Source organism: Pseudomonas sp. NPDC089996, assembly GCF_044748405.1.
In the GTDB taxonomy this organism is placed as follows: Bacteria; Pseudomonadota; Gammaproteobacteria; order Pseudomonadales; family Pseudomonadaceae; genus Aquipseudomonas.
Genome location: NZ_JBIVGA010000005.1, coordinates 113,326 through 341,732, shown reverse-complemented (window position 1 = coordinate 341,732; position 228,407 = coordinate 113,326). Strand labels below are relative to the sequence as shown.

Annotated in this window: 197 protein-coding genes and 3 pseudogenes (2 of these 200 only partly in view); 119 read left to right on the top strand and 81 right to left on the bottom strand. The window is 63.9% G+C overall.

From position 1 onward, the window contains the following. A protein-coding gene (locus tag ACIPW4_RS11635) for a shikimate dehydrogenase family protein (protein ID WP_400657877.1) crosses the window boundary here: on the bottom strand, nucleotides 1-17 show its 5' portion. It extends 793 nt beyond the left edge of the window; 17 of the gene's 810 nt are visible here — the first part of the coding sequence; its start codon is at nucleotides 15-17; the stop codon falls past the left edge of the window. Between the two features lie 145 nt (nucleotides 18-162). Here ACIPW4_RS11635 and ACIPW4_RS11630 point away from each other — a divergent pair, with 145 nt between their 5' ends. After that, nucleotides 163-933 carry an IclR family transcriptional regulator C-terminal domain-containing protein gene (locus tag ACIPW4_RS11630; protein ID WP_400657875.1) on the top strand — a complete coding sequence of 257 codons (771 nt, stop codon included), beginning with the start codon at nucleotides 163-165 and terminating at the stop codon, nucleotides 931-933. Between the two features lie 40 nt (nucleotides 934-973). On the opposite strand, the gene ACIPW4_RS11625 is transcribed toward ACIPW4_RS11630, so the two are convergent. The 7 genes from ACIPW4_RS11625 to ACIPW4_RS11595 all read right to left on the bottom strand — a co-directional run bounded on the left by ACIPW4_RS11625 (nucleotide 974) and on the right by ACIPW4_RS11595 (nucleotide 9,192). After that, the gene (locus ACIPW4_RS11625) at nucleotides 974-3,430 is read right to left on the bottom strand and encodes a TonB-dependent siderophore receptor (protein WP_400657872.1); all 2,457 of its coding nucleotides are present in this window, start codon (nucleotides 3,428-3,430) and stop codon (nucleotides 974-976) included. Between the two features lie 71 nt (nucleotides 3,431-3,501). Next, entirely contained in the window at nucleotides 3,502-4,443 is a 942-nt protein-coding gene (locus tag ACIPW4_RS11620; RefSeq protein WP_400657870.1) for a FecR domain-containing protein, read from the bottom strand. After that, nucleotides 4,443-4,949, bottom strand: a complete 507-nt coding sequence (locus ACIPW4_RS11615; protein ID WP_400657868.1) for a sigma-70 family RNA polymerase sigma factor — start codon at nucleotides 4,947-4,949, stop codon at nucleotides 4,443-4,445. The genes ACIPW4_RS11620 and ACIPW4_RS11615 overlap by 1 nt, the downstream gene beginning before the upstream one ends. A gap of 89 nt (nucleotides 4,950-5,038) precedes the next feature. Continuing rightward, nucleotides 5,039-5,293 carry a hypothetical protein gene (locus ACIPW4_RS11610; protein ID WP_400657865.1) on the bottom strand — a complete coding sequence of 85 codons (255 nt, stop codon included), beginning with the start codon at nucleotides 5,291-5,293 and terminating at the stop codon, nucleotides 5,039-5,041. Between the two features lie 121 nt (nucleotides 5,294-5,414). Beyond that, nucleotides 5,415-6,851 carry a coniferyl aldehyde dehydrogenase gene (locus tag ACIPW4_RS11605; RefSeq protein WP_400657863.1) on the bottom strand — a complete coding sequence of 479 codons (1,437 nt, stop codon included), beginning with the start codon at nucleotides 6,849-6,851 and terminating at the stop codon, nucleotides 5,415-5,417. Then, a complete protein-coding gene (locus ACIPW4_RS11600; RefSeq protein WP_400657860.1) occupies nucleotides 6,848-8,473 on the bottom strand; it encodes a GMC family oxidoreductase in 1,626 nt (541 codons plus the stop codon). Before ACIPW4_RS11600 ends, ACIPW4_RS11605 begins: the two co-directional genes overlap by 4 nt. Nucleotides 8,474-8,502: 29 nt before the next feature. Beyond that, nucleotides 8,503-9,192, bottom strand: a complete 690-nt coding sequence (locus ACIPW4_RS11595; protein WP_400657858.1) for an OmpW family protein — start codon at nucleotides 9,190-9,192, stop codon at nucleotides 8,503-8,505. A 135-nt stretch (nucleotides 9,193-9,327) separates the two neighbouring features. Here ACIPW4_RS11595 and ACIPW4_RS11590 point away from each other — a divergent pair, with 135 nt between their 5' ends. Further along, nucleotides 9,328-10,377, top strand: coding sequence for an AraC family transcriptional regulator (locus ACIPW4_RS11590; protein WP_400657856.1), 1,050 nt, complete (start codon nucleotides 9,328-9,330; stop codon nucleotides 10,375-10,377). A gap of 12 nt (nucleotides 10,378-10,389) precedes the next feature. Here ACIPW4_RS11590 and ACIPW4_RS11585 read toward each other — a convergent pair whose 3' ends face one another. After that, nucleotides 10,390-11,616, bottom strand: coding sequence for an MFS transporter (locus ACIPW4_RS11585; protein ID WP_400657854.1), 1,227 nt, complete (start codon nucleotides 11,614-11,616; stop codon nucleotides 10,390-10,392). A gap of 322 nt (nucleotides 11,617-11,938) precedes the next feature. Here ACIPW4_RS11585 and ACIPW4_RS11580 point away from each other — a divergent pair, with 322 nt between their 5' ends. Then, nucleotides 11,939-12,202, top strand: coding sequence for a DUF2790 domain-containing protein (locus ACIPW4_RS11580; RefSeq protein ID WP_400657852.1), 264 nt, complete (start codon nucleotides 11,939-11,941; stop codon nucleotides 12,200-12,202). 117 nt (nucleotides 12,203-12,319) lie between these two features. Here the strand turns inward: ACIPW4_RS11580 and ACIPW4_RS11575 are convergent, their stop codons facing one another. After that, complete coding sequence (locus ACIPW4_RS11575) at nucleotides 12,320-14,173, bottom strand: ABC transporter ATP-binding protein (protein WP_400657850.1); 1,854 nt, start codon at nucleotides 14,171-14,173, stop codon at nucleotides 12,320-12,322. Between the two features lie 51 nt (nucleotides 14,174-14,224). Then, complete coding sequence (locus ACIPW4_RS11570) at nucleotides 14,225-14,419, bottom strand: hypothetical protein (RefSeq protein ID WP_400657848.1); 195 nt, start codon at nucleotides 14,417-14,419, stop codon at nucleotides 14,225-14,227. A gap of 90 nt (nucleotides 14,420-14,509) precedes the next feature. Between ACIPW4_RS11570 and ACIPW4_RS11565 the strand changes: the two genes are divergently transcribed. Together ACIPW4_RS11565 and ACIPW4_RS11560 are read left to right on the top strand one after the other, a co-directional pair. Further along, nucleotides 14,510-16,351, top strand: a complete 1,842-nt coding sequence (locus tag ACIPW4_RS11565; protein WP_400657968.1) for a potassium transporter Kup — start codon at nucleotides 14,510-14,512, stop codon at nucleotides 16,349-16,351. A gap of 89 nt (nucleotides 16,352-16,440) precedes the next feature. Further along, nucleotides 16,441-16,698: a hypothetical protein gene (locus tag ACIPW4_RS11560; protein WP_400657846.1), complete on the top strand. Its 258-nt coding sequence runs from the start codon at nucleotides 16,441-16,443 to the stop codon at nucleotides 16,696-16,698. Nucleotides 16,699-16,740: 42 nt separating this feature from the next. Here the strand turns inward: ACIPW4_RS11560 and ACIPW4_RS11555 are convergent, their stop codons facing one another. From ACIPW4_RS11555 to ACIPW4_RS11525, 7 genes are all read right to left on the bottom strand, one after another. Then, a complete protein-coding gene (locus ACIPW4_RS11555; protein WP_400657844.1) occupies nucleotides 16,741-17,016 on the bottom strand; it encodes a hypothetical protein in 276 nt (91 codons plus the stop codon). A 149-nt stretch (nucleotides 17,017-17,165) separates the two neighbouring features. Continuing rightward, nucleotides 17,166-17,537 carry a RidA family protein gene (locus ACIPW4_RS11550; protein ID WP_400657842.1) on the bottom strand — a complete coding sequence of 124 codons (372 nt, stop codon included), beginning with the start codon at nucleotides 17,535-17,537 and terminating at the stop codon, nucleotides 17,166-17,168. A gap of 26 nt (nucleotides 17,538-17,563) precedes the next feature. Continuing rightward, on the bottom strand, nucleotides 17,564-18,259 hold the full coding sequence (locus ACIPW4_RS11545; protein WP_400657840.1) for a DUF3726 domain-containing protein: 696 nt from the start codon (nucleotides 18,257-18,259) through the stop codon (nucleotides 17,564-17,566). Between the two features lie 2 nt (nucleotides 18,260-18,261). Then, nucleotides 18,262-19,971 carry a hypothetical protein gene (locus tag ACIPW4_RS11540; RefSeq protein ID WP_400657837.1) on the bottom strand — a complete coding sequence of 570 codons (1,710 nt, stop codon included), beginning with the start codon at nucleotides 19,969-19,971 and terminating at the stop codon, nucleotides 18,262-18,264. 26 nt (nucleotides 19,972-19,997) lie between these two features. After that, nucleotides 19,998-21,548 (bottom strand): BCCT family transporter, encoded by a 1,551-nt coding sequence (locus ACIPW4_RS11535; protein ID WP_400657834.1) that lies wholly within the window; start codon nucleotides 21,546-21,548, stop codon nucleotides 19,998-20,000. A gap of 55 nt (nucleotides 21,549-21,603) precedes the next feature. Further along, complete coding sequence (locus ACIPW4_RS11530) at nucleotides 21,604-22,590, bottom strand: dipeptidase (protein ID WP_400657832.1); 987 nt, start codon at nucleotides 22,588-22,590, stop codon at nucleotides 21,604-21,606. Nucleotides 22,591-22,603: 13 nt separating this feature from the next. After that, nucleotides 22,604-24,046, bottom strand: a complete 1,443-nt coding sequence (locus ACIPW4_RS11525) for an aldehyde dehydrogenase family protein (RefSeq protein ID WP_400657830.1) — start codon at nucleotides 24,044-24,046, stop codon at nucleotides 22,604-22,606. A 95-nt stretch (nucleotides 24,047-24,141) separates the two neighbouring features. Here ACIPW4_RS11525 and ACIPW4_RS11520 point away from each other — a divergent pair, with 95 nt between their 5' ends. The 15 genes from ACIPW4_RS11520 to ACIPW4_RS11450 all read left to right on the top strand — a co-directional run bounded on the left by ACIPW4_RS11520 (nucleotide 24,142) and on the right by ACIPW4_RS11450 (nucleotide 39,760). Then, nucleotides 24,142-25,032: a LysR substrate-binding domain-containing protein gene (locus ACIPW4_RS11520; protein ID WP_400657828.1), complete on the top strand. Its 891-nt coding sequence runs from the start codon at nucleotides 24,142-24,144 to the stop codon at nucleotides 25,030-25,032. Nucleotides 25,033-25,218: 186 nt separating this feature from the next. Continuing rightward, nucleotides 25,219-25,461: a hypothetical protein gene (locus ACIPW4_RS11515; protein WP_400657826.1), complete on the top strand. Its 243-nt coding sequence runs from the start codon at nucleotides 25,219-25,221 to the stop codon at nucleotides 25,459-25,461. After that, nucleotides 25,458-26,249, top strand: a complete 792-nt coding sequence (gene xth / locus ACIPW4_RS11510) for an exodeoxyribonuclease III (protein ID WP_400657824.1) — start codon at nucleotides 25,458-25,460, stop codon at nucleotides 26,247-26,249. Before ACIPW4_RS11515 ends, xth begins: the two co-directional genes overlap by 4 nt. 160 nt (nucleotides 26,250-26,409) lie before the next feature. After that, nucleotides 26,410-27,303 carry a dihydrodipicolinate synthase family protein gene (locus tag ACIPW4_RS11505; protein ID WP_400657822.1) on the top strand — a complete coding sequence of 298 codons (894 nt, stop codon included), beginning with the start codon at nucleotides 26,410-26,412 and terminating at the stop codon, nucleotides 27,301-27,303. Nucleotides 27,304-27,320: 17 nt separating this feature from the next. Beyond that, on the top strand, nucleotides 27,321-28,646 hold the full coding sequence (locus tag ACIPW4_RS11500) for an NAD(P)/FAD-dependent oxidoreductase (protein ID WP_400657820.1): 1,326 nt from the start codon (nucleotides 27,321-27,323) through the stop codon (nucleotides 28,644-28,646). Between the two features lie 204 nt (nucleotides 28,647-28,850). Continuing rightward, complete coding sequence (locus tag ACIPW4_RS11495; RefSeq protein ID WP_400657818.1) at nucleotides 28,851-29,849, top strand: GlxA family transcriptional regulator; 999 nt, start codon at nucleotides 28,851-28,853, stop codon at nucleotides 29,847-29,849. 154 nt (nucleotides 29,850-30,003) lie between these two features. Beyond that, the gene (locus tag ACIPW4_RS11490) at nucleotides 30,004-31,146 is read left to right on the top strand and encodes an SRPBCC family protein (protein WP_400657816.1); all 1,143 of its coding nucleotides are present in this window, start codon (nucleotides 30,004-30,006) and stop codon (nucleotides 31,144-31,146) included. Next, the gene (locus ACIPW4_RS11485; protein ID WP_400657814.1) at nucleotides 31,143-31,898 is read left to right on the top strand and encodes an SDR family NAD(P)-dependent oxidoreductase; all 756 of its coding nucleotides are present in this window, start codon (nucleotides 31,143-31,145) and stop codon (nucleotides 31,896-31,898) included. The genes ACIPW4_RS11490 and ACIPW4_RS11485 overlap by 4 nt, the downstream gene beginning before the upstream one ends. 8 nt (nucleotides 31,899-31,906) lie before the next feature. Further along, on the top strand, nucleotides 31,907-32,836 hold the full coding sequence (locus tag ACIPW4_RS11480; RefSeq protein WP_400657812.1) for a 3-keto-5-aminohexanoate cleavage protein: 930 nt from the start codon (nucleotides 31,907-31,909) through the stop codon (nucleotides 32,834-32,836). A gap of 19 nt (nucleotides 32,837-32,855) precedes the next feature. After that, entirely contained in the window at nucleotides 32,856-34,277 is a 1,422-nt protein-coding gene (locus tag ACIPW4_RS11475) for an aminobutyraldehyde dehydrogenase (protein WP_400657810.1), read from the top strand. A 5-nt stretch (nucleotides 34,278-34,282) separates the two neighbouring features. Further along, complete coding sequence (locus tag ACIPW4_RS11470; RefSeq protein WP_400657808.1) at nucleotides 34,283-35,032, top strand: SDR family NAD(P)-dependent oxidoreductase; 750 nt, start codon at nucleotides 34,283-34,285, stop codon at nucleotides 35,030-35,032. Beyond that, nucleotides 35,032-35,964: a 3-hydroxyacyl-CoA dehydrogenase NAD-binding domain-containing protein gene (locus ACIPW4_RS11465; RefSeq protein WP_400657806.1), complete on the top strand. Its 933-nt coding sequence runs from the start codon at nucleotides 35,032-35,034 to the stop codon at nucleotides 35,962-35,964. The genes ACIPW4_RS11470 and ACIPW4_RS11465 overlap by 1 nt, the downstream gene beginning before the upstream one ends. Before the next feature lie 57 nt (nucleotides 35,965-36,021). After that, nucleotides 36,022-36,972 carry a PDR/VanB family oxidoreductase gene (locus ACIPW4_RS11460; RefSeq protein ID WP_400657804.1) on the top strand — a complete coding sequence of 317 codons (951 nt, stop codon included), beginning with the start codon at nucleotides 36,022-36,024 and terminating at the stop codon, nucleotides 36,970-36,972. Nucleotides 36,973-37,106: 134 nt separating this feature from the next. After that, entirely contained in the window at nucleotides 37,107-38,054 is a 948-nt protein-coding gene (gene choX, locus ACIPW4_RS11455) for a choline ABC transporter substrate-binding protein (RefSeq protein WP_400657802.1), read from the top strand. A 374-nt stretch (nucleotides 38,055-38,428) separates the two neighbouring features. Continuing rightward, entirely contained in the window at nucleotides 38,429-39,760 is a 1,332-nt protein-coding gene (locus ACIPW4_RS11450; protein WP_400657800.1) for an MFS transporter, read from the top strand. A 38-nt stretch (nucleotides 39,761-39,798) separates the two neighbouring features. On the opposite strand, the gene ACIPW4_RS11445 is transcribed toward ACIPW4_RS11450, so the two are convergent. The 5 genes from ACIPW4_RS11445 to ACIPW4_RS11425 all read right to left on the bottom strand — a co-directional run bounded on the left by ACIPW4_RS11445 (nucleotide 39,799) and on the right by ACIPW4_RS11425 (nucleotide 43,704). Then, entirely contained in the window at nucleotides 39,799-40,179 is a 381-nt protein-coding gene (locus ACIPW4_RS11445; RefSeq protein ID WP_400657797.1) for a termination factor Rho, read from the bottom strand. An 81-nt stretch (nucleotides 40,180-40,260) separates the two neighbouring features. Then, nucleotides 40,261-41,712: an MFS transporter gene (locus ACIPW4_RS11440; protein ID WP_400657794.1), complete on the bottom strand. Its 1,452-nt coding sequence runs from the start codon at nucleotides 41,710-41,712 to the stop codon at nucleotides 40,261-40,263. Between the two features lie 165 nt (nucleotides 41,713-41,877). Next, complete coding sequence (locus tag ACIPW4_RS11435; RefSeq protein WP_400657792.1) at nucleotides 41,878-42,216, bottom strand: hypothetical protein; 339 nt, start codon at nucleotides 42,214-42,216, stop codon at nucleotides 41,878-41,880. An 88-nt stretch (nucleotides 42,217-42,304) separates the two neighbouring features. Next, entirely contained in the window at nucleotides 42,305-43,432 is a 1,128-nt protein-coding gene (locus tag ACIPW4_RS11430) for a mechanosensitive ion channel family protein (RefSeq protein ID WP_400657790.1), read from the bottom strand. Nucleotides 43,433-43,560: 128 nt separating this feature from the next. Further along, nucleotides 43,561-43,704 (bottom strand): hypothetical protein, encoded by a 144-nt coding sequence (locus tag ACIPW4_RS11425; RefSeq protein ID WP_400657788.1) that lies wholly within the window; start codon nucleotides 43,702-43,704, stop codon nucleotides 43,561-43,563. A gap of 175 nt (nucleotides 43,705-43,879) precedes the next feature. Here ACIPW4_RS11425 and ACIPW4_RS11420 point away from each other — a divergent pair, with 175 nt between their 5' ends. Beyond that, nucleotides 43,880-44,104, top strand: coding sequence for a hypothetical protein (locus ACIPW4_RS11420; RefSeq protein ID WP_400657786.1), 225 nt, complete (start codon nucleotides 43,880-43,882; stop codon nucleotides 44,102-44,104). Nucleotides 44,105-44,190: 86 nt separating this feature from the next. After that, nucleotides 44,191-44,466 carry a hypothetical protein gene (locus ACIPW4_RS11415; protein WP_400657784.1) on the top strand — a complete coding sequence of 92 codons (276 nt, stop codon included), beginning with the start codon at nucleotides 44,191-44,193 and terminating at the stop codon, nucleotides 44,464-44,466. Between the two features lie 57 nt (nucleotides 44,467-44,523). On the opposite strand, the pseudogene ACIPW4_RS11410 reads toward ACIPW4_RS11415, so the two are convergent. Further along, nucleotides 44,524-44,758: pseudogene (locus ACIPW4_RS11410) on the bottom strand (sugar-binding protein); the annotation flags it as partial. A gap of 1 nt (nucleotide 44,759) precedes the next feature. Between ACIPW4_RS11410 and ACIPW4_RS11405 the strand changes: the two are divergent. Then, nucleotides 44,760-44,957, top strand: a pseudogene (locus tag ACIPW4_RS11405) (hypothetical protein); the annotation flags it as partial. Between the two features lie 206 nt (nucleotides 44,958-45,163). On the opposite strand, the gene ACIPW4_RS11400 reads toward ACIPW4_RS11405, so the two are convergent. The 8 genes and pseudogenes from ACIPW4_RS11400 to ACIPW4_RS11365 form a co-directional block, all read right to left on the bottom strand. After that, nucleotides 45,164-45,775: a hypothetical protein gene (locus ACIPW4_RS11400; RefSeq protein ID WP_400657782.1), complete on the bottom strand. Its 612-nt coding sequence runs from the start codon at nucleotides 45,773-45,775 to the stop codon at nucleotides 45,164-45,166. Nucleotides 45,776-45,778: 3 nt separating this feature from the next. After that, nucleotides 45,779-47,294 (bottom strand): annotated as a pseudogene (locus tag ACIPW4_RS11395) (RHS repeat-associated core domain-containing protein); the annotation flags it as partial. Between the two features lie 107 nt (nucleotides 47,295-47,401). Then, nucleotides 47,402-48,004, bottom strand: coding sequence for an imm11 family protein (locus ACIPW4_RS11390; RefSeq protein WP_400657780.1), 603 nt, complete (start codon nucleotides 48,002-48,004; stop codon nucleotides 47,402-47,404). Next, on the bottom strand, nucleotides 48,001-52,224 hold the full coding sequence (locus tag ACIPW4_RS11385) for an RHS repeat-associated core domain-containing protein (protein ID WP_400657778.1): 4,224 nt from the start codon (nucleotides 52,222-52,224) through the stop codon (nucleotides 48,001-48,003). The genes ACIPW4_RS11390 and ACIPW4_RS11385 overlap by 4 nt, the downstream gene beginning before the upstream one ends. Before the next feature lie 5 nt (nucleotides 52,225-52,229). Continuing rightward, entirely contained in the window at nucleotides 52,230-52,676 is a 447-nt protein-coding gene (locus tag ACIPW4_RS11380; RefSeq protein ID WP_400657776.1) for a DcrB-related protein, read from the bottom strand. A 27-nt stretch (nucleotides 52,677-52,703) separates the two neighbouring features. Then, the gene (locus ACIPW4_RS11375) at nucleotides 52,704-53,294 is read right to left on the bottom strand and encodes a hypothetical protein (RefSeq protein ID WP_400657774.1); all 591 of its coding nucleotides are present in this window, start codon (nucleotides 53,292-53,294) and stop codon (nucleotides 52,704-52,706) included. Next, on the bottom strand, nucleotides 53,287-55,134 hold the full coding sequence (tssI, locus tag ACIPW4_RS11370; protein WP_400657772.1) for a type VI secretion system tip protein TssI/VgrG: 1,848 nt from the start codon (nucleotides 55,132-55,134) through the stop codon (nucleotides 53,287-53,289). The genes ACIPW4_RS11375 and tssI overlap by 8 nt, the downstream gene beginning before the upstream one ends. A 505-nt stretch (nucleotides 55,135-55,639) precedes the next feature. Further along, the gene (locus ACIPW4_RS11365) at nucleotides 55,640-56,323 is read right to left on the bottom strand and encodes a type 1 glutamine amidotransferase domain-containing protein (protein ID WP_400657770.1); all 684 of its coding nucleotides are present in this window, start codon (nucleotides 56,321-56,323) and stop codon (nucleotides 55,640-55,642) included. Nucleotides 56,324-56,498: 175 nt separating this feature from the next. On the opposite strand from ACIPW4_RS11365, the gene ACIPW4_RS11360 reads away from it, so the two are divergent. After that, a complete protein-coding gene (locus ACIPW4_RS11360; RefSeq protein ID WP_400657768.1) occupies nucleotides 56,499-56,990 on the top strand; it encodes a GNAT family N-acetyltransferase in 492 nt (163 codons plus the stop codon). A gap of 18 nt (nucleotides 56,991-57,008) precedes the next feature. Here the strand turns inward: ACIPW4_RS11360 and ppk2 are convergent, their stop codons facing one another. After that, the gene (ppk2, locus tag ACIPW4_RS11355) at nucleotides 57,009-57,926 is read right to left on the bottom strand and encodes a polyphosphate kinase 2 (RefSeq protein WP_400657766.1); all 918 of its coding nucleotides are present in this window, start codon (nucleotides 57,924-57,926) and stop codon (nucleotides 57,009-57,011) included. A gap of 183 nt (nucleotides 57,927-58,109) precedes the next feature. Between ppk2 and pstS the strand changes: the two genes are divergently transcribed. The 6 genes from pstS (at nucleotide 58,110) to ACIPW4_RS11325 (ending at nucleotide 63,320) form a co-directional block, all read left to right on the top strand. Next, nucleotides 58,110-59,138: a phosphate ABC transporter substrate-binding protein PstS gene (pstS, locus tag ACIPW4_RS11350; RefSeq protein WP_400657764.1), complete on the top strand. Its 1,029-nt coding sequence runs from the start codon at nucleotides 58,110-58,112 to the stop codon at nucleotides 59,136-59,138. 74 nt (nucleotides 59,139-59,212) lie between these two features. Next, nucleotides 59,213-60,178 (top strand): phosphate ABC transporter permease subunit PstC, encoded by a 966-nt coding sequence (pstC, locus tag ACIPW4_RS11345; protein WP_400657762.1) that lies wholly within the window; start codon nucleotides 59,213-59,215, stop codon nucleotides 60,176-60,178. After that, the gene (pstA, locus tag ACIPW4_RS11340) at nucleotides 60,178-61,071 is read left to right on the top strand and encodes a phosphate ABC transporter permease PstA (protein ID WP_400657760.1); all 894 of its coding nucleotides are present in this window, start codon (nucleotides 60,178-60,180) and stop codon (nucleotides 61,069-61,071) included. Before pstC ends, pstA begins: the two co-directional genes overlap by 1 nt. A 49-nt stretch (nucleotides 61,072-61,120) precedes the next feature. Further along, complete coding sequence (gene pstB, locus ACIPW4_RS11335) at nucleotides 61,121-61,906, top strand: phosphate ABC transporter ATP-binding protein PstB (protein WP_027918791.1); 786 nt, start codon at nucleotides 61,121-61,123, stop codon at nucleotides 61,904-61,906. A gap of 95 nt (nucleotides 61,907-62,001) precedes the next feature. Continuing rightward, nucleotides 62,002-62,700 (top strand): hypothetical protein, encoded by a 699-nt coding sequence (locus ACIPW4_RS11330; RefSeq protein WP_400657757.1) that lies wholly within the window; start codon nucleotides 62,002-62,004, stop codon nucleotides 62,698-62,700. Next, nucleotides 62,700-63,320, top strand: a complete 621-nt coding sequence (locus ACIPW4_RS11325) for a hypothetical protein (protein WP_400657755.1) — start codon at nucleotides 62,700-62,702, stop codon at nucleotides 63,318-63,320. Before ACIPW4_RS11330 ends, ACIPW4_RS11325 begins: the two co-directional genes overlap by 1 nt. A gap of 80 nt (nucleotides 63,321-63,400) precedes the next feature. On the opposite strand, the gene ACIPW4_RS11320 is transcribed toward ACIPW4_RS11325, so the two are convergent. Then, entirely contained in the window at nucleotides 63,401-64,921 is a 1,521-nt protein-coding gene (locus ACIPW4_RS11320; protein ID WP_400657753.1) for an NCS1 family nucleobase:cation symporter-1, read from the bottom strand. Between the two features lie 351 nt (nucleotides 64,922-65,272). On the opposite strand from ACIPW4_RS11320, the gene ACIPW4_RS11315 reads away from it, so the two are divergent. Together ACIPW4_RS11315 and ACIPW4_RS11310 are read left to right on the top strand one after the other, a co-directional pair. Continuing rightward, entirely contained in the window at nucleotides 65,273-66,322 is a 1,050-nt protein-coding gene (locus tag ACIPW4_RS11315; RefSeq protein WP_400657751.1) for a L,D-transpeptidase, read from the top strand. 76 nt (nucleotides 66,323-66,398) lie between these two features. Further along, a complete protein-coding gene (locus ACIPW4_RS11310) occupies nucleotides 66,399-67,115 on the top strand; it encodes a murein L,D-transpeptidase catalytic domain family protein (RefSeq protein ID WP_400657749.1) in 717 nt (238 codons plus the stop codon). 46 nt (nucleotides 67,116-67,161) lie between these two features. Here ACIPW4_RS11310 and ACIPW4_RS11305 read toward each other — a convergent pair whose 3' ends face one another. Continuing rightward, nucleotides 67,162-67,917 carry an enoyl-CoA hydratase gene (locus ACIPW4_RS11305; protein WP_400657746.1) on the bottom strand — a complete coding sequence of 252 codons (756 nt, stop codon included), beginning with the start codon at nucleotides 67,915-67,917 and terminating at the stop codon, nucleotides 67,162-67,164. Nucleotides 67,918-68,023: 106 nt separating this feature from the next. Here ACIPW4_RS11305 and ACIPW4_RS11300 point away from each other — a divergent pair, with 106 nt between their 5' ends. From ACIPW4_RS11300 to ACIPW4_RS11255, 10 genes are all read left to right on the top strand, one after another. Continuing rightward, nucleotides 68,024-68,671 carry a TetR family transcriptional regulator C-terminal domain-containing protein gene (locus ACIPW4_RS11300; protein WP_400657744.1) on the top strand — a complete coding sequence of 216 codons (648 nt, stop codon included), beginning with the start codon at nucleotides 68,024-68,026 and terminating at the stop codon, nucleotides 68,669-68,671. A 76-nt stretch (nucleotides 68,672-68,747) separates the two neighbouring features. Then, nucleotides 68,748-69,464: a response regulator gene (locus ACIPW4_RS11295; RefSeq protein WP_400657742.1), complete on the top strand. Its 717-nt coding sequence runs from the start codon at nucleotides 68,748-68,750 to the stop codon at nucleotides 69,462-69,464. Beyond that, on the top strand, nucleotides 69,461-70,222 hold the full coding sequence (locus ACIPW4_RS11290) for a substrate-binding periplasmic protein (RefSeq protein WP_400657740.1): 762 nt from the start codon (nucleotides 69,461-69,463) through the stop codon (nucleotides 70,220-70,222). Before ACIPW4_RS11295 ends, ACIPW4_RS11290 begins: the two co-directional genes overlap by 4 nt. Further along, entirely contained in the window at nucleotides 70,219-72,471 is a 2,253-nt protein-coding gene (locus ACIPW4_RS11285; RefSeq protein WP_400657737.1) for an ATP-binding protein, read from the top strand. Before ACIPW4_RS11290 ends, ACIPW4_RS11285 begins: the two co-directional genes overlap by 4 nt. A gap of 126 nt (nucleotides 72,472-72,597) precedes the next feature. Further along, a complete protein-coding gene (locus tag ACIPW4_RS11280) occupies nucleotides 72,598-74,010 on the top strand; it encodes an amino acid permease (RefSeq protein WP_400657735.1) in 1,413 nt (470 codons plus the stop codon). A 347-nt stretch (nucleotides 74,011-74,357) separates the two neighbouring features. After that, nucleotides 74,358-75,149 carry an enoyl-CoA hydratase/isomerase family protein gene (locus tag ACIPW4_RS11275; protein ID WP_400657733.1) on the top strand — a complete coding sequence of 264 codons (792 nt, stop codon included), beginning with the start codon at nucleotides 74,358-74,360 and terminating at the stop codon, nucleotides 75,147-75,149. A gap of 36 nt (nucleotides 75,150-75,185) precedes the next feature. Continuing rightward, entirely contained in the window at nucleotides 75,186-76,346 is a 1,161-nt protein-coding gene (locus tag ACIPW4_RS11270; RefSeq protein WP_400657731.1) for an acyl-CoA dehydrogenase family protein, read from the top strand. Between the two features lie 13 nt (nucleotides 76,347-76,359). After that, complete coding sequence (locus ACIPW4_RS11265) at nucleotides 76,360-78,459, top strand: acetate--CoA ligase family protein (RefSeq protein ID WP_400657729.1); 2,100 nt, start codon at nucleotides 76,360-76,362, stop codon at nucleotides 78,457-78,459. Between the two features lie 10 nt (nucleotides 78,460-78,469). Next, entirely contained in the window at nucleotides 78,470-80,077 is a 1,608-nt protein-coding gene (locus ACIPW4_RS11260; protein ID WP_400657726.1) for a 5-guanidino-2-oxopentanoate decarboxylase, read from the top strand. A 29-nt stretch (nucleotides 80,078-80,106) separates the two neighbouring features. After that, entirely contained in the window at nucleotides 80,107-81,288 is a 1,182-nt protein-coding gene (locus ACIPW4_RS11255; protein ID WP_400657723.1) for a pyridoxal phosphate-dependent aminotransferase, read from the top strand. Nucleotides 81,289-81,324: 36 nt separating this feature from the next. Here ACIPW4_RS11255 and ACIPW4_RS11250 read toward each other — a convergent pair whose 3' ends face one another. Then, nucleotides 81,325-81,765: an RrF2 family transcriptional regulator gene (locus ACIPW4_RS11250; RefSeq protein WP_400657702.1), complete on the bottom strand. Its 441-nt coding sequence runs from the start codon at nucleotides 81,763-81,765 to the stop codon at nucleotides 81,325-81,327. 187 nt (nucleotides 81,766-81,952) lie between these two features. On the opposite strand from ACIPW4_RS11250, the gene ACIPW4_RS11245 reads away from it, so the two are divergent. From ACIPW4_RS11245 to ACIPW4_RS11210, 8 genes are all read left to right on the top strand, one after another. Then, nucleotides 81,953-83,554: an ABC transporter substrate-binding protein gene (locus ACIPW4_RS11245; protein ID WP_400657699.1), complete on the top strand. Its 1,602-nt coding sequence runs from the start codon at nucleotides 81,953-81,955 to the stop codon at nucleotides 83,552-83,554. A gap of 51 nt (nucleotides 83,555-83,605) precedes the next feature. Then, on the top strand, nucleotides 83,606-84,565 hold the full coding sequence (locus ACIPW4_RS11240; RefSeq protein ID WP_400657696.1) for an ABC transporter permease: 960 nt from the start codon (nucleotides 83,606-83,608) through the stop codon (nucleotides 84,563-84,565). Between the two features lie 3 nt (nucleotides 84,566-84,568). After that, entirely contained in the window at nucleotides 84,569-85,396 is an 828-nt protein-coding gene (locus tag ACIPW4_RS11235) for an ABC transporter permease (RefSeq protein WP_400657694.1), read from the top strand. Nucleotides 85,397-85,398: 2 nt separating this feature from the next. Further along, nucleotides 85,399-87,033, top strand: coding sequence for an ABC transporter ATP-binding protein (locus tag ACIPW4_RS11230; RefSeq protein ID WP_400657692.1), 1,635 nt, complete (start codon nucleotides 85,399-85,401; stop codon nucleotides 87,031-87,033). A gap of 9 nt (nucleotides 87,034-87,042) precedes the next feature. Further along, nucleotides 87,043-87,747: an NAD(P)H-dependent oxidoreductase gene (locus ACIPW4_RS11225; protein WP_400657690.1), complete on the top strand. Its 705-nt coding sequence runs from the start codon at nucleotides 87,043-87,045 to the stop codon at nucleotides 87,745-87,747. Between the two features lie 232 nt (nucleotides 87,748-87,979). After that, complete coding sequence (locus ACIPW4_RS11220) at nucleotides 87,980-89,083, top strand: polyamine ABC transporter substrate-binding protein (protein ID WP_400657687.1); 1,104 nt, start codon at nucleotides 87,980-87,982, stop codon at nucleotides 89,081-89,083. Nucleotides 89,084-89,119: 36 nt separating this feature from the next. Beyond that, entirely contained in the window at nucleotides 89,120-90,514 is a 1,395-nt protein-coding gene (locus tag ACIPW4_RS11215; protein ID WP_400657685.1) for an aminotransferase, read from the top strand. A 53-nt stretch (nucleotides 90,515-90,567) separates the two neighbouring features. Further along, a complete protein-coding gene (locus ACIPW4_RS11210; RefSeq protein ID WP_400657683.1) occupies nucleotides 90,568-91,392 on the top strand; it encodes a LuxR C-terminal-related transcriptional regulator in 825 nt (274 codons plus the stop codon). Nucleotides 91,393-91,396: 4 nt separating this feature from the next. Here the strand turns inward: ACIPW4_RS11210 and ACIPW4_RS11205 are convergent, their stop codons facing one another. The 4 genes from ACIPW4_RS11205 to ACIPW4_RS11190 form a co-directional block, all read right to left on the bottom strand. After that, nucleotides 91,397-92,800: a sensor histidine kinase gene (locus ACIPW4_RS11205; RefSeq protein ID WP_400657681.1), complete on the bottom strand. Its 1,404-nt coding sequence runs from the start codon at nucleotides 92,798-92,800 to the stop codon at nucleotides 91,397-91,399. Next, nucleotides 92,778-93,458 carry a response regulator transcription factor gene (locus tag ACIPW4_RS11200; protein ID WP_400657678.1) on the bottom strand — a complete coding sequence of 227 codons (681 nt, stop codon included), beginning with the start codon at nucleotides 93,456-93,458 and terminating at the stop codon, nucleotides 92,778-92,780. The genes ACIPW4_RS11205 and ACIPW4_RS11200 overlap by 23 nt, the downstream gene beginning before the upstream one ends. Nucleotides 93,459-93,603: 145 nt before the next feature. Further along, nucleotides 93,604-94,623: a branched-chain amino acid aminotransferase gene (locus ACIPW4_RS11195; RefSeq protein WP_400657676.1), complete on the bottom strand. Its 1,020-nt coding sequence runs from the start codon at nucleotides 94,621-94,623 to the stop codon at nucleotides 93,604-93,606. 150 nt (nucleotides 94,624-94,773) lie between these two features. Next, nucleotides 94,774-95,139 carry a glyoxalase superfamily protein gene (locus tag ACIPW4_RS11190; RefSeq protein WP_400657674.1) on the bottom strand — a complete coding sequence of 122 codons (366 nt, stop codon included), beginning with the start codon at nucleotides 95,137-95,139 and terminating at the stop codon, nucleotides 94,774-94,776. Between the two features lie 272 nt (nucleotides 95,140-95,411). Between ACIPW4_RS11190 and ACIPW4_RS11185 the strand changes: the two genes are divergently transcribed. Genes ACIPW4_RS11185 through ureG form a run of 8 tightly spaced genes read left to right on the top strand, consistent with a single transcriptional unit; the run spans nucleotide 95,412 to nucleotide 100,968 of the window. Further along, complete coding sequence (locus ACIPW4_RS11185) at nucleotides 95,412-96,245, top strand: urease accessory protein UreD (RefSeq protein ID WP_400657672.1); 834 nt, start codon at nucleotides 95,412-95,414, stop codon at nucleotides 96,243-96,245. 9 nt (nucleotides 96,246-96,254) lie between these two features. Further along, complete coding sequence (locus tag ACIPW4_RS11180; protein WP_400657670.1) at nucleotides 96,255-96,557, top strand: urease subunit gamma; 303 nt, start codon at nucleotides 96,255-96,257, stop codon at nucleotides 96,555-96,557. 19 nt (nucleotides 96,558-96,576) lie between these two features. Further along, nucleotides 96,577-96,894 carry an urease subunit beta gene (locus ACIPW4_RS11175; protein ID WP_400657667.1) on the top strand — a complete coding sequence of 106 codons (318 nt, stop codon included), beginning with the start codon at nucleotides 96,577-96,579 and terminating at the stop codon, nucleotides 96,892-96,894. After that, nucleotides 96,891-98,594 (top strand): urease subunit alpha, encoded by a 1,704-nt coding sequence (ureC, locus tag ACIPW4_RS11170; protein WP_400657664.1) that lies wholly within the window; start codon nucleotides 96,891-96,893, stop codon nucleotides 98,592-98,594. The genes ACIPW4_RS11175 and ureC overlap by 4 nt, the downstream gene beginning before the upstream one ends. 10 nt (nucleotides 98,595-98,604) lie before the next feature. Next, complete coding sequence (gene ureE, locus ACIPW4_RS11165) at nucleotides 98,605-99,090, top strand: urease accessory protein UreE (protein WP_400657661.1); 486 nt, start codon at nucleotides 98,605-98,607, stop codon at nucleotides 99,088-99,090. 23 nt (nucleotides 99,091-99,113) lie between these two features. After that, nucleotides 99,114-99,659 (top strand): HupE/UreJ family protein, encoded by a 546-nt coding sequence (locus tag ACIPW4_RS11160; protein WP_400657659.1) that lies wholly within the window; start codon nucleotides 99,114-99,116, stop codon nucleotides 99,657-99,659. Next, nucleotides 99,659-100,333: an urease accessory protein UreF gene (locus ACIPW4_RS11155; RefSeq protein WP_400657656.1), complete on the top strand. Its 675-nt coding sequence runs from the start codon at nucleotides 99,659-99,661 to the stop codon at nucleotides 100,331-100,333. The genes ACIPW4_RS11160 and ACIPW4_RS11155 overlap by 1 nt, the downstream gene beginning before the upstream one ends. 11 nt (nucleotides 100,334-100,344) lie before the next feature. Continuing rightward, a complete protein-coding gene (gene ureG / locus ACIPW4_RS11150) occupies nucleotides 100,345-100,968 on the top strand; it encodes an urease accessory protein UreG (RefSeq protein WP_099813962.1) in 624 nt (207 codons plus the stop codon). Here the strand turns inward: ureG and ACIPW4_RS11145 are convergent. From ACIPW4_RS11145 to ACIPW4_RS11135, 3 genes are all read right to left on the bottom strand, one after another. Continuing rightward, nucleotides 100,931-102,511, bottom strand: coding sequence for a diguanylate cyclase (locus tag ACIPW4_RS11145; protein ID WP_400657654.1), 1,581 nt, complete (start codon nucleotides 102,509-102,511; stop codon nucleotides 100,931-100,933). The genes ureG and ACIPW4_RS11145 overlap by 38 nt on opposite strands. Before the next feature lie 127 nt (nucleotides 102,512-102,638). Further along, nucleotides 102,639-103,367, bottom strand: a complete 729-nt coding sequence (locus ACIPW4_RS11140) for a DUF899 domain-containing protein (RefSeq protein ID WP_400657652.1) — start codon at nucleotides 103,365-103,367, stop codon at nucleotides 102,639-102,641. 226 nt (nucleotides 103,368-103,593) lie between these two features. After that, nucleotides 103,594-104,253, bottom strand: coding sequence for an HAD family hydrolase (locus tag ACIPW4_RS11135; RefSeq protein WP_400657650.1), 660 nt, complete (start codon nucleotides 104,251-104,253; stop codon nucleotides 103,594-103,596). 95 nt (nucleotides 104,254-104,348) lie between these two features. Here ACIPW4_RS11135 and lexA point away from each other — a divergent pair, with 95 nt between their 5' ends. From lexA to ACIPW4_RS11115, 4 genes are read left to right on the top strand one after another with little or no spacing between them, the layout of a single operon-like run. Continuing rightward, nucleotides 104,349-104,966: a transcriptional repressor LexA gene (lexA, locus tag ACIPW4_RS11130; RefSeq protein WP_400657648.1), complete on the top strand. Its 618-nt coding sequence runs from the start codon at nucleotides 104,349-104,351 to the stop codon at nucleotides 104,964-104,966. Next, on the top strand, nucleotides 104,966-105,586 hold the full coding sequence (gene imuA / locus ACIPW4_RS11125) for a translesion DNA synthesis-associated protein ImuA (protein WP_400657646.1): 621 nt from the start codon (nucleotides 104,966-104,968) through the stop codon (nucleotides 105,584-105,586). The genes lexA and imuA overlap by 1 nt, the downstream gene beginning before the upstream one ends. A gap of 6 nt (nucleotides 105,587-105,592) precedes the next feature. Continuing rightward, nucleotides 105,593-107,011 (top strand): Y-family DNA polymerase, encoded by a 1,419-nt coding sequence (locus ACIPW4_RS11120; RefSeq protein ID WP_400657643.1) that lies wholly within the window; start codon nucleotides 105,593-105,595, stop codon nucleotides 107,009-107,011. Beyond that, nucleotides 107,008-110,088 (top strand): error-prone DNA polymerase, encoded by a 3,081-nt coding sequence (locus tag ACIPW4_RS11115; protein WP_400657641.1) that lies wholly within the window; start codon nucleotides 107,008-107,010, stop codon nucleotides 110,086-110,088. The genes ACIPW4_RS11120 and ACIPW4_RS11115 overlap by 4 nt, the downstream gene beginning before the upstream one ends. A gap of 95 nt (nucleotides 110,089-110,183) precedes the next feature. Here the strand turns inward: ACIPW4_RS11115 and ACIPW4_RS11110 are convergent, their stop codons facing one another. Then, nucleotides 110,184-111,005 carry an aldo/keto reductase gene (locus ACIPW4_RS11110; protein WP_400657639.1) on the bottom strand — a complete coding sequence of 274 codons (822 nt, stop codon included), beginning with the start codon at nucleotides 111,003-111,005 and terminating at the stop codon, nucleotides 110,184-110,186. After that, a complete protein-coding gene (locus ACIPW4_RS11105; protein ID WP_400657638.1) occupies nucleotides 110,993-111,898 on the bottom strand; it encodes a LysR family transcriptional regulator in 906 nt (301 codons plus the stop codon). The genes ACIPW4_RS11110 and ACIPW4_RS11105 overlap by 13 nt, the downstream gene beginning before the upstream one ends. A 140-nt stretch (nucleotides 111,899-112,038) precedes the next feature. Between ACIPW4_RS11105 and ACIPW4_RS11100 the strand changes: the two genes are divergently transcribed. From ACIPW4_RS11100 to ACIPW4_RS11085, 4 genes are all read left to right on the top strand, one after another. After that, on the top strand, nucleotides 112,039-112,737 hold the full coding sequence (locus ACIPW4_RS11100) for a CoA transferase subunit A (protein WP_400657636.1): 699 nt from the start codon (nucleotides 112,039-112,041) through the stop codon (nucleotides 112,735-112,737). 35 nt (nucleotides 112,738-112,772) lie between these two features. Continuing rightward, complete coding sequence (locus tag ACIPW4_RS11095) at nucleotides 112,773-113,429, top strand: CoA transferase subunit B (protein WP_400657634.1); 657 nt, start codon at nucleotides 112,773-112,775, stop codon at nucleotides 113,427-113,429. Between the two features lie 188 nt (nucleotides 113,430-113,617). Then, on the top strand, nucleotides 113,618-115,036 hold the full coding sequence (locus ACIPW4_RS11090; protein ID WP_400657632.1) for a short-chain fatty acid transporter: 1,419 nt from the start codon (nucleotides 113,618-113,620) through the stop codon (nucleotides 115,034-115,036). 141 nt (nucleotides 115,037-115,177) lie between these two features. Then, nucleotides 115,178-117,385: a TonB-dependent siderophore receptor gene (locus ACIPW4_RS11085; RefSeq protein WP_400657629.1), complete on the top strand. Its 2,208-nt coding sequence runs from the start codon at nucleotides 115,178-115,180 to the stop codon at nucleotides 117,383-117,385. 51 nt (nucleotides 117,386-117,436) lie between these two features. On the opposite strand, the gene ACIPW4_RS11080 is transcribed toward ACIPW4_RS11085, so the two are convergent. Beyond that, entirely contained in the window at nucleotides 117,437-118,324 is an 888-nt protein-coding gene (locus ACIPW4_RS11080; RefSeq protein ID WP_400657626.1) for a dihydrodipicolinate synthase family protein, read from the bottom strand. 34 nt (nucleotides 118,325-118,358) lie between these two features. After that, entirely contained in the window at nucleotides 118,359-119,141 is a 783-nt protein-coding gene (locus ACIPW4_RS11075; RefSeq protein ID WP_400657624.1) for an aldolase, read from the bottom strand. 110 nt (nucleotides 119,142-119,251) lie between these two features. Between ACIPW4_RS11075 and ACIPW4_RS11070 the strand changes: the two genes are divergently transcribed. Then, nucleotides 119,252-119,794, top strand: a complete 543-nt coding sequence (locus ACIPW4_RS11070) for a helix-turn-helix domain-containing protein (protein ID WP_400657622.1) — start codon at nucleotides 119,252-119,254, stop codon at nucleotides 119,792-119,794. Between the two features lie 10 nt (nucleotides 119,795-119,804). Continuing rightward, the gene (locus ACIPW4_RS11065; protein WP_400657620.1) at nucleotides 119,805-120,641 is read left to right on the top strand and encodes a helix-turn-helix domain-containing protein; all 837 of its coding nucleotides are present in this window, start codon (nucleotides 119,805-119,807) and stop codon (nucleotides 120,639-120,641) included. Here ACIPW4_RS11065 and ACIPW4_RS11060 read toward each other — a convergent pair. Then, nucleotides 120,586-121,167 carry a LysE family translocator gene (locus tag ACIPW4_RS11060; protein WP_400657618.1) on the bottom strand — a complete coding sequence of 194 codons (582 nt, stop codon included), beginning with the start codon at nucleotides 121,165-121,167 and terminating at the stop codon, nucleotides 120,586-120,588. The two genes, ACIPW4_RS11065 and ACIPW4_RS11060, sit on opposite strands and share 56 nt — an antisense overlap. A gap of 260 nt (nucleotides 121,168-121,427) precedes the next feature. Between ACIPW4_RS11060 and ACIPW4_RS11055 the strand changes: the two genes are divergently transcribed. Continuing rightward, nucleotides 121,428-122,999 carry a TerC family protein gene (locus tag ACIPW4_RS11055; protein WP_400657616.1) on the top strand — a complete coding sequence of 524 codons (1,572 nt, stop codon included), beginning with the start codon at nucleotides 121,428-121,430 and terminating at the stop codon, nucleotides 122,997-122,999. Here ACIPW4_RS11055 and rarD read toward each other — a convergent pair. Together rarD and ACIPW4_RS11045 are read right to left on the bottom strand one after the other, a co-directional pair. Next, the gene (gene rarD / locus ACIPW4_RS11050) at nucleotides 122,962-123,849 is read right to left on the bottom strand and encodes an EamA family transporter RarD (protein WP_400657614.1); all 888 of its coding nucleotides are present in this window, start codon (nucleotides 123,847-123,849) and stop codon (nucleotides 122,962-122,964) included. The genes ACIPW4_RS11055 and rarD overlap by 38 nt on opposite strands. Nucleotides 123,850-123,881: 32 nt before the next feature. Then, nucleotides 123,882-125,468 (bottom strand): EAL domain-containing protein, encoded by a 1,587-nt coding sequence (locus tag ACIPW4_RS11045; RefSeq protein ID WP_400657613.1) that lies wholly within the window; start codon nucleotides 125,466-125,468, stop codon nucleotides 123,882-123,884. Between the two features lie 301 nt (nucleotides 125,469-125,769). Between ACIPW4_RS11045 and hppD the strand changes: the two genes are divergently transcribed. Then, complete coding sequence (hppD, locus tag ACIPW4_RS11040; protein WP_400657610.1) at nucleotides 125,770-126,846, top strand: 4-hydroxyphenylpyruvate dioxygenase; 1,077 nt, start codon at nucleotides 125,770-125,772, stop codon at nucleotides 126,844-126,846. A 15-nt stretch (nucleotides 126,847-126,861) separates the two neighbouring features. Here the strand turns inward: hppD and ACIPW4_RS11035 are convergent, their stop codons facing one another. Then, nucleotides 126,862-127,635 (bottom strand): CSS-motif domain-containing protein, encoded by a 774-nt coding sequence (locus ACIPW4_RS11035; protein WP_400657608.1) that lies wholly within the window; start codon nucleotides 127,633-127,635, stop codon nucleotides 126,862-126,864. A gap of 167 nt (nucleotides 127,636-127,802) precedes the next feature. Then, nucleotides 127,803-128,486 (bottom strand): type 1 glutamine amidotransferase domain-containing protein, encoded by a 684-nt coding sequence (locus ACIPW4_RS11030; RefSeq protein WP_400657605.1) that lies wholly within the window; start codon nucleotides 128,484-128,486, stop codon nucleotides 127,803-127,805. Nucleotides 128,487-128,802: 316 nt separating this feature from the next. Here ACIPW4_RS11030 and ACIPW4_RS11025 point away from each other — a divergent pair, with 316 nt between their 5' ends. After that, nucleotides 128,803-130,791 carry a response regulator gene (locus ACIPW4_RS11025; protein WP_400657604.1) on the top strand — a complete coding sequence of 663 codons (1,989 nt, stop codon included), beginning with the start codon at nucleotides 128,803-128,805 and terminating at the stop codon, nucleotides 130,789-130,791. Between the two features lie 5 nt (nucleotides 130,792-130,796). Here the strand turns inward: ACIPW4_RS11025 and ACIPW4_RS11020 are convergent, their stop codons facing one another. The 5 genes from ACIPW4_RS11020 to mexE all read right to left on the bottom strand — a co-directional run bounded on the left by ACIPW4_RS11020 (nucleotide 130,797) and on the right by mexE (nucleotide 139,577). Then, nucleotides 130,797-132,401, bottom strand: a complete 1,605-nt coding sequence (locus ACIPW4_RS11020) for a response regulator (protein WP_400657602.1) — start codon at nucleotides 132,399-132,401, stop codon at nucleotides 130,797-130,799. Nucleotides 132,402-132,506: 105 nt separating this feature from the next. Continuing rightward, nucleotides 132,507-133,562: a tetratricopeptide repeat protein gene (locus ACIPW4_RS11015; protein WP_400657600.1), complete on the bottom strand. Its 1,056-nt coding sequence runs from the start codon at nucleotides 133,560-133,562 to the stop codon at nucleotides 132,507-132,509. A 166-nt stretch (nucleotides 133,563-133,728) separates the two neighbouring features. Beyond that, entirely contained in the window at nucleotides 133,729-135,147 is a 1,419-nt protein-coding gene (locus tag ACIPW4_RS11010; protein ID WP_400657598.1) for an efflux transporter outer membrane subunit, read from the bottom strand. Further along, nucleotides 135,144-138,323 carry an efflux RND transporter permease subunit gene (locus ACIPW4_RS11005; protein ID WP_400657596.1) on the bottom strand — a complete coding sequence of 1,060 codons (3,180 nt, stop codon included), beginning with the start codon at nucleotides 138,321-138,323 and terminating at the stop codon, nucleotides 135,144-135,146. Before ACIPW4_RS11005 ends, ACIPW4_RS11010 begins: the two co-directional genes overlap by 4 nt. Nucleotides 138,324-138,335: 12 nt before the next feature. Continuing rightward, complete coding sequence (gene mexE / locus ACIPW4_RS11000; protein ID WP_400657594.1) at nucleotides 138,336-139,577, bottom strand: multidrug efflux RND transporter periplasmic adaptor subunit MexE; 1,242 nt, start codon at nucleotides 139,575-139,577, stop codon at nucleotides 138,336-138,338. A 336-nt stretch (nucleotides 139,578-139,913) separates the two neighbouring features. Here mexE and ACIPW4_RS10995 point away from each other — a divergent pair, with 336 nt between their 5' ends. After that, complete coding sequence (locus ACIPW4_RS10995; protein WP_400657965.1) at nucleotides 139,914-141,047, top strand: MFS transporter; 1,134 nt, start codon at nucleotides 139,914-139,916, stop codon at nucleotides 141,045-141,047. A gap of 3 nt (nucleotides 141,048-141,050) precedes the next feature. Here ACIPW4_RS10995 and ACIPW4_RS10990 read toward each other — a convergent pair whose 3' ends face one another. After that, on the bottom strand, nucleotides 141,051-141,530 hold the full coding sequence (locus ACIPW4_RS10990) for a GNAT family N-acetyltransferase (protein ID WP_400657593.1): 480 nt from the start codon (nucleotides 141,528-141,530) through the stop codon (nucleotides 141,051-141,053). 123 nt (nucleotides 141,531-141,653) lie between these two features. On the opposite strand from ACIPW4_RS10990, the gene ACIPW4_RS10985 reads away from it, so the two are divergent. From ACIPW4_RS10985 to ACIPW4_RS10965, 5 genes are all read left to right on the top strand, one after another. Then, entirely contained in the window at nucleotides 141,654-142,283 is a 630-nt protein-coding gene (locus ACIPW4_RS10985) for a LysE family translocator (protein WP_400657591.1), read from the top strand. A gap of 21 nt (nucleotides 142,284-142,304) precedes the next feature. Further along, the gene (locus ACIPW4_RS10980) at nucleotides 142,305-143,177 is read left to right on the top strand and encodes an alpha/beta fold hydrolase (RefSeq protein WP_400657588.1); all 873 of its coding nucleotides are present in this window, start codon (nucleotides 142,305-142,307) and stop codon (nucleotides 143,175-143,177) included. A 100-nt stretch (nucleotides 143,178-143,277) separates the two neighbouring features. Beyond that, the gene (locus tag ACIPW4_RS10975; RefSeq protein WP_400657585.1) at nucleotides 143,278-144,165 is read left to right on the top strand and encodes a pirin family protein; all 888 of its coding nucleotides are present in this window, start codon (nucleotides 143,278-143,280) and stop codon (nucleotides 144,163-144,165) included. 139 nt (nucleotides 144,166-144,304) lie between these two features. Further along, complete coding sequence (locus ACIPW4_RS10970; protein WP_400657584.1) at nucleotides 144,305-145,216, top strand: DNA-3-methyladenine glycosylase family protein; 912 nt, start codon at nucleotides 144,305-144,307, stop codon at nucleotides 145,214-145,216. 215 nt (nucleotides 145,217-145,431) lie between these two features. Next, nucleotides 145,432-145,692 (top strand): DUF1652 domain-containing protein, encoded by a 261-nt coding sequence (locus tag ACIPW4_RS10965; protein ID WP_400657582.1) that lies wholly within the window; start codon nucleotides 145,432-145,434, stop codon nucleotides 145,690-145,692. 18 nt (nucleotides 145,693-145,710) lie between these two features. Here ACIPW4_RS10965 and ACIPW4_RS10960 read toward each other — a convergent pair whose 3' ends face one another. From ACIPW4_RS10960 to ACIPW4_RS10950, 3 genes are all read right to left on the bottom strand, one after another. Beyond that, complete coding sequence (locus tag ACIPW4_RS10960) at nucleotides 145,711-146,322, bottom strand: Yip1 family protein (protein WP_400657581.1); 612 nt, start codon at nucleotides 146,320-146,322, stop codon at nucleotides 145,711-145,713. Between the two features lie 85 nt (nucleotides 146,323-146,407). Further along, nucleotides 146,408-146,695, bottom strand: coding sequence for a hypothetical protein (locus ACIPW4_RS10955; RefSeq protein WP_400657578.1), 288 nt, complete (start codon nucleotides 146,693-146,695; stop codon nucleotides 146,408-146,410). Nucleotides 146,696-146,882: 187 nt separating this feature from the next. After that, nucleotides 146,883-147,773: a DUF6708 domain-containing protein gene (locus ACIPW4_RS10950; protein WP_400657576.1), complete on the bottom strand. Its 891-nt coding sequence runs from the start codon at nucleotides 147,771-147,773 to the stop codon at nucleotides 146,883-146,885. 453 nt (nucleotides 147,774-148,226) lie between these two features. Between ACIPW4_RS10950 and mnxG the strand changes: the two genes are divergently transcribed. From mnxG to ACIPW4_RS10850, 20 genes are all read left to right on the top strand, one after another. Further along, nucleotides 148,227-154,088, top strand: coding sequence for a manganese-oxidizing multicopper oxidase MnxG (gene mnxG, locus ACIPW4_RS10945; RefSeq protein ID WP_400657574.1), 5,862 nt, complete (start codon nucleotides 148,227-148,229; stop codon nucleotides 154,086-154,088). Between the two features lie 18 nt (nucleotides 154,089-154,106). Next, a complete protein-coding gene (locus ACIPW4_RS10940; protein WP_400657572.1) occupies nucleotides 154,107-156,095 on the top strand; it encodes a cytochrome D1 domain-containing protein in 1,989 nt (662 codons plus the stop codon). After that, nucleotides 156,092-156,748: an SCO family protein gene (locus ACIPW4_RS10935; RefSeq protein WP_400657570.1), complete on the top strand. Its 657-nt coding sequence runs from the start codon at nucleotides 156,092-156,094 to the stop codon at nucleotides 156,746-156,748. The genes ACIPW4_RS10940 and ACIPW4_RS10935 overlap by 4 nt, the downstream gene beginning before the upstream one ends. Then, complete coding sequence (locus tag ACIPW4_RS10930) at nucleotides 156,745-157,407, top strand: SCO family protein (RefSeq protein ID WP_400657569.1); 663 nt, start codon at nucleotides 156,745-156,747, stop codon at nucleotides 157,405-157,407. The genes ACIPW4_RS10935 and ACIPW4_RS10930 overlap by 4 nt, the downstream gene beginning before the upstream one ends. 167 nt (nucleotides 157,408-157,574) lie before the next feature. Beyond that, entirely contained in the window at nucleotides 157,575-159,089 is a 1,515-nt protein-coding gene (locus ACIPW4_RS10925) for an ABC transporter substrate-binding protein (protein ID WP_400657567.1), read from the top strand. Nucleotides 159,090-159,101: 12 nt separating this feature from the next. Then, nucleotides 159,102-159,743, top strand: a complete 642-nt coding sequence (locus ACIPW4_RS10920) for a SurA N-terminal domain-containing protein (protein WP_400657566.1) — start codon at nucleotides 159,102-159,104, stop codon at nucleotides 159,741-159,743. Nucleotides 159,744-159,980: 237 nt separating this feature from the next. Then, on the top strand, nucleotides 159,981-160,514 hold the full coding sequence (locus tag ACIPW4_RS10915) for a response regulator (RefSeq protein ID WP_400657563.1): 534 nt from the start codon (nucleotides 159,981-159,983) through the stop codon (nucleotides 160,512-160,514). Nucleotides 160,515-160,576: 62 nt separating this feature from the next. Further along, the gene (locus tag ACIPW4_RS10910) at nucleotides 160,577-162,259 is read left to right on the top strand and encodes a GspE/PulE family protein (protein WP_400657561.1); all 1,683 of its coding nucleotides are present in this window, start codon (nucleotides 160,577-160,579) and stop codon (nucleotides 162,257-162,259) included. Then, nucleotides 162,243-163,022, top strand: a complete 780-nt coding sequence (locus ACIPW4_RS10905; protein WP_400657559.1) for a hypothetical protein — start codon at nucleotides 162,243-162,245, stop codon at nucleotides 163,020-163,022. The genes ACIPW4_RS10910 and ACIPW4_RS10905 overlap by 17 nt, the downstream gene beginning before the upstream one ends. Before the next feature lies 1 nt (nucleotide 163,023). Continuing rightward, complete coding sequence (locus ACIPW4_RS10900) at nucleotides 163,024-163,566, top strand: PilN domain-containing protein (RefSeq protein WP_400657557.1); 543 nt, start codon at nucleotides 163,024-163,026, stop codon at nucleotides 163,564-163,566. Next, a complete protein-coding gene (gene pilO / locus ACIPW4_RS10895; protein ID WP_400657554.1) occupies nucleotides 163,553-164,104 on the top strand; it encodes a type 4a pilus biogenesis protein PilO in 552 nt (183 codons plus the stop codon). The genes ACIPW4_RS10900 and pilO overlap by 14 nt, the downstream gene beginning before the upstream one ends. Beyond that, nucleotides 164,104-164,613, top strand: a complete 510-nt coding sequence (locus ACIPW4_RS10890; RefSeq protein WP_400657553.1) for a hypothetical protein — start codon at nucleotides 164,104-164,106, stop codon at nucleotides 164,611-164,613. Before pilO ends, ACIPW4_RS10890 begins: the two co-directional genes overlap by 1 nt. After that, nucleotides 164,610-166,484 (top strand): secretin N-terminal domain-containing protein, encoded by a 1,875-nt coding sequence (locus ACIPW4_RS10885; RefSeq protein WP_400657551.1) that lies wholly within the window; start codon nucleotides 164,610-164,612, stop codon nucleotides 166,482-166,484. The genes ACIPW4_RS10890 and ACIPW4_RS10885 overlap by 4 nt, the downstream gene beginning before the upstream one ends. Continuing rightward, nucleotides 166,481-166,954 carry a type II secretion system protein gene (locus ACIPW4_RS10880; protein WP_400657549.1) on the top strand — a complete coding sequence of 158 codons (474 nt, stop codon included), beginning with the start codon at nucleotides 166,481-166,483 and terminating at the stop codon, nucleotides 166,952-166,954. The genes ACIPW4_RS10885 and ACIPW4_RS10880 overlap by 4 nt, the downstream gene beginning before the upstream one ends. A gap of 5 nt (nucleotides 166,955-166,959) precedes the next feature. After that, nucleotides 166,960-167,334, top strand: coding sequence for a type II secretion system protein (locus ACIPW4_RS10875; RefSeq protein ID WP_400657547.1), 375 nt, complete (start codon nucleotides 166,960-166,962; stop codon nucleotides 167,332-167,334). Next, nucleotides 167,309-167,836, top strand: coding sequence for a type II secretion system protein (locus ACIPW4_RS10870; protein ID WP_400657545.1), 528 nt, complete (start codon nucleotides 167,309-167,311; stop codon nucleotides 167,834-167,836). The genes ACIPW4_RS10875 and ACIPW4_RS10870 overlap by 26 nt, the downstream gene beginning before the upstream one ends. Beyond that, on the top strand, nucleotides 167,833-168,234 hold the full coding sequence (gene csgE / locus ACIPW4_RS10865) for a curli production assembly/transport protein CsgE (RefSeq protein WP_400657542.1): 402 nt from the start codon (nucleotides 167,833-167,835) through the stop codon (nucleotides 168,232-168,234). The genes ACIPW4_RS10870 and csgE overlap by 4 nt, the downstream gene beginning before the upstream one ends. After that, nucleotides 168,231-168,644: a curli assembly protein CsgF gene (locus ACIPW4_RS10860; protein ID WP_400657540.1), complete on the top strand. Its 414-nt coding sequence runs from the start codon at nucleotides 168,231-168,233 to the stop codon at nucleotides 168,642-168,644. The genes csgE and ACIPW4_RS10860 overlap by 4 nt, the downstream gene beginning before the upstream one ends. A gap of 34 nt (nucleotides 168,645-168,678) precedes the next feature. Continuing rightward, a complete protein-coding gene (locus ACIPW4_RS10855; RefSeq protein ID WP_400657537.1) occupies nucleotides 168,679-169,521 on the top strand; it encodes a CsgG/HfaB family protein in 843 nt (280 codons plus the stop codon). Between the two features lie 622 nt (nucleotides 169,522-170,143). Then, nucleotides 170,144-170,389, top strand: a complete 246-nt coding sequence (locus ACIPW4_RS10850) for a hypothetical protein (RefSeq protein ID WP_400657963.1) — start codon at nucleotides 170,144-170,146, stop codon at nucleotides 170,387-170,389. A gap of 114 nt (nucleotides 170,390-170,503) precedes the next feature. Here the strand turns inward: ACIPW4_RS10850 and alkB are convergent, their stop codons facing one another. The 5 genes from alkB to ACIPW4_RS10825 form a co-directional block, all read right to left on the bottom strand. Then, nucleotides 170,504-171,148 carry a DNA oxidative demethylase AlkB gene (gene alkB, locus ACIPW4_RS10845; RefSeq protein ID WP_400657534.1) on the bottom strand — a complete coding sequence of 215 codons (645 nt, stop codon included), beginning with the start codon at nucleotides 171,146-171,148 and terminating at the stop codon, nucleotides 170,504-170,506. A gap of 266 nt (nucleotides 171,149-171,414) precedes the next feature. Then, the gene (locus ACIPW4_RS10840) at nucleotides 171,415-172,860 is read right to left on the bottom strand and encodes a curlin (RefSeq protein WP_400657531.1); all 1,446 of its coding nucleotides are present in this window, start codon (nucleotides 172,858-172,860) and stop codon (nucleotides 171,415-171,417) included. Nucleotides 172,861-172,876: 16 nt separating this feature from the next. Beyond that, nucleotides 172,877-173,347: a curlin gene (locus ACIPW4_RS10835; protein WP_400657528.1), complete on the bottom strand. Its 471-nt coding sequence runs from the start codon at nucleotides 173,345-173,347 to the stop codon at nucleotides 172,877-172,879. A 15-nt stretch (nucleotides 173,348-173,362) separates the two neighbouring features. Next, nucleotides 173,363-175,594: an Ig-like domain-containing protein gene (locus tag ACIPW4_RS10830; RefSeq protein ID WP_400657525.1), complete on the bottom strand. Its 2,232-nt coding sequence runs from the start codon at nucleotides 175,592-175,594 to the stop codon at nucleotides 173,363-173,365. A gap of 32 nt (nucleotides 175,595-175,626) precedes the next feature. Next, a complete protein-coding gene (locus ACIPW4_RS10825; RefSeq protein WP_400657522.1) occupies nucleotides 175,627-176,955 on the bottom strand; it encodes a hypothetical protein in 1,329 nt (442 codons plus the stop codon). Between the two features lie 337 nt (nucleotides 176,956-177,292). Here ACIPW4_RS10825 and ACIPW4_RS10820 point away from each other — a divergent pair, with 337 nt between their 5' ends. Genes ACIPW4_RS10820 through ACIPW4_RS10805 form a run of 4 tightly spaced genes read left to right on the top strand, consistent with a single transcriptional unit; the run spans nucleotide 177,293 to nucleotide 182,887 of the window. Next, nucleotides 177,293-179,206 (top strand): sigma-54-dependent Fis family transcriptional regulator, encoded by a 1,914-nt coding sequence (locus tag ACIPW4_RS10820; RefSeq protein ID WP_400657519.1) that lies wholly within the window; start codon nucleotides 177,293-177,295, stop codon nucleotides 179,204-179,206. 1 nt (nucleotide 179,207) lies between these two features. Beyond that, nucleotides 179,208-180,941, top strand: coding sequence for an ABC transporter ATP-binding protein (locus tag ACIPW4_RS10815; RefSeq protein ID WP_400657516.1), 1,734 nt, complete (start codon nucleotides 179,208-179,210; stop codon nucleotides 180,939-180,941). Then, nucleotides 180,931-181,602: a S8 family serine peptidase gene (locus ACIPW4_RS10810; RefSeq protein WP_400657513.1), complete on the top strand. Its 672-nt coding sequence runs from the start codon at nucleotides 180,931-180,933 to the stop codon at nucleotides 181,600-181,602. The genes ACIPW4_RS10815 and ACIPW4_RS10810 overlap by 11 nt, the downstream gene beginning before the upstream one ends. Further along, a complete protein-coding gene (locus ACIPW4_RS10805; RefSeq protein ID WP_400657511.1) occupies nucleotides 181,595-182,887 on the top strand; it encodes an NAD(P)/FAD-dependent oxidoreductase in 1,293 nt (430 codons plus the stop codon). Before ACIPW4_RS10810 ends, ACIPW4_RS10805 begins: the two co-directional genes overlap by 8 nt. A 119-nt stretch (nucleotides 182,888-183,006) precedes the next feature. Here the strand turns inward: ACIPW4_RS10805 and ACIPW4_RS10800 are convergent, their stop codons facing one another. Beyond that, complete coding sequence (locus tag ACIPW4_RS10800; protein WP_400657508.1) at nucleotides 183,007-184,500, bottom strand: aldehyde dehydrogenase family protein; 1,494 nt, start codon at nucleotides 184,498-184,500, stop codon at nucleotides 183,007-183,009. Nucleotides 184,501-184,995: 495 nt separating this feature from the next. Between ACIPW4_RS10800 and peaA the strand changes: the two genes are divergently transcribed. The 5 genes from peaA (at nucleotide 184,996) to ACIPW4_RS10775 (ending at nucleotide 191,330) form a co-directional block, all read left to right on the top strand. Continuing rightward, the gene (gene peaA / locus ACIPW4_RS10795; protein WP_400657505.1) at nucleotides 184,996-186,561 is read left to right on the top strand and encodes a quinohemoprotein amine dehydrogenase subunit alpha; all 1,566 of its coding nucleotides are present in this window, start codon (nucleotides 184,996-184,998) and stop codon (nucleotides 186,559-186,561) included. Between the two features lie 49 nt (nucleotides 186,562-186,610). Continuing rightward, nucleotides 186,611-188,041 carry a quinohemoprotein amine dehydrogenase maturation protein gene (peaB, locus tag ACIPW4_RS10790; RefSeq protein ID WP_400657502.1) on the top strand — a complete coding sequence of 477 codons (1,431 nt, stop codon included), beginning with the start codon at nucleotides 186,611-186,613 and terminating at the stop codon, nucleotides 188,039-188,041. Between the two features lies 1 nt (nucleotide 188,042). Next, nucleotides 188,043-188,366, top strand: a complete 324-nt coding sequence (gene qhpC / locus ACIPW4_RS10785) for a quinohemoprotein amine dehydrogenase subunit gamma (protein WP_400657499.1) — start codon at nucleotides 188,043-188,045, stop codon at nucleotides 188,364-188,366. A gap of 32 nt (nucleotides 188,367-188,398) precedes the next feature. After that, nucleotides 188,399-189,520 (top strand): quinohemoprotein amine dehydrogenase subunit beta, encoded by a 1,122-nt coding sequence (peaD, locus tag ACIPW4_RS10780; protein ID WP_400657496.1) that lies wholly within the window; start codon nucleotides 188,399-188,401, stop codon nucleotides 189,518-189,520. A gap of 136 nt (nucleotides 189,521-189,656) precedes the next feature. Next, the gene (locus ACIPW4_RS10775) at nucleotides 189,657-191,330 is read left to right on the top strand and encodes a fatty acid CoA ligase family protein (protein WP_400657493.1); all 1,674 of its coding nucleotides are present in this window, start codon (nucleotides 189,657-189,659) and stop codon (nucleotides 191,328-191,330) included. 146 nt (nucleotides 191,331-191,476) lie between these two features. Here ACIPW4_RS10775 and mobA read toward each other — a convergent pair whose 3' ends face one another. Then, nucleotides 191,477-192,052 (bottom strand): molybdenum cofactor guanylyltransferase MobA, encoded by a 576-nt coding sequence (mobA, locus tag ACIPW4_RS10770; RefSeq protein WP_400657491.1) that lies wholly within the window; start codon nucleotides 192,050-192,052, stop codon nucleotides 191,477-191,479. Between the two features lie 116 nt (nucleotides 192,053-192,168). Between mobA and ACIPW4_RS10765 the strand changes: the two genes are divergently transcribed. Continuing rightward, the gene (locus tag ACIPW4_RS10765) at nucleotides 192,169-192,441 is read left to right on the top strand and encodes an HU family DNA-binding protein (protein WP_400657488.1); all 273 of its coding nucleotides are present in this window, start codon (nucleotides 192,169-192,171) and stop codon (nucleotides 192,439-192,441) included. Between the two features lie 60 nt (nucleotides 192,442-192,501). Here ACIPW4_RS10765 and ACIPW4_RS10760 read toward each other — a convergent pair whose 3' ends face one another. Beyond that, entirely contained in the window at nucleotides 192,502-195,633 is a 3,132-nt protein-coding gene (locus tag ACIPW4_RS10760; protein WP_400657485.1) for a multidrug efflux RND transporter permease subunit, read from the bottom strand. Nucleotides 195,634-195,644: 11 nt separating this feature from the next. Continuing rightward, on the bottom strand, nucleotides 195,645-196,820 hold the full coding sequence (locus ACIPW4_RS10755; RefSeq protein ID WP_400657482.1) for an efflux RND transporter periplasmic adaptor subunit: 1,176 nt from the start codon (nucleotides 196,818-196,820) through the stop codon (nucleotides 195,645-195,647). A gap of 275 nt (nucleotides 196,821-197,095) precedes the next feature. On the opposite strand from ACIPW4_RS10755, the gene ACIPW4_RS10750 reads away from it, so the two are divergent. Together ACIPW4_RS10750 and ACIPW4_RS10745 are read left to right on the top strand one after the other, a co-directional pair. Then, nucleotides 197,096-197,797, top strand: a complete 702-nt coding sequence (locus ACIPW4_RS10750; protein ID WP_060507321.1) for a response regulator transcription factor — start codon at nucleotides 197,096-197,098, stop codon at nucleotides 197,795-197,797. A gap of 6 nt (nucleotides 197,798-197,803) precedes the next feature. Continuing rightward, the gene (locus ACIPW4_RS10745) at nucleotides 197,804-199,102 is read left to right on the top strand and encodes an ATP-binding protein (protein ID WP_400657480.1); all 1,299 of its coding nucleotides are present in this window, start codon (nucleotides 197,804-197,806) and stop codon (nucleotides 199,100-199,102) included. Here the strand turns inward: ACIPW4_RS10745 and ACIPW4_RS10740 are convergent. The 5 genes from ACIPW4_RS10740 to wecB form a co-directional block, all read right to left on the bottom strand. After that, complete coding sequence (locus ACIPW4_RS10740; protein ID WP_400657478.1) at nucleotides 199,077-200,168, bottom strand: GGDEF domain-containing protein; 1,092 nt, start codon at nucleotides 200,166-200,168, stop codon at nucleotides 199,077-199,079. The genes ACIPW4_RS10745 and ACIPW4_RS10740 overlap by 26 nt on opposite strands. A gap of 78 nt (nucleotides 200,169-200,246) precedes the next feature. Beyond that, entirely contained in the window at nucleotides 200,247-201,086 is an 840-nt protein-coding gene (locus ACIPW4_RS10735) for a DUF4434 family protein (RefSeq protein ID WP_400657476.1), read from the bottom strand. Continuing rightward, complete coding sequence (locus ACIPW4_RS10730; protein ID WP_400657473.1) at nucleotides 201,086-204,088, bottom strand: phage receptor; 3,003 nt, start codon at nucleotides 204,086-204,088, stop codon at nucleotides 201,086-201,088. The genes ACIPW4_RS10735 and ACIPW4_RS10730 overlap by 1 nt, the downstream gene beginning before the upstream one ends. Then, nucleotides 204,085-206,259: a cyclic di-3',5'-guanylate-activated glycosyltransferase NrfB gene (nrfB, locus tag ACIPW4_RS10725; protein ID WP_400657471.1), complete on the bottom strand. Its 2,175-nt coding sequence runs from the start codon at nucleotides 206,257-206,259 to the stop codon at nucleotides 204,085-204,087. Before nrfB ends, ACIPW4_RS10730 begins: the two co-directional genes overlap by 4 nt. After that, a complete protein-coding gene (wecB, locus tag ACIPW4_RS10720) occupies nucleotides 206,256-207,410 on the bottom strand; it encodes a non-hydrolyzing UDP-N-acetylglucosamine 2-epimerase (RefSeq protein ID WP_400657469.1) in 1,155 nt (384 codons plus the stop codon). Before wecB ends, nrfB begins: the two co-directional genes overlap by 4 nt. A gap of 201 nt (nucleotides 207,411-207,611) precedes the next feature. On the opposite strand from wecB, the gene ACIPW4_RS10715 reads away from it, so the two are divergent. Continuing rightward, entirely contained in the window at nucleotides 207,612-208,043 is a 432-nt protein-coding gene (locus ACIPW4_RS10715) for a PACE efflux transporter (protein ID WP_400657467.1), read from the top strand. A 184-nt stretch (nucleotides 208,044-208,227) separates the two neighbouring features. After that, a complete protein-coding gene (gene ilvA, locus ACIPW4_RS10710; RefSeq protein ID WP_400657465.1) occupies nucleotides 208,228-209,790 on the top strand; it encodes a threonine ammonia-lyase, biosynthetic in 1,563 nt (520 codons plus the stop codon). Nucleotides 209,791-209,825: 35 nt separating this feature from the next. On the opposite strand, the gene ACIPW4_RS10705 is transcribed toward ilvA, so the two are convergent. The 3 genes from ACIPW4_RS10705 to ACIPW4_RS10695 form a co-directional block, all read right to left on the bottom strand. Further along, complete coding sequence (locus tag ACIPW4_RS10705) at nucleotides 209,826-211,013, bottom strand: hypothetical protein (protein WP_400657462.1); 1,188 nt, start codon at nucleotides 211,011-211,013, stop codon at nucleotides 209,826-209,828. 63 nt (nucleotides 211,014-211,076) lie between these two features. After that, nucleotides 211,077-211,544 (bottom strand): VOC family protein, encoded by a 468-nt coding sequence (locus ACIPW4_RS10700; protein WP_400657460.1) that lies wholly within the window; start codon nucleotides 211,542-211,544, stop codon nucleotides 211,077-211,079. Between the two features lie 110 nt (nucleotides 211,545-211,654). Next, nucleotides 211,655-213,274, bottom strand: coding sequence for an NADP-dependent glyceraldehyde-3-phosphate dehydrogenase (locus ACIPW4_RS10695; RefSeq protein WP_400657458.1), 1,620 nt, complete (start codon nucleotides 213,272-213,274; stop codon nucleotides 211,655-211,657). Nucleotides 213,275-213,412: 138 nt separating this feature from the next. Between ACIPW4_RS10695 and ACIPW4_RS10690 the strand changes: the two genes are divergently transcribed. Further along, entirely contained in the window at nucleotides 213,413-215,014 is a 1,602-nt protein-coding gene (locus tag ACIPW4_RS10690; protein ID WP_400657457.1) for a putative bifunctional diguanylate cyclase/phosphodiesterase, read from the top strand. A gap of 11 nt (nucleotides 215,015-215,025) precedes the next feature. Here the strand turns inward: ACIPW4_RS10690 and ACIPW4_RS10685 are convergent, their stop codons facing one another. Next, the gene (locus ACIPW4_RS10685) at nucleotides 215,026-218,616 is read right to left on the bottom strand and encodes a dermonecrotic toxin domain-containing protein (protein WP_400657455.1); all 3,591 of its coding nucleotides are present in this window, start codon (nucleotides 218,614-218,616) and stop codon (nucleotides 215,026-215,028) included. A gap of 344 nt (nucleotides 218,617-218,960) precedes the next feature. Between ACIPW4_RS10685 and ACIPW4_RS10680 the strand changes: the two genes are divergently transcribed. The 7 genes from ACIPW4_RS10680 (at nucleotide 218,961) to ACIPW4_RS10650 (ending at nucleotide 226,095) form a co-directional block, all read left to right on the top strand. Then, nucleotides 218,961-220,115: a hypothetical protein gene (locus ACIPW4_RS10680; protein WP_400657453.1), complete on the top strand. Its 1,155-nt coding sequence runs from the start codon at nucleotides 218,961-218,963 to the stop codon at nucleotides 220,113-220,115. Between the two features lie 74 nt (nucleotides 220,116-220,189). Then, complete coding sequence (locus ACIPW4_RS10675) at nucleotides 220,190-221,305, top strand: glycosyltransferase 61 family protein (protein WP_400657451.1); 1,116 nt, start codon at nucleotides 220,190-220,192, stop codon at nucleotides 221,303-221,305. 236 nt (nucleotides 221,306-221,541) lie between these two features. After that, the gene (gene eppA / locus ACIPW4_RS10670; RefSeq protein WP_400657448.1) at nucleotides 221,542-221,718 is read left to right on the top strand and encodes an EPS-associated small membrane protein EppA; all 177 of its coding nucleotides are present in this window, start codon (nucleotides 221,542-221,544) and stop codon (nucleotides 221,716-221,718) included. Between the two features lie 286 nt (nucleotides 221,719-222,004). Next, a complete protein-coding gene (locus ACIPW4_RS10665) occupies nucleotides 222,005-222,547 on the top strand; it encodes a polysaccharide biosynthesis/export family protein (RefSeq protein WP_400657445.1) in 543 nt (180 codons plus the stop codon). A gap of 25 nt (nucleotides 222,548-222,572) precedes the next feature. After that, nucleotides 222,573-223,691 (top strand): hypothetical protein, encoded by a 1,119-nt coding sequence (locus tag ACIPW4_RS10660; RefSeq protein ID WP_400657443.1) that lies wholly within the window; start codon nucleotides 222,573-222,575, stop codon nucleotides 223,689-223,691. 20 nt (nucleotides 223,692-223,711) lie between these two features. Beyond that, a complete protein-coding gene (locus tag ACIPW4_RS10655) occupies nucleotides 223,712-225,277 on the top strand; it encodes a GumC family protein (RefSeq protein ID WP_400657441.1) in 1,566 nt (521 codons plus the stop codon). A gap of 11 nt (nucleotides 225,278-225,288) precedes the next feature. Further along, nucleotides 225,289-226,095, top strand: a complete 807-nt coding sequence (locus tag ACIPW4_RS10650) for a CpsD/CapB family tyrosine-protein kinase (protein WP_400657438.1) — start codon at nucleotides 225,289-225,291, stop codon at nucleotides 226,093-226,095. A gap of 119 nt (nucleotides 226,096-226,214) precedes the next feature. Here the strand turns inward: ACIPW4_RS10650 and galE are convergent, their stop codons facing one another. Together galE and ACIPW4_RS10640 are read right to left on the bottom strand one after the other, a co-directional pair. Continuing rightward, complete coding sequence (gene galE / locus ACIPW4_RS10645) at nucleotides 226,215-227,219, bottom strand: UDP-glucose 4-epimerase GalE (protein WP_400657436.1); 1,005 nt, start codon at nucleotides 227,217-227,219, stop codon at nucleotides 226,215-226,217. Between the two features lie 75 nt (nucleotides 227,220-227,294). Next, nucleotides 227,295-228,407, bottom strand: partial view of a glycosyl hydrolase family 5 gene (locus ACIPW4_RS10640; RefSeq protein WP_400657435.1) — the 3' portion only. The gene runs 1,488 nt beyond the window's last position; the window shows 1,113 of its 2,601 coding nt (coding positions 1,489-2,601); its start codon lies off the right edge, out of view; its stop codon occupies nucleotides 227,295-227,297.

Genomic DNA, 228,407 nt, shown 5'->3' with positions numbered 1-228,407 from the left:
GTCGAACCTCGGATCATGTTGACCTCCGTTATGGCTGTTGTTCTGGAGGCCAGCTTGGCGCGGGGCGGAGTCATCAACAATGCGCTTGACGGGAATTAAATGCGATAATCGCAGCCATCACGCGGTAATCGCATTAACTGCCCCTTTCCAAGAGCCGAGTTCATGTCCCAGCCTGAGATCCACCCCCGCGACCTGATCGCCGGCCTGCAGAAAGGCCTGGCGCTGATGCAACTGTTCAACGCTGAACAGCCGCGCCTGAGCGTGCCCCAGGCGGCCAGGCTGTCCGGCCTGACCCCAAGTGCCGCGCGGCGCTTTCTGCTGACACTGGTGCATGAGGGTTTTGCCGACACCGACAACCGCCATTACTGGCTGACGCCCAAGGCCCTGCGCATTGGCCAGGCCTATGTCGATTCCGCGCAGTTGCCGCGCATGTTGCGGCCGATCGTCGAGCAGGTGGCGCGGCAGACCCAGGAGCATGTGTCGGTGGGCAGCCGCGATGGTGACGAGATCATCCACCTGGTGCGCAGCCGCTACAGCCACATCGCTTCGTTGTCGATCCGCCCCGGGTCACGGGTGCCGATGTATTGCACGGCCAGTGGCAGGGTGTGGCTAGCGTGGCTGGAAGAGGGGCAGCGGGAGGACTATTTCGCGCGCAACCCGCTCAGGGCGCTGACGCCTTTCACCCAGACCGACAGGGTGCAGTTGGAGGCGGAACTGCAGCGGGTGAGGGCGCAGGGTTACAGCATCGTCGATCAGGAGTACGAGATCGGCATGCGCGTGCTGGGCGTGCCGCTGCAGGGACGCAGCGGCACGCTGAAGGCGACCTTGACCATCACCACCCATGCGTCGAGGTTGAGCATCGACGAGATGCGCCTGCGCTACCTGGCGACGCTGTATGAGGCGCAGGCGCTGCTCAAGCCGGTGCTGGATTGAGACAGCGGGGGCAGGCCAGAGGCCGACTCACGACCCTTGCTCAGAAGTCGGCTCTCAACGTGACGGTATAGTTGCGAGGCTCGCCATACACATTGCTGGCGTTCAGCCAGCCGATCGAGGAGTAGTACTTCTTGTCGAACAGGTTGTTGCCGTTGAGGGCGACGCTGAAGTTCTGGTTGATCTGATAGGCCACGCGAGCGTTCCAGATGGCGTAGCCTGCCTGCTCGATCTTGCCGACGCCGCCGGTGCCACCAAAGTTGGTGTTGTAGTTCTTGCTCTGGATGTTGGCGCCGGCACCAACGGTCCACGGGTTCAGCTCGCCAGGCAGGTTGTAGTCACTCCAGAAGCGCAACAGGTGGCGTGGCGTGTAGCTGTTGAAGGTAGCACCTGAAGCCGTGGTGCCATCACCCGGGTCGTTGAGAAACTTGGTAGAGGTGTAGGTATAGCCGGCAAACAGCTGCAGGCCGGCCAGCACTTCGCCGCTGATTTCCGCATCGAAGCCCTCGGCGCGCACCTTGCCCCCTGCCACATAGCAGTTGTTCTCACCGTCCTGTCCGCACTGCGAGGCGTAATCGTACTGGGCGCGGTTTTCCTGGTCGACCCGGAACACCGCGAAGCTGGTGTTGACTCGGCCATCCATCAGTTCGCCTTTCAGGCCGATCTCGTAGTTGGAGCCTTCGATCGGCTTGAGTGGGGCGAGGTCCTCGCTCAGTTCGGTCTGCGGCTTGAAGATGTCGGCGTAGCTGACATAGGCCGACCACTGATCGTTCAGCGCGTAGATGAAACCACCATACGGGGTGACTTCGCCGGTTTCCTTCGCGTGTGCAGGGTCTGGCGAGGTGGTGGTGAAGCGCTGCAGTTCGTAGTCGTACTGATAGTTGCTGACCCGTGCGCCCAGTACCAGGGTCAGCGGCTCGGTCAGCTTGTAGCGCACCACGCTGTACACGCCATTCTGGCGAATCTTGGCCTTGGAGACGCCGGCATAGGTGGTGTTGAGCATTTCATCCTGGGTCGGTTCACGCGGGGAAACCGGGTCGTAGATGTTCAGCGGGCCGAGATTGAGCAGGCCGCCTTGCAGGTCGTCGGAGCGCAGGTCGCTGGCGTTGGCTCCGACCACCACCTCGTGCTCCAGGCCGAAAGCCCGCCATTTGCCGGTGAGGTTGATGTCGGCGCCCTGGTTGATGTTCTCGAAGTCGTACAGGTAGGCACGCGACTGCATGCCGTCACCGGTTGCCGGATCGACAGCACCACGGCCGAAGCTGTAGAAAATGTCGTTGGTTTCGCGAATGTAGCTGCCGGAGGCTTTCAGGCGCCAGTCTTCGTTGAAGTCGTGGGTGATGTCGGCGAAGTAGGTGGTCTGCTTGTTGTTCCACTTGTTCCAGTCGGCGCCGGTGAAGGTGGAGCGGCCGGCATGCACCGCGCTACCGTCCAGGTTGCGGGGCAGACCACCGAAAAAGGGTGTGGAGTGCAGGTCTTCGACGCTGGCCCCGGCGGCCACCGTGGTGGCGTCGCCGAGGTCGTATTCGAGGATCCCGTACAGCACGTTCTTGCGGCTTTCTGCCGTGTCGTAGAAGTAGTCACGGTCTTCATGGCCAGCGACCAGGCGCCCGCGCAACCGGCCGTCGGCGGTCAGCGGGCCGCTGGCGTCGAGGGTCTGTCGATAGGTGTCCCAGGAGCCAGCGCTGGCCGTGACGGACAGCGAAGGTACGGCCTTCGGACGCTTGCGCACCAGGTTGATGGCCGCACCCGGGTTGCCGCTGCCTTGCAGCAGGCCGTTGGCACCGCGCAGGATCTCGACGCGGTCATACAGCAGGGTGTCGGAGGTGAAGCTGCTGCCGATACCGTAATAGCGGCGGTCGAGCGGCACGCCGTCATACTGGATGGTTTCCACCTCGAAGCCGCGCGAGTAGATGTACTTGCCGCCTGAGGGGCTTTGGTAGGTGGTGATGCCCGTCGTGTGTTCGAGCACTTGGTCGAGGGTATCGAGACGCTGGTCGTCCATCGCCTTGCGGGTGACCACGCTGACCGACTGCGGGATGTCCTTGAGGCGCTGAGTGCCCTTGCCGATGGTGACCGCGCTGGAGGTGTAGCTGCCAGAGCCCTCGGTGGTCGCCGAGTCGCGCTGGCCGTTGATATTGAGCGGCTCCAGATTGAGGGCGTCGCCGCTCAGTGGCTGCAGTTCCAGGCCGTAGACGTCATTGCCGCGCCGCACGGCACGCAGCCCGGTTCCGGCCAGCAGTTGCTGGAAGCCGTCCTCGATGCCGTAGTTGCCCTGCAGCCCTGGGCTGGACAGGCCACGGGTCAGTTCCGACGTATATTGCAGGGTGATACCACCCTCACTGGCAAACCGGGCCAGTACCTGGGCCAGGCTTGCGGAAGCGATGCTGTAGGCATGTGGCGCCTGAGCAGGTGCGGCAATGGCCGGCATGCCTGCACCCTGCAGGGCGACGGTAAGGGCGAGGGCGGTTTTGCAAGCCCTTGGAGTAGAGCGGATCATCGAAATATTGTCCTTATGTGTGGCAGTTCCACTGGTAAGGACTGACGAGCTGGAAAATCGGGCCAAATTTTTCAGTGCGTGGTCACGGTCACCCAGTAACGGGTGCGGTAATCCACATTCACGGGCAGGGTGGCGGGCAGCGCGGCCAGGATCGCGTCGGTATTGCCCAGCTGGAATGTGCCGCTGATGCGCAAATGCGCAGCCTCAGGCTGGCATCTCAGCCAGCCAGAGCGATAGCGGCCAAGCTCGCTCAGGAACTGCCGCAGAGGCATATCCTCGACCACCAGCTGGCCTTGGGTCCACAGGCTGTCCTGTTCGCGGGCGATGCCCCTGTGGCCTTGGCCCTGGGCGTCGAAGGTCAGCTGCTGGCCTGCCTCGATGGTGTGCCGTGCGCCTTCGAAAGGGCTTACCCGTACCGCGCCCTCCAGTACGCTCAGTTGCGTGCTGCGTTCGCGTTGCCGGACCATGAAACGGGTGCCCATGGCCTCCATCAGGCCTTGCCCGCTGGCCACCCGTAGTGGCCGGTGATGTGTGCTGCTGGCGTCAGGCCCGCTGACGACCAGCACCTCCCCCCGCTGCAGGGTGATCAGCCGTTGCCGCTCCTCCAGACGCACGTCTACCACGGTGTCGGTATTCAGGTCGAGCAGGGTGCCGTCTGCCAGTGTGAACCGCCTGTGCTGACCGACGACGGTGGCATAGGCCGGCTGCGGAGATAGCTGGCGGTAACCCAGATAGCCCAGTGGCGCGACAATGGCCAGGGTCAACAGTTGCTTCATCGCCTGCCGCCGTTCCCGGTCCAGTGTGCCCATTGCCAGGCGCGGCGGCAGCAGGCCCAGCTGCGCACGCACGCGTTCAGCCTTCTGCCAGGCCCGCTCGTGCTCGGGCGCGGCAGCCCGCCAGCGCGTGCAGGCTTCGCGCTGGGCCGGGCTGACGCCGTCGTCGAGCATCAGCATGTGCCAGTGGGCAGCCTGGCGCGCCACTTCTGGGCTTATCCGCAGCATGCTGGCAGCCATCAGGCGTCTTCATCGAACAGGATGCAGGCTTCCAGCGCATTGGCCATGTGCCGCTTGACCGTACGCTCGCCAATGCCCAGGCGGCGCGCCACTTCGATGTAGCTCAGGCCTTCCAGTTGCACCAGCAGGAACACTGAACGCACGATCGGCTTGAAGGTGTCGAGCAGAGCGTCCAGTTGCTGCAAGGTCTCACGCATGGCCCATTGTTCTTCGGCAGACAGCGCGAACAGCTCCGGCAGCTGCGCAAGCATTTCCAGGTAGGCGCGCTCCAGCGACTGGCGGCGGAAATGGTCGTAGACCAGGCGCCGGCTGATCGTTGCCAGGTAGGCCCGCGGCCGTTGCAGGCTGAGGCTGGCGCCTGCTTTTTGCTGGGCCTGAAGGATGCGCAGGAAAGTGTCCTGTGCCAGGTCGGCGGCCTGGGCCGAGCAGCCCAGCCGGCGGTAGAGCCATTGCTTGAGCCATCCGTTGTGCTCGGCGTAGACCTGACTGAGATCATCGTTGATCACGGGTGTCCCTCCGGGGTGAGGAGGGCACCTTAGATGATAACGATTATCAAATCAATTTCTTTTCAGGCAGGTTCAGCCTGCATCCCTTGTCAGGCGTCGATGCTGGCGCAGTCCACCCGCAACAGAGGGAAACGCTCGTCTGGATTACGGCACTCGTCCGTCAGCTTCTGGCGTGCTGCTTCTGCGAGTGACCGGGTCGGGTAGCTTGGCTTGAGCCGCAGTTTTTCCTGGTTGTCGTAGATGTCGAAGCCACCAGGAACGGTAGCGGCATAGAAGCGGGATCCCGACTGGAAGGATTGTTTTTCGATGGGCACCGCTGGAACGATAACAAATCTCGATTGCATGATTCGTGCCTCCCCAGGCAGATACCTTAGTATTAGCCTGAAGAGCGGGAGGCATCAATATGACTCATCGGGACGATTCAATGGCGCGTCGTGTCACGCCCAGCCGCCCGCCCGCCTGGGCTTACCAACCCTTGCCAAGATAGAACCTCACCACCAGGCGCTGAACCCAGCGGCCATAGGGAGGATGGAACAGCTGGGTCGGGAACCAGCGCTGGCGCTTGAATACCGACTTGCCATGGGACAAGGCGCGGAAGCCTTCCTCGCCATGGTAGGAGCCCATCCCGGAGTTGCCCACGCCGCCAAAGGGCAGGTCGTGCTGGAACACATGCCACGCCCAGTCGTCCAGGGTTACGCCGCCACTGTGGGTGTGCGTGAGCAAGCGCCTGGTCTGCGCTGCGTCCAGCCCGAAGGGGTAGAGCGCCAGAGGCCTCGGGCGGGCCTGGATGTAGGCGATGGCCTGGTCCAGGTCACGGTACTCGATGATCGGCAACAGTGGCCCGAACAGTTCCTCCTGCGCGACCCGCATGTCGTCGCTCACCCCGGTGATCACCTGCAGGGGCAGGCGTCTTGGCGCGTCGTGCGAGCTGTGGCAAGCGAGTACCGTTGCGCCCTTGGCCCGGGCGTCGGCGAGCAGTGCCTGCAGGCGCTGGGCATGGCGGTCGCTGATGATGCTGGTGTAGTCGGCGCTGGTGGCCGGGTCCGGGTACAACCGTTCGAATGCCCGCTTCACCGCTTCGGCGAACAACTGTGCCTTGCCTTCGGGGACCAGCACATAGTCCGGCGCCACGCACACCTGGCCGGCGTTGAAGCCCTTGCCATGGGCGATGCGCAAGGCCGCGTCCGCCAGGTCAGCACCTTCACCGAGCAACGCCGGCGACTTGCCACCCAGCTCCAGGGTCACTGGCACCAGATGGTCGGCGGCGGCGCGCATGACATGGTGGCCGACCTGCGGCGCCCCGGTGAACACCAGGTGATCCAGCGCCATCCCGGTGAATGCCTGGGCGGCGGACAACTCGCCGCCGAACACGGCCACGTGGTCCTCGTCGAACACCTCGGCAAGCAGGGCCTGCAGCACCTTGCGGCTGTGCGGTGCGAACTCCGAGACCTTGATCATCGCCCGGTTGCCGGCCGCCAGCGCGGTGATCAGCGGTCCCAGGGTCAGGTACAAGGGGAAATTCCAGGTGCCCACGATACCCACCACACCCTTGGGCTGGTACTCGACCCAGGCGCGGTTGCCCAGGAACAGCAGTTCGGTCTTGCGTCGCTGCGGCTTCATCCAGCGCCGCAGGTGGGCGATGGCGTGGCGGGCGTGCAATACCGGGCCGAGCACTTCGATCTGCAGCGTCTCGAAGGCGGCACGGCCAGCGAAGTCGGCGTTCAGCGCCGCGACGATAGGTTGCTGGTACCGGCGGATGGCGCCGACCAGACGCTTGAGGTGCTCCAGGCGAACCTTGAGCGGAACCTCGGGCTGAGCGTTGAATGCCGCGCGTTGGCGGGTCAGCACCCGTTGCATGTGCTCGATTTCGGCCGTGTCGCCGAGGTGTGCCAGATCGTTCATCGCGTGCCCTCCTGGCGGCTGCGCAGCAGCATGTCCGCCGCCTTCTCACCGATCATGATGCTCGGTGCATTAGTATTGCCGCCGATCAGGGTAGGCATGATCGAGGCGTCTGCCACGCGCAGGCCGGCGATGCCATGCACGCGCAGCTGGTCATCCACCACTGCCAGCGGGTCGTGGCCCATCTTGCAGGTGCCAACCGGGTGGTACTGGGTGTCGGCGCGGTTGCGGATGTCCTGCTCGACGGCCTGGCGGTCGTGTTGATGCAGGGGATACAGAGGCTTGCCACGATACGGCGTCAGCGGCGTGGCATCGAGGATGGCGCGCTGTACGTCGGCGCCGCGCATGAGCACGTCCAGGTCCTGCGGGTCGCTGAAGAAGCGCGGGTCGATCAGCGGCGCCGCCATCGGGTCGGCACTGGCAAGCCGAACGGTCCCGCGGCTTTTCGGGCGCAGCAGGGTCAGGTGGCAACTGAACCCGTGGCCCAGGCGCAGGTTGCGCGCATGGTTATCGACGATGGCCGGGACGAAGATCAACTGCAGGTCGGGGGCGGGCAGGGTCGGTTGGCTTTTGAAGAACGCCCCCGATTCGGCGAAAGGCGAGGTCACCAGGCCCTTGCGCTCGCGTTTCCACTGAACCATGGCCTTGAGCATCTTCCAGCTGAAGGTGGGTGAGCAGCCGAAGGTGTCGGCTTTGTCGGGGCTGCGGTAGGTGAACACATAGTCGATGTGATCCTGCAGGTTTTCGCCTACCCCCGGTAGTTCGTGGGTGAGGGCGATGCCGTGCTTGTGCAGTTCCTCGCGCGGGCCGATACCCGAGAGCATCAGCAGTTGCGGCGATCCAAAGCTGCCGGCGCTCAGCACCACCTCGTGGCGCGCCTTGAGCACGACGCGCTCGCTGCCCTGGCGCAACTGCACGCCCGTGGCGCGTTTGCTTTCCACCAGCACTCGCTCGACCACGGCGCCGGTCAGTACGGTGAGGTTAGGGCGGTGCAAGTTGGGTGTGAGGTACGCCTTGGCGGCACTGCAGCGCTCGCCATTGCGCTGGGTGACCTGATACATGAACGCGCCTTCCTGATTGGCGCCGTTGTAATCCGGCGTTCGCTGGATCCCATGGATTTCGGCGGCCTGGATGAACGCGGCGTTCAGCGGGCTCGGGCAGCTCACCTCGGTGACGCTGAGCGGACCGTGCTGGCCATGATAGGCGTCGTTCACCTGCTGGTTGTGTTCGGATTTGACGAAGTACGGCAGCACCTCGTCATACGACCAACCCTGGTTGCCCATGGCGGCCCACTGGTCGTAGTCCTGGCGGTGCCCGCGCACGTAGAGCATGGCGTTGATCGAGCTGGAGCCGCCAAGGGTCTTGCCCCGCGGCTGGTAACCGCGTCGGCCGTTCAGGCCGGCCTGCGGTTCGGTCTGGAAGGCCCAGTTGTTGATGCGCGTCGGCAACATCGCGACCACCCCCACGGGCGCGTGGATCAACACGCTTTTGTCACGGCCGCCAGCCTCGATCAGGCAGACGCTGATGGCAGGGTCCTCGCTTAACCGGCTGGCAATCACACAACCTGCCGAGCCACCGCCAATCACGATGTAGTCGAACGTGGTGTTCATTTTTCCAGTGCTCATGTCTGGGCTCCGTAAGGGCTGCGGCGGGTTCAGAAGTGATAGCCGACGGTGAACGAATAGACGTCAGGGTCTGCTTCGACGTCGATCTTGCGCTTGACCTCGCCCACGCCCGGGGTCTGGGTCTTGATGGTGGCCGTGGTATCGATCCAGTAGCGTGAATAGGAGAACCCGGCGCTCCAGTTGTCCGTCAGAGGAATCTCCACGCCAACCTTGGCCACGGCGCCGAACGAGTCGTCCAGCCTGGAGGTGCTGGAGGTGCCACCGAACGCCGTGTTGTAGGCGGCGGTCATCTTCTCTTCACTGAACCAGGTGTAGTTGACCCCCAAGGCAATATAGGGCTGCACGCCGAACACCTCGAAGTTGTAGGCGATCAGCACGGCGGGGAACCAGGCCCGGGCGCTGCCGACCTTGCCCAGCGGTTGGGCGGCGCCTGCACCGTCGAAGCTGATGACAGGCGGTGCGCCGGTTTGCAATACCAGCGACCAGGGGCCAGCCAGCCTGCGCTCGTAGATCAGTGCCAAGGTACCGGTATCACGCACAGTGGCCTGGACATGCTCTGGGGTCATGCCGGGCATGCTGGTCATGTCGCCCGAGTCGGTGTTGAACTGGATGTCGGCATAGCCGATACGCACGGTGTTCAGGGGGGCGTCACTGGCGAACACCGGCAAGGCAGTCAGCGGCAGGAGCGTGGCAAGGGCAGGGGCGAACAGTCTTCTCATGACAGCCTCGGGTCTTATTATTTTTCTTCGGTGAATCAACGAGGCTAAAGATGCAACGAGGGGGGCGGCGGCGGGAGGTTGTAATGTGCCAGCGTGGGGGTTAATTTCTGCCAATGTGCAAACGGAGACCCTTGCATGACCCAGCTGATCGTAGGCAGCTATGGCACTGCCATGGATGTCCCGCAACACAACATGCTTGGGCTGCCGGCCCTGGTAGCCGAGCTGCAGGCTCAGGGCGTCGATGCCCTGGGGTTGTTGGCGGATACCGAGCTATCGCCGCAACAGATGCTGGATCCGGCCACGCGCATTTCCCATCGGCAGAAGCTGGCGGTGTTTGCCAACATGCAACGCTTGATGCGCCACGCTGACAGCGGCCTGCGGGCAGGTGCCAGGCAGCGCCTGAGCGACTTCGGGATCTTCGGCTACGCGCTGGTCAGCAGCGAGACGTTCGGCCAGGCAGTCGAGTTCGGCATCCGGCACATCCGCCTGCTCGGGCCAATCTTCCAGAAGTCGTTCCGGCTGGAAGGCGACGAGGGCGTATTCATTGGCCAAGGCTTCTACGCCCTGGGCGAATTGATGCCCCTGGCGAGCGAATTCTGGTTCGCCTCCATCCATTCGCTGGTCCAGTGCGTGCTGGAAAAGCCGTTCCCGTCCCGGCGGCTGTTGCTGCCGTATCCGGCACCTGAGCATTGGCAATGTTATGAAGCGTTCTTCCATTGCCCGGTCGAGTTCGACAGCCCGGTCATGGAGTGGCGTTTCGACGCGAGCGTGCTGCAGTTGCCTTGCCCGAACGCCAACCCGATCACCTCGGCGATGAGCATGGGTTTCTGCCAGCAACTGGTCGCCAACCTGCCGGACGAATCCGACCTGGTCGAGTCGGTGCGCATGGCCTGCCTGAGCCGCAACGGACGTTTCCCGGGGGTGGAGGTGGTAGCGCGCAGCCTGGGCATGTCGACGCGTACCCTGCACCGGCGTCTGGCAGACTACCAGCGCACCTACCAGAGCGTGCTGGATGAAGTGCGCTGCGCGTTGGCGATCGAGTTCCTGCAGCAAAGCGACATGCCCATGGACGACCTGGCCGCCCAGGTCGGTTTTTCCGAGGCGGCCAATTTTCGCAAGGCGTTCCGCAAATGGACCGGCCGGGCGCCGGGGGAATATCGCAAGGCCATTCGTAACGGCCCCTGAGTATCCGATCCGTCAGCCTGCCTGTGCCGCCAGGCTGTTGCTGACATTGCGCCCCAGCACCAGCACCGTGACAAACCCGCAGCCGACCAGGGCCGTGGCCAGGCTCAACAGCACCGAGCTGCCCAGCTGGTCGACGATGCGCCCGCCAAAGAACGAACCCAGCGCGATGATCACCTGGAACATGGCAACGAACAGCGGCATGCCGCGTTCCACGTCCTTCGGTGCCACCACGAACATCCAGATGCTGGAGCAGGCCGGGAAGGCGCCGAAGGCAAAGCCCCACAGCGCGATCAGCATCGCCGCGCCGGTCAGGCCGGTGGCGAAGTACGGGAACAGCGCGGTGCTGACGCCGATCATCACCGCCACCAGCATCAGCGTGTGGCGCACGCTCTGGTTGGCGGCGTAGCCGGCGAACAGGTTGCCGATCACCCCGGCCACACCGTAGAGCAGCAGCAGCGAGCCGATGGTCGGCCCATCGAAGCCGGAGCTTTGCTTGAAGAACGGCGCAACATAGGTGTACGCGGCAAAGTGCGCCAGGCCGATCAGCAGCACGGCGATCAAGCCGACCCGGGCTTGCGGGTTGATGAACAGCGCCGGCAGGTCACGCAGCGCAATGGCTTTGTCCGGGTTGAGCCGCGGCAGCAGGAACAACTGCGCCAGCAGTACCGGCACGCCCACCAGTGCGGTGACCAGGAAGGTCATGCGCCAGCCCATCAGGCCGCTCAGCCAGGTGCCCACGGGCACGCCCAGCACCGTCGCCAGGGTCACGCCGGCCATGATGATCGAGGTGGCCCGGGCCACGCTCACGCCCTTGGGCGCCAGGCGGCCGCTGAGGGCGATGGCGGTGGCCCAGAAGCCACCGATACTGACGCCCAGCAGCACGCGGCCGAACAGCAGCAGGCTGAAGTCGCTGGCGTAGGCCACCACCGCGTTGGCGATGATCATGATCAGCGTCAGGCCGATCAGCAGGTAGCGCCGGTCCATGGCGCCGATGCCCACCGACAGCAGCGGGGCGGCGAGGGCGGCCATGATGCCGGGCAGGGTCACCATCAGACCGGCGTGGCCGGCGCTGATACCCAGGTCGCTGGCGACATCGTTGAGCACACCGACCGGGAGAAACTCACTGGTGACCAGGGCAAAGGCGCCCACGGCGACCGAGAGTATCGCCAGCCACTGCTGCCTGACGCTTTGTTGATCATGTTCGGGACGGCCGTGTGAGGCCTGGCTGTCGCTTGGCATTGTCCTGATTCCAAGGTGAAGTCGCCTGTTGCAGGCGAAGGGGAGGGAGAAATTGAAGGCGATTATAAAAGCCGCTCTTGCCAACCTGACAGGCGCGCCGTTCGATAGTAATCATCAGCGTGATCGATAGAACGCGCCGTTTAGAGCGGTAGCGCGCCGGTTTGTATCGCAACGTATCCAGCCCTGCTGCGGATACGCTGTGATTTGATCCGCCAGGGGGCGTGACACAAGCCAGGTACTTTACCGGCTTTTAATGGGCTCCATCGAAGCGATGCAGTAACGCCTCGGTTCAAAAACCCATTGAAGCCCGGAGAGCATCACCATGAACCGCAAAGCCGTCTACGCCGCCTGCCTGTTTGCCGCCCTGAACGTCTGCACCCTGGCCGCCCGTGCCGAAGCCGCCGACAATGGCCGCGACTACACCTATGGCACCCAGCTGGACATCAAGAAAGTGTTGTCGACCAGCCAGGACGCAGCGCCGACTTGCGGGGTGGTCAATGCCCGGCTCACCTACCTCGACTCGCACGACCAGACCCAGGTACTGAACTACCGCACCAGCTCCGGCACCTGCATCGGCGAGAACTGAAATGCCCGGATACGGCGCCCAGAGAGGAGGTCTGCCATGAACTGGTAAGCCAGATGACTGAGACGCTGACGAAGCGGTGGATGGCACCCGCTTCGCCAGCGTTCGCGGCTGAAGCCGCTAATCCAGCACCTCGACCACCCCCTGATCCTCACCCAGAAAACCGCCGCTCTGGTGCTGCCACAGCCGCGCATAGGTGCCGTTCTTCGCCAGCAGTTCGCCGTGGCTGCCTTGCTCGATGATGCGCCCCTCGTCCATGACGATCAGCCGGTCCATGGCGGCGATGGTGGACAGCCGATGGGCGATGGCGATCACGGTCTTGCCCTGCATCATCTCGTCCAGGCTCTCCTGGATGGCGACCTCGACTTCCGAGTCCAGGGCGCTGGTGGCTTCGTCCAGCAGCAGGATCGGGGCGTTCTTGAGCATCACCCGGGCGATGGCGATACGCTGCCGCTGGCCGCCTGACAGCTTGATGCCGCGCTCGCCCACCAGGGTGTCGTAGCCGCTGTGGCCGTCGCGGTCGCTGAGCTGGCGGATGAAACCATCGGCCTGGGCGTTGACGGCGGCGCGCTGGATCTGCGCCTCGCTCGCCTCGGGCCGGCCATAGGCGATGTTGTCGCGGATCGAGCGGTGCAGCAGCGAGGTATCCTGGGTGACCATGCCGATGGCGCTGCGCAGACTGTCCTGAGTGACGCGGGCGATGTTCTGCCCGTCGATGCGGATCTCGCCGCGGTCCACGTCATAGAAGCGCAGCAGCAAGTTGATCAGCGTCGACTTGCCGGCGCCGGAGCGGCCCACCAGGCCGACCTTTTCGCCCGGGCGGATGTTCAGGCTCAGGCCATCGAGCACCTGGCGCTCGCCGTTGTAGTTGAAGCTGACGTTGTCGAAGGTCACCGCGCCGCCGCGAGTTTCCAGCACGCCGGCATTCGGCGCGTCCTGCACCTTGGGCCCGCGGGTGAGGGTGGCCATGCCGTCCTGCACGGTACCGATGTTCTCGAACAGCGAAGTCATCTGCCACATGATCCAGTGCGACATGCCATTGATGCGCAAGGCCATGGCGGTGATCGCGGCCACCGCACCGGTGCCGACCTGGCCCTGGTGCCACAGCCACAGGGCGTAACCGCCGGCGGCGAAGATCAGCCCGACCACCAGCGCCTGGTTGACGATCTCGAACTGGCTGACCAGGCGCATCTGGCGAAAGCCGGTCTGCTTGAAGTCTTCCATGGCAGCCCGGGCGAAGTGCGCTTCGCGTTTGGAATGAGAAAACAGCTTTACGGTGGTGATGTTGGTGTAGGCGTCGGAAACACGCCCGGTCATCGACGAGCGCGCGTGCGCCTGTTCCTGGCCGACTTTGCCCAGGCGCGGCACGAAATACAGCATGGCCAGGCCGAACAATGCCAGCCAGGCAATGAACGGCAGCATCAGCTTGGCGGCGAAACCGCCAGCCAGGGCGATGATGGCGATGAAGTACACGCCGATGCCCGGCACGATCTCGATCACCGTAAACAGCACTTCACGCACCGCCAGTGCGGTCTGCATCACCTTGGTGGTGACCCGCCCGGAAAACTCGTCGGAAAAGAACGACAGGCTCTGGCGCAGCATCAAGCGGTGGAAGTCCCAGCGCAGACGCAGCGGCAGGTTGATCGCCAGCACCTGGTGCTGCATGAGGGTGCGCAAGCCTACCAGCACGATGCTGGCGATCAGCAGCAGGCCGACGCCCCACAACACGCGGCTTTCTTCCGCGCTCACGCTTTCGCCGGCCTGCCAGTGCGAGAGCAGGTCGACCACCTGGCCAAGGAAAGAGAACAGCCAGGCTTCGTAGATCGACACACCGGCACTGAACAGCGCCAGTGCCAGGATATAGCCGCGGGCTCCACGGGTGCAGGCCCACAGGAAACGCAGCAGGCCGACCGGGGGCGGCGGCGCCTCGTCGGGCGGGAAGGGGTCGAGCCAGCGTTCAAAGGCGCGAAACATAGGGGTCTCCGGGGGTTAATCGCTCGCAGCAACCATACAGCACAAAGGCCATCAGGTGCCTGCCGGGAGATTTGCAGCGCCTGTGAGATCGAGCGCCGCGCGGGCGGCGCTCGATTTCACAGGCGCTGAAACGCTCAAGAGGAACACTTCGAACCCAAACAAGGGTCTCTTTTTTACGCTCTTTTTACGGCTGCCCTGGCGGCCGGCGAGGATACTGACCGCGCGATGCTCAAGGATGGCATGCATTTCTACCCCCAGCCCAGAGAAGCCCTTTTCGTGAGCCAGTCCGCCGTCGCAGCAAACCCTCCCCATTCCAGCAAATCCAGCGCCATCGGCATGCTCGTCGCCGCAGTCGGTGTGGTGTATGGAGACATCGGCACCAGCCCGCTGTACACCCTCAAGGAAGTGTTCGCCGGGCACTACGGCGTGCAGGCCAACAGCGCCGGCGTGCTCGGTGTGCTGTCGCTGGTGTTCTGGTCGTTACTGTGGGTGGTGTCGCTCAAGTACGTGCTGTTCATCCTGCGTGCCGACAACCAGGGCGAGGGCGGCATCATGGCCCTGACGGCCTTGGCGCACCGTGCCGCGGCGCCGTACAAGCGGCTGAGCAAGGTGCTGGTGCTGCTGGGCCTGTTCGGCGCCGCGCTGTTTTATGGCGACAGCATGATCACCCCGGCGGTGTCGGTGCTGTCGGCCGTGGAGGGCCTGCAACTGGCCTTCGACGGGATCGAGCACTGGGTCGTGCCGCTGGCGGTGGTGTTGCTGGTGGCGCTGTTCCTGATCCAGAAGCACGGCACTGCGCGCATCGGCATCCTGTTCGGGCCGGTCATGGTGCTGTGGTTCATCGTGCTCGGCGCACTGGGCATCCACGGCATCGTGCAACGCCCGGAGGTGCTGCAGGCGCTGAACCCGGCGTGGGCGGTAAAGTTCTTCGTGCTGCACCCGGGCATGGGCGTGGCCATCCTCGGCGCGGTCGTGCTGGCGCTGACCGGCGCCGAAGCGCTGTATGCCGACATGGGGCACTTTGGCCGCAAGCCCATCGCCCGGGCCTGGTTCCTGCTGGTGCTGCCGGGGCTGGTGCTGAACTACTTTGGCCAAGGCGCGTTGATCCTCGGCAACCCGCAAGCGGTGCGCAACCCGTTCTACCTGCTGGCGCCCGACTGGGCCCTGTTGCCTATGGTCGGGCTGGCCACCCTGGCCACGATCATTGCCTCGCAGGCGGTGATCTCCGGCGCGTTTTCCCTGACCCGCCAGGCGATCCAGCTGGGCTACGTCCCGCGCATGTTCATCCAGCACACCTCCAGCGAGGAGCAAGGGCAGGTGTATATCGGCATGGTGAACTGGGCACTGATGGTTGGCGTGGTGCTGCTGGTGGTCGGTTTCGAGTCGTCCGGGGCACTGGCGGCGGCCTATGGCGTAGCGGTGACCGGCACCATGCTGATCACCACGTTGCTGGCTTCAGCGGTGGTGCTGTTGCTGTGGAAGGCCCCGCGCTGGCTGGCAGTTCCGATGTTGCTGGGCTTCCTGCTGGTGGACAGCCTGTACTTTGCCGCCAATGCCCCGAAGATCCTCCAGGGCGGCGCGTTCCCGGTGGTCGCCGGGGTGGCGCTGTTCGTGCTGATGACCACCTGGAAGCGCGGTCGCACGATCATCGTCGAACGCCTGGACGAAAGTGCCTTGCCGCTGCAGCAGTTCATCGCCAGCCTGCAGTCACAGCCACCGCACCGGGTCAGCGGCACGGCCGTGTTCCTGTCGGCGCGGCCGGAGGCGGTGCCCCATGCGCTGCTGCACAACCTGTTGCACAACCAGGTGCTGCATGAGCAGGTGGTGCTGTTGACCGTGGTATTCGAAGACGAGCCGCGGGTCACTGCCGCCCGGCGCTGCGAGGTCGAAGTCTTTGGCGATGGTTTCTTCCGTCTGTGCCTGCACTTTGGCTTCATGGAAGAGCCCGACGTGCCCTTGGCACTGAGCCGTTGCCAGCAGGCTGGCCTGGAATTCGGCGCCATGCGCACCACCTATTTCCTCAGCCGCGAGACGGTCATCGCCGGCAAGCAGAAGGGCATGGCGCACTGGCGCGAGCACCTGTTCGCGTTCTTGCTGAAGAATGCCAACAGCACCCTCAAGTACTTCAAGCTGCCGCTCAACCGGGTGATCGAACTCGGCACTCAGGTCGAGATGTGACGGGCCTCTGCAGGCGCGAAAATCTAGTATGAGTCGCCTTGATGCATTCACATAATGCGACTAATACTAAAGAGCTGCCAAGAAGAGGGATGGTCATGCAGACGCGCTTCGTTGTGGTTCCCGCTCTACCGCAGGAAAAAGAGTGCCTGCCCAGGCTCGCAGGCTTCCCCAAGGTTCTGGGTAACGGCTACGACCTCTACGACACGATCGACAAGCTCAGGCTCGTACTGAACTTCTCAACTCGGGCTGAAGCGGATTACGCATGCGCCTGCCGTAATGGCCTGATAGGCGAGCGTGAGGACAGCGCTTCAGGGGGGCGTTCTGGATGGTGTGCAGCAGAAACCTGATGCGCCAGTGCGACTGACGTCGCACTGGCGCCAACCGTTGACTCAACGATCCTTGTCTTTGTGCTGGGTGCCGCCCATGCGGCCAGTGTCCGACGGAGTCTGCTTACCGCCAGCCTGTCCAGCCTGTCCACCCTGGCGCCCTGTATCCCTGGACTTTTCCCAATCCTTGTCCATCTTGTCGTCAGGCTTTTGCCCGGCCTGCTGGCCTCCTTTCTGCGTACCAGCCATGCCGCCCTGGCTGCCTTTTTGGCCAGCATCGCCTGCATTGGCCTGGTTGCTGCTGCCCTGATTTCTATCTTTGTCTTGATTGTTAGCCATGATCGGTTACCTCAAGTCAGACACAGAACGTTCTGTGTTCACATGTGACTGGAGAAGGTTGCGCTGCTCTGCAAAAACTTTCGGTTATTCGGACGAGGCGCTTTAACAAACCCCGGACCAATCTTTAGCGGATAAAAACCCGCTGGATTTCAAAGGCAGGCGTACACCACCAGCTCCACCAGCATCTCCTCACGGGCCAGGCCTGCCACCACCACCGCCGCGCGATTGGGGTAGGGGGGCTGGAAGTAGTCGCCGTACAGGCGGTTGACCGTGGCCAGGTAACTGCGATCGGTGACGTAGATCAGCACCTGGGTCACCGCATCCAGCGAACTGCTGGCGGCCTCCAGGGTGTGGCGCAGGTTGTCCAGGGTCTGGCGGGTCTGCGCCTCGATGCCGCCCGCGACCACCTGGCCCTGGGCATCGATGGGGATCTGGGCGGTGTAGAGCGTGCCGTTGCCGACGACGGCCCACTCCAGCGGCGCCTTGGAGGCGTAAAGGTCGGTCTTGATCGCCTGTTTCATTGAACGGTTTCCTGAGTGTGCGGGGGTCAGTCGGCATCGCTGCCGCCGCCGGCGCCATGGCGGCGGGAGGCTTCGGTGCTTTCGACGAGGATCAGATCGGACAATTGCTTGAGCCGCTGCCAGGTGCCTTCATTGACGCTGAACCCCTGGTTGGTCATGGGCTGAGTGCTGCCAAGCAGCGGGAGAGGGTCGGCTGGCCGGGTGAACAGCACCGTGATGCCTTGCTCGAACGCTTCGACAGTGACGGGCTGGGCATCACTGCGCAGCACCGGACGTTGCTCGCCTGCGCTGAAGTCGGCCAGGTGGCGCTGGCGCGCGTCTTCCCAGCGGGCCTGCACGTGCAGCCCGCGCTCCGCCGCCTTGCTCAGGTAGCCCAGCAGCAACAGGCGGTTGTGGCAATGATGGATCTGCAGCAGCGCCTGGCCACGGCGTACTGCCTTGTCCAGTACCAGCTCCACCGCCGTTGCCGTGCAGCGCAGCACGCTCTGGCCGTGGGCTTCGAGTACCAGCAGGGTGCTGTCTTCGTAGCTCAGGGTGAAAGGCTGACGGGCCTCGCCTTGCAGGTAGTCCAGCGCCTGCGCCAGCGTGCCGATGCCGTCCAGCCCCTGTACGTGCAGCCATCCCACCAGTTCGGCGGCGTCCTCGCAGTCGCCTGGGGCAAAGCCCATGCCTTCGAATGCCTTGCGGCACATCACCTGGATTTCGTTGAGCGATACACGCATGGTCACAGTGCCCCCTGCGGCATGACCGCGAAGTTCCAGTCGTCTTCGAACGGCTGGTCGATGTCGTTCAGCCCGATGTCGCTCACCAGCGGCGCACCCTGGAACAGGGTGATGCGTACCCAGCGGCTCGATTTGGGGTCGAACTTGCCCGCACCGAAGAACGCTAATTTGCAGCGCAGCAGGTGGATCGGCAGCATGTCGCGGTCCAGCAGGTTGGCGCGGACTTCGCCGTAGGTACTGTGCGCCATCCCTTGCAGGCGGCGCACTGTGCCCTTGAGCGCCGGCTCGGCGATGAGCAGGTGTGCGGTCAGGGCCTGGGGATGGGCCTGCAGGTGCTTGAGCACGGCGCTGTGGCAGCGCTGGATATTGCGGGCGATGCCCAGTTGCATTTCCTTTTCCGCGCCCGGTTCTTCGGCGCGCAGGCCCAGGCGTGGTTCCTCTTTATCGGCCGAGCGATACCAGAAGAAGTGCTCGGCCTGCACGGCGGTGAAGTCGTAGGCCAGGGCCCAGGCATACTGCTGCTCGATGAGTTCGCGCAGGTGCCCGAGGGGCATCTGCGCGTCCAGCTGCCAGCCTTCGCGGGTGCCCATCTGCTCGGCCAGCGGCGTGATGTGTTCGGGGTACAGCTCCAGCAGCAGGCTCACCAGCAGTTCCTGGCACCCCAGGCCGGCGTGGGCTTCGCTCCAGGCCAGCAGGCGGGGCCAGAGGTTTGCGCTGGCGGGTTGGCCTGCGAGCCAGTCGGCCAGTGCCGCGAGCTCGGCCAGGGTGTGCCGGTTCTGTTCGTGCTGGCGCAGGTCTTCGGTCTGGGTCTGGGCAAGATGCAGGCTGGCCCGACTCAGCAACCCTTGCAGGCGTGCCTGGCGAGCGGGCTCGGCCGGTTGCGCCAAGGCCAGGGCCAGCGCGGTTTCGCGCACGCTGATCCAGCGTTCCACCAGTTGCGGATGATTGATCAGGAACGGCGCCATGCCCAGCCCGGTCGCGTTGCCGACGCCCAGGTAGCGCTGCAAGGCCGGGGCCAGCGGCACGGCCCGTTGCGGATCGAGGGCACGGGCCATGTGTTCGATCTGCTCGATGCTGAAATGACGCAGCAGGTAGACCGTGAACATCTGCGCACTGAACGGCTGATTGAAGTCCGGGTTGTGCTGCAGGCAGCCGAAGTCGGCGATGCCGAACTTGCCGTTGCCGTACACCGCGGTGGTGCGGTAGAGGTAACCGACCTCGGCCAGCTGGCGCGGGTCTGGCTGCTGCCCTTCGGCAAGCGCCGCCAGGAAACGGTCGAAGTTGCGCTGGCTGCGGTTGGCCCGCGACAGCACCAGCACGCGGGCATCGAAACGGCCAGCCTCCTGCAGCGGCACGTTGCGCTGCAGGTCGGCCAGTTGCGCCGCATCGACGTCGCCGGCGACCAGCACGAAGGTGACGTCCCACTGGTCGGCGATTACCCGGTCGCTGCGTTTTTCCGGCGGCAGGTAGGCCGAGAACAGCACGCAGTGGTAATGCCCGTGCGGTGTATCGATGCGGTAGATGGCAGTGCCGAAGCCTTGCCCATCGAGGTCGAAGCGGCTGCGCTGGATCTGCCAGCGCTGGTTCATCATCCGCCGCATGCTGCTGCGCACGAAGCTCAGCGGGCTCTGGAAGTGGCTGCCCAGCCGGGCCAGGTCCATGACCTGGCTGGCAGGGCGCAACGCCGGTGTTGCAGGCAGGCTGTTGGACATTGTTGTCATACCTGGATGGATCATGTTCAGACGCCTTGTTCGCGGGCCATGTGACGGGCGATGCGTACCGCATCCCACAGCGCTGGGAGGATCACCAGCGACACCGGCACCGCGGTGATGACAATGAAGGACTGCAGGGCCGTCACGCCGCCCGCGCCGATGGTGATCAGCACCACCGCCGCCAGGCCCATGCCGATGGCCCAGAAACCACACAACCATTTCTTCGGTTTATCGTTGCTGGACATCGCCAGTGCCACGGTGAAGGCCATGGCATCGCCATTGGTCGCCACCGAAATGAAGCTGAGGAACAGGAACAGCGCACTGATCAGGCCGCCCAGCGGCAGGTTCTGCGTAACCCCCAGCAACAGGTCTTCGGGTTGTGCGCCGTGGGCGGTGACGATGCCCGGGGCTTGCAGTTCCAGGCCGATGCCGGTGCCGCCGACCACGGTGAACCAGAACATGGTCACCAGCGGCGCGATGATCGACAGTGTCATGATGATCTCGCGGATGGTGCGTCCCCGCGAGATCCGCGCGACGTACAGCGCCACCATCGGCGCGTAGCCGATGAACCAGCCCCAGTAGAACACCGTCCACCAGTCCAGCCACTTGGGGTCGGCGCGGAACATCGCCATCGGGATGAAGTGCTCCACATGCAGGGCAAAGGCCGCCGGGAAGTTGCCGAGGATGAACAGGGTCGGGCCGAACGCCACCATGAACAGCGCCAGGCCGATCATCAGCCAGACGTTGATCTCGCTGACGAAGCGGATGCCCTTGAGCCCCACCAGGCAGGACACGGTGTACATGGCCGTGACCAGCACGATGGTCAGCGACTGGGTGACGATATCGTTGGGTAGGCCCCACACGGCGTGCAGGGCGCTGCTGATCTGCAGGCCGAGGAAGCCGATCGGGCCGATGGTGCCGGCGACCACGGCAATGATCGAGGTGGCGTCGGCCAGGGTGCCGATCGGGCCCTTCAGGGCACGCTCGCCAAACAGCGGGTAGAGCAGGGTACGCGGTGCCAGCGGCAGGCCCTTGTCGTAGTGCAGGTGCATCAGCACGATGGCCAGCAGGCTGCCCAGCACTGCCCAGGCCAGGAAGCCCCAGTGCACGAAGGATTGCGCCAGTGCTGCGGTGGCCGCTGCCTCGCTGTGCGGTTGCAGGCCGGCGAACAAGGGCGGCGGGCTGGCAAAGTGCATCAGCGGTTCGGCGGCGGCCCAGAAGGCGCCGCCGCCTGCCAGCAGGGCGCACATGATCACGGCGATCCAGTTGAAGGTGCTGATGTCCGGGCGCTGGGTCACACCGCCCAGGCGCACCCGCCCGCAGCGCGAGAAACCGATGCCCAGGCTGACCGCGAAGGTGGCCAGCATCAGCACCTGCCAGTACAGGCCAAAAGCCTTGGTCGACCAGGCGAACAGGGTGTTGACCAGCGCCGATACCGTGTCGATGTCGATCAGTGCCGCCAGCAGGAAGGCGCCAAGGAAGCCGCCGCTGATCAGGAACAGCGGCCAGTCGATGTCCCGCGTCAGCGGCAGGCCCATGGCCTGGCCTTCAGCCTGCAGGGTGGTTGGGTTTTTCATGAAGCCTCCGGAACCTGCGATTGTTGTTATTGTTGATGCTGTCCGTGCAAGGGGCTCAGGCCTGCGCCGTGGTGGCGGTCTCCAGCAGGCGCAACCAGTTCAGCCCCATGATGTTGGCCACGTCGGCCTCGGCAAAGCCACGAGCGCGCAGGCCCTGGGCGATGTTGCCGAAGTCGCGGCTGTCGCGGAACCACTGCAACGGTGCCGGCCAGTTGGCGTTGTCCTTGGAGCCTTCGCCGTAGTCCTTGTCCTTGCTCCAGCGGCCGTTGCGCATCCATTCCAGCACCGCCAGCGGCTGTGCCTGGCACAGGTCGGTGCCGATGCCGATATGCTCGACGCCCATCAGGTCGGCGGTGCGCGCGACCATGTCGCAGAAGCTTTCCAGGCTGCAGTCCGACGCGCCCTTGAGGTGGAACGGGTAGGTGCTGAAGCCCAGCAGTCCGCCGGTTTCGGCGATGCCGCGCAGCACCGCGTCGGACTTGTTGCGCTTGGCGGCGTGGAAGCTCGACGGGTTGGCGTGGGAGATGATCACCGGCCGGCTCGACAGCTCGATGGCATCCAGCGTGCTGCGTTCGGCGCTGTGGGACATGTCGATGAGCATGCCGACCCGGTTCATTTCGGCGATCACCTGGCGGCCGAAACGGCTGATGCCGCTGTCCTCACGCTCGTAGCAGCCGCTGGCGAGCAGGCTCTGGTTGTTGTAGGTGAGCTGCATGACGAACACCCCGAGCTGGCGGAACACCTCCACCAGGGCGATGTCGTCCTCGATCGGCGAGCAGTTCTGGAAGCCGAAGAAAATGCCCACCCGGCCTTCCTGGTGGGCCAGGCGAATGTCGCTGGCCGTGCGCACCGGGCGGATCAGCTCGGGCCAGGTTTCGAAACGGCGGTTCCACTCACCCAGGCGCGACAAGGTCTCACGGGCATTCTCGTGGTAGGCGATGGTGGCATGCACCGCGCTCAAGCCACCGGCCTGCATCTGCTGGAATATTTCCGGGCCCCAGTTGGAGTACTGCAGGCCGTCGATCATCAAGAGGTCGTGCATGGCGGGTATTCCTTCAGGGCCGCAGGTAGGTGGTCTTGACCACGGTGTAGAAGTCGCGGGCGTACTGGCCCTGTTCGCGGGGGCCGAAGCTCGAGGCTTTGCGCCCGCCGAACGGCACGTGGTAGTCGGTGCCGGCGGTGGGCAGGTTGACCATCACGCAGCCAGTCTGGGCGCCGCGCTTGAAGGCGCTGGCGTGGCGCAGCGACTGGGTGATGATGCCGGCGGTGAGGCCGTATTCGGTGTCATTGAGCGTGGCCAGGGCCTGGTCGAAGTCGCGCACGCGGATCACGCAGGCGATCGGGCCGAACACTTCCTCGCGGTTGATGCGCATGTCATTGCGGCTGTCGATGAACAGGGCGGGGCGCATGTAGTAGCCGTCGTGCTCAAGCTGCAGGCGTTCGCCACCTTCGATCAGGGTGGCGCCTTCGTTCTGGGCCAGCTGCAGGTACGCCAGGTTCTGTTCCAGCTGACGTGCGTCGGCCACAGGGCCGATCTGCACGCCGGCCTCCAGGGCATGGCCGACCTTGAGCTGGCGCATGCGCAGGCGCAGGGCCTCGACGAAGCGGTCGTGGATGGCGTCACAGACGATCAGCCGTGAAGAGGCCGTGCACTTTTGCCCGGTGCCGAAGAAGGCACCGTTGAGGGCGCATTCCACGGCCAGGTCGAGGTCGGCGTCGTCCATCACTACCAGGGCGTTCTTGCTGCCCATTTCCAGTTGGCAGCGCACCAGGTTCCCCGCAGTGGCGACCGCGACGCGGCGGCCGGTCTGCAGCGAGCCGGTGAAGGTCAGGGCGTCGATCTCGGCCGACTGCGCCAGGGTTTCGCCGACGCTGGCGCCGCTGCCCATGACCAGGTTGAAGGTACCGTTGGGCAGGCCCTGGCGGCTGATGATCTCGGTCAGCGCCCAGGCGCTGGCCGGCACCAGATTGGCCGGTTTGAAGACCACGGCGTTGCCGAAGGCCAGCGCGGGGGCGATCTTCCAGGCGGCAGTGGCCATGGGGAAGTTCCACGGGGTGATGATACCGACCACGCCCACCGGCTCGCGATGCACTTCGATGTCGATGCCAGGGCGTACCGAGGCGGCGGTCTCACCCATCTGGCGCAGCACTTCGGCGGCGTAGTAGTGGAAGAACTGGCCGCTGCGCTGGACCTCGCCGATGCCTTCGGCCAGTGGTTTGCCTTCTTCGCGCGAGAGCAGTTCACCGAGCTCCTGCTTGCGGGCGATCAGTTCGTCGCCGATGGCCATCAGCACGTGCTGGCGGGCTTCCAAGCCGCTCGCGGCCCATTTCGGCTGGGCGGCGCGGGCGGCCTGGATGGCCTGGCAGGCCTGCGCGGCGCTGGCCTGATGGTATTTGCCGATCAGATCGCGGGTGTCCGAGGGGCTGTGGTTGCCGAGGGTGGATTCGCCTTCGCACCACTGGCCATCGATGTAGTTCTTGTAGGTGTTGAGTGACATGGATGAAAGCCTCTGGTTGCCTGGCCTTCATCTTGCGAGCAATATGCAGCAAATAAAAATTAATAAAAAAAATGCTTTGATAAGGAATGTTAACCATGTTGCCCGAGCTGAAAATCGCCCAGTTGCGCTACTTCCTGCTGGTGGCTGAACTCAAGAGCTTCCACGCCGCGGCGCGCCAGGCGTTTCGCACCCAGCCGGCGATATCGCTGGCGGTGCGCGAACTGGAGCAGAAGCTGGGCCAGGCGCTGATCGAGAAGGGCGGTGGCCGGGTCGAATTGACCCCGTTCGGCGAGCATTGCCTGCCGTTGTTTCGGGGCTTGATCGAGCACCACGACCGCATCGCTCGCGAGGCCACCTTGCTGGCCCGCCACGAAATCGGCCAGGTCAGCATCGCCACCGTTCCCTCGGTGGCTAGCCGCATGTTGCCCGGGCCACTGGCCCGTTTCGTCGCCGAGCATCCGAACGTGCAGGTCAGCATCCAGGACGGCACGGCCGAGCGGGTCCAGCAGTTGTTGGCCCAGGGGCAGGTGGACTTCGGCATCAGCAGCCTGTGGCTGGACGACGATCAGCTGGCGTTTTCCCCCATCATCAATGATCAGGTGGGCGTGGTGTGCCGCGCCGACCATCCGTTGGCGCAAGCGGGCGATGCCCTGCACTGGTCGCAGCTGCAAGGCGTGCCGATGGTCCGCAACGGGACCTCGCAGCTGCTGGCAGGCACTGAGGCCGAAGGCCTGCTGGTGCATAGCCGGCTGTTCGTCTCCAACATGATTTCGTTGATCGCGATGCTGGAGGAGGGGGTGGGCATCAGCACCTTGCCGTACCTGGCGTTCCCCCTGGAGAACGAAAAGCTGGCATTCGTGCCGCTGGTCGAACCCAAGGTGGAGCGGCACATCGGCATGCTGACGCGAAAGGGGCGCAGCTTGTCCCCTGCGGCAGCGGCGTTGAAGACCTTTCTGCAAGTGGAGTTGGCACAGGCTGAGCGCTGACGCTTCGATCTGGCGGTAAGTGCTGTAGACCGTAGGGGCCGCTTTGCGGCCCATCGCGGGCAAGCCCGGCTCCCACAGGGGATGGTGCTGGCTTCATACATTGAACAGGCAGTTGCTGCCATAGGTTGAACGTTGCCAAAAGGGCAGGGCTCATACATGCAAAGGGCCCCGCGAGGAGTGTCACCCATGAGCATCGAACGCAGCATCCCCGAGCTTGAAGCCTGGTACGCCCAGTACGACGACATCAGTTACCGCCGCGAGTCGCCCGACGCTTACCACCATGAACTGGTACGCACGGCCGAGGCCCTGCGCGACGATGGCGCGATCGACTGGGACGACTGGCTGGCGCTGAAGGCGCTGGCCGACGAGGCCCATGTGCGCGCCCTGGAAGACGCCGTGCAGGCCCACGTGAGCGACCCTGACGCATGAAAGCGCTGAAGATCGCTACCTTCAATATCAACGGTATCCGCAGCCGCCTGCCGGCGCTGCTGGCCTGGCTTGAACGGGAGCAGCCGGATATCGCCTGCCTGCAGGAACTCAAGGCGCCCGACCCGCAGTTCCCGCGCCAGGAACTGGAGGCGGCCGGCTATGCCTGCCTCTACCAGGGGCAGCCGTCGTGGAACGGGGTGGCGATCCTGGCGCGTGGCAGCGAACCGCTGGAGGTTCGTCGCGGCCTGCCCGGCATGGAGGACGACAGCCAGAGCCGCTATCTGGAGGCCGCTGTGCATGGCGTACTGGTCGCATGCCTGTACCTGCCGAATGGCAACCCGCAGCCCGGGCCGAAGTTCGATTACAAGCTGCGCTGGTTCCAGTGCCTCATCGAGCATGCCAAGGCACTGTATGGCAACGGTCACCCGACCCTGCTGGCAGGTGATTTCAACGTGGTGCCCACCGACATGGACATCTACAACCCACGCTCATGGCTGAAGGACGCGTTGCTGCAACCCGAGTCGCGAGCGTGTTACCAACAGCTGCTCGAGCAGGGCTGGGTCGACGCCATTCGCCACCTGCACCCCGACGAGCGGGTGTACACCTTCTGGGATTATTTCCGTAATCACTGGGCGCGTAATGCCGGGTTGCGCATCGACCACCTGCTGCTCAACCCGGACCTTGCCCCCTACCTGAAGCGGGCGGGTGTCGACGCCTGGGTACGCAATGAAGCCAAAGCCAGCGACCATGCGCCGGTGTGGGTCGAGCTGGGCACCCGCAGAAAATGATGGACCAGCAGCACCACTGGCATAACCGAAAATCAGGCAATTGACTGCGCAAATGTCGCTGTAACCCCTGCAGGTGAGGCCTTAGGCTTTTGGCATGGAGCAATAGACCGCTCGATGCCGTGGCTGGACCGTCCAGCCGAAAACAATAAGGAGTTACCGCATGTCTGCATTCCCGTTTTCCGGTGTGAACCTGGCCATCACCACCCCGTTCGACGCACAGGGCAAGATCGACTTTGCGCGCTTCGAGAGCCTGATCGAGCGCTACATCGCCGCCGGTGTGCATGGCCTGGTGCTCAGCTCTGGGACCGGCATGCATGTGTACCTGAGCAAGGATGAATCCAAGGAACTGGTCGCCTTCGGTGCCAAGGTCATCAATGGCCGAGCGCGGGTGATCGCCCAGACCTCCGCGCTGCTGGTCGAAGAGGTGGTCGAGCGCACCCGTCATGCCAAGGACTGCGGTGCCGATGGAGTCATGGTGCTGCCGCCGTTCTTCGAAGGCCCGACCGATGACGAGGGCATCATCGATTTCTACTCGACCGTGTCGCAGGCCGGCTTGCCGATCATTGGCTACAACGTGCCACAGGCCGTGGGTGTCGAAGTCACGCCCGCGCTGTTCAGGCAGCTGAGCGAGATCCCCAACTTCGTTTCGGTCAAGGACAGCAGCGGCGACCTGGCGGCCCAGGCCTCGCTGTCGCGCACCGGGCTGCCAACCATGAACGGCGCCGACCCGCTGGTGCCCTATGCACTGTTTGCCGGAGCTGCGGGGCTGATCTGGGGGGGCGCGAACATGGCGCCGAAGAGCTGCGTGGCCCTGGCCAATGCCGCCAGCGAGGGCAAGTGGGCCGAGGTGCAGCAGATCTGGAAGAGCCTGGCCCCGGTGATGTCGCTGATCTGGCAGGGCGACTACGTGCAGTCGGTGTATGCCGGCGCGCAGATCATGGGCTTTGACGCCGGTAACCCACGCCGTCCGCTGCGGCGTCTGGCCGAGGAAAAGCTCGGAGCGCTGCGCGAAGCACTGGCGCCGCTGATCAATCACGAAGCTTCGGCTTCCTGATCGGGCGGGCTCAGAGCATGTACGTTGCAGCGAAGATGCCCAGCAACAATGGCAGCTCCGGTTGGGCCGAGATGCTGCCGCCACGGGTCGCCAGCGGCGCACTGGACAGTGCCGTTACTGCCGATGTAGCGATTATCGGGGGTGGCTTTGCCGGCTTGTCGGCAGCCCGCCAGCTGCTGCGCCGGGAGCCGACCCTCAAGGTGGTGCTGCTCGAAGCCGGCATCGTCGGCGAGGGCGCCTCGGGGCGCAATTCGGGTTTCATCATCGATCTGCCCCACGAGGTCTCTGCCGAAGGCCTTGGCGGTGGTTCGCTCGAACGCGCCCGGCGCGACATCACGATGTACCGCACGGCCATCGACATGGGCCGCGAACTGGCCGAGGCGCACGGCTGGGGCAAGGCGGTGTTCGACCCTTGTGGCCGCTTCAGTGTCGCCCGTGGTACGCAAGGGGACGCGCACATCCTGGCTTACGCCAGGCAACTGGACGCACTGGGCGAACCCTACGAACTGCTCGACACCGTGCAGATTGGCGCGGTGACCGGCAGCCCGGCCTACACCTCGGGGCTGTTCATGCCCGGCACGGTGATGATCCAGCCGGCGGCGTATGTCCGGTGCTTTGCCGATGCCCTGGCAGGCGCGGTGCAGCTGTACGAGCAGACGCCGGCCTTGTCGTTCAAGCAAGTGGGCGGCGCCTGGGTGATCAGGACGCCGAAGGGCGTGGTCACGGCTGGCAAGATCATCCTGGCCAACAACGGCCATGCGCAGAGTTTCGGTTTCTTCAAGGGCAAGCTGCTGCATGTGTTCACCTACGCCTCGCTGACCGAACGCTTCGACCCGAAACGCCTGCCGGGCCAGCGTACCTGGGCGGCGACCCCGGCCTTGCCGATGGGCACCACGGTGCGTCGCATCAGCGATGGCGACAGTGACCGCATCCTGGTGCGCTGGCGCTACAGCTACAACCCGAGCCTGACCATCGGCGACCGCCAGGTGGAAAGTGCCGGGCGGGTGCACGACGGCAAGTTCCTCACGCGCTTCCCGACCCTTGAGGGGCTGCGCATGGAGTACCGCTGGGGTGGCCCGATGGCACTGACCTGGAACAGCGTGCCGGCGTTTGGCGAGTTGGATCGTGGGGTGTTCGCGGCTTGTGGCTGCAATGGACTGGGAGCGTCCAAGTCCAGTGCTGCCGGTATCGCAGCGGCTGATCAGGCACTGGGTGTGCGCAGCGAACTGGTGGAGATCTTCAGTGGTTTCGACAAACCGAAACAGTTGCCGCCGCAGCCGTTCCTGACTATCGGTGCAAAGGCCAACATGAAGCTCAAGGAACTGTGGGCGGGGGATGAGTGACGCTATCGCGGCCCCTCGTGTAGGAGCGGCCTTGTGTCGCGAAAGGGGTGCGAAGCGCCCCCCAAATTTCAGCTTCGCAGCAGAAATTGCCGGGGCCGCTGTGCGGCCCTTTCGCGACACAAGGCCGCTCCTACAAAGCGCGCGCAGGTTTTTGAGTGCAGCGTTACGTATAGACTGTGGCATCCCCTGCGCAGCGAGATCCACGTGTTCAACTTCCTGATCATCGTGTTCCCCTACTTCAATGCCGCCGCCACCACGGCGTTCGTCGACCCGTTCCGGGCGGCCAACTACCTGAGTGGGGAAAGCCGCTTCCATTGGCAGTTCGCCTCTGTCGAGGGCGGCGGCATCCGCGCGTCCAATGGCATGGACCTGTTCACCCAGTCACTGGCCAACTTGCGCGATCAGCCCTGGGACCTGATCGTCGTCTCGTGCAGCTGGGCGCCGGAGCAGCACCACAGCGCCTACCTGCAAGGGGTGCTGCGGGCCTGGGCCGGCAAGGGCTGCATGCTGGCGGGGCTGGACACCGGTACCTTCCTGCTGGCCGAGGCCGGCCTACTGGCGGGGCGCCGGGCCACAGCACACTACGAGCATATCGACGCCTTGCTCGAGCTGTACCCGGACGTGACGATCGTCGAGGACCTGTATGTTTTCGACCAGAACCGCATCACCTGCTGTGGCGGCGCTGCTTCGACGGATGCGGCCCTGCAGCTGATCCGTAACCTGCACGGCGAAACCGTGGCCAACGAAGCGGCCCGCTACGTGTTCCACCAGCAGTTTCGACCCGGTAGCAGCCAGCAGAACCCGGATGCCCGGCAACCCCTCGGGCACACCGTTCCGCTGGCAGTCAGGCAAGCGATCAAGCTGATGGAGCGACACCTGGAAGAGGTGATCAGCATCCCTGACCTGTGTGAGCAGGTGGGCATCTCCCAGCGCCAGCTCGATCGCCTGTTCCACCAGGTGGTGCACAAGAGCCCGGCCCTGTACTACCGCGACATCCGCCTGGACAGGGCGCGTGGCCTGGTGACCCAGACCGACCTGGCGCTGACCAAGGTCGGCGTCGCTTCGGGCTTCCCCAACCAGTCGCATTTCTGCCGCATCTACCGTGAGCGCTTTGGCCTGACCCCACGTCAGGACCGTCAGGAAGGGCGCGTGCCGTTCGACTATCGAGCCTGGCCGATGCACCAGCATGGCAAGCCCCGCTAGTCGTTGACAGCTTGCACATATCTAAAAACGACCATGGCTAAAAAGGAATAGAACACGGCGTAAAATACACATTTAATCCCCGCAGCCCAGATCACTATCAACGCCACAGAGCAGGCAAATCCCCATTGCCTGTGACAATAAAAGGGCCGTTGATATGTCTGAGTTGATCCATCCTCGCCAATTCGAATCGATCAAGCAGGGCTATGACCCGGACCCATTGTTGTCCCAGTCGCTGCGCGCCGACGCTTATGTCGACCCCGAGTGGTTCCGCCTCGACCAGCAGGCCATCCTCGCCAGGAGCTGGCAGTGGGTGTGCCACGTGGAAAAGGTCCGTGAGCCCGGCGCCTATACCACGGTGGATATCGCTGGCCACCCGATTGCCGTAGTGCGTGACCAGGAAGGCGTGCTGCGTGCCTTCTACAACGTCTGCAAGCATCGCGCCCACCCCGTGTTGCAGGGTGAGGGCAAGACCCGGCGGATCGTCTGCCCATACCATTCCTGGTGCTACGGCCTCAACGGCGGGCTGGTCGCCGCGCCGCATGTCGGGGGGCTCAAGGATTTCAACAAGGAAGAGATTCACCTGACCCCGGTGCAGGTCGAGGAATTCTGCGGCTTCGTCTACGTCAACCTCGACCCGCAGGCAACGCCGCTGCGCGAGCAGTCCGGCGACCTGGCCAAAGAGATACAGCAGTGGGCACCGGACATCGACAAGCTAACCTTCGCCCACCGCCTGACTTACGAGATCAAGTCCAACTGGAAGAACGTGGTCGACAACTTCCTTGAGTGTTACCACTGCCCGACCGCGCACAAGGACTTCTGCACCCTGGTCGACATGGACACCTACAAGGTGCAGACCCACGGCATCTATTCCAGCCACATGGCTGAAGCCGGCAAGGGCCAGAACTCGGCTTACGATGTGTCCAAGGCCAGCGTGCGCACCCATGCGGTGTGGTGGCTGTGGCCCAACACCTGCCTGATGCGCTACCCAGGCCGCAGCTCGATGATCGTGCTGAACATCGTGCCCATGGGCCCTGACCGCACCTTCGAAACCTACGACTTCTTCCTCGAAACCCCTGAACCGGACGACATGGAAAAAGAAGCCATCCGCTACCTGGATGAAGTGCTGCAGGTCGAAGACATCTCGCTGGTGGAAAACGTGCAGCGCGGCATGCAGACCCCGGCCTTCGAGCAGGGCCGGATCGTCACCGACCCGAACGGCTCGGGCAAATCAGAGCATGCCTTGCATCACTTCCACGGCCTGGTACTGGACGCCTATGCGCGCTGCGTGAAGCCATGAGCGGTGGCCTGAACGGCAAGGTGGCGCTGGTCACAGGCGCCACCGGCGGCATCGGCAGGGCGGTGTGCGAGCGCCTGCTCAAGGAAGGGGCGCAGGTCTATGCCGCCGACCTTTCCCAGCAGCATCCGGTGGCGGGCGCGACGGCGCTGCAACTCAATGTCGCCGACGAGGTGCAGGTGCAGGCAGCGCTGCAGCAAGTGGCGCAACAGCACGGCCGGCTCGATGTGCTGGTGAACGCCGCCGGCATCGAAGTGGAGCACACCATCGAGCACACCACCCTGGAGGTCTGGAACCGGGTGTTCGCGGTCAATGTCACCGGCACCTTCCTGGTCAGCAAGCACGCCTTGCCGATGCTGCGCGAAAGCAGCGGAGCCAGCGTGATCAACTTCGGCTCCTACGACGGCTTCATTGCCGACCCGGGGCTCGCTGCTTACTGCGCCAGCAAAGGCGCGGTGCATGCGCTGACCCGCGCCATGGCCTGTGACCATGGCCCCGAGGGCATCCGGGTCAATGCGGTGTGCCCGGGCTACATCGACACGCCGATGCTGCGCAGCTTCTTCCAGGACCACGGCGACATCGCCAGCCTGGAAAAGGCAGTGCGCGATGTGCACCCGACGCGGCGCTACGGCACCCCGGCCGATGTCGCCAACCTCGTGTACTGGCTGGCCAGTGATGAGGCCCGCTATGCCAGCGGCCAGTTGTGGGTGCTCGATGGCGGCCTTACCGCCCAAGTCCAACAAATGAAACTGTGAGCCTCGCCATGCCAAAGTCCGTAATCATCACTTGCGCCACCACTGGTGGCGTGCACACCCCGACCATGTCCGAATACCTGCCGATTACCCCGCAGGAGATTGCCGATTCTTCCATCGAGGCCGCCGAGGCCGGTGCTTCGATCATCCATTTGCATGCCCGCAACCCCGAGACCGGCAAGCCGGACCCGCGCCCCGAACTGTTCCAGGACTTCATGGGGCAGATCCACCGCCAGAGCGATGCGGTGCTGAACGTGTCCACTGGCGGCGGCCTGGGCATGACCCGTGAGGAGCGCCTGCGTGCGGCGCTGGCGGTCAGCCCGGAGATGGCCTCGCTCAACGTCGGCTCGATGAACTTCGGCATCTTCCCGATGAAGGCCAAATATTCGAACTGGAAGCATGAGTGGGAGCCGGCTTTCCTCGACAGCACCCGCGACTTCATTTTCCGCAACACCTTTGCCGACATCGAATACATCGTCAAGGAACTAGGCGAGGGCCACGGTACCCGCTTCGAATTCGAATGCTACGACCTGGGCCACCTGTACAACCTGGCGTGGGTGATCGACCAGGGCTGGGTCAAGCCGCCGTTCCTGATCCAGATCGTGTTCGGTGTGCTCGGCGGCGTCGGCGCCGACCTGGACAACCTGATGCACATGCACAGCGTGGCGCAGAAGCTATTCGGCAAGGATTACGAATGGTCGGTTCTGGCGGCGGGCAAAAACCAGATGGCCTTTGCCACACAGGCCGCAATGCTTGGCGGCAACGTGCGCGTCGGCCTGGAAGACAGCCTGTTCATCGGTGCCGGCGAGAAGGCCAGAAGCAATGCCGAGCAGGTGCTGAAGATCCGCTCGATCATCGAAAACCTCGGGCTGAAGGTGGCCACGCCTGCAGAAGCCCGGGCGCGCCTGGGCTTGAAAGGGCGCGACAAGATCACCTTGTGATTCGCGATGGGGATACGCCATGCATAGCAAAATGTTGATCAACGGCGAGCTGGTTGAAGGCGCCGCTGCGGCCCTGGCTGCCATCGACCCGGCCACCGGGGAGCAGATTGTCAGCGTCAGTCAGGCCGATGACGCTCAGCTGGACTGCGCCGTGCGCAGCGCCCATGAGGCCTTCGCGTCGTATTCGAAAACCACCCCGGCGCAGCGGTCCGCGCTGCTGCAGGACATTGCCGGTGTCATCGAAGCCCACGCCGAAGAACTGGCGACGCTGGAAAGCCAGAATGTCGGCAAGCCCTGGCCATCGGCGCTGAATGATGAAATGCCGCTGACCCTCGACACCTTCCGCTTCTTTGCCGGTGCGGCACGCACCCTGGCGGGGGTCGCGGCTGGTGAGTATGTGGCCGGGCACACCAGCCTGATCCGGCGCGACCCGATCGGCCCGGTGGCGGCCATCGCACCGTGGAACTATCCGCTGATGATGGCCGCCTGGAAACTGGCGGCGCCACTGGCCGCCGGCTGCAGCGTGATACTCAAGCCCTCCGAGGTGACCCCGCTGTCAACCCTGCGCCTGGGTCAGCTGTTGGCTGACGTGGTGCCCAAGGGGGTCATCAATATCGTGCACGGGGCTGGCAGTTCGACCGGGGCCCGGCTGATCAGTGCCGATGGCATCGAAGCCGTGAGCATCACCGGTTCGCCAGCGACCGGCAGCGCGGCCATGCGCGCCGCTGCGCAACAGATGCGCCAGGTGCATGTCGAGCTGGGTGGCAAGGCACCGGTCATCGTCTTTGAGGATGCCGACCTCGAAAAACTGGTCGACACCTTGCGCGCCACGGCCTTCTTCAATGCCGGCCAGGATTGCGCCCAGCCTTGCCGGGTGCTGGTCGCCAGCAAGGTCTATGACCGTGTGGTCAGTGCCCTGGCCGAAGCGGCGGCGACGATCAAGGTCGGTGCACCCCGGGCAACCGGTACGGAAATGGGTCCCTTGGTGACCGAACTGCACCGGCAGCGGGTAGCCGGCTTCGTCGACCGCGCCCGGGGCTATGCCGAGGTGGTGACGGGCGGCACGGTCGAACCTGGCGGCGGTTTCTTCTACCGCCCGACCGTGATTGCCGATGTCGACCATCACGCGGAAATCGCCACCCAGGAGCTATTTGGCCCGGTGATTTCGGTGTCGCGTTTCAGCCAAGACCAAGACCCGGTCGCGATTGCCAATGCCACCCGCTATGGCCTGGCCTCGTCGCTCTGGACCCGCGACAGTGGCCGCGCCATGGCGGCCAGCAGCCGCCTGCGTTACGGCTTCACCTGGGTCAACACCCATGGCGTGGCTACGCCGGAAATGCCCTGGGCCGCCATGAAAGGCTCAGGCCACGGGTCCGACATGTCGGTGTTCGCGCTCGATGCCTACACCAGCGTTCGCCACGTCATGCTCGCACACGGGTGACCCACATGGACAAAACAGCAGTGATCGTCACTGGTGGCAGCCGCGGTATCGGCCTCGCCATCGTCGAGAAATTCGTCGCCCAGGGGCGCCAGGTCGTCACCTGTGGTCGCGGTGCCAGGCCACGGCATCTGGACAGCGCGGTGGAGTGGGTGCAGGCCGATGTGTCCCGCCCGGAGGATGCTCGCTGCATCGTAGAGCGTGCGGAACAGCGCTTTGGTCGCGTGGGCATCCTGGTCAACAACGCCGGCGTGCAGGTCGAGAAGACCGTGCTGGAAAGCACCGACGACGATTGGGACATGGTGATGGGCATCAACGCCCGCGGCACTTTCAACCTGTGCCGGGCGGTGCTCCCGGGCATGCTCGAGTGCGGTGGCAGCATCATCAACCTGGGCTCGATTTCCGGGCAGGCCGCCGACCCGTGCATGGCCCTCTACAACGCATCCAAGGCGTTCGTGCATGGACTGACCCGTTCCATTGCCGTCGACCATGGCCCGCAGGTGCGCTGCAACGCGGTGTGCCCCGGCTGGATCATGACGGCGATGGCCGAGGATGCCTTCGCCATGGCCGACGACCCGGCACAAGCCAAGGCGGACGCCCTGGCGCGCCACCCGGCAGGCCGCTTCGGCCAGCCTGAAGATATCGCCGAGACCGTGGCCTGGCTGGCCTCTGACGCGGCGCGTTTCATTACCGGGCAGTGTTTCGTCGTCGACGGCGGCCTGACCAGTGCATCCCCCCTGCAACCGAGGTTCTTCTGATGAGTGAATTCCAACATGTCGCGGTGATTGGCGCAGGTGTGATCGGTGCCAGCTGGGCCGCGCTGTTTCTGGCATCCGGGCGCAATGTTGCCGTGTATGACCCGTCGCCGACCCTGGAGGCCGATGTCCGGAGCTACATCGACAATGCCTGGCCGACCCTGCGCGAGCTGGGCCTGGCCGACGACGAGCCAGGCCAGTTGAGTTTCCATGACGATGTTGCCAGCGCTGTGGCGGGGGCGGATTTCATCCAGGAAAGCGTGCCCGAGCGCATCGCCATCAAGCATGAGCTGTTCGCCAGGCTGGAAGCTGCCCTCAAACCCGGTGCCATCGTCGCATCGTCCGCCTCCGGCTTGCGCCTGGGCGAGATGCAGGCGGGTTGGCAGAACCCGTCGCACTTCATCCTTGGCCATCCGTTCAACCCGCCACACCTGATCCCGTTGGTCGAGGTCATGGGCAATGACAAGACCGCAGCAGGTGTGGTCGAGCAGGCCGAGCGCTTTTATGCGCTGGTCGGCAAAGTGACCATCCGGGTCAACCGTGAAGTGAAGGGGCATGTTGCCAACCGCCTGCAGGCTGCGCTGTGGCGCGAGGCCATTCACCTGGTCAAGAGCGGTGTGGCCAGTGTGGAAGACGTCGACAAGGCCGTCTGGGCCGGCCCCGGCCTGCGCTGGGCGGCCATGGGGCCAACGTTGCTGTTCCACCTTGGCGGCGGGCCGCAAGGCCTGAGTTCGTTCTGCCAGAAGTACACCGAGAGCTTTCACGGCTGGTGGGACGACCTGGGCGACCCACGCCTGGATGCGCAGACGGCCTCGATGCTGGTCGAGGGTGTGCACGATGAGGCCGGCGAGCAGAGTTGGGCGACCCTTGCTACGCAACGGGACGAACTGATCACCCGCATGTTGAAGGCGACCACGCCCCTACGGCGCGGTTGAGAATCGGCCCGGGGCTCACCAGGCTTCGGGCCAGTTTGCCGCTGTGTGAGGTATGCCATGCCTGAACAATTGACCCTGCAGATAACCGACCTGATTGCCGAAGCCAAAGGCGTCATGGTTATCGAGCTGCGTTCGCCTGATGGGGCAGCACTGCCGCCGTTCAAGCCCGGTGCCCATATCGAGCTGCATCTGCCAGGGAATCTGATACGCCAGTATTCCCTGTGCAATGACGCCCGCGAAACCCATCGCTACTGCGTGGGCGTTGGCCTGTCGCCCGTCAGCCGCGGCGGCTCCCGGCACCTGCATCAGTCGTTGCGGGTGGGCGACACGTTGACCGTCAGCGCGCCGCGCAACCATTTTCCGCTGGAGGAAGACGCGCCGGGTTTCGTGTTTTTTGCGGGCGGCATCGGCATCACGCCGGTCTGGTCGATGATCCAGTGGTGTGAGGCCAACCAGCGACCGTGGCGCCTGTACTACGTAGTACGCAGTCGCCAGCGGGCAGCGTTTCTGGAGGCGCTGCAGTCCTTTGCTGATCGGGTCACCTTGCATGCCGATGACGAGGCCGGTGGGCTGTTCGATATCGCTGCAGCCATCGGCCAGCAGCCTGCCAACGTGCATTTCTACACCTGCGGCCCGACCCCCTTCATGCTCGCGGTCGAAGCCGCTGCCCGCGGTTACCCCGAAGAGCAGGTGCATTTCGAGTGGTTCACCCCGAAGGCGGCGGCAACCACGGCAACCGACAAGCCCTTCACTGTCCAGCTGGCGCGCAGCGGCAGGGCCTTCGACGTGCCTGCAGACCAGAGCATCCTCCAGGTACTGGAAGCCAACGGCCTGCGCGTGGAAAGTTCGTGCCGGGAGGGCACCTGCGCCTCATGCGAAATCTGTGTGCTGGACGGCGTGCCGGACCATCGCGACAGCGTGCTGACGGCGGCCGAGCGCAAGAACAACGACGTGATGATGATCTGCGTCTCCCGCGCGTTGTCGCACACCCTTGTGCTCGACCTCTGAACCGAATGCATGACGTGGGCAAGGAACTGTTCGTGAACATCCTGCTGCTGATTCAGAACTGCTGGCTGCCAGCTGGCAGACGCTGCCGCGTCAATCTCCCGCTTCCCATAGCTGCCACAGAGAGGATTTGCGTCATGAAAACTGCACTGCGCGTCATGTTCTGCTCCGCCTTGGCCATGAATGCGCCTACCTATGCCGCCGAGCCGCCCCAATGCCGCCTGGTGCGGATGTCCGACCCTGGCTGGACCGACATCCAGACCACCACCGCGATTGCCACCACCTTGCTGAAAAGCCTCGGCTACCAGACCAAATCGACCCTGGTGGGGGTGCCACTGACCTTCAAGGCCCTGGCCGATGGCAAGAACATGGATGTGTTCCTGGGTACCTGGCTGCCGACCATGGAGCCTGACCTCAAACCCCACCGTGACGCCAGCGCCATCGATATCGTGCGGGTCAACCTGCAGCACGCCAAATACACCCTGGCGGTCCCGCAGACCTTGTGGGACCAAGGGTTGAAGGACTTCTCCGATATCCCCCGGTTCAAGAACGAACTGGGCGGCAAAATCTACGGCCTGGAGCCTGGCGACGGTGGTAACAACGCCGTACTCAAAGCCATCGGCGACAACGCCTTCGGCCTGAAGGACGCCGGGTTCTCGGTAGTCGCGTCCAGCGAGTCGGGCATGCTGGCGCAAGTCGAGCGTGCGCAGCGGCGCAACCAGGCAATCCTGTATCTGGGCTGGGAGCCGCACCCGATGAACACGCGGTTCAAGATGAAGTTCCTCACCGGCGGCGACGCCTATTTCGGCCCGGACTTCGGCGATGCCACGGTCTATACCAGCACCCGCAAAGGCTATGCCGACGAGTGTCCGAACGTGGGGCTGCTGCTCAGAAACCTGAGTTTCACCCTGGACATGGAGAACCACATCATGGGCTCCATCCTCTACGACAAGATGGAGCCGGAGGCCGCTGCCAGGGCCTGGTTGAAGCAGAACCCGCAGGTGCTCGACGGCTGGCTGGCGGGCGTGACTACCTGGGATGGCCAGCCGGGCCTTGCTGAAGTCAAAGCGCAGGTGGCGCGGTGAAGAGCGGGTGAGGGTGGGTGTTGGGGTTAGAGGTGTCCGCCGCGGGGTTTTCAGCGCCTTTGAGATCGAGCGCCGCCCGCGCGGCGCTCGATCTCAAAGGCGCTGAAAATACCCAGGTGAACACTTGAAACCCACAACTTCATAACTTCCACCCGCGCCTGTTTCATGCCTGTTCGCGCCGTAAATAATTATATTTTCCCGACCGTTGACCCTCTCCAAATCCATCGTCTATCCTGCGCCGACAAATTGTAGACATGCAGTAGACATGTCTAATCCGGTCGTCAGGGCCGCGTAAGCGCTCAGTATAAAACTGCCTCGATCGCAGGCTGTCTGCAGTTCCTCAAAATAATTAATACAACAGGAGAGTTGTCGCGGTGAGTAATACAACGTTGTCTATCGAAGATGCGCCATTGAACAACTTCCACCAGTTGATGACCGCACGGGCCGGCGGCGGCTGGATTCTCGATGGTTATATCCTCAGTATCATCGGCGTGGTGATCGTGCAGTTCTCCGATTACCTCAAGCTGGATTCGTTCTGGCAGGGCATGGTCGCCGCCTCGGCGATGCTCGGCACCTTCTTCAGCGGCTTTCTCGGTGGCTGGCTGACCGACAAGGTCGGGCGCCGCCGTCTGTTCTTCGTCGGCCCGATCCTGTTCATGGTTGGCTCGCTCGGCTCGTTGTGGGTCGAGTCCGGTATCGCTCTGTTCATCCTGCGCTTCCTGGTCGGGGTAGGCGTTGGCCTGGAGTACCCGGTGGCAGGTTCCTTGCTGACCGAGTTCCTGCCCCAGAAACACCGAGGCCAGCGCCTGGCCGGCTTGACCATCCTGTGGTTTGCCGGTGCCGCGCTGTCGTACATGGTCGGCAACTTCATCCTCGCGCGCGGTGGCGATGAGGCCTGGCGCCTGGTGCTGGCCAGCTCTGCGGTGCTCGGCGCACTGCTGTTCATCATCCGCCTGCGCACGCCCGAGTCGCCGCGCTGGCTGGTCAGCAAAGGGCGCCTCGAGGAAGCCGAGCGCATCATCAAGAAGGTGTACGGGCCGTCGTATTCGCTGGCCAACATGCCGGCGCAAGCGGTGGAGAACAAAGTCTCGCTGGGTGACCTGATGCGTTCGGGTTACGGCAAGCGCATGCTCTTCGTCGCGGTGTTCTGGAGCGCGGCGGTGGTGCCGATGTTTGCCGTGTACTCGTTCGCGCCCGTGGTGTTGCAGGCACTGAACCTGAAGGGGGACTGGGCGTCCTACGGCTCGGTGATGATCACCCTGCTGTTCGTGGTCGGCTGTATCGTCGCAACCCGCATGATCGATACGCTCGGGCGCCGCCCGCTGATCATTCACAGCTTCCTCTGGTCGACACTGGCATTGCTGGGCCTGGGGATATTCTCCAACAGCTCCGAGGTGTTGGTACTGCTAATGTTCGGTGCCTATGCGCTGTTCATCGGTGGCGCCCAGGTGCTGGAGCTGGTGTACCCGAACGAACTGTTCCCCACTGAAATCCGCGCGTTCGCGGTTGGCATGGGCTCGTCGATGTCGCGCATCGGCTCTGCCGCGGGTACCTGGCTGGTGCCGATCTCACTGCTGCACATCGGTATCGGCAATACCATGCTGGTCGCCGCGCTGGTGTCCCTGGCCGGGTTGGTGGTGTCGGTGTGGCTGGCACCGGAAACCCGTGGCATGAGCCTGGAGATGGCCTCTTCGCTCGAACGTTGACCGGGTGCCCCGCCGCAGGTTTGCCTGCGGCGGACGCCTCAAGTGTGCTTGCGCAGCGCCTCGACCAGTTGCGCCTTGGTCATGGTCGAACGCCCCCTGATGTCCTTGCTGCGCGCTTCCTTGAGCAGGCTTTCCTTGGTCTGGCTTTCCAGCGACGTATTCGATGTCCGTGAATACCCTTCGCGTGACTTCGCTGCACGCTTGGCAGAATCCGATCGGGCGGTTTTCTTCTCGCCTGATGAAGTCTTGCTGCCCGAGCCCCCTGACTTCTCGCCACCGCCGGACTGCTTGTTGACGGTGGCCCAGGCACGCGCTTCGGCTTCGTCCTTCGGCACACCCTTGTGCTCGTAGCTTTCTTCGATATGTTCGGCCTTGCGCTTCTGCTTGTCGGTGTATTTGTCCTTGTCGCCGCGTGGCATGGCGTCTACTCCTGCGTGGTTTGCATGAACGGTTGAAGGCTCGCAGTGGCCCGGAGTGCCATTGGATGGACAGGCGGTGGTTCACGGTTCGCTGATTTGCGACAGCGGCCTGGCTACCTGTTCGAGCGAACGCCGCTCGGCCGCCACACCCCACAGTGCCTGGGTCAGCGCGGCAATGATCATCAACGCTGCGCCGAGCAGGTAGCCGTAGAGGACATTGATGCGCTCGCCGGTTTCGATCAGGGCGCCGAACAGTGTTGGCCCGATCAGGCCACCCAGGCCAGTACCGAACGCATAGAACACCGCAATGGCCAGCGCGCGAATTTCCAGCGGGAACGTTTCTGCCACGGTGAGGTAAGCCGAACTGGCCGCCGCCGAGGCGAAGAAGAAAATCACCATCCAGGCGACAGTCTGCTGGGTGACGTCGAGCAGTTGCTGCTCGAACAGGTAGCCGCTGACGGCCAGCAGCACGCCCGAAATCAGGTAGGTCGAGCTGATCATGATGCGTCGGCCGACCACGTCGAACAGCCGGCCCAGCAGCAGCGGGCCGCAGAAGTTGCCGAGCGCGAAGGGCAGGATGTACCAGCCGACCTTGGCCGCTGGCACGCCATAGAAATCGCTTAGCACCAGCGCATAGGTGAAGAAGATCGCGTTGTAGAAAAACGCCTGTGCGGTGAGCAGGGTCAAGCCTACCAGCGCACGTCGGCGGTGCTCGACGAACAGGCTCTGGAACACCTCGTGCAGCGGCGTATGGTTGCGTGCGCGAAGTTGCAGCGGCGGGGCTTGCAGGGGCGGTATGTGGATTGCGCACTCGCAGTAATGGCGCTCGATATCGGCAACGATGCGTTCGGCTTCTTCCGGTTGGTTATGGATCATCAGCCAGCGCGGGCTTTCAGGTATCCATAGCCGCATCAGCATGATCAGCAGGCCCAGCACCGCGCCGATGCCAAAACACAGGCGCCAGCCTAGGTCGCCACCGGCCACCGCCGGGTCGAGCAGGACCACGGCGCCCACCGCGCCGAGCGCGGCGCCGATCCAGAAGGTGCCGTTGATGGTCAGGTCGACCCAGCCTCGATAACGTGCCGGCGTGAACTCCTGGATGGTCGAGTTGATCGCCGTATACTCGCCGCCGATGCCGGCGCCGGTAAGGAAACGGAACAGCAGGAAGCTCCACAGGTTCCAAGAGAACGCGGTCGCCGCCGTGGCGCCGATGTACAGGAACAGGGTGATGAAGAACAGCTTGCGCCGGCCCAGGCGGTCGGTCAGCCAGCCGAAGAACAGCGCGCCCAGCACAGCGCCGGCGATGTAGGTGGCGCCTGCCAGACCGATGTCGAGGTTGCTCATGTGCAGGGCAGGGCTGTCTTTGAGCGCGCCTGCCACCGAGCCTGCCAATGTGACTTCAAGCCCGTCGAGCAGCCAGGTGATGCCCAGGGCCAGCACGAGCAGGGTGTGAAAACGCGTCCACGGCAGGTGGTCGAGGCGGGCGGCGATGTCGGTGCTGTACAGGCGATCCTGCAAGGCTTGGGTCGTCACTGCAATTCCTTCACTGGCAGCTTTACACGGGCGCTTGTAGGAGCGGCCTTGTGTCGCGAAAGGGCTGCGAAGCAGCCCCAGCAATGCTTGGGCATATGCCGAAATCCTGGGGCTGCTTCGCAGCCCTTTCGCGACACAAGGCCGCTCCTACAGCGGCACCATGAGCTAACTGCCTGAGCCGCCCCCTGAACTACCGCCGGAACCTGTCCCTCCCGTTCCTTTACCCGTACCGCTGCTACCCGATCCGGAACCCGAGCCGTTGGTAGTGCCATCACCACCCGTACTGTCGGTACCATTGTCGTCCGTGCCGCCATTGCCTGTGCCCATGCCATCGCCGGGCGTACCCGAGCCAGTCGCACCGCCCTGTTCGTGCATTTGCCCGGCGTCGTGAGGTTGCGTACCCGGGGCGCGCTGATCGTTCATGTCGGTTGCCGCCAGAACGATAGGTGCGCTGGCACCCAGGCACAGCGCCAGCAGGACCGTATGAGGCTTGATTATCTTCATGGTGAATCTCCTTTTGCAGCGTTCACCTACTGTTCGGCCTGCCTGAAAGTGGGCGGTGCGATCAGAACGACGGACGGGATGCAACGGTTCACGCGCCTCTGATTCCGCGGTCCTCGCGGACTGACCCCGACAGGTTGGCCTCCTGCGGCAACGCCGTGACCTTGATCGCCCGCACCGGTACGGCGAATTTGGCGCCGATCCGGGAAAAGCGCTCCAGCAAGTGGAAGTTGATGGCTTGCTGAATGTCCATGTACAGGTTGTAGCCAGGGTCCTTGACGATGTAGACGCACTCGAACTCCAGCGCCTCCCTGCCGAACCCGCGCAGGTGGGCGCGGTCGAACCGCACCTGCCGTTGTGCCTGAATCGCCTCTTCGACGATGCCAGGTGCTTTTTTCACAGCCTCGGTGGGTGTGTCGTAGGAAAGACCGAACTCGAACACGATGCGCCGTTCCTGCAGGCGCTTGTAGTTCTGGATGGTGCTGCTGATCATGCTGGCATTGGCCATGACAATCTGTTCGCCACCCAGGCTGCGAATGCGCGTGGTCTTCAGGCCCACATGTTCCACGGTGCCTGCCAACGGGCCGATGACGATGAAGTCGCCGACCTCGAACGGCTTGTCCACGGCGATCGACAGCGAGGCAAACAGGTCGCCGAGGATGTTCTGCACCGCCAGCGCCACGGCAATACCGCCTACCCCCAGGCTGGCGACGAAGGCGGTGATGTTCACGCCCAGGTTGGACAGCATCGCCAACAGCACCACCGACCACAGCAGCACCCGCGCGCCCCATGCTGTCAACGTGGCCAGCGCGCTGCCCTGGTCAAGACCGCCGTCGGCGCGGTGGCGGCTGAAGTAGCGGGTCAGGCCCAGGCCGATGGCGCGGTTGGTCCAAAGGCCGATCTGCAGCGCTGCGACCACGAACCACAGGCTGCCCACCCGTGTCAGCCAGCGCTCGGGCAGGTCGAGCATGCTCAGGCCCACCAGCAGCGAGGCAAGCAACAACAGAAAGTTGCTGGTGCCTGACAGCACCTTGGCCAGCACCTGGCTCAGCACACCGTCGTGTTCGGACCAGCGACGGATGCGGTGCAGCAGGAAGCTGATGGCGGCGCGGGAGACCAGGAAGGTCACGATGGCCACCGCCAAAGCCAGCAGCAGGTTGAGGATGGAAATACCGAACAGGGTGGTGTCGGTGAACAGGGCAATGATGCGGTCATTCATGAGCGGCGTGCCTCCCGGTTGCCTGGGTAGATATGCAGGTCGTTCACATGGGACGTTCAAACGGCGCCAGAGGTCGATCGGATTTCACCCGTCGACCCTGGGCAATGAAGATGAAGGGGGGAGCAATGTCAGCCGTCGGACTGTTCTTCCGGGGGCACCTGGCCTTCGGGCCAGTCCGGCGCCTCTTGTTCCGGTTCGGGTTTGGGCACAGGCTCTCCCGGGTCGTGGGGGATTTCGTCGACGTAAGGATCGGGGTGGTTGGGGTCGATCATGGCGTGCTCCTTTCGTTTGTATTACCCAGCTTAGGGTGCGCCGGTGGCGGGGCTGTTCAATCACATTGCGTGAGTGGCTGCATGGGCGCAGATCAGGCATTTACGCTGGGCAAATGGATCAAACTTTTTCATGCCGTGGGGTTCTTCTGAACTACAGACGTGCTAGGAGAAGCCCATGAAACATACCGACGGCAATACCGGCGACAAAGTCCCACGGCCGCTTTCTTCTGAAGAGGCGCAACAAGGGAGGAGGGTGCCGGATCCGGTGCTTGAGCGCCCGGACCAGGATACCGAGGCGGTAGACAAGGTCATCACGCCGACCTCGATCAAGGAGCAGGAAGCACAGGCCCGCAAGATCCGGGAGCGCCTGGCTGAGGTGGAAGAAAAAAAACGCGGCTGAACGCCCAGCGCGGTCAACCTCCGAGTCCAGAGTGAACCTTGCCACGCCCTCGGGCTCGACTGAGAAAGCGAGTGAGGGCTGCCGGCATGAACGCGGTCACAGAGCAGATCACCCTGGAACATCGGCGGCTGGTGGCAGTGAATCGTTGGTTTCTGCTTTACGACGACGTCGCTCGCAGGCGTGAATGCCCGAGCAGCCACTACGAAGAACTGCTGCGCCAGGCCGATGAGATGGACCGACTGGGGCTGGTCGACTGGCGCGAATGGCGGGACCTGCGTCGGCTTGCAGACCGGGGGTTTCTCAGGGCCATTGCTGGCGGCGATTTTGCGTGGGGTCACAGGCGTCGGGCAGGAGCTGCGTGAATGGGTGATGCAGCGTAGTGTGTTTTTCGAACTGGCTGTTGAGCTTGCGCGGGGGCGGCCGAAGCAACTGGTGAGCCTTGCCTTGGGTGCGGTAGACTTCGCGGTACAGGTCATCGCGCTCCATGTCGCTGATTACCTGGCCATCCAGATTCAACTGGTGCAGGTGGCCACTGCCGTAATACAGGTGGTTGACCTTGCGACTATCCGGCAAGGTCAGCGTGGTCAGGTTGCCGAGCCGATCATATTCGTATTCCAGGGTGCCATCGGGCGTGATTTCTTCTGTCAGCCGGCCCGCGCTGGTCAACGAGAACAATGCGGCCTATCGCTTCAGCTATGACACGTCGGACCGCCTGAGTGAAGAAGTGCGGGTAGACAACCTGACCCGGCGCCTCAGCTATGACGTCGGTGGCCATCTGACGCGGCTGGACGAAATCGGCTACGGCGAGAAAGGGGAACGTCCGGAGCGGCATACGCTGTTCGAGCGTGATGCCGAGATTGCCGGCACTGTCCAGCGCCAGGTCGTAGCGCTCGCCAGCACCATGAAGCCCTAGCCACCTCCCTCACCAGCTTGCATACTCTTTCCAGCGTTTCTCGCTCCAGAAGATAGTTGGAGAATATTTCATAAGTTTCCCAGACATCCACTTCGCCACAAAAAACTTGTGCCGCACACATATAAATAATATCTGCTCCATGTATCTCAATTCAAGCTCGACAGCAGCGGCATATCATATTCTTTGTTTTTAATAATCTTTTTAGACTTTTTTGCTTCATCCAAATCGAATAGTTCTCCACCCTTACGTAAGATTGCAGTGCAATGTATGAATATCGCAGGATAAGCATAGTCCTCAGGTGAAGACAAAACATCTTTAATTGTTCGATCATTCGGCACAATGCATGCTAAGATTTTTGGTATATAGAAATTCTCCAGAGCGCCTCTAATGTGCGCACAAACTTGATCAACTGAATCTGGCGTTGGTGTTTTTATTGCGCCGCCCGGACTATCGCTGAATACTTTGTGTTGCTCGCCGGCAGAGGTGAATGAAAAGCAAGACTTGTTGAATAAGTTGCTTTTATATGGCGGATTAAAACCAGCAGAGCACTCAAATATCTCCCCGCCATGCACCATTCCGATCAACACATAAGAATCAACTCGAGAAAGATGCTCAAGGACAAGTTCCGCTACAAATTCCTTTTTGTGCTTAAATTTCAGCTTGTTTTTTGAGGCGGTTACGCCATCAAACTTGGCAGCGACCAATTTCAGCTCTTTCAGTAGTTTAGATTCGAAAAGGGCGCGATCATCAGTACTCATAATTTACCTATGCTTGAGAGCATTGAATATTGCATCATGAACAGCCCCTTTGCCACCAAGCAGCTTACCACGCGCACTCTTGGTATCGACTTTTAACTTGGCTGCGGTACCACTTGATGGCTTGATTACTCCCCCGCCGAGATGCTGGGTTGTATTTGCAGGGTTGCTCATATCAAATACACCGGATGCCTTTTGGTTTTTGGTAAGTGCTCCCGCGCCATGCTTAACTTCGAATACATGCAAGTTACCTTGGGCATCACGAGCAACAAAGTCAGCCCTTACCCTACTTCCATTAACTTTCATTGTCACCTCTTCAGCGACAATTTTATATCCATTACGCTCCAGATCATGCATCGCTTTGGTTCGACCTCTGTCACCGCTAACGGCGCTCTTGCATAGGCCAAAAGGATCAATCCAAATAACAGCGTTGGGCGCGTAAGTGTATAAATTGTAATCGCCTTCTAGGCCGATTGGGTCTTGAGTGACAAATCTACCCGGTTCCGGATCGTAATATCTAAACGTATTGTAGTGCAAACCCGTCTCTGCGTCTGAGTACTGTCCTTGAAAACGCAGATTTTGTTCAACTTCACCGACTGCCAGGTGCTCAATCGAACCCCACGAACGATACGTAGCCTGCCAGACGATCTTGCCTTCGCTATCCGTCAGCTCTTGTGGCGTGCCGATCTGGTCAGTATGAAAGTAGTACAGCTTCTGCTCTTCTCCTTCCGCCCGATCAACCCGCGCCAACGGCGCATAGCTCCCCGGCTCATACAGGTACACGATGCTTTGCCCGGGCGTCTCTTCCCACAGCATCCTCAGCCCTTGCCAAAGGAAGCGCTTCTGCTCGGCAACTCCGTTGACCTGAGCCTCCTTGGCCACTCGCCGCCCAAGGCTGTCATAGCGGTACTGCCCGGTGCCTTCCAGCCTGCCTTCGACGTACCTTTCCGCCCGCACCAAACGGTTCTCACAGTCATAAGTAAAGAACTGCAGCCTGTTGTACCCCGAGCTTTTCTCGATAAGGTTGCCCCAGGGATCGTAACGGTATTCGTGATTACCCCACTGCTTGATCCGGTTGTCCTTAACCTTGGCAAACTGTCGCTCATTGAAGTCCAACCGGTTAGCCGCCGGGTCGTAACGGAATTCTTCGCTGCTTCGTAAAGAGCCGGTATTGCGGCCGCGCAACTGGCCATTGGCTTCGTATTCGTAACTGACTTCGCCCCGCAGCTTGTCGAGCGTGCGCACCAGTTCACCGGCGGGGTCGTACTGGTAACGGCGGTGGATCGGGTTGTAGGCATGCTCCACCAGCAGCGAGGTATTGATGCCGGTGTTGTGCACCTGCGAAAGCTTGTCGGCCGGTAGCGTCGAGGCGTATTGCCAGGCCTCGCGCCCCATGGGGTCGTAGCCGAAACAAACTGGTGAGCTTGCCCTGGGTACGGTAGACCTCGCGGTGCAGATCATCGCGCTCCATGTCGCTGATCACCTGGCCATCCAGATTCAACTGGTGCAGATGGCCACCGATGTCATAGCTGAAACGGTAGGCCGCATTGTTCTCGCTGGTCAGTGCGGACAAGCGCAAGGTCTTTACTTAAATCCCTTTCAAATCACGCAAATTTTTAGACCAGTATCTTAAAAGACCCCCCATGGCGAGTAACGAAAATCGTTGTCAATAGATTCGAAGGAGATACCCTTCATTCTAGTTTCGATGAATCTTGTTTGGAATTCTTTTGAGCACACTAATTCTTTTAATTCTCGACAAAAAAAGAGGTGGGCGCTGGAAGGTAAAGTCATGAAAAGATCAATGGCCTCATAAACTGGAAACTGACCGTCTTCCTCAGAGGATATAGCAGGGCGCCCTGTGTGCTTGTCGGTTTCACGCGAAAACTCAGATCTACTTTCGTCAAGAAGACTAATTCTTTCGGCCGGAGCGAAGAAGAAGTAATTCTGTATGCTCCCTTGTAGCCCATTTATTTCAACCTTTCTATGAATTGTCTTAACATCAAGCTCATCGCATAGGTCAATGAATTTGCGTGACGCAAGAAATTGATCTGGCAAGTAATCCGCATTCAAGAATTCTATCTCGGCTTTGACCTGGTACTCATTATTTAGATTTTTTGGATTTTCCGTCGGGTAATGAAATTCCGGCAGTTCTGGCAACCATTCAGTCTCGAAGAAATAGGGGGTATCAGCACCGTTTGGAGCATATTTTAAAACAAAGAACTCATTATTCATAAGAGCCTTCCTGTCACAGTGTCAATGTTAAAGCCGCCACTCTCAAGATTGCTAGCCGCCCATCGCTGTATATGTTTAATCCCTAATGCCAGATCCAGATCAGAAAGGCTAGAGCTTTGCTTATTTAAGATGGAAACCTTGCCCTTCACCATCTCTGTGTACTGACTGTGATTGGACCAATGCCCTGGCGCCCTAACTTTCTCTGCAAGCCCTTTCGATGCTGGAAGAAATATACCATTTGAGGCGCCATCTGGATCCCACCCCATTTTTCTCAGACGCATGAATATTGACTTGAATTGCGCGCTCTTGATTAGCTCCTCCGGAATGAGATGATGATTTGCCATCCCATCACCTTTCCTAGCACCCATACTCTTACCCAACTTCGTCGAACACCACCCTAGCGGGTCAATTTCCTGAAAAGGGTTTGCAGTGTACGAATAGATATTTGCCCCGCCCTCCAGTCCAATCGGGTCTTGCGTGACAAATCGTCCGACCTGAGATTCATAGTATCGGAACGTATTGTAGTGCAGTCCCGTTTCATCATCGAAATATTGGCCTTGAAAGCGCAGATTCTGCTCGACCTGAGCGACTGCCGTGTGCTCAATCGCGCCCCACGAGCGATACGTTGCCTGCCAGACGATCGTGCCGTCACTATCCGTCAACTCCAGCGGCGTACCAATCTGGTCCGTATGGAAGTAGTACAGCTTTTGCTCTTCCCCTTCAGCCTGATCAATTCGCGCCAACGGCGCATAGCTACCCGGCTCATACAGGTACATGATGCTTTGCCCGGGTGTCTCTTCCCGCAGCATCCTCAGCCCTTGCCAGAGGAACTGCTTCTGCTCGCCAACTCCGTTGACCTGAGCCTCCTTGGCCACTCGCCGCCCAAGGCTGTCATAGCGGTACTGCCCGGTGCCTTCCAGCCTGCCTTCGACGTACCTTTCCGCCCGCACCAAACGGTTCTCACAGTCATAAGTAAAGAACTGCAGCTCGTTGTACCCCGAGCTTTTCTCGATGAGGTTGCCCCAAGGATCGTAACGGTATTCGTGATTACCCCACTGCTTGATCCGGTTGTCCTTCACCTTGGCAAATTGACTCACATTGAAGTCCAGGCGGTTGGCCGCCGGGTCGTAGCGGAATTTTTCACTTCCCCCCCGCAAGCCCGTATCACGGCTGCGCAACTGGCCATTGGCTTCGTACTCGTACTTGATCTCGCCGCGCAGCTTGTCGAGCGTGCGCACCAACTCACCGGCCGGGTCGTATTGGTAACGACGGTGGATCGGGTTGTAGGCATGCTCCACCAGCAGCGAGGTATTGATGCCGGTGTTGTGCACCTGCGAAAGCTTGTCGGCTGGCAAGGTGGATGCAAACTGCCAGGCCTTGCGCCCCATGGCGTCGTAGCCGAAGCAACTGGTGAGCTTGCCCTGGGTGCGGTAGACCTCGCGGTGCAGGTCATCGCGCTCCATGTCGCTAATCACCTGGCCGTCCAGGTTCAGCTGATGGAGATGGCCGCTGCCGTAATAAAGGTGGTTGAGCTTGCGCCCGTCTGGCAGGGTCAGCGTGGTCAGGTTGCCGCGCCGATCGTATTCGTATTCCAGGGTGCCACCGGGGGTGATTTCTTCTGTCAGCCGGCCCAGTAGGTCATAGGCGTATTCCAGCTTTTCCGCGGTCACGCCGTTCCGCTTGCCGCTATCACTCGGTTTACGCTCGATGCTCAGCAGCCGATCAGCCTCGTCATAGGTGAACTGCTGCTGTGCATCGCTGTTGACCTTGGCGATCAAGCGTCCAATGGCATCGCGCTCGAACAGCGTATGCCGCTCCGGACGCTCACCTTTCTCGCCGTAGCCGATTTCGTCCAGCCGCGTCAGATGGCCACCGACGTCATAGCTGAAGCGCCGGGTCAGGTTGTCCACCCGCATTTCTTCACTCAGGCGGTCCGACGTGTCATAGCTGAAGCGATAGGCCGCGTTGTTCTCGTTGACCAGCGCGGTCAGGCGCAGGGCCTTGTCATACTCGTAGCGCACCCACTGGCCCTTGGCGTCCTGACGGCCGCTTGGCAGGCCGCGTAACGTGCGCAGCAGGCGAGTGGTCTGGCCTTTGCCGTCGGTGTGGCTCAGCACCTGACCCATGGCGTTGTAGGTGAAGGTTTCCGAACTGCCGTCCGGATGGCTGATGCGCAGCACTTCACCGTCAGGTTTGCGCTCCAGCGAGGTCGTCTGGTTGAGCGCGTCGGTCACCGCGACCAGGTGTTGGCGTTCATCATAGCGGTAGTAAGTGCTCTTGCCGGAGCAGTCCTGGAAGTGTTCGACCTGGGCATAGGCGTTCCACCACAGGTACCTGGATTTGAAGTTGTCATCGATGATCGTGTGCGGCAGGCCATCTTCGCTGATGAGGTACTGGGTCTTGTGACCCAGCGGGTCGATCTCGGTGATCAGGTTGCCTTTGGCGTCGTAGCGCGACTGCCAAATGCTGCCGTCGGGGAAGCGGGTCTCGGTGACCAGCGGCGTGGCCAGGTGGTGCTTGTAGCTGATCTGGCGGCCCAGCGGGTCGGTTTCCTCGATCAGCCGACAGAACTCGTCGTACTTGAAGGCCAGTTGGTTGCCATCGGGCAGGTCGATGCCGGTGAGATTGCCGGCACTGTCCAGTTCCAGGCCGTAGCGCTCGCCACCGAAGTCGCGGCTGGCGATGACGCGGTTGTCCGCGTTGTAACGTATCTCCAGTTCACGCCCCAGCACATCGGTGGCCCAACTGGTGCGGACAGCAATGTCATAGCGCAAGTGATAATGCTCGCCGTCGCTGGTCGTGTGCTCGACCACGCGTGGTTGCCCCTCGACAGTTGCCCAGCGGTACTCGCAGATCAGGCCCAGGGCATTGGCGTGGCGGCTCATCAGGCCATCGGCGTAAGCGAACTCCCGCACCGTATCGCCATTACGGTTGATCACTTCGCGCAATTGCCCGGCTTCGTCGTAACGGTATTGCACCAGGGTTTCCGCTGACGCCTGGGCGACGATGCGCCGGACCTCGGTCAGACGCCCGAGCGGGTGCTCGTAGTGCAGGTGAACCCTGATGCCGCCAGAGGCGCTGATGTCGGTCAGCAGCCCGTCCTGGTCGCGGGTGAAGTGCAGAAAATGCCCGTGCGCATTTTCAAGGCGCTGCAGCGGTACTTCATGGTTGTTGTTATCCACTTCGCCGAAATAGAAAAATACGTTATCCAGCGTCTGCAGCAGGTAATGCCCACCCTGGCTGCGCACCAGGTAAACCTGCTCGTTGGAGTTGAACAGGCGCTGGCCGGGGGCCACATCGACGAAGGGCACGCTGCGCCCCTGGTTGTCCCGCAGGTAGATGAACCGGCCATTGCGCCGCAGGCTCTGTTCCCAGGGCAGCATCCAGCCACGGCCCAGCATGCTGCCGACATCCAGGTCGCTGGCGTAGAAGCGGGTCCAGTTCAGCGGCATCAGGCCGGGCAAGCTGAAGTCGGCCTCGTCGGGCAGCAGCTTGCGGCCGCTCACCAGGTCCACGGGGTTGCCCAGCAGGCCGCCCAGTGCGCGCTCCACCACCGGGCCAATGAGGTAGCGGCCTGCCAGGTAGCTGGCCGCGATCGATGCACCGACCCGCAAGGCGCAGGGCATCGCGGCTTTCAGGCCGGCCTGCAGCCCCAGGGTGGCCACATTGAACACCGAGCGCCCCATCGACGCGGCCACCATCAGTATGTCGACGGTAACGCGCAACGCTTCGGGCACTTCGTCAGCCACTGGCAAGTAACGCTGGGTGCCACCGCCGATGAAGACATTGCGCGAACCGCTGGCAATTCGGGCGCCGCAGGTGAGCTTGTCGCCCGAGCGCGCGGCGGCCACACCGTTGATGAATACATTGCTCGAGCCTTCGGCGACCATCACCGGTCCCGGGTGCTTGTCGCACTGCGCCGTGCTCAGTGTGGCGTGGGCGGCGTTGCGCCCATTGATGAAGACGTTGTCGGAGCATCCTGGCCGTTCGATCTGCCCGGCCGCCGAGCTGAACAGCGATCCGAACGACTCCACCAGCGACGGCAGGAAACTGGCGCCGATACCAATGACCAGCGGCAGCAGGACGCCGCCCAAGCCGCCCGTGCAGATCATGAAGGACGCCGCTGCGACGATGGCCAGGCCCACCACTGCGCCGGCCATGAAACCGGCGAGTGCGCCGGTGTGTTCGATTTCGTCGCCCAGGCGCGCTGCTTCGAACATGGCGCTTACTCCTGCGGCGATTGAACGCGAGGCCGGAAGCCATCGAGCAGTTGTTGCCAGCACGCGTCCTGCTTGGCGTTGAAGTTGTTCTGGCTGGTTGCGCAGAACACCAGGATGCGCCCCGCAGCGACCTCGAATGCCGCCTGGCGCTGGTGAACCGGGCGGCCATCGTGCAGGTAGTACGCATCGATCTGCAGGCCGGCCAGCGGTACAGAAGTGGACAAACTGGCCGACCGCTTCCCCAGCAGGGTGTAATTGCGCAACTTGCTGCCTATCTGCGCGACCTGCCGATCGACGTAGGCTTCCAGGCTCTCTTCCGGTAGCAGGTCATCGCGTGAAACGGTGATGTTCAGGTGGGTGGGGCCGCTGTTGGGCTGGACGAAAATATTGACTGTACGGTCCTGTAACCCTTCGGGTAGCTGAAGCGTACCTTCGGCAAGTGGGTAGTCCATGGGGTGATGTCTTCCTTTGTGATCGAGTCAAGCGGTGGTGACGGCGACGAGCATGGCGTCGAAGTCGATCAGCCAATCGGCCAACGGCCTCTGGGCGGGATCGATGAACGTCGAGAGGGAAAAGGACAGCGCTTCACGACTGTCACTGGGCGGGATCAGGGTGAGGACGGTGCGGCAATGCCGGCGCGCCTCGTGCTGACCGGTGAGATAATCCAGCATCAACGCCGGGTGCCCGGCGAGAAGGGAGGGCTGCTGACGCACCAGCGTGAGTTCGGCGTGCTGCTCGCGGGCCTCGGCCAGGTAGCTGTCCAGCGCTTGGTCGAGGGTCAGCGTCTGTGCAACGCTGCGGCATCCGGCCCTGACAATGACGCTGTGCTCGCCGACCTGAAGCGTGACCCACACATCGCTCAGCCTTGCACTGCGAGGCACCAGCAAGTGCAGCCCGGCGATCGTCATCGCATTGCGTTCCGGTAGTACTGGCAGGGTGGGTGCTGGCTGCGATAGCGCGAGCGCAGCTTCCTTCTCGGCCTGCGCCCTGGCCCGAGCTTCTTCGGCTTCGCGCCGCTGCCAGAGGCGGTCGTAGAGATTGCCTTTCCCCCTTATGAATTGACTACTCATTGATATCCACCCGGTCACCCTTGACGAAGGTGTGCTTGCCGCGCACCTCGATGTTGTCTGCGTGGATCAGGATCTTGTTCGGCGTCATGGTGAGCGTGCTGCTGCCAACGTGAAGCGCGATGTGCTTCTGCGCTGACACCTGAATGAACTGGTTGTCGACCTGCAGGGTGTACGAGCCCTCCTGAATGTTGATCAGCGTGTCCTGGCCGATGGTTTCGTGGTGCGTGCCAGCGACGGTTAGCTTGCGATCGTTGCCGACGAAGTGGGTCTCGTCATGCTCTACCTCGGTATCAAGATTGCGCTCGGCATGCAGAATCACCTGCTCGGCGCCGGCCTTGTCTTCGAAACGGAAGAAGTTCGCGGTGCCGCGATCCCCCTTGATCGAGCGGGTCAGCAAACCGCTCTGGGTCTTGTTCGCCGGCAGCGCCCATGGCGGGGTATTGCTGCTGTTGTAGAGGCTACCGATGATCAGCGGCCGGTCCGGGTTACCGTCGAGAAACACCGCCACCACCTCATCCCCCACCCGCGGGATCTGGATGCTGCCGAAGCCGCCGCTGGCACCGGCCTGGGCCACGCGCACCCAGCAGGAGCTCTGGTCGTCCAGATCGCCGTTGCGGTCCCAGTGGAACTGCACCTTCACCCGGCCCAGTTCGTCGGTGAAGATTTCTTCGCCCGGTGGGCCGACCACAATCGCGGTTTGCGGGCCGGCGATGGTCGGCCTTGGGGTGCTCAGGGGCGGGCGGTACGGGATCTTCTTGCGCACGCAGGTGAAGGTGTTGAAGTAGCCGGCCTGCTGGCCGCTGAGGTAGTTATTGTGGCCCTCGCAGGTCACGCCCATCAGCAGGAACTCGCGCTGTTCCAGCGGGCCGTCTTGATGGGCCGGGTGCTGCAGCAGTTCGAAGCTGTAGCCGGGGCGCATCGCGCGGCAGTTGCTGGCGCCTTCGAAGTGCTTGCCAACCAGTTCCAGTGCCTCGATGCGCCGACGCAACAGCGCCTCGCCCTCGTCATAGGTGCTGTGGGTGTACTGGCCGGGGTCGTAGATTTCGAAGCGCTGCACGGCGCCTTGCTCGTTGAGACTGCGCAGGGCAACCGGCAGGCGGTTGCCTGGCTGGCGATAGTCGAAGGTCTGCGCCGCCAGGCTGCCGGCCTGCAGCTGGCGGTGGCCGCACCACTGGGTAATCGCGTCGGCGGTTTCGGTGACCGCAGTACTGTGGAAGCGGATCTGCGCCTGTTCGGGGAGCGCGTCGAGCATCGTGGAGTAGTCGCAGATGACCAGGGTGTGGCCTTCGCTGCTGTGTTCGAAGAAGTAGAACAGCCCAGCCTCATCCAGCAGGCGCTGGACGAAGTTGAGGTCGCTTTCGCGGTATTGGGTGAGGTAGGTGTGGCGTTTCTGCGGGCGATACAGGCGAAAGGTGTAAGCGCTGTAGGCTGGATACAGGGCGAAGACTTCAGCAAGCACCTCTTCGACCGTGCAGTTCTGGAAGATACGCGTGTCGGTGCGGTGCCTGAGCATCGTCAGCCAGGGGCTCAGGGTCGCGCCGTAGCGGTCCAGGGCGCCGTCGCTGCCCTGGCTGGCGAAACGCGTGAGGTAGCCGTTGATGAAACGCGGCGCGGCATCGGCCAGCTCGATCTCGATGCTGACCTGCTGGCCGATCATCGACTTGAGCGGCAGCTGTGGTGCGTCGCAGATCAGTAGCAGTTCATAGGCGAACGGCTGCGACAGTGTCTCGACGCCCTTGAAGCTTTCCAACAACAGCGGCTGGTCGGGGTCGGTCAGGTGGTGAAACTTGAACAGTCGGCGATGCTGCGGCGACAGGCGCACGGCCAGGTCCATGATCATTGCATTGTCCTTGAGTGCTTGAAGCGCTCGGAGGCTAGGGCAATGATCCTGGGGTTGGCAATGAACAGGGTGTTGAGGGAAAAACGCGTTTGTAGGACGTAGGAATCAGGTGATTTCGCGTTTTCCTACAAAGCGCCCAAGCGTTCGTCGCCGGGAGCGCGCGCCAGCCCAGCAACGGCGCTACTTTGCGGAAAATGCGCGACTGACCGGGAATTCGCCCGCGTTCACGGTCAAGTTGGTACAAAAAAAGTGCCCTGCAGAAGCTAATGCCTGTCAGTCAAGAGCGTTGGGGCTGACAGGTGCTTGCCTTTGCCTTTTTGGCGCCTGTGAGATCGAGCGCCGCCCGCGCGGCGCTCAATCTCACAGGCGCTGAAAGGTCAAAGGCGGGCCCCTGTCAGCCCAACACCCTTTTACTGACAGGCATTACCCGCAGAAGCAGGGCGTTAAAGATAGCCGCCTCTTGCACTACCTGCCGGGGCAACTGGCATGTTGCCCCGGCGTTCTGTCAGCCCGCCAATCGCTTGAGCAGCGCCTTGGCCACCGCCTCGGACGAGGCAGGGTTCTGGCCGGTGATCAAATGGCCAGCCTCGACCACATGGCTTGCCCAGTCCGCCGCCTTGGAGTATTCGCCGCCGTTGGCCTTGAGCATGTCTTCCACCAGAAACGGCACGACGTCAGTGAGCCCGACGGCTTGCTCTTCACTGTTGGCAAAGCCGGTTACCTTCTTGCCTTTGACCACCGAATGCCCATCCGGCGTCTTGACGTCCCTCAGCACGCCGGGGGCGTGGCACACCGCAGCAATCGGTTTGTTGGATGCATAGAAGGCCTCGAGAAGGGTGATTGAATCCTTGTCTTGCGCCAGGTCCCAGAGCGGCCCGTGCCCGCCGGGATAGAACACGGCATCAAAGTCGTACGGGTCGATTTCGCCAAGCGGCACGGTGTCGGCCAGCGCCATCTGCCCGTCGGTGTCGCTGGCAAAGCGCCGGGTGGCGTCGGTCTGGGCGTCCGGTTCGTCGCTTTTCGGGTCCAGCGGTGGCTGGCCGCCTTTGGGCGAGGCGAGGGTGACATCGGCATTGGTGTCGACGAACACGTAATAGGGCGCGGCGAATTCTTCCAGCCAGAAGCCGGTTTTCTTGCCGGTGTCGCCGAGCTGGTCATGCGACGTCAGCACCATCAGGATCTTTTTCATGCGAGCCAGTCCTCCAGATGTAGGTGGGCAGTGCGCCGTTCGCCCTGCATGAAACTGGGAGGGCAGCGCGCGGCAGGGGTTCCCTGAACTGCGGCATCAATGGAAAGCGTGCGGGTTTTGTCGGCCAGGTCATTTATTCTAGCGGCATACGCTTTTCACTCAAGGAAGCATACCCATGAGCAATACCTCATTCCGCCAACCCGTAGTCCAGGACGCCGAGCGCTGCTACGCCATCGAGATCGCTGCCTACGAGGGTGACGAGGCGGCTACGCTGGAGAAGATTCGTACGCGCATCAGCCAATACCCTGAAGGCTTCCTGCTGCTCGAAGACCCCCATGGCATCGTCGGCTTCATCAACAGCGGCTGCGCCCACGAGGTGGTGATGTCCGACGAGGCGTTCAAGGAGCTGGTCGGCCATGACCCGCTGGCGCCCAACGTGGTGATCATGTCGGTGGTGGTGGACACGGCCCACCAGGGCAAGGGCTATGCCAAGCGACTGATGAACGAGTTCATCCGCAGCATGAGGGCGCAGGGCAAGCAGACCATCCACCTGATGTGCAAGGAACAGCACGTCGAGCTGTACCGCAACCTGGGCTACCAGTATGTGCGGCCTTCGCCCTCGGACCACGGTGGCATGGCCTGGCATGAAATGGTCATGGCGCTCTGAACCCGCCAGTGCGCCGTTTCAGTACACCTGTGGCACGATGATGTCGGCCGGGGTCGGGTTGCGGGTGTAGTCCTCCTTCCTGACCCGTTGCGGCAGCTCGATCGCCGGCACCTGCACTTCTTCATAGGGCATTTGCCCGAGCAGGTGATGGATGCAGTTGAGCCGGGCCTTCTTCTTGTCATCGGCCTGCACCACCCACCAGGGCGCTTCGGCGATGTGGGTGCGCTCGAGCATGACTTCCTTGGCCTTGGTGTAGGCCTCCCAGCGCCGACGCGACTCCAGGTCCATGGGGCTGAGCTTCCATTGCTTGAGCGGGTCATGCACGCGGCTGAGAAAGCGCAGGTGCTGTTCCTGGTCGGAAATCGAAAACCAGTATTTGATCAGCTGGATGCCCGAACGGGCCAGCATGCGCTCGAACTCCGGCACGCTGCGGAAGAACTCCTCGTACTGGTCGTCGTTGCAAAAGCCCATGACCTTTTCCACGCCCGCGCGGTTGTACCAGCTGCGGTCGAACAGCACGATCTCGCCGGCTGCCGGCAAATGTGAAACGTAACGCTGGAAGTACCACTGGGTGCGTTCGCGGTCGTTGGGCGCCGGCAGCGCCGCCACCCGGCAGACCCGTGGGTTGAGGCGCTGGGTGATGCGCTTGATCACGCCGCCCTTGCCGGCCGCATCACGGCCTTCGAACAGGATCACCACCTTGTGGCCGGTCTTGACCACCCAGCTCTGCAGCTTCACCAGTTCGCCCTGCAGGCGGAACAGTTCGCGGAAATAGGTGCGACGCGCGGCCTTTTCGCTGCCTTCCTCTATGTGGTCGTCAAACAGCGCATTGATGTCATGGCCGTCTTCGGCCAGTTCCAGTTCCAGCTCCTCGTCACTGTGGTCCAGCAGTTCACGGTGGATTCGCTTGATCAGGTTGTGTTCTGTGGGGGACATGGCAGGTACTCCATCGAGGGATGATGGCACAGTGTTTAGTCATATTTGGTTACTACGGAATGACAACCCCTGGCCCTTTGCCCCGACCTAGAGGGGATGAATGATGCTTTGCCATTCAATAGTCACAAAGCTGTAACACAGCTGATGCAAAGTGTGCTCGCCATCACACGGAGCGCTTTTTCCATGATACGCCTGATGAAGTCTGCTGCACTCGCCGTTGCCGTCTCGCTTAGCGCCACTTCGGCCTTTGCCGCAGACAACGTTCGCCTGACCGGTTCCGGCGCCAGTTTCCCTGCACCGATCTACCTGACCTGGTTCAAGGACTTCAGCAAGAACACGGCTGGCGTCACCGTCGACTACCAGTCCAAGGGGAGCGGGGCAGGTGTTCAGGACTTCCTGAACAAGACCGTCGACTTCGCCGCCAGCGACTCGGCCATGAGCGAAGCAGACATTGCCAAGGTCGGCGAAGGCGTGCAGTTGCTGCCAATGACCGCCGGCGAAATCGTCCTGGCCTACAACCTGCCGGGCAACCCGAAAGGCCTGAAGCTGCCACGCGATGTGTACTCCAACATCTTCCTCGGCAAGATCACCAAGTGGAACGACCCACAGATCGCCAAGGCCAACCCAGGCATGAAACTGCCTGAGCTGCCGATCACCGTGGTCGTGCGTGCCGACTCCAGCGGTACCAACGCTGTCTTCACCAAGCACCTGTCGGCCATCAACGCCGACTTCAAGAAAGACCTGGGTGAAGGCAACACCGTCAACTGGCCGGCTACCGACAAGTTCATCAAGTCGCCGAAGAACGACGGCGTGACCGCCACCGTTCGCCAGACCCCGGGCGCCATCGGCTACATCGAATACGGCTTCGCCAAGCTGGCCAAGGTCGACTTCGCCGCGCTGGAAAACAAGGCCGGCCAATACGTCGTGCCGAACGCCGAAAGCGGTGCCGAAGCACTGGCTGCCGTGAAGATGCCGGAAAACCTGATCGCTCACCTGCCGGACCCGGAAGGTGCCAAGTCCTACCCGATCACTTCCTACACCTGGATGATCTTCCGCAAGGACAACGGCAGCCCGGAAAAGGCCAAGGCCATGCGTGACATGGTCGAGTACGGCCTGACCCACGGTCAGAAGATCGCCGACTCGATGGGCTACATCCCGCTGCCTCCGTCGGTTGTCGACGAAGTGCGCAAAGCGTCGCAAAGCATCCAGTAATACCTTCAGGCGCTCCCGGTGTGGTGTGACAGCCATGCCGGGGGTGTTTGCCCCCAAGTCCCGGAATCAGCTAAATGAACACACCTTTTGCCATACCGGATAACCCAGATTCTGCGTGCCAGCCGCCGTCCACCAAGGACTTCCTGGTCGATCGCACCTTCCGTGCCCTTGCACGTATCGGTGTGGTGCTGATTCTCGCGCTGGTTTTCGCGTTGGTATACGAAGTAGGACGCAAAGCACTTCCAGGAATGGAAAAGCACGGTTTCGACGTGCTGTTCGGCAGTGTGTGGGACGTCAACCAGGGCAAATACGGCATTCTGCCCGCCATCTGGGGCACGCTTTACAGCGCCCTGATTGCTTTGTTGATCGCAGGTTTCTTCGGCGTCAGCATGGCCATCTTCCTCACCCAGGATTTCCTGCCGGCGAGACTCGCAGCGGTGTTCCGCACTATCGTCGAGCTGCTCGCCGCCATCCCCAGCGTCGTTTACGGCCTGTGGGGCATCTATGTAGTGATTCCGGCCATCCGGCCACTGACCACCTGGCTGAACAGCGAGCTGGGCTGGATCCCGTTCTTCGGCACCTCCCTGAGTGGCCCCGGCCTGCTGCCGGCGGCGTTGGTGCTGGCGATCATGATCCTGCCGACCATTGCCGCAGTTTCCCAGGATGCGCTGACCAGCGTGCCGATGAAGACCAAGCAGGCTGCCTACGGCATGGGTACCACCCACTGGGAAGCCATCCTCAAGGTCATGGTGCCGTCGGCCGCCACCGGCATTTTCGGTTCCCTGGTGCTGGGCCTTGGTCGCGCACTGGGCGAAACCATGGCCCTGGCGATGCTGGTCGGTAACGCCAACACCATTACCCTGTCCCTGTTTGCCCCGGCCAACACGCTGGCAGCCTTGCTGGCGCTGAACTTCCCTGAGGCCGGGCCGAACGAGATCGAGGTGCTGATGTACGCCGCCCTGGTCCTGATGTTCATCACATTGCTGGTGAACGTGTTCGGTTCGATGATCATGCTCTACGCCCAGCGGGGTAACAAATAATGACTGACCTCTCTGCAGCAACTACTGCATTGCCCAGCCTGCAGCGTCGCTTCGAAGGTCGCGCCCTGCGCAGCCTGGTGCTGACTTCCACGGTCTGGTGCGTGGCCTTGCTGGCCGCCGTGCCACTGATTTCCGTGCTGTACATGCTGATCACCCGTGGCGGTGCTCGCCTGAGCCTGGAAGTGTTCACCGAGCTGCCACCGACCGGCTTCGAGATGGGCGGCGGTTTCGGTAACGCCATGGCCGGTACCTTCGTCATGGTCGGCATCGCCGCCGCCATCGCCGTACCGGTCGGCATCCTGGCAGCCGTGTTCCTCGCTGAACTTGGCCCCGAGAGCAAACTGGCCAACGCCTCGCGCTTCGCTGCCAAGATGCTGACTGGCCTGCCATCGATCCTTGCCGGCGTATTTGCCTACGCCCTGGTGGTGATGACCACCGGTACCTACTCGGCACCGGCAGGTGGCGTGGCGCTGGCCGTGCTGATGCTGCCGATCGTCGTGCTGACCGCTGAAGAAGCCATGAAGATGGTACCCAAGATCATGAAGGACGCCGCCTACGGCATGGGCTGCACCCGCGCCCAGGTGATCTGGAAGATCGTCCTGCCGACCGGCATGCCGGCCATCCTCACCGGCGTCATGCTGGCCGTGGCCCGCGCTGCAGGTGAAACGGCACCGCTGCTGTTCACCGCGCTGTTCAGCAACTACTGGATCTACCACGACGGCAGCCTGGCCGTCATGAACCCCACGGCGTCGCTTGCCGTACTGATCTACAACTTCTCCGGCATGCCGTTCGACAACCAGCTGGAGCTCGCCTGGGCGGCGTCGCTGGTGTTGGTGATGATCGTGCTGGTAGTCAACATTCTTAGCCGAATCTTCGGCAAGCCAAAGTACTGAAAGGGAGCATTCGACCGTGAACGTATCAACTGCACAGAGAGCTGCTCCCATGGTCAGCGAAGCGCCAATCGTCATGGACTGCAAGCTGGACAAGATCTTCTACGGCAACTTCATGGCGGTGCGTGACAGCCATGTACCGATCCGCAAGAACGAGATCACCGGCTTCATCGGCCCGTCCGGCTGCGGCAAGAGTACCGTGCTGCGCAGCCTCAACCGCATGAACGACCTGGTCAAGGGCTTCCGCTTTGAAGGCCATGTGCACTTCCTCGGCCAGGATGTCTATGGCAAGGGCGTGGACCCTGTGGTGGTGCGCCGCTACATCGGCATGGTGTTCCAGCAGCCGAACCCGTTCTCGATGAGCATCTTCGACAACGTTGCCTTCGGCCTGCGCCTGAACCGTTACAAGGGCGACATCGGTGACCGCGTCAAGCACGCCCTACAAGGCGCTGCCCTGTGGGATGAGGTCAAGGACAAGCTCAAGGTCAGCGGCCTGTCGTTGTCTGGCGGCCAGCAGCAACGTCTTTGCATCGCCCGAGCCATCGCCACCGAGCCGGAAGTGCTGCTGCTCGACGAACCGTGCTCGGCGCTCGACCCGATTGCCACCCGTCGGGTGGAAGAGCTGATGGTCGAGCTGAAGAAGGACTACACCATCGCGCTGGTCACCCACAACATGCAGCAGGCGATTCGTGTGGCCGACACCACCGCGTTCTTCTCGGTAGACATTTCCCAGGGTACCCGCACCGGTTACCTGGTGGAGATGGGCCCGACCACGCAGATCTTCCAGAATCCGCGTGAACAACTGACCAGTGATTACATCAGCGGCAAGTTCAGCTGAGTCAGCCGGCACCCGCCAGGCGACCCGCCCCGCAGGCCAGGAAGGCCGAGCGGGTTGGGTCGTTTTCACGTTTGTACTGTTTCAAGAGATTACCAATGGATGCGACATGTCGTCTTGACCTGCCAGCGGTAGAGCGCGCACTTCGCGAAGTGCAGGGGCGCTTTGCCGAACTCAGCCAGCATTTCACCGAGCCGCGTGATCCGTTCACCGACGAGGTGCTGCTCAATGTGCTTGAAGGCTATGCCCTGATTGACGACTATGTCGCTCGGGGCGTGGACCTGTTCGACCTGCAGCAGCTGAACCTGATGCTGGAGATCAACGCCACCGTGCTGTGCGGCAGCGACCCGGCGCGCCGGCGCGAGTTCGCCCCGCACCTCGAGGCCACCGAGGCACGTTTTTTCAACAACGTCGAAGGCGGCATCAAGGACCTGTACAACTGGTATTGCTCGTACCGCAGCGAGTCGATCTGGAAGCGCGCGGCGGGTGTCTACGTACGTATTCTCAGCAAGCCGCAACTGTTCATCGAAGGGAACAACCGCACGGGGTCACTCATCGTCAGCTATCTGCTGATGCGTGCAGGGTTGCCACCGTTCGTGCTGACGCTGGACAACGCCGAGGGCTACTTCAACCCGTCCTCGGTGATTCGCAACTCTGCCAAGCATGGTGTGAAGGCTTTGTACGAATTGCCCAAGATCAAGAAAAAGTACGCGGCCTTCCTCGAAGCGAAGGCGCCTGAACCCGACACGTTCTTCCTGCCCGGCACCTGCGCGCCGGTCCGCCAGGGGAACCGATGATGGAAAAGTATTCGATGCTAGAGCAAGGCAAGGCCAGTGGGCGACGTGCGTGGCACGCCATCGGGCGCAAATTCAGGCGCCCGCAGATGCGCATTTCCTTCGATATCGATGACACGCTCGCCTGCCTGCCGCACCACGCCGATGAAGAGCACAGCAAGCTGCCGGCATTCATCCACCGTTGGCTGGGCGAACCGCTGCGCAGCGGCACACGCTCGCTGATCCGCGACCTGCGCCGCCAGGGCTGCAGCATCTGGATCTACACCTCTTCGGGCCGCACCCCGGCCTATATCCGGCGCTGGCTGATGCTGTACGGCATTCACGTCGATGGCGTGGTCAACAGCGACCGCCACCAGCACATCCTGCAGCTGCACGGGCTCGAGAAACCACCGTCGAAGTACCCACCGGCATTCGATATCGACCTGCACGTCGATGATTCCGAAGGGGTGGGGATCGAGGGCTACGACCACGGTTTCCGTGTGGTGGTGGTCAATCCGGAAGATGACAGCTGGGCGCAGAAGGTGATGGACGCTGCCGAACAGGTGCAGGCTCAGCTGGCCTGGCAGCAACCACAGCGGTATGCAGCGCCGGTGCCACGCAATTCGCAAGCGCTGGCATCCTGATCCGCTGAGGTCACCCTGAAAAAGAAAAGCTCATCGCGCCTGGTCAGGCGCGATGAGCTTTTTTTGTTTCCGATGCCAGGTCAGTGCTGCGCGCTGTCCACTGCGATGCTTTCGCCGGACACATCCAGGTGCCTGACGCTACGGTTGGCGAGGGCGTAGTGGATCAGCCCGCCAAGGCCAGCGCCGAAGAACCAGGAGAACTGCGACAGCGTCTCGAACGCCGGCACCAGCGCCAGCAGGATGGCGATCAGCGAGGCCGGGATGAACGCTGCCACGGCGCGCAGGTTGACTCCGCCCTGGTAGTGATAGGCGGCCTGCGGGCTTTCGCTGTACAGCTCAGGCAGGTTCACCCGGCTTCGGCGTACCAGGTAGTAGTCGGTGACCATGATGCCGTACAGCGGGCCGAGCAATGCACCCAGGCCGCCGAGGAAGTACACGATCACCGATGGGCTGTTGTACAGGTGCCAGGGCAGGATCACCACCGCGATGGTAGCGCTGAGCAGGCCCGCGCGGCGGAAGTTCAGCACCTTGGGCGCCAGGTTGGTGAGCACGAAGGCCGGGGCGACGAAGTTGGCCATGATGTTCACTGCCACGGTGACCAGCAGGAACGCCAGGCAGGCCAGCACCAGGCCGGCGGTGTTGGGGATGGCGGCGACGATTTCGCTCGGGCTCTGCACCAGCTTGCCGTCGATGCTGAACTGCGCACCGGCGAGCACCACGGCGATCAGCGCAAAGCCCAGCATATTCACCGGCAGACCCCAAAAGTTGCCCACGCTGATGGTGCGGCGGTCCGGGCAGTTGCGGGTAAAGTCGCAGAAGTTGAGGATCATGGTGCCGTACAGCGAGACCCACAGCGCGGCGGCGCCGAATACCTTCAGCCACATGGCGGAACCGGTCGGTGCGTTGCCGCTGGACCAGGCGATCGACAGGCCACTGCGCCAGTACATCCAGCCAGCCAGGCCGGTGAAGGCGACCAGGATGATCGGCCCGGCGAGGGATTCGAAGCGGCGTACCATCTCCATGCCGTAGGCGAAGATCGCCACCTGCACGCACCAGATACCGATGAAGGTGACCCAGCCCAGTGTCGACAGGCCGAGGATCGAATTCTGGTCGTAGGCCTTGAGGTCGGGGGCGATTGCGGTGAGCAGCACACGCAGGACCACCGAGGCGAGGTAGGTCTGGATGCCGAACCAGGCGATGGCGATCACCGCGCGGATCAGCGCCGGGATCTGCGCACCGTGGATGCCGAAGCTGATCCGGCACATGACGGGGTAGGGCAGGCCGGTCTTCTGCCCCATGTAGCCGGACAGGTTCATCAGGCCGTAGATCAACAGCGCGCCGAGGGCGAAGGCGGCGAGGATCTGCGCGCCGCTCATGCCCAGGGCGAACAGGCCGATGGCGAAGGAATAGTTGGCAATGTTATGCACATCGTTGGTCCACAGCGCGAACAGGCTGTAGCGCCCCCAGGTGCGGTTCGTCGCGCGGGTCGGTGCCAGGTCGGCACTGTACAGACGCGGGCTCAGTTGCAGCTGGCTGGGGTCCGCGGTCTCGGCGGGGCGATCGGCAAGTTGGCCAACATCGGAACGGGAAATCGACGCCATCGGAACTCCGTGATGGTTGTGTACTTTTGTTGTTGTCGTTTGTATACAAACAAGATTCGCGCCAACCCATTGACGTGGAGGAATTAACTGTCTCTGCGCTTTTTCACCTGTAGGAGCGGCCTTGCGTCGCGAAAGGGCTGCGAAGCGGCCCCGGGGCTTCAGCTCGGCAGCCTGCATTGCCGGGGCCGCTTCGCGGCCCTTTCGCGACGCAAGGCCGCTCCCACAGGAACGATGATTTGAGGTGGGAATTTTGTGCACACTTTTTTGCGCGGTGTTACTGCCCCACACCGCGTGAGCATGGCGCAAGGTGGCCTGCGGCGCAGGTTCCGCATAAGCTGAGGGCAGGTTGCCATGAGGATCACTTCGATGTTGCATGTACCGCTCGCGATGGGCCTGCTGCTTGCCGTCACCATGGTCGAAGCGGCGCCTGTGCAGGTGCCCACCCCGGCTGCACTCAGGAGCCAGCTCGACAGCCTCAAGCCTGGCCAGTTTCTCTGGTATCCGCAGGTCTCGCCGGTGGGGCCGGTGACCGTCGTGGTCAGCCTCACCGAGCAACGTGCCTACGTCTATCGCAACGGCATCGCCATCGGCGTCAGTACCGTGAGCAGCGGCAAGGCAGGGCGGGAAACCCCTACCGGGGTATTCAGCATTCTGCAGAAGAAGGTCGAGCACAAATCCAGCCTCTACAACAGCGCACCCATGCCGTATATGGAGCGGCTGACCTGGGACGGCATTGCCCTGCATGCTGGCCATCTGCCGGGCTACCCGGCCTCGCACGGTTGCGTGCGCTTGCCGTTGGCGTTTGCCAAGAAGCTGTATGAGGTCACCGGTTTCAGCTCGACCACGGTGATCGTTTCCGATACCCACAGTGCACCGGTCGAGGTCAACCACCCTGGCGTGCTGGCGCCTACGGTCAGCTCAGGCAAGGCCCAGGGGCCGCTGCTGTTGAGCAACCAGCAGTTCTGGAACGACCCGGACCCGACGGCAGGGCCGCTGTCGATCCTGGTCAGTCGCGCCGACCTGCGTGCCTACGTGTATCGCGGGGGTCAGTTGATCGGCTCGGCGCCGGCACTGTCGCTTGGCAACAGCCAGCATCGCAGCGGCATGGCGGTGTATTCGCTGCTGCAAAAGCCGTCGGAACTGGCACTCGAGGGTGGGCTGCCGTTGCGCTGGTCGGTGGTGGGCCTGAGCAACCCTGAATACGGGAACACGCCTTATGAGCAATTGGGGCAATTGACCATCAACCCGGAATTCCGCCGTCATCTGCGTGCGGCGATGGATGTCGGCACGATGCTGGTGATCACCGATTGGGCGTCCACCCGGGATACCCGCAGCGATGGAAAATTCACGGTGATCACCACCGATGACAGTGAAGAAGTTAAGCCATTGGTCAAGAAATGATCGGCAATCCTGTAGAAATCCAGCAAAGTGGCGGTTTTTGACCGCGATCCAGCGGATATTCTGCCTAGGGTAATTCATGCCGATGTTTGCACCATTGCGGGGAGCCGTGCGGCTCTCGGTGGCCAGTCTTGGCCTGTTGTTTCTCAGCGCCTGGCACGGCGCCCACGCACAATCCCTGCCCAGCGCCGCCGAACTGCAGCAGCTGGCGCCCAATGCCAGCTTGTCTGCCCTGGACCTGGCACTCACTGCCTATGCCTGCGCCAGCCACGGTGAGCCGGACAAGTTGCTGACCGTGATCGACTACTCCAAGGCCTCCCGTGACAAACGCCTGTGGGTGTTCGACCTGCGCGCGCGCAAACTGCTGTTCGAGGAATGGGTCGCCCATGGCAAGAACAGCGGCGCCGATGTGCCGACGACGTTTTCCAACGCCCCGAACAGCTACCAATCCTCACTCGGCCTGTATCAGACAGGCCAGACCTACAGTGGCAGGCACGGCCGCTCGCTGCGCCTGCAAGGGCTGGAGCCGGGGTTCAACGACAACAGCATGTCGCGGGCGATTGTCATGCACGCCGCCGCGTATGCCGACCCCAAGGTCGTGCCCGGCCTCGGTCGGCTGGGGCGTAGCCAGGGCTGCCCGGCCGTGCGGCCGGCGATTGCCGGCAAGCTGATCGACACGCTGCAACGCGGTAGCTACGTGTTTGCCTATTATCCGCAGCAGGACTGGCTGAAGACATCGCGTTTTCTCAATGCCCAGAGCTGCCCGCTGACGAACCAGTCGATCGCCAGCAAGTAGCGAAAGCGACACGTAGCGACGGTATCAAGCGTATCAACCTGACGGTTCAGCCACCCTTGCGCGATACCATTGCGGTCAAGGCAGCCTTCGCCTCATCGCTGTTGAGCCGCTCGATGAAAAGCAGACCTTCCCTGGCCACTGTTTCGGCCAGCGCTTCGCGCTGCCCAGCCTTGAGTAGGCGCCTACTGATGCGCAGCGCATCGGCAGGCAGTTGCTGCAGGCGTCGCGCCAGCTTGACGGCGGCGGCCAGGCATTGCATGCCATCGTCGAACAGTTCGCTCGCCAGCCCCCACTGCACAGCCTGTTCGCCATTCAGCGCCTGGTTGCACAGCAACAGCTGTGCCGCCCGCGCATGCCCCAGCATCTGCGGCAGCAACAGGCTCGCGCCAAACTCCGGGCATACGCCCAGCGCCACGAACGGTGTGCGCAGCTTGGCGTCACGGCTGATCAGCACCTGGTCGCAGTGCAGCAACAGCGTGGTGCCGATGCCGATCGCAGGCCCCGCCACCGCGGCGATCAGCGGTTTGTCCAGCGCCAGCACTGCCCACATCATGCGGAATACCGGGCTTTGCAGGTCGGTTGGCGGCTGCTCGAGAAAGTCCGGCAAGTCGTTGCCGGCGGTGAAGCACTCGGTGCTGCCGGTGATCAGGATCACCTCGACCTGCGGGTCATTGTTGGCGGCCTCGAACAGCTCCGCCAGCTGCGTGTACATGGCGTTGGTCAACGCGTTGAGCTTGTCCGGGCGGTTCAGGCGCAGGGTCAGCAGGCCTTCGTCGAGCTGCTGCTGGATCAGGTCGGTCATGGGCGATGCCTCTGTTGTTGTTATCGTGCCCGAGTATAAACAGGCTTTCGCGACCGAGGCGAGTTGCTATACAGTCGTTCAACTGTGCGATCCATGAGAGCCACCGATGACCCAGGAAGCCCGCTTCAGCCGCATGCTGCCCGAATTGCGCAAGGCCAATCTGGTCGAGGCTACGTTGGCCTGCCTGAAGCGCCACGGTTTCCAGGGCGCGTCGATTCGCAAGATCTCTGCCGAAGCTGGCGTTTCGGTGGGCCTGATCAGCCATCATTATTCGGGCAAGGACGAACTGGTCGCGGAAGCCTACATGGCCGTCACCGGGCGCGTCATGCATCTGCTGCGCGAGGCCATGGCCCAGGTTGCGCCCAATGCGCGCGAACGGCTGTCGGCGTTCTTCCGTGGATCGTTCAGCGCCGAGCTGCTCGACCCCCAGCTGCTCGATGCCTGGCTGGCGTTCTGGGGCGCAGTGAAGACCGCTGATGCGATCAACCAGGTGCACGAGCACTCCTACGGTGAATACCGCCGCGAACTGGGTTCGTTGCTCGCTGAACTGGCGCAGCAGGAGGGCTGGGAGCGCTTCGATGCCGACCTCGCGGCCATCAGCCTTAGCGCCTTGCTCGACGGCCTGTGGCTGGAGTCCGGGCTGAACCCGGGCACCTTCACCCCGGCCCAGGGCGTGCAGATCTGCGAGGCCTGGGTCGATGGCCTGCAGGCCGGCGGTCGGCAACGCTTCACCTCGGCCACCGAGGGCTGTTGATCGACCGTTCAGCAATCGCTAGTCTTGGCCCACTCTAATAAAAAAATCGCCTTCGGGCACTTCAGGACTACCCGCAATGACCTCTCAGGTACTGATCGTCGATGACGATCCGCTGATTCGCGACTTGCTCCAGGCCTACCTGTCCCAGGAAGGCTATACCGTCCACTGCGCCGCCACCGCGGAGCAGGCCGAAACCTTGTTGACCGAGCAGCCGGTGGAGCTGGTGATGCTGGACATCCGCCTGCCCGGCAAGGATGGCCTGACCCTGACCCGCGAGCTGCGGGTGCGCTCGGAAGTGGGGATCATCCTGATCACCGGCCGCAACGACGAGATCGACCGCATCGTTGGCCTGGAATGCGGCGCCGACGACTATGTCAGCAAGCCGCTCAACCCTCGCGAACTGGTATCCCGCGCGAAGAACTTGATCCGTCGCGTGCGCCACGCCCAGGGCGCGCGGCCGGCCAGCGCGGCCACTGTCACCCTCAAGCAGTTCGGCGACTGGTCGCTGGACTGCGACCGCCGCCGCCTGGTCGATCCGAAGGGTGCAGAAACCCTGCTGACCCACGGCGAGTTCCAGTTGCTCAACGTGTTCCTGCGCAACAGCGGCCATACCCTGAGCCGCGACCAGCTGATGGACCAGATCCGCAACCGTGAGTGGGTACCCAACGACCGTTCCATCGACGTGCTGGTCGGCCGCCTGCGGCGCAAACTGCACGACGACCCGGCCGAGCCTGAGCTGATCATCACCATCCACGGCGCCGGCTACCTGTTCACCGCCAGCGTGGCCGCGTGAGCCAGTACCTGCTCGGCCTGCTGCTGCTGGCCAGTGGTGCACTGCACGCCGCCGACACCGTGCGTTACTGCGATTACCCGGTATACCCACCGGTATCCTGGAGCGATGGCAAGCAGCCGCGCGGGCTGGCGCCGACGGTGGTACGCGAGCTGTTCGGGCGGCTGGGCTACCGGGTCGAGATGGTCGTGCTGGGCAACTGGCAACGCTGCCTGCTCGACGCTGCCGAAGGGCGGGTGGATGTGGTGCTGGCCTATACCTCGGAGCAGCGTGCCAAAACCATGCGCTTTTCACAGGTGCCGGTGCTGCGCGAGGAAGTGGCGGTGTTCGCCAACCGCCAGCACCCGTTGCAGTTCGACACGCTCGAAGACCTGGCCCGATACCGTGGCGGGCTGCTGTTCGGAGAAAGTTACGGCCCGGCGTTCGACCGCTTCGTCGCGCAGCACCAGAACATCGAATGGGTGTCGGACAGCGGGCAGAACTTCGGCAAGCTGATTCGCGGGCGTATCGACTTCGTGGTTCAGGAACGGCGCACCGGCCAGCTGTTCGTCGAGCACCTGCGCGGCGCCCAGGACATCGTCGCGCTACCTCCGGCCCTGAGTGTCGACTACCTGCGCGTGGCAGTGTCACGCCACTCGCCGTTGAGCGAGCACATGCACGAGATCGACGCGCAACTGCAACAGATGACCGACGCCGGCGAACTGGACCGCTGGCTGCACGAAAGCGAGGTCACCTACCGCGACATGGTCAGCCAGCCATGAATCGCCTGCAGCCGGGTGGCCTGCTGCGTCGGCTGCTGCTGTTCATCCTGCTGTTCAGCCTGTGCTTCACGGTGCTGGCCAGCAGCGTGCAGCTGTATTTCGAATACCGCCGCGAGATGCGCGAGATCGATGCGCGCATGGCGCTGATCCGCGCCGGCTACCTGGCCAGCCTGGAGCGCAGCCTGTGGGACCTGAACCAGGAGCAGTTGAACGTGCAGCTGCGCGGGCTGGTGGATTTTTCCGATGTGGCGCGGGTGCGTCTGAACAGCGCCGACTTCACCTTGCAGCAAGGTGAGCCGACCCCGCAGGGGCCGCTGCGGGTCGAACGTTTCGCGCTGGACTACCAGCCACCTTCCGGGCCTGCGCGGCACCTGGGCGAGCTGGAAGTCAGCATCGACCTTGGGGCGGTGCACCGACGGCTGTTCGCTACCGGCCTGACCAGCCTGTTGTGGATGAGCGTGTTTCTCTGCGGCCTGGCGCTGGCGTTGTCGGGGTTGTTCTATCGCCTGGTGACCCGTCACCTGCAGGTCATGGCCGACTTTGCCCGGCGCATCGGGGCCGGGCAATGGCACGAGCCCCTGCGGCTGAACAAGCGCCGTTCTCCCCATACCGACGAAATCGACAGCGTGGCGCTGGCACTGGACGACATGCGCCGGGCGATCCTCAGTGACAGCGAACGCCGCGAAACCGACCGCCTGGCCTTGCAGGACAAGCGCGACGAACTGCAGAAGCAGGTCGAGCGCCGCACGGCCAGCCTGATGCGCGCCAAGGACGATGCCGAGGCGGCGAACCTGGCCAAGTCGCGCTTTCTCGCCACCATGAGCCATGAACTGCGCACGCCGCTCAACGGCATCCTTGGCATGGCCGAACTGCTGCGTGGCGCGGGCCTCGCGGCGCCGGACCGCCAGCGCCTGGAGGCGCTGTACAAGGCCGGCGAGGGGCTGCTGAGCATCCTCGACGAAGTGCTGTATTTTGCCCGTCTCGAAGAGGGCGAAAGCCGTCCCGAGGCCGTGGAATTCTCCCTGCGCCAGTTGTGCGCCGAGGTCGTGACCCTGCTCGAGCCACGCGCCCTGGCCAACGACAGCCTGGTGCTGTGCCGCATCGACCCGCAGCTGGCCGCGTACCAGCACGGCGCCGAGCAATACCTGCGCCAGGTGCTGAGCAACCTGCTGGCCAACGCCATCAAGTTCACCGAGGGCGGCGAGATTCTCGTCGAGGTGCAGGTGTTGCAGAGGCCGCCGGGGCGGCAGCGCCTGCGCTTGAGTGTCACCGACGACGGTATCGGTATCTGCGAGGCGATGCAGCCGAAGATCTTCGAGCGTTTCGTCCAGGCCAGCGAGGCGGTCGCACGGCGCTATGGCGGCACCGGCCTTGGCTTGGCGATCAGCAAGCATCTGGTCGAGCAGCTTGGCGGGCAGATCGGGGTACGTAGCCGCGAGGGGGAGGGCAGCTGCTTCTGGCTGGAACTGGAGCTTGAAACCGCGCAGGCCCCTCAGGCCATGGCCAAGGCTGATCATGCCGCGGCGCCGCTGCAGATCCTGGTGGTCGAAGACGTCGCGTTGAACCGTGAAGTGGTATGCGGGCTGCTGGAGCGTGACGGGCATGCCGTATGGCTGGCCGAGGATGCCGAGCAGGGCCTGCAACTGTGTGCACGGCAGCGCTTCGACCTGTTGTTGCTGGATGTGCACCTGCCAGGCATCAGTGGCGTGGAGCTGTGCCGACAGCTGCGTGCCGGCGCCACGCCCAACCGCGATACGCGCATCCTGGCGCTGACTGCCAGCGTTCAGCCGGGGCTGGTGCGTGCCTATCTGGATGCGGGCATGCAGGGGGTACTGGGCAAGCCGCTGAAGCTTGCAAGCCTGCGCCAGGCCCTGGCGGGCCAGTGTCAGCAGACAGCGCCGGCAACACCCGCCTGGCTGGACCACGAGTTGCTGAACACGCACCGCACGCTGCTTGGCGAGCAGAAGCTGCAGGGCCTGCTGGCTGGCTTGCAAGACGGCCTGGCGCAACAGCGCCAACCCTTGCTCGAGGCGGTCGAGGCGGGGGACTGCACCGAGGTGACCCACTTGGCCCATCGGCTGGCCGGCAGCAGCGATTCCATGGGTCTGTGCGGCCTGGCGGCGACCCTGCGCCGCCTTGAAGCGCATGCCCTGGCCCGTGACAAGGCCAGCGTGCGGGCCATGGGCCCGTTGCTGGGCGAGCAGCTGCAGCGTGCCGATCACACCCTGGCTGAACTGCTGGTCGCCTGAGCGACAAAATCCTTACGACTTTTTACATCTTTGATCTTTACGATCAATCGGGCCTTACATCGCCTTCCAATAATCGGACTCAACCGCTGCACACGCGGTCTTCGAAGCTTATTGGAGATAATAATAATGAAAGGCCGTAAAGCTGAAGGTATCCACCTCACACGGGCATTGAAGAGTCGGCACATCTTTATGCTCTCCCTCGGTGGCGTGATCGGCACCGGGCTGTTCATGGGTTCGGGCGTGACCATCAACCAGGGCGGACCATTGGGTGCGATCCTGGCCTATCTAGTGGCCGGTTTTCTGATGTACCTGGTGATGGTCTGCCTGGGTGAGCTGTCGGTGCAGATGCCGGTGTCCGGCTCATTTCAGGCCCATGCGACGAAATTCATCGGCCCGGCCACCGGCTTCATGATCGGCTGGGTGTACTGGATGAGCTGGGCCACCACCGTGGGCCTTGAGTTCACCGCCGCCGGCATGCTGATGACGCGCTGGTTCCCCGAGGTGCCGATCTGGTACTGGTCGGCGCTGTTCGTTGCGGTGCTGTTCGGCATCAACGCCCTGGCTACCCGCGCCTTCGGTGAGGCGGAATACTGGTTTTCCGGTATCAAGGTGGCGGCGATCCTCGGCTTCATCATCGTCGGTGTGCTGGTGATCTTCGGTGGCATTTCGCTGAACAGCGGGGCGCCGGCGCCGATGATGAGCAACCTGATCGGCGATTCGCTGTTCCCCAACGGCCTGTCGGCGGTGTTCGCGGTGATGATGACCGTGGTCTACGCGTTCCAGGGCTGCGAGATCATGGGCGTGGCGGCGGGTGAAACCGACCAGCCGGAGAAGAGCATCCCGCGGGCCGTGCGCAATGTGGTGTTCCGCGTGCTGATCTTCTACGTGCTGGCCATCGTGGTGCTGTCGGCGATCGTGCCATGGCAGCAGGCCGGGCTGATGGAAAGCCCGTTCGTGCAGGTGTTCGACATGGTCGGCATTCCTTACGCCGCAGACCTGATGAACTTCGTGATCCTCACCGCGATTCTGTCGGTGGGCAACTCCGGCCTTTATGCCTCCACCCGCATCCTCTGGGCGATGTCCAAGACCGGCATGGCACCGCGCAGCCTGTCGCCGCTGAGCAGCCGTGGTGTGCCACTGCGCGCGTTGTTCGTCACCCTGTGCTTCGCGCTGGTATCGCTGCTGACCAGCTTTGTCGCCGCCGACACCCTGTTCATGGTGCTGATGGCGGTGAGCGGCATGGCCGGCACGGTGACCTGGATCGTCATCGCCCTGGCGCAGTACCGCTTTCGCAAGCAGTTCCTGCGTGAGGGTGGGCAGTTGAGCGACCTGAAGTACCGGGCGCCGCTGTACCCGCTGGTGCCGTTGCTGTGCATCACCCTGTGCAGTTCGCTGTTTGTGTTTTTGGCGATGGATGAGACGCAGCGGCCTTCGTTGTATTGGGGCTTTGGGTTCATTGCGCTGTGCTATGCGGCGTATTTCGTGGTGCAGCGCAAGCGCCAGGGCGTAGCGCTGGAACCGGACATGCCGGCAGCCTGAGCCTGCCGCCTTGCGCGGTGCTTGTAGGAGCGGCCTTGTGTCGCGAAAGGGCTGCGAAGCGGCCCCAGAAATTCCAGCACTTTTGCCGAGATCCTGGGGCCGCGTTGCGGCCCTTTCGCGACACAAGGCCGCTCCTACAAGGCGCCGTCGTTGTGGGCAGTTGTACAAAGTTGTAACAGCGCCGTTTCGCACCAAACCGGATAACAAAATAAATTCATATAAAACAGATAGATAAATAGATATTGATGCCGCTTTAGGGCAATCCACTCGGCAATTGCCTCCTTGTTGAACACTCGTTTAGCATGAGCCTCACCTCTCACAGCAATCACAAGAATCCGAGGTCCCTCATGACCGCTCCGTCGTCCCTACTCACGCAGGTTGAAGCCGGCGTTGCCTGGATCACCCTGAACCGCCCCGAGCAGCGCAACGCGCTGGATATCCCGACCCTCAAACACCTGCACGCCACCCTCGAGGCGTACAACCTCGACCCCGCCGTGCGCGTGGTGGTACTGACCGGCACGGGCCGCAGCTTCTGCGCCGGCGCCGACCTCGCCGAATGGGCCGAAGCCGAAGCCCGTGGCGCACTGGAAACCTACGGCTGGACCGAAACCGCCCACGCCCTGATGCACTGCCTGCACAACCTCGACAAACCCACCATCGCCGCCATCAACGGCACCGCCGTCGGCGCCGGCATGGACCTGTCGCTGTGCTGCGACCTGCGCCTGGCCGCCCAGTCGGCCCGTTTCAAGGCCGGCTACACCAGCATGGCCTACTCGCCGGATGCCGGCGCCAGCTGGCACCTGCCACGGCTGATCGGCAGCGAGCAAGCCAAGCGCCTGCTGTTCCTCGACGAACTCTGGGGCGCCGAGCGCGCCCTGTCGGCCGGCCTGGTTGGTGAAGTGGTCGCCGATGACCAGCTGCCCGCCGCCACCGCCGAACTGGCCGCGCGCCTGGCCCAGGGGCCGACCTTCGCCTACGCCCAGACCAAGCGCCTGATGCGCGAGGGCGCCTCGCGCAGCCTGGCCGAGCAACTCACGGCAGAACTGGCCGCCGGCCTGCTATGCGGGCGCAGCGAGGACGGCGCCGAAGCCTTGCGTGCGGCCACGGAAAAACGCGCACCACGCTTCAGCGGCAAATAAGCACTCACTCATTCCCCGGTTACCCAGGAACAGGCCATGAATTTCCAACTGACCCAAGAACAAGAAATGTTGGTGGATGCCGTACGCAGCTTTGTCGCCAAGGAGCTGCTGCCCCATGAAGAAGCCGTGGACCGTGCCGACGAAGTGTCCCCGGAGCTCGCCGCGCAGATCCGTGGCAAGGCCATCGCCGCTGGTTTCTACGCCTTCAACATGCCCGAGGAAGTCGGCGGCGGCGGTCTCGACTACCTGTCCCAGGCCCTGATCGAGCGCGAGCTGTCGAAGGTTTCCTGGGCGCTGCACGTGTTCGTCGCCCGGCCTTCGAAGATTCTCATGGCCTGCACCGGCCAGCAGGTCGAGGATTACCTGCTGCCGTGCATACGTGGCGAGAAGACCGACTGTTTCGCCCTGACCGAACCGGGCGCCGGCTCCGACGCCAACTCGATCAAGACCCGCGCCGTGCGTGAAGGCGATGATTTCATCATCAATGGCAGCAAGCACTTCATCAGCCATGCCGGGCACGCCGACTTCGCCATCGTCTTTGCCGTCACCGACACCTACGAGCACAACGGTCGCAAGCGCAACGCCGTCACCGCGTTGCTGGTCGACCGCGGCACCCCGGGCATGACCATCCGCCGTGGGCCGAAATGCGTGAGCAACCGTGGTTACCACACCTACGAGCTGTTCTTCGACGACTGCAAGGTGCCCGCCGGCAAGGTACTCGGCGAAGTCGGCAAGGGCTGGGAAGTTGCCAACGCCTGGCTGACCGCAGGCCGGGTCATGGTTGCCGCCAACTGCGTCGGCCAGGCCCAGCGTGCGCTGGACGTGTCGCTGCAATGGGCGGCCGACCGCAAGCAGTTCGGCCAGCCGATCGGCACCTACCAGGGCGTGTCGTTCAAGCTCGCCGACATGGCCACGCAGATCCGCGCCGCCGAACTGCTGACCCTGCACACCGCCTGGAAGATGGACCAGGGCAGCATGACCGACGGCGAGGCGGGCATGGCCAAGCTGTTCGCCAGCGAGGTGCTCGGCAAGGTCGCCGACGAGGCGGTGCAGATCTACGGCGGCATGGGCCTGATGGACGAGGGGCCGGTCGAGCGCATCTGGCGCAACGCACGTATCGAGCGGATCTGGGAAGGCACCTCGGAGATCCAGCGGCACATCATCTCCCGCGAACTGCTGCGCCCACTGCTGCGCTGACCGGAGCATCACCATGTCGCAAGCCATTCGTGACAACCTCAAACGCCTACTGGCGCCGCGGCACCTGGCCTTCGTCGGTGGGCGCAGCATGGCCCGCGCGCTCAGGCGCTGCGCCGACGGCGGCTTCCAGGGCCAGATGTGGCTGGTCAACCCGCAGCAGGACAGCATCGACGGCGTCCCCTGCGTGCGCAGCGTGGCCGAGTTGCCCTGCGCGCCGGACGCGGTGTTCATTGCCACCAACCGCGAACTGACCCTGACCTGTGTCGCCGAACTTGCCGAAAAAGGGGCAGGCGGGGCGATCTGCTATGCCTCTGGCTTCGCCGAATGCGGCGCCGAGGGCCAGGCACTGCAGCAGCAGTTGCTGGCAGCCGCCGGTAACATGGCCTTGCTTGGGCCCAACTGCTACGGCCTGCTCGACTACCTGCACAGTGCCGCCCTGTGGCCGGTGGCCCACGGTGGCAAGGCGGTAGAGAAGGGTGTGGCGGTGCTGACCCAGAGCGGCAACTTTGCCTACAACCTGTCGATGAGCGACCGCTCGCTGCCGGTGGCCTACATGGCCTCGGTCGGCAACCAGGGGCAGCTGGGCATTGCCGAGCTGATGGACGTGCTGCTCGATGAGCCGCGGGTCACCGCCATCGGCCTGCACCTGGAAGGCCTGAAGAACGTGCCGGGCTTTGCCCGTGCGGCGCACAAGGCACTGGAGAAGGGCATCCCGATCATCGCCCTGAAGACCGGCGTGTCGCAGATCGGCGCCGAGCTGGCGCTCAGCCACACCAGTTCGCTGTCCGGTTCCGATGCCCTCTACGACAGCCTGTTCGACCGCCTGGGGGTGATCCGCGTCAGCGGCCCTGTGAGCTTCGTCGAAACCCTCAAGGCCGCTGCCTGTGGCAACCTGCCCAAGGGCCCCAGCCTGATCGCGCTGGCCTGTTCGGGCGGCGATGCCGGGCTGATCGCCGACTACAGCGAAAGCAACCAGCTGAGCCTGCCAGCCCTGGACGCCAGCCAGGTCGATGAACTGGCTCAGGTGCTGCCGGCGTATGCCAACCTGGTCAACCCGCTGGACTTCACCACAGCCATCTGGGGCGACGGCCCGGCCAAGGCGCGCATGCTCGACAGCGCCCTGCGCAGCGACGCCGACGCAGCGATGCTGGTGCTCGATTACCCCGCCGAGTTCACCGGCGAGCGCAAGGAGTGCGACCTGCTGCTGGAGCTCTACTGCGCGGCGCTAAAGCGCCATGGCAAGACCGGCTTCGTCACTTCGGCCTTCCCCGAACTGCTGCCAGCCAGCGCCCGTGAGCGCCTGCACGCAGCCGGTGTGCCGGCTTTGCAAGGGGTGGAGGATGGCCTGGCGGCCTGGGGCCGGATCGCCCGTTACGCGCAGCAACGCCCGGCCCTGCTGGCGCTCGGCGAGTCGGCACTGGTGCCGCTGTGCCCGCAGCCGCTCGCCGGTGACAGCCACCTGCTCAACGAGTGGGTGTCCAAGCAGGCCTTGCGTGGCTTCGGCCTGCCGATCCCGAATGGCGTGCTGAGCAGCCCGGAACATGCGCTGGCCGACGCCCGCAAGGTCGGCTACCCGCTCGTGCTCAAGGCGGTCAGCGCGCAGTTGCCACACAAGACCGAGGCCGGCGCCGTGGCGCTGAACCTGGCCGACGAGGCCGCTCTCAGCCACGCGCTCGAGCAGATGCGCACACGCATCGCGGCTTACGCGCCGGGTGTCGCTTTCGACCAGGTACTGCTCGAACCCATGGCCAGCGCGCCGCTGGCCGAGTTGATCGTCGGCATCAAGCGCGAGGCGGATTTCGGCCTGGCGTTGGTGATCGGTGCCGGCGGCATCCTCGTCGAGCTGCTCAAGGACAGCCAGAGCCTGCTGCTGCCGACCACCGATGGCGCGATCCGCAAGGCGTTGCTCGGCCTGCGCAGCGCAGCGCTGCTGCAAGGCTTCCGGGGCAAGCCGGCGGCCGACCTCGACGCGCTGGTCGCTGCCATCCGTGCGGTGGCCGACTACGCCTGCGAAAATGCCAGCCAGTTGCTCGAACTGGATGTGAATCCATTGATGGTCGGTGCCAGCGGTACGACTGCGGTCGATGCCTTGATCCGTCTCGGCCAGGTGTAAGGACATGAACATGACGAATTCCATACTCACCGGCGGCCAGGCGCTGGTGCGCCTTTTGGCCAACTACGGTGTCGATACCGTTTTCGGCATCCCAGGCGTGCACACCCTGGAGCTGTACCGCGGCCTGCCCGGCAGCGGCATCCGCCACGTGCTCACCCGTCACGAGCAGGGCGCCGGTTTCATGGCTGATGGTTATGCCAGGGTCAGCGGCAAGCCGGGCGTCTGCTTTGTCATCACCGGCCCCGGCGTGACCAACGCGGCCACCGCCATCGGCCAGGCCTATGCCGACTCGATTCCGCTGCTGGTGATCTCCAGCGTCAACCACACCGCCAGCCTGGGCAAAGGCTGGGGCTGCCTGCACGAAACCCAGGACCAGCGCGCCATGACCGCGCCGATCACCGCCTTCTCGGCCGTGGCGCTGAAGGCCGAAGACCTGCCGGAGCTGATCGCCCGCGCCTATGCCGTGTTCGACAGCGAGCGGCCGCGCCCGGTGCACATCTCGGTACCGTTGGATGTGCTGGCCGCGCCTGTAACGAGGGATTGGAGCAACGAAGTCGTGCGCCGCGCCGGTCGCGGCCCAGCCAGCCTCGACAGCCTGCAACAGGCGGGTGAAAAACTGGCAGCGGCCAAGCGGCCGATGATCATCGCCGGCGGTGGTGCATTGCAGGCGAGTGCCGAGTTGCAGTTGTTGAGCAAGCGACTGGCTGCGCCACTGTTCACCAGCGTTGCCGGCAAGGGCCTGGCGCTGCTGGACTCGCCGCTCAACGCCGGCTCTACCCTGTGCGTGGAGCCAGGCTGGGCGCTGATCGCCGAGGCCGACGTGGTGTTGGCGGTCGGCACCGAAATGGCCGACACCGACTTCTGGCGCGAGCGCTTGCCATTGACCGGCGAACTGCTGCGGGTGGATATCGACCCCCGCAAGTTCAACGATTTCTACCCGTGCTCGGTGGCGCTGCACGGCGACGCCCGGCAGACCTTGGCGGGGCTGCTGGAACAGTTGCCCGATGGCGTGCGCGATGCGGCTCAGGCGAGCGCTGCCGTGGCACGCTTGCGCGATGAAGTACAGGCCAGCCATGGCCCGTTGCAGGCGATTCACCAGGCAATCCTGCAACGGGTCGCTGCAGAGCTGCCGGACAATGCCTTCGTCAGCACCGACATGACCCAGTTGGCCTACACCGGCAATTACGTATTCAGCAGCAGAGCACCGCGCAGCTGGCTGCACCCCACCGGCTACGGCACCCTCGGCTACGGCCTGCCGGCTGGTATTGGCGGCATGTTCGGCAGTGCCGACCGCCCGGGCCTGGTACTGGTGGGCGACGGTGGTTTCCTCTATACCGCGCAGGAGCTGGCAACCGCGGTCGAGGAGCTGGACCGCCCGCTGGTGGTGCTGTTGTGGAACAACGATGCGCTGGGGCAGATCCGCGACGACATGCTCGGCCTGGACATCGAGCCCATCGGTGTGCTGCCGCGCAACCCGGACTTCGCCGGCCTGGCCCGCGCCTTCGGTTGCACGGTTGCGCAGCCGCAGAGCCTGGACGAACTGCAGCGCGACCTGCGCGGCGGCTTTGCCCGCAACGGTGTGACCCTGATCGAGCTCAAGCACGCTTGCGCGCGCTGAGCCTACCCCGCACAACAGGACAACCAGCCATGCGATTCTCCTCATTGACCCAACGGATCGCCGGTGACGGCGCCGCCGCCTGGGAGATCCACTACCGCGCCCTGGCCATGCTCGAGCAAGGCCGCGACGTGCTGCTGCTGTCGGTCGGTGACCCGGACTTCGACACCCCGGCGCCGATCGTCCAGGCGGCGGTGGCCAGCCTTGAAGCTGGCAATACCCATTACGCTGATGTGCGCGGCAAGCGCAGCCTGCGCGAGGCCATTGCCCGTCGCCACCAGCAACGCAGTGGCCAGGCGGTCACGGCCGACCAGGTGACGGTGCTGGCGGGGGCGCAGTGCGCGCTGTTCTGTGTGGCGCAATGCGTGCTGGAGCCAGGTGATGAAGTGATCGTCGCCGAGCCGATGTATGTCACCTACGAGGCGGTGTTCGGTGCCTGTGGCGCCAAGGTGGTGCCGGTTCCGGTGCGCCCGGAGCATGGCTTTCGCGTGCAAGCCGAAGACGTCGCCGCACGCATCACCCCGCGCACCCGCGCCCTGGCGCTGAACAGCCCGCACAACCCTTCCGGTGCCAGCCTGCCACGCAGCACCTGGGAAGCCTTGGCCGAACTGTGCATCGCCCATGACCTGTGGCTGATCAGCGACGAGGTGTACAGCGAACTGCTGTTCGACGGCGAACACATCAGCCCCGCCAGCTTGCCGGGCATGGCCGAGCGTACGGCGACGCTGAACAGCCTGTCCAAGTCCCATGCCATGACGGGGTGGCGGGTGGGGTGGGTGGTCGGCTCGCCGGCGTTGTCCGGGCACCTTGAGAACCTTGCGCTGTGCATGCTGTATGGCTCGCCCGACTTTATCCAGGATGCGGCGGTGGCTGCGCTGGAACAGCCTTTACCGGAGCTTGAGGCCATGCGCGAGGCTTATCGTCAGCGCCGTGACCTGGTGTGCGAAAGCCTTGCGCACTGCCCGGGGATACGGGCGCTCAAGCCCGATGGCGGGATGTTCGTGATGGTCGATATCCGCGAAACCGGGCTCAGTGCGCAGGCATTCGCCGACCGGCTGCTCGACCAGCATGGGGTGTCGGTGCTGGCTGGTGAAGCGTTCGGCCCGAGCGCGGCGGGGCATATCCGCCTGGGCCTGGTGCTGGGCGCCGAGGCGCTGGGTGAAGCTTGCCGCCGCATTGCCCTGTGCGCCCGCGAATTGATGAGGAATGCCTGAACGGTTGATGTGGTCCATCAGTGTGGGAGCCGGTGATCAGGCCGAGTGGGTGTGTTCCCTGGGGGGATCAAACGCCACAAACAACTGATCCGCAGTAATGGTCCCCAAATCCAGCCGCATGTTCTGCTCCAGCATCGCAAACAGCCGGGTGAACACTTCGTACACCTTGCAGTGGTCTTCCAACCCGGCAAACGGGTTGTCGATCTTCTCGGCGATCAGCGAGCTTTCCTGCACGGCGTCATACACCTCGCGCAAGGTGATCTCTTGCGGCGCACGGGCCAGCGTCACGCCGCCCTGGGCGCCGCGGTACGAGGTCAGGATATTGGCCTTGACCATCTGCGAGACCATCGAGCGCACGCGGGTAGGGTGCACCTTGACCCACTTGGCGATGGTCTCTGTGCGCAACTTCTGCGGGGCATTGGCCGCCACGAACGAAAGGATGTACGAGGCGGTGATGAGTCGGGTCGACTGGCTCATGGGGCGAGGGCTCCCTGCGAAAACGTCAATGTTATACCACTGAAAAAGCCCGGTAACGGGCGCTGGAAATCAGCTTGTCCTGCCGCTAATGTATTTGTTACGGTAACAATTACAAATTGTAAACAGCTTCTACGCAATCTGCTTTGACCGAATAACAATTTCTTGCGGTTCAACAGGGGCAAATGCCATGAGCGATAACAACAAGAACAGTCCTCACGCCATTCTCGACAGCGGCCTGCCGCGCCGGGATTTCCTCAAGTACAGCGCTGCCGCTGCGGCCATCGCCGGGGCGTTTTCCCTCGGCCTGCCGCTGCCTGGCCATGCCGACGAGGCCACGCCAAAACCAGGCGGCACCTTGCGCCTGGGCCTAGCCGGGGGCAGCACCACCGATTCCAAAGACCCAGGCTCGTGGGTCGACACCTTCACCTTCATCGGCTTCTCGGCGGTGTACAACACGCTGACCGAAATTTCCGTGGAAGGCACTGCCATCCCCGAGCTGGCCGAGCGCTGGGAATCGAGCCCCGACGCCAAGGTCTGGACCTTCACCCTGCGCCAGGGCGTGACCTTCCACAACGGCAAGACCCTGACCGCCGATGACGTGGTGGCCTCGATCCAGCACCACCTGGGTGACAAATCCACCTCCGCTGCCAAGACCGTACTGGGCGATGTCGCCAAGGTGCACGCCAGCGCCCCCGACACCGTGGTGTTCGAGCTGCATTCGGGCAACGCCGACTTCGCCTACGTGGTCGCCGACTACCATCTGGTGATCATGCCCGCCAAGGACGGCCTGGCCGACTGGCAGGCCGGTGTCGGTACCGGCGGTTACCGCATCAAGGGCTTCGAGCCGGGCATACGCATGGACCTGGAGCGCAGCCCCGACTACTGGAAGCCGGGCAGGGCGCATTTCGCCAGCGCCGAGCTGATCGCCATCGCCGACGGCGCCGCGCGGGTCAACGCGCTGGTCACCGGCAAGGTCGATGTGATCAACAAGGTCGACCTCAAGACCGTGTCCTTGCTCAAGCGCAACCCGAAGCTGGTGATCGAGGAAACCAAAGGCGCCCAGCACTACACCTTCCCGATGCTCACCGACAGCCAGCAGTTTCGCGACAACAACGTACGCTTGGCTCTCAAGCACGCGATCAACCGCGAGACCCTGCTGGCGTCGGTGCTCTACGGCTACGGCCAGGTCGGCAACGACCACCCGTTGCAGCCGGCCAACCGCTTCATCAACCCGGCGCTGGAGCAGCGCGTCTACGACCCGGACAAGGCTCGCTTCTACCTGCGCCAGGCCGGCATGGACAGCCTCAAGGTGCGCCTGCAGGCCTCCGATGCCGCCTACAGCGGCGCGGTGGATGCCTCGGTGCTGTTCAAGGAGCAGGCGCGCCAGGCCGGCATCGACATCGACGTGGTGCGCGAACCTGCCGATGGCTTCTTCACCAACGTCTGGATGAAACAGCCGTTCACCACCTCGTTCTGGTATTCCAGCCTGACCGCCGACCGCATGTTCAGCATCGGCTACGCCAAGGGCGCGGCGTGGAACGAGACGCACTGGGACAATCCGCGCTTCAACCAGCTGCTCAACGCCGCCCGTGGCGAGATGAACGAGCCGCTGCGCCGCGAGATGTACAACGAGATGCAGGCGCTGTGCCGCGATGAAGGCGGGGCGATCGTGCCGCTCTTCGCAAGCTCCGTCGCCGCCCGCTCCAGCCGCGTCGCCCATGGCCCGCTCACGGCGCCCTATGGAGAGCTGGATGGCCTGCGGGTGATCGAGCGCTGGTGGCAGGCGTGAACCCCTAGCGTTTCGCAAGGCTGACTCTGCATCCCGTAAAGGAGTGGTACGGTGAACAATCTTGGCAAACTGCTTGTGCAGCGGCTGGCCCTGGGCCTGTTGTCGCTGTTTGCGGTCTCGGTGGTGATCTTCCTGGCAGTCAGCATGCTGCCGGGCGACATCGCCCAGGCCATGCTCGGCCAGTCGGCCACCCCGGAAACCGTGGCCGCATTGCGTGCCCAGCTGGGGCTGGACCTGTCGCCGCTGCAGCGCTTCGTGCAGTGGGCATGGCGCCTGGTGCACGGTGACCTGGGCGTGTCGCTGGCCAACCAGCGGCCGATTATCGAGCTGGTGGGCTCGCGGCTGGGCAACACCTTCAGCCTGGCCCTGCTGGCGGCGCTGTTCTCGGTGCCGACGGCATTGCTGCTGGGCATGCTCGCAGCGCTGTACCGCAACAGCTGGTTCGACCGGCTGCTCAATACCGGCGCGCTGAGCGCGGTGTCGTTCCCCGAGTTCTTTGTCGCCTACCTGCTGATCCTGGTGTTCGCGGTGAAGCTCGAATGGCTGCCAGGCATCTCCAGCCTGCCTGCGGATGCTTCGCTGGGCGAGGTGCTGGAAGCCTCGGTGCTGCCGGTGGCGACCCTGAGCCTGGTGGTGATCGCGCAGATGATGCGCATGACCCGCGCCTCGCTGATCAACCTGCTGGCCAGCCCCTACATCGAAATGGCCCGGCTCAAGGGCGTGTCGCCAGCGCGGGTGATCTTCAAGCATGCCTTGCCCAATGCTTTGGCGCCGATCGTCAACGTGGTGGCGCTGAACCTGGCGTACCTGGTGGTGGGCGTGGTGGTGGTGGAGGTGGTGTTCGTCTACCCGGGGCTCGGCCAGTTGCTGGTGGACTCGGTGGCCAAGCGCGACATCCCGGTGGTGCAAGCCTGCAGCCTGATCTTCGCCGGCACCTACATCCTGCTCAATACCGGCGCCGACGTGCTGTCGATCGCCAGCAACCCACGCCTGATGCATCCGAAGGGGTAGACCATGAGCCTGTTGACACCTGTGCTGCGCGCGCCCCTGAGCGCCAAGTTCGGCCTGCTGGTGATTGTCGCCTACACCGTGGTGGCGCTGTTCGCGCCGCTGCTGGCGCCGTATGGCGAAACCCAGGTGGTGGGCGAAGGCTTCGCGCCGTGGAGCCCGCAGTTTTTGCTGGGCACCGACAACCTTGGCCGCGACACCTTCAGCCGCCTGCTGTACGGCGCCCGCAATACCCTGGGCATCGCCTTCCTGACCACCAGCCTGGCCTTTGCGCTGGGCGGCCTGTGCGGGCTGGTCGCGGCTATCAAGGGCGGCTGGATCGACCAGGGCCTGTCGCGCCTGGTGGACATCCTGATGGCCATCCCGCAGCTGATTTTCGCCTTGCTGATCCTCAGCGTGGTCGGCACCACGGCCACCTCGCTGGTGCTGGTGATCGCGCTGCTCGACGCCACGCGGGTGTTCCGCCTGTCGCGGGCGGTGGCGATGAATGTAGTGGTGCAGGACTACGTCGAGGCCGCGCGGCTGCGTGGGGAGGGGCTGTGGTGGCTGGTCACCCGCGAAGTGCTGCCCAATGCCGCCGCGCCGCTGATCGCCGAATTCGGCCTGCGCTTCTGCTTCGTCTTCCTGTTCATCAGCGCCTTGTCGTTCCTCGGCCTGGGTATCCAGCCGCCGACCGCCGACTGGGGCAGCATGGTGCGTGACAACGCGGTGCTGATCACCTTCGGTGACATCAGCCCGCTGCTGCCGGCCCTGGCGGTGGCGTTGATCACGGTGAGCGTGAACTTTGTCGTCGACTGGGTGCTGCACCTGTCCAGTGGCCTGAAGGAGTGCTGAGCATGAACACAGATACTTTGCTGGAAATCCGCGGCCTGCGCATCGAAGGCCAGCATGACGACGCCTGGCACCCGCTGATCAAGGGCATCGACCTGACACTCAAGCGTGGTGAAGTGCTGGGCCTGATCGGCGAGTCCGGTGCCGGCAAGTCGACCCTGGGCCTGGCCGCCATGGGCTACGTGCGTGACGGCTGCCGGATCAGTGGTGGCAGCGTCTGCTTCGATGGCATCCAACTGCTCGAGTGCAGCGCCGAAGCCCTGCGCAAGCTGCGCGGGCTGCGCATCGCCTACGTGGCGCAGAGCGCTGCCGCCTCGTTCAACCCGGCGCATCGGCTGATCGACCAGCACGTGGAAACCGCCGTGATCAATGGCGGCATCGACCGCGCCAAGGCCGAGGCCGAAGCGGTGGAGCTGTACCGCATCCTGCGCCTGCCCGACCCCGAGCACATTGGTCAGCGCTACCCGCACCAGTTGTCCGGTGGCCAGCTGCAGCGGGTGATGACCGCCATGGCGATGGCCTGCCACCCGGACCTGATCATCTTCGACGAACCGACCACGGCACTGGACGTCACCACCCAGATCGAGGTGCTGGCGGCGATCCGCGATGCGGTGAAGACCTTCGGCAGCGCCGCGCTGTACATCAGCCATGACCTGGCGGTGGTGGCGCAGATGGCCGACCGCATCATGGTGCTGCGCCACGGCAGCCTGGTGGAGGAGGCGCAGACCCGCCACATGCTCAGTGCGCCGCAGCAGGCCTACACCCAGTCGCTGTGGGCGGTGCGCAATTTCCACACCTCGGCCAAGGCCTGCCCACGCGATGAAAAGCCCTTGCTGGAAGTGCGCAATGCCAATGCCTGCTACGGCCAACAGCCGGTGCTGCACGATGTTTCGCTGAAGCTGTACCGCGGCCAGACCCTGGCTGTGATCGGCGAATCGGGCAGCGGCAAGAGCACCACGGCGCGTCTGATCAGCGGCCTGCTGCCGCCAACCTCGGGCCAGGTGCTGTATGACGGTGAGGCCTTGCCGGCCGACTACCGCCAGCGCAGCAAGGAGCAGCTGCGGCGCATCCAGATGATCTACCAGATCCCCGACACCGCGCTGAACCCGAGGCAGCGCATCGTCGACATCATCGGCCGGCCACTGGGTTTCTACCTCGGGCTCAAGGGCAAGGCGCTGCGCGACCGGGTCGCCGAGCTGCTGCGGATGATCGACCTGGAGCCGGGCAAGTACATGGACCGCCTGCCACGCGAGCTCTCGGGCGGGCAGAAGCAGCGGATCTGCATCGCCCGCGCCTTGGCCGCCGAGCCGCAGCTGATCATCTGCGACGAAGTGACCTCGGCGCTCGACCAGCTGGTGGCCGAGGGCGTGCTGAAGCTGCTCGACCGTATCCAGCGCGAGCTGGGCGTGGCCTACCTGTTCATCACCCACGACGTGGCCACCGTGCGCGCCATCGCCGACGAGGTGCTGGTGATGCAGCGCGGGCGGGTGGTCGACCATGGCAGCCGCGAGGCGATCTTCCAGCCGCCGCACCGTGATTACACCGGGCTGCTGTTCTCCTGCGAGCCCGAGATGGACCCCGACTGGCTCGACCGCCTGCTGGCGACGCGCAACTCCAATTCCCCTTTGGCAACTGTTTGAGGATTGCCCATGAAAGTCCTGATCGTTCACGCTCACCCCGAGCCCCAGTCGTTCACCGCCGCACTGCGTGACCAGGCGGCACAGACCTTCCGCGCCCAGGGCCATGAAGTGCAGGTCAGCGACCTGTACGCCATGGGCTGGAACCCGGTGGCCAGCGCCGATGATTTCAGCCACCGGGAAAACCCCGAGTACCTGGTGTATGCGCTGGAGCAGCGCCTGGGAGTGAAGAGCGGTTCCATCGCGCCTGATATCCAGCAGGAGCTGGACAAGCTGCTGTGGGCGGACCTGCTGGTGCTGAACTTCCCGATCTTCTGGTTCTCGGCGCCGGCGATGCTCAAGGGCTGGATCGACCGGGTGCTGGTGTCCGGGGTGTGCTATGGCGGCAAGCGTTTCTATGACCAGGGTGGCCTGGCTGGCAAGCGTGCGCTGGTAACGGTGACGATTGGCGGGCGTGAGCACATGTTCGGGGAAGGGGCGATCCATGGGCCGCTGCAGGATATGCTGCGGCCGATCCTGCGCGGCACCCTGGCCTATGTCGGCTTCGAAGTGCTGGAACCGTTCGTGGCCTGGCATGTGCCGTACATCAGCGATGAAGCGCGCCAGGACTTCCTGCGCAGTTACCAGCAGCGCCTGCAGCACCTGTCGGATGACCTGCCGCTGAGCTTCCCACGCCTGGAGCAGTTCGACGAGGCGCTGTATCCCCGACAGCGCTGAACACTGTGGGAGCGGCCTTGTGTCGCGAAAGGGCCGCGAAGCGGCCCCCGGTTTTCAGCTTCGCAGCCAACATTGAGGGGCCGCTCTGCGGCCCTTTCGCGACGCAAGGCCGCTCCTACAGGGATCGCGCCGGTTCTTAAAAATGATCTTGCCGACACACCCATTCGGGGTATGGTCCCCACCCGCCAATCCCTCGATAGTGGTTCCATCCTGATCACACGATGGAGTTGCTATGCGCAAGGCATTGAAGGTGATTTCCAGTCTGCTGTTGTGTTGCACCGCCACGGCCACCCTGGCCACCGAGGCCGACACCAGCAACACGCTCAGGCTGTACAACTGGACCGACTACATCGGCGAAAACACCCTTGCCGATTTCGAGAAACAGACCGGCATCAAGGTGATCTACGACACCTTCGACGGCTACGAGACGGTCCAGACCAAACTCCTCACCGGCCGCTCCGGCTACGACCTGGTGATGCTCAATGGCTCGCTGGTGCCGCCGCTGATCAAAGCCGGGGTGTTCCAGCCGCTGGATAAAACCAAGCTGCCAAGCTGGGCCAACCTCGACCCGCAAGTGGTGCAGAGCCTGCAGGCCTTCGACCCCGGCATGCGCTACTCGGCGCCCTACACCTGGGGCAGCTCCGGCATCACCTACAACGTCGACAAGATCAAGCAGCGCATGCCCGACGCGCCCATCGGCTCGCTGGCCATGCTGTTCGACCCGAAGATCGTCTCGCGCTTCGCCGACTGCGGCGTGACCGTGATGGACGCGCCCAGTGAAGTCATCCCGCTGGCCCTCAAGTACCTCGGCAAGGACCCGCAGAGCGCCAAGCCGGCAGACCTGAAAGCCGCCCAGGACGTGCTCATGGGCATCCGCCCCTACATCAAGAAGTTCGACTCGGTGAACTACCTCACCAGCCTGCCCAACGGCGACGTGTGCATGGCCCTGACCTGGTCCGGCGACTATGCCACCGCCCAGGCCCGCGCCCAGGAGGCGAAGAAGGACATCAAGCTGGCGTTCTTCATCCCCAAGGAAGGTTCGCTGATCTGGTTCGACAGCCTCTACCTGCCCAATGACGCCCCGCACGTGGCCAATGCCCACCGCTTCATCGAATACCTGCTGCAGCCCAAGACCATGGCCGAGGTCACCAACTACATCCACTACGCCAACAGCAACGCGGCCGCCACGCCCCTGGTGCTGGCCGATATCCGCAACGACCCGGCCATCTACCCCGACGAGCAGACCCGCGAGCGGCTGTTCACCCAGAAGTCCCAGGACCCGCAGGCCATGCGCGCCATCACCCGGGTCTGGAGCACGGTCAAGACCGGCATCTGACACCTTTCTGCGTACCCATCCGACAAGGAATTGCTTATGGCTACCCCGACCAACGACCGCCTGGTGAAAGCCGACAAGGCCCATTACATGCACGGCTACCACATGTTCGACGAGCACGCCGAGCAGGGCGCGCTGAACATCCAGGCCGGCGACGGCGCCTACATCTTTGATACCCAGGGCAACCGCTTCCTCGATGCCGTCGGCGGCATGTGGTGCACCAACATCGGCCTGGGCCGCGAGGAAATGGCCCTGGCCATCGCCGACCAGGTGCGCCAGCTGGCCTATTCCAACCCGTTCTCGGACATGGCCAACCCCAAGGCCATCGAACTGTGCCAGAAGCTCGCCAGCCTGGCGCCGGGCGACCTCGACCACGTGTTCCTCACCACCGGCGGCTCCACCGCCGTGGACACCGCCTACCGGCTGATCCAGTACTACCAGAACTGCCGCGGCAAACCGCACAAGAAGCATGTGATCGCCCGCTACAACGCCTACCACGGCTCGACCTGCCTGACCATGTCGATCGGCAACAAGGCCGCCGACCGGGTGCCGGAGTTCGACTACGCCCACGAGCTGATCCACCACGTGTCCAACCCCAACTTCTACCGGGCGGCGCCTGATATGGACGAGGCCGAGTTCCTCGACTTCCTGGTGGCCGAGTTCGAGGACAAGATTCTCTCCCTGGGCGCGGACAACGTTGCCGCCTTCTTCGCTGAGCCGATCATGGGCTCGGGTGGAGTGATCATCCCGCCCAAGGGCTATTTCCAGCGCATGTGGCAGGTGTGCCAGACCTACGACATCCTCTTCGTCGCCGACGAAGTGGTCACCTCGTTCGGTCGCCTGGGCACCTTCTTCGCCTCCGAAGCGCTGTTCGGCGTCACCCCGGACATCATCACCACCGCCAAGGGCCTGACCTCGGCGTACCTGCCATTGGGCGCGTGCATCTTCTCCGAACGCATCTGGAAGGTGATCGCCGAACCTGGCAAGGGCCGCTGCTTCACCCACGGTTTCACCTACAGCGGGCACCCGGTGTGCTGCGTGGCGGCGCTGAAGAACATCGAGATCATCGAGCGGGAAAACCTGCTGGCCCATGTCAACGATGTCGGCGCCTATCTGGAGCAGCGCCTGCAGACCCTGGCCGAGCTGCCGCTGGTAGGCCAGGTGCGCTGCATGAAGCTGATGGCCTGCGTCGAGTTCGTCGCCAACAAGCAGACCAAGGCGCTGTTCCCCGACGCGGTGAACATCGGCGAGCGCATCCATGTGCGGGCTCAGGCCAAGGGCCTGCTGGTGCGCCCGATCATGCACCTGAACGTGATGTCGCCGCCGCTGATCATTACCCGTGCCCAGGTGGACGAGATCGTTGGCACCCTGCGCAGCTGCATTCTCGAGGCGGCCCAGGAGCTGACCGAGCAGGGCCTGTATCACGGCCAATGATCGACCTTCAGCCAAAGATGCGCGCACGTGCCCCGGCCGGTAGACTGCGGGGCATGAGCCGAGCACACGAAAACACCCCAATAAACCTGCCGTTTCATGCCCTGCAGCAATGGCACAGCGCCCTGCAACAGGCCTCCGCCCACAGCGAGGGCCCGGACGCGCTGGCCTGGCTGGCGGCCGCCATCAGCCAGCTGGTGGCGGCCGAATCGATGCTGATCAGCCTCGAACGCAAGGGCCAGCCGCCGCAGCTGCTGTACCAGCAGGGCATCCCCGACCGTTACCACGAGGCGGTGCTGGAGCGCTATTTCGCCGCGGGCTACCTGCTCGACCCGTTCTGCCTGGCGGTGCAGAAGGGCCTGGCGCAGGGCTTCTATCACCTGGAAGACATCGCCCCGGACAACTTCTTCGACAGCGACTACTACAAGACTTATTACCTGGGCACCGGTTGCAGCGAGGACAGCTATTTCATCGTCGACCTGGGCAACGACAGCAAGATATCCCTGAGCCTGTTCCAGGGTTGCAGCGGTGCGCGGCTGGAACAGCCGCAACTGCACCTGCTGCAGGCGGTGGAACCGATGGTTCGCGAGCTGCTGATACGTTATGCCCGGCATGGGCTGCAGCCGCAGCCGCAGGCGAACGAGAGCGTGCAGGCCGCCTTCGACAGTTTTGGTTGCGGGGTGCTGACCGAGCGCGAACGGGAAGTGGCGCAGATGGTGCTGCAGGGGCACTCGGTGAAGTCCACCGCCCATGAGCTGGGGATTTCGCCAGAGACGGTGCGCATGCACCGCAAGAACCTTTACCTGAAGCTGCAGATCAATTCGCAATCGGAACTGTTCGCCCAGTTCATTGGGTGGTTGCAGCGTGCGCCCGGCCAATGACCCGCTACCGCAGCTCCTGTTTTGCCAGGGCGGTCAATGGGCAGTGCAATACCAGCTTCGCGCCACCCAGCTCGCTTTCGCCAATCTCCAGGCCGAAGCCGTGCAGGTCGACGATCGCCGCAACGATCGACAGCCCCAGGCCGAACCCGGAATGACGGTGGCCTTCCTCGCTGCGGTAGAAACGCTTCAACACCGCGGCGCGCTCTTCTTCGGGTATCCCCGGCCCGCTGTCTTCGATGGCGATATGCACGCCCAGCTCATCCTGAGTCGCGCTAATGGCCACGCGACCCTCTTCAGGGGTGAACTTGATGGCATTGCCCACCAGGTTGGCCAGCGCTTCGAACAGCAGTTCGCGATCACCATGCAGTGCCGGCAACTGGGCAGGCTGTTCGAGATTCAGGCGGATGCCGCCGTCCTCGGCCAGCGGCAGGTAGAAGTCATGCAGTTCCACCAGCAAATCGTGCGGATCGAGCTGGACGAAGCCGGCGCGACGCTGGCGGTCCTCCAGCTCGCTGATACGCAGCAAACCACGGAAACGCGCCATCAGCGTGTCGGTTTCGCCGATTGCCTGGTCCAGCGCCTCGGCTTGCGGCGAGTCTTGTGCACTGTGCTGGCGAATGCGGTACAACTGTGCGCGCAGGCGGGTGAGGGGGGTGCGCAGGTCGTGGGCGATGTTGTCGCAGACGCCCTTGACCTCGTGCATCAGCCGCTCTATGCGGTCGAGCATGGCGTTGACGATGGCGGCGAGCATGTCCAGCTCATCGCGGCGTGCCGACAGCGGCAAGCGGTGTGTGAGGTCGCCGGCGACGATCAGTTCGGCCTGGGCCTGGATGGCACGAATGCGCTTCAAGGGGCGGCGGCGCAGCAGGTACCAACCGGCAAACCCCGGGATCAGGGTCAGCGAGATGCCCCACAGCAGCGCATGCAGGATGATGCGGGTGACCACGAACAGCGAGCCATTGTCGCGGAACAGCACCAGCCAGCGGCCATCCTGCACCTTGATCGCCACCGCATCGCAGCTGTCGCGTGGCATGTGCGGGTCGTCGGCATCCAGGCAGCGCTTGAGCTCGTGCACCTTGCCGTCCAGGCCAAGGTCCGGCGGGATCGCGCGAATGCGCCCGCCCACCGGGTTGAGCTGTGCGTCGAACAGGCCATAGGCATCGAAGCTGCGCTCTTCGAACGCCTGGCTGGCGATCAGGGCGTCGTCCAGCTGCTTGCCGCTCATGTGCGCGAACAGGTGCTGGCGCTGCAGCATGGAGTGGCGGGTGAGCTTGTTCAGGTAGCTGGACACCTCGAAGTACAGTACCCCCATGAGGATGCTGCTCCAGGCCACGAAGAGAAAACTGTACAGCGCCAGCAGGCGGCTGGTGGACGAACTCCAGCCTTTAGACGGGTTCAGCAATGGCATAGCCCGAGCCCCGTACCGTACGGATCAGCGGCGACTGGCCAGTGGCGTCGATCTTCTTGCGCAAGCGGCCGATGTGCACGTCGATCAGGTTGGTGCCCGGATCGAAGTGGTAGCCCCAGACTTCCTCGAAGATCATCATCCGCGTGATCACCTGGCCGCTGTGGCGCATCAGGTACTCCAACAGCTTGTACTCGGTGGGCAGCAGGTTGAGGGTGTGCTCGCCACGGCGGGCTTCGTGACTGATCAGGTCCAGCTCAAGGTCGGCGACCTGCAGGCGGGTCTGGGTCATGGGCACGCTGTTGCGCCGCAGCAGCACTTCGACCCGCGCCGCCATTTCGTCGGAGGCGAACGGCTTGGTCAGGTAGTCGTCGCCACCGGCTCGCAGGCCACGCACGCGTTCATCGACGTCGGACAGTGCGCTGATCATCAGGATCGGTGTGGCGATTTTAAGGTTGCGCAGGGTGGTGACGATCGTCAGGCCATCGACCTCGGGCAGCATGCGGTCTACGGTGATCAGGTCGTAACCGCCGGCAATGGCCTTGGCCAGGCCTTCGCGGCCGTTGTCGGCCCAGTCCACATCCAGGCCGTGGCTGGAGAGTTCGGCGACGATTTCCTGGCCGGTGACGGCGTCGTCTTCGATGGTCAGTACGCGTGGCATGCTCGTTCCTGGGCGTCTATTGAAGACTTGATTGTGCCAAAGAATAGCCAAACGGCGATTTAAGAAAAATTCATCTACGGCGCGTCAAACAAAACGGGGCATGCCAGTGTCTGGCATGCCCCGTCGATCAGCGTGGCGCAGCGGCTCAGGCGACCTTGACGATCCAGCCGGCAGGCGCTTCGACGTCGCCGCTCTGGATGCCGGTCAGCTCGTTGTAGAGCTTCTGGGTGACCGGGCCGACCTTTTCCAGGTCGTGGAACACGTGCAGCTTGCCGTTGTACTCGATGCCGCCGATCGGGGTGATCACCGCGGCGGTGCCGCAGGCGCCGGCCTCGATGAAGCGGTCGAGCTTGCTGATTTCGACATCGCCTTCGATCACGGTCAGGCCCAGGCGCGATTGCGCCAGTTCCATCAGCGACAGGCGGGTGATGCCTGGTAGTACCGAAGCCGATTTCGGGGTGACGAATTCGTTGTTGGCGGTGATGCCGAAGAAGTTGGCCGAACCGACTTCCTCGATCTTGGTGTGGGTCAACGGGTCGAGGTAGATGGCGTCGGCGAAGTTGGCCTTCTTGGCTTCAGCGCCCGGTTGCAGGCTGGCCGCATAGTTGCCACCGACCTTGGCAGCGCCAGTGCCCTGAGGGGCGGCACGGTCGAAGCTGGAGATCTGGAAGTTGTGCGGCTTCATGCCGCCCTTGAAGTACGAGCCAACCGGGATGGCGAAGACCGAGAAGATGAACTCGGGGGCGGTGCGCACGCCGATGTTGTCGCCGGTGCCGATGACGAACGGGCGCAGGTACAGGGCGCCTTTGCCGTGCGGCGGAACGAACTTCTCGTTGGCCTTGACCACTTGCTTGCACGCTTCGATGAACACATCGGTCGGCACCTGCGGCATCAGCAGGCGCGCACAGCTGCGCTGCATGCGGGCGGCGTTCTGGTCCGGGCGGAACAGGTTGATCGAGCCGTCCTTGCAACGGTAGGCCTTGAGGCCTTCGAAGCACTGCTGGCCATAGTGCAGGGCGGTGGAGCCTTCACTGATGTGCAGCACGTTGTCTTCGGTCAGGGTGCCGTTGTCCCACTCACCATTGCGCCATACGGACAGGTAGCGCTTGTCGGTCTTGATGTAGTCGAAACCCAGCTTGTCCCAGTTAATGCTTTCGTTACTCATGACACCCTCGATTGTCTTGCAGGTGCCCGATCGCTCGGGCTGCTGTTATATGCGCACCTCGCCACGATAATACATCCGTCGAGGATCGGGAACGGCCAGTCGCGAATTGGGGGGGCTAGGGGGTCAGGCGCTGCAACTCAAAAGGCTGGCCTACTCATCAATCTGCTGACAAAACCGCAATAAATTGCCGAATGGATCACGAATCTGCATCTGCAGACCCCAATCCACCCGCTCGGCCTGGGGCCGGGCATACCCGTACTGCTTGTCCAGCAACTCCTTCTCCAGCGCACGCAGGTCTTCGGTGCGGGCAAACACCGTCGACCCCGGGCAGGCATCACCATGATGTTCGCTCAGGTGCAAGATCAGGCCATCGCGGTGAATCTGCATATAAAGCGGCAAATCCGGGCTGAAACGGTGCTGCCAATCAATCTGGAAACCCAGGAAGTCGAGGTAGAACTCCTTGGCCTTGTCGACCGAGAAAATGCGCAAAACCGGGATGGCGGGGGCGAATGTCATGGCGATTCCTTGGCCGCAGGTAAAGCAAAGACTCTAGCGCAGCACCGAAACAGCGCCAAGTGCCGCCCCCGCAATGTGCGCTGAGCCGCCGTATGCCCCATGCCAGAGCCCTCGCCAGGAAGGTTTCATCTTCATTCACCTGCGTAGTTGGCCCGCAACCTGCTATATCCAGCCAGCGAAATTTGATCGAGTGGTCAGTCTGCCATCACCCAAGGGTGTTGCACACGACCCTCAAAACGGCCGCCAGGCCACGGATATCAAGGGGCCGCAGGATGTCGCTCGCGGAGCAGATCGAACCATCGGAGCAGGACGCAGGCTGGAGCGCCCACCTGCAACTGCGCTTTGTCCAGCGCGATGGCGTGACCCGCCTTGGTGCGCGCCGCCACTTCGGCCCGCTTTTGGTGCAGCGCCCGTTCTATCCGGAGGGCGCACCGTGCCACGTTTATGTGCTGCACCCGCCCGGCGGCATCGTCGCCGGTGACCGGCTGGAGCTGGACATCCACCTCGAGCCCGGTAGCCATGCGCTGCTGACCATGCCCGGGGCCAGCAAGTTCTACCGCAGCATCGGCCCCACCGCGCGGCTGGCCCAGCGCTTTCACCTGCAGGCCGGCAGCACGCTGGAATGGCTGCCCCAGGACAGCATCCTGTTCAACGGCGCCCGCGCCAGCCTCGACAGCCGCTTCACCCTCGAACCCGGTGCCAGGTTGCTGGCCTGGGAAACCCTGTGCCTCGGCCGGCCGGTGATGAACGAGCGCTTCGAACAGGGCGCACTGGACAGCCGCTTGTGCATCGAGTTGCCCGGCGACCCGGGCCTTCACGAGCGCCTGCGCATCGCAGGCGGGCAACTGGCCAAGGTCGGCGACCACCCGCTGGTCGCCACCTTCTGCGCAGCGCCGGCGACCCCGGCGGTGCTGGAACAGGTGCGTACGCTGCTCGACGACCTCGACACCCCTGCAGGCGCGACCTTGCTGGGCTCGCTGCTGGTGATCCGCCTGCTCGATCACGACAACCAACACCTGCAACACACCCTGCAGCGCCTCTGGCATGCCCTGCGCCCGGCCATTCTCGGCCTGGCCGCGTGCCCGCCGCGCATCTGGGCCACTTGAGAGAGCGCCATGGAGCTGACCCCGAGAGAGAAAGACAAACTGCTGCTGTTCACCGCCGCGCTGCTGGCTGAACGGCGCCTGGCCCGTGGGCTGAAGCTCAACTACCCGGAGGCCGTGGCGCTGATCAGCGCCGCAGTGCTCGAAGGCGCCCGCGATGGCCGCACGGTGGCCGAGCTGATGAGCCTGGGCCGCGAAGTGATCGGCCGCGAGCAGGTCATGCCGGGGGTTCCCGAGATGCTGCATGACGTGCAGGTCGAGGCGACCTTCCCCGACGGCACCAAGCTGGTGACCGTACACGACCCTATCGTCTGACCTGGCGCAGGAGCCCAGCATGATCCCAGGTGAAATTCAGGTTGCCGCTGGCGACATCGAACTCAACGTCGGCCGTGCCACGGTCAGCGTCAGCGTGGCCAACCATGGCGACCGGCCGGTGCAGGTCGGTTCGCACTACCACTTCTACGAGGTCAACGAGGCGTTGGTGTTCGAGCGCGGGCCGACCCGGGGCTTTCGCCTCGATATCCCCGCCGGCACCGCCGTGCGCTTCGAACCGGGCCAGTCGCGCACCGTGCAGCTGGTGGCCTATGCCGGCAAGCGTGAGGTGCATGGTTTCCAGGGCAAGGTGATGGGCGCGCTGGAGGGCAGGGCATGAGCCGTATTTCCCGTCGGGCCTATGCCGACATGTTCGGCCCCACCGTCGGCGACCGCGTGCGCCTGGCCGATACGGCGCTGTGGGTGGAGGTCGAGAAAGACTTCACGGTCTACGGCGAAGAGGTCAAGTTCGGTGGCGGCAAGGTCATCCGCGACGGTATGGGCCAAGGCCAGATGCTCGCCGCCGAGGCCATGGACCTGGTGCTGACCAATGCCCTGATCATCGACCACTGGGGCATCGTCAAGGCCGATATCGGCGTCAAGCACGGGCGCATCGCGGTCATCGGCAAGGCTGGCAACCCCGATGTGCAGCCGGGCGTGACCGTGCCGGTCGGCCCGGGCACCGAAGTGATCGCTGCCGAAGGCAAGATCGTTACCGCCGGCGGCATCGATTCGCATATCCACTTCATCTGCCCGCAGCAGGTGGAGGAGGCGCTGACCAGCGGCGTCACCACCTTCATCGGCGGCGGTACCGGCCCGGCTACCGGCACCAATGCCACCACCTGTACGCCGGGGCCCTGGTACCTGGCGCGCATGCTTCAGGCCGCCGACTGCCTGCCGATCAACATCGGCCTGCTGGGCAAGGGCAACGCTTCGCGCCCGGAAGCGCTGCGCGAGCAGATCGCCGCCGGCGCAGTGGGCCTTAAGCTGCACGAGGACTGGGGTTCGACCCCGGCCGCTATCGACTGCTGCTTGGGCGTGGCCGAAGAGATGGACATCCAGGTGGCGATCCATACCGACACCTTGAACGAGTCGGGGTGTATCGAGGACACCCTGGCCGCCATCGGTGACCGCACCATCCACACCTTCCATACCGAAGGGGCCGGTGGCGGCCACGCGCCCGACATCATCCGTGCGGCAGGGCAGGCCAACGTGCTGCCGTCCTCGACCAACCCGACGCTGCCGTACACCGTCAACACCGTCGACGAGCACCTGGACATGCTCATGGTCTGCCACCACCTGGACCCGAGCATCGCCGAGGACGTGGCCTTCGCCGAGTCACGTATCCGCCGCGAGACCATCGCCGCCGAAGACATCCTCCACGACATGGGCGCCTTTGCCATGACCTCGTCCGACTCCCAGGCCATGGGCCGGGTCGGTGAAGTGGTGCTGCGCACCTGGCAGGTCGCCCACCAGATGAAGCTGCGCCGCGGCCCGCTGGCGCCAGACACCAGCTACAGCGACAACTTCCGGGTCAAGCGCTACATCGCCAAGTACACCCTCAACCCGGCGCTGACCCATGGTATCGCCCATGAAGTCGGCTCGCTGGAGGTGGGCAAGCTGGCCGACCTGGTGTTGTGGGCGCCGGCCTTCTTCGCCGTCAAACCGGCCCTGGTGATCAAGGGCGGGATGATCGCCACCGCGCCGATGGGCGACATCAATGGCTCGATCCCGACCCCGCAGCCGGTGCACTACCGGCCCATGTTCGGCGCCATGGGCGCGGCGCGCCACGCCACGCGCATGACCTTCCTGCCCCAGGCCGCCATGGACCGCGGCCTGCACCAGGAGCTGGGGCTGCAGAGCCTGATCGGTGTGGCGCACGGCTGCCGCCGGGTGCGCAAGGCCGACATGGTCCACAACACCTTGCAGCCCGTGATCGAAGTCGACTCGCAGACCTACCAGGTGCGCGCCGACGGCGAGTTGCTGGTCTGCGAGCCGGCCAGCGAACTGCCGCTGGCGCAGCGTTATTTCCTGTTCTGAAGGAGTGAAGATGATTGTCCTGACCCGCCGGATCGAGGCATCCGAGAACGTCACCGGTAGCGTGACCCTGGACGTCGACAGCCGCATCAAGAGCCGCCTGCGCGTGACCCTCGACGACGGCCGCGAAGCCGGCCTGATGCTTGAGCGTGGCCACTTGCTGCGCGGTGGCGAGCTACTCGCCGATGCCACGGCAAGCCAGGTGATCCGCGTACTGGCCGCGGCTGAAACAGTATCGACGGTACGCTGCGACGACCCGCACTTGCTGGCCCGTGCCGCCTATCACCTGGGCAACCGCCACGTGCCCCTGCAGATCGAACCGGGCCTCTTGCGTTACCAGCACGACCATGTGCTCGACGACATGCTGCGGGGCCTGGGCCTGACGGTGGACGCCGAGCAGGCGCCGTTCGAGCCCGAAGCCGGCGCCTACCAGAGCACGCCGCATAGCCATGGCCACAGCAACGACCATCCGTTCGTGCGTCTGCCAGCCCATTCCTGATTCCCTCATATAAGGAGCCCACAATGAAAAAGATCTTCGCCCTTGCCCTGCTGATGGTCGCGCTGCCGGCCTTCGCCCACCCGGGCCATGACGGCAACCCGCTGCACGACGGCCTGTTGCACCCGCTGACCGGCCTCGACCACCTGCTGATGCTGATCGGCACCGGCGTGCTCGCCGCGCTGACCCGGCGCAACCTGACCCTGCCACTGGCCACCCTGGCAGCGATGTTCGTCGGCGCCGTGTGCGGCCACCTGTTCGGTGATGTGCTGGGCATGGAGAGCATGATTGCCGTGTCGGTGCTGGTGGCCGCGGCCGCCGTGCTGCTGCCCAGCCGCCAGCTGCTGCTGGCCCTGGCCATGCCGGTATTTGCCCTGTTCCACGGCTGGGCCCATGGTGTGGAAGCCACGCCGAGCGCCTTCTGGATGTTCAGCGCCGGCTTCGTCACGGTCAGCGGGCTGTTGCTGGTGGCAGGTTTTGCGGTCGGTTGCCTGCTGCGCCGTCACAGCGGCCTGCAGAAGGCGTTCGGTGGCGGCATGCTGGCCGGCGCCGCGCTGGTACTGGCCGGTTGATGAACAGCGACCTGGCGCTGCTGCGCCTGCTGCAGCTGGCCAGCCCCGGCCTGCCGGTGGGTGGCTTCACCTACTCGCAGGGGCTGGAGTGGGCCGTCGAGGCGGGGTGGGTGCGTGACGCCGCCGGCTTCAGCGCCTGGCAGCGCGAGCAGATGCACGACACCTTGGCCTGCCTGGACTGGCCGGTGCTGGCGCGCCTTTACCGCGCCTGCGAGGCCGACGATGCACAGGCATTCGCCCGCTGGAGCCGCTTCTTGCTGGCCAACCGCGAAACCGCCGAGCTGCGCCTGGAAGAACAGCAGCGCGGCGCGGCCCTGGCGCGCTTGCTCGATGGCTGGCAACTGGGCCAGGCACCGGCCTGGCGCACCAGCCTTGAACTCAGCCAGCTCGGCGGCATGGCCTGGCTCGCCGTGCACTGGCAGATCCCGCTGCGTCAACTCGCCCTCGGCCTTTCCTTCGCCTGGCTCGAAGGCGCGGTGATGGCCGGGGTCAAGCTGGTGCCGTTCGGCCAGCAGGCGGCGCAGACTCTGCTGCGCGACCTGGGCGCCGAGCTGCCCGGCGTGCTGGACCAGGCACTGGCACTGGCCGATGACCAGCTCGGCGGTGGCCTGCCGCTGCTGGCAATCGCTTCTTCGCGTCACGAAACCCAATACACCCGTTTGTTCCGTTCCTGAGGACTGCCTTCATGCAAAGCTATCAGCAACCCCTGCGCGTCGGTGTCGGCGGCCCGGTCGGCTCTGGCAAGACCGCGCTGCTTGAATGCCTGTGCAAGGCCATGCGCGATCACTATCAGATCGCCGTGGTCACCAATGACATCTATACCAAGGAAGACCAGCGCATCCTTACCGAGGCCGGTGCCCTGGAGCCTGATCGCATCGTCGGCGTCGAGACCGGTGGTTGCCCACACACTGCCATCCGCGAAGACGCCTCGATGAACCTGGCCGCCGTCGAAGCGCTGGCGCGCAAGTTCGGCAACCTCGAAGTGATCTTTGTCGAAAGCGGCGGCGACAACCTCAGCGCCACCTTCAGCCCGGAGCTGGCCGACCTGACCATCTACGTCATCGACGTGGCCGAAGGCGAGAAGATCCCGCGCAAGGGCGGCCCGGGCATCACCAAGTCGGACTTCCTGGTGATCAACAAGACCGACCTGGCGCCTTACGTCGGAGCCTCGCTGGAGGTCATGGAGCGCGATACTCAGCGCATGCGCCCGCAGCGTCCCTGGACCTTCAGCAACTTGAAGAAGGGTGAAGGCCTGCAGGCGGTGATCGACTTCATCGTGGAGCGGGGGATGCTGGGTGTGAGGGGTTGAATTCCAGCACTTCGACACGGTTGCGGCCATTGTGCTTGGCCTTGTACAGCATGTCGTCGGCTTGCTTGAGCACGGTTTCGGCCTGCTCGGTGTCGGGTTGACGGCAGGCCACCCCGACCGAAAGCGTGAGCTTGCCGACGTGGGGAGTATCGGCCTGTTCGACCGCCTCGCGAATGCGCTCGGCAATACGCCGGGCATCGGCCAGGGTGGTGTCCGGCAGCAGCAAGGTGAACTCCTCTCCGCCTACCCGGCAGGGCAGGTCATGCAGGCGGGCGTTGTGCCGCAGCAACTCGCCCAGGTGCTTGAGCACGTCATCGCCGGCATCATGCCCGTAGGTGTCGTTGACCCGCTTGAAGAAGTCGATATCCAGGGCCAGCACGGCGAATGCCCGCTGGCTTTGCATCAAGGTGTCCAGTGCCAGTTGCAGTGCTCGTCGGTTGGCCAGGCCGGTGAGGGCGTCGCTTTGGGCTTGCTGGCGCAGCTTGCCGAACTTTTCCTGCAGCAGGCGCTCGGCGGTGAGCAGGGCGCGGCGAATGGCGGCGGCCTCCAGGTACCAGGCGTCGATGCTGCGCAACTCATCGGCAACCTCGCTGGCTGACAGGTGCGTGGCGCCGTGGGCCAGCTGGCGCAGCGGCTTGATCAGCCGGTAGGTCATCCACAGCACCAGCCCGAAGCCGATCAGGCTGGCCGGCAGAATGTACAGCAGCACCTTGCGCATCAGCTCATGCAAGGGCGCCAGGGCCAGCGCGCGCGTTTGCTGGGCGACCACTGCCCAGTGCGCGTCAGGCACCGGGGCGAAGCCGGCGAGCATGGGGATACCCTGGTAGTTGGGCGCATTCAGATTGCCGGTCTCGCCGCGCAGGGCCGCCTCCATGGTCGGGCTGCCGTTGATCTGGATGCCGATGCGCTGATAGTCGGGGTGGTAGAGCAGGCGTTGGTTGGCGTCGGTGACGAAGGCATACGTGCCGTCGCGCTGATAGTGCTGGCCGATCACGCTGTGCAGCTCGCTTTCCTTCTTGAGGAACACCGAACCGCCGACGATGCCAAGGTAACGGCCGTCTTTGGCGAATATCGGCTCGGAGACGAACACCACCAGGTCGCCCGCCCGTGAGGTGTAGGCCGGGCTGACCAACGGCTTACGGGCGTCGACCGCTTGCTGGATCTGCGACGAGCGCTGGCGATGGCTGGCGATCTGACGAATATCCGGGTACGCCTCCAGCACTTGCCCCTGGGCATCGACAATGACGATGGAATTGAAGTCCTGGTCCTGGGTTCGCAGGCGCCTGGCTTCGGCTTGCAGCACAGCGGGGTCATCCAGGCCGGTGGCAAGCTGCCAGGCGCTGTAGGTCAGGTGGCTGCGGGCCGAGCGCAGGAATTCGGTGATGCTCGCGGCCACCTTGCTGGCGTAGGACTGGTTGGCTTGCAGGGAGAACTGCTCCAGGGTGGCGAGCTGCACCCGGTAGGCGACATACAAGGTGTTGCACAATGTGGCCAGGCAAGCCAGCACGACGATGCCGACTACCAGGGTTCGCAGGTCGAGCATGGGTAAGCGCTTGGGCATGGCGGGCCTGTCTGGCAAGGGTGACGGGCTCAAGTATGGCGGGTTTCTGCGCGGCTGCTGCCGACGTGCCGCCGTGCCGCCGTGCTGCTGGCGGCACGGCACTGGCGGATCACTCATGGCAGCAGTGCGGTTTGTCGGGTTGCCCTTCGTAGCGATCATGATGCCGCACCCAGTCCATGGTCCCGGCTTCGTTGCGCCCCAGCGGTGCGATGTCGAGGAAGTTGTAGGTGTTGACCAGGATGTCCAGGCCACGGGCGTAGGTGGAGTAGGTATGGTAGAGCGTGCCGTCGCTGTCCTTGTAGAACGCGCTCAGGCCTGGCAGCTCTGGCTCGTTGCCGGTGTACGGCTCATAGTTGTACTGGCGTTGGCCCTCGGTGCCGACGCTGACGCCGAAGTCCTCGTTGAAGCCGCTGCCGTGTGATGAATACCATGGGAAGCGCCAGCCCATGCGTTGGCGGAATGCCTGGAATTCGGGGTAGGGCGCACGCGACACGGCGACCAGCGAGACGTCATGATGGGCCAGGTGCAGGTTGGCGCCATCGAAGTGGTCGGCGAGGAACGAGCAGCCCGGGCAGCCTTCGCTCCAGCCTTCGGCAAACATGAAGTGGTAGACCAGCAGCTGGCTGCGCCCGGCAAACAGGTCGGCCAGGCCCAGTTCGCCGTCCGGGCCCTGGAAGCGGTAGGGCTGTTCGACCTTGACCCAGGGCAGTGCCCGGCGAGCGGCAGCCAGCTCGTCACGCTGGTGGGTGAAGGCTTTTTCGTGCAGCCATAGCTGGTGGCGGGCGGCTAGCCATTGGTCGCGGGAGGTGATGGGGTGTTTGGAATCGGGGGTGCTCATGGGGCTGACTCCGCTGGGGGGTTCAGCTTTTGGTCGATTTGGGGGGAGGGGAATCGACAGGTAGGGAGCAGGGCCGACGAGTGGTTTGCGGGTGTAGGGCGGGAGGGTTGTGGCGCCTGTGAGATCGAGCGCCGCCCGCGCGGCGCTCGATCTCAAAGGCGCTGAAGAGCTAAAGGCAGGCACCTGTGAGCCCTGACACTGTCCAGAGGCATTCCCCTGTAAGCCCTCAGCCGTGCATGGCTTCGATCAGCGCCCACAACCGCGGATCATTGAAATCCTTCACCACCAGCTTTGCCCCGGCAGCTATCAACCGCTCCGGTGTCTGCGTGGTAGCAACCCCCACGGTAAAGATCCCGGCCCCACTCGCCGCCTTCACCCCCGGCACAGAATCCTCGAACGCCAGCGCCTCACCCGCCATCGCTCCCAGGCGCTGCAGCCCGGTCAGGTAAGGCAATGGATCAGGCTTGGGCCGTTCCAGTTCTTCGGCGACAAGCACATGCTCGAAGCGTTTTCCCAACCCCATGGCGCAGAGCATGTGCTCGGCATTGAGCCGCGGCGCATTGGTCACTACGCACATGCCGATCTCCCACGCCCGTGCATGGTCCATCAGCCGCAGCAGGCCCGGCATGGGTTGCAATACCGGTGACAGCTCACGGAACAGCGCTTCCTTGCGAACAGCCAGCGCCTGGCACTCGGCGGCGTCGGCAAGTGGAAACAATTCGGCAAACAGCTCGCCATTGGCCCGGCCACTGACCTGGGCATCGAATTGCTCCTGGGTCAGCCCGCGGCCGTCATATTCGTCGAGCAATTGGCGGAAGGCCTGCAAATGCAGGGTGTCGGTGTCGGTCAAGGTTCCATCGAGATCGAACAGCAGGGCAGTCAGCATCAGGTATCCAGGTATTCAAAAAAACAGAAGCCCGGGGATGATAACCAAACCTGACGATAAAGGGGGCTGTTCAGCGTACGCCGAAAAGAGTACAAATGTACTCCATGGACAATCTCTCCCCAAAACGCCGTGCAATCCTCGAATTCATTCGCGAGCGCATTGCCGACCACGGCCAGCCTCCGAGCCTGGCCGATATCGCCAGCCGCTTCGGCTTCGCCTCCCGTAGCGTTGCGCGCAAGCACATCACCGCGTTGTGCCAGGGCGGCTACATCGACGTCACGCCAAACCAGGCGCGGGGCATTCGCCTGGCCGAGCCCCTGCGCCGGCCCGAAATCCTCGAAATTCCCGTGCTGGGGCAGGTGGCAGCCGGCGCGCCGATCGGCCCCGACCTGGGCATACACGAGCAATTGCTGCTCGACCCCAGCCTGTTCCGCCGCACACCGGACTACCTGCTCAAGGTGCGCGGTGATTCGATGATCGACGACGGCATCTTCGATGGCGACCTCGTGGGCATCCGCCAGCAGGGTGAGGCACGCGATGGCCAGATCGTGGTCGCGCGCCTGGACGGCGAGGTCACCATCAAGCGCCTGCAGCGCCAGCCCGATGGTTACCGGCTGCTGCCGCGCAACCCGGCTTATGCGCCGATCGACGTGGGGCCTGAACGCGAGTTCTTCATCGAAGGCGTGTTCTGTGGCCTGTTGAGGCGCGACTGATGGGCGCGGTGGTCGATCTCGATCGGCTGCTCGACCAGCGCCAGGTCTGGCGTGGGCGGCAGGGCCAGGTGCGGCCGGCCGGGTTGCAGCCTACGGGCCACCCGGTACTCGACCAGCGTCTGCCAGAGGGCGGCTGGCCGGCCGCAGCCCTCAGCGAGTTGCTGTTGGCAAGCCCAGGCTGCGGTGAGTTGCAACTGCTCTGGCCATCCCTGTCGCGCCTGACCGCTGAAGGCGGGCGGGTGGTGCTGGTGGCCCCGCCGTTCATTCCCTATGCGCCGGCCTGGCAGGCCGCCGGTGTCGACCTGCGTTGGCTGGTGCAGGTCGATGCCGGGCAGGCCGATGCCCTGTGGGCGGCTGAACAGTGCCTGCGCTCCGGCAGCTGCGCGGCGGTGCTGTGCTGGCCGGAACGTGCCGATGACCGTGCCCTGCGCCGCCTGCAGGTGGCCGCCGAAACGGGGCAGGCACTGGCTTTCGCCTGTCGGCCGCAACAGGCTGCGCACAATCCGTCGCCCGCCGCGCTGCGTATCGCCGTGGATACGCGCCCGGCGCAATGGCGTGTCATCAAGTGCCGTGGCGGCATGCCACCGGCCATGCCAATCGCCTGCCCAGGGCGGGGCTGATGCAACATGCTCTGGGCCTGCATTCTCCTGCCGCAGCTGGCGCTGGACTCGATCCTGCGCGAGCGTGATGACGCCGATACGCCACTGGCGCTGATCGGTGGCCCCGTCCAGCGTCGTGTGCTGCAAGCCGTCAACCCTGCGGCAGCGGCACTTGGCCTGCGGGCGGGGCAGACGCTGACGGCTGCGCGGGCCTTGGCTGACGGCTTCCACTGTGTCGAGGCAGATCCGGCCCGCATCGAGCAGCTCCAGCAGTTGCTGGCAGCCTGGGCCTACCGCTTCAGTGCTCAGGTGAGCCTTCACTACCCACGCACCCTGTTGCTGGAAGTCGGCTCCAGCCTGCAGCTGTTCGGCCCCTGGCCTTTGTTCGAGGCGCGCTTGCGCGAGGAACTGACGGCACTTGGCTTGCGCCAGCGCATCGTGCTCGCGACCAACCCGGTGGCGGCCCGCATGCTTGCCAACGGCCATGACGGCCTGGCGCTGACCTGCGCCGACCAGACCCGAGCGGCGCTGGCGCGTATGCCGATCGAGCGGGTCGGGTTGCCAGCGGACGCTGCGCAAGCCTTTGCCCGCATGGGCCTGCGTCAGTTGGGGCAGGTGCTGGCCTTGCCGCGGGATGCACTGGCCAAGCGTTTTTCTGCCCAGGTGCAGTTGCACCTGGACCAACTGCTCGGGCTGCGTTCCATGGGGCTGGACTTCTATCAGCCTGCGGACCGTTTCGAAACCCGCCTGGAACTCAACTTCGACGTCGAGTCGCACCAGGCCCTGCTGTTCCCGCTGCGGCGCATGCTCAATGACCTGGCCGCCTTCCTCGCCGGGCGCGACTGCGGTGTGCAGCGTTTTTGCCTGTACCTGGAGCATGTCGAACGGCCGGACACGCAATTGCAGGTAGGCCTGCTGGCCGCCGAGCGCGACCCGGCCATGTTGTTCGAACTGGCCCGCGGGCGCCTGGAGCCGCTGCGCATCCCGGCACCGGTGCGCAACCTGCGGCTGGTCGCCGATGACCTGCCAGCCTTCGTGCCCCAGCACCAGGCGCTGTTCGACCCCCGCGCCAGGCAGGCCCAGCCCTGGGAGCAACTGCGCGAACGCCTGCGTGCGCGGCTGGGTGATGACGCTGTCAAAGGGTTGCGCGCCGAGGCCGACCACCGCCCCGAGTGTGCCTGGCAGCAAGCGGAGCAGGGCGCTCAAGGCAGCTTGCCAGCCTCGCCCGGCAGCCGCCCGGGCTGGTTGCTGCCCGCGCCACAGGCATTGGACGCCACGGATCACACGTTGTTGGGCCAGGCCGAGCGCATCGAGTCGGGCTGGTGGGACGGCGGTGACGTGCGCCGCGATTACTACCGCATAGAAACCCGCGAAGGCCTGCGTGGTTGGGCCTACCAGGACCTGGCGCAACCCGGCCCGCTGTGGCTGCAGGGCTGGTTCGCATGAGTACGCCGGGCTACGCCGAGCTGCATTGCCTGTCCAATTTCAGCTTTCAGCGCGGTGCATCGAGTGCCGAAGAATTGTTCCGTCGCGCCCGCGAACAGGGCTACCAGGCCCTGGCGATCACCGACGAGTGCACCCTGGCGGGTATCGTTCGCGCCTGGCAGGCCGCCAAGGCGCAGCAAATGCACCTGATCGTCGGCAGCGAAATGCGCCTGCAGGATGGCCCCAAGCTGGTGTTGCTGGTGCAGGACCTCACCGGCTACCAGAACCTGTGCGCCTTGATCACCCGTGGTCGACGGCGGGCCGAAAAGGGTGAGTACCAGGTGTTCGCCGACGACCTTCGCCAACACCATGAGGGTCTGCTGGCGCTATGGATTGCCGAGGATGCCGATGACCAGGCGACGGGCTGCTGGCTGCACGGCCTGTTCGCCGAGCGCTTGTGGCTGGGCGTGCACCTGCACCGGGGCAGCGGTGATGACCTGCGCCTGGCGCGCTTGCGCGAACTGGCTTCACAGCTTGGGGTCCGCGCCGTGGCCTGCGGTGACGTACACATGCACGTGCGCGGCCGGCGTGCCCTGCAGGACTGCATGACCGCCATCCGCCAGCATTGCAACGTGGCCGAAGCCGGGCGCCATCTGTTCGCCAATGGCGAACGCCACCTGCGCACGCTGGCGCAACTGGCCGAACTGTACCCGGCAGACCTGCTGGCCGAGAGCCTGGTCATTGCCGAGCGTTGCCAGTTCGACCTGGGTGAACTGCGCTACCAGTACCCGCGCGAGCTGGTGCCCGAGGGCCGGACGCCCGCCAGCTGGCTGCGCGAACTGTGCGAGCGGGGCTTGCCCCAGCGCTGGCCGGCAGGGCCGAGCAGCAAGGTACGGGCGGTGCTGGACAAGGAGCTGGCGCTGATCCAGGAGCTGGGTTACGAAAGCTATTTCCTGACCGTGCATGACATCGTCGCCTTCGCCCGCAGCCAGCACATCCTCTGCCAGGGCCGAGGTTCGGCAGCAAACTCGGTGGTGTGCTTCGTGCTGGGCATCACCGAGCTCGACCCGATGGAGCATCGCCTGCTGTTCGAACGCTTCCTGTCCCGCGAGCGCAACGAACCGCCCGATATCGACGTGGACTTCGAGCATGACCGACGCGAAGAGGTGATCCAGTACGTGTTCCGCCGTTACGGCCGGCACCGCGCGGCGCTGACTGCGGTGGTCAATACCTATCATGCTGCCGGCGCTGTGCGTGATGTGGCCAGGGTGCTGGGGCTGCCTGCCGACCAGGTGGATGCCCTGGCCAAGTGCTGCGGTCGCTGGAGTGACCGCATCCCCGACCCGCAACGCCTGGCAGAGGCCGGTTTCGAACCCGGCAGCCCGTCGCTGCGGCGTATCCTGGTGCTGGCCGGTGAACTGATCGGTTTCCCCCGTCACCTGTCCCAGCACCCGGGCGGCTTCGTCATTTCCGAACAGCCACTGGACCACCTGGTGCCGGTGGAAAACGCGGCCATGGCCGAACGCACGGTGATCCAGTGGGACAAGGACGACCTGGACATGGTCGGCCTGCTCAAGGTCGATGTGCTGGCCCTGGGCATGCTCAGTGCCCTGCGCCGCTGTTTCGACCTGCTGCAACGCCACCGCGGCCGGCAATTGACCCTGGCGACCATCCCGAGCGAAGACCCGGCGACCTACGCGATGATCAGCCGCGCCGAGACCATGGGCGTGTTCCAGATCGAATCGCGGGCACAGATGGCCATGCTGCCACGGCTCAAGCCCACTACGTTCTATGACCTGGTGATCGAGGTCGCGATCGTGCGCCCCGGGCCGATCCAGGGCGACATGGTCCACCCTTACCTGCGCCGGCGCCTCAAGCAAGAGCCGGTGACCTACCCCTCGGAAAAACTCAAGGAAGTCTTCGAGCGCACGCTGGGCGTGCCGTTGTTCCAGGAACAGGTGATGGAACTGGCCATGGTCGCCGCCGACTACAGCCCCGGCGAGGCCGACCAGCTGCGCCGCAGCATGGCTGCCTGGAAGCGCCACGGCGGGCTGGAGCCCCATCGTCAGCGCCTGGTCGAAGGGATGCTGCGCAATGGTTACGACCTGGCATTTGCCGAGCGCATCTTCGAGCAGATCAAAGGCTTTGGCAGCTACGGCTTCCCTGAGTCGCACGCGGCCAGCTTCGCTTTGCTGTGCTATGCCAGCAGCTGGCTGAAGTGCCATGAGCCGGCGATCTTCACCTGCGCGTTGGTCAACAGCTGGCCGATGGGCTTCTACAGCCCGGACCAGTTGTTGCAGGAGGCGCGGCGGCAGGGGATCGAGGTACGGCCGGTGGATGTGTTCCACAGCGAATGGGATTGCACTCTGGAGCCTGACCCTGAAGGCGCCCTGGCCTTGCGCCTTGGCTTGCGCCAGGTCCGTGGTTTCAGCGAAGCGGATGCGCGCCGGCTGGAGCAGGCGCGGGCGCAGCGCCCCTGGCGGGATGTCGAGGACCTGTGCCTGCGCAGTGGGCTCGACAGTCGGGCCCGTGCCCGGCTGGCCGATGCCGGCGCACTGCGCGCCCTGGCACGTGACCGCCATCAGGCGCGCTGGAAGGTGGCGGCGGTGCAGCCGCAGTTGCCGCTGTTCGCTGAGGTGCAGGCATTGCCGGAAGCGCCCGTGGCGTTGCCGACGCCAACGGTAGGCGAGGACCTGGTTGCCGATTACGACACCTTGGGCACGACCCTGGGGCCGCATCCGCTCAGGCTGTTGCGTTCACGGTTGCGGGCGCTGGGCTGTCGCAGTTCGGCCGAGCTGGCGGCGGTCGAGCATGGCGACGCCATTGCCGTGGCCGGGCTGGTGGTGGGGCGGCAGCGGCCGCAGACCGCCAGCGGGGTGACCTTCGTCACCCTCGAGGATGAACATGGGATGGTCAATGTGGTGGTCTGGCGCGACCTGGCCGAGCGGCAGCGGCGAGCGCTGGTGGGGTCGCAGTTGCTCAAGGTGAGCGGGCGGCTGGAGCAGGAAAACGGGGTTCGGCATCTGATCGCCCGGCGCCTGGAGGACATCAGCCCCTTGCTGCAAGGACTGGATGTGAAAAGCCGAGATTTTCACTGACCTTTACCGGCCTCTTCGCGGGCACGCCCGCTCCCACAGGTCACCAGGGCTTCCTGTGGGAGCGGGCGTGCCCGCGAAGAACCCAACCCGGTCTATCAGACCATCGCCAGATGCTGCTTGCGCGTCGGTGCCGGGAACGCCCGGTCAATCTCCCGCAGGTCCTGACGGGTCAAGGTCAACGCCCCGGCAGCCGCATTCAAACGCACATGCTCCGCAGACACCGCCTTGGGAATGGCAATCACATCGTTCTCCCGCGTCACCCACGCCAGGCTGACCTGCGCCGGCGTCGCCCCGTGCCGCTCGGCGATCTCGCTCAGCACCGGGTGCTGCAATAGCCGCCCGGCCTGGGCCAGCGGGCAGTAGGCCATGGTCGGCAAGCCCCGCTGTCGGCTCCACGGCAACAGGTCGAACTCGATGCCGCGCTGCGCCGGGTTGTACAGCACCTGGTTGGTGGCGCATTCAGGGTCGTGCAGTTCACGCAGGTCATCGACGTCGAAGTTGGACACCCCCCAGTGGCGGATCTTGCCCTGCTCGCGCAAGCGCTCGAACGCCTCGACCGTTTCCTCCAGCGGGTACTGGCCGCGCCAGTGCAGCAGGTACAGGTCTATTACCTCGGTATCCAGGCGCTTCAGGCTGCGTTCGCACGCTTCAGGCACGCCGCGCCGGCTGGCATTGTGCGGGTAGACCTTGCTGACCAGGAATACCTGGTCGCGGCGCCCGGCAATGGCCTGGCCGACCACTTCCTCGGCGCCGCCGTCGGCATACATTTCCGCAGTGTCGATCAGCGTCATGCCCTGCTCGATGCCTTGTTGCAGGGCGGCCACCTCGGCCGCCTTGCGGGCCGGGTCTTCGCCCATGTACCAAGTGCCCTGGCCAATGGCCGGCACCTTGCAACCTGCCAGTTTCACGTAACGCATGTCACCTCCGGAGTCTGGGTGTGGGAAAGCACGACCTCGAGCAGCGCCTGAGCTGCCGTGGAAAGGTTGTGGTCGGCCAGGGCGATCACGCCGATGCGCCGTTCGACGGCGGGGTCGACCAGTGTCACGCAGCGCGCGCCCAGCTCCTGCATCTGGTTGATGCACAGCGCCGGTACCGCGCTGACGCCCAGGCCACTGGCGACCATGCGGCCAATGGTCGACAGCTGATGGCTCTCGAACGCCACTGCCAGTTTGCCGTGGCGCGCCGCGACGTACTGTTCCAGCAGCAGGCGCACCGCCGATGGGCGTTGCAAGGCGATGAAGTCTTCAGCCAGCAACTGTGCCCAGGTCGCCTGGGTTTGCAAGGCCAGCGGTGAATCGGCCGGCACCACAGCGACGAAACGGTCCATGTAAAGCGGGTGGAAATTCAGGCCCTCGGTGTTTTCCGGCTCGAAGCCGATGCCCAGTTCGACGCGGCGATGGCGCACCAGTTCCAGCACCTGTTCGTTGATCACGTCATGCACCGTGACATTGACCTTGGGGTAACGCTGGCGGAATACCTTGAGCGAATGGGGCAGCAGGTTGCCGGCGAAGGCGGGCATGGCAGCCACCGAGACGCGGCCAAGCTGCAGGGTGAAGCGCTGGCGCAGCATCTCTTCGGTGTCGTCCCAGTCGGCCAGCAGGCGCCGGGCCAGCGGCAGCAGCACCTCGCCTTCGGCGGTCAGGCTGACGCTGCGGGTGGTGCGGGTCAGCAGGGCGCCGCCGAGGTTTTCCTCGAGCGCCTTGATGGTCAGGCTCAGAGCCGGTTGCGACACATGCAGGTGTTCGCCGGCCTGGGCGAAGCTCTGGTACTTGGCGACGGCGACGAAGGCACGCAGTTGCTTGACGTTCATTACAGCCTCGATCGCTGTTTTGGAAAAGTTATCAATCAATGATGAAAACAAAATTAACAAATCAGTCGCCAGCGGTGAAGATGGCTACACACGCTCACCGACAGCCTCGTCGGCTCAACAACTACAAAAGGCGGATCAGCATGGCCGGACTGGACAAGCGCGTAGCAACCTATGAAGAGGCCCTGGCAGGCCTGACCGACAACATGACCGTACTGGCTGGCGGCTTTGGCCTGTGCGGCATCCCTGAAAACCTCATTGCCGAAATCAAGCGAATGGGCGTCAAGGGCCTGACCGTGGTTTCCAACAACTGCGGCGTCGACGGCTTTGGCCTGGGTGTGCTGTTGGAAGACCGGCAGATCCGCAAGATGATCGCCTCCTACGTCGGCGAAAACGCCGAGTTCGAACGCCAGCTGCTCAGTGGCGAGCTGGAAGTCGAGCTGACCCCGCAAGGCACCCTGGCCGAGAAGATGCGCGCCGGCGGCGCCGGTATTCCGGCCTTCTATACCGCCACCGGCTACGGCACCCCGGTTGCCGACGGCAAGGAAGTGCGCGAGTTCAAGGGCCGCAAGTACATCCTTGAAGAGTCCATCACCGGTGACTTCGCCATCGTCAAGGGCTGGAAGGCCGACCACTATGGCAACGTGGTGTACCGCAACACCGCGCAAAACTTCAACCCGCTGGCTGCTACCGCTGGCAAGATCACCGTGGTCGAAGTGGAAGAAATCGTCGAACCTGGCGTGCTGCTGCCCAGCGAAATCCACACCCCGGGCATCTTCGTCGACCGGGTGATCGTCGGCACCTTCGAAAAACGCATCGAAAAGCGCACCGTCAAGGCCTGAGCGCCGTCCATCAGAACAACAAAGAGATCCTGACCATGGCACTGACCCGCGAACAGATGGCGCAACGCGTCGCCCGTGAACTGAAGGACGGCTACTACGTCAACCTCGGCATCGGCATCCCGACGCTGGTGGCCAACTATGTACCGGCCGACATGGACGTGATGCTGCAGTCCGAGAACGGCCTGCTCGGCATGGGCGAATTCCCTACTGAAAGCACCCTTGATGCCGACATGATCAACGCCGGCAAACAAACCGTCACCGCTCGCCGCGGCGCGTCGATATTCGACTCGGCACAATCGTTCGCGATGATCCGTGGCGGCCACGTCGACCTCACCGTGCTGGGCGCCTTCGAAGTGGACGTTGAAGGCAACATCGCGTCGTGGATGATCCCCGGCAAGTTGGTCAAGGGCATGGGCGGCGCCATGGACCTGGTGGCCGGTGCCGAGAACATCATCGTCACCATGACCCACGCCTCCAAGGATGGCGAGTCCAAGCTGCTGCCGCGCTGCAGCCTGCCGCTGACCGGCGCCGGCTGCATCCGCAAGGTGCTGACCGACCTGGCCTACCTGGAGATCGAAGACGGCGCCTTCATCCTGCGCGAGACAGCGCCGGGGGTGAGCATCGAAGAAATCATCGAGAAAACCGCCGGCAAGCTGATCGTGCCGGACGATGTAAAGGAAATGACCTTCTAAAACCTCATACTGTCCCCCTGTAGGAGCGGCCTCGTGTCGCGAAAGGGCTGCAGAGCAGCCCCTCGATTTCAGCACCGATGCTGAGGTCAGGGGGCCGCTTCGCAGCCCTTTCGCGACACGAGGCCGCTCCTACAGGGGTTTTGTGTTTTTACTGACGTATCCGATAAGACCAATAAAAGGAAGTAACCGTGGCCGCTGAAATCCAAGACAGCCGCTCCGCCCGCTTTGCCCTGCGCTGTTCCAACTGGGCCGAACGCTGGTTCCCCGACTCCTGGGTATTCGCCGCCCTGGCCGTGCTGCTGGTGTGCATCGGTGCCCTGGCCATGGGCGCCAAGCCGACCGACACCGCCAAGGCCTTTGGTGATGGCTTCTGGAGCCTGATCCCGTTCACCATGCAGATGTCCTTCGTGGTCATCGGCGGTTATGTGGTGGCCAGCTCGCCACCCGCGGCCCGGCTGATCGACCGCCTGGCGCGTATCCCGAAGAACGGCCGCTCGGCAGTGTGCTGGGTCGCGCTGATCTCGATGCTGGCTTCGCTGCTCAACTGGGGCCTTTCACTGGTGTTCGGCGGCCTGCTGGTCCGGGCCCTGGCCCGTCGCACCGAGCTGAAGATGGACTACCGCGCCGCCGGTGCTGCCGCCTACCTGGGCCTGGGCGCTGTCTGGGCGCTGGGCCTGTCATCCTCGGCCGCGCAGCTGCAGGCCAATCCGGCCAGCCTGCCGCCTTCGATCCTGTCGATCACCGGCGTGATCCCGTTCACCGAGACCATTTTCCTCTGGCAATCCGGCGTGATGCTGGCGGCCCTGGTGATCGTCTCGCTGGTGATCGCCTATGCCACGGCACCTGGGCCGAGCAGTGCCCGCAGCGCCGAAGACTGCGGCGTCGACCCCAGCTTCACCGCGCCACCGGCACCCAAGCGTACCCGCCCGGGCGAATGGCTGGAGCACAGCCCGATCCTGATCCTGATGCTGGTGGCCTTGGCGGGCGGCTGGCTGTACCAGGAGTTCGCGACCAAGCCGGCCATTACCGCGATTTCCGGGCTGAACACCTACAACCTGCTGTTCATCATGCTCGGCGCCTTGCTGCACTGGCGCCCGCGCAGCTTCCTCGATGCCGTGGCGCGCGCCGTGCCGACCACCACCGGGGTACTGATCCAGTTCCCGCTGTACGGTTCGATCGCTGCGATCCTGACCCAGGTAAAAGGTGTGGATGAGCAGACCCTGGCCCACCACATCTCGCTGTTCTTCACCCAGATCGCCACCCACGATACCTACGCGCTGCTGATGGGCGTGTACTCGGCGGTACTGGGCTTCTTCATTCCTTCCGGCGGTGGCAAGTGGATCATCGAAGCGCCATACGTGATGCTGGTGGCCAATGACCTGCAATACCACCTGGGCTGGGCCGTGCAGATCTACAACGCGGCCGAAGCGCTGCCCAACCTGATCAACCCGTTCTACATGCTGCCGTTGCTGGGCGTGCTGGGGCTCAAGGCGCGTGACCTGATCGGCTTCTCGTTCGTGCAGTTGCTGGTGCATGTGCCGTTGGTGCTGGTGCTGCTGTGGGCGTTGGGGACCACGTTGCAGTATGTGCCCCCGGTAATGCCTTGAGCTGAACAACGGGCACGGACATCGCAATCCTTATGCTTTGCCGAAAAATCGATAACGATTCTTATATGAGATTCGTTTTCATGTGAATGCCGCCATCGGCAGTCATGGATTTTCAGCAAATGTACAAGGAGTAAGGCAGCGATGTCCGCGCCCATCAGTCGTTCCACGACCCTAACCCTGGGTTTCTGCGTCACCTTGCTCGGCACTGCCGACACGCAAGCCGAGGAGGGTGTGCTGGAACTCGGCTCTACCGAAATCCTCGCCCAGGGCCTGGGTAGCACCACCGAAAACAGTGGCTCCTACACCACCGGCAGCATGAGCGCCGCCACCCGCCTGAACCTGTCGATCAAGGAAACCCCTCAATCGGTTTCGGTGATCACCCGCCAGCAGCTCGATGACTTTCAGCTCGACAGCCTGTCCGAGGCCATGGCCCATGTCACTGGCGTGACCGTGCAGCGCAACGACTCCGAACGCCCCGCCTATTACTCGCGTGGCTACGCCATCAACAATTTCCAGATCGATGGCATGCTCAACACCTTCTCGGTGTTGAAGTCGGATTCGGACACCATCATCTACGACCGGATCGAAGTGGTGCGCGGTGCCACCGGCCTGACCACCGGAGCCGGCGATCCATCAGGTACCATCGCCATGGTGCGCAAGCGCCCGACCGGCGAGCTGGCGATCAAGAGTGGCGTCAGCGCCGGCAGCTACGACAACTACTCCACTTACCTGGATGTCGGTGGGCCGCTGGGTGGGGACGGGCGCCTGCGTGGGCGCACCGTACTGGCGTATCGCGACAGCAAGTCGTTCATGGACAGGTACGCCAGCCAGCGGGAAGTGGCTTACGGCATACTCGAGGCCGACCTGACCGACAGTACCGTGCTGGCGGTGGGTTACGACTACCAGAACAAGGATGTGCAGGGCGCTTCGTGGGGCACCGTGCCGTACTGGAACGCGTCCGGCGGCAAGGCCGACCTTCCGCGCGCCACCAACATGTCAGCACCTTGGTCGTCATGGCCCCTGAAGGACAAGACCGCATTCGTCACCCTCGACCAGCACCTGGCCAACGACTGGTCGCTGAAGGCGGCCTACACCCATCGTCAGAGTGACACCGACGGCAAGGTCTATTATGGCGGCAGCGGTTTCCCCGAGGCCGACCGCAGTGGCATGAGCGCCTTCATCAGCCACTTTTCCGGTGAAGAGAAGATGCAAGCCATCGACCTGAACCTGGCCGGCCCGTATCAGCTGTTCGGTCGCAGCCATGACTTCATGATCGGCTACGGCGTCTCCGAGCGGCGCAACCGCTCGCCGTTCTTCGCAGGCCGTAATGACCCGCCCGATTACGCACTGATACCCGACTGGAAGTACATGGGTGACGTCGTCAAGTTCAGCGATTACGACAGCGGGCGGGATGCGTCACGCTCGCACATCAAGCAGAAAGCGGGCTACATCGCCACGCGGCTGAACCCGACCGATCGGTTGCACTTCGTTTTGGGAAGCCGTTATGGCAGCTGGGAAACCGAAAGCGACTCGTGGTCCTACGACGCCAACCTGGCGCTGACCCGCGCTTCGCACAGCGAGCAGACCCAGAACGATCAGTGGACGCCATACGCTGGCGTACTCTACGACCTCACCGAGCACTACACGGTGTATGCCAGTTACACGGATATCTTCAACCCGCAGACGGTGCGCGACGTCAACGAGAAGTACCTGGAGCCGATCGTTGGCAAGGTCTACGAGATCGGCCTGAAGGGCAGCCTTCTGGATGATCGCCTGAACCTCAGCACGGCGGTGTTTCGCAGCAAGCAGGACAACGTCGCGGAACAGGACGACTCGGTGCCCCCTGGGCCCAATGGCGAAACCTACTACAAGTCCGGCGGCAAGGGCGTGGTGGTGGAGGGCTTCGAGGCCGAGATCGCCGGTGAAGTGCTGCCCGGTTGGCAGATGAGCCTGGGCTACAGCTATACCCATGCCGCCACGGGCGACAAACAGCGCAAGAACACCGAGCAACCGCTTAACCTGGTGCGTCTCTCCAGCACCTACAAGGTCACTCCGGCACTGACCGTGGGTGGCACCGTTGACTGGCAGAGCGACAACTACAAGGCCGCCAGTCGGCCAGCGGGGCGTGATGCGGATGGCAACATCATCACCGTGGCCGACACCATCAGCCAGAAGGCCTTTTCGGTGGTCGGGCTGATGGCGCGCTACCAGTTCGACGAGCACCTGTCGGCCTCGCTGAACGTGAAGAACCTGTTCGACGAGCACTACTACAACAACCTGGGCTTCTACAACGGCGTGTACCACGGGGAGCCACGGACGATGATGGTGAGCCTGGACTGGACCTTGTGACCTGTACCGGCCCCATCGCCGGCTTGCTGGCGATGGAGCCGGTACAGGCTTTCAATCGGCCAGGGTTGCCAACAATGCTGCCAGGGTCGCTCGCCCTGGCTCATCCAGCCCGAACACCGGCCGGCGGGGCTCGCCTACCGACAAACCGGTCATCTCCAGGCCTGCCTTGATGGTCGCCGGCAGCCCGCCTTTGAGAATGAAGTCGAGCAACGGCAACTGCCGGTAGAACAACGCTTTGGCCTGAGCCAGATCCCCCGCCAGTACCGCCTGGTACAACGCCTGGTTCAACCCTGGAATCAGGTTGGGTGCTGCCGTGCACCAGCCTTTGGCCCCGGCCACGAACGCCTCCAGCGCCAGCGGATTGCACCCGTTGTAGAACGGCACCTGGCCCTCGCCAAGCAGCTGCAGCTTGTGCATGCGCTGAATATCGCCCGTGCTCTCCTTGACCATGGTCACGTTGGCCACTTCGCGGACGATGCGCAGGATCAACTCCACCGACATGTCGGTGCCACTGGTGGCGGGGTTGTTGTAGAGCATGATCGGGATATCGATGGCGTCACCGATAGCGCGGTAGTGCTGGAGGATCTCGGCTTCGTTGAGTTTCCAGTAGGCGGCCGGCAGCACCATCACCGCGTCGGCGCCATGGGCCTGGGCAAAGCGGGCGCGGCGCACCGCGCTTGCAGTGGTCAGGTCGGACACGCTGACGATGCTGGGCACGCGCTTGCCGACCTGGGCGAGGCTGTACTCGGCTACCTGCTGCCATTCGCTGTCGCTGAGGTAAGCGCCTTCGCCGGTGCTGCCCAGCGGGGCGATGGCCTGCACGCCGCCGTCGATCAGGCGTTCGATGGATTGGCCCAGCGCCGGCAGGTCGAGCTGCTCGCCACCAGCGCTGAAGGGGGTGATGGTGTAGCCGATGATGCCGTGGAATTCAGTGGTCATGGTGATGGGCTCCGCAAGCAAGGGCATTCAGGAATCAGTTCAGGCAGTCGGCGTGGGCACGCAGGCTCTGCCGGGCGAAGTAGTTGAAGGCAGCGGCATGGCGCTTGGGCCGGTCGATCCAGTCGTGTGCCTCGCGGCCCAGCGCCGGGGCGATGGGTTTGAGGGTTCCAGCCGACATTGCCAGCAGCTGCAGGCGCGCGGCGCGCTCGATCAGTTGGGCATAGACGCAAGCCTGCTCGATGCTGATACCGGTCGACAGCTGGCCGTGGTGCGACAGCAGGATCGCGCGCTTGTCGCCCAGCGCGGTGCTGATGATCTCGCCTTCCTCGTTGCCCACCGGCACGCCTGGCCAGGCTTCGAGAAATGCGCAATCGTCGTAGAGCGGGCACAGATCCATGTGCGAGATCTGCAGCGGCACTTCCAGCATCGACAGGGCAGCGACGTGGGTCGGGTGGGTGTGGATGATGCAGTTCACGTCCGGCCGGGCGCGGTATACCCAGCTATGGAAGCGGTTGGCCGGGTTGGGCATGCCCTGGCCTTCGAGCACGTCGAGGTCCTCATTGACCAGCAGCAGGTTGCTGGCGCTGATTTCATCGAAACCCAGGCCCAGTTGCTGAGTGTAGAACGTACCGGGCTGCGGGCCGCGGGCGCTGATCTGCCCGGCCAGACCGGAGTCATGGCCATGATCGAAAAGAATTCGGCAGGTCAGGGCCAGCTTTTCCCGCACAGTCCACGTATTATCGGCGAGTGAGCCTTGCATCTGCGTCAGCGCCTGCTGGACCAGTTGGTCCTTGCTGTGTGTCAGGGTCTTGGCCATGGGGGATTCCTCTGTGGCGTGATGAGCAGTGTCAGTGTTGGTGACACAAATAATCCTATATGACACAAAGTGTCATAAGCAAGTCTGTGGACTCGGGAAAATCGCGTCGCATGTCTAACCGATTGAAAATGTTGAGAAAAAAACTTGGCGTCACGCTTGAAGGGTTAGCCGACAAATCCGGCATGACCAAGAGCTACCTGTCCAAGGTGGAGCGTGGCTTGAACACGCCGTCGATTGCAGCCGCGCTCAAGCTGGCGCGTGCTCTGAACGTCAATGTCGAGGAGCTGTTCGCTGAGGAGCAGGCCGGGCAGAGCCGCTACAGCCTGGTACGCCAGGGCGAGCGCCAGGCGCTGGTGGGCGATGGCCACGGGCCGGGTTATGCGGCATTGACAAGCCAGGTCGGGCAGCGCAGCCTGTTGCCGTTCCTGATCCAGCCGCCGACCGAATTCAGCGACCCGACCTTCAAGGAGCACGAGGGTGAGGAGTTTCTGTTCGTCCACGCCGGCCAGGTGGAGGTCGACTTCATGAATGAGCGGGTGTTGCTGGAGCAGGGCGATGCGCTGCACTTCAACGCCCAGACACCGCACCGCCTGCGTTCGGTCGGCGAGCAGGCGGCGCAGTTGCTGGTGGTGGTGCAGCACGGCAACGCGTGAGGGCAGGGCGATGATCGAAGTGTCGCGGTTCTGGCGGGATCCAGCCTTGCCCTTCGTCGAAGCCCGGTGCGTAGGGGATGGGCGCAAAGTCTGCTACGCCGCTCATTCCCATGAGAGCTTTTCCATCGGGGTGATTACCGGTGGTCGCAATACCTACCAGAGCGGCGCCAGCCAGGTCGAGGTCAGTGCCGGCAGCTCGGTGCTGATGAAGCCGGGGGTGGTGCACAGCTGCAATCCGATTGCCGGGCAGCCTTGGTCGTACCTGATGCTGTACGTCGACATGCCATGGCTGCAGGCCCAGGGGCTCGTGCTGCCTGTGCAGACGTTCAGCACGTCGCCTGACTTGTATGGCCGCTTGCTGCAGCTGTTTGCCGAGCTGTTCGACAATGAATTGGGCGATCGGGAAAATCGCCTGGCGCAATTTTTCAGCGACCTTCCGCGCTACCTGCAGTCAGCAACCGGTGAAACCCACTTGCAACATCCGCAACTCGACGCGGCTGCGGCATTCATCCGTGCTCATCGCGCAGACCCGTTGAGCCTCGAGGACATCTGCGTGGCCTGTGGCTTGTCCCGCTCGTATCTGATCCGCGCCTTCCGCCAGAGGTTCGGCATGACCCCGCACAGTTACCTGCTGGATCAGCGTGTGCAGCAAGCACGGGCGCAATTGCGCAAGGGCAGGGCAATCGCCGACGTGGCACTGGAGGCCGGGTTTGCCGACCAGGCGCACCTGCAGCGGGCGTTCAAGCAACGTCTTGCGGCAACGCCTGGGCATTATCGTGATACAGGCACACTCAAACCATCAGATAGGCCGCGCTACCTGCCAGCAGCACCGCGAGGCCTCGATTGAGCAGCCGCAGGTAGCGCGCCTCGTGCAGGTACCGGCGAATCACACTGCCGGCCCAGGCCCAGCAGGCCACCGAAACAAAGCAGATCGGCCCATAGATCCAGGTGAACAACCACAGCAGATGCTGTTCCCCACCGGTATAGGCACCCACGCCCGCCACCGCAGCCAGCCAGGCCTTGGGGTTCAGCCATTGCATGGCTGCGCCATGCCAGACCGAAGGTGCGCGCTGCTGATCTGATCCGCCCAGCCTGCCGTCATCGCTTGCCAGCTTCCACGCCATGTAGAGCAAAAACGCCACGCCTGCCCAGTGCAGTGCCAGACCCAGCGGCGGCCAGCGCGACAGCAGTTCGTGCAACCCCAGGCCCACCAGCATCAGCAGCAGGCAAAAACCCAGTGTCGCGCCCGTCACATGCCACAAACTCGCCCGCAGGCCGTGACGGGCACCGCTGGCGAGGGCGACGACATTGACCGGCCCGGGCGATATCGATGCGGCAAGGGCGAAAGCGGCCATGGAAAGGGACAGGCTCATCTACCATAACTCCGTGTGTTGGATGACGCCGCCATACTGCGGTTTCGAGTGACCCTGGTATTGAAGAAAAGTCCCCTGCAACGCTGTTACAGGTTTTGTAATAGTTTCGCGCTATCGGAAAAACCTGCTGTGCTTGTAGGATCTCTTTCCCTATTTTTGTTCAAGGTCCCTATGAGCACCTTCGCGGAGCCCCCCAGTTCCCGGCCTTCCTGGCCATCCTCCCCTCGTCCCCGTGACGCTTCCTTCGTGAGTACCCGCTAATGGAATGGCTAGCCGACCCCACGGCCTGGCTGGGCCTGCTGACGCTTATCGTCCTCGAGCTGGTGCTGGGTATCGACAACCTGGTGTTCATCGCCATCCTCGCCGACAAGTTGCCGCCGCATCAGCGCGACCGTGCGCGGGTCATTGGCCTGAGCCTGGCGCTGATCATGCGCCTGGGCCTGCTGGCCAGTATCTCGTGGATGGTCACCCTCACCGCGCCGCTGTTCGAAGTGTTCGGCAAGAGCTTCTCGGGCCGTGACCTGATCATGCTGTTCGGTGGTGTGTTCCTGCTGTTCAAGGCCACCATGGAACTGCACGAACGCCTGGAGGGCCACGTCACCCAGGCCAGCGGTGTGGTGCGTCACGCCGCGTTCTGGCCGATCGTCGCGCAGATCGTCGTGCTCGACGCCGTGTTCTCGCTGGACGCGGTAATCACGGCCGTGGGCATGGTCGAGGAATTGTCGGTGATGATGATCGCGGTGATCTTCTCGATCGGCATCATGATCGTCGCCAGCAAGCCGCTGACCCGCTTTGTCAATGCCCACCCGACAGTGATCATGCTGTGCCTGGGCTTCCTGATGATGATCGGTTTCAGCCTGACCGCCGAAGGCCTGGGGTTCCATATCCCGAAAGGCTACCTGTACGCGGCCATCGGTTTCTCGATCCTTATCGAGCTGTTCAACCAGCTGGCCCGGGCCCGTCGCAAGCGCAGCCTGCAGCAGCACCGGCCACTGCGTGAACGTACGGCACATGCCGTGCTGCGCCTGCTCGGTGGCCGCCGGGTCGAGGCTGACGAGGTGGGCGAAGAGATTGCCGACCTGGTCGAAGGTGGCGAGGAGCAGGTGCTGTTCGACCGCCGTGAGCGGGTGATGATCAGTGGCGTGCTGAACCTGGCCGAGCGGCCGATCCGCACGGTGATGACTGCACGGGCCGAGGTCGACGTGATCGACTTGGCGCAACCGGCGCACGCCATCACCGAGGCGCTGGCCAACTCGCCGTATTCGCGCCTGCCGTTGATTCGCGAAGGCCATATCGAAGAGCCCCTGGGCTTCGTGCACAAGAAGGAGCTGCTCAAGGAGCTGCTGACCGGCAGCCAGCCGGACCTTGAGCGCATGGCCCGGGCGCCGTTGAACCTGCTGGAGAGCTTCAGCATCCTCAACGCCCTGGAGCAGATGCGCAGCCAGTCGACGCACATTGCTTTCGTGATCAACGAGTTCGGTGACTTCACCGGCCTGCTGACCATGACCGACATCCTCGAGTCGATCGCCGGCGAGTTGCCGGATGCCAGCGAGGTGGAGGGGCCGGCGATCGTAGAGGAGAGTGGCAGCTTTGTCGTCAGTGGTGCCTTGAACCTGAGCCAGGTCCAGGCGCGTACGGGCTTCAGCGCCCGCGCCACCGAGGACTACCAGACCCTGGCGGGCCTGGTGATGAGCTTGCTGGACCGCCTGCCGGTGGTAGGTGACCGGTTGGCCTGGAATGGCTGGAGCATGACCGTGGTGGCGGTGGAGGAGCGCCGGGTACGCCAGGTGCGCCTTACACCGACGGCCGACGCTGACGCAGCAGGTGCTTGAAGCCTTCGAGCACCAGCACCAGCACTGCGGCCCAGATGGGCAGGTAGGTCAGCCACTGATCCGGGCCGATGGTTTCGCCCAGCAGCAGGGCGACGCCCACCAGCAAGACCGGCTCGACGTAGCTGAGCAGGCCGAACAGGCTGAACGGCAACAGGCGGCTGGCCAGCACATAGGCGATCAGGGCACACGCGCTGATCGCCCCCAGCATCGGGATCAACCCGTAGAGGCCGGGGTGCTGCTGCACGTCGGCCGTCGACAACGGCCCCTGGGTAACGAAATAGACGGCCCAGGGCAGCAGCAGGCACATGTCGCACCACAGGCCACCGAGGTGGTCGGTGCGGCAGCGTCGGCGCAGCACGAAGTAGATCGGGTAGCCAATCATCACCAGCAGGGTTTCCCAGGCAAAGCTGCCATGTTGGTACAACTCGTGCCCTACACCCAGTGCGGCGCAGCTCACCGCCACTTTCTGCAGGCGTGACAGACGCTCGCCGTAGACCAGACGCCCGGTGAGTACCATCGCCAGCGGCAGCAGGAAGTAGCCCATCGACACTTCCAGGCTGCGCCCGTGCAGCGGCGCCCAGAGGAACAGCCATAGCTGCACGCCCATCAACCACGAAGTACCGACCATGCCCAGCAGCAGGATCGGCGTCTGACGCACCCGTGCCAGCAGTTCGCCGACGCGCTTCCAGTCTTTGCTGACCAGCATGAACAGGGTGAGGCAGGGCAGCGTCAGCAACGTGCGCCAGCCAAAGATCTCTTCGCCGTCGAGTGGCGAGAGCAGAGAGGTATAGAAGTACATCACGGCGAACAGGCAGGACGCCATGACCGAACAGATAATGCCTTTTGACACGAATGCCTCGGATAGGGGAGTGAACGGGTGGATCAGCCGCCCATGATCTCAGGGGGCGCGCCCTGCGGCAACCGCGCGACAGCCGGGTGGGCAGCGAGCGCCTGGAGAAAGTCGGCCACCGGCATTGGCCGGGCAAACAGATAGCCCTGCTGGAAGTCCACGCCATTGCGTGCCAGGTAGTCACGCTGGACTTCGGTTTCCACCCCTTCGGCAACAATGCCCAGTCCCAGCTTCGCAGACAGCTCGATGATGCTGTCGAGAATGTGCTGCGACAAGGCATCGCCTCCGATCATGGCCACGAAGCTCTGGTCGATCTTCAGGTAGTCGACCTTGAACTGGCGCAGGTAGTTGAGGCTCGACTGGCCGGTGCCGAAGTCATCCAGGGCGATCATCACGCCCATGTCGTGCAGCTTGGCGAACAGTTCGAGGGCCACCGGTGTGGCTTCGATCAGCTTGCGCTCGGTCAGCTCCAGGGTCAGCCGAACCCGCCCAGGGGGGAAATGCTGGAGGAAGGTGCGGCAGTCGTCGAGCAGGCTGAGGTCGCGGCAGTGGTCGGCGGTAATGTTGATGCCAATGTGGAAGCCGTCATCCAGCAGCGCGGCATAGGGCGCCAGGCCCTGTGCAGTGTGCAGCATCAGGGCCCGGGTCATGGCGACGATCTGGCCGCTGTGCTCGGCGTAGGGGATGAACAGGTCGGGGCGTACCAGGCCTTCATGGGGGTGGTTCCAGCGCATCAGCACTTCAGCGCCGGCCCAGCGGTAGTCACCCTTGCGCACCACAGGCTGGAAGTACGGCAGAAACTCGTCCGCCTCCAGGGCCCGGTGCAGCTCGGCCCGTGGTGAACTGGCCCGGCGAATCTGCCAGCGGCACGCGCAGCCGGCCACCACGCCCAGCACCAACAGCAGGCTGAGCAGGGCAGGGTAATGGCTGCGCAGCAGTTCACCCTGCTTGCCGGCCGCGTAGCCCCCGTGCACGCTGAACGGGTAGTGGGTCGAACCCAAGGTCACATCGGCAGTGGCGGCGGCCGGTGGAACGCCGTCATGCACCACGCCGTCCTTGCCCATCCAGGCATCGCCGACGCGGATCTGCAACGTCGACTCTGGGCCTATCAGGCGCAAGGCGCTGAGCAGGTGATCGCCATCCACGGTAGTGATTGCACCGCGATCGCCATCGCTTGCACGGTAAACCAGCAAGGCATGACCAGGCGTCACCGAGTTGCCATTCATCAGCCACAGCCGGCCATCGGTGTAGTCATGGGCATCGACCGGCTCGTCGAAGTCGCCGAACAGCGAACTGCAATACAGGTTGTGTTGCTGAAACAGGTTGGTCGAACGGACGAAGGCATTGCGTGTGACCTGGCTGCGCAAGGCCAGCTGCGCGTCCGCGCAAGGGCTTCCTGCCAGCGGCAGCAGCGCCTGCGCGGCGCTGGCGAGGTTGTCTAGAATGTGATCGATATGCTCGACCACCTGACGCGTTGTCGCCTGGCTGGTGGTGCGCAATTCGCGCTCGATCTGCCAGTTCATCAGCGCCAGGCCACAGGCAAGCGGCACCACGCCGACGATCCAGGGCAGGAGCGTGCGCCAGCTCCAGCGAGCTGGGCGTTTGACCGTAAGGGGCATGCTGGGATGATCTTCCTGATGGCTGACGTGCTGAGGATAGCCGTTTGTCGGAGCCGGGGGCGAACTAATGCGCGACAAAGCAATTTACGCAATGTAGAATCCGGTTACGAATACAACAATAAGGTCCTTCGCTTGTGAAGGACCATCCCCCGCCGAGATGGGTCCATATGACATACCATGGGTTCAAGCTGATCATAGGTGGCTTCCTCGCCCGCAGCGTGCGCGGTATCCCGTGCTCACCTCCATTGCCGTTCCACATCCTACGCATTCATTAATTTTCGCTGCAGATGAGGGTACGAACATGGCTGACATCTTTGACAATCCAATGGGCCTGATGGGCTTCGAATTCATCGAACTGGCTTCGCCGACGCCGGGCGTACTGGAGCCGGTCTTCCAGATACTCGGTTTCACCAAGGTGGCCACCCACCGTTCCAAGGACGTGCACCTGTATCGCCAGGGCGGCATCAACCTGATCCTCAATAACGAACCCAAGAGCATCGCCTCCTACTTCGCGGCCGAGCATGGCCCGTCGGTATGCGGCATGGCGTTCCGCGTGCGCAATGCCCACGAAGCCTATGCCCGGGCGCTGGAACTGGGGGCTCAGCCGGTCGAGATCGAAACCGGGCCGATGGAACTGCGCCTGCCGGCCATCAAAGGCATCGGCGGCGCACCGCTCTACCTGATCGACCGATTCGAAGAGGGCAGCTCGATCTACGACATCGACTTCAATTTCATCGAGGGCGTCGACCGCAACCCGCAAGGGGCTGGCCTGAAGATCATCGATCACCTGACCCACAACGTCTATCGCGGGCGCATGGCCTACTGGGCCGGTTTCTACGAGAAGCTGTTCAACTTCCGCGAAATTCGCTACTTCGACATCAAGGGCGAGTACACCGGCCTCACTTCCAAGGCCATGACCGCGCCTGACGGCATGATCCGCATCCCGCTCAATGAAGAGTCGTCCAAGGGCGCCGGGCAGATCGAAGAGTTCCTGATGCAGTTCAATGGCGAAGGCATCCAGCATGTGGCCTTCCTCACCGATGACCTGCTCAAGACCTGGGACGCACTCAAGGGCTTTGGCATGCGCTTCATGACCGCGCCACCGCAAACCTATTACGAAATGCTCGAAGAGCGCCTGCCTGGGCACGGCGAGCCGGTCGACCAGCTGCAAGCGCGCGGCATCCTGCTGGACGGCGCTTCCGAGGCGGGCGACAAGCGCCTGCTGTTGCAGATTTTCTCGGCAACACTGCTCGGCCCGGTTTTCTTCGAGTTCATCCAGCGTAAAGGGGATGACGGTTTCGGTGAGGGCAACTTCAAGGCGCTGTTCGAGTCCATCGAGCGTGATCAGGTGCGCCGCGGCGTGCTCAACGCAGATTAAGTGAATGCGGCACCGTCAGCGTTTGCTGGCGGCGCCGCGATCGCGCTGTTTCCGTTGCCTGAACAGGCCCCAGTAAGTGATCGCGCCAGTGATGATCCCGACCAGTACCAGGGACGGGAAAAGCTGTTTCATCGTCTGGCGCGTTTCACGTGCCGAATAGCCCTTTTCGTAGCCCGCCTTGACGGTATAACCGTACTTGTTCGAAACAGCCTCTTTGAAAAATTCGACTTGTGATGGCGGCGCCGGATCGCGACTGTCTCCGTCTGCCCAGATATACACATCGCCAAACTCGAGCAATAAGGTCAGCCCTGTCTGAAACGCCCGCAACTCATTGCGCAGCAACAGGCCATAGGACGTGGCAATGACCCCCGCATCATCCTTGCTGAGCTGATAGGCAAGTAGAACCGAATTGGGTGTAGCAGGTGGGTCCAGCATCAGACGAAATTGCGATTTTGCATCCGGGAATACGTGATCCACTGGGTGCGGTGTTTCCAGGGTGTTGCAATAAGTTCGGCGGTCAAGGGTCAGTGCCAGAGAGCGCAGGTAGGGTGCTTTGGTGACCTGATCGAGCAATTGCGGCTGAGCACTTTCGCAACGGGTCCCTGCCAGTTCCATTGCAGCAGACGCCGAAGCGTGTATTCGGTCCAGTGCCAGGTCTACGGAATAGATCGCTTCCCTGACAGAAACTTGCGCAGTTTCTTCATGCTTCTTGTCCTGTTGATAGAACATGATCATCAATCCGGTGCCGACGGGTAGCAAACTGATTGCCAATGTCAGCAACAGTTCCACCAGGCTCTGCCCCGCAGTTTTGAATCTTGACATATGTGTTCAGCCCCCGCATTCCGGGCTGCCCGAGATGGACAGCCCAGTGGAGAGCCTATGAGTCAATCACTGCGCCTGCTGTAATCCAAGGCCATGCTTGTTTTGCGAACTGCGCTGATGAGGAGTAGGACTTTTTACGCCTTCAGCGCAGCAATGACTTTTTCGGCCAGCGGGCCTGTCGAGTTCGGGTTCTGCCCGGTAATCAGCCGACCATCACGGATAACACACGGTTTCCACGGGTCATCGTGCTTGCTGTAGTTGCCACCCCGCGCACCCAGTTCGTTTTCGGTGAGAAAGGGCACTACCTTGTCCAGTTCTGCCAGTTTTTCTTCGGTGTTGGAAAAGCCGGTTACCTGCCGGTCCTTGAGCAACAGGCTGTTGTCGCTGAGCTTGATGTTCAACAGGCCGACCACGCCGTGACAGACGGCGGCAACGATACCGTTGCCTTCGTAGATCCTGCGTGCCAGCTCCTGCAACGGCTGGTTGTCCGGGAAGTCGTACATCACCCCGTGCCCACCGGTGTAGTAGATGGCGCAGTAATCACCCGCCCTGACCTTGCCGGGGCTTGACGATGCGCCCAGGCGATTCATGAACGCTTTGTCGGCATACCATTGCCAGTCCAGGTCTGGCGCCATTTGCAGGCTATGTGGATCGATTGGCACATAACCGCCATTGGGGCTCACGTAATCGACCTCATACCCCGCTTTCTGTAAAGCGTCGACAAAATGCACCACTTCTCCCAGCCACAAGCCAGTGGCCCGCTGCAAGGTCGGGTATTTGGCCGTGTTGGTCACTACTACCAGAATCTTGTTGCTCATCACCAAGCTCCCTGGACTGTCGTTGAAGGGCAATGCGTTCCGTGGCTGGGGAAAACCTATTGAGCATAGCTGCGGTTTCGCAAGGCACTCTCTAGGTAATGGCTCTATGCTATTAGGTAACGCCTGTCTGCTGCCTCAACGAGAGGCTGTTAACAGTTCAGCTATTGCCGTGGCAAATCTTCGAGCAGATGATGCGTCAACGGATTATTTACCCATGAGCAATGGTGGAATCACGACAGTGTTCATAAACGACAAGCCACGCAAACATTCGGCGCAAGGCAGGGAAGTTGCCCAACGGCAGCCTGCGGCAGAGGGTATGGCTGAGCAGGTGGTGCAGTTCGACTGGCGCTACAGTTCGCTCGGGCCGCTGCCACATTGGCAAGCGCCTTTGCGCATAGCCGTTGACATGATGTTGCTGTCGCCGTTTCCCTGCGCGGTGGTCTGGGGTGCGCAGATGAGCGTGATTCACAACGACCCTTACTCGGCATTGCTCGAATGTGACGGCCATGCGTTGGGGCAAGGGTTCGACAAAATCTGGGCACAAGCCTGGAGCAACGTTGGGCCCTGGGTGTTCAAGGCACTCGAAGGTGCCTCGAACTTTGTCGAAGACCAGCCGCTGCGGCTCCGCTGCAAGCGAACAGGCAGCCAAGCCTGCTACGCGTTCAGCTACACACCGTTACGCGATGAGCAGCATGAAGTGGTGGGGTTTCTGCACACGGTGATCGAAACCAGCGCCAGCGTCGCTGCGTATGACCAATGGCGTGAACAGGCGTTGGCCTTCGAGCGCCAGATCGAGCGCATCCTGGCTGACCGTGATCATATCTGGCAGCTCTCCCGCGATGCCATGATCGTTGTTACCCGCGACCTGCTGCTGCAGGCGGCCAACCCGACCTGGCAGCGCGTGCTGGGCTGGACTGAAGACCAGGTTCGCGACAAGCCAGTTCTTGAACTGGTCCATCCTGCCGACAGGGCTGAGGTGGAGGTCGCGGTAGCGGGATTTCTGCGCGGCGACGGCGCTGAGCAGTTCGAGACGCGCTTGCGCCACAAGGATGGGTACTACCGCCAGTTCCGCTGGACGGCGAGTTTCGACGGCACGCTGCTGACGGCGGTGGGGCAAGACATTTCTCAGGATCGTGAAGATGCCGTGCGTCAGTCCGAGGCCTTTCTGCGGGCAGCTCAGCGGCTGGATGCCGTCGGCCATCTGGCTGGTGGCATGGCACATGAAATGAACAATCTGCTGTCGGGCATCGGCGGTAGCCTGGAGCTGTTGCAGCGGCGCATGGACCAGGGGCGCCTGGAAAACATCGACCGTTATGTGGCGCTGGCCAGCGATTCGGTGCAACGTGCCATGTTGCTCACCCATCATCTGCTGGCGTTCTCCCGTCACCAGCCGCTGTCACCCAAGGCACTCGACATCAATCGGCAGCTGACAGCCATGGAGCCGTTGTTGCGTCAGGTGCTCGGGGCCGAAATGCAACTGAGCTGGGAGCTGGACATAAATCCCTGGACCGTATTCCTGGATGTTGCGCAGCTGGAGAATGCGCTGGTGAACCTGTTCGCCAACGCACGTGAAGCCTGCCTCGGGCGTGGCCAGGTGACCGTGCGCACCATCAATGAACGCCTGACGGCGCCATTTCCGGATGAGAAAGGTGTGCCCGCGGGTGACTATGTCGCGGTGTACCTCTCGGATGACGGCCACGGTATGCCCGAGGTGGATCTGGTGCGGGCATTCGAACCGTTTTTCACCAGCAAGCCTATGGGCCATGGTGCCGGTTTGGGGCTGGCGATGGTCTATGGTTTCGTCGGCCAGTCGGGTGGCCGTGTGTGGCTCGAGTCGGCACCGGGTGAGGGTACCAGGGTGTGCATGCTGTTTCCGCGATGCCTCGAACGCATAGCCCAGGAGCCGCCGCAGCTGGTGCCTGCGGTAACCCGTGGCAGCGGGCAACGCGTGCTGCTGGTGGATGACGAACTCAACCTGCGATCGGTCATGAAAGAGTACCTGCAGGAGCACGGCCTGGATGTCTGCGATGTAACGGACGCGAACTCGGCGCTCGATCGCTTCCGACACCACGGCCCCTTCGACCTGGTGATCACCGATATCGGCTTGCCAGGTGGCTTCAGTGGGCGACAGATCGCCAGGGCGATGCGCATGGTCGAACCACAGCAGAAGATCCTGTTCATCACCGGGTTCAACGACCAGCCGCTGGCCCCGCAACTGCTGGAAACGCCTGGCACTGCGCTGATGCTCAAGCCGTTCGCGTTGGCCAGACTGCTGGACCAGGCGTTGCTGATGCTGGACGAATGAGCCGGTCAGTTCTTGCCGAGCATGTCGGCAACCCGGGCCTGCAGTTGCTTGAGTTCGAAGGGTTTGCAGATCAGTTGCATGCCCGGCGCCAGAAACCCCTCGCGGGTCATCGCAGTTTCTGCGTAGCCGGTGATGAACAGCACCGGGAGTTGAGGGCGCAGCGTGCGGGCAATCTCGGCCAGTTGGCGGCCGTTCATGCCGGGCAGGCCGACATCACTGAGCAGCAAGTCGATCGCTTGCGCTGAATGCAGCAACTGCAAGGCCTCGCTGGCATTGCTGGCGCTGCGGCACGGGTAACCCTCGTCTTGCAACGACTGGCAAAGCAGGTCGCGGACATGCGGGTCATCCTCCACAACCAGCACGTTACGGCCTTTGCCGGGAGGTGATGTACGCGCCTCAGGAACCTGGAGCTGTGGCGGATCAAGGTGGCGTGGCAGGTACAGGTCGACCTGCGTGCCATGGCCGATCTGGCTGAACAGCGCCACATGGCCAAGGGACTGCTTGCTGAAGCCGTAAACCATCGACAGGCCAAGACCAATGCCCTGGCCGACCGGCTTGGTACTGAAGAAGGGCTCAAAGGCGTGTTCAAGGGTGCTTTCTGACATGCCTTGGCCCTCGTCGATGATGCTCAGGCAGGCATAATCACCCGCGCCCAACCCCTCGACGGCGAACTGCGAAGCGTCGATGTTGCGATTGCTCGCTTCGATGCGCAAGACGCCCCCATTGGGCATGGCTTCACAGGCATTGATCAACAGGTTTTCAAGCGTTACAAGCAATTGTTCATCGTCCACCCGCACTGGCCAGAGGTCTGCGGGAAAGTGCAATTGCAGGCATACCCCGTTGTCGAGAATCGCCTCGAGGCGCTGTGGCTCCAACAGTGCCAGCAGGTCGATGCGCTGATTGTGCAGCGATTGCCGGGAGGCAAATGCCAGCAGGCGATGAGTCAGCCTCGCCGCACGGGTAACGGCTTCCTGGCCCCTCTGCAAGATCGCCTCGAGGCCCTCGCTGCGACCGTGTTTCAGGCGCCGGTCGATCAACTCGAAGCAGCCCCCGATGCTGGTCAGCAGGTTATTGAAGTCATGCGCCACACCGCCGGCCAGCTGGCCGATTGCATCCATCTTGCGGCGCTGCTGCAGGGTCTGGCCTGTGGACGTCTGTTCCTCGTTGCGTGCATCCAGGCGCTGTTGCAGATCGAGCATGTGGTCGCGAGACAGGTACTGGCGGCGCCGGTTGCGTAACGCTGACCGAGTCAGGTGCAGCAAGTGGTCATCGTCGAAGGGGGCGGCCAGCAGGGTCAGGTTGCCCAGCGCCAGGTTGTCCGCCGAGACAGTGGTCGCAGGCGTTTGCGTCAGCAACACGATGGGCAGGTCCGACCAGGCTGGCTGTTGATCGATAAAGCCGCGCAGCAGCTTGGCAGCGTCTACGGTAAGGGCCTGTTCGGCGATGATCGCCAGGCCTGCGCCTTCCACCAGGCAGTCCTGCAGCCTGCCAATATCATGCGCGCACAAACAATCCACACCGGCCGCCGCCAACAATTTCGAGGTATTGCTGGCTAGCTGATCCGGGGCCATGATCAGAGCACGTTCGTCCATCGTCGCCGAACTGGCCAATGCGATTCTCCTGAAACGGCCGGCAAGGCACAATCTGTGCCCTTGCTGCCGTCAACTGTCCGATACCCACTGGACCACGGGCACTCGACCCCGGTTCAACGCAATCTACAGCCCCTGTTGCAGGAAGGGATCGTCCGGGTTCTGCCGTTCCAGTTCGGCCAGCAGCACCTGAACGTTCTGCAACTGGCCGGTTTCCTTCCAGTACTGGATCAGCAGCACCCGCGCCCGGCGATTTGCGGGCTGGCGGCTGAGCAGGGTTTCCAGTTGCTTCTGCGCGGCATCGGACTGATCCAGCTCGTGCAGGGTCACCGCCAGGGTGTAGCGGTAATCGGCATTTTCCGGCTCCAGCTCCACTGCGCGCGACAAGGCGAGCAAGGCGTATTCACGCTGTTCATGGCGGATCAGCCACAGCCCCAGCTCGTATTGCAGAAACGCCGAATCCGGGCGCAACGCCAGGGCCTTGGCCAGCACTTGACGGGATTGGTCATGGTGACCCTGGCGTTCCAGCAAGCGTACCTGGGTGGCCAGGGCGTCGGTGCCATCCGGGGCGATGGCAAGGCTGCGCTGCAGGGCTTCGGCCGCCTCGCCGTAATCATTTTCGTGCAGGTACAGGCGCGCCAGGTGCACCTGGGCCTCGGCGTCATCGGGTTGTTTTTCCAGCGCCTGCTGGTACTGCTCCAGCGCCGTCTGCAACGGGCCGAAATACAGGCCGATGGCATCAGGGTCGAGGCCAAGCAAGGCATCGACTGCCGCAAAGCGAACGCTCTGCTCGTCATCGTCCAGCAGCGGCCCCAGCACCAGGCTGCGCTGGGACGGCGGCAACAGCTTGCGGATGCTGGCAATGGCTGCACGGCGCACCAGCGGATCGTCGTTTTCCAGGTCCAGGCGGGCCAGCTTCAGCGCTTGTGGCGAGGGGTAGTTGGGCAACTCGGCATACAGTGCGGCGCGGCGGATTGGCGTCAGGTCATCGCGCTGCAGCTGCTGGTACAGCACCCTGGCGGCACCTGGCAGGCCGTCATGTGCCTGACGCAACGCCTTGCCGTAGCTGTGTGGCGGCAGCACCGGGGCGGCGGGCTTGTCGTCGCGGCGCAGGAAGACGATGGCTATCGACACCAGAATCAGCAGCAGTACGGCGATCAGGTAGCTGTGGCGGCTGGGCATCGGGCGCTGCGATCCATGGCGGTGGGAAGGGCAGAGCTTGGGGCAGATTGCCCTGAGCTGCAACCCGCAGGGGGGCACGAGGCGATAAAAAAGCCCCGCAGACCAGGGCCTGCGGGGCAAACGGTTGGGGAGGAACCAACCAAAGGAGTCGTTGAATCGAGGCGTGTCAGCGTGTGCTGGCGACGGTCTCCGGCTGCCAGCCGCCGCCAAGGGCCTTGTAGATCGAGACGATGCCGCGATACAGCTCGACCTCGCCCTGGGCCTGGGCGTCTTCGGCGCTCAGGCGTTCGCGTTCGGCATCAAGCAGCACCAGGTAATCCACCGTGCCCTCGCGGTAGCGCACCGAGGCCAGGTCAGCCGCTTTGCGGCTGGCGTCGCTCTGGCGCATCAGTGACAACAAGCGCTGCTGGGTCTTGTCGTAGTCGCTGAAGGCGTTGGCCGACTCTTCCAGGGCCAGCAGCACCTGCTGTTCATAGTTGGCCAGAGCGCCTTCGGCGTCAGCTTTGGCACCGCGCAGGCGGGCCCGCACGCTGCCCAGGTCGAAGGCGGCCCAGGTGATGCTAGGCCCCAGCGCCCAGGCATTGGCGGCGGAGGAGCCGATCTGCGAGCCGCGGGCGGCGGTAAAGCCGAGGAAGCCGCTTAGGCTCACCCGCGGGAACAGGTCGGCGGTGGCCACCCCGACATTGGCGGTGGCCGCCGCCAGCTGGCGCTCGGCACTACGGATATCCGGGCGGCGGCGCAGCAACTCGCCCGGGTCGCCCACCGGCAAGGCCTTGGCGATGGCCGGCAAGGCCTTGGGCGACAGGTCGACACTCAGCGCGTCCGGGCGCTGGCCGAGCAGGGTGGCGATGCGATGCCGCGCCCTGGCCTGTTCGGCCTGCAGTTGCGGCACGGTGGCTTCGACACCTGCCAGGCGGGCATCGGCACGCACCACGTCAAGTTCGTTGCCGACCCCGGCGTCGCGCAACGTCACGGTGATGTTGCGCGATTCCTGCTGGGTATCGAGGTTGGCCAGGGCGATCTTCTCGCGCAATTGCGCGCCACGCAGCTGGCCGTAGGCGTCGACCAGTTCGGCAATCAGGCTGACCTGCAACTGTTGCAGGTCGGCCTGGGCCGCCGCTTCCTGAGCCTCGCTCGCTTCGATCTGGCGCTGGATGCGGCCGAACAGGTCAAGCTCCCAGGCCATGTCCAGGCCCAGGTCGTAGCGTTCACTGTTGACCCGCTGATCGGTCTGGCCGGGAACCTGGCCTTTGCCGATCTCGCTGCTGGCGCGGCTGGTAACCACCGGCAACTGGTCGTTGGCGGCGTCATCGCGGATCGCCCGCGCCGACTTGAGCCGGGCGAAGGCCACGCGCAGGTCGCGGTTGCCGTCCAGCGATGCCTGCACCAGCTGGTTCAGCACCGGGTCGTCGAACTGCTTCCACCACACGCTTTCGAAGCGGCTGCGGTCGAAGGCCTTGGCCTGCACATCGGTGTTGTCGAACTGCGCCGGTTCGGTGTCCGGGGCCTTGTAGTCAGGGCCGACCGCGCAGGCCGCCAGGGCCAGCGCCAGCAGGCTCGGGGTCAGGGGTTTGAGCAGGTTCATGCGTGGTTCTCCAGCACGGGCGCGTGCTTGGCCTTGCGGGCCTGGCGACGCTCGACGAATCGGCGGATCAGGAAGAAGAACACCGGGGTCAGGAACAGGCCGAACACGGTCACCCCGATCATCCCCGAGAACACCGCCACACCCATGGCATGGCGCATCTCCGAGCCGGCACCGGAGCTGAACACCAGCGGTACCACGCCCATGATGAAGGCGATCGAAGTCATCAGGATCGGCCGCAGACGCAGGCGGCAGGCTTCCAGCACCGCTGCCAGCGGGTCGAGGCCCTTGGCCTGTTCGTCTTTGGCGAACTCGACGATCAGGATCGCGTTCTTGCACGCCAGGCCCACCAGGACGATCAGGCCGATCTGGGTGAAGATGTTGTTGTCACCCCCCGACACGATCACGCCGGTGATGGCCGACAGCAGGGTCATCGGCACGATCAGTATCACCGCCAGCGGCAGGCTCCAGCTCTCGTACTGGGCGGCCAGCACCAGGAAGGCCAGCAGCACGCACAGCGGGAACACGAACAGCGCGGTGTTGCCCGAGAGGATCTGCTGGTAGGTCAGGTCGGTCCACTCGAAGGTCATGCCGTTGGGCAGTTCTTCCTTGAGCAGTTTCTCGATCGCTGCCTCGGCCTGGCCGGAGCTGTAGCCGGGGGCTGCAGCGCCGTTGATCTCGGCGGTGATGAAGCCGTTGTAGTGCATGACGCGGTCGGGGCCTGCGGTGTCGGTGACCTTGAGGAAGGTCGCCAGCGGGATCATCTCGCCCAGGTTGTTGCGCACCTTCAGCTGGCCGATCTGTTCGGCGTCTAGACGGAACTGCTGCTCGGCCTGGACGTTGACCTGGTAAGTACGGCCAAAGCGGTTGAAATCGTTGGTGTACAGCGAGCCCAGGTAGACCTGCAGGGTGTCGAAGATGTCGGTGATCGCCACACCGTGGGTCTTGGCTTTCTCGCGGTCGATGGCAGCATCGACCTGAGGCACGTTGACCGTGTAGCTGGTGAACAGGCCCGCCAGCTCTGGCACGTTGTGGCTCTTGGCGATGATGTTCTGGGTTTCCTTGTACAGCGCTTCATAGCCCAGGTTGCCGCGGTCCTCGATCTGCAGGCGGAAGCCGCCGATGGTGCCCAGGCCTTGTACAGGCGGTGGCGGGAAGATCGCGATGTAGGCGTCCTGAATGTCGGCGAACTTGGCGTTCAGTGCGGCGGCAATCGCGGCGGCCGACTGGCTCGGGTCCTTGCGCTCGTCGAACGGCTTGAGCGGGGTGAACACGATGCCGCTGTTCGGGCTGTTGGTGAAACCGTTGATCGACAGGCCGGGGAAGGCCACCGAATCGGCCACGCCCGGCTGCTCCAGAGCGATTTCACTCATGCGCTTGATCACCGCCTCGGTGCGGTCGAGGCTGGCGGCGTCTGGCAGTTGGGCGAAGGCCACCAGGTACTGCTTGTCCTGTGCCGGTACGAAGCCGGTCGGCGTGGACGAAAAGCCCAGGTAGGTCAGGCCCATCAGCCCGGCATAGACGAACAGGGCGATGCCGCTGGAGCGGATGACCCGGCGTACGCCGCCGACGTAACTGTGGCTGGCACGGTCGAAGAAGCGGTTGAACGGAGCGAACAGCCAGCTGCCCAGCAGACGTTCGAGGAGTCGCGAGAAACGGTCTTTAGGCGCGTGATGGTCCTTGAGCAGCACGGCAGCCAGGGCCGGCGACAAGGTCAGCGAATTGAACGCCGAAATCACGGTGGAGATGGCGATGGTCAGCGCGAACTGCTTGTAGAACTGCCCGGTGAGGCCGGAAATGAACGCGGCAGGTACGAACACCGCGCACAGTACCAGTGCCGTGGCGATGATCGGCCCGGTCACTTCGCCCATGGCTTTCTGTGTGGCTTCCAGCGGTTTGAGCCCCAGCCCGATGTTGCGCTCGACGTTCTCCACCACGACGATGGCGTCGTCCACCACGATGCCGATGGCCAATACCAGGCCGAATAGCGACAAGGCGTTGAGCGAGAAGCCGAACAGGTGCATCACCGCGAAGGTACCGATCAGCGAGACGGGTACGGCCAGCAGCGGGATGATCGAGGCGCGCCAGGTCTGCAGGAACAGTATCACCACCAGCACGACCAGGATCAGCGCTTCGAACAGGGTGTGCACCACCGCTTCGATGGAGCCGCGGACGAACACGGTCGGGTCATAGACGATGCTGTAGTCCATGCCTTCGGGGAAGTCTTTCTTCAGCTCGGCCATCTTCGCCCGCACTTCGTCGGAGATCTCGATGGCGTTGGAGCCTGGGCGCTGGAAGATCGGGATGGCCACCGCCGGCTGGTTGTTCAGCAGCGAGCGCAGGGCATACTGGCTGGAACCGAGCTCGACCCGGGCGATGTCCTTCAGGCGTGTGATTTCACCATCGGCCCCCGCGCGGATGATGATGTTCTCGAACTCTTCCTCGTTGACCAGGCGGCCTTGGGTGTTGATCGACAGCTGGAAGCTGGTCGAGCCGGGGGCGGGCGGGGCGCCCAGCTGGCCAGCGGCAACCTGGCGGTTCTGCTCGCGGATGGCGGCCACCACGTCGCTGGCGGTCAGGTTGCGCGAAGCGGTCTTGTTCGGGTCGAGCCACACCCGCAGCGAGTAGTCACCCATGCCGAACAGCTGCACGTCACCGACGCCGCCCAGGCGCGCCAGTTCGTCCTTGATGTTGAGGATGGCGTAGTTGGACAGGTAGAGCATGTCGTAGCGGTTGTCCGGCGAGGTCAGGTGCACGACCATGGTCAGGTCGGGCGACGCCTTGTCGACGGTGATGCCGATCCGGGTCACTTCTTCCGGCAGCTTGGGCTGGGTGCGGGTGACGCGGTTCTGCACCTGCACCTGGGCGTTGTCCAGGTCGGTGCCCAGGGCGAAGGTGATGGTCAGGGTCAGCTTGCCGTCGGCGGTGGACTGCGAGGACATGTACAGCATGTTCTCGACACCGGTGATGGCCTGCTCCAGCGGCGCGGCGACGGTCTCACCGATCACCTTGGGGTTGGCACCGGGGAAGTTGGCGCGCACCACCACGGTTGGCGGCACCACCTCGGGGTATTCGCTGATCGGCAGCTGGAACAGCGAGATGGAACCCGCGATCAGCAGCACCAGCGACAGCACCGCGGCGAAGATTGGCCGGGTAATGAAAAATTTCGAGAAGTTCATCGGTGTTGTCCCTTAACCGCGCGGCGCTTGGGCGCTGGCGACTTTGACGTTGGCACCCGCCACCTTCGGCGCCGGGTTGCTGGCCTCGAGAGCCTGGCGCTGCTGGGCGAGGACGGCGAGGGTCTGTTCACTGGCCATCGGTGTTTCTTCCGGGGTCACCGGCGAGCCAGGGCGCACGCGCTGCAGGCCCTTGACCACGATGCGGTCGTCCTTGGCCAGGCCGCTGCGCACGATCCGCAGGCCTTCAAGCTTGGGCCCAAGCTCCACGGCGCGGTAGGCGGCCTTGTTGTCCTTGTCCATGACCAGCACGAACTTCTTGCCAAGGTCGGTACCGACCGCTTCGTCGTTGATCAGCACGGCGTCGTACTGGGCGCTGCCGACCAGCTTCAGGCGGGCATACAGGCCAGGGGTGAACTGGCCGTCGCGGTTGTCGAACACGGCGCGACCCCGGATGGTGCCGGTGCGCGGGTTGACCTGGTTGTCGACGAAGTTCATCTGGCCCAGGTGAGGGTTGCCGGTTTCGCTGGTCAGGCCCAGGTACACCGGTGTGCTCTGGCCGCGCTGGCCTTCACGCGCCAGCTGGGTGTACTTGAGGTACACGCGCTCGTCGGCGTCGAAGTAGGCGTACACCTTGTCGGTGGACACCACGCTGGTCAGCGGCGTGACATCGGCGGTGACGATGTTGCCGGCGGTGAACTCGGCACGGCTGACCCGGCCGCTGATGGGCGCGGTGACCCGGGTGAAGCTGAGGTTCAGGCGGGCCAGGTCGAGCTGGGCCTGGATCGCATCGACCCCGGCGCGGGCTTCGGCGGCAGCGCTGCTGCGCGATTCGGCCAGCTCGGCGGAGATGGCGTTGCTGTCGCGCAGACGCTCGCCACGGCGGGCTTCGTTGGCACTGCGGATGGCGGTGGCCTTGGCCTGCTGCAGCTGGGCTTCGAGGCGGCGGACTTCAGCCTGGAACGGGCGCGGGTCGATCTGGAACAGCAGGTCGCCTTTCTTCACCTGGGCACCTTCGGTGAAGCCGACCAGGTCGATCTGGCCCGAGACCCGTGGGCGTACCTCGACGGTTTCAGGCGCCTCCAGGCGGCCGGTGAACTCGTCCCATTCGTTGATCGGCTGCTCGATGACCTTGGCGACGCTGACCTTGGGCGCGGCGGGAGCCTGCACGGCGTCTGGGGTGCGGCCACAAGCGCTGAGCACCACCACTGCCAGGGCAGCGAGGGGAAAGCGCAAGGGTTTGAGTGAGTGGTCCATGGAGAACTCCGCCAATGTATTAGTAGTGGGCGGAGTGTGAGTGCCTTGCGCGTGGCGCACGAATCGAATGGAGCGAAGGTTATTATCACGCGCAATGATATGTCCGCATCCAATATCGATGGCAGGCATGTGACGGGGTCAGCAGGTAAGCTCTCTAAAGGCAGTACCGGCCTCTTCGCGGGCACGCCCGCTCCCACAGGTATACGCGATCCCCTGTGGGAGCGGGCATGCCCGCGAAGAGGCCAGTGCAGACACCCCCGCTCAGCGACTGAAATAGGCCCCACCTTGCACACCTACCATCGCCTGCCCGGCGCCCTCGGCATTGTCCTCCTCGGCGTGCTGCAAATCCTGGTCTGGGGCGGCTCGTTCTTCCTCATGGCAGTGATGGCCGACCCCATCAGCCGTGACACCGGCTGGCCCAGCCAATGGGTCTATGGCGCGCTGTCATTGAGCCTGATGGTCTCGGCGCTGTTGGCGCCATTGTCCAGCCGGCTGGTCGCCCGCTACGGCGGCCGCCCGCAAATGGCCGCCAGCGGCGCAGTGGTGGCGGTGGGGCTGCTGATCATGGCCGCCAGCCACAACCTCGGGCTGTTCCTGCTGGCCTGGGCGGTGATCGGCATTGGCATGGCCATGGGCTTGTACGAAGCGCTATTCGCCACCCTGGGCGGGTTGTATGGCGAAGGCGCGGGCAAGGCCATCACTGGCATCACCCTGATCGCGGGCTTCGCCTCGACCCTGTCCTGGCCGACCGTGGCACTGGCCATCGAACACTTTGGCTGGCGGGCGACGTGCGTGTGCTATGCCCTGGTGCTGATCGTGGTGGTCGCGCCATTGTACTGGCGGGTGCTGCCGGCGGGCGGTCGGGTCGACGTGCCGGCCAAGGCGCAGGCACAAGGCGACGGGGTCGGCGTGGACCGCCCGCTGTATCTGCTGCTGACCAGCATGTTCGCCATTGGCGCGATCATCATGACCGCCATCGCCGTACAGCTTGTGGCCGTGCTGCAAGGGTTGGGGCATTCGTTGCCGGCGGCCATCGGCCTGGCGGCGATGCTTGGCCCCAGCCAGGTGGCATCGCGGGTGCTGCAGATCCTGGCGGGCAAGCGCCATCCGATCTGGACCGCGCTGGCGTGGGTCAGCCTGGTGCTGGTCGGGTTGCTGATGGTGACGTGGGTGCCAGCGGCCACGGCGCTGGGCTTGCTGGTATTCGGTTGCGGCAACGGCCTGCGGGCGATCGTGCGCGGGCTGTTGCCGCTGGCGATGATGCCGCCAGCACAATATGTGCTGCTGATGGGGCGCATGTCACGGCCTTCGCTGATCGGGCAGGCGCTCACACCCGTGGTGGGTGGCTTTCTGTTCGAGCATTTTGGCGCGATGGGGGTGCTGCTGTCCCTGTGCCTGCTGGCGCTGATCAATGTGCTGCTGGTGGGTATGGTCATGCACCGGGTGCGGTCCAGTGCCAGTGCAATGTGAGAGTCAGCCTTTGGCAAACGCCAGTAGCTTGTCCCCATCGAGCCGGTAGCGCACCCACTCACCCTGTGGCTCGGCCCCCAGCGACCGGTAGAAGCCGACCGCAGGCGCGTTCCAGTCCAGCACGCTCCACTCGAACCGCCCGCAACCTTTTGCCACGGCTTCGCGTGCGATGAAGCGAAGAACATCCCGGCCCGCACCGCCGCCACGCTGTTCAGGGGTGATGTAGAGGTCCTCCAGATAGATACCGTTGCGGCCCTGCCAGGTCGAATAGTTGTAGAAATACACGGCAAAGCCGATGGGCTGGCCTTCGCGCTCGCAGATCAGGCTGTGTACGGTGCTGCCTTCATCGAACAGGCTGTGCTCGATATCGGCGAGGGTGGCGACCACTTCGTGACGGGCGCGCTCGTACTCGGCCAGCTCGGTGATATAGGCGAGAATCTGTGCGGCATCGCTGCGCACGGCAGGGCGGATGGTCAGGCTCATGCAGGGCTTCCGTGGTCTCGTGTGAACAATACAGTGATGTGTATCTGAATAATTTAACGCAACTGTATCGGTCGCAGGGCAGGGCGACTCCGTTAGTGTGACAGCACCTGCAACACTTCTGGAATGCCTGCCATGCTTGCCTCTGCCGACCTGCTTACTGCCTTCGTGCTGTTCGCCTTCGTTTCCTCGATCACACCGGGGCCCAACAACACCATGCTGCTGGCTTCGGGGGTGAACTTCGGTGTGCGCCGTTCGATCCCGCACGCCATCGGGATCAGTGTCGGTTTCATGGTCATGGTGTTGGCGGTGGGCCTGGGCCTGGGCGAGGTATTCAAGGCCTGGCCGGTGCTGTACACCGTGCTGCGCTACACCGGCGCGGCCTACCTGCTGTACCTGGCCTGGAAGATCGCCACATCAGGCCCGGTCGGCGGCGACTCGCCGGGCGCGCGCAAGCCATTGGGGTTCTGGGGAGCCGCGGCATTCCAGTGGGTCAATCCCAAGGCCTGGGTGATGGCGGTAGGGGCGATCACGACCTACACGCCGGCCCAAGGCTATGTGATGAATGTGGTGGTGATCGCCGCGCTGTTCGCACTGGTCAACCTGCCCAGCGTCGGTGTCTGGGTGATGTTTGGCAGCGCCCTGCGCAACCTGCTGCAGAACCCGCGCTGGCTGATGCTGTTCAATGTCCTGATGGCCCTGTTGCTGGTGATTTCACTCTACCCACTGCTGTTTGTAGAATCGGCGTTTTCATGAACCCGTGAGTGCGGCAAGCCAATGCAGTTGATTCCCTGGTCCTTTGAGACGTCCGAAGGCTTCACCTTGCGTGGTTGGCGCTCGCCAGCCAGCGGCAAGCCGCTGCTGCACTTCCTGCACGGCAACGGCTTTTGCTGCCTGGCCTACCAGCCCATGCTGCTGAGCCTCAGTGAACATTTCGATGTGTGGCTCAGCGATGTCCAGGGCCATGGCGACAGTGATCACGGCGGTGATTTTCGCGGTTGGAACCGCACCGCTGCGCTGGCGGTGGAGGCCTTCGAGGCCGGCCGCGGGGACTATGGCGAGGTTCCCCGCTTCGCAGTGGGGCACAGCTTTGGTGGCGTGCTGACCGGGTTGATGCTGGCCAGCCAGCCAGGCTTGTTTGCCCGTGCCGTGTTGCTTGACCCGGTGCTGTTCAGCCGGCGCATGATCAGCATGATGGGCGCCGCTGCACTGGTCGGCCTGCACCGCCGGCATGGCTTGGCGCGCAAGGCTGCCAGCCGGCGCAGCCATTGGCCGGACCGTGAGTCGGCGCGGGCATCGCTGTACGGGCGTGGCATCTTCAAGGGCTGGAGCGACGCGGCGTTGCTGGCCTATGTCGAGCACGCGATCGGTGACTGTGGCGAAGGCGTGGTGCTCAAGTGCCGGCCCAGCCGCGAAGTGGAGATTTTCAGCTCGTTCCCGTCACGCATGTGGGCGCAGCTGGCTTGCATCCAGGTACCCACGCAGGTACTTCATGGCGAACACACCTATCCCTTTGTGCCGCACTCGGTGCTGCGTCTGGCCAGCCTCAACCCTCAGGTGAGCGCCCGGCAGGTGCCCGGCGGGCATTGCTTCATGCAGGAAGACCCGGCCATGGCCGCTCAGCAGGTGGTCGATTTCCTGCAGGGTTAAACGATCGTTCCAGTAGTGGGACGATCCATGCCAAATTGGCTGCCTACCGCCTGATTGGGCTCGCTGGTAAGGTTAACCCAGCCAAGAGAGGAGCCTTCTCATGAAAAAGATCCTGGGTATCCACCGCAGCCCCCACGCCCATTGGGTGGGTGATGGCTTCCCGGTGCGCAGCCTGTTCACCTACGACAACCTGGCCAGCAAGATCAGCCCGTTTCTGCTGCTGGACTATGCCGGCCCCCATGACTTCAGCCCGACCAGCGACCGACGCGGTGTCGGCCAGCACCCGCACCGCGGGTTCGAAACCGTCACCATCGTCTATCAGGGCGAACTGGAACATCGTGACTCGACCGGCGCCGGCGGCCTGATCGGCCCGGGTGACGTGCAGTGGATGACAGCCGCCAACGGCATCATTCATGAAGAGTTCCACTCACCAGCGTTCGCCCGTACGGGTGGAGCGCTGGAAATGGTGCAACTGTGGGTCAACCTGCCGGCGCGTGACAAGCGTGCGGCGGCGGGGTACCAGACGCTGCTGTCGGCGGACATTCCCGTGGTGCAACTGCAAGGCGACGCCGGCAGCCTGCGGGTCATCGCGGGGGCCTATGAGGGCCAGCCGGGCCCGGCGCGAACCTTTACTGCGATGGACGTGTGGGACATGCGCCTCAATGCCGGGGCCAACCTGCAGTTGCCGATCGCCGATGGCCACAACGCGGCATTGGTGGTGTTGCGCGGTAGCGTGCGGGTCAACGGTGAGCGTGAGGCGGGCCCGGCCAGCCTGGTGCTGCTGGAGCGCGGTGGAGAAGATGTGGTGATCGAGGCGGTTGAAGGCGCCAGCCTGTTGCTGCTCAGCGGTCAACCGATCGATGAGCCGATCGTTGGCTATGGCCCGTTCGTGATGAACAGCCAGGCGGAGATTGCCGAGTCGTTCGATGACTTCCACGCTGGGCGCTTTGGGCAGATGGCGGGCGAAAGCGCAGGCCCGAATCACTGATTGCCTGCACCGGCCTCTTCGCGGGCACGCCCGCTCCCACAGCAGACCCACAATGCTCAGGTCTGTGATAACCCTGTGGGAGCGGGCGTGCCCGCGAAGAGGCCGGTACAAACCCTAAAAAACTTGGCATGATGCAGCAATGCCTCTGTCCCGCCTGCACGCCGTGCAAAGATCATCGACACGCTCAGGCCAGCACACGATCTGGCTACGCTATCCCATACCCTACCATTGGCCTTGCACCCTGGCCTTCCTCGCCGCCCGCTGCATTCCTGGCATTGAAACATTCAGTGAAGGCACCTATCGCCGCAGTTTCCCCGTGGCTGGCCAACACGGTGTACTCGAAGCCCGTCCCGTCAGCGGCAATCGCCTGTTTATCCAGCTCAGCGGTGTGCCTGCCCAGTCAGTCCCCGCCCTGATCGCCCGCATCCGCCGCTTCTTCGACCTCGACGCCGACCCCGCTCGCATCGCCGCCGAGCTTGCCCGCGACCCCTTGATGGCCAAATTGCTCGCCGCCCGCCCGGGCCTGCGCGTGCCGCAAGGTTGGGACGCCTGCGAGCAAGCCATGCGCACGGTGCTCGGCCAGCAGATCAGCGTGGCAGGGGCCATGACCCTGGCAGGACGCCTGGTGGCACGCCATGGCCAGCCGTTGCGTCTGCCGGCTGCTGGCCTGACACATGTCTTCCCGACGGCGAAAGTGCTTGCCTGCGCCGATCTGGAAAACCTCGGCATGCCCCGCGCACGCGCTGCCACCCTGGGTACCCTGGCGCGAGCGCTACTGGCCCGGCCAACCCTGCTGCAAAAGGGCCAGCCACTGGAGCCGCTGTTGGCCGACCTTTGCCGCCTGAAGGGCATCGGCCCCTGGAGTGCCCATTATCTGGCGCTGCGCCAGGCAGGCGCCAGTGATTCACTGCCGTTGGGCGATGTGGCGTTGGTCAAGGCTTTGCGCTTGCTGGAAGGCCCAGATGCCGTGCTGGCCCAGCGAGCGTTGGCCTGGCAACCATGGCGCGCTTACGCCGCGCAGCACCTGTGGGCATCCTTGAGCGACAATTAGGGGCATGCAGTGACCGCCTGTCGCGAAGTGCCAGCATTCGATCGAACGGGCGAGGCCGGTAATCGTTCTTCCACTAAGGTGCTAGAGGATCCCTTGCATGGTCATTGCCCCGGCGCATGGACGGCCGCTTGGGCATGCGCAATATCAATTGGCACCCTGCCAGCCAAAGGCGTACTCACACACAACAGGCCATCCAGTACAGAGAGGGTCGTAGCATGTCGTTGATAGGCGTTTCGATGTTGGAAATGCGGCAAATCATCGAGCAGGCGTGCCTGCCTGATCGATGTGAAGTCAGCTGCCCGGACGGTAGTACCCTGACCATTCGCTTGGGGCAGGGACAGAACCTGGAGGAGGGTGTCACCCTTTCCGGGGTCTCGTTACAAAGCTTGAACAGTTGTCGCGACCTGGTGAATCTGGTCGGTCAGTTGCACACGTTGCGAGACAGCCACCCGGCACTGCTCAGGGCCAACGCCTGAGCAGCCGATGTGCACCGGTCAGCCGAGGCTGGCCGGGCGCACGTATTCCGGCGTCAGGCCGGACCAGAACAGGATCATCGACACCAGGATGGTCACCAGTAGCAGCAGCCCCACGCCCCAGACGCAAGTGGCAAACAGCATGGCCTGCTCCTTGCGCAAACGCAGGAAGGTCTGCAAGCCGCCGTACAGCAATACCGTGGCATAGGCAGAAGCCGCCACCAGCACCAGCAATGCCAGCCAGCGAATCGGCACCAGGCCAATCACGCCGGCGAAAAACCATGGCGTCGCGCAATAGGCAGCGAAGCCGATGCATTGATTGAGCGTCGGTCGTGCATCGAAACCACGTGACATCCAGCGGATCATCACCCCCATCAGCATCACCCCCACTACCGTGGTGGCATACAGCAGCCCGGCCAGTTGCGCGGCACTTGCCATGCTCAGCCGCACCCGGTCCTCCGCGGCCAGGCTCCAGCCGAACGTGGTGGTGCCAACGAACAGGCACAGGGCAGGGATCAGGGCCAGGACCAGCAAGCGGGGCAGGTACTGCTGCGGGTGGTCCTCCTCGGCACGGCGTATATCGATCCAGGCGTCGGAGGGGTGGGTGAAGAGCTTGAGCAACGGGCTGTTCATGGCATTCTCCAGAAGGCAGGGCCTTGTAGTTATGGAGATGCGCCATTTACGCCAGGTTCAGCCCAGTTCGCCGCCGTTGATCGAATTACTGCAGTTCGAGCAGCAGGTTCAGCCCCCCATCGCCGCATTTGCCCTGGTCACGCACCACCCCGCGGTAGCTGCGCCCATCCCAGACGAATGCCACGCTGTGGGCGCGCTCGACCTTGTCCGGCAGCGGCGGGCAGATGTGCAGACGCAGGCCAGGGCGACCTTGCAGGTTCAGTGCGGCGAGCTGGCACTGGCATTCCACGCTCAGGGCCACCGGGCCGAAAAGGGTGTCACGTACATAGTCGAGCTGCAGGCTGGAGTTGGGCGCGCGGCCGGGCATTTTCATGACCGCCGGGTTCCTGACTGATGGCACGGCAGGCAAAGCTGGCTGGGCATTGGCGCAGGCTCCTGGCAAAAGGATGGCACGTATCCTCTTTTGGAAGCTTATCGGGGGCAGATGTTCAATTTGTTTCATGGAATTTGCGGTGATGTCGACAAAGGGCCGCCGGGCCCCCCCGAATATTGCCAATCAGCTATTCGTGCGTGCGCCTGTCGTGTTGAACAGGCGTCTCCTCGAGTGCCTCGGGTGGCGCAGGGGCTGCCCGGACATCAAAGAGGCGACAGATGACATACCAACACATGGCCAAGGTAAGGTTGTAGGGAAACAGCACGGCCCAGAACGGCAATTGCCAGTTCCTCTTGCCCTGCATTTCGCCAGGTTCTCCGGTGCGCCAAGGCGCGTAGTGGCGCCAGGCTTCTGCCGGGGTGAGACAGATGGCATGTAGAGGCTTGTGCCACCAGTTGGGCTCGTCGGGGGAAGGGAGTTGGTCGGGGCCGTGGTCCATGAAGTGGCGGAGGTATTCCCAAACTTGCGCGACGTACTTCAAGTCGGGTTCCGTGGGCTCGTTGCTATCGACCCAGAGGCAATCTTTGTGATGAAGACTGCCGTCACCTCGGCGGGGGGCAAAGGCCAAAGCGTACCGGGTCGTGAAAGACGCCCCGCCGATTTCGGTGCGCCTGAAAACGCCTCCGCAGACGTCGCTCCATTCAAAAGTGAACAGCCTTCCTGGGCGCTTGTAATAGATTTTCTGGGTGGCGCGATTGAAGTAGATGGCAGACCGTTTTTTTATGAAATAGATTCGATACGCCAGGCAAGGCAGGAAAGTCAGGGGGCACAGCAGCAACACCATGGTTGGGTACATGTGGGTAAGCATTGAATTACGAACGTCGTCCAGCACTTCCGCGTAAACGACTGCACCCACAACCAAGATCATGGCCAGGTAGAGTTTGGCCATGATCACGGAATCGGTTACCCAAGGGTTTTGCAAGGTGAGCACCGTCTGGTTGACATGCGTGATCTGCTTCCCGATTCGCGGTGAGTGCTTTGACTCGCGGGTAGGGGTAAAAAGCCATAGTGTTGCCACGTCATTGGCCTCTGAATGCACATTTCATGTGTGCCCGCGTACCCGCAAATGTCGCTGTCACCACCGTGGGTCTTCGCGGTTGGGTGTAGGGGGCGTGGCAGCTCAGGGTTGCATTATTCATCAGGTGGCTTCTCGTGTTGGGCGGGTAATGGGCGAGCAGGTGCAATAACGCGGAAGCCGAACACTAGCGGGGAAGCCATGCTTGGAGGAGCGTCACGCTTCCTATGAGACTGTAGGATTTGTCGACGGGTAAACAGGAAAGCACCTATGCAGTCCCGTTGTTCTGCCCATAACGACAATGCCTGACATCCCCCGATTCGGGGAATTACCGTGGGGAATCCTCCCCAATTTGTTTCGCTTTCCAATCTAACTGACTGAAATACATGGCCATCATGAGATGGCACATCCCTTGCTCCAGCACCTCTCAGTGTCCCTGTGTCCCGGAGGTGCAGCATGTCGACCCCGTCCAAAGGCCCCGTCCTGACTTCATTCGTTCTGGCCTTGCTTGGCTGGGAAGCGCCCGCCGAGGCCGCTGTGCAGTGCCAGCGCACCCTGGTGGCCAATGTGGTGGCGCTGGATCAGCCCCTGATGTTCAACCGCCTGGGCGCGCAGAACGCCAATGGCATGATGTTCGCCTTGCGCGAGGATGTGGTGGACGACCACCAGGTCCCGCTGAGCAAAGGCGGCGCGGCAGTGCCGGGCAAAGTCACCCTGCGCCCCGACAAGCGCCCGCGGCCGATCGTGCTGCGCGTGGCCGCCGGTGACTGCCTGACGGTCAATCTGACCAACTTGCTCGACTACAAGGCCAACCCCAACAAGCACGGCATCGACCACGAAGAAGAAGAAGGTGAGGAGGGCGAGGAAGAGGGCCCGGAAATCGAAGTCGAGAACGAAGGTGGCGAAAACTTCGTTGCCGATGAACAGGTGACCGACCGTCACGTCGGCTTCCAGGTCAACGGCATGCAAGCCGTCAACAGCATCGGCGACATCGCCGCCAACACCGGCCGCAATGGCAATTTCCTGGTGGCCCCCGGCAACACCCGCAGCTACACCCTGTATGCCGAACGTGAAGGTGCCTTCGCCGCCACCAGTCAAGGCGCGACCTTCGGCGGCCAGGGGGGCGCCGGCAACGTCGCCAACGGCCTGTTCGGCCAGGTGGTGGTGGTCCCCAAAGGTGGGCGAACCTACCGCAATACCCTCACCGAAGAAGAAATGCGCCTGGCAACCACCGGGCGCACGGCAACCGGCCAGCCCGTGATCGACTACCAGGCGCGCTATCCGCAAAGCGAGCCATGGCTCAGTGAAGGCAAGGCTGGCAAGCCGATCATCGCCATGGTCGATGGCAACGAGATCCTCAACAGCGAAACCGATGCCATCGTCATGGGGCCGAACCCGGATGGCAGCTTCCCCAAGACCACCTACCCGCTTGAGAGCATCGGCAAGCGCAACCCGGCACTGCCCAACCGCCTCGAAGCGTTCCGTGACTTCGCGTCGCAATTTGCCGACGAAGTGGCCGCCACCCAGGCGTTCCCTGCCTATTGGGCCGACCCGGTGATGGGCCATGTGCTGGAGCCGACCCGTGATTCGTTCATGATCAACTACGGCTCCGGTGGCATGGGCGCCGAAGTGGTGGCCAACCGCCTGGGGGTCGGGCCGATGCACGACTGCCTGTCGTGTGCCTACGAAGAGTTCTTCCTCAGTTCGCACACCGTCGGTGATATCGGCACTTTGGTCGATGTGCCGGCCAACGTCGGCCTGGAGCATATTCGCCCGGGCGAGGTACCGCCGGCCAGCGCCACCGGGGTCAAGGCCAGCATGGCCCTGTACCCGGCGGAACCGGCCAACGTGCACCACAGTTACATCGGCGACTTCACCAAGTTCCGCAACACCCACAATGGCCACGAACAGCACATCTTCCACCTGCATGGCCACCAGTGGCTGTTCAACCCCAACGACGACAACTCCGACTACATCGACGCCCAGGGCATCGGGCCGGGCATCGGCTACACCTACGAAATCGCCAACGGCGGCTCGGGCAACCGCAACCGCGTGGCGGGCGATGCGATCTACCACTGCCACTTCTACCCGCATTTCGCCCAAGGCATGTGGGCCATGTGGCGGGTGCATGACGTGTTCGAGGAAGGCACCCGCCTGGAAGTCAGCGGGCAAGGAGAGAACGGCTACCACAGCACACCGTTTGCCCTGCGCAGCGGCAAACCGGCAGCGGGCGCACGCGCCTTGCCGGATGGCGAGATCGTGGCCGGTACGCCGATCCCGGCCATCGTGCCGTTGCCTGGCAAGGCCATGGCGCCGATGCCCGGCAAGGTGGTGGTGATACCCAAACTCGCCGCCGAGCAGGTGGCCGCCAATGACGACGAGGAAGCCGAAGAGCACGGCGACGATGACCACGCCCATGAGCCTGCCGCGCCCAAGGCGGTCGGCTCGCTGGCCCTGGTCGATCGTAGCGAGACCAACCGCAACGCCGACGGCAGCCTGAAGAACCCCGGTTACCCGTTCTGGATCGGCGGTATGGAAAGCAGCGTCGGCAACCGTCCGCCAACCCCGCCACTGGACATGCTCGACCCGGCCCTGGCCCGGCAGCTGAAGGACAGTGGCAAGGCCCTGTGGGCCAACCTCGACCCCAACCAGGTCGATGGCTGGGACGGTGGCCTCGGTCGCCATGCGCTGGATGGCGTTTCCGCAGGCGGAGAGGCGGAGACCACCACCACCAAGCTCGATTTTTCCAAGGTGGTGCACAAGGCCAAGCCGATCTACATGCCGGAGGAGGGCACCGATGTCGAACAGGCCGCCATGCAGTTCCATGCCAAGGCCGAGCACCCCAGCTACGCCCTGATCCCTGGCAGCCAGCCGGTGGCCAAGGCATTTCGCACCAACGGTGCGCTGCCGACCGCAGGCGCCCCGTTCTACGAACCCTGCATGGACGACCGCGGCAAGCGCCTGACCCAGTCCTCGGGTGTTGGCGAGTTCTTCAGTGGTGAAAGCCTGACCGGCATGAACTTCCGTGGTGCGTCCACCTTCACCGCTGACAGCCCGCGTATCTACAAAGGTGCCAACATCCAGTTCGACGCGGTGTACAACAAGGTCGGTTACCACTTCCCGCAGGCCCGCATCCTGGCCCTGTGGGAGGACGCCTGGCCGGTGATCACCAAGCAGCGCCCACCTGAGCCGCTGGTGATGCGCATGAACACCTTCGATTGCACCATGTACACCCACACCAACCTGATCCCGTCCTACTACGAGATGGATGACTACCAGGTGCGCACGCCAACCGACGTAATCGGCCAGCATATTCACCTGCCCAAGTGGGACCTGACCGCCGCCGACGGCTCGGCCAATGGCTGGAACTACGAAGACGGCATTCTCTCGCCCGGCAGCGTGGTAGAGCGTGTGCATGCCATCCGCAGCTTCAACGGCTGCACCGAGGGCGATGCCCGTGACGGCACGGCCGCTTGCCCGTCTGCCAGGCAGCACCCGTACTTCGGCCGCTTCGGCCGCGCCGACTGGCTGGGGGCGCGCACCGCCATGCAGCGCTGGTTCGCCGACCCACTGGTGAACGTGCATAACGTCGACCGGGGCCTGGGCACCATCTTCACCCATGACCACCTCGGCCCATCGACTCACCAGCAACTCGGGCTGTACGCCACTGTGCTCGCCGAGCCTGCCGGTTCCACCTGGTACCACGCCGAAACCGGCGAGAAGCTGTACAACCCGGCCACGCGCCAGGATGGTGGCCCGACCTCCTGGCAGGCCGTGGTGCAGACCGGCGACCATGACGGCGATGGCAAGAACGACAGCTACCGCGAGTTCTTCCTGGAGTACAGCGACTTCCAGCATGCCTATGAAGCGGGTGTATACGTGGGGGCCGGCCCGGATGGCGTGCCCAACGGCCAGGCCTATCCGGCCACTGCCGACAGTTTCCGCTTCGCCATCAACCCACCCGTGCGGCAGAAGGCCTCCAACCTGCTCGAATCGGTGGTCGAGTCCCGTGGTGGCCTGAGCCCAGGGTGCCCAAGCCGGCCATGCCCGCAGGCGATCTCGGTGGATGACCCTGGCATGTTCGTCGTCAACTACCGCAACGAGCCACTGGCCCTGCGAGTGTTCGACCCGAACAAGGTCGGCCCGGACGGCAAACGCGGCATGCAGGCCGACGGCCTGGGCGGTGACCTGAGCTACGCCATGCAGAGCCGCACCGACCGCGCCATTCCGGCGATGAACCTGGCGCCCTCGGCGATCACTTCGGCGGTCGGCCCCACCGGTGGCACCACGCTGTTCCCACCGCACATCAACAAGGCCGGCAGCGAGCCGGGTGACCCGTTCACCCCCATGCTGCGTACCTATTCCGGCGATAACGTGCGCCTGCGCCTGCACGCCGGTGGCCATGAAGAGGAGCACAACGTCACCCTGCACGGCGTGAAGTGGCTGCAGAACGGTTCCGGCTTTGGCAACAGCTCCAACTCCGGCTGGAAGGCCTCGCAGATGATCGGCATCTCCGAACAGATGGGCTTCATGGCGCCGGTGTCGATGATCTCCAGCTCCGCGGCCACCAACGGCGACTATCTGTACAGCATGGATGCGGCCCTGGAAGGCTACTGGAACGGCATCTGGGGCGTGATGCGCAACTACACCGCGCAACGCGCCGACCTGTTCCCGCTGCCGAACAACCCGCAACCGGTGGCTATGCGCAACACGGTCAACTTCGACGGCATCTGCCCGAAAACCACGGCCAACCCCAATGGCATCGGCACCCGCACCACGGTCAAGCGCAGCTACGAGATCGTCGCTGCATTGGCCAACGACATCCTGGAGAACCGCAACGGGGTCAGCATCAACGACCCGGCCGGGATCGGCCAGCATGTCGGCGGCCCGCTGAAGGCCAATGGTGGCACCCTGGTGTTCAACAGCCGCACCACCAGCATCCCGCAGGTGACGGTGGTCGACGAGGAGGACGGTACCACCTTCACCGTCGGCGGCCACAGCGCGCCGCTGCACGACCCGACTGCCGTGCTGTACGTGCGCAAGGCCGACCTCGACCCGGCCACCGGCAAGCTCAAGGCCGGCGTTCCGGTAGAGCCACTGGTACTGCGTGCCAATGCCGGCGACTGCATCAGCGTCACCCTGGAAAACCGCCTGCCGCTGGTCATGCCTGATTTGCCCAGCACGGCGGTGATGCAGAACGTGGTCAAGCGCGACCGCTTTGACAGCGAAGGCTCCACGGCCTTCAACAACAACCTGATGCGGCCGTCCAGCCACGTGGGCCTGCATGCACAGTTGCTGGCCTACGACATCACCAAGTCGGACGGTGTCAACGTCGGTGCCAACCCGGTGCAGACCGTGCCGCCTCGGGCGGGTAACAGCGGTGCCTACCCGAGCAGGGTGTACCAGTACTACGCCGGCCACCTGGAGCGCGAAGGCAAGCCGATGCTGCAACTGGGCCGCACGGTGGACAACATCAACACCACGGCGATCGAGTTCGGTGGCCTCAACTTGACCCCGGCGGATGTCATCAAGCAGCCGCAGAAGGGCCTGGTCGCTGGCATGAGCGTGTTGCCGCAGACCGCGACCTGGACCGAGGACACCGCCAGCCGCGCCCAGGCCACCGTCAAGGTCAGTGGCCAGCCTGACTACCGCGACCTGGTCACGGTATGGCAGCGCTCGATGAACATGCGCTGGGCCGATGGCCGCCCGGTCGAGGGCATCGCCACCGAAGGCAACGGTGTGCCGGGCGATCCGAAGGACAACGGCAACATGGCCTTGAACTACAAGACCGAGCCGCTGTGGCTGCGCTTCGGCCTGGCGCCGGACGCACCGTTCGGCCATGCCGATGGCTTTGGCTTCGCCGACGTGCCCAATGCCCACATGGCCTACAGCAACGCCCTGGTCGGCGGCGACCCGCAAACCCCGGTGCTGTATGCCAAGCCAGGCCAGCCAGTGCGCAGCCATGTGCTGATGCCCAGCGGGGGTAGCCGCGGCATCACCTACCAGCTCGACGGTCACCTGTGGCCACTGCACAACTACCAGGCGCAGAAGAACGACCTGGACGGTTACCCGATGAACTTGCCTGGCATCGGCTCGGTGCGCTTCGGCTACAACCCGATGGCCATGTACATCGGTGCCCAGGAAAGCGTGCTGCCGGCAGCGCACTTCAGCTTCATGCTGCCCAGTGCCGGTGGCGCCAACGCAGTGCCAGGGGACTACCTGTTCCGCGACTATGCCGCCTACGGCAACCTCTCGGGACTGTGGGGCATCCTGCGGGTGACCAACGACGCGCCGCCGGCAACTGCCGCGGGCCAGTAAGGGAAGGGGAGCGCGAGCATGTACAAGAACAAGAAAACTCGGCCCGCCGTATTGGGAGTGATGCTGGGCGCGGCGCTCATCGGCCTGGGCGTGGCGTACGAAAAACTCTGGTGCGACCCGCGCGAACTGCTGCAGGAGCCTGCCGACCCGCAGGCCCTGCACCGGCTCAGCCGCGACGGCGTGACCGTGGAGTTCGAGGCGCACCCGCTGGCCGGCAGCGAGCTGCGTGAAGGCGCCTTTGCCAACGTGCGCTTCAAGGTGACCGACCAGGCCAGCGGCCAGCCACTGTCGGGCCTGGCGCCGGGTGCCTGGATCGACCCAGCGCAGTCGGCGCCACTTGAGGGCGGCAACCGCGACCAGAGTTGCAAGGCCCGCGTTGCGCTGTTTCTCAAGAGCAGCATCGGTGCACGCCCGTTACTGGACCTGAACAGCTACTTCCTGCTGGTGCTGAACAAGGACGCCAGCCTTACCGTGATCGACCCGACCGTATCGGTGGGTGGTGTCACCAGCACCCTGGCGCGCATCGACTTGCCGGGCCGCCCCATGGACTGGGCGGCGACCGGGGATGACAAGCAGGTGTTCGTGTCGATCCCCGAGCGTGGCCAGGTGGCGGTGATCGATACCGAGACCTTCACCCGCGTGGCCACGCTGGATGCCGGCGAGTCACCGGTTCGCGTAGCCTTGCAGCCGGACCAGCACCGGCTGTGGGTGGGCAACAACAGCAGCGACCCAGCCAAGGGCGGCGTGACCGTGATCGACGTGCCAGGGCGCACCACCCTCAAGTCGTTCGCCACCGGCTCCGGGCACCATGAAATCGCCTTCAGTGCCGACTCGCGTTACGCCTTCGTCAGCAACCGCGACGGCGGCACGCTGAGCATCATCGACATCCCCGAAATGCGCCTGGTGAAAACCCTGGAGGTCGGCCCGCACCCGTTGTCGGTGGCTTACTCGGCGCTGTCCCAGGCGGTGTATGTGGCCGACGGTGAAGAGGGCACGGTGCGGGTGATCGATGCCCGCAACCACCAGTTGCGCCACATCGTCAAGGCCGAGCAAGGCCTGGGGCCGATGCGCTTCAGCAGTGACGGCCGTTACGGCATCGTGCTCAACACCGTGGACAACCAGGCCCTGGTGATCGACGCCAGTACCGACCAGTTGATCCACCGCATTCCGGTGGCGGCCGAACCGTACCAGCTGACCTTCACCAAAGGCTACGCCTATATCCGCGGGTTGGCCTCGCCCAAAGTCAGCATGATCAACCTGAGCAGCCTGGGCGAAGGGCGCCAGCCGATCGTCCAGGGCTTCGAGGCCGGCCCCGCCGCGCCGCGCAAGGCCGGTGACCTGCCACTGGCCCAAGGGTTGGCGGTGTCGCGGGACGACAATTCGGTGTTCGTGGTCAACCCGGTGGACAACACCACCTACTTCTATGCCGAGGGCATGAACGCGCCGATGTCCGGCTACAACAACCGTGGCCATCAGGCCCGCGCTACCCTCGTCATCGACCGCAGCCTGCGCGAGCTGGCACCGGGGGTGTATGGCTCGATGGTGAAGATGCCGGCGGCAGGCAAGTTCGATGTGGCCTTCCTGCTCAACCAGCCGCAGATCATCCACTGCTTCAGTACCGATGTCGCCACCGCGGCTGATGCGAGCAAGCGCCGGGGGGCGCATGCCGAATTCATCGGCCTCGACCAGCCACTGCCACCGCAAACAGCCTTCACCGCCAAGGTGCGCATCGTCGGCGACGATGGCAAGCCGCGAGCCGGCCTGAACGACCTGACCCTGCGCTACTTCCTGGCGCCCTCGTCGCTGCCGCGCAACCTGCAGCTCGAAGAGGTGGGCGAGGGCGTGTACCAGGCAGCGCTGACCCTGCCCGAACCTGGCGCGTGGTACCTGCACGTGCAGTCGCCGTCGCTCGGGCGCAAGTTCGCCGAAGAAAACTACACCAGCCTGCGCGTGCTGCCTGCCGCCACGGCTACTGCTTCCCAGACCGAAGTGAGGAATGTGCGATGAACGCCAAGCATTCTTTCAAACTGCTTGCCCTGAGCCTGTTAGTGGCCAGCAACCTGGCCCTGGCCCATGCCGGCCATGACCACGACGGCCACGCCGGGCAGCCCCCGGCGGCGCACCAGGAGAAGGCCAGCGTGCGCTTTGCCGATGTCTCGCTGCTCAACCAGGACGGCATGCCGGTGCGCCTGGAGCAGGACCTGGTGGGCGAGCACCTGGTGGTCATGGGCTTCATCTACACCAGCTGCACCACCGTGTGCCCGGTGGTTTCGTCGATCATGGGCAAGGTCCAGCAACAGCTGGGCGGGCGTGTGGGCGAGGAGATCCAGCTGGTGTCGATCAGCGTCGACCCGCAGCGTGACGATGCCAAACGCCTGCAGAATTACGCCAAAGCCTTCCAGCATGGCCCGGGCTGGAGCTGGCTGACCGGCTCGCAGTATGCGATTACCGAAACCCTCAAGGGCCTGGGCAGCTTCAGTGCCGACCTCAGCCAGCACCCGCCGCTGATCCTGGTCGGTGACGGCCGCACCGGCCACTGGACCCGCTACTACGGGTTCACCGACCCGGCCGTGCTGGTCGAGGAAATCAACCGCCTGAGTGCTCGCCGCGTGCATGCCAAGAGTACCGCCATCGCCGACCACCATGAGGTGCAGCCATGAGCAGCGCAACCCGCCACACCACGATGCGTCACAGCGACTGGCTGGCCCTGGTGGTCGTGCTGTGGATCCTCAGTTCGGTCGCTTTCGCCCATGAGGGCCATGCACCGCAAGGGCCCAGCCCGCAGCCGGCGCCGCCGGCCATGACCAGCGGCGGCGGCACCCGCGATGCCCAGGCCTGGTTCACCGACACCGTGCTCAAGGACCAGAACGGACGGGCGCTGCGGTTCTACAGCGATGTGCTCAAGGACAAGGTGGTGATGCTCAACGTGATCTTTACCCATTGCACCGACGCCTGCCCGCTGATCACCCGCAAGCTGCGTGAGGTGCGTGATGCCATGGGGCCGGAGCTGGCCAGCCAGGTGACCTTCGTGTCGATCAGCAGCGACCCGCTCAACGACACCCCGGCAGCGCTCAAGGCCTTTGCCCAGAAGCAGGGCGTGGACAGCGCCAACTGGCTGTTCCTCACCGGCGACAAGGCTGACATCGACCTGGTGCTGGGGCGCATCGGCCAGTTCCTGCCCAGCCCCGAGCAGCACTCGACCCAGTTGATCGCTGGCGATGTGGCCGGCAAGCGCTGGAGCAAGATCCGCCCGGACGCACCGCCTGCAGCCATTGCCCAGCGCATGCAGTTGCTGGCGCAACCGCTGGCCGGGCGATAGCCGTCATGGCCCAGCTATGGTGGGGGCAATTGCACAAGGCCTGTAGGAGCGGCCTTGTGTCGCGAAAGGGCTGCAAAGCAGCCCCGACCATTCATGCATTGATGCTGAGCCACTGGGGCCGCTGCGCGACCCTTTCGCGACACAAGGCCGCTCCTACAGGGGCTCGCTTGATCCTGGCAGTCATCCTCCTTGGGATCACTGGCGGTTCGGCATGGGCCCTGGAACTGACCCCGAATGAACAGGCAGGCAAGCGGCTATACAGGCTTGGGGTATCGGCCAGCGACGCACAGCTGACGGCCCGCGTCGGTGCCAGCGACATGAGCGTCCCCGCCAGCGTGCTGCCCTGCGCCAGCTGCCACGGCACTGACGGGCGCGGGCGTGCCGAAGGTGGGGTTCGCCCACCCAGCCTCGACTGGCAGCGTATGGCGCTGGGGCAGGGTGAGCGGCAGAGCAACGGCCGCAGCTACCCGGCCTACAGCGACGCCTCACTGGCCCGCGCCATCCAGTATGGCGTCGATCCGGCGGGCCAGCGCCTGGACCCGGCCATGCCACGCTTCGAACTGACCGTGGCCGACCAGCGCAACCTCACCGCTTATCTCAAGCGCCTGAGCGAAGATCGGGACCCTGGCGTCGAGGAGGGGGTGCTGCGCCTGGGGACCCTGCTGCCAGCCAGTGGCCCTCTGGCGGACGCCGGGCATGTCGTGCGGGCCGTGCTGGAAGATGGCCTGGAGCAGATCAACCAGCAGGGTGGCATCCATGGCCGGCGCCTGGAACTGGTGGTGGCCGATACCGGCACCGACTCGGCCACTGCCGAGCAGGCCCTGCAACGCTTGCTCGACCAGGACCAGGTGTTCACCTTGATCGCGCCGCTGGCCCCCATGCTCGATCAGCAACTGCCGGCCCTGCTCGAACAACGGGGCGTGCCGTTGATCGGCAGCACGCCGCGCAGCGGTGGCAGCTCACAGATTTTCGACCCGTTGCCAGGTATCGCCGAGCAGTTGCTGAGCCTGGCCGCCCATGCCCGGGGCGCCTTGAGCCTGGCACCCGATGGCTTGCGCGTGGTGTATGCCGGCAACGAGCAGGCGGCATTGGCCGAGCAAGTGCGTGAACGTTTGCTTCAGCAAGGCTGGGCGACGCCTGCGGTTCAGGCTTTTGATGGTCGGGCGGTCGAGGGCCCGGGCATTGTCTTCGTTGGCCGGGCCCCGGCCTTCGCCGCGCTCGCCCAGGCGCTGCAGGCCGAGGGGCGAGATCCTTACCTGTTCGCAGCGTCCAGCCAGGTGGCGGCAGCGGTGGCGAGCTTGCCGGCGCAGTGGTCGCAACGGCTGTTCCTGGCCTATCCGTTCGTGCCGGGCGACTGGACCGAGCAGGGCATGGCGACCCTGGCCGGCCTGCAGCAGCGCCAAGGCCTCGACCCGCGCCAGGCGTCGTTGCAGGTCAGTACCCTGTGTGCCCTGAGGCTGTTGTCCGAAGCCCTGAAGCAGATTGGCCGCGATGCCAGCCGCGAGCAGCTGGTGGCCGCCCTGGAGGGCCTGCACGATGTCGACACCGGCCTGACCCCGGCGCTGGGCTTCGGCCCGGGCAGGCGCCAGGGCATGGCCGGCGCCCATGTCGTCGCGGTGGCGCTGCCCGGGCCTCGCTTTACCGCCGTTGCCCCGTACCGGCCGGTGCCGGACAGCCCTTGAGCGGAGGTGCCCATGCGTATCCTGTTGCTGTGCCTGTTGCTGGTGATCGCCAAGGCGAGCTGGGCCGACGTGCCCGCCGCACGGGTCAACGGCGTGACGATCGAGCTGATGCGCCTGGAGCGCTATTTCACCGAATACCTGGAAGCCCAGGGCAGGGCGCTGACCAGCATCCGCAACCCGACGCTGTACAAGCGCCTGCGCAGCCAGGCGCTGGACGAACTGATCGACAAGGAATTGCTCTGGCAAGAGGCGCAGCGCCAGGGTATTCACATCGGTGATGAGCAGCTATCAGCGCAGCTGGGTGAGATCGAAGCCGCCTTCGGCAGCCCGGCGCTGTTCGACAGGCGCCTCGCAGATGCAGGCTTCGATCGGGCGGAGTACGCTGATTACATGCGCCACGAAATGGCTGCACAGCAAGTGTACGCCCGGCTCAGCGCGATAAATGAGCCCAGCCGGGCCGACATCGAGGCGTTCTACCGGGCCAATCGGCAATCGCTGCAAGGTGTACAGAACCAAAGTGATAATCCGTCGGTCATAGCGGAACCGGACCTGGAGCTGGCCAAGGCTGCGCTCATCGGCCAGCTCCAGGCGCAGGCGAGGCAATCGGTGCGCCAACGTTTGCGCCAATCCGCTACAGTGGAGGTCGCTGACTGAGGCCCTTCGCTGAGTTTCCCCAAAGCTGGGGAATAACGATTTGGCAAAGTGCCATCACTTTCCCCGGATATGGGGAAGTGGGTTTGCACCTGTGTTGAAGGGTTTGGCACAGCCTTGCAGGATCAATGACTTACAGTGGTACGAAATGACTATTCACGCCTGGCACGAAGCCTGCTCAAGCCTTATCGAGGCCGCACTTCGCAAACCGGGTAACCGGGCAGTACTTGGGAGTCGACCTTGGTGAACAGAGTATTGGTAGTCGATGACGAACAGACCCTTGCGCAGAACCTGCAGGCGTACTTGCAGGCGCAAGGGCTGGAAACTCACGTCGCCCACGACGGTGCCAGTGGTATCGAGCAGGCTGAAAGCCTGGCACCGAAAGTGATTGTGCTGGATTACCGCTTGCCCGACATGGAGGGGTTTCAGGTTCTGGAGACCGTGCGCAAGAACAGGCAGTGCCACTTCGTGCTGATTACCGCCCACCCGACTGCAGAAGTCCGTGAGCGGGCCGCCGAACTCGGTGTGACGCATGTCCTGTTCAAGCCGTTCCCGTTGGCGGAACTGGCCCGCGCGATCTTCGACCTGATGGGCATCGAGCGCCAGCGCAGGGCAACTGACCATCCAGCCGAAGGGTTTATCGAACGACGCCAGAACAGGAACCAATCGTTCCCCTTGCAGTTGTACGATGGCAGCTGGGTGTTGGCCGATCGCCGCCGTAATGGCGCCAAGCCCCCAGGTCCTGACGACGACCAACTGCTCACCGGGGAATAGCGGCGCCCGCTACCCCTGGCCAAGCCAGCCTGCGACGCGCCCCCTGAGCGGAGTCGCAGGCCATGTCAGACGTACTCGATACAGGTGCAGGCAAGCACACCGCCTACCCCCGCGAACTCCTGGCCCAGGCCCGTCTGCAAGCCGGCGACGAGCGCCTGCTCAACTGCCTGGAACGGCTGGCCAACGAAACCCCTGACCGTTTCATCCAGCGCCTTGGCCTGACCCTGCATTACCCGGTGCTGCAGACCCAGGCGCTGCTGGCCAGCACCGCTCGCTTCGAAAAGGTCAGCCTGGCCCAATGCCTGAAGCGCGAGTTCGTGTTGATCGAGCAGGACGGCGCGCTGGTCGGTGTGTTCGCCGACCCCTTCGACCACGCCCGCCTGGCCTGGATCGACGACAACCTGCAGGGCGCGCCGCTGTACCTGGCCCACGCCGCCGACCTGGCCACCTTCCTCGCCCGCCACGAAGAGAGCTTCCATGCGGTCGATGCCCTCGACCATGACGCCGAGGTCAGCGGTGAAAGCGACCCGTTGCAGCGCCTGTCGCTGACCAGCATCAGCGAAGACCAGAGCAAGGTGGTCAAGCTGGTCAACTCGACCCTGTACGATGCCCTCAAGCAGCATGCCAGCGACATTCACCTGGGCATGACCGGCCAGGGCCTGACCATCAAGTACCGCATCGACGGTGTGCTCAATGGCGCCGGCAAGGCCAGCGGCAGCGCCTTCGCCGACCAGGTGATCTCGCGCATCAAGGTCATGGCCGAGCTGGACATCGGTGAAAAACGCGTGCCCCAGGACGGCCGCTTCAAGGTCGCCATCGGCGAGCGGCAGATCGACTTTCGGGTGTCGATCATGCCGAGCATCTTCGGCGAGGACGCGGTGCTGCGGGTGCTCGACAAGCAAGACCTGTCCGACCGCGTCAGCGGCGTGCAGCTGCAGGCCCTGGGGTTTGCCGACGAAACCCTGCGCGCCCTGCGCCGGCTGGCTTCTGAGCCCTACGGCATGATCCTGGTCACCGGTCCCACCGGCAGCGGCAAGACCACCACCCTGTACGCCATGATCAGCGAGATCAACCACGGCGTGGACAAGATCATCACCATCGAAGACCCGGTCGAGTACCAGCTGCCCGGCGTGCTGCAGATCCCGGTCAACGAGAAAAAGGGCCTGACCTTCGCCCGCGGCCTGCGCTCGATCCTGCGCCACGACCCGGACAAGATCCTGGTCGGTGAGATCCGCGACCCGGACACCGCCCAGATCGCCGTGCAATCGGCGCTCACCGGCCACCTGGTGTTCACCACCATCCACGCCAACAACGTCTTCGATGTGATCGGCCGCTTCAGCCAGATGCAGGTCGACCCCTACAGCTTCGTCTCTGCCCTCAACGCCGTGCTGGCCCAGCGCCTGATCCGCCTGGCCTGCCCGCACTGCTGCACGCCGTGCGAAGCCGATGAAGAAACCCTGACCGTCTCGGGCCTGACCCGCGAAGCGGTAAGCGGCTGGAAGTTCGTCCGCGCCCAGGGGTGCGGCCAGTGCCGTGGCAGTGGCTACCGCGGCCGCAGCGCGATTGCCGAGCTGCTGCACCTGGATGACGACCTGCGGCAGATGATCGTCGAACGTCGCCCTCTGTCGCAGATCAAGCAGCTGGCCTGCCAGCGTGGCCTGCGCCTGCTGCGTGCCTCGGCCCTGGACCTGGTCCGTGACGGCCGCACCACACTCGAGGAGATCAACCGTGTCACATTCATCTGATCGTTTCTGTGCTGTGCTCGGTGCTGAAGGTGTCGGCCTGGGTCGCTGGCATGCCAACCAGCATCAGTGGTTGGGGAGCCGCGCGTTTACCTGCGATGCCGCGCAACCGGCCTGGGAACCCGCCTTGCACGCCTTGAGCGCGCTGTTGGCCGAACACGCCGTCAAGGGCGCCCAGCTGCGGGTACTGCTGTCGGCCCGCTTCAGCCGCTTCTGCCTGGTGCCGTGGAGCGACGCCATTGGCCACCCACGGGAACTGGATGCCTACGCCCGGGCCTGCTTCGAGAACCTCTACGGTCAGTCGCTGGACGACTGGCGCATCGTCCTCTCGCCCGAGCCAGCCGGTGCCGCACGCATCGCCACCGCATTGCCCGATGCGCTGTTGCAAGGCCTGCAGGCCCTGGGCCGGGAAAGCCGCCTGAGCCTGCGCTCGGTGCAGCCCTACCTGATGGCCGCCTTTAACCGCTGCTCGGCGCAGCTGGAGCAGGGCGACTTCCTGTTCGTGCTCGCCGAGCCACGCCGCAGCGTGCTGCTGCTGGCCGCCGGCGGTGCCTGGCAGCAGGTGCTGGCCCAGGGCTGCGCCGACAGCGACCAGGCGCTGCAGGCGCTGATCGACCGCACCTGTGAGCTGTATGGCGAGCACCTGCCGCGGGTCTACCTGCATGCCCCGGGGCGCGGTGACGTGCCGCAACTGGCGGCGGTGCAGCTGTGCCAGCCGGCCGCCGACAGCGACCCACTGTGCGCCATGTGGCGGGCGGTGGCCTGACATGCGCCGCCTCGACCTGGAATTTCAGCCCCGTCGCAGTGGCCTGCTGGCCTGGTCGCTGCTGACCCTTGGCGCTGCCGCAGTCGCCGTGCTGGTGCTGGTGCAACAGCAGCTGCAGGTCGAGCAGGTGGACCTGGAAGCCCGTGTGCACAGCCTGGAACTGCAACTGGGCCGCCGCCCGGCCCCGGTCGCCCCGCAGAACAGCGCCGCCAGCCGCGAGCAGGCCGAACGCCTGGCACAGATGCGCAGCGTCTCGCAGCAGCTGCAACGGCCTTGGCAGCAGCTGTTCACCATGCTCGAAGCGCAGCCGCAGGAAGACGTCGCACTGCTGACCCTGACCCCGGATGCCCGCAAGGGCCAGGTCCGCATCACCGCCGAGGCACGCAATCTGGAAGCGATGCTGCAGTACCACCAGCGCCTGGAGCAAAGCGACGCGCTCAGTGACGTCTCGCTGCTCAACCACGAAGTGGTGGCCGGGCAGCCCGAGCACCCGGTGCGCTTCAACCTCACCGCCACCTGGGAGACCGGCCATGCGCGTCCCTAGTCTCATCATCCGCGAGCAACTGCACGGCATCGGCCTCGTCGGCCTGGGCGCCGCCGCAGTCGCCGTGCTTGCCGTCGGTATCGCACTGGCCGGTGTCGTTCCCCAGTGGCAGGCCGTGCGTGAGCTGCGCGCCAGCGAAGCCGATGCCAGCGCGCAGGTCGAACGGGTCAAGCGCGGCGAGCTGAAGATCGCCGTGAAACCCGAGCAGCAAGCGCTGGACAGCCTGCGTCAGCAACTGCCCGGCCAGCCCGAGGCAAGTGAACTGATCGAGCGCCTGTACCGCCTGGCCAGCGCCGAGCGCATCAGCCTGGCGCGCGGCGAATACGCCCTCGGTGTGGACCCGAAGACCCAGTTGGCGCGCTACCAGATCATCCTGCCGGTGAGTGGCAGCTACCCGCAGATCCGCAGCTTCCTGCGCGGGCTGATCGGCCAGCTGCCGACGTTGGTGCTGGAAGACCTGGAGCTGCAACGCAAACGCATCTCCGACACCCAGCTCAATGGCCGGGTGCGCCTGACCCTCTACCTGTCGAGGTCGTGATGAACACACAACGCGCCGTGATGTGGGTCGGGTTTCTCGGGGTGTCGGCAGCGCTGGCATGGGCGCCGGGGCACTGGTTCAGCCAGGAAGATAGCGTCGCCTCCTTCGCGGGCTTGCCCGCTCCCACAAGTCATGTGGGCAACGCCGCCCCTGTGGGAGCGGGCACGCCCGCGAAGCGGCCGGAACAGGCCTCGAGGGATCTGTTCCCAGCCCAGAAATGGACCAAGCCACAAGCCCTGACCACCGTCACCGAACAACCCGTAGCTGCCGCACCTGTGGTAGCCGCAGCCCCCACCGCGCCCGCACTGCCGTTCCAGTTCGTCGGCCGCATGGGCGACCGCGACGACCTGCAGATCTTCCTGCAGAGCGGCGAAAAACTCTACGTCGTGCGCCAAGGCGACGTGATCGACAGTACCTACCGCCTCGACAGAGTCTCGGCCAACGAGCTGGACCTGGTTTACCTGCCTTTGCACCAGTCACAGACCTTGTCTGTAGGGAGCGCACCATGAAGCCGTCGAAGATGTGCAAGCCTGCCCCGTTCATGCTCCTGGCGCTGTGCGTGGCCATCGCCGGCTGCGGCTCCAGCGCGGTGCGCAATGACAGCGCCGAGCTAATGAAGGAGGGCCAGTACGAGGCCGGCATCGCCCGCCTCGAAGAAGCGCTGCGCGATGACCCGCGCGACACCGAGCTGAACATCGCCCTGGCCCACGGGCGTCAGACGGCCGTGGAGGCGCTGCTCGGCCAGGCCGACGCCGACCGCATCCGCCACGACTTCGCCAGTGCGCGAATGGGCTACGGCCGGGTGCTGACCATCGAACCGAACAACCGCCGCGCCCAGGAAGGCATCCGCCAGCTGGAGCTGATCCGCACCCTCGACGAGCGTGTGGCGCTCGGTCAGGCGGCGCTGCGCCAGGGTGACCTGTTCGGTGCCGAGCGCTACATGCGCGAAGTGCTGCGCCTGGACCCACAAAACCAGAAGGGCATTGCTCTGCGCACCGACATCGAGAACGTCCAGGCCCGTACCGCGCAGCCGTTCCCGCAGCTGCGCAGCAAGCTGGAGCGCCCGGTGACCCTGGAATTCCGCGATGCCGGCCTGAAGACCATCTTCGAGGTGCTGTCGCAGGTCGCCGGCATCAACTTCATCTTCGACAAGGACCTGCGCCCTGACATGAAGGCCACCATCTTCGTGCGCGACGTGCGCATCGAGGATGCCGTGGCGCTGCTGCTGGAGCAGAACCAGCTGCGCCAGAAGATCGTCAACGACAACACCCTGATGATCTACCCCGATTCGCCGCAGAAGGCCAAGGACTACCAGGAACTGGTCATGCGCACCTTCTACCTGACCAGCATCGACGCCAACACCGCGCTGAACATGGTCAAGACCATGCTCAAGACCCGTGACGTATTCGTCGACGAACGCCTCAACACCCTGACCATGCGCGATACCCCCGACGCCGTGCGCATGGCCGAAAAGCTGCTGCAGTCGCAGGACCAGTCCAACCCCGAGGTGGTGCTGGAAGTGGAGGTGATGGAGGTGGCCACCTCGCGCATTCTCGACCTTGGCCTGCAATGGCCGAACACCTTCGGCGTGCTGACCGACGACGGCAACCCGGTCAGCGTGCTCGACCAGCTGCGCGGCATCAACTCCAGCCGCATCAGCATCTCGCCGGCACCGCAGGCCAAGATCAATGCCCAGGACAAGGACATCAACACCCTGGCCAGCCCGGTGATCCGTGTCAGCAACCGTGAGCAGGCGCGCATCCACATCGGCCAGCGGGTACCGATCATCAGTGCTACTTCGGTGCCGTCCACCCAGGGCCCAGTGATCACCGAAAGCGTCACCTACCTGGACGTCGGTCTGAAGCTTGAAGTGCAGCCCACCGTGCACCTGAACAACGAAGTGGCGATCAAGATTGCCCTGGAAGTGAGTAACGCCACACCGCTGGAAGCCACCCGCCAGGGCACCATCCCGGTCCAGGTCGACACCCGCAACGCGCAGACCAGCCTGCGCCTGCACGACGGCGAAACCCAGGTGCTGGCCGGCCTGGTGCGCAACGACCACAACGCCGCCGGCAACAAGATCCCCGGCCTTGGCGACATTCCTGGCCTGGGGCGGTTGTTCGGCAGCAACAAGGACGACATGAGCAAGTCGGAACTGGTGCTGGCGATCACCCCCCGCATCGTGCGCAACCTGCCGTACCAGAGCCCGTCGGACATGGAATTCGGCACCGGCACCGAGTCGAGCATGCAGGTGCGCCAGGTGGCGCCGCTGCCGGTGCGTGATGTGCCGGGCAACGTGCCCAGCGATGGCCAGGACAGTGCACCGGTGGGGCAGAGCCAGGTGGCCACTGTCCCTGTCACCGTGAGCCCACGGCCATGAAACGCTGCCAGCAGGGGTTCAGCCTGATCGAAGTGGTGCTGACCCTCGCCCTGCTCGGGATGCTCGCGACCATGGCTGCGCCACTGACCGAAACGGTGGTGCGCCGTGGCAAGGAGCAGCAACTGCGCGAGGCGCTCTACCAGATCCGCGATGCCATCGACGCCTACAAGCGCGCCTTCGACGCCGGGTACATCGAAAAGCGCCTGGACGCCAGCGGCTACCCGCCGAACTTGAAGGTACTGGTCGACGGCGTGCGCGATGTGCGCAGTGCCAAGGGGGCCAAGTTCTACTTCCTGCGGCGCATTCCGCATGACCCGCTGGTGGCGGCCAAGAACGATGACGAAGGCGGTTGGGGCCTGCGCGCCTACGCCAGCAGCCCGGACAACCCGCGTGAAGGCGAAGACGTCTTCGACGTGTATTCCAAGGCCCGCGGCAAGGGCCTCAACAACATCCCCTACGGGCAATGGTGACGGCCATGAAACGCAGCCGAGGCTTCACCCTGATCGAACTGCTGGTGGTGATGGCGATCATCGCCACGCTGATGACCATCGCCATGCCGCGCTACTTCAACAGCCTGGAGAGCTCCCGCGAGGCCACCCTGCGCCAGAGCCTGTCGGCGCTGCGCGAGGCCCTGGACCACTACTACGGCGATACCGGCCATTACCCGGACTCGCTGGAGCAATTGGTGGAACAGCGCTACCTGCGCAACACCCCGGTCGACCCGATCACCGAACGCAGTGACGCCTGGCAGCTGGTGCCACCGCCAGAAGGCGTGGCCGGTGGTGTGGCCGATATCAAGAGTGGTGCCACAGGGAGGGCGCGTGATGGCAGCCTTTTCGCGGAGTGGTAAGGCCAGCGCCGGCTTCACCTACCTGGGCGTGCTGCTGCTGATCGCGGTCAGCAGCGTGGCCCTGGCTGCCACCGGCACGGTGTGGTCGAGCGTTACCCAGCGCGAGCACGAGCGCGAGCTGCTGTGGGTCGGTGGCCAATACGCCCAGGCGCTGCGCAGCTACTATCGCGCCTCGCCGGGCCTGGCCCAGTACCCCCAGGAGTTGGCCGACCTGCTCGAGGACAACCGCTTCCCGCAGCCCCAGCGGCATATTCGCCGGCTGTACCTGGACCCGATCACCAACAGCGACGACTGGGGCCTGCTGCGCGCCATCGATGGTCGCATCACCGGCGTGCACAGCCGCTCCGACGCCACCCCGTTCAAGCGCAGTGGCTTCGATACGCAGTTTTCCGGTTTCGAAGGCCTGGAGCATTACAGCGACTGGCAGTTCGTCGCCGAGCAGGCCTTCAACGAAAGCGCTGGCGGCGCCCGTACTCACGCAGGCCCGGGAGACACGCCATGAAGCGCCTGCACGCGGTGTGCCTGAGCCTGCTGCTGGCCGCCTGGCTGCCAAGTGTGGCCATGGCCGACGCCGAAGACGAGATGAAAGGCTTCATCGTCGACAACACCATCTCGCACATCGGCCACGACTTTTACTACTACTTCGCCGACCGCCTGCGCGCCACCAGTCGCCTGGATTTCAACCTGGTGGTGCGCGAGCGCCCGGATGCCCGCTGGGGCAGCCTGGTGACCGTGGAGTTCGAGCGCGACGTGCTGTACCGGCGCTTTCTGCCACCGAACGTTACCCAATTAAAAGAAGAGGCCGTCGCGGCCGCCGACCTGGTCAAGCAGGAGGTCATCCAGCGCAAGCTGCAACGCCTGCTGCAGGACACTACTGATCTGGAGAGGGATGAGCTATGAACACTCGCATACCCCGGTGCCTTGCAGCTGGCCTGCTGCTCAGTGCCTGCGCCGCCCAGGCCACGGAGCTGGTGTACACCCCGGTCAACCCGGCATTCGGCGGCAACCCGCTCAACGGCACCTGGCTGCTGAACAACGCCCAGGCGCAGAACGACTACGACGATCCGGACCTCAAGGACCGCACATCCGCCTTCGGTGGCACGTCGGCCCTGGAGCGGTTCAGCAACCAGCTGGAGTCGCGGATGTTGTCGCAGCTGCTGGACAACATCAGCAATGGCCAGACCGGGAGCATGGCCACCGACGCGTTCCTGATCGATGTCATCGATGACTCCGGTGCCCTGAGCATCAAGGTCACCGATCGCGCCACGGGAGAAATTTCGATCATCGAGGTCAGTGGCCTGAACCCCTGAGAGGGACGGGTCGTTTAGCTGGGGAGAGAACACCATGAAACGTCTGCTGAGCGCTTTGCTGATCCTCGCCACATTGCAAGGCTGCGGCCTGCGCCAACCGATGCCGGCCGAACAGGACTCGGAGACCCCGACCCTGACGCCGCGCGCGTCGACCTATTACGACCTGATCAACATGCCACGCCCCAAAGGCCGGCTGATGGCCGTGGTGTATGGCTTTCGCGACCAGACCGGGCAATACAAGCCGACCCCGGCCAGCTCCTTCTCCACCAGCGTCACCCAAGGTGCGGCGAGCATGCTGATGGATGCCCTGAGTGCCAGCGGCTGGTTCGTGGTGCTGGAGCGCGAAGGCCTGCAGAACCTGCTGACCGAGCGCAAGATCATCCGCGCGTCGCAGAAGAAACCCGACGTGGCGGAGAACATCGCGGCGGAGCTGCCACCGCTGCAGGCGGCCAACCTGATGCTCGAAGGCGGCATCATCGCCTACGACACCAACGTGCGCAGCGGCGGCGAGGGTGCCCGCTATCTCGGCATCGACATCTCCCGCGAGTACCGTGTCGACCAGGTCACGGTCAACCTGCGCGCGGTGGACGTGCGCACCGGGCAGGTGCTGGCCAACGTGATGACCAGCAAGACCATCTACTCGGTAGGCCGAAGCGCCGGGGTGTTCAAGTTCATCGAGTTCAAGAAGCTGCTTGAGGCGGAGGTGGGTTACACCACCAACGAACCGGCGCAGTTGTGCGTGCTGTCGGCGATCGAGGCGGCGGTGGGGCATCTGCTGGCCCAGGGCATCGAGCGGCGCTTGTGGCAGGTGGCGGGGGATCCGGCTGAAGGCAAGGCAGAGGTGGACAAGTTCCTGAGCCAGAACCAGTCGCAGTGAACAACCTGTTCCGACCGCTTCGCGGGTGAACCCGCTCCCATAGCTACTGCACAGATCTCAGGCTTGGCGCGATCCTTGTGGGAGCGGGTTTACCCGCGAAGAGGCCAGTGCAGGCGACACAATCAATTGATTGATGCTGATACCTTGGGGCCGCCATGCGGCCCATTCGCGACACAAGGCCGCACCTGGTACCTACAGTGACCGTGTCAGCAGGTGAGGACGTGGCGGCCGGCGAAAGAGTTGTTACTGCACATGCCCTTCGCTTGAATCGCTTCCCCGACACCGGTAGTCTTTGCCCGCTGCTGTAAGTCCAGCAGTCGGGTTTGGTAGCCCGCGATCATCAAGGCGCACAAGCGCCCGCTCTGCGATACAGTTGGCGTTTTTTTGTGCCCGGCTGTTTCGTTTTATGGCGGCTGTGCGTAGGGCGCCTCCGTGCGCGCCGGTTTCCTTGATTCCCGGTCTACCAACCTGCGTACAGCCGTCACCCTTTCGTTTGGTAGCGATTTGTGGCGGCTCCCGTGAATCAAGGAGCGACACAATGACAAAAGGCTTACCTGATCCTCCCGTACGCGCCACCACGGCGGCCTCCAGTTTCTCCACCTGTGAATGCAGCCATCCGCCGTTGTTTGCCGTGCGCTCGGGGGTGGATTACGAAGATGCGTTGGTGCACCTGTCCACGCTGCTCAAAGGGACGTTTGCCACCAATCTGAAGGCGCTGGAACTGGCCAAGGGCACCTGTCGTGATCTGTTGTTGAGCAATGACCATGGGCTGGATTCGGCCAAGGCAGTGGTGGAGGCGTTGCTGGATGGGGTGGAACGGCAGCAGCTGGCCGGGCGGGAGAAGGCGCCGCAGGCGGGTAGTGTTTGAGGGCTGGTTAGGCTCTGTTGATATCGAGCTACAGCTGTGATCGACCTTCTGGGCCTCTTCGCGGGTTTATCGAGGCGTCGAACCGCCGCGAAGAGGCCGGCACTGCGTACTCGGTCAACCTGCCTTGCGCAAGGTCAGGTTGATCCGCCGCTCCCCCATCCGCGGATGCACCCCCGGCTTTATCGGCAACACCCCATGAAATCGCAGCCGATCTTCGCCTCCCCACACCAGTACATCACCATGGCTCAACGGTATCCGCTGAGTCCTGTCCGACCGCTGCAACCCGCCAAACAGAAACACTGCCGGCAACCCCAGTGAAATCGACACGATCGGCTGGCCGAAGTCGTGCTCGTCACGGTCCTGGTGCAGGCTCAGGCGGGTGCCAGGCAGGTAGTGGTTGACCAGGCAGGCATCGGGCACGAAACCCTCGAAACCGGCTGCCGCCGCCGCACGGCCCGCCAGTTCCAGCAGAACCTGCGGCAGTGCGGGCCAAGACTGGCCGCTGACCGGATCGGTTGGGCTATAGCGATACCCTTGGGCATCACTGACCCAGCCCAGCGACCCGCAATTGGTCAACGCCACCGCCATGTTCAGCCCGCCTGGCGTCTGCATGTGCCGGAACGGCGCGGCCCGCAGCACCGGGCGCAGGGCGTCGAGCAGTGGCTCGACCACGGCCAGGGCGAAACCGGGCAGCAGCACGGTATGGCTGGCCAGGCGTTGCGGCTGGGGGCCGAACAGGTCGAGGTCGGACTGGATCATGGTGCGACGGCGTGGTGTGGGGATGTCAGGCATTGTAAGGCGAACACGGTCCCTGTGGGAGCCGCGCTTACCGGCGAGCGAGTGCGCAGCTCTCGCTGTAGGCCGGTCATATCTTCTGCAGGTTCAAGATCCTGGGGCCGCTGCACGGCCCATCGCCGGCGAGCGCGGCTCCCACAGGGACTGAGCAAGACTTAGGGTTACGAGATAGAAAAAAAGGAACCGCGACGCCAGGGAGAGAAGACGCCGCGGTTCAAGGGGGGAGCCGGTCAGTGCTGGGTCGCGGTAGCGGTGTTGCCGTTGCCCATCTGGCTGATGGTGGCACTCTGGTTGGCGCCGCTCTGGTTGACGATGGCCGCGTTGTTGGCGCCGCCCTGGGTCACGAAGGCGACGTTGGCGGTATCGGCCTGCTTGATGGTGGCGGTGTTGCCACTGCCGTACAGCTGCGTGGTGTAGCTCTGGTTGGCGTAGCCGGACTGGTCCAGGTTGATGGTGTTGCCACTGCCGGTGGACGAGCCGTTGGCGTAATTGTCGGTGCCGCGCTGGTCGGCGACGAGGATGTTGTCGCTGCCGTTCTGCTCGAAATACAGCTCGTTGTTGCTGTCGGCCTGCTTGGTTTCCATCGAGTTGCCGGCACCTTTCTGATTCAGCGTGGCCAGCTGGAACTCGCCGTTCTGGGTCAGGTTGACGCTGTTGTTGGTACCGTTCTGGTCGATGTTGGCGGTCTGGTTCTTGCCGAACTGGCCACCGAGCTTGTCGCCTTTCCAGTTGCTCGCCATCACCTTGTTGCCGGTGCCCTTGCTGATGACGGTCATGCTCTGGTTGTCACCGGTCTGGTAGGTGAAGCTGCTGTTGGTCTTGCCGCTTTGCGAGACGGTGGTGTTCGAGTTGTTGGTCTCGAACTGATCGGACCAGCTGGCGTTGGACTGGCCTTGTTGATACAGGTTGGCGACGTTGTCCTTGCCAAAGCTCTGGTCGATGTAGCCTTCGTTGGTCTGGCCGGTCTGGTTGACCGTGGCGCTGGCGCCGGTCTGGGTGTCCTGCCAGACCTCCACCGAGTGGCCGGTGCCGTACTGGTCGATGGCGATGGTGCCGCCGTTGCCGTCGCGCTGGTCGCCATAGGCGAAGCTCTGCTTGCCTTGCTGGTAGATCTGCACATAGCCATCATTGTGCAGGATGTGCTCGGAGGTGGCGTAGTTGTCCTGGCCATCCTGGGTGATGTTGGCGCGGTTGTTACTGCCGCCGAACAGTTGCTCGACGAAGGCTTCGTTGCGCTGGCCGCTCTGGGTGGTGGTGGCCTGGCTACTGGTCTGGGTGTCCTGCCACACGGTCGAGCGGTTTTCGCTGCCTTGCTGGTTCTGCAACGACTGGTTGTTCTCGCCCACTGACTGGCTGGCGAACGCATCGTTGTAGCTGCCGCTGGCCTGCTGGGTGATCTGGCTGCCATTTTCGAACAGCTGCTCACCGTAGCCTGCGTTGTACGAACCAGCGGCGGTCTGGTCGATGTTGCTGGTGCTGTTTTCCTGCACCGCCAGGTGGTTGTGGCCCTTGCCGGTCTGCGTCTGGGTGGCCGAGGCGAACGGCGCAACTGTCTGCTGCACCTCGGCGATGTTCTGGTTACCGGTCTGCGACTGGTTCGAGGTGCTGTCGTCAGCCATGACCTGGCCGGCCAGGGCCAGGACGATAGCGGCACTTAGGGGAGCGAGCTTGAACATGGTGGTGCCTCCAGGTCTATCGGTATTGGGTGATCTGAACATGCTGGCCATTGCCGGCTTGGGACACTGAACTGCTCAGGCCTGTGCCGGCCTGCTCGATACTGGCGCTGTTGTTGTTGCCGATCTGCTCGATGCTGGCGCTGTTGCTGGTGCCGCTCTGGCGGATCTCAGCGCTGTTGCCATATCCCTGTTGGCGGATGCTGGCCATCAGGTCACTGCCTTCCTGCAGGATGTACGCCTCCTGCGCACCCCCGGCCTGGACGATGCGGCCCAGCAGGGCCTGGCCGTTCTGGTCGAGGGCGGCGCGGTTGCCGTTGCCTTGCTGCTCGATCACCGCCGCCTGACCGGCACCGACCGGCAGCAGGCGGATGATCACCGGTTCACCGAGGTCGCTGCCGGGCGCAAGGTCGGCGTTGTCCATCAGGTCATCGGCCCCGGCCTGGCCCGCCAGGGCCAGGCTCAGCAGCAGTGGATACAGGCGCTTCATGGCGTTCTCCTGGCCTTACTGCACCGTCACGTTGGCGGTACGGGTGGTGCCCTGGCTGCTGGTCATGGTGGCCGTTGGAGCGGCCGTCGGGATCAGCGTGGTGCTGTTGCTTACCGTCAGGCGCCAGCGGCCGGTGACCGGTACCGTGGTGGTGCCGAGGGTCTGCACGCCGGTGGTGGTGGTGACCCGCACGGTGATGGTGTTGCCGGTGGTCACCGACGACGTGCCGCTGATGTCCCAGTTGTAACGGTTGTTGGAGCGGGCCAGCACCGTGGCCGCGGTGACCGCGAAGGTCTCGGCGGCAGGGCGTGGCGACACGTTGACGGTGACGGTTGCCGGGTTGGACAGCGCACCCAGCGAGTCCCGCACCTGGTAGGTGAAGGTGGTGCTGAACGCTGTGGTCACCGTGGCCGGCGGGGTGTACGTGACGGTGCTGCCATCGGTGCTCACCGTGCCGCGGCCGGCTGGAGGCTGTGTCACGCTGGCGACCACCAGCGGGGCGTTGCCTTCTGGGTCGGCGGCACCGGCCAGCACGTTGATGGTCAGGGGGGCGCCCAGGGTAGCCACGGTCTGCGCGGTAACGGTCGGTGGCTGGTTCGGTGCGACATTGATGGTGACCGTTGCTGGCACCGACTTGAGCCCCTTGGCGTCCATCGCCCGGTAGCTGAAGGTGGCAACCAGCGGTTGGGTGGCCCCGGCAGGTGGTGTGTAGGTCACCGCAGTGGTTCCGTTGAGCACCACGCCACCCAGGCCCGTACCCGGTTGGGTGAGGTCGCTGATGGTCAGCGGCGTGTTGCCATCTGGGTCGCTGTCGTTCTGCAGCAGGTTCAGGGACAGTGGCACGCCGACACTGGTGCTGCCGCTGTCGGCCTGGGCCAGCGGTGCCTGGTTGTCGGCCTCGACCGGAGCGTTGCCGACCACCACCACCGGTTCCACATCGCTGCCGCCGTGGGCAGACTTGACCGTGACGCTGGCCGGTGGCTGAGCGAGGTCATTGACGGTGAGGGTCTGCAGCGTGCCCGACTTCGACAGCCGGCCATAGCCCTGGGCCAGCAGATCAGGGATGACCACTTCATCACTGGAGCGTGCCTCGATCACCAGGCGCTTGTTGGCCCAGTCGTAGCGCGCGGTGCTGACTTTCACCACATCGGTGAGTTTGCTCGACAGTGCGGTGGGGCGCGTGCCGCCTGTGGTAGTGCTCGCTGTGACGACCACTACTGCTGGCGGCGCTGCCTGGCTCAGTTGCTGGCTGAAGAACAGCCCGTTGTTGTCTGGCAGCAGGCTGAACTGGCAAGGCGAGGGCGGTGTACCGACCAGCGCCAGGCCATTGCGCATGCAGACGCTGGCATCGTTGGGGGCTTTGGCGAACACTTCGATACGGCTGCCTGCGCCAGTGCGCGAGTAGGTGGCGCGCTCCAGCGTCACGGGGGTTTGCGCACGTTGGTCAAGGACCTTGCCGGAAACGGTGAAGACGTTGGTCTGGATGGTGCCGGCCGGGCCGTCGATACGCACGAAGTTGGTGTTGAACGGGCTGCCGGTGACCGCTTCGGTGATGTTCGGGTCACCGACGAAGGTCTCCGTGGCGCTGGTGTCCGGGTTCACTTCGGTGTAGGGGCCGCCGACCCCACGTAGCCAAGGGCCGAGGTTACCGTTCAAAGCCCCGCTGAAGTTGCCCGGCGCACCGATGCCGATGTCGCGGGTGATGTTGATCGCGCGGCGCCCGGCGGCAGTGACATTGACCGTTTCCACGCCGTACGGGTGGGTGATGGTGTAGGTACCGGGGCGCGGGACCGATGCGCGGATGCGGATGCGGGCGAAGCTCTGCTGGTCGCCATCGACAGGGTTCTCGGCTGCGAACGCAGCTTCCAGGCCGGCGACGTAGACTTCCAGTTCATAGCCACTGTTGCCCACTTGCGGGATTTCGGTTTCCGCCAGGAACCAGAACATTTCAGGTGGCCAGTTGTCGGGGAACACCAGTGGCAGGGCGTCGTCGTAGACGCCTGGCTCCGGCAGCAAGGTGCACATGTAGGCCGGTGCCCCTGGCGCACCGGGCGCCCGGGTGCTGGTGGCCCGTGATTGACACAGCTCCAGGGACAAGTCGTTGGCGTCCTTGTACCACATCGGATAGCCACCAGTGGCGAAGGTGTAGGGGCCCGGATCGACATCCGAAAGCGCTGCCCAGGCAGCGCTGCTGACGGTCAGAGAGAAACCGGCTGCCAACAGCGCACGGCGTTGCCAAGTGTTCATGCTGCCTCCTTGAAGGCGAAGCCTTTGTCTGTTCATGGCACCAGCACCACGTCTTCGCTGTCGCTGCCACCGTTGGCGCTGGTGACTTGCACCCGGGCCGGCGGAATGGGCGAGAGGCTGGTATTCAGCGTCTTGATTGCACCGTTGCCACTGAGGTTGCCGATCAGCGTGCCGTTGCCGGTACGCGCCGTCAGGGCGGGTGGGCTGGTTTCGTCGCTGGTGCTGGCGACCAGGGTCAGCTGGCCGGACGCCAGGCTGAACTCGGCGCGGGTGATGGTGACCAGGTCGGTGAGGGGCAGGTTGGCCGTGGTCAGGCTGCTGCTGGGGATCGCCACGCTGTTGTCGGCCTGCAGCACCAGGGTGCTCGGGAGTGTCGGGTTCAGCACGGACTGGGCGTACCAGGCGCCCGTGCCGTTGGCCTCGGTCAGGCTCAGGTTCGGTGTCTGGCTGGTCAAGGTGGCCGTACCCGGAGGTGGAGGGGCCATGACGAAGACATCCTGCTGGGCCCGCAGGTCGCCGTTTTCGGTGTGCCGTGAATAGGTGGTGCGCAGCGGCATCAGCGGGGTGGGCAGCGACACGTCCGAGAGCTTGCCGGAAATCGAGAACAGCTCGGTGCGCAGGTCGATCCCGTTGGGGCCTTCGATGCGGACGAAGTTGGTATTGAATGGGCTGCCGGTTACCCGTTCCTCGAGGTTGGGGTCGCCGATGAAGCGTTCGCTGCCTTCGGTGTAGGGGCCGTTGACACTGCGCAGGAACGGCCCGACGTCGCCTTTGAGGGCGCCGCTGAAATCGCCTGCTCCGGCTATACCGATGTCGCGGGTCATGTTGATCGCCCGGCGACCTGCGGCGGGTACATCGAACACTTCGACGCCGTACGGGTGGGTGACCACGTAGGTGCCCGCGGTGGGTACATCGACCCGGATACGCACCCGGGCAAAGCTGACCTGGTCACCTTCGACGGGTTCTTCGGCGGCGAAGGCCGCTTCGATGGCGGTGCCGTAGCTCAGGTCGATACCCCGTGCAGCATCAACGATGGCCGCATCGGCGGTGAACCAGAACGCTTCATCGGGGAAGTTGGTGGGGAAGGCGATGGGTTGGGTGTCGTCGAACACGCCGGGTGTCGGCAGCAGCGTGCACATGTAGGCCGGCGCACCGGGCGCACCGGCGACACGTGAGCTGACAGCCTTGGTCAGGCACAGGTCCAGGGTGCGGCCATGGGTGTCCTGGTACCAGCCAGCGAAATTGCCATTGGCGAGGTTGTAGGGGCCGGGGTCGACAGCGTTCAATGCAGCCTGGGCCGGGAGCTGGAGCATACCGGCGACGATCGCCACTGCCAGCGGGTTGGGTATCGGTCGGAGCATGAGTCAGTTCCTCCTGCTAACGGGCCCATGGACTGGGGCGTCTGGGAGGGGTAGCGCAACAGCCGTGCCAGGTTTTTTAATTTGGGCTGTAGGCATTGTGGTTGTTGGGCTGCAGGCGTTGGTGGTGATGGCTTGGGCAGGGTTGAGGTGGGCGCTTTTCCCCAGGATTGGGGTTGGCGGTGGGGCTGGGAGGGCAGGGCTTTGGAGGTGTGGCGCCCGATCTCACAGGCGCCACACCTCTCAAGCCATGCACCTCGACGCCCAGATAAATCTCCCGCACACTGCGAAAAAATACCAAGCCCGTCGCCCGAACCAGGGGCCACAGCTGGAGCAAGAAATGGCGCGACAATTCTCCATAACAAACGCCCAAGACCCGCTGCACGATTCCCGCCAGGCGCGCCTGCGCCTGGCCAGCGAAGGCGAGCTGCCGCTGGGCATGCTGCGCGATGAAATCGACGCCTCCTGGCGTCGCAGCCTCGGCCATGGCCTGGATTGCCTCCAAGGCGAGCAGGTCGGCCTGGGCCTGGAACACGGCCACGACCTGCGCGCGCTGCTGGAGCGCAACCGTCTGCTGATGGACGCCGTCACCCCCGAGCTGGACTACCTGGTCTCGCGCCAGGGCAAGGCCGGCATCATCATCCTCGGCGATGCCCAGGCCAACGTGCTGGCCATCGAAGGCCAGAAGCACGTGCTCGAACGCGAAGGCCTGCGCGACTTGCACCCCGGCAGCTGCTGGAGCGAATCGCTGCGCGGCACCAACGCCATCGGCACCGCCGTGGTGGAAGGCCGGCCAACACTGATCAACTGCGGCGAGCACTACCTGGACCGCCTCAGCCCGTTCTCCTGCACCTCGGTGCCGCTGCGCGATCCGCAGGGTGAAGTGATCGGCGTGCTCGACGTCACCCGCGAAGGGGTCATGGCCCAGCCACAGGACAGCCTGAGCATGCTGATGCTGGCCGCTGGCAATATCGAGAGCAGGATGTTCGGTCTGTATCACCCCGAGCAACTGGTGCTGGCCTTTCATAGCCGCCCGCAATACCTCAACAGTGCCTGGCACGGCCTGCTCGCCCTGAGCCTGGATGGCGAAGTGCTGGCCGCCAACGACAATGCTTGCCAGTTGCTCCAGGTGCCGCGCCAGGGCCTGATCGGGCGACGCAGCAGCGACCTGCTGGGGGAACGTTCACCGGCCTTCATAGCCCGCCTGTGGCAGGGCGGGGTGAGCAACGTGCAAACGGCCAAGGGCGAATTCTTCTTCCGTGCGCTGCAACTGCCACGGCACAGCCCGCTCAATGGCAGCGCGGTGCATGCCAAGCCGGCGGCGGGGAACAAATCACCCGCGCTGGACGCCCTGGCCGGTGGTGATGCGCGCTTGGCGCGCAACCTGCGCATGGCCCGCCAAGGGCTGGGCAACGGCCTGCCAGTGTTGCTGCTGGGCGAGACCGGCACCGGCAAGGAAGTGGTGGCCCGGGCCCTGCACCAGGCCAGCCCGCGTGCCGACAAGCCGTTCGTTGCGGTCAACTGCGCGGCGATTCCCGAAGGGCTGATCGAGTCCGAACTGTTCGGCTACCGCGAAGGGGCCTTCACCGGCTCGCGCCGGGGCGGCATGGTCGGGCGGCTGATGCAGGCCCATGGCGGCACACTGTTCCTCGACGAGATCGGCGACATGCCGCTGGCCTTGCAGGCACGGCTGCTGCGCGTGCTGCAGGAACGCCGGGTAGCACCGCTGGGCGCGGGCGACGAGCAGGACATCGACGTGGCACTGATCTGCGCCACCCACCGCGACCTCAAGCGCCTGGTGCTGGAGCAGCACTTTCGCGAAGACTTGTACTACCGGGTCAACGGCGTATCCCTGCGCCTGCCGGCGCTGCGCGAGCGCGATGACCTGGCGAGCATCATCGAGGGCTTGCTGGACAAGGCCGGCGCCAAGGGCGTCAGCCTCGACCCGCCCCTGGCGGCGCTGCTCGAAGGCTTCGACTGGCCGGGCAACATCCGCCAGCTGGAAATGGTCGTGCGGACCGCCGTGGCCATGCGCGAGGATGGCGAGCAGGTGCTGACCCTCGACCACCTGACCGACTGCCTGCTGGATGAACTGGCCAGTGGTGCGGCACCTTCCGGTAGCCTGAAAGACAATGAACTGGAACTGATCCGCAATGCACTGGCCCGCCACCAGGGCAATGTCTCGGCGGCCGCCGAAGCCTTGGGCATCAGCCGGGCGACGCTCTACCGCAAGCTCAAGCAGTTGCGTGGCTGACATGGGTAACCTGTTCGCCAGGCTGGTGGAATCCAGCAACCCGCTACTCATGCGCCAGGCCCTGGCCTGGCTGTATGGCTTCGTGCGCCCCCAGCGACGGGCGATCGGCGTGCTGCTGGGCTTGTCCCTGGGCGCCTCGCTGCTGGCCCTGGCGCAACCCTGGCTGGTCAAGACGCTGATCGACGACGGGCTGTTGGCCAAGGATTACCAGACCCTCTGGCACATGGCGGCGATCATGATCGCCGCCGGCTTGCTGGGTACTGTGCTGGCGGGCGTCAACCGCTACCTGCACACGCGCCTTTCAGGGCGCATCCTGTTTGCCCTGCGCGATGACCTGTACCGCCATTTGCAGCAGCTGTCGCCGACCTTCTACGGGAGCCGGCGTACCGGCGACATCCTCTCGCGGCTCGACGGCGATGTCGCCGAGATCCAGCGTTTTGCCGTGGACTCGCTGTTCTCTGCGGTGTCGGCGGTGATTGGCCTGGTCGGCGCGGTGGCGCTGATGCTGATGCTGTCCTGGCAACTGTCGTTGCTGCTGGCGTTGCTGATCCCGATCGAAGTGTTGTGGCTGCGCTGGATGCGGCGCAAGGTCGAGCGCGAAGTGCGCAGCCTGCGCGAACGTTCGGCGGATGTTTCGTCGTTCCTGGTCGAGACCCTGCCGGCCATGAAGTTCATCCAGGCCAGCGGTCAGCAAGGCCGCGAGGCCGGGCGCCTGGACCAACTGGGGCAAGGCTACATGCGCCAGTTGCTCAAGGTTCAGGTCACCGAATTCTTCACTCAGGCAATCCCCGGCACCCTGACCTCGTGGTGCCGCGCCTGCGCGTTCCTGGTCGGTGGCTGGTGGGTGATCCAGGGCACCTGGCAGCTCGGCGCGCTGATCGCGTTTTCCACCTACATGGGCATGGCGGTCGGCCCGGTGCAGAGCCTGTTGGGCCTGTATGTGGCGGTGCAGCGCATGGCGGTGAGCCTGGGCCGGGTGATGGAATTGAAGCAGGAAGCCGTAGCCGTGCGCGAGGCCGACTCGCCCAGGCCCATGCCGCAAGGGCCGGGCGAGTTGCGCCTGGAGGGCGTGAGTTTTGCCCATGACGGGCGCCAGGGCGCGGTGCTGACGCAGGTCGATGCCTGTATTGCCGGTGGCCTGAAAGTCGCCATCAGCGGTGCCTCCGGCGTCGGCAAGTCGACCTTGATCGACCTGTTGCAGCGCTTTTACGACCCGGATGCCGGGCGCATTCTGCTCGACGGCGCCGACCTGCGCGAGCTCGACTTGGCCGCCGTGCGTCAGCGCATCGCCGTGGTTAGCCAGGACATCGTGCTGTTCCGTGGCACCCTGGCGCAAAACCTTGCCTACGGTGCCCCGCAGGCCAGCCGTGGGGAGCTGGAGCGGGTGGTGCGACTCGCCCACCTCGAGAGCCTGGTCCAGAGCCTGCCACTGGGGCTGGACGGCTTGCTCGGTGAGCGCGGCCAGCAGCTTTCCGGCGGGCAGAAACAGCGTATCGCCATCGCCCGGGCGGTGCTGCAGGCACCTTCGATCCTGGTGCTCGACGAGGCCACCTCGGCGGTGGACGAAGCCACTGAACGCGAAGTGATCGCCGCCATCGACGAACTGTTCGCCGGGCGCACGCGCATTCTGATCAGCCACCGCGCCTCGACCCTGGCCGATGCTGATTTGCACCTGCATCTGCACGCTGGCCAGTTGAGCGTATTGCCCCGGGAGGCAATCCGGCATGGGCACTGAGTTCAAGGTTGGCGTGATCGACAGTGGTTGCACCCCCTCGCAGGCGTTGGTCGCGGCACGGCGCTTCTGGCTGGACGAAGGCGTGCTGTGCGAGGGTGCGCTGCAACCGGACCTGCTCGGCCATGGCAGCGCGGTGCTGGCCAGCCTGCAAGCCGAGGCTGGCGAACTGCCGTTGCTGCTGGCCCAGGTATTCAACGATCAAGGCAGTACCAGCGCCTTGCAGGTCGCCGCCGGGTTGTTCTGGCTGGCGGAGCAGGGCGTGACGCTGATCAATCTCAGCCTTGGCTTGCAGCAGGACCGGGTGGTGCTGCGCCAGGCCTGCGCTGAAGTGCAGCAGGCCGGCGTGCTGCTGTGCGCGTCCAGTCCGGCGCAGGGCAGTGCGGTGTACCCGGCGGCGTACCCGGAAGTTATCCGCATCACCGGCGATGCTCGCTGCGCGCCGGGGCAGTGGTCATGGCTGGGCAGCGCCCAGGCCGATTTCGGTGGCCATGTAGGTGAGCGCGGGCGGGCTGGTGCGAGCCTTGGCTGTGCGGCGGTGAGCGGGCGGATCGCGACCCTTTTGCAGCAGCAACCCAGCCTGGACCGCCAGCAGGTCTATGCCTGGCTGCGGGCCCATGCCGCCTTCAGCGGCCCGGAGCGACGAGGTGCAGTGGATGCCTGAACCACACATCCTGGTTCTTGGTGCCGGCCCGGCCGGCGCCGCAACTGCGCTTGGTTTGCGCCGGCTGGGCTACCCGGTAACGGTGGTATCCGACTGGCGGCGTTTTGCTGCCGTGGAAGGGGTTTCGCAACGAGTGCTGGAAGGGCTGCGCCATGCCGGCCTGGGCGGCGCCCTGGCCGAGGCCGCAGTACCGGCGGCCCGCCAGGTGCGTTGGAATGAACAGCACCTGCAACTCAATCAGGAATTTCTCCTCGATCGCCAGCGATTCGACCGCGCCTTGCGCGATGACCTGAAGCGGGCAGGGGTAACCTTGATGCAAGGGCGCGTTCGCGAAGTCTCCCGTGCCGAGGGCTACCAGGTCCGGCTGGATGACGGGCAGGTGCTGCAGGGCGACTTCCTGGTCGAAGCGCGCGGTCGCCAGGCACCGTTGGCGGCCGACCGTCTGCGTGGCCCGGAAACGGTCAGCCTGCTCAACCTCTGGCAGGCAGAGCCAGGCACACCCGCGTCGGCAGTCGAAAGCCTGGACGATGGCTGGGCCTGGATGGCCAGGCTGGCCGATGGGCGTTGCTATTGGCAGATTACGCTGGACGCCCAAGGGCTGCCGGGGAAGGCGGAGCTGCCGCGATACTGCGCCGCACGCCGAGGTGCATCGTCGCTGGTGGCCGAATTGTTCGATACCCGTGCGCTGGAGCCTGCGCAGGTGCATGCCCGTAGCAGCACGGCGATCCTCGCCGGCGACTGTGTGGGGGATGACTGGTTAAGGGTGGGGGATGCGGCGATGGCGGTTGACCCATTGTCGGGGAATGGCATTTTCCAGTCGCTGTCATCGGCCTTGCAGGCACCGGTGGTGATCAACACCTTGTTGCGCCGGCCTGAGCGCGCCGCATTGGCGAAGCAGTTTCATCAGCAGCGGATCGAGCAGCTGTTTCTGCGTTTTGCCCGCATCGGGCGGGATTTCTATGGGCAGGAGCAAAGGCGTGCCGGGTTGGCGTTCTGGGCGCGGCGACAGGGTTGGCCGGATGCGCAGCCGTTGCATGTGGCGGCGGACTGGGCGGCGGTGCAGGTAGCGCGGCGGCCGGTATTGCGCGATGGCTTTGTGGATGAGGCTGAAGTGGTGGTGACGGCGGATCAGCCGTTGGGGGTTTGGCATTTGCAGGGGATCGAGCTGGCGCCGGTGGTGTTCAGTGTGCTTGCAGGTGAATCGCTCGATACCGTTTTGAATGGGAAACCTATGGAACATCAGATGATGCTGCGGCGGTGGCTGGGGGAGCAGGGTTACCGCTGAGATCCTGGGGCCGCTGTGCGGCCCTTTCGCGACACAAGGCCGCTCCTACAGGATACGCATTCCCTTGTAGGAGCGGCCTTGTGTCGCGAAAGGGCTGCGAAGCAGCCCCAGGCTGTAAGTCAGAGCTTGATCAGCACCGACTTGAGCTCGGTGTAATGCTCGATGGCCGCCGCCCCCATCTCACGCCCGACACCGGACATCTTGTAACCCCCGAACGGCAATGCCGGGTCCAGCGCGCTGTGGCAGTTGACCCACACCGAGCCGGACTTGATCCGTGGGATCATCCGGTGCACCGCTGCCAGATCGTTGGACCAGATGCTCGCGCCCAGGCCGTAGGGGTTGTCGTTGGCCATGCCGATCACTTCGTCGATGTCGTCGAACGGCATCGCCACCAGTACCGGGCCGAAGATCTCTTCCTGTACCAGGCGATGGCGCTGGTCGACGTCGACGATCACGGTCGGTTTGACGAAGTAGCCTGGGCCATAGCCTTCACCGCCACAGGCGATGGTCGCCCCCAGCTCGCGGCCCAGCTCGATGTAACCGGTGACCCGGTCCTGCTGCTTGGCCGAGATCAGCGGCCCCATCTGCACGGCCGGGTCCAGGCCGCTGCCGAGCTTCATGCCGTTGGCGATGCCGGCGATGTCGGCCACCACATTGTCGAAGTGCTTGCGGTGCACATACAGGCGCGAACCGGCGCAGCACACCTGGCCCTGGTTGAAGAAGATCGCCGTGGCGGCGCCGGCGGCGGCTTCCTGCAGGTTGGCGTCGGGCATGACGATGGTCGGCGACTTGCCGCCGAGCTCCAGGGTGACGCGGGTCATGTTGTCCATGGCCGCCTTGCCGATCAGCTTGCCCACTTCGGTGGAACCGGTGAAGGTCAGCTTGTCCACGCCCGGGTGGCGGCTCAGGGCGGCGCCAGCGTTCAGGCCGGTGCCGGTGATCACGTTGAAGACCCCGGCCGGGTAGCCAGCCTCGTCGACCAGTTCGGCCAGCTTGAGCGCGGTCAGCGGGGTTTCGTCGGCGGGCTTGAGCACCACGGTGCAGCCGGTGGCCAGGGCCGGGCCGAGCTTCCAGCAGGCCAGCAGCAGCGGGAAGTTCCAGGCGACGATGGCGCCGACCACACCGACGGCCTCGCGGCGCACGAAGCCATGGAACTGGTCGTCGGGCATCAACGGCATGGATGCCTCGACGGTGCTACCTTCGATCTTGGTGGCCCAGCCGGCCATGTAGCGCAGGAAGTCGATGGCCAGTTGCACGTCCATGACTTTCGCCACCGCGGCGCTCTTGCCATTGTTCAGGCATTCAAGCTCCGCCAGTTGCTGTGCGTCGCGCTCCATCAGGTCGGCCAGGCGCCACAGCAGGTTCTGCCGCTCGCGCGGGCGCACGCGGCTCCACGGCGAGTCATCGAAGGCCTGGCGGGCGGCGCGCACGGCGCGGTCGACGTCTTCCTGCTCGGCGGCGGGCACTTCACCGAGGATCTCACCCGTGGCCGGGTTGCGGAACGCCAGGGTGCGTCCACTGGAGGCGTCCTGCCAGTCGGCGCCGATGCGCATCTTCAGCTTGCGTTCGAGGAAGGCGCGGGTGGCGGGCAGAATCGGCAGTTCGGAAAGCATGGGGCTGTGCCTCTTGTCATTGGATGTGACGGGCACTGGCGCAATGCCCGTGCCAAGGTCGCCCAATGACCGCAAGGTGCTGAACTGCCTAGATTTTGCGGTGGTGCAAGGCAGTGATTGCCGGCGTGCGCTGTTGCACATTGAGACGGTGTGAGACGGTGATGAAACACCGCCTTTGCCGGCCTCTTCGCGGGTAAACCCGCTCCCACAGGTACAGCGCTGAACCCGGGCTCTGCGCGATTTTTGTGGGAGCGGGTTTACCCGCGAATGGCCTGCTCAGCAGGCCCTGTCTCAGGATGAAACACCCAGTCGCGAAATGGCACGCCCAAGCCCTGTGGGTCTCATGGCGATACGGTCTTCCAAGATAGCTAAAAGCCTGAAATACAACGTTTTTGCTCCACTTGGCACAGTTTCTGTATCACAACCGTCACATGCACACCTGCTGTACCAAAGCGTGCGAAAAACGATAAGAACAACAACCGTGGAGGTCTGACCTTGAACACGACTCGACTCCGGCGGCATGCGGGCAAACTGGCGCTAGTCGCCGCCGCACTGCTGGGCACCCAGGCCATGGCGGCCGAGCAGGGCCCGAGCCTGTTGCAGAACAAGTGCATGGGGTGCCATATCCCCGAAGGCAACGATACCTACAGCCGCATCAGCCACCAGCGCAAGACACCCGAAGGCTGGCTGATGAGCATCGCCCGCATGCAGATCATGCATGGCCTGCAGATCAGCGACGACGACCGTCGCACCTTGGTCAAGTACCTGGCCGACAAGCAGGGCCTGGCGCCGAGCGAGACCGATGGCGTGCGCTACGCCATGGAGCGCAGGCTCAACACCGTCGAGCACTTCGACACCCAGCTCAGCGAAACCTGCGGCCGCTGCCACTCCGGTGCCCGTGTCGCCCTTCAGCGCCGCCCGGCGCAGGAATGGGAACACCTGATCAACTTCCACCTCGGCCAATGGCCGTCCCTCGAGTACCAGGCTCAGGCGCGTGACCGCGACTGGCTGGAAATCGCCCTCAAGCAAGTGGTGCCGGACCTGGCCAAGCGCTTCCCGCTGGACAGCCCGGCCTGGACCGCCTGGCAGAAGGCCAAACCGACCGCCGACGCGCTGCCCGGGCAGTGGGCGTTCAGCGGTCACATGCTGGCCAAGGGCGATGTGCACGGGGTGATGACCGTCAGCGCCGACCAGGGCGATACCTTCAAGGTCGAGGTCAAAGGCAGCTACGCCGACGGCACACCGTTCAACGGCAGTGGCACGGCGATGCTCTACAACGGCTATGAGTGGCGCGGCAATGTACAGGTCGGCGACAGCAACCTGCGCCAGGTATTCGCTGCGCTGGATGGCGAAATGAAGGGCCGCATGTTCGAAGCCGATCACGACGAGCGTGGCCTGGACTTCACCGCCGCCAAAGAAGGCAAGGCCCGCCTGCTGGCGGTTCAGCCAGCCTTCATCAAGGCCGGTGGCGAAAGCGAAATCACCCTCGTCGGCACCGGGCTGTCCGGCAAGCCTGCACTGGGTGACGGCGTGGAGGTGACCGAAGTGCTGGAACAGACTCCGACCCTGGTGCGCGTCAAAGCCCGTGCTGCAGCGGATGCCAAGCCTGGCCAGCGCGAGGTCGCGGTGGGTGAGCTCAAGGGCGTCAACCTGGCGGTCTACGACAAGGTCGAGGAAGTGAAGGTAGTGCCGGCGTTCTCCATTGCCCGTATTGGCGAGAACGGCGCCTCGGTGCCCAAGGTACAGGGCCGTTTCGAGGCCGAAGCCTGGGGCAAGGACGCCAGTGGCCAGCCGCTGCGCATCGGCTACCTGCCGGCCACCTGGTCGGTCGAGCCGTTCAACGAGCGCGCCGGCGAGGACGAGGACGTCAAGTTCGCCGGGCAGATGCAGGCCGATGGCGTGTTCGTGCCAGGCGGCGCTGGCCCCAACCCTGCGCGCAAGATGGGCACCAACAATGCCGGTAACCTGAAGGTCATCGCCACACTTGCCGATGGCGGCCAGAAGGGCGAGGGCCACATGATCGTCGCGGTGCAACGCTGGAACAACCCGCCGCTGCCGTAAGGGCAGGGCTTGACGGGTTTTCCAACGAATCGATTATCGGGAGGTCGCCATGGGCGCGCTACTCAATCTGGTCGAACGCAACCTGCACGAAGTGCAGGTCGATGCCGACCGCATGCTGTTCCACATCCCCAGCAGTTCGCTGTTCACCGCCGACGCGGTGACCGGTGGCATCATCGACACCCTGCGCCAGCGAGGCTGCTCGGCCGAGGAGCTGATGCAGCGTCTTGGCCAGCAGTTTGCCGGCGACGATATCCAGGACACCCTGCGCGAGCTGATCGCGCTGGAGCTGGTCAGCGACGGCTCGCCGCTGACCCCGGAAATCGCCCTCAGGCAGGTCGAGCGCACGGCGCTGAACACGGTCGTGCTCAACGTCAACACCGGCTGCAACCTGAGCTGCACCTACTGCTACAAGGAAGACCTGGACAAACCGTCCGCCGGCAAGAAGATGAGCGCCGCCACCGCCGAGGCCTCGGTGGAGATGCTGCTCAAGGAGTCGCCCGACGAGCAGCGCTACAGCGTGGTGTTCTTCGGCGGCGAGCCGCTGTCCAACCGGCCACTGATCGAGCACATGGTCGCCTATTGCGAACGGCGCTTCGCCGAAGCCGGCAAGCAGGTGGAATTCATCATGACCACCAACGCCACGCTGCTCACCGAAGAGATCATCGACTGGCTCAACGCCCACCGCTTCGGCCTGTCGATCAGCATTGACGGCCCCAAGACCGTGCACGACCGCAACCGCATCACCGTGGGCGGGCAGGGCACCTATGACGTGGTGCGGCGCAAGGCCGACCTGCTGCTGTCGCGCTACACCAGTCGCCCGGTGGGTGCGCGGGTCACGCTGACCCGTGGCATCACCGATGTCGAAACCATCTGGAACCACCTGTTCAACGAAATGGGCTTCGCCGAAGTCGGCTTTGCCCCGGTCACCTCCGGCGACATGGCCGACTTCAACCTGACCGGCGAAGAGCTGGTGCAGGTGTTCGCCAACATGAAGGCACTTGGCCGCCGATACCTGGAGGCGGCGCTGGAACATCGCAACATCGGCTTCTCCAACCTGCACCAGCTGATCACCGACATCCACGAAGGCCACAAGAAGGCCCTGCCGTGCGGTGCCGGGCTGAAGATGCTGGCCGTGGACCACGAGGGCGAGCTGAACCTGTGTCACCGCTTCACCGGCTCCAGCCTGCCGACTTTCGGCAACGTGCACCAGGGCGTGAAGCAGGCGCAGCTCAACGACTTCCTGTCCCAGCGCCTGGACCGCAGCAACACCGGCTGCGACAGCTGCCGCATCCGCAACCTCTGCTCGGGCGGCTGCTACCACGAGAGTTACGCCCGCTACGGCGACCCGCAGCACCCGACCTATCACTACTGCGAACTGATGCGCGACTGGGTCGACTTCGGCATCGAAGTCTACAGCCGCATCATGGCCGCCAACCCGGCCTTCATCGACCGCTACATCACCCCGCGGAAGGCGCACTGACATGAAGCACTTGAAGCCCCTGAACAACAAGGCGCGCATCCTCGAACAGGCCGCCGCCGAAGACCGCGTCGACGAAGTCATGGCCATGAGCGCGGTGGCCGGCTGCACCGCCACCACCGACCCGGGTTGGGAAGTGGACGCCTTTGGTGGCGTCAGTTCGCTGTGCCAGCCGATGGAAGCCGACCTGTACGGATGCTCCGACCCTTGCTGGTGGCCGGCCCAGGTGCCGGACATGATGAGCACCTACCAGGATTGGAACGCCCAGGCCACCAACTCCCAGGACGACTGGCGCAACCTCGGCACCGTGTTCCCGAAAGACAAGTGACCGGCCCAACAAGAATGACAAGGGGAAACCGCATGAAAGCTGGACGCTGCGCGCAACTCGCGCTGACCATCGCCGCCACGGCCTGCGCCTGGGCGGTACAGGCCGATGATGCCGGCCCGGCCCTCAAGGCTGGCCAGGAATACCTGATCACCACCAACTACCCGAACAACCTGCACGTCGTCGACGTGGCCAGCGACACGGTATACAAGAGCTGCCAGATGCCCGACAGGTTCGGCCCCGGCACGGCGATGATGGCGCCGGACAACCGCACCGCCTACGTACTCAACAACCACTATGCCGACATCTACGGCATCGACCTGGACACCTGCAAGACCACCTTCCACGCCAACTTGTCCAGCGTGCCGGGCGAAGTCGGCAAGTCGATGTATTCGTTCGCCATCAGCCCGGACGGCAAAGAGGTGTATGCCACGGTCAACCCGACCCAGCGCCTGAACGATCACTACGTGGTCAAACCGCCACGCCTTGAAGTGTTCAGCACTGCCGACGGCCTGCAGGCCAAGCCGGTGCGTACCTTCCCGATGCCGCGCCAGGTCTACCTGATGCGCACTGCCGACGATGGCAGCCTGTTCGTTGCCGGGCCGGATATCTACAAAATGGACGTGAAGACCGGCAAATACACCGTGGCCTTGCCACTGCGCAACTGGAACCGCAAGGGCTACAGCGCCCCGGACGTGCTGTATTTCTGGCCGCACCAGAGCCCGCGCCACGAGTTCTCGATGCTCTACACCATCGCCAAGTTCAAGGACGCCAAGCAGGACCCGAACGAGGCCGAGTTTCTGTACGGTTACCTGAGCATCGACCTCAAGACCGGCAAGACTCACACCCAGGAATTCGCCAACCTGACCGAGATCTACTTCACCGGCTTGCGCTCGCCGAAAGACCCGAACCAGATCTACGGGGTACTCAACCACCTGGCCAAGTACGACATCAAACAGCGCAAGCTGATCAAGGCGGCTAATCTGGAGCACAGCTACTACTGCGTCACCTTCGACAAGAAGGGTGACAAGCTGTACCTGGGCGGTACCTTCAACGACCTGGCGGTGTTCGACCCCGATACGCTGGAAAAGGTGAAGAACATCAAGCTGCCAGGCGGTGACATGTCCACCACCACGCCGCAGGTGTTTGTCAGGTAATGGCAGAGGGCTGCCTCGCAGCCCTTTCGCGACACCAGGCCGCTCCTACAGGGGAATGCGGTCTCTTGTAGGAGCGGCCTTGTGTCGCGAAAGGGGCGCAAAGCGCCCCCGGCAATCTCAAAGGGTGCGTAATCTGATGAGCCAACCCAGTTACTCCCAGGGCAATCAGGACATATCCCTGCTTACCCAATGCATCGGCGACGCCTTCGACACCACCGTCGCCCGTTTCCCCGACCGCGAAGCGCTGGTGGTCCGTCACCAGGCCTTGCGCTACACCTGGCAGCAACTGGCCGACGCCGTCGACCAGCACGCCCGCGCCCTCATGGCCCTGGGCGTGCAACCTGGCGACCGCTTAGGGATCTGGGCACCCAATTGCGCCGAATGGTGCATCACCCAGTTCGCCAGCGCCAAGGTCGGTGCGATCCTGGTCAACATCAACCCGGCCTACCGCTCCAGCGAGCTGGACTACGCCCTCGGTCAGTCCGGCTGCCGCTGGGTGATCTGCGCCGACGCCTTCAAGACCTCTGATTACCACGCCATGCTGCTGGGCCTGATTCCCGGTTTGGCGGCCGGTCAACCTGGCGCCTTGGTCTGCGAGCGCTTTCCCGATCTGCGCGGGGTGGTCAGCCTTGCCGTTTCACCACCGCCTGGCTTCCTTGCCTGGCACGACCTGCAGGCCCGCGCCGAGTCCGTCAGCCGTGAAACCCTGGCCGAGCGCCAGGCGCAACTGCGCTGCGACGATCCGATCAACATCCAGTACACCTCCGGCACCACGGGTTTTCCCAAGGGCGCCACGCTCAGCCACAGCAACATCCTCAACAACGGCTACATGGTCGGCGAAAGCCTGGGCCTGACCGAGCACGACCGCCTGGTGGTGCCGGTGCCGCTGTACCACTGCTTCGGCATGGTCATGGCCAACCTCGGCTGCATGACCCACGGCAGCACCCTGATCTACCCCAATGACGCCTTCGACCCGCTGGCCACCCTGCGCGCCGTGGCCGAGGAAAAGGCCACGGCACTGTATGGCGTGCCAACCATGTTCATCGCCGAACTGGACCACCCGCAGCGCGGCGACTTCGACTTGTCGAGCCTGCGCACCGGGATCATGGCCGGCGCCACCTGCCCGATCGAAGTGATGCGCCGGGTGATCGGCGAGATGCACATGGCCGAGGTGCAGATCGCCTACGGCATGACCGAGACCAGCCCGGTGTCGCTGCAGACCGGCCCCGACGATGACCTGGAGCGCCGCGTGACCAGCGTCGGCCGCACCCAGCCGCAGCTGGAGAGCAAGGTCATCGACGCCGACGGAGCCACTGTGCCGCGTGGCGAGGTCGGCGAGCTGTGCACCCGTGGCTACAGCGTGATGCTGGGCTACTGGAACAACCCCAAGGCCACCGCCGAGAGCATCGACCGTGATGGCTGGATGCACACCGGTGACCTGGCGGTGATGGACGAGCAGGGCTACGTGCGCATCGTCGGGCGCAGCAAGGACATGATCATTCGCGGTGGCGAGAACATCTACCCACGGGAGCTGGAAGAGTTTTTCTTCACCCACCCGGCGGTTGCCGATGTGCAGGTGATTGGCGTGCCGTGCAGCCGGTATGGCGAAGAAATCGTCGCCTGGGTGCGCCTGCACCCTGGGCATACCGCGAGCGAGGACGAGCTACGCGAGTATGCCAAGGCGCGGATCGCACATTTCAAGGTGCCCCGGTATTTCCGCTTCGTCGACGAATTCCCGATGACGGTGACCGGCAAGGTGCAGAAGTTCAGGATGCGCGAGATCAGCATCGAGGAGCTGGCTACCGGTTGACCGCCCTGCGCGGACTTTGTAGGAGCGGCCTTGTGTCGCGAAAGGGCTGCAAAGCAGCCCCAGGATTTCAGCGATGATGCAGATTTTGCCGGGGCTGCTGTGCAGCCCTTTCGCGACACAAGGCCGCTCCTACAGAGGCCGCGTTATCAGCCTTGCAGCAACTCCGGGCTGTTGAAATTGCTCAGCCTGGGATCATCCATGCCACATTCCAGACCCTGCACCGCCTCGCGCAGCAAGGCCTTCTGCAAGCTGCGCTCACCCGCCGCCCAAGCCTGCTCCAGCACCGGCAGCACGCGGCGCGGCAATACACTGAACATTGGCTGCCAATACCCGCCCTGACGCACCATGGCGCCACTGTCACCGGTCACTGCCACTTGCCGCAACGCGTCGATCAACGCCCGGTCAACCAACGGCGCATCGCAAGCCAGCAGCACCACCCAATCATGCTTCGCTGCTTTGAGCCCGGCAATCACCCCAGCCAGCGGCCCAGGGAAATCCGCGTCGGCATCGCCCACCAGTTGATCGGCATAAGCCGCATACACGTCCTGGTTACGGTTGCAGGAAATCACCAGGTCATCGCTGAGCGGCCGCACCACGCGTTGCACGTGCGCCACCAACGGCTCGTTGCGCCACTCGATCAACCCCTTGTCACGGCCGCCCATGCGCTGACCGCGACCACCAGCAAGGATCAGAACGGAGCAAGGGGGTAGGTGGATGTTCATTGGGCGGTGTCCTTGTACCTGATATTTTTGCCAGTTGTGAGGAGGTTGGAACGGACTTTAAATGGCGCAGCGAGACCATTAGACAGCAGTTGCCCACTGAATCAGGGAGAGAATATATGAATAAAGGCGAGCTTATAGATGCTATTGCAGATGCCGCTGAGATTTCCAAAGCAACAGCCGGTAAAGCGCTCAATGCAATCACAGAGTCTGTGAGAGAGGCATTGCGTGAAGGCAATTCGGTAAACCTGGTGGGTTTTGGCGTCTTTGCCATCAGGCATAGAGCAGCACGGAAAGGGCGAAACCCTCAGACCGGTAAACCGCTCAAAATTCCCGCCGCCAAAGTACCCACGTTCAAAGCCGGGAAATCCCTTAAAGAAGCCGTGAATTAACCTCGATGCTGGCGCGACCAGGAGAGCATTCCAGACGGCGCTCTCCTGACCGCACGCCCCTCAATGTTCGGCGGTGGTCTGCACATCGGTTTGCCGACGCTTCATTCCACCCTGCGCCGCCAGACGCATCACCACCACAAAGAACACCGGCACGAACACCACCGCCAAGGTGGCGCTTAGCATCCCGCCAATCACCCCGGTACCGATCGCCTGCTGGCTCGCGGAGCTTGCGCCAGTGGCGATGGCCAGTGGCACCACGCCGAGGATGAACGCCAGCGAGGTCATGACGATCGGCCGCAGGCGCAGGCGGGCGGCCTGTACGGCGGCGTCGGCGGCATCCACGCCCTGATCGACCAGGTGCTTGGCGAACTCGATGATGAGGATGGCGTTCTTCGCCGACAGGCCGATCAGGGTGATCAGGCCTACCTTGAAGAACACGTCGTTGGGCATGCCGCGCAGGGTCACCGCCAGCACCGCGCCGAGCACGCCGAGCGGCACCACCAGCAGCACCGCAGTGGGGATCGACCAGCTTTCATACAGCGCCGCCAGGCACAAAAACACCACCAGCAATGACAAGGCCATCAGCAGCGGCGCCTGGCTGCCGGACAGGCGTTCCTGCAGCGACAGGCCGGTCCATTCCAGGCCAGCGCCGGCTGGCAGCTGCGCGACCAGGCGCTCGATCTCGGCCATCGCTTCGCCCGAGCTGTAGCCCGCTGCCGGTTCGCCGGAAATCGACACTGCCGGGTAGCCGTTGTAACGGGTCAACTGCACCGGGCCGCTGACCCACTTGGCTTGGACGAACGCGCCCAGCGGCACCATCTTGCCGCTGCTGTTGCGCACGTGGATTTTCAGCAAGTCCTCCACCTGGCTGCGCTGGTCGCCTTCGGCCTGCACCACCACCCGCTGCATACGGCCCTGGTTGGGGAAGTCGTTGACGTAGCTGGAGCCGACTGCAACGTTCAGCACCGAACCGATGTCGGCGAACGACACGCCCAGGGCGTTGGCCTGGCGGCGGTCGATTTCCAGTTGCACCTGCGGGCTTTCGGCCAGCGAGGATTCGCGCACGTTGGCCAGCACCTTGCTCTCGTGCGCGCCGGCCAGCAGTTGGTCGCGGGCGGCCATCAGCGCCTCATGGCCCATGCCGCCGCGGTCCTGCAGGCGCATTTCGAACCCGGTCGATTCGCCCAGGCCGTCGATCGGCGGAGGCAGCACGGAAAAGGCCACGGCGTCCTTGAGCTGAGTGAAGGCCATTGTCGCCCGGTCGGCGATCGACTGGGCACTGGCATCGGCATCGCGCTCGGACCAGTCCTTGAGCGTGGTGAAGGTCAGCGCTGCGTTCTGGCCGCTGCCCGAGAAACTGAAACCGAGAATCACCGTGGTGTTGCCCACGCCGGGTTCTTCGGCGTTGTGCGCCTCGATCTGCGCCGCCACCTGTTCGGTCCGCATGCGGCTTGCGCCAGGCGGCAGCTGGATGTCGGTGATGGTGTAGCCCTGGTCTTCGGTCGGCAGGAATGCAGTGGGCAATTGGCTGAAGCCGTAACCCAGCACGGCCAGCAGCACGGCGTACACCAGCAGGTAGCGGCCACTGCGCCTGAGCGCCTGCAGTACCCAGCGCTGGTAGCCGTTGCTCATGCCTTCGAAGCGGCGGTTGAACCAGCCGAAGAAACCCTTGCGTTCATGGTGCTCGCCCTTGGCCAGCGGTTTGAGCAGGGTGGCGCACAGCGCCGGGGTCAGGCTCAGGGCAAGGAACGCCGAGAACAGGATCGACACCGCCATCGACAGCGAGAACTGCTGGTAGATCACCCCCACCGAGCCCTTCATGAAGGCCATGGGAAGGAACACCGCCACCAGTACCACGGTGATGCCGATGATGGCGCCGCTGATCTGGCCCATGGCCTTGCGCGTGGCCTCCCGGGGCGGCAGGCCTTCCTCGGCCATGATCCGCTCGACGTTCTCCACCACCACGATGGCGTCGTCGACCAGGATGCCGATGGCCAGGACCATGCCGAACAGGGTCAGCACGTTGACGGAAAAGCCCATGGCCAGCATCACGGCGAAGGTGCCCATCAGCGCCACCGGCACCACCAGCGTCGGGATCAGCGTATAGCGCAGGTTCTGCAGGAACAGGAACATCACTGCGAACACCAGCAGCATGGCTTCGAACAGGGTGTTGATGACTTGCTGGATGGACACCTTGACGAATGGCGAGGTGTCGTAGGGGATGTCGTACTTGACCCCCTCAGGGAAGTAGCGCGCCAGCTCCTGCATCTTCGCCCGCACCAGGGTGGCGGTTTCCATGGCGTTGGCGCCCGGTGCCAGCTGCACACTGAAGGCGGTGGCCGGCTTGCCGTTCAGACGGGTGCCGTACTGGTACTCCTGGGCCCCGATCTCGACCCGGGCGACATCGCCGACGGTGACACTGGAGCCGTCCGGGTTGGCGCGCAGGACGATGGCGGCGAACTCCTCGGGCGTGCTCAGCTGGCCCCTGACCACGACGTTGGCAGTGATTTCCTGGGTGCTGCGGGCGGGCAGGTCGCCGATGCTGCCGGGGGCGACCTGGGCGTTCTGCGCGGCGATGGCTTCGGCCACGTCGTTGGGCGTGAGGTTGAAACCGATCAGCTTGCGCGGGTCGATCCAGATGCGCATGGCGCGCTCGGAACCATACAGCTGCGCCTTGCCGACGCCCTTGAGGCGACGTATCTCGTTCATCACGTTGCGCGCCAGGATGTCGGACAGCGCGGTTTCATCGAGGCTGCCGTCTTCCGAGGTGAGGGTACCCAGCAGCAGGAAGCCGGTGGACACCTTTTCCACCTGCAGGCCTTGCTGGGTGACCTGACGCGGCAGGCGCGACTCGACCACCTTGAGGCGGTTCTGCACGTCGACCTGGGCCAGGTCGGGGTGTGTGCCGGGCTCGAAGGTGGCGGTGATGGTAGCGCTGCCCAGGCTGCTCTGCGACGAGAAGTACAGCAGGTTGTCGGCGCCGTTGAGCTCCTGCTCGATCAGGCTGACCACGCTTTCGTCCAGGGTCGCCGCCGAGGCGCCCGGGTACACGGCGTAGATCTCGACCTGCGGCGGCGCCACGTTGGGGTACTGGGCCACTGGCAGCTGGGGGATGGCCAGGGCGCCGGCGAGCAGGATGAACAGCGCGACGACCCAGGCGAAGATCGGGCGGTCGATGAAGAACTGCGGCATGGGTCAGGCCCTCACTGGCCGGTGTGCTGGACGATGGGCTGCGCGGCGGGGTCGACCTGGACCTGGACCTGGTCGCCCGCCTTGACGTGCTGCAGGCCTTCGACCACCACCTGCTCCCCGGGCGCCAGGCCCTCGGTGACCCGCCAGCGGTCACCCTGGGCATTGCCCAGTACTACCTGGCGTTCGCTGATGCGCGCCTGGTCGTCGACCACCAGCACTTTCGGCACCCCGGCGCTGTCACGCAGGATGGCCCGCTGCGGCACGCTCAGGCCTTTGGGCTGCACGGCCTGCTCCAGGCGCACGCGCACGTAGCTGCCCGGCAGCAGGTCGAGCTCCGGGTTGGGGAACTCGCTGCGCAGGGTGATCTGGTTGGTACTGGGGTCGACACTGATGTCGGAGAACAGCAGCTTGCCCGGCAGCGGGTAGGCGCTGCCGTCGTCCTGAATCAGGGTGGCGCGGGCCTGGCCGTCGCCGGCCTGCTGCAGCTCACCGGCGCGCAGCGCACGGCGCAGGGCGTTGAGCTCGCGGGTCGACTGGGTCACGTCGGCGTGGATCGGGTCCAGCTGCTGGATGGTCGCCAGCGGCGTGGTCTCGTTCTGACCGACCAGGGCACCTTCGGTGACCAGGGCGCGACCGATGCGCCCGGAAATCGGCGCGGTGACCGTGGCGTAACCCAGGTTCAGGCGGGCACGCTCCAGCGCAGCCTTGGCTTCGGCAACGGCTGCGTCGGCCTGGAGGAAGGCGGCGCGGGCGTTGTCGTATTCCTGGCGGCTGACCGCCTTGTCGTCGACCAACTGGCGGTAGCGCTGTTCTTGCAGACGCGCCTGGTACAGCGTGGCTTGCGCCCTGGCTAGGGCCGCGCGGGCACTGTCGTGGTCGGCCTTGAAAGGCGCCGGGTCGATGAGGAACAGCACATCACCCTGTTTGACGTCGCTGCCTTCGCGATAGACGCGCTTGAGCACCACGCCGGCGACGCGAGCGCGTACTTCGGCCGTGCGCGGGGCGAGGATGCGCCCGCTCAGTTCGGTGCTGATGGCCAGGGGCTGCAGTTGCAGCGTTTCGACCCGGACCTGGGGAACGGGTTGTTTTTCGTCCTGTTCGGCAGCGTTGTCGCAACCGGCCAGGGGCAGGGCAAGCAGCGCCACGAGCGCCACGGGGCGCAGGCGCGGGGGGAGGGTGATAGGCATGCGGATCTTCCGATGATGACCCTGCGTATACTAAGGCAACCGTTCCTCGGGCGGCTGTTAACACCTGTAGGACCTGTGTGAAAAAGTGTTAAGAACAGTCCTACCGGTTTGTAGGATTCTATATTCTGCATCTATTCAATCTGTGCCGGCCTCTTCGCGGGCACGCCCGCTCCCACAGGTGCAGCGCAGCATTCGAATCTTGTGCGGTCCCTGTGGGAGCGGGCATGCCCGCGAAGAGGCCAGTAAGGATATCCACAATCATTCCTGTAAGCCCTATGCCCAACATTCTCCTGGTCGAAGACGACAGCGCGTTGTCCGAGCTGATTGCCAGCTACCTGCAACGCAACGATTTCCACGTCCGGGTGATTGCCCGTGGCGACCACGTACTGGACGCCTTCCGCCAGGACAACCCCGACCTGGTGATTCTCGACCTGATGCTCCCGGGTATCGATGGCCTGCAACTGTGCCGCCTGCTGCGCCAGGAATCGCAGAGCCTGCCGATCCTGATGCTGACCGCCCGCGACGACAGCCACGACCAGGTGCTGGGCCTGGAAATGGGCGCCGACGACTACGTGACCAAACCCTGCGAGCCACGTGTGCTGCTGGCCCGCGTGCGCACTTTGCTGCGCCGCAGCAGTGTCAACGAGCCGCGCCTGGACAACCACCAGATCCTCATCGGCGGCTTGCGCATCGACCTCGCCGAGCGCCTGGTCAGCTGGCGTGGTGAAGAGGTGGAATTGTCCAGCGGCGAATACAACCTGCTGGTGGTGCTGGCACGCAATGCCGGTGTGGTGCTCAGCCGTGACCGTATTCTCCAGCAACTGCGCGGCATCGAGTTCAACGGCACCGACCGCTCGGTGGATGTGGCCATTTCCAAGCTACGCCGCAAGTTCGACGACAGTGCCGGCGAGGCGCGCAAGATCAAGACCGTGTGGGGCAAGGGTTACCTGTTCAGTCGCGTCGAGTGGGAGTGCTGACCGAGCATGCTGAAAATCCTGGTGCGCCTGTATCTGGTGATCATCGTCGCCTACGCCGGGGCGCTGCTGTTGATCCCGGACACCATCGTCGGCCTGTTCCACGACCGCTTCATGGCCTACAACCTGGACCAGGCCAAGGGCGTGCAGTCGCTGATCGTCCGCCAGTTCCACCAGGCGCCACGCGAACAGTGGCCGGCGGTCGAGCAGGACCTGGCGAAGGTCTTCGCGCCACTGCAGGTGAGACTGCTGCGCAGCGAAAAGGCCGGCTTGAGCCCGCAGGAACAGGCGCGCCTGGAGCACGGCCTGTACGCCGTGCGCATCGGTGACTGGGGCTATTACGAAACGGTACTGGCGCCATTGGACAAGGACTGGCTGGTGAGCCTGCATTCACCGCCAGACCCGCTGGACATCAACGTCCTGTCCTGGGGCGTGACCGTGCTGATCGGCGCGGCCATGCTGGGCTGCCTGCTGCTGTGGGTATGGCCGCACTGGCGCGACCTTGAGCGCCTGAAGGAAACCGCCCGGCGCCTGGGCCAAGGGCGCATGGCCGAGCGCACGCAGATCTCGCCGCACTCCAACATCGGCGAGCTGGCAGGGGTGTTCGATACCATGGCCGGCGACCTGGAACGCCATGTCAATCAGCAGCGCGAGCTGCTCAACGCGGTATCCCATGAATTGCGCACACCGCTGACCCGCCTGGATTTCGGCCTGGTGCTGCTGTTCGACGAAGTGCCAGCGACCAGCCGCAAGCGCCTGCTGGAGCTGGTCGGGCATGTACGTGAGCTGGATGAACTGGTGCTCGAACTGCTGTCGTACAGCCGCCTGTACAACGCCGATCAGGCCCGCGAGCGGGTCGAAGTGTCGTTGCTGGAGCTGGTCGACAGTGTGCTCGGCGGCTTTGCCGAAGAGCTCGATACCCGCGGTATCCAGTGGGAGGTGCAGGCCGAGGACAACCTGCCACGCTTCGTGCTGGACCCTCGCCTGACCGCCCGTGCGGTGCAGAACCTGGTGCGCAACGCCATGCGCTACTGCGATGAATGCCTGTTGCTCAGGCTGCGCCTGGAGGCCGACGGCGCCTGCCTGTTGACCGTGGAGGATGACGGCATCGGTATTCCGGCCGAGGAGCGTGAGCGCATCTTCCAGCCGTTCTACCGCCTGGACCGCAGCCGCGACCGCAATACCGGCGGCTTCGGCCTGGGCCTGGCGATCAGCCGCCGGGCGATCGAAGGGCAGGGCGGGACCCTGACCGTGGCGCAGTCGGCCTTGGGTGGGGCGCAGTTCAGGATTCGCTTGCCAGCGGGCTAGTCCAGAGCACGAAGCGATCCTTGCCAGCGTGCTTGGCCTCGTACAGCGCCTGGTCGGCGCGCACCAGGGCCATGCTCAGGCTGTCCTCGCCGAGGACCCGGGCCAGGCCGATACTAATGGTCACCGGCGGCACACCAAGGTCCTCGCGCACACGCTGGCACAGTGCAGCCACCCGCTGCTGCGCCGCTTGCAGGTCCAAGCCATCGAAGAAGATCGCGAACTCCTCGCCACCCAGGCGGGCGAACGCCTGGTCGGCCACACCCGCCTTGATATGCATCGCCACGCGCTTGAGCACTTCATCGCCGATGTCATGCCCGTAGCGGTCGTTGACCTGCTTGAAGTTGTCGATGTCGACCATCGCCAGGTATTGCCCGGATGCCGATTGGCGCAGCATGCGTTCGGCCTTGGCCATGAACGAGCGGCGGTTAGGGATGTCGGTCAGGGCGTCGACATAGGCTTGGTCCAGCAGCACCTTGGACAAGTAGAAGTTATGCAGCTTTGCCTGGCGCATCTGCAGGTAGCTGTAGATCACCAGGCCGCTGAGGAACGCCGCATAGCTGATGAGCATGGCGCCTTCGAGTTGATCGGCGTCGATACGGGTGTGGTAGAACGGGTTGAGCATGACCCAGGTGATGGCCATGGCGCAGAAGAACGACCAGCGCCGCACCGGCAGCACCGACACGGCATACAGCACGGTCGATACACCGAGCACCAGCCATACGGGGCGCAGGTTGACCGGGATGCCCTCGATCACCAGGCGCATGCCCAAGGTGATGACGGCGACGAACAGCAGGTTGAGTACGTCGAAATGGTGACTGCGGCGGGTGAAGTGCAGCACCACGGTGAGGCAGCCGAGCAGGGCGATGAACAGGCACGACAGCCAGGTGAAGCCTTGGCCACCGATGAAGCTGACGATCAGATCGAAGATCAGCCAGATAAGGGTGCTGACGCAGAACACCAGCATGCAGAACGGGCGCATGGATTCGAATTCGTGCTGGCGGAACTCGGCGCGCAGGGCGGCGGGGGCGACCTGCTTGCGCACATGCTCTTCGATGGTCTTGAACATCGGGGCTCCTGGGCGGAATGCATGACCAGTACCGGCCTCTTCGCGGGCGCGCCCGCGAAGAGGCCGGTACAGGCCGACTCAATTCTGTGGCAAGACACCCCGGGCCCATGGCCGATAGCGCAGTGCAAACACCGCTTCAGCATGGCACCCCGCATTCAGCCTCGGCTCTGCAGGCTCAGCCCGAAACGCCTGCCCCGCTGCACTCACCTGGCGAAACGCCTCGCGCACCACGCCCACCCGGCACGGCAGCGCCTGCTCATAGCCCTTGCGCACCAGTGGCGGCAACCGCCCGGTCCCTGCGCCGTCCTGCCACCACACAGTCAAGCCCAACCCGGCCAGTTGATCCAGCCAGGCGCCATTGACCCGCGGCGCCAGCTTGCCGGCGCTGAATGCACTGATGTGCAGCGGCTTGTCCAGCCGCCGGTTGAACGCCTGCAACTGGCTGTACAGCGCCTCGCGGCGACTGCCATCGCGAAAATGCAGATCGTCCAGCTCCATGGGCAGGTACCAGCCAGTCACGGGCAACTGCCAGTCCTGGCGCAGCCGCTGGTACTGGCCCAGCGAACGACCCAGTTGCGACTTCCAGTAATGGTTCAGGCCATCACCATCGAGCTCCTCGATGCGCTGGTAGTAGGCCGGGTCCAGGTACAGCCCCAGCACCAGCTCCAGGCCTTGGGCGTGGGCCTCGCGCAGGCTGTTGGCCAGCCAGCCCCGGGCACCGCCGAAATCACTGTCGCCGTAGGCGCTCCACTGAACGATCAAGGTCTTGCCCCCCTGAGCCTTGGTGGCGCGCCACAGTTGCTGCCACTGTGCCGGGGTCACGTTGGCATCACGGTTGAGCGGCTGATAGAACAGGCGTTGATCGGCCATGGCCGGCAGGCACAGGGCGAGCATGCAGATTGCCAGGAGCGTACGCATCAGAAGGTCATCTCCGCGCCAACCAGCACCCCATTGGCGCTCTTGTAGAGGTTGCCACCCAGCGACTGCTGGTACTCGGCGCGCACTTTCAGCGAGCCGCGGTAGGCGTTGTAGCGGTCGTCGTCGAACCACCACTGCCAGCGCACGCCGACCCCGGCGCGGGCGTCCTGGCGCCAGTCGTTGCTCGGGTCCTGGCTGGAGAATTCGAAGAAGCCGTAAGGCATGAGGGTCTGCGGCGAGTTGCCGGGCAGCTTCCAGGCATGGCCCTGCTGGTAGCGCGACAGCCAGGCGTGGTCGCCAGCGCGGGTCCACCAGGCGGCGTCGAGGTAGAGGAAGCGCTCCTTCCAGTCGTCTTCGTCGACCCGCCAGTCGTTGCGCCAGTCGCCCTGGTCGAGGAACGACGCGGTGGCGCGCAGCAGCAGGTCGTTGCTCGATTCGGCGTGGTGGCGCAAGTCGCCCCAGTTGCCGCCGACCTTGGCCGGGCTGAGCAGTTCGCCAAGGCTCAGGCCGCTGTAGTGATCGTCGTCGATCTGCCGCTGGTGGTACAGCTCGGCATACAGGTTGAGGTTGGCCTGGCCGAGCGGCTTGAAGCGCAGGCCGACGCCGGTGCCCATGCTTTGCGCATAATCGGTGCGGCTCTGGCCGCCGAACAGCACCCGGCCATAGACCGACAGGGTGCTGCCGTTGCGGCTGGGTTCCTCGCCCAGGGCGTGGTCCCACATGGCCAACTGCACGTTCTGCGATTGCGCGCGCCGTGAGGTGCCGCTGCGCTGACCATTGTCGAGGAACTTGTCGTTGGTCGAGGTGCCGGCGGGCGACCAGGTGCTGGCCAGGGTGATGGTGTCGCGCCGTGACAGGCTTTCGTGGGCGCGGCGCTGGCGGTATATGCGGGCTTCGAGGCTACCGTATTCGTCGTCGCCATCCACCAGGTTCTCTTCCACGTCGATCACCCGGCGCAGCTCGCGGCGTGCGGCGGCACTGTTCTCGGCTTCGTCGTAGCGCACCGCGAGGGTTTCACCCAGGCGATAGTCCTCGGGAAAATCGTGGGTGGCGCGCTCCAGATAAGGGATCGACTGACGGCGCTGAGCCGCGTCTTGCGAGCCGGCCAGGCGCATGCCGTAGTCGGCACGGTAGCGCGGCTGGTTGGGCGCGAGGCGCACGGCCTCGGCCAGCCAGGCGGTACTCTGCGCGCTGTCGCCGGCCAGTTGGGCAGTGCTCGAGGCCGCGTAGTAGTGGTCGGCGCGCGGGTTGTGTGCCAGGGCCTGGCGCTGCAAATCCAGTGCCGCTGGCAGGTCGCCCTGGCGCTGGGCGATGGCGGCACCCAGGGCCCAGTCATCGGCACTGTGGTGTGCGGCGGCGTCCCAGTAGCGGCGGGCGGCGTCGGCATCGCCGGCGTTCAAAGCCCCGCGCGCGGCGGTCAGGCGGGCGTTGTCGGTCCAGGCACTGGCCGGCAGGTTGCGCCAGATCGGCAGGGCCGCTTCGGAATCGCCAGCCGCTTCCAGGGCATAGGCCAGGGGCAGACGGTTATCACCGTCACCCAGCCGTTCGGCGGCCTGGTAGTAGACCACCGCTTCACCGGGTTGATCGGGCATGGCGCAACGGCCCAGGGCGCGGAAGTGGCCGGCTTCGGTCGGGTTTGCCGGGATGGCCCGGCGCACGGCGTCGCACTGGCCGTTTTCCGCCAGGCGGCCGAGCAACTGGGCGCGGGTGTTGGCGTCGACCCGGGGGATCAGGCCGAGCATGGGCTGGCTGTTCAGCGGCCCATCATTACGCGCGTAGATATTGCCCAGGCGCTGCAGCAGCGACGGTGTCAGGCGCCCTTGGCGACGGTCATAGGCCTGCTCCAGTAAGGCGCGGGCGTGCTCGCTCTGGCCTTGTTGCAGCAGCAGGTAGGTTGTTTGCTCAAGCGCAGCCAGATCACCGCTCTGGCGGTAGCGTTTTTCCCATTCGCCGGCTGTACGTGGTTGTGGCGGCGGCACCGGGTCGCCATACAGGCGTTGCTTGAGTACCGCATAAGCGTGCGGGTCCGCGCTGGCTGGGCAGTCCTTGAACTGTTCGCGGGCAACGTCCGGGTCACGGCGTGACAACCAGTCGACAGTCTCCAGGCAAGGGCGCTGCAGCTCGTTGCTCAGGCGCCATACCAGTGGCGCGTCATCACCTTCACGGGCCAGCTCCCACAACTGCTGGCGTTGCTCAGGTTGCTGCAACTGCTCGGTGGGCAATTTTTCCAACCAGCGCTGCGCCAGTTGGTTGTGACCGACGGCAATGGCGCGATTGGCCATGGCCAGGCGCGTCCGGTTGGCGACTTCGGGGGAAGGGGCACTTTGCAGCAGTTTTTCCAGGCCCTTTTCATCGACTTGCTGGACATAGGCGTTGGCCAGTCGCTGCCAGCCTTCGGGGGGCAGTTGTCCTTGGTCGGCCAGAGGTTGCAGTTGGTCGATGGTTTCCTTCCAGTTACGCAGTTGCTCGGCGAAGTTGGCCCGGGCCAGGCGCAGCACCTGGCCATCGCCCTGTGGCGGCAGCTGGTTGAGCCAGTCCAGGGCTCTGCCGGCACCGCCGAACTTGGCCAGGCTCAGGCTGTAGGCCTGCCACAGGCGGACCCGTTGGGTGCCATCGGCGCTGGCCAGCCAGCTTTCCACTTGACTGGCCGGGGGCGGATCCTGCTCGATCCAGGTCAGGCGCAGCGCCTGCAGGGCGTTGGCGTATTCGGGGCCATTGCCCAGCGGCTCGGCCATGGCTTCGGCGTCCTTGTAGCGGCGCTGGTGAGCCAGGGCCTCGACCAGCAGTGAGCGGGCCTCGTCATTGTTCGGCACGCGGTTGAGTACATGGCGGGTCAGGCGTTCGACTTCGGTCCAGTTGTCCTTCTTCGCTTCGCGGTAGCTGCGCTCCATGAACGGGTAGCTGGTGAAACGCTGGAAGTCGGTCATCGGCGCGGCTTGGGCAGTCAGCGCGGTGGAGCACAGCAACAGGCCGGAAAGGGTGAAGCACAGACTCTGCTTCATGCCACCTCCCGGGTCAGGTCAAAGGCAGCCTGCTGTTCGCTGGCCTGTTCGGCGAGGGCTTGTTGCAGAACCTCCTCGGTGATGATGCCGCGGGCGATCAGGTGCTCGCCGAGGCTCTGCTGCTCGGGGTCGAAGTCGATCAGCGCCTGGTTGAACAGGGTGACCGGGACCATGCCACGTACTTGCAGCAGCGCGCCGAGCATGACCTGGTGCTGACTGACCCGTTCGAGCAGGTCGGCATCATCCTGATGCCGCTCCAGCACGGCGAGCATGGCGTGGGTTTCGGCGTTCTGCCAGGGGCTCGGGTAGTGATGGCGCAGGCCCAGCGTGACCCGGCCCTGGGGCGCCAGCCGGCAACTGACCGGGCGTTTCAGCTGGCGGCTGATCACCCCCAGCGATACCTGGCTGACCGGGCTCTCACTGGCCAGCACCAGGGTGTCGCCGTCTTCGGCGACCGGCAGCACGCCATAGTGCGTGGCCAGCCGGCGTGGCAGCTTGGCGATCAGTTGCGGGTCGAGCTTGAACGGGTTGAGCGGTGCCCAGGGCAGGTCAAGCTGTTCAGCCAAGGTCTGTACAAGCTGCTCGCTGTTCAGCCAGCCCCGCAGCAGCAGTTCGCGGCCCAGGCGCCGGCGCACCGGGCTGGTGATCGCCTGCTCCAGCTGTTCTTCCGTGATGTAGCCTTTTTCCACCAGGCGATGGCCCAGCGGCGTGCGCGCAGGCGAGGCGAGCGCAGGGAATTCGTGGGTGGTCTTGTCCCACGCCACCCGCCGCGAATCCCCCATCTCCATGACCTGGCGCAGAGCACGCAGGTTGGCGAAGAAGTTGACGAAGTTGCTCCACATCATCCGCGGTGCCGACAGCAGGCCTTCGAAGATGCCGTAGTAGCGGGTCACGAACCAGCCGCGCTGGAACAGGCGGTTGACCAGCATTAGACCATTGAGCCAGAGCAGGGTGGTGAGCAACTGGCTGTCGCTGAGGATCGACATGAAACGCCAGGAGTCCGGGGCGATCACGGTCACCAGCCACATCGCCAGCAGCACCAGCAGCAACAGGTTGACCAGGAAGCTCAGCAGGTAGGCGAACAGTCCCCGGCGGTCACGCCAGAGGAAGTAATTGAGCGCGCCGGTGCGGCTCCAGCCGAGGTTGCTGGTGCCTTGGAAGACGATGCCGACGATCCACCGCGACTTCTGCCGGATGGCGTGCTGCCAGTCGCGCGGGAAGTGCTCGCGCACGCAGATCACCTGGGCGAACTCGCGGCTCATGCCTGGCCGCCACTCGTGCTTGAGGGCCAGCGCCGGGTCGGTGATTGAATAGCGGGCGAAGATGCACTTCATGCCCTTCTGCTTCAGGCGAAAGCCGATGTCGTAGTCTTCGGTCAGGCTCTGCACGTCGAAGGCGATGCCATCGCCGTCTTCAAGCAGCGCGCTGATGGCGCGGCGGCTGAAGCAGGTGCCGACGCCGGCGCTGGGCACCTGGCCAGTCAGCGCTTCGCGCACGATTACGTCCTTGCCATGGTTCTCGGCGAACTCGTCGACATAGTGCCCGGCCGTGAAGCCCTTCCATTCCGGCGCGTAGGGGTACACCGGGATCTGGATCATGTCCTTGTTCGGCAACAGGTAGTTGAACAGGCGCAGTTCCATGGGCGAGATCACATCTTCGGCGTCATGCAGGATGAACCCGGCGAAGGTGATGCGGGCATCGTCCTGGAAGCGCAGGATGGCGTCGATGATGTTGTTCAGGCAGTCGGCCTTGCTGGTGGGGCCGGGCCGCGCGCAGACCACCTTGTGCACGTTGGGGTAGTGCAGGCACACGGCGTCGACGTCGGCCTGGGTCTGCGGATCGTTGGGGTAGGTGCCGACGAAGATCTGGTAGTTCTCGTAGTCGATGGTCGAGGCCGCCAGGCGCGCCATTTCGCCCACCACGCCCACCTCGTTCCAGGCTGGAACCATGATCGCCAGGGGTTTTTCAGGCACCTCGAACAGGCGTTTCTCATCGGCCTTTTCGTGCTTGTCGTAGATGCGAAAACGGCGGATCAGCTCGCGGCTCCAGTAGCACAGGTCGATGAACAGGTCGTCGAGGCCGAGCAGGAACATCAGCGAGGCGAGGATGATCGCGAGGATCTTGAGGCCGAACAGCACATAGGTGAGGAAGTCGATGAACGCCAGGCTCATGCGTCATCTCGCGGCTTGGCAGTTTCCTCGAACCAGCGGCTCAGGCGAACGGCGATGATTTCGCTGGCGTGGCCGTCGCCGAACGGAGTGAAGACCCGCGCCATGCGTGTGTAGGCCGCTTCGTCGTCCAGCAACTGGCTGGTTTCCTTGACGATACGCTCGGCCTGGGTGCCGACCAGCTTGACCGTGCCGCCTTCGAGCACCGACGGGCGCTCGGTGACCTTGCGCAGCACCAGCACTGGTTTGCCCAGCGCTGGTGCTTCTTCCTGTACGCCACCGGAGTCGGTAAGGATGATATGCGCGCGGTTCATCAGCCAGACGAAATGCTGATAGTCCTGTGGTGCTACCAGGTGGATGTTGTCGCGCCCGGACAGCAGGCCGTAGACGGCTCTCTGCACTTGCGGGTTGAGGTGTACGGGGTAGACGAACTGTACATCGGGGTAGCGCAGGGCCAGTTCGGCCAGTGCCAGGCAGATACGTTCAAAACCGGCACCGAAGTTTTCCCGACGGTGGCCGGTGATCAGCACCATGCGCTGGCCATCGCGCAAGCGGTGCAGCGGGGAATCGGCGGCGGGATGCCAGGCGGTTTCGGTGAGGTATTCACGCATCCACAGCAAGGCGTCGATGACGGTATTGCCGGTGACCTCGATATGCTCCAGCGGCACACCTTCGCGCAGCAGATTGTCGCGGGACTTGGTGGTGGGGGCGAAATGCAGGTCGGCGATCACCCCGGTCAGGCGCCGGTTGGCTTCTTCGGGCCAGGGTTGCTGCAGGTTGCCGGTGCGCAGCCCGGCTTCGACATGGCCGATGGGGATATGCCGGTGGAAGGCGGCGAGGGCGGCGATGAAGCTGGTTGTGGTATCACCGTGGACCAGCACGATATCCGGTTTGACCTGTTCGTAGGCCTTGTCGATCTTGTCCAGCAGGTCCCGGGCCAGGCCGTTGAGGGTCTGGTTCTGGGTCATGACCTTGAGGTCCTGGTCGACACTCAGGCCAAAGGCAGTGAGCACTTGCCCGAGCATCTCGCGGTGCTGGCCGGTGGAGCAGATGTGCAGGTCGATGTCCGGCCACTCGCGCAGGACCCTGGCCAGTGGGGCCATCTTGATCGCCTCTGGGCGGGTGCCGAATACCATCATGACGGTGTTAGCCATCGTCTTGTTCCTCGTACGATTCCCTGGACGAAGGGGTAAGACAGGTCATCGCTCGCAAGTGATAGATACAAGCAGGCGCATGCGGGATTGTCCAATGGCTGATGAGCGTTCGGCGTGACAGGTTCAGCGCCTGCCAGAACATCCTTTTTATTCAGGCCTTCATCTTGTAGTTTTGTAGACCGATTCTTTTAGGAGCTGAACATGCAAGGCAAGGCACGCAAGGTCGTCCAGGCCATTCTCTACGAAGCCATCGCCGTGGCCTGCGTGGCGCCGGCGCTGGAACTGGCGTTCGCCGCCGGCATGGCCCAGTCCACGGTGCTGTCGGTGCTGATGTCGGGCATCGCCATGAGCTGGAACATGGCCTACAACTGGGCCTTCGAGCGCTGGGAGGCGCGCCAGCGCAAACGCGAGCGCACCGTGCTGCGCCGGGTGCTGCATGCGCTGGGCTTCGAGGGCGGGCTGGTGCTGATCCTGCTGCCGCTGGTGGCGTACTGGCTGGATGTCAGCCTGTGGGCGGCGCTGATTACCAACCTGGCCTTGTTCGTGTTCTTCTTCGTCTATGCCTTCGTGTTCCAGTGGGGTTTCGACAAGGTCTTCGACGTGCCGCTGTCGGCGCAACAAGCAAAGTGTTGACTTGGCCAAGCCCGGCGGGATATCGTCCTACCCCATGAAAACCTTCCCGCACGTGAACGCCATTATTATTACCGCCATTATCAGCTTGGCGGGCTAGCGCGTACGTGCACCGAACCCGCCCTGGAGGCGGGTTTTTTCTCTCTGACTCCTGGGCAACGTGAAAAAAGCCAAGGAGTTGCAATCGATGTCCAGCCTCAACGTCAGCCCTCGTACCCCGTCCACCGCGCAGCAACTGCTGTCTGAACAGGTGCGCCGCATTCTGTCCGCGCCGGTGTACGACCTGGCCATCGAGACACCCTTGCAAGCCGCCCCCGCACTGTCTGCCAGCCTCGGCAACCAAGTGTTGCTCAAGCGCGAAGACTTGCAGCCGACCTTCTCGTTCAAGATCCGCGGTGCCTATACCCGGCTCTCGCGCTTGACCCACGCCCAGCGCGAACGCGGCGTGATCACAGCCTCCGCAGGCAACCATGCCCAGGGCGTGGCCCTGGCGGCGGCGCACCTGGGCATGAAGGCGACCATCGTCATGCCCACCACCACACCGTCACTCAAAGTGGAAGGGGTGCGCTCACGGGGTGGCCACGTGGTACTGCACGGCGAGAGCTTTCCCCATGCCCTGGCCCACGCGCTGAAATTGGCCGACAGCGACGGGGCAACCTTCGTGCCGCCGTTCGACGACCCGGACGTGATCGCCGGCCAAGGCACCGTGGGCATGGAAATCCTGCGTCAGCAACCCGGTGCGCTGGATGCGATCTTCGTGCCGGTTGGCGGTGGCGGGCTGGTGGCGGGCATTGCCGCCTATGTGAAATACCTGCGCCCCGAGGTCAAGGTGATCGGTGTCGAGCCGGAAGACTCCAACTGCCTGCAGGCGGCCATGGCAGCGGGCGAGCGGGTGATCCTGCCGCAGGTCGGTACTTTCGCCGATGGTGTGGCGGTGGCGCAGATCGGGGCGCATTGCTTCGAACTGTGCCGGCATTTTGTCGATGAGGTGGTGACGGTCAGCAGCGATGAGCTCTGCGCCGCGATCAAGGACATCTACGACGATACCCGCTCGATCACCGAACCCTCCGGTGCCCTGGCCGTGGCCGGGATCAAGAAGTACGTGGCCCGTGAAGGCGTGCAGGGGCAGACCCTGGTGGCCATCGACTCCGGTGCCAACGTCAACTTCGACCGCCTGCGCCATGTGGCCGAGCGTGCCGAGCTGGGCGAGCAGCGCGAGGCGATCATCGCCGTGACCATCCCCGAACAGCCCGGCAGCTTCCGGGCCTTCTGCCAGGCCCTGGGCAAGCGGCAGATCACCGAGTTCAACTACCGCTACTACCCCGGCAAGGAGGCGCGCCTGTTCGTCGGTGTGCAGACCCACCCCGTGCACGACCCGCGCGAACAGCTGCTGGCCAGCCTGCGTGGTCAGGGCTACAACGTTCTCGACCTCACCGACAACGAACTGGCCAAGCTGCATGTGCGCCATACCGTGGGTGGGCATGCCGCGCCGGGGGCCGACGAGCGGGTGCTGCGCTTTGAATTCCCCGAGCGGCCAGGGGCACTGCTGGGCTTTCTCGAACGGCTCGGCAAGCGCTGGAACATCAGCTTGTTCCATTACCGCAACCATGGCGCGGCAGAAGCGCGGGTGTTCGCGGCGCTGGAGATACCGGCCGACGAACAGGCCAGCTTGCCGCTGGCGCTGGACGAGATGGGTTACCGCTACTGGGACGAGACCGATAATCCGGCTTACCGGTTGTTCCTTGGTTAAGTTGCCCACTGCCTGAGGTGCTGACGACGGGGTCTTCAGCGCTCACGCATGAAGAACCCGGCCACATACTTGCGGAACGTCTCCAGGCTCTTGAAATCGGCATAACGCTTGAAGTTCTCAGCATCGGGCTCCGGCCCGATCGGTTGCTCCAGCAGCGACACCGACAGCACCCGATCCTGATCCGAGGTCAGCACCAGCTCATCCATTACCTGGCCTCCGATCACCGGCCGGCGCATCTGCACCTTCACGCCTTTGCTGGCCATCCAGTCGATCAGCGACACCAGTGCCCTGAGCGGCTCGCGCTCTTCGTCGCGGTACACCGGGAACAGGTGCGCGCGCGACAGCACCGGCACGCTGGCCACGTGGATCAGTTCGTAGAAGTGGCTGCCCGCCGTGGTGGGCGAGTACAGCGCCAGTGCCAGCAGTGGGCCCGACGCCCGACTGCCACCCCAGTACAGGTGGTGACCCTGGAAATCGAAGCCGTCTTCGCTGCGGTTGTTGAACAGCTTGCGCCCCTTGATCTGGTCGACGCAGTCCAGCAACAGCCCATGACGGCGGTGGTTGCCGAACACCGTGGCTTCGCGCAGGCGGGACTTGAGCATCATCATGTGCTTCATGTCCAAACGGGTTTCAAGGTAGTTGCTGGCCGGCACCCGTTCGAGCAGCGGGTAGCGGCTGGCGACACTGCGCAGCTCGGCGAATTGCTCGGTGAGGTCTTTCTTCAGGTGCGTGGCGTAAAGGTTAAGTCCGCTGATCTCGACCCAGGTCAGCAGCAGCGACAGTAACCGCTGCTGTTCGCGACGCTCACTGCCTTCGCCCAGCGCGCCATTGTCGTCACCGGCCTTGCGGTAATCGCCGATAAGGCGCAGCGGCGTGTCAGGTGCGAGCCAGGCGACAGGTACAGCCGGCTCGTCTTCACGCTCGCTGGCTTCACGCTCGTCCTTGGTGAACGGACAGCCGGGCGCATGTTCGGCAGTACCTGGGTTGTTCTTCAGGAAGAGCGTGCCAGTGCTGCCATTGAGGGTGACATTGAGCACCGGCAAGGCATCCTTGCGGCAATCGCAGGCCAGCCACTGGTTGGCGCTACGCACCTTCATCAGCAGCTGGTTGGCCTGTAGCAGGCGAGGCCCGGCGAGGTTGGCGGTGGCGAAACCGATCAGCAGGTCCTCTTCGGCGGGGGTCAGGCTGCGCACCTGCGCGGCGGTTTTGTCGATGATTCGCATGGGGCAGCTCCTAGCTACGAGCCTCAAGCTTCAAGCAAACGCGCCGCGCTTTCAACTCGTCGCTCAGCTGCCACCGAACATCTTCGCCGCCCGGGCGCGAATCTCTTCGGGGCTGAGGTCCTCCTTGTGGGTGGAAACGAACCACATATTGCCGAACGGGTCCTTCAGCGAGCCGCTGCGGTCGCCGTAGAACTGGTCCTTGACCTCGTGCAGTTGAGTTGCGCCCGCCGCAATGGCCTGGGCATAGACCTTGTCGCAGTCCTCGACGTACAAATGCAGGCCCACCGCAGCGCCCGCGAGTTTCTGGCTGGCGGTCAGGCCGCCTTCCATGTCGCACGGGTCGGCGAGCATCAGCGAGGAGTCGCCGATGCGCAGTTCTGCGTGGCCGACGCGGCCATCGGGGCCTTCAAGGCGGAACATTTCTGTGGCGCCAAAGGCCTTCTTGTAGAACTCGATGGCCTTGGCGGCGTCGCTGATGGCCAGGTACGGGGTGATGCTGTGCTGGCCGTCGGGGATGGGTTTTGCTGCCATGTCGAACTCTCCTTTGCATGGGGCACCGATCGGCGCCCTGATGCTTAGAGTCGTTTGCGCAGAGGGAAAATCGACCGTGTCGCTAGATCGATTCTCTATAAGCGCGGCCGTCAGAAGATGTAGTCAGTGGTCAGGAAACTCGACTGGCGGTTGCGGATGATCTCACTGATCAGTTCCTTGTTGGCTTCCTGGAAGCGGGTGGCGACCAGGGTGCGGATAGAGAACACACGCAAGGCATCGTGCACCGACAGCGTGCCTTCGGCGCTGTTCTTGCGGCCGTTGAACGGGTAAGTGTCGGGCCCGCGCTGGCACTGGGCGTTGAGGTTGATGCGGCCGACCTGGTTGGCAAAAATGTCGACCAGGCTGCCAATCGTCGCCGGATCGTTGCCGAACAGGCTCAGCTGCTGGCCGTAATCGGAGTCGAGCACATAGTCGATCACGGTCTGCAGGTCGCGGTAAGGCACCACCGGCACCACCGGGCCGAACTGTTCCTCGTGGTACACGCGCATGTCGCGATTCACCGGGTAGAGCAGGGCGGGGTAGAAGAACGAGCCGCGGCTCTGCCCGCCGCCTTGGTTGAGCACCCGTGCGCCTTTGGCCGTGGCATCGGCCACCAGCTGGTCGAGGTAATCGACCTTGCCCTGCTCCGGCAGCGGCGTCAGCGCGACACCCGGCTCCCAGGGCATACCTGGCTTGAGGGCAGCGAGCTTGCGCTGGAACTTGTCGAGGAACGGTTCGACCACGTCCTCGTGCACGAACAGGATCTTCAGCGCCGTGCAGCGTTGGCCATTGAACGACAGCGCACCGGTAACGGCCTCTTCCACGGCGTTGTCCAGGTCCACCTGGGGCAGGACGATGCCGGGGTTCTTCGCGTCCAGGCCCAGGGCCGCACGTAGCCGGTGCGGGCGCGGGTGCAGTTTTTTCAGGTCGCTGGCCGCCTTGTGGGTGCCGATGAAGGCGAACACATCGACCTTGCCGCTGGCCATCAGCGCGCTGACCGTTTCCCGGCCACGGCCGTAGATGACGTTGATCACCCCCGGCGGGAAGCTGTCGCGGAACGCCTCGAGCAGCGGGCGGATCAGCAACACGCCGAACTTGGCGGGCTTGAACACCACGGTGTTACCCATGATCAACGCCGGAATCAGCGTGGTGAAGGTCTCGTTGAGCGGATAGTTGTACGGGCCCATGCACAGTGCCACGCCCAGCGGCGCACGGCGGATCTGGCCGAGGGTACCTTGTTCGAGTTCGAAGCGGCTGGAGCGGCGGTCGAGGTCCTTGAGGGCGTTGATGGTGTCGACGATGTAGTCGCAGGTGCGGTCGAATTCCTTTTCCGAGTCCTTGAGGTTCTTGCCGATCTCCCACATCAGCAGCTTGACCACGGCAGTGCGCTGTTCACGCATGCGTGCCAGGAAGGTTTCCACATGCTGGATACGTTCGGCCACGCGCATGTTCGGCCAGGCGCCGCGGCCCTTGTCGTAGGCATTGACCGCCGCGTCCAGGGCCGTGAGGGCAGTGTCGGCGTCAAGCAATGGCGCGCTGCCGAGCTCGACCTGATGCTCGCCGTCCGCTTCTTTCAGCCAGACTGGACTGCGCACCGTGGCCAGCGGCCCGTCCCAGCGCCTGAGCTCACCGTTCACCAGGTAGTCGCGTTGTTCCAGCGGTGCTCCCAGGCGCCAATTTTCGGGAATGTCGCCGGCGCTGGGAAACAGCGAATCGAGCAGATGATCCATGGGTACTGCACCTCACGTGACTGGGCGGGTGAAACGCTTCAGCTTCGAGCATGCACCCTCGGCAAGAAAAACACCAGTCTGGCTCAATATTGCGCGCTCCGCGCCGATACAGGGGCAATCGCGCACACCTGCAGGCTTATGACCCCGTCCAACTCCCCGATGACCCACGACGAAAAACCGACTACCGGCACGCTGCGTCGCGCCCTTTGTCGCCTGTTGCCAGTGGGCGTTTCCCTGGCCGGTGTCGGGGTGTCCATGCTGCTTGGCCACGTGGACATACAACGCCAGCAAAGCCCGCTGGGTGCGAGCCTGTTCCACTCGCCGCTGTTCTGGTTCGCCCTGACCTGCAGCGGCCTGCTCAGCCTTTTCATTGCGCAGATCAACCGCAAGCAGCGTCAGTTGCAGCAACGTAACCGCGAGTTGCAGCGCTCGCAGGCCCAACTGGAGCGTCTGGCGCATTACGACACCATCACGGGCTTGCCCAACCGTGTGCTGTTCCAGCGGCAGTTGGCCGAGGCCACTGCCGCAGGCCATGGCCTGGCGGTGCTGCTGCTGGATATCGACGGTTTCAAACAGGTCAACGACAGCCTCGGCCACGCCATGGGCGATCTGCTGCTGCAGCAGGCGACCGCGCGCTTTTTGCAGGAACTCGACAGCAGTGACCGGGTATGCCGGCTTGGCGGCGATGAATTCGTGTTCATGCTCCAGGGCACCCAGGGCCAGGTCAGCCATCAGCTTCGCCAACTGCTGCGCTGCCTGCAGCGGCCGTTCGACCTCAATGGCAATGCTGCGCTGGTGACGGGCAGCATCGGCTTGGCCTGGTGCCCGCAGCATGGTGAAGATGTGGGCAGCCTGTTGCGCCATGCCGACACTGCCATGTACGCGGCCAAGGAAGGTGGCCGCAACGCCTGGCGCCCTTATCACCCGGACATGACGGCGCGGCTGCATCAGCGCCTGGAGCTGGAACGCAACTTGCGCCGGGCACTGCAGGATAACGAGTTCGAGTTGTGGTACCAGCCCAAAGTCGACCTGTTCAGCGGCCAGCTGGAAGGGGTCGAGGCACTGCTGCGCTGGCGTGACCCGGAACACGGGCTGATACCGCCTGGCGAGTTCATCCCGCTTGCCGAACGCAGTGGCTTGATCATTCCCTTGGGCGAACGCGTGCTCGACCTGGCCTGTGCGCAACTGGCTGCCTGGCGCGCTGCCGACTGCCTGCCGGGGCCACTGGCGGTCAACGTGGCGGCGCTGCAGATCGAGCGCAGTGACTATGTCTCGAGCCTCGCGATAGCGCTGGAACGGCATGGACTGGCCCCTAACCTGCTGGAAGTGGAAATCACCGAGAGCCTGCTGATGGAGAGCCAACAACAAGCCTGCGCGGCCTTGGCCCAGCTGCAGGCCATGGGCGTGGCCACGGCGGTGGACGACTTCGGCACCGGCTACTCGTCGCTGGCCTACCTGCGTGCCTTGCCCATCGATCACCTGAAGATCGACCGCGCATTCATCAAAGACTTGCCCGATGACGACGATGCGGTGGCCATTGCTCGGGCGATCATCGACCTGGGGCATGCGCTGGGCTATCGCATCACGGCCGAAGGAATCGAGACCCAGCAGCAGTATGACTTCCTGCGCAATGCCGGCTGTGACCAGGGGCAGGGCTACTTGCTGGGGCGGCCGATGCCGGCCGCCGAGTTGCAGGGGTGGGTGGCGCGCAACCCGCTCAGGGCGCGGGTGCCGCGGTAGTGACAGCGGATTTACAGTGCGATCTGGAAAAGCTCGTAAGCCGGGCGCCCCAAAGCGTGCTGGCGTAACTGCCGGTCATGATCGATCTCAGTCAGGCGGCGCCAGAATTCTGCGTGCGCTTGACGCGGGTGTGATGTGAAAGGCTCATCATCGAGCAGCACCCTCAAGTCTCTTCGATACTGCAGCGGCAGTCGGCTCCAGATCGCCGCTTCAGCGGAGCCGGTGCCGTGGAAGAAGTCGTCATAGTCGCTGTCGTTCACCAGCAGATCTACCTGATGCGCCGAGTTGTAGGCTTCGACTTCATCGAGCATGTTCGGGCTCAGCCATGGGCTCTCAAGGCGCATTGCCCGGGCGATCGTTTGCGGCACGTGAAAGCCGGCCGGTAGCCGTTGCAACTGATTGCCGGCCAGGTCGATCGTCACGGGTGTGTTGATGATGCCATCCAGCCCTCGCGGCAATTCGGTCAATGAGCAGTTATCCATGAACAGCGTGACCAGGTGCGGTATCCGGCTCAGGTCGGGAGCTTGCAGCAAAGGATTGCCCCCCACGTCCAACACGCCCAGGTTGGTAAATTGATCGAGCATCTGCTGGGCGTCGTCATCCCAGGTGATGCGGTTGTTGTCGATGTCCAGCCAGCCCAGTTCCTGGGGATTTGCCAGGCGAGGCAGGCGACTGAAGCGGCAGCCGGTCAGGTAAAGACGCTTGAGCCCGGGAAAGCGTTCGTAGAACTTGGCTGGCAACTGGCTCAGGTTGCGATTGTTTTGCAGCGACACATGTTCGATGTGGCTGAAATCGTCCGGCAAGGCCAGGCTGGCCAAGTCGTCGTTCGTCAGGTCAAGACCAGGGAGCTCCAGGCTGTGAACCTCGGCATTCAGGCCTAGGGGCAGCCTGGAGATGCGTCGCCAGGCATTGATGATGGGGCCTATGGCTTCCTGGCGCCGATGCGGGAATTGCGGGTCGGGGCGCGCCCATTCATTCAGGTCGTGACGCAAGGTCTGCAGGCGCTGCTCAAGGTCGCGCATGGCTTGTGTCGGGGAGCGCAACTGCCGTCGCCACTCCTGCTCAGCCCGACGGAGGTCGTCGTCAGTGGCAGAGGGATATAAACGGCGATAGCGAAGTGCCAAGGGTTCCCGCCGATAAGGGCTGATGCGTGTGGTTTCAACCCCGCCCTTCAAACCACCGAGTTTGATCCGCGGGCGCATGTCCCCTGTCCAGAGGCGTCGGAGCAGCTCGCTGCGACGAGGTTCGGTCCAGGCCAGCAGGCGGTGGCGCAAGGTGTTGCCATCCGAGCTCGAAATATCCAGCGCCTGCCGCCAGGCACTTGGCAGTGCTTGTTCGATTGCTCGGCACAGGTCCTGATCCTGGGTCGCCGGGGCAGGTCGCTCGCCGAGGTCAGCCTCATAACCTCCCATTGTTTTGACCACGCGGCAGACCCGGCTGGCCAGGCCGGTTCCGGTGCTGTCAAGCAGCGGACCTTGCGGGCTGCCAGCGCGCAACTCAAGGCGCAGGTCCGCAGGCCATTCAGGCATGTCATCGAGGTAGCTGAACAACAGCCGTTCGCTGTCGGTTGTCGCTTGCAGGGGCACCATCAGTTGTTCCAGCGCGCGAACCAGCGGCCATTCGCGATGACTTGCGGCTTCGCCCTGGAGCGAGCTGGCGGGTACGCCCGTTGCCATGCGTTCCAAGGTGCCGAGCAGCATTGCAGGCGCTGGCTGGCCTTCGAGGTGCACCTGGCGCAAGCGGGTGGCATCGACGCCGCAGATGCGCCCGGCCAGCTCCAGTTGCTCCGGGGTATAGGCCGCGTAGGGTTCGCCCAGGCGTTTTGCCAACACTGCGAATGGCCACTGCTGTGGCTGTTCATGCTCGGCGCGCCATGCACCCTGACCATTATGTTCCAACGGCGGTTGGTAAGCGTCTGGCGCATCGGGATGGACGATCCGCCATTGCTGGATGTCTGGGTCGAAACGTTGTTCGTAGAGTTGACCCTCCATACGTATGAAATGGCTGCCGTCATGCAGGTATTGGCCTTGCGCATTGGCTTGCACCCCTTCCGGCAGCGACCGGCGGCTGCGGTAGGGTTTCAGGTCTGGTTGCCATAGACGGTAGTGGCCGTCGTTGCTACGAACTTCCTGCAGATTCTCCAGCAAGGGACTGTTGAACAGCTTCGGCACGAGGTGGCCTGCCGTTGCCAGGCCGCCAATCAGGGCCAGGTCAAGGCCGACCGCTTCGAGCTGCTGCAAGGCCAGGTGGCGGTCGCCTTCGAGCCAGGCTTCATAGCCTTCGTAGACTTCACCCAGCAATTGGCAGGCGGTGACGGCCAGCATCAGGGTGCCGACCGCCGGGATGAAAAAACCTGCCACGTTGAGTACGTTCAGGCCAAGGCTTTCCCACGCTTCGAGGCGTTTGGCGCGAGCCTGTTCATCGGCCACGGCAGTGGGCACCGCGAGCTGTTCGGCCTCACTTTTCAGGCGCGCCAGGTACAGGTCCTGATAGACACCAAAGGGTTCGCCGTCGATGGCATGGAGCTTTGGGTGAAGGTCGGCCGGGCTGGCGTTGTCCAGGTTCTGTTGCAGCAAGTCGAAGAAGCGTGGCTGGTCATTTCGGCTCAGATAGGCCTGAAAGCGCTGACGGTTCTCTGGCTCGCGCAGCAGTGTCGCCAGCAACTGACCAATGTCGCCGGGATTAGCGCAGCTGTGCAGGGCAGGGGTATTGCCAGGCAGGTAGAGCAGCCAACCGGCGTTGCCGCCATCGATCACCATCACTTCGTGCAGCAGGATGCCGAACAGTGCCAGTTGCCAACATGGCACCGCGCCGTTCTGCAGGAGTTGGTCTACCTGGTCGTATGCCTTGCCACTCAGCTCATGGCGCAGGTAGCCCAAGTCCGCCGCCAGACGCAAACGGTCCTTTTGTACTGTCATGGCCTGTGCACGCACTTGTGGCGCAGCGAAATATTGCTGCAGATGGGACTGGTAGGCAGCCCCGAGGTCGAGTGCCCGGCAGGTTTGCGCGAATGTTTCGGGCGTGAGCTCAAGACGCTCGACCTGGTACTGTTCCGAGTTCAGCAAAAAATGCGCGGTGGGCGTCTGCGCGCCCGTCATAGCAGTAGCCTGCACCGTGATGGGTGTCACATGGATGGCACCGCTGAGGGCGATGGCGCTTTCGTGGGTGAACGTCTCGTCATCGGCAAAGTTTTGCAATGCGGCCTGCAGCAGGTTGTCTCGACGGTGGTTGTAGAGGTAACGGAGCGCAGTCCAGCTCCAGTCTCGCTCGACCCGCAGCAGTTCGCTGCCGCGCAGTGTTGCCGTGAAGCCGAGCTCTGCCAGGCGAGCCTGCAGTATCGGTTCGGCAAACTCGCTGATCTGCTTCAGCCCCTTGAGCGCCCGTGCCAGTGTGGCTTGTGAGCGCAGCAGGCGCATGTGGCTGGCCTGCACGGCTTCCCGCAGGTCGGGCGCGGCGTTTTCGTACCAGGCCTGGTCGAATGCGTCCAGGCGCTGGCTGTTGTGCAAAGCTTGCCAGTGCTGTGGGGTTGCATGGCGGGCCCAGCTGGGAAGTTGGCTCGCGATCAGTTCTTCATGGGGCGAAACGGTAGTCTGGCTTGGCATGTCGAGGTCCCTTGGTCGAAAGGGGACATCAGGCAGCAAGTGCAAGCGAAAGCGGTGGTAATGGAATAGCGCAACGATCGATGGAGTGACACGAAGTTGATATATAGAAAAAGCAATACTGGGTGCCGCTCCGTGCGAGTAAGATTGGCGCCATTATTTACGCTGCAATACTGTCAAAATGCTGCTTGCCAAGGCGCGTACCTGCATCTTAAATTGTTACTGAATGTGAAAGCAGCGTTCGAAGTTGATCGTTTGTAAATCAACGCGTTATGCCGGCTTTCAAGCTCCACTTAATTGTTTTCCGATCAGCCCCATTGACAATATCAAAGGACGTCGAAGAAGACATGAAAGAGAACTTGGCGGCTGTCGCGCGAAAAATGATCTCGCCCTCCATGCGCTACGAGATCCGGACCGTTTCAAGCAAGTTACGCGAGGTGCTGGCCCGTACCTGCTTGTGGCGCTGGGAGGTTTCACGTTTCCGGCTGCAGCAGGCAAGCCCCTACGAAATCCTCTACATCGGCAGGAAGCAGCAGCGCGAAATGGCCAAGCTGCTGATTGGCGGCAAGGGGCAGCAGCAGGCGGCTGAAGATGCCGGTCTGGCTGCACCGGCGGCGAACCGGCATGTGGTGGTGGTGAGCGAGATGCCCACCACCGGTTCGTTGACGGTACCCCATTACCTCAGCGCCGTTGTGCCCCTGGGCCGTTCGCTCGACGACATCACTGCCCGCTACGACAGTGAACTGCGCCGCAGCATCCGCAAGAACCGCCCGCTCTACCAGATGCGCCAGACGCTGGACGACGGCGAGATCGCCATGGCCGACCGCCAGCTGCTGCGGCCCTATGCCAGCGCCAGGCAGGGTATCCATGCGGCGCAGTTTCCAACCGATGAGGTGTTTCGTCTGGCCAAGGGGGTAGGGCGTCTCGACCTGATTACCTGCGGCGACGAGGTGATCGGCTGCCACTTGGGCTGCGAGATCACGCGCGATGGCAAACGCTACTGGAGCACCCTGCGTTTCGGCTACTGCGAAGCGGTGTTCTCGGACCCGAAAAAGCTGCGCGAGGTCAACTCGATCACCACCTTCATGGCGCTGGAGTGGGCCTTGGCAAACGGTTATGACTATTACGATATCGGCCTGTGCCTGGCCCGGCCGGACGACGGCCTGCTGAAGTGGAAGCGCCGACGCGGGGGTGATATCGACGCCTTGGGCAACCATGCCTACCTGTTCATCCGCTTGCCCCGCACCGGGACGGCGCAGTTTCTCTGGGACACGCCGTTGTTCGCCATCGAGGGCGATAAATTGACGCTGCACCTGGGCCTGCCGGAAGGGCCAAGTGACGATGAGGTCGCCAGCCGTTACCACGAGATGGTGTTCGGTGGCCTGCACAAGATCTACCTCTACGGCGCCGGCAGCAGTGGCGAGTCATTCCTGCAAAACCTGCGCAGCCGTTATGCCACTGTGCAGTCCCCGCCCATGATGGAAAGGGTCGTGTCCAGTTGAACCGCCTTCGTGGCATGCCTGGAGTGCGTGCCTTGCATCAGGCCATAGACCTAGTACATCGGGAGGGGCGATTCATGGGGATTGGCATTTCCAACTTCAGTGGCTCTTCGGCTGCCAGCCAGAACACCTGGACCCTGGCAGCCTATTGGCACATCGCCAGGAAGCGGCTGGGGCGCAGGGCAGACATCGATATCAGGCGCGTTGCCGAGAAATCCTGGGACATCGCCCCTGGAGAAACGACGGTGTCGCCGCCGGCAATCTACCTGCCCAATCAGTTGGAGCGGGTGACTGGCTGGGAGGCCAAGCGTTTCTACCCCTATGTGCATCCGGCCCGGACCATGGAAGGCGGGATCAGCGTCGAGCAAGGCCCCACCCGTGGCTATCTGCTCAAGGATGTCTGGTTGATCGATGGCGCGTTGTACAAAGGCAATGCCAGCCATTGGTTGTCGTTGAAGCCGGGGCGCTTCCCCGGCATCGCCGTGGACCATGAAATCCAGCGTGGGGCCATCTATTGCACCCAGAACGGCAATACCTGGTTCGGCACCTGGTTGATGGAAGACTGCCCGACCTACGCCCTGGCCTGCGAAGAAGGCGTGCCGGTGACCACTGCGCCGTCGGCCCGTTACCCGCAGTTCAGCCAGGGGCCAGCCTATGAACGCTGGCTCGGCATGCAGCCAGTGCGCTCGCGTGGCGCGTTCTTCCGTGAACTTGTGCTGTTCGACGACCTCAGCAACAACCGCAGCAGGCATGCCCGCTACCGCGCCATGGGTGACAAGTTGCTGTCGCACGTCGACCCGTCGCCACACCCGGGGGTGTTCATCCTGCGTGGCTGCGATGGCGATTTGCGCCTGATGCGCAATGAACTGGAAGTCGCCTCGCACCTGCAGAAATATCGTGGGTTTCGCATCATCGATCCACTGAAAACCGATGTGCCAGGCATCGTCGCCGCGTGTGCGGGGGCGAGAACGGTGATTGGTGTGGAGGGCAGCCAGCTGGTGCATGGCGTCAATGTCTTGCAGCCAGGCGGTTCGGTACTGGCGCTGCAGCCGCCGAACCGGTTTGTGAGCTACTACAAATACCTGACGGATCGCGACCATCAGCACTTCGCTTTCGTTGTCGGGACGCCCCAGGGCGAAGGCTTCACCGTGGATATCGATGAAGTGGAGCGGACGCTGGACCTGTTGCCGTGATGAGCCTTCACTACTGCGCAATCGGCGTCCAGGATGCATGCAAACATGCAGCCTGGGCGGGCAATTTTCCCAGCAAATTCATGCTGACGTCATTTTGACGAGCCCAGCCAGGGTCCATTGAGATTTATTATGGTGTCGGATCATTGACGTAATGTCATTGTGCCCATAAGCTCAAGTCAACAGCGATACAACCTTGCGCCAAACCAATAACAACTTTCCTCTTGCAGGGGGCGAACATGCGCTCGACTCTGTTCATCAAGTCGTTCTTCTTATTGGTGTTATTGACAGGTGCGGCGCGAGCGGCCGACTCTTACCTGACCGAAAACAATATCGTTCCTCTGGCCACGGCGGGCTGGTTGTTCGCTTCTGCAGTGATTGGTTTCATCGCAGTGGCCGGCAGAAAAAAGATCTGAACAGTTTCAGTTTTATAACGATGCCAATGCCTTGACGCTAACGCATCGGTATTTATGTTTTTCGGGGTGGGCCTTGCTTGTCAATTTTACAGCTGTTGCTATATTCCAGTAGCCAGCGCGCTCGGCGCTAACAGCGGTTCAACGGCAGGCAGGGCGGCATTGCGGTAAAGGGCCTCCAGGATGGGTGAGGCCATCGCGGCCAACAGGCTGCGAAGCGGAGCGAGAGGTTCGTCGTTGTACTCATTCAGTGCTCTTAACCTGGGCCGACTGGCCGGAGGGATCCCTCATGGTACGTTTGCTGATGTCCGTTATCTGCGCCTTGGTGGCCTGGTCTGGCACCGTCGTTGCCGATTCTTCTTCTACCTACCTGTTAAGCCCCGGTGACAGACTCATGATCTCGGTCTGGCAGGAAGACACCCTGCGTCAAGATACCGTGGTCCTTCCAGATGGCAGTATCACGTTCCCGCTGGCGGGTCGTGTTGATGTTGCTGGCATCGAAGCTACTGCCGCGGCGAAAAAAATCGAAACTGCACTGAAACCCTACCTGGCACAGCCCAACGTCAGCGTGGTCGTGACCAGCACAGCGGGCAACCTCGTGTATGTTCAAGGCAAGGTGATCAAGCCAGGCCCGGTGCCGATGGCAGGCCCTACGGCGGTGCTTCAGGCCCTGAGCATGTCGGGTGGAATGGACAAATTCGCCGACGAAAGTGCCATCAAGGTCATTCGCGGCCAAAAGGTCATGCCGGTGCGTTACAAGGATCTGGTTTCTGGGCGTGACATGTCCACCAACTTCCAACTTCAGGCTGGCGATACGCTGGTCGTACCTTGACTCTCCTAATAATTAAGAACGACTTGTGCCTATCAATAAAACGACGCGTGTTGTAACGGCAATCATGATGCTGCCGTTCTCCGGGGTGGTTGCTGCCGCCAATTGGCAGTCTTCAGTCGAAGTGCCAACGACTGTCGAGTACGACAGCAACCCATTGCTCCTGACGTCCAAGGAGAAAGGTGTGACGCGTACCATCATTGCACCTGATTACACCCTGGTAGGTCAGTTCGATCGCGATCAGTTGCGCATGGGCGTGGGCATGCAGGTGCTGCGCTCTTCCGACCGTTCGGTGATGGATGACCGTGAAGACCCTAACCTCAGCCTGGGCTGGCAGCGCGAAACGCAAAGCGGCGGCTTCGGCCTGCTGGCGCAATATGATGAAAGCTCGACGCTTTCCGGCGCAGTGCAGGATACCGGCGTGGTCACCACCACCGACGGCACGCAGAAGATGTCGAGGCTTTCGGGCAACTGGACCAGCGCGGTGACCGAGCGCAGCACACTGGCCAACGAACTTCGCTACTCACATGCCACTTATGACGTCAGTACGCTGACCGGTTACGACGAGTACGCCAACGACTTCACCTGGACGTACGCCTGGAGCGAGCGCACCGACATCATCACCGGTTTTGAAGCCCGGCGTTACGAGCCGGATGACAGTACTGCTGCAGTCGCCACCAACAGCTACGTCCCGAGTATCGGGCTGAAGTATCAGTTTTCCGACAGCCTGGTGGGCGCCATGCACATGGGCGTCAACCAGACCGACGGCAACGGCACGCATCGCCGAGGCGAAGGGGGCGCTTCGCTGACCTACCGCGGCGTGCGTCACGAAGCCGTCGTCAGCGCCGATCGCACCACGATGTCCAACGCCGAGGGCGGTGCTGCCGAGGTGGACATGGTGCGCGGCAGCTGGAGCTACCTGCTTACCGAAACCACCCGGGTCGGCGCCGATGCCTATTGGCAGGACAGCAAAGGGCAGAACCCCAACACCCTGCAGACCTACAGCGTCTGGGCCAGCCGGGCGTTTTCGCCGGCCTGGGACCTGCGCTTTTCGTTGCTGTACAAGGAGCGACAACAGGATGGCTTGCCCGATGCCGACGCCACCATCGCTGGTTTGACGCTGACGTACAGATACCCCGACATCTGAATTTCGGATTGGTGGCCACTATGAAATCTGAGTACGAGCTTTCCATCAAGGATTACATCGCCATCATCAAGGACCGCGCCTTGCTGCTGGGGATCGTCATAGTGGTCGTGGTAGCGGCGACCGTCGGGGTGGCGATCAGCGTGCCGCCGATCTATCAGTCGACCGGGACCATCCTGGTGGAATCGCAGCAGATTTCTCCGGACCTGGTCTCGGCCGGCAACAACAGCTTTGCCGATGAGCGTATCGAGGTCATCCGCCAGCGGGTGATGACCCGCGAGAACCTGTTGCGGATCATCAACAAGTACGGCCTGTTCGCCGACCGCGGCAGCCGCTTCAGCGAAACCGACAAGATCGAGCAGATGCGTGGGTCGATCGTGGTCGCCACGCTCAGTACTTACGTCAAGGGGCGTGGCGAAGCCACCGTGGCATTCACCGTTTCGTACGAAGACAAGCGCGCGGATGTGGCCAAGGAAGTGGCCGACGAGCTGGTATCGCTGTTTCTCAACGAGAACATGAAGCAGCGCACCGAGCGTGCTACCGAAACCACCGAATTTCTTTCCCAGGAGGCCGACAAGCTCGGCGCCGAGCTGGCCGACCTGGAAAACAAGCTGGCGGACTTCAAGCAGGCGCATGCCAATGCCTTGCCTGAAAACCAGCAGCTGCGCATGAGCATGTTGTCGCGCTCGGAACTGGAGTTCCGTGAAGTGGACCGTGACTACAAGGCGGCGCAGGAGGAACTGCGTTATCTGGAGCTGGAACTGGCGGCGGCCAACTCGGGCGTGCCTACCCAGGCGGCCAATGGCAGGGCCGTTGCCCCAGACCCTCAGGACCTGCCTGGGTTAAGGGCCGAGTACGCCCGGCTGCTGACCAAGTACACCGAGGCGCACCCGGACGTGGTGGCGATCAAGCGCAAGATCGACGTGCTCAAGGCATCCGGTAACCGGGGCATTGCCGCAGCGGCCGGCAGCAACCTCGATGCCGCGCGGGTGCGTACCAAAATGGCCGCTGCGCAGTCGCGCATCGCTTCGCTGGCTGAGCAGAAGCGCCAGTTGACGACGAAGATGGAGGGCTACGAGGCCGACATCCTCGAGGCACCTCAAGTCGAACGCGGCCTGGTGACGCTGCTGCGTGACCACGACAACGCACGCAAGAAGTACGAAGAAATCCGCAACAAGCAGATGGGCGCCAAGATTACCGAGAGCCTCGAGCAGGAAAACAAGGCTGAGCGCTTCGTGCTGCTGGAGCCGCCGCTGCTGCCGGAAAAACCGGTCAAGCCCAACCGCAAGAAGATCGTTGCCCTGGGGCTGGTGCTGGCACCGGCAGCCGGCGGAGCCCTGGTGATGCTGCTGGAAATGCTCAACCAGCGTGTGCGCAGTGTCGGCGCGCTGGAAAGCGTACTGGGCAAGCGTGTGTTGGTGGCGGTGCCTTACATAGCCACCAAGGCGGACAACGCCAGGCGCAGGAAGCTGAAACTGATGCTGGTGGCTGCCTGCCTGCTGCTGGTTGCTATCCTGTTGGTGGTCGTCCACATGTTCTACATGCCTTTGGACCTCCTGCTTTTCAAAGCTATGGCTCGGTTTGAATAGGGAGCGCAGCGATGGACAGAAGTACGCCGGCTATTGGTAAGAATATTCACCAGGTTTCACCTGCCACCTCCGAGACACCTCAGGTGCCGTCGGTCAGGGAGAAACCCGGTGAGCTCGGCCAGTTCGATTACGTGCAGACCAAGGTGGTGCCGCTGAACGCGGAGCACCTTGAGCGTAACCGGATCATTTCCTTCAACAAGAACTCGAACATGAGCGGGGCCATCGACCTGCTGCGCACCCAGGTGCTGCAGGCCATGGAGGAGAACGGCTGGCGCACGCTGGCCATCACGTCGCCCACGCCCGAGGCGGGCAAGACCGTGCTGGCCGTCAACTTGGCCATGAGCATCGCGCACCACACCACCAAGACCGCCTTGCTGGTCGATTTCGACCTGCGTCGCCCACGGGTTGGCAGTGCCTTGGGGTTGCCGATGGAAAAGGCGCTCAACGACGTGCTCAGCGGCAAGGCATGGCTGGAAGAAGCGCTGGTGAACCCGACGCTGCCGCGCTTCGTGGTGTTGCCGACCCGCGAGCCGGTGCCGATGTCGACCGAAGTGCTGTCGTCGCCCAAGGTCGACAGCCTGATCGCCGAGTTGCGTGACCGCTATGATTCGAGGATCTGCATCTTCGACTTGCCGCCGCTGTTGAGCTCCGATGATGCTATGACCATCCTGCCGAAGATCGATTGCGTGTTGCTGGTGGTGGCCAACGGCATGAACAGCAAGAAGGATATCGATGACTGCCTGTATCACCTGGCCACGGCTAACCTGGTGGGCGCGGTGTTGAACAAGGCGGATGAGCAGCCGCGGGCGTATTACTAGAGCGCTCGTGCCTCTGGCGATGCGCCGCGCGGGCGGCGCTCGATCTCACCGGCGCCGAAAGGGCGAAGGCGGGCCCCTTTCAGCCCCGACGCCCTTGACTGACTGGCGGGAGCACGGTACTACGACCCGGTGCCGGATCGGTTCACGGGGATCGATCCGGTTGATCCCCACGGATATTTCAACTCCCACTCCCACGCATGACGCACGATCTCATCCAATGAAGTGAACACGGGCTGCCAACCCAGCACCGACCTGGCCTTCTCGGCATCCGCCACCAGCCTGGGCGGGTCGCCAGCGCGGCGGGGCGCTTCGATGACGGTAATCTGTTTCCCCGTCACCGTGCGCGCCGTCTCTATCACGTCCTGCACCGAAAACCCCAACCCGTTGCCCAGGTTGAACGCCGCCGTGGCACCGTCGGCCAGCAGGTACTCCACCGCCAGCGCGTGCGCCGAAGCCAGGTCGGCCACATGGATATAGTCACGAATACAACTGCCATCAGGGGTGTCGTAATCATGGCCGAACACGGTCACGGCCTCGCGACGCCCGGAGGCCGCCTGCAGGATCAGTGGAATCAGATGGGTTTCCGGCTCATGACACTCACCCAACTCGCCATCTGGATCAGCGCCAGCCGCATTGAAGTAACGCAAGCTCACTGAACGCAACCCATAAGCCCGGTCGAAGTCTTCGAGCATCTGTTCCACCATCCATTTGGTGCGCCCGTAGGGGTTGATCGGCACCTTGGGATGTTGCTCGTCGATGGGAACATACTGAGGGTCGCCATACACGGCGGCACTTGAAGAGAAGATCAGCCGTTTGATGCCGGCCCGTACCATGGCTTCGAGCAGGCTGAGGGTTGCACAGACGTTGTTCTGGTAATACTTGTCGGGGTCGGCCACCGACTCGCCGACCTGGATGAACGAGGCGAAATGGAAGACGGCATCGAAATGACAGTCGCTGAACAGGGCATCCAGCGCGTGGCCGTCCGCGATGTCCAGGCAGTCCCACTCGATGCCGGGCGCCGGCGCCTCAAGGTCTGCCACCACCACCTCATGGCCGGCACGCAGCAGGTGCTTGACCATGTGTGAACCGATATAACCTGCACCACCGACAACCAAGTACTTCATCCAATCCTCCTGGAACAGACGCAGCGTCGAATGCCTGGAATACAGGGCTTCACTGACTGTAGATGGCGATATGCCCTATTTCAAGAACAGCCAGTTAGCCATGTGCTGGCCATCGAAAGTGATCAGGTAACGGCCGTCCTTGTAGCTCGCGGGCAGGGCCTTTTCCTGGCCATCGGTGCTGCGGCTGTACAGTTTCAGGCCCGCCGGCGCCTTGATGCTCAGGCTGCCTTCCAGGGGTTCGACATGGAAGGGCGTCACGTCGTCGGGCCTGGGGATGGCGCGGCTGCCCAGCGAGATGAGCAGGCTGCGCGACTGGGCGAGCGGTTTGCTGTCCAGGCTCTGCACCACGACACTGGCATAGCCGGTTTTCAGCTGCACCTGAATGTCACCCACGCTCAGCGACTGCCCGCCCAGCCAGCCAGATGCTGCCTGCGTCATGGGCGTATCGATGGTGTAGAGGCCCTGCTGCCAGTTGTGTCGCAGCTCGCCGGTGTCGGTCACCGCTTCGCTGGCATCGCTCGCGATCAGCGACTGCCCAGGGTCTTTCAGCACCTGGGCATCGGCGGGTATCGCGCTGGCCTGAAGCCACGGCAACTCTGGGGTCTGCGGCATGGCGATCTGCAGGCGGCCTTTCTCCATGGCGGTGCGCAGCATCACCGAGTTGGCCGGTGAGATGTCCTGGTTGAACAGGGTCGACGCCGTGGGTGCGAAGACGTAGCGGGTGGTGGCGAGGTGCACGTCCTGGCGCCGATAGAGCAGGGCGGCCGCTGGGAGGGTGGCGATCAGCCCCGGGTCGTTGTAGGCATTCCAGTTGTCGGCCCGGCGCCAGGGTTCGAAGAACGCTTGCTGGCTGTAGGCGTATTGCATGATCGCGTCCCAGCCCTGGTGGCTGCCAGTGCCGGCCACGTAAAGCGGCAGCGAGTGGCGATCGGGCAGGGGGAAGGGCTCGGCGTTCCATTCGGTGACGGTCATCGGCTTGCCCAGCACCTGGGCCGCACCCAGCCAGTTGATCATGCCGTCGCTGCTCAGCGGGTTCTTCTCCAGCTGGCCAAGCCCACCGTAGCTGTGGGCGTCGACCACATCGCCAGCGGTCAGCGCCGGCAGCGAGGACAGGCCATTGAGGCCCCAGGTGCTGGTGGTGGCGATCGGCACCTTGACCCCGAGTGTGCGCAGGTAGCCGATCATGTC

Bases quoted from the DNA above. Each gene is read 5' to 3' on its own strand.
- peaD (WP_400657496.1), top strand. From the start codon at position 188,399: ATGAAAGCTGGACGCTGCGCGCAACTCGCGCTGACCATCGCCGCCACG.
- ACIPW4_RS11225 (WP_400657690.1), top strand. From the start codon at position 87,043: ATGAAAGTCCTGATCGTTCACGCTCACCCCGAGCCCCAGTCGTTCACC.
- ACIPW4_RS10860 (WP_400657540.1), top strand. From the start codon at position 168,231: ATGAACACTCGCATACCCCGGTGCCTTGCAGCTGGCCTGCTGCTCAGT.
- ACIPW4_RS11110 (WP_400657639.1), bottom strand. From the start codon at position 111,005: ATGCGTTACGTGAAACTGGCAGGTTGCAAGGTGCCGGCCATTGGCCAG.
- wecB (WP_400657469.1), bottom strand. From the start codon at position 207,410: ATGGCTAACACCGTCATGATGGTATTCGGCACCCGCCCAGAGGCGATC.
- ACIPW4_RS11015 (WP_400657600.1), bottom strand. From the start codon at position 133,562: ATGCCCAGCCGCCACAGCTACCTGATCGCCGTACTGCTGCTGATTCTG.
- ACIPW4_RS11250 (WP_400657702.1), bottom strand. From the start codon at position 81,765: ATGAGCCAGTCGACCCGACTCATCACCGCCTCGTACATCCTTTCGTTC.
- ACIPW4_RS11145 (WP_400657654.1), bottom strand. From the start codon at position 102,511: ATGCTCGACCTGCGAACCCTGGTAGTCGGCATCGTCGTGCTGGCTTGC.
- pilO (WP_400657554.1), top strand. From the start codon at position 163,553: ATGCGCGTCCCTAGTCTCATCATCCGCGAGCAACTGCACGGCATCGGC.
- ACIPW4_RS11585 (WP_400657854.1), bottom strand. From the start codon at position 11,616: ATGCCAAGCGACAGCCAGGCCTCACACGGCCGTCCCGAACATGATCAA.
- ACIPW4_RS11420 (WP_400657786.1), top strand. From the start codon at position 43,880: ATGAAACATACCGACGGCAATACCGGCGACAAAGTCCCACGGCCGCTT.
- ACIPW4_RS11630 (WP_400657875.1), top strand. From the start codon at position 163: ATGTCCCAGCCTGAGATCCACCCCCGCGACCTGATCGCCGGCCTGCAG.
- galE (WP_400657436.1), bottom strand. From the start codon at position 227,219: ATGAAGTACTTGGTTGTCGGTGGTGCAGGTTATATCGGTTCACACATG.
- ACIPW4_RS11300 (WP_400657744.1), top strand. From the start codon at position 68,024: ATGACCCAGGAAGCCCGCTTCAGCCGCATGCTGCCCGAATTGCGCAAG.
- mobA (WP_400657491.1), bottom strand. From the start codon at position 192,052: ATGAACATCCACCTACCCCCTTGCTCCGTTCTGATCCTTGCTGGTGGT.
- ACIPW4_RS10930 (WP_400657569.1), top strand. From the start codon at position 156,745: ATGAGCAGCGCAACCCGCCACACCACGATGCGTCACAGCGACTGGCTG.
- ACIPW4_RS11200 (WP_400657678.1), bottom strand. From the start codon at position 93,458: ATGCCACGCGTACTGACCATCGAAGACGACGCCGTCACCGGCCAGGAA.
- ACIPW4_RS11185 (WP_400657672.1), top strand. From the start codon at position 95,412: ATGTCGCTCGCGGAGCAGATCGAACCATCGGAGCAGGACGCAGGCTGG.
- ACIPW4_RS11025 (WP_400657604.1), top strand. From the start codon at position 128,803: ATGGCTGAGCAGGTGGTGCAGTTCGACTGGCGCTACAGTTCGCTCGGG.
- ACIPW4_RS10900 (WP_400657557.1), top strand. From the start codon at position 163,024: ATGCGCCGCCTCGACCTGGAATTTCAGCCCCGTCGCAGTGGCCTGCTG.
- ACIPW4_RS11470 (WP_400657808.1), top strand. From the start codon at position 34,283: ATGGACAAAACAGCAGTGATCGTCACTGGTGGCAGCCGCGGTATCGGC.
- ACIPW4_RS11525 (WP_400657830.1), bottom strand. From the start codon at position 24,046: ATGTCACTCAACACCTACAAGAACTACATCGATGGCCAGTGGTGCGAA.
- pstB (WP_027918791.1), top strand. From the start codon at position 61,121: ATGGTCAGCGAAGCGCCAATCGTCATGGACTGCAAGCTGGACAAGATC.
- ACIPW4_RS10735 (WP_400657476.1), bottom strand. From the start codon at position 201,086: ATGCGTACGCTCCTGGCAATCTGCATGCTCGCCCTGTGCCTGCCGGCC.
- ACIPW4_RS11560 (WP_400657846.1), top strand. From the start codon at position 16,441: ATGGTCATGCAGACGCGCTTCGTTGTGGTTCCCGCTCTACCGCAGGAA.
- choX (WP_400657802.1), top strand. From the start codon at position 37,107: ATGAAAACTGCACTGCGCGTCATGTTCTGCTCCGCCTTGGCCATGAAT.
- peaB (WP_400657502.1), top strand. From the start codon at position 186,611: ATGGGCGCGCTACTCAATCTGGTCGAACGCAACCTGCACGAAGTGCAG.
- ACIPW4_RS11120 (WP_400657643.1), top strand. From the start codon at position 105,593: ATGCTCTGGGCCTGCATTCTCCTGCCGCAGCTGGCGCTGGACTCGATC.
- pstC (WP_400657762.1), top strand. From the start codon at position 59,213: ATGAACACACCTTTTGCCATACCGGATAACCCAGATTCTGCGTGCCAG.
- ACIPW4_RS11430 (WP_400657790.1), bottom strand. From the start codon at position 43,432: ATGAATGACCGCATCATTGCCCTGTTCACCGACACCACCCTGTTCGGT.
- ACIPW4_RS11505 (WP_400657822.1), top strand. From the start codon at position 26,410: ATGTCTGCATTCCCGTTTTCCGGTGTGAACCTGGCCATCACCACCCCG.
- ACIPW4_RS11190 (WP_400657674.1), bottom strand. From the start codon at position 95,139: ATGACATTCGCCCCCGCCATCCCGGTTTTGCGCATTTTCTCGGTCGAC.
- ACIPW4_RS10765 (WP_400657488.1), top strand. From the start codon at position 192,169: ATGAATAAAGGCGAGCTTATAGATGCTATTGCAGATGCCGCTGAGATT.
- ACIPW4_RS10685 (WP_400657455.1), bottom strand. From the start codon at position 218,616: ATGCCAAGCCAGACTACCGTTTCGCCCCATGAAGAACTGATCGCGAGC.
- ACIPW4_RS11325 (WP_400657755.1), top strand. From the start codon at position 62,700: ATGGAAAAGTATTCGATGCTAGAGCAAGGCAAGGCCAGTGGGCGACGT.
- ACIPW4_RS10675 (WP_400657451.1), top strand. From the start codon at position 220,190: ATGGGGATTGGCATTTCCAACTTCAGTGGCTCTTCGGCTGCCAGCCAG.
- ACIPW4_RS11310 (WP_400657749.1), top strand. From the start codon at position 66,399: ATGCCGATGTTTGCACCATTGCGGGGAGCCGTGCGGCTCTCGGTGGCC.
- ACIPW4_RS11535 (WP_400657834.1), bottom strand. From the start codon at position 21,548: ATGAAAAACCCAACCACCCTGCAGGCTGAAGGCCAGGCCATGGGCCTG.
- ACIPW4_RS11230 (WP_400657692.1), top strand. From the start codon at position 85,399: ATGAACACAGATACTTTGCTGGAAATCCGCGGCCTGCGCATCGAAGGC.
- ACIPW4_RS11625 (WP_400657872.1), bottom strand. From the start codon at position 3,430: ATGATCCGCTCTACTCCAAGGGCTTGCAAAACCGCCCTCGCCCTTACC.
- ACIPW4_RS11135 (WP_400657650.1), bottom strand. From the start codon at position 104,253: ATGCTGACTGCCCTGCTGTTCGATCTCGATGGAACCTTGACCGACACC.
- ACIPW4_RS11085 (WP_400657629.1), top strand. From the start codon at position 115,178: ATGTCCGCGCCCATCAGTCGTTCCACGACCCTAACCCTGGGTTTCTGC.
- csgE (WP_400657542.1), top strand. From the start codon at position 167,833: ATGAAGCGCCTGCACGCGGTGTGCCTGAGCCTGCTGCTGGCCGCCTGG.
- ACIPW4_RS10805 (WP_400657511.1), top strand. From the start codon at position 181,595: ATGCCTGAACCACACATCCTGGTTCTTGGTGCCGGCCCGGCCGGCGCC.
- ACIPW4_RS11080 (WP_400657626.1), bottom strand. From the start codon at position 118,324: ATGACCACTGAATTCCACGGCATCATCGGCTACACCATCACCCCCTTC.
- ACIPW4_RS11460 (WP_400657804.1), top strand. From the start codon at position 36,022: ATGCCTGAACAATTGACCCTGCAGATAACCGACCTGATTGCCGAAGCC.
- ACIPW4_RS11215 (WP_400657685.1), top strand. From the start codon at position 89,120: ATGGCTACCCCGACCAACGACCGCCTGGTGAAAGCCGACAAGGCCCAT.
- ureC (WP_400657664.1), top strand. From the start codon at position 96,891: ATGAGCCGTATTTCCCGTCGGGCCTATGCCGACATGTTCGGCCCCACC.
- ACIPW4_RS11115 (WP_400657641.1), top strand. From the start codon at position 107,008: ATGAGTACGCCGGGCTACGCCGAGCTGCATTGCCTGTCCAATTTCAGC.
- ACIPW4_RS11605 (WP_400657863.1), bottom strand. From the start codon at position 6,851: ATGAACGATCTGGCACACCTCGGCGACACGGCCGAAATCGAGCACATG.
- ACIPW4_RS11315 (WP_400657751.1), top strand. From the start codon at position 65,273: ATGAGGATCACTTCGATGTTGCATGTACCGCTCGCGATGGGCCTGCTG.
- qhpC (WP_400657499.1), top strand. From the start codon at position 188,043: ATGAAGCACTTGAAGCCCCTGAACAACAAGGCGCGCATCCTCGAACAG.
- ACIPW4_RS10920 (WP_400657566.1), top strand. From the start codon at position 159,102: ATGCGTATCCTGTTGCTGTGCCTGTTGCTGGTGATCGCCAAGGCGAGC.
- ACIPW4_RS11305 (WP_400657746.1), bottom strand. From the start codon at position 67,917: ATGACCGACCTGATCCAGCAGCAGCTCGACGAAGGCCTGCTGACCCTG.
- hppD (WP_400657610.1), top strand. From the start codon at position 125,770: ATGGCTGACATCTTTGACAATCCAATGGGCCTGATGGGCTTCGAATTC.
- ACIPW4_RS11320 (WP_400657753.1), bottom strand. From the start codon at position 64,921: ATGGCGTCGATTTCCCGTTCCGATGTTGGCCAACTTGCCGATCGCCCC.
- pstS (WP_400657764.1), top strand. From the start codon at position 58,110: ATGATACGCCTGATGAAGTCTGCTGCACTCGCCGTTGCCGTCTCGCTT.
- lexA (WP_400657648.1), top strand. From the start codon at position 104,349: ATGTACTCCATGGACAATCTCTCCCCAAAACGCCGTGCAATCCTCGAA.
- ACIPW4_RS11595 (WP_400657858.1), bottom strand. From the start codon at position 9,192: ATGAGAAGACTGTTCGCCCCTGCCCTTGCCACGCTCCTGCCGCTGACT.
- mexE (WP_400657594.1), bottom strand. From the start codon at position 139,577: ATGGACCACTCACTCAAACCCTTGCGCTTTCCCCTCGCTGCCCTGGCA.
- ACIPW4_RS10800 (WP_400657508.1), bottom strand. From the start codon at position 184,500: ATGCTTTCCGAACTGCCGATTCTGCCCGCCACCCGCGCCTTCCTCGAA.
- ACIPW4_RS11330 (WP_400657757.1), top strand. From the start codon at position 62,002: ATGGATGCGACATGTCGTCTTGACCTGCCAGCGGTAGAGCGCGCACTT.
- ACIPW4_RS10700 (WP_400657460.1), bottom strand. From the start codon at position 211,544: ATGGCAGCAAAACCCATCCCCGACGGCCAGCACAGCATCACCCCGTAC.
- ACIPW4_RS11055 (WP_400657616.1), top strand. From the start codon at position 121,428: ATGGAATGGCTAGCCGACCCCACGGCCTGGCTGGGCCTGCTGACGCTT.
- ACIPW4_RS11045 (WP_400657613.1), bottom strand. From the start codon at position 125,468: ATGCCCCTTACGGTCAAACGCCCAGCTCGCTGGAGCTGGCGCACGCTC.
- ACIPW4_RS11385 (WP_400657778.1), bottom strand. From the start codon at position 52,224: ATGTTCGAAGCAGCGCGCCTGGGCGACGAAATCGAACACACCGGCGCA.
- ACIPW4_RS11160 (WP_400657659.1), top strand. From the start codon at position 99,114: ATGAAAAAGATCTTCGCCCTTGCCCTGCTGATGGTCGCGCTGCCGGCC.
- ACIPW4_RS10890 (WP_400657553.1), top strand. From the start codon at position 164,104: ATGAACACACAACGCGCCGTGATGTGGGTCGGGTTTCTCGGGGTGTCG.
- ACIPW4_RS11500 (WP_400657820.1), top strand. From the start codon at position 27,321: ATGTACGTTGCAGCGAAGATGCCCAGCAACAATGGCAGCTCCGGTTGG.
- ACIPW4_RS10755 (WP_400657482.1), bottom strand. From the start codon at position 196,820: ATGCCTATCACCCTCCCCCCGCGCCTGCGCCCCGTGGCGCTCGTGGCG.
- ACIPW4_RS11070 (WP_400657622.1), top strand. From the start codon at position 119,252: ATGTCTAACCGATTGAAAATGTTGAGAAAAAAACTTGGCGTCACGCTT.
- eppA (WP_400657448.1), top strand. From the start codon at position 221,542: ATGCGCTCGACTCTGTTCATCAAGTCGTTCTTCTTATTGGTGTTATTG.
- ACIPW4_RS11270 (WP_400657731.1), top strand. From the start codon at position 75,186: ATGAATTTCCAACTGACCCAAGAACAAGAAATGTTGGTGGATGCCGTA.
- ACIPW4_RS11600 (WP_400657860.1), bottom strand. From the start codon at position 8,473: ATGAGCACTGGAAAAATGAACACCACGTTCGACTACATCGTGATTGGC.
- ACIPW4_RS11060 (WP_400657618.1), bottom strand. From the start codon at position 121,167: ATGAGCCTGTCCCTTTCCATGGCCGCTTTCGCCCTTGCCGCATCGATA.
- nrfB (WP_400657471.1), bottom strand. From the start codon at position 206,259: ATGAGCCTGGCGTTCATCGACTTCCTCACCTATGTGCTGTTCGGCCTC.
- ACIPW4_RS11180 (WP_400657670.1), top strand. From the start codon at position 96,255: ATGGAGCTGACCCCGAGAGAGAAAGACAAACTGCTGCTGTTCACCGCC.
- ilvA (WP_400657465.1), top strand. From the start codon at position 208,228: ATGTCCAGCCTCAACGTCAGCCCTCGTACCCCGTCCACCGCGCAGCAA.
- ACIPW4_RS10980 (WP_400657588.1), top strand. From the start codon at position 142,305: ATGCAGTTGATTCCCTGGTCCTTTGAGACGTCCGAAGGCTTCACCTTG.
- xth (WP_400657824.1), top strand. From the start codon at position 25,458: ATGAAAGCGCTGAAGATCGCTACCTTCAATATCAACGGTATCCGCAGC.
- ACIPW4_RS11570 (WP_400657848.1), bottom strand. From the start codon at position 14,419: ATGCATGCCATCCTTGAGCATCGCGCGGTCAGTATCCTCGCCGGCCGC.
- ACIPW4_RS11390 (WP_400657780.1), bottom strand. From the start codon at position 48,004: ATGAATAATGAGTTCTTTGTTTTAAAATATGCTCCAAACGGTGCTGAT.
- ACIPW4_RS11265 (WP_400657729.1), top strand. From the start codon at position 76,360: ATGTCGCAAGCCATTCGTGACAACCTCAAACGCCTACTGGCGCCGCGG.
- ACIPW4_RS11380 (WP_400657776.1), bottom strand. From the start codon at position 52,676: ATGGACTACCCACTTGCCGAAGGTACGCTTCAGCTACCCGAAGGGTTA.
- ACIPW4_RS10965 (WP_400657582.1), top strand. From the start codon at position 145,432: ATGTCGTTGATAGGCGTTTCGATGTTGGAAATGCGGCAAATCATCGAG.
- ACIPW4_RS11105 (WP_400657638.1), bottom strand. From the start codon at position 111,898: ATGAACGTCAAGCAACTGCGTGCCTTCGTCGCCGTCGCCAAGTACCAG.
- ACIPW4_RS11555 (WP_400657844.1), bottom strand. From the start codon at position 17,016: ATGGCTAACAATCAAGACAAAGATAGAAATCAGGGCAGCAGCAACCAG.
- ACIPW4_RS10715 (WP_400657467.1), top strand. From the start codon at position 207,612: ATGCAAGGCAAGGCACGCAAGGTCGTCCAGGCCATTCTCTACGAAGCC.
- ACIPW4_RS11435 (WP_400657792.1), bottom strand. From the start codon at position 42,216: ATGAAGATAATCAAGCCTCATACGGTCCTGCTGGCGCTGTGCCTGGGT.
- ACIPW4_RS11565 (WP_400657968.1), top strand. From the start codon at position 14,510: ATGCTCGTCGCCGCAGTCGGTGTGGTGTATGGAGACATCGGCACCAGC.
- ACIPW4_RS10730 (WP_400657473.1), bottom strand. From the start codon at position 204,088: ATGAAGCAGAGTCTGTGCTTCACCCTTTCCGGCCTGTTGCTGTGCTCC.
- ACIPW4_RS10690 (WP_400657457.1), top strand. From the start codon at position 213,413: ATGACCCCGTCCAACTCCCCGATGACCCACGACGAAAAACCGACTACC.
- ACIPW4_RS11010 (WP_400657598.1), bottom strand. From the start codon at position 135,147: ATGAACCTGCTCAAACCCCTGACCCCGAGCCTGCTGGCGCTGGCCCTG.
- ACIPW4_RS10870 (WP_400657545.1), top strand. From the start codon at position 167,309: ATGGCAGCCTTTTCGCGGAGTGGTAAGGCCAGCGCCGGCTTCACCTAC.
- ACIPW4_RS11580 (WP_400657852.1), top strand. From the start codon at position 11,939: ATGAACCGCAAAGCCGTCTACGCCGCCTGCCTGTTTGCCGCCCTGAAC.
- ACIPW4_RS11490 (WP_400657816.1), top strand. From the start codon at position 30,004: ATGTCTGAGTTGATCCATCCTCGCCAATTCGAATCGATCAAGCAGGGC.
- ACIPW4_RS11175 (WP_400657667.1), top strand. From the start codon at position 96,577: ATGATCCCAGGTGAAATTCAGGTTGCCGCTGGCGACATCGAACTCAAC.
- ACIPW4_RS11220 (WP_400657687.1), top strand. From the start codon at position 87,980: ATGCGCAAGGCATTGAAGGTGATTTCCAGTCTGCTGTTGTGTTGCACC.
- ACIPW4_RS11445 (WP_400657797.1), bottom strand. From the start codon at position 40,179: ATGCCACGCGGCGACAAGGACAAATACACCGACAAGCAGAAGCGCAAG.
- ACIPW4_RS11030 (WP_400657605.1), bottom strand. From the start codon at position 128,486: ATGAGCAACAAGATTCTGGTAGTAGTGACCAACACGGCCAAATACCCG.
- ACIPW4_RS10745 (WP_400657480.1), top strand. From the start codon at position 197,804: ATGCTGAAAATCCTGGTGCGCCTGTATCTGGTGATCATCGTCGCCTAC.
- ACIPW4_RS10885 (WP_400657551.1), top strand. From the start codon at position 164,610: ATGAAGCCGTCGAAGATGTGCAAGCCTGCCCCGTTCATGCTCCTGGCG.
- ACIPW4_RS10935 (WP_400657570.1), top strand. From the start codon at position 156,092: ATGAACGCCAAGCATTCTTTCAAACTGCTTGCCCTGAGCCTGTTAGTG.
- ACIPW4_RS11155 (WP_400657656.1), top strand. From the start codon at position 99,659: ATGAACAGCGACCTGGCGCTGCTGCGCCTGCTGCAGCTGGCCAGCCCC.
- ACIPW4_RS11065 (WP_400657620.1), top strand. From the start codon at position 119,805: ATGATCGAAGTGTCGCGGTTCTGGCGGGATCCAGCCTTGCCCTTCGTC.
- ACIPW4_RS11540 (WP_400657837.1), bottom strand. From the start codon at position 19,971: ATGTCCAACAGCCTGCCTGCAACACCGGCGTTGCGCCCTGCCAGCCAG.
- ACIPW4_RS10650 (WP_400657438.1), top strand. From the start codon at position 225,289: ATGGACAGAAGTACGCCGGCTATTGGTAAGAATATTCACCAGGTTTCA.
- ACIPW4_RS11005 (WP_400657596.1), bottom strand. From the start codon at position 138,323: ATGAACTTCTCGAAATTTTTCATTACCCGGCCAATCTTCGCCGCGGTG.
- mnxG (WP_400657574.1), top strand. From the start codon at position 148,227: ATGTCGACCCCGTCCAAAGGCCCCGTCCTGACTTCATTCGTTCTGGCC.
- ACIPW4_RS11280 (WP_400657735.1), top strand. From the start codon at position 72,598: ATGAAAGGCCGTAAAGCTGAAGGTATCCACCTCACACGGGCATTGAAG.
- ACIPW4_RS11610 (WP_400657865.1), bottom strand. From the start codon at position 5,293: ATGCAATCGAGATTTGTTATCGTTCCAGCGGTGCCCATCGAAAAACAA.
- ACIPW4_RS11365 (WP_400657770.1), bottom strand. From the start codon at position 56,323: ATGAAAAAGATCCTGATGGTGCTGACGTCGCATGACCAGCTCGGCGAC.
- ACIPW4_RS10775 (WP_400657493.1), top strand. From the start codon at position 189,657: ATGAGCCAACCCAGTTACTCCCAGGGCAATCAGGACATATCCCTGCTT.
- ACIPW4_RS11360 (WP_400657768.1), top strand. From the start codon at position 56,499: ATGAGCAATACCTCATTCCGCCAACCCGTAGTCCAGGACGCCGAGCGC.
- pstA (WP_400657760.1), top strand. From the start codon at position 60,178: ATGACTGACCTCTCTGCAGCAACTACTGCATTGCCCAGCCTGCAGCGT.
- ACIPW4_RS10910 (WP_400657561.1), top strand. From the start codon at position 160,577: ATGTCAGACGTACTCGATACAGGTGCAGGCAAGCACACCGCCTACCCC.
- ACIPW4_RS11590 (WP_400657856.1), top strand. From the start codon at position 9,328: ATGACCCAGCTGATCGTAGGCAGCTATGGCACTGCCATGGATGTCCCG.
- ACIPW4_RS11530 (WP_400657832.1), bottom strand. From the start codon at position 22,590: ATGCACGACCTCTTGATGATCGACGGCCTGCAGTACTCCAACTGGGGC.
- ACIPW4_RS11425 (WP_400657788.1), bottom strand. From the start codon at position 43,704: ATGATCGACCCCAACCACCCCGATCCTTACGTCGACGAAATCCCCCAC.
- ACIPW4_RS10825 (WP_400657522.1), bottom strand. From the start codon at position 176,955: ATGCTCCGACCGATACCCAACCCGCTGGCAGTGGCGATCGTCGCCGGT.
- ACIPW4_RS11485 (WP_400657814.1), top strand. From the start codon at position 31,143: ATGAGCGGTGGCCTGAACGGCAAGGTGGCGCTGGTCACAGGCGCCACC.
- ACIPW4_RS10830 (WP_400657525.1), bottom strand. From the start codon at position 175,594: ATGAACACTTGGCAACGCCGTGCGCTGTTGGCAGCCGGTTTCTCTCTG.
- ACIPW4_RS10990 (WP_400657593.1), bottom strand. From the start codon at position 141,530: ATGAGCCTGACCATCCGCCCTGCCGTGCGCAGCGATGCCGCACAGATT.
- ACIPW4_RS10820 (WP_400657519.1), top strand. From the start codon at position 177,293: ATGGCGCGACAATTCTCCATAACAAACGCCCAAGACCCGCTGCACGAT.
- ACIPW4_RS10955 (WP_400657578.1), bottom strand. From the start codon at position 146,695: ATGAAAATGCCCGGCCGCGCGCCCAACTCCAGCCTGCAGCTCGACTAT.
- ureG (WP_099813962.1), top strand. From the start codon at position 100,345: ATGCAAAGCTATCAGCAACCCCTGCGCGTCGGTGTCGGCGGCCCGGTC.
- ACIPW4_RS10815 (WP_400657516.1), top strand. From the start codon at position 179,208: ATGGGTAACCTGTTCGCCAGGCTGGTGGAATCCAGCAACCCGCTACTC.
- ACIPW4_RS10960 (WP_400657581.1), bottom strand. From the start codon at position 146,322: ATGAACAGCCCGTTGCTCAAGCTCTTCACCCACCCCTCCGACGCCTGG.
- ACIPW4_RS11545 (WP_400657840.1), bottom strand. From the start codon at position 18,259: ATGCGTGTATCGCTCAACGAAATCCAGGTGATGTGCCGCAAGGCATTC.
- ACIPW4_RS10810 (WP_400657513.1), top strand. From the start codon at position 180,931: ATGGGCACTGAGTTCAAGGTTGGCGTGATCGACAGTGGTTGCACCCCC.
- alkB (WP_400657534.1), bottom strand. From the start codon at position 171,148: ATGATCCAGTCCGACCTCGACCTGTTCGGCCCCCAGCCGCAACGCCTG.
- ACIPW4_RS11235 (WP_400657694.1), top strand. From the start codon at position 84,569: ATGAGCCTGTTGACACCTGTGCTGCGCGCGCCCCTGAGCGCCAAGTTC.
- ACIPW4_RS10695 (WP_400657458.1), bottom strand. From the start codon at position 213,274: ATGGATCATCTGCTCGATTCGCTGTTTCCCAGCGCCGGCGACATTCCC.
- ACIPW4_RS10835 (WP_400657528.1), bottom strand. From the start codon at position 173,347: ATGAAGCGCCTGTATCCACTGCTGCTGAGCCTGGCCCTGGCGGGCCAG.
- ppk2 (WP_400657766.1), bottom strand. From the start codon at position 57,926: ATGTCCCCCACAGAACACAACCTGATCAAGCGAATCCACCGTGAACTG.
- ACIPW4_RS11205 (WP_400657681.1), bottom strand. From the start codon at position 92,800: ATGCCATTGCTGAACCCGTCTAAAGGCTGGAGTTCGTCCACCAGCCGC.
- ACIPW4_RS10985 (WP_400657591.1), top strand. From the start codon at position 141,654: ATGCCTGCCATGCTTGCCTCTGCCGACCTGCTTACTGCCTTCGTGCTG.
- ACIPW4_RS11095 (WP_400657634.1), top strand. From the start codon at position 112,773: ATGGCACTGACCCGCGAACAGATGGCGCAACGCGTCGCCCGTGAACTG.
- ACIPW4_RS10855 (WP_400657537.1), top strand. From the start codon at position 168,679: ATGAAACGTCTGCTGAGCGCTTTGCTGATCCTCGCCACATTGCAAGGC.
- ACIPW4_RS11100 (WP_400657636.1), top strand. From the start codon at position 112,039: ATGGCCGGACTGGACAAGCGCGTAGCAACCTATGAAGAGGCCCTGGCA.
- ACIPW4_RS11400 (WP_400657782.1), bottom strand. From the start codon at position 45,775: ATGAGTACTGATGATCGCGCCCTTTTCGAATCTAAACTACTGAAAGAG.
- ACIPW4_RS11415 (WP_400657784.1), top strand. From the start codon at position 44,191: ATGAACGCGGTCACAGAGCAGATCACCCTGGAACATCGGCGGCTGGTG.
- ACIPW4_RS11285 (WP_400657737.1), top strand. From the start codon at position 70,219: ATGAATCGCCTGCAGCCGGGTGGCCTGCTGCGTCGGCTGCTGCTGTTC.
- ACIPW4_RS11480 (WP_400657812.1), top strand. From the start codon at position 31,907: ATGCCAAAGTCCGTAATCATCACTTGCGCCACCACTGGTGGCGTGCAC.
- ACIPW4_RS11210 (WP_400657683.1), top strand. From the start codon at position 90,568: ATGAGCCGAGCACACGAAAACACCCCAATAAACCTGCCGTTTCATGCC.
- ACIPW4_RS10840 (WP_400657531.1), bottom strand. From the start codon at position 172,860: ATGTTCAAGCTCGCTCCCCTAAGTGCCGCTATCGTCCTGGCCCTGGCC.
- ACIPW4_RS10940 (WP_400657572.1), top strand. From the start codon at position 154,107: ATGTACAAGAACAAGAAAACTCGGCCCGCCGTATTGGGAGTGATGCTG.
- ACIPW4_RS10680 (WP_400657453.1), top strand. From the start codon at position 218,961: ATGAAAGAGAACTTGGCGGCTGTCGCGCGAAAAATGATCTCGCCCTCC.
- ACIPW4_RS10875 (WP_400657547.1), top strand. From the start codon at position 166,960: ATGAAACGCAGCCGAGGCTTCACCCTGATCGAACTGCTGGTGGTGATG.
- ACIPW4_RS11375 (WP_400657774.1), bottom strand. From the start codon at position 53,294: ATGAGTAGTCAATTCATAAGGGGGAAAGGCAATCTCTACGACCGCCTC.
- ACIPW4_RS11075 (WP_400657624.1), bottom strand. From the start codon at position 119,141: ATGGCCAAGACCCTGACACACAGCAAGGACCAACTGGTCCAGCAGGCG.
- ACIPW4_RS10740 (WP_400657478.1), bottom strand. From the start codon at position 200,168: ATGTTCAAGACCATCGAAGAGCATGTGCGCAAGCAGGTCGCCCCCGCC.
- ACIPW4_RS11515 (WP_400657826.1), top strand. From the start codon at position 25,219: ATGAGCATCGAACGCAGCATCCCCGAGCTTGAAGCCTGGTACGCCCAG.
- imuA (WP_400657646.1), top strand. From the start codon at position 104,966: ATGGGCGCGGTGGTCGATCTCGATCGGCTGCTCGACCAGCGCCAGGTC.
- ACIPW4_RS11245 (WP_400657699.1), top strand. From the start codon at position 81,953: ATGAGCGATAACAACAAGAACAGTCCTCACGCCATTCTCGACAGCGGC.
- ACIPW4_RS11255 (WP_400657723.1), top strand. From the start codon at position 80,107: ATGCGATTCTCCTCATTGACCCAACGGATCGCCGGTGACGGCGCCGCC.
- ACIPW4_RS11140 (WP_400657652.1), bottom strand. From the start codon at position 103,367: ATGAGCACCCCCGATTCCAAACACCCCATCACCTCCCGCGACCAATGG.
- ACIPW4_RS11275 (WP_400657733.1), top strand. From the start codon at position 74,358: ATGACCGCTCCGTCGTCCCTACTCACGCAGGTTGAAGCCGGCGTTGCC.
- ACIPW4_RS10705 (WP_400657462.1), bottom strand. From the start codon at position 211,013: ATGCGAATCATCGACAAAACCGCCGCGCAGGTGCGCAGCCTGACCCCC.
- ACIPW4_RS11620 (WP_400657870.1), bottom strand. From the start codon at position 4,443: ATGGCTGCCAGCATGCTGCGGATAAGCCCAGAAGTGGCGCGCCAGGCT.
- ACIPW4_RS11520 (WP_400657828.1), top strand. From the start codon at position 24,142: ATGTTGCCCGAGCTGAAAATCGCCCAGTTGCGCTACTTCCTGCTGGTG.
- ACIPW4_RS10655 (WP_400657441.1), top strand. From the start codon at position 223,712: ATGAAATCTGAGTACGAGCTTTCCATCAAGGATTACATCGCCATCATC.
- ACIPW4_RS11475 (WP_400657810.1), top strand. From the start codon at position 32,856: ATGCATAGCAAAATGTTGATCAACGGCGAGCTGGTTGAAGGCGCCGCT.
- ACIPW4_RS11575 (WP_400657850.1), bottom strand. From the start codon at position 14,173: ATGTTTCGCGCCTTTGAACGCTGGCTCGACCCCTTCCCGCCCGACGAG.
- ACIPW4_RS10975 (WP_400657585.1), top strand. From the start codon at position 143,278: ATGAAAAAGATCCTGGGTATCCACCGCAGCCCCCACGCCCATTGGGTG.
- ACIPW4_RS11195 (WP_400657676.1), bottom strand. From the start codon at position 94,623: ATGAGTAACGAAAGCATTAACTGGGACAAGCTGGGTTTCGACTACATC.
- ureE (WP_400657661.1), top strand. From the start codon at position 98,605: ATGATTGTCCTGACCCGCCGGATCGAGGCATCCGAGAACGTCACCGGT.
- ACIPW4_RS10665 (WP_400657445.1), top strand. From the start codon at position 222,005: ATGGTACGTTTGCTGATGTCCGTTATCTGCGCCTTGGTGGCCTGGTCT.
- ACIPW4_RS10880 (WP_400657549.1), top strand. From the start codon at position 166,481: ATGAAACGCTGCCAGCAGGGGTTCAGCCTGATCGAAGTGGTGCTGACC.
- ACIPW4_RS10970 (WP_400657584.1), top strand. From the start codon at position 144,305: ATGCCTCTGTCCCGCCTGCACGCCGTGCAAAGATCATCGACACGCTCA.
- tssI (WP_400657772.1), bottom strand. From the start codon at position 55,134: ATGATCATGGACCTGGCCGTGCGCCTGTCGCCGCAGCATCGCCGACTG.
- ACIPW4_RS10760 (WP_400657485.1), bottom strand. From the start codon at position 195,633: ATGCCGCAGTTCTTCATCGACCGCCCGATCTTCGCCTGGGTCGTCGCG.
- ACIPW4_RS11260 (WP_400657726.1), top strand. From the start codon at position 78,470: ATGACGAATTCCATACTCACCGGCGGCCAGGCGCTGGTGCGCCTTTTG.
- ACIPW4_RS11295 (WP_400657742.1), top strand. From the start codon at position 68,748: ATGACCTCTCAGGTACTGATCGTCGATGACGATCCGCTGATTCGCGAC.
- ACIPW4_RS11465 (WP_400657806.1), top strand. From the start codon at position 35,032: ATGAGTGAATTCCAACATGTCGCGGTGATTGGCGCAGGTGTGATCGGT.
- ACIPW4_RS11550 (WP_400657842.1), bottom strand. From the start codon at position 17,537: ATGAAACAGGCGATCAAGACCGACCTTTACGCCTCCAAGGCGCCGCTG.
- ACIPW4_RS10750 (WP_060507321.1), top strand. From the start codon at position 197,096: ATGCCCAACATTCTCCTGGTCGAAGACGACAGCGCGTTGTCCGAGCTG.